The following is a 222,639-nucleotide window of genomic DNA, read 5'->3' as shown; positions in this document are numbered from 1 at the left end:
CGGACGGAGCCGCAGCGCTCGACGGCCTGCAGGGCGGGGTGGCCGTCCGGATACGGCACCGGCAGGCCGCCACGGCCCATGGCCGGGCAGGGCCCCGGGGTGCCGGCCGGCGTGGCGGTGGCTCTGACCAGCCGGATCGGGGGCTCGGGGGCCGGGCGCGGCTCGGGGAGCAGGTCGATCAGGGCGTGGTCGGCGAAGCCCGCGAGGGCGAAGTCCATGTAGAGGGAGGCCGCTTCCATGGGGTCCTCGCACTCGGCGACGGCCCGGCCGGCCCGGTGCAGCTGGCTGGCGCGGAAGCGCAGCCGGGCGCTGTCCTGCTCGGTGAGCCGGGCGGCGGTGACGTCCAGGAACAGCCAGGCGACCCCCAGCGGCACCGGCTCCTCGGCGAGCGGCGACGCCAGCCGCAGGAAGCCGCTGCGCCAGCAGCGGCGCTCGGGCGGGGCGCCGCCCTGGTCGCGCAGGGTCACCCACAGGTCGGTGGGGGCGGGCGGGGCGCCTGCCGCGAGGACGTGCTGGAGGGCGCCTTCGACCTCCTCCACCCCCTGGTCCAGCAGCTCGCCGAGCGGCCGGCCGAGGAGCGCGGTGCGGCCCGTGCGCAGGGCGCGCGCGGCGTGGGCGTTGGCGAGGGCCGGGCGCAGGTCGGCGTCGACGAGCACGACGCCCCAGGACGCGTCCCCGAAGAGGGCCTCGCTGAGCGCGATGGAGCGCTCCAGGTCGATCTGCGTGTGCACCTCGCTGAACGCGCAGTAGACCCCGGCGGGCCGGTCGCCCGCGCCGGGCAGGGCCGACAGCTGGGTGCGCACCAGCACCCGCCCGCCGTCCTTGGTGAGCAGCGCGAACTCGTGCACGTGGCGGCCGGGCGCCGCCATGGCCTCATCCAGCCGGGCCGCGACCTCCGCGGCGTCGGCGGGCCGCACCGCCCAGCCGGCCAGCCCCTGCCGCCCGACGGCCTCGGCCGCCGTCCAGCCCAGTATCCGTTCGGCCTCGCGGTTCCAGTGGGTGACCGTGCCCTCGGCGTCGAAGGCGCACAGCGCGGCGTCCATGCCGTCGAGGAGCGCCGCGAGGAGGCCGGAGTCGTCGCTCTCGGCGGCTTCCACCGAACCGGGCGCGGCGGCCGGGCGGGCCGGGCCCGAGGTGTGTGGTGCGGTCACGAGGTACCCCCAGCTGGACGCGTCTGCATGTCCTGCACGACGGGTCATTCAACTCGACCGTGATGGGCACCACACCGTCTTCGGGGAAATCGTTGCCCACCGGAAATTCGGTTGTCGCTCATCCGCACGCTTCCTAGGGTGGTGCGCACACGAGAAGGGAGGTGGTTCGGGACATGATTTCATTCCGGACGCGTGAGGTGACTGCGGGCTAGCGCCCGTCGTCGCGCCAAGCGCAACGCCGGGGCCTCCCAGCTGCAGCTGAGGGGATCCGCCGGCCAATCCCAAGCAGTCACCCGATCCGTGGGCCGCCGAGTCGTCCGCTCGGCACCGCCGCGCCGCAGGGCGCGGCGGTAGCCGGCCCACGGATCGTCTGTTTCATTGCCTTACGGGGCGAGTCACCGCCTTACGGGGCGAGCCGCTCCACTCGCCATCCCGCCTCGCCCTCCCGTACGTACCGCAGCCGGTCGTGCAGCCGGTTCTCGCGTCCCTGCCAGAACTCCACGCTCTCCGCGGTCACGCGGTATCCGCCCCAGCCCGTCGGCACGGGCACCGGCTCCCCTTCGGGATAGCGGGCGAGCAGCCGCTCGTACGCGGCATCGATCTCCTCCCGGGACGCCACGACCGCCGACTGCTCGCTCGCCCAAGCGCCCAGCTGCGAGCCGCGCGGCCGCGAGTGGAAGTAGACGGCCGTCTCCGAGGGGTCCACGCGCTCGGCCCGGCCGGCGACGATGACCTGACGGCCGATCGGGTGCCAGGGGAAGAGCAGCGAGACGTACGGGTTGCCCGCCAGGTCCGCGGCCTTGCGCGAGCCGTAGTTGGTGTAGAAGACGAAGCCCCGCTGGTCGTAGCCCTTGAGCAGCACGGTCCGCGAGCCGGGCCGGCCCCCGGCACCGACCGTGGAGACCACCATGGCGTTGGGCTCCCGCAGCCCCGCCGCGAACACCTGCGCGAACCAGATCGCGAACTGCTCGTACGGATCGGGGGCGAGGTCCGATTCCAGGAGGCCCTCGGAGCGGTACTGCTCACGCATGGCGGCGGCGTCCAGCGCACCGCCGTGGAATTCGGGAGCGGGGAACTCGTCGGCGTGGGTCACGCGGCCCATCCTGTCAGCAAAGGCTCGCGAAAGGCCCGGAGGCAGCAGATGAGCCTGCCCTCAACAAGCCCTCCGTAACCCTCCCGTGGGCAAAACCCCCACTGTGCCGGACATCACCTTTCGCCGCATGTGGCGAACCCCCCAAAATCGCAGGGCGGGAAGCTGTGGTACCCGCACATCACCGGCTATCGTTTCCGGCCGGAATCCGGAAACGAGCCCGCCCGTCAGGGGTCCGGGCGCGCAGCCGGGTGAAGACCCCCGCCGCACGGGGCATGACCCGGTTGACCGGTGAGGGACCACGAGTCGCCACCGAGCAGCCGCGCCCGACCGGGCCCGGCGCCCCAGCTGTCGCACACATCATGAGGAGCCGCCTGATGTCCGACTTCGTACCCGGACTCGAAGGAGTCGTCGCGTTCGAGACGGAGATCGCCGAACCCGACAAGGAAGGCGGCTCCCTGCGCTACCGAGGCGTCGACATCGAGGACCTGGTCGGCCAGGTGTCCTTCGGCAACGTCTGGGGCCTGCTGGTCGACGGCTCGTTCAACCCCGGCCTGCCGCCCGCCGAGCCGTTCCCGATCCCCGTCCACTCGGGGGACATCCGCGTGGACGTCCAGTCCGCGCTCGCGATGCTCGCCCCCGTCTGGGGCCTGAAGCCCCTCCTCGACATCGACGAGGCCACGGCCCGCGACAACCTGGCCCGCGCCGCCGTCATGGCCCTGTCCTACGTCGCCCAGTCGGCGCGCGGCCAGGGCCTGCCGATGGTCCCGCAGCGCGAGATCGACAAGGCGGAGACCGTGGTCGAGCGCTTTATGAAGCGCTGGCGCGGCGAGCCCGACCCCAAGCACGTCAAGGCCGTCGACGCCTACTGGACGTCCGCCGCCGAGCACGGCATGAACGCCTCCACCTTCACGGCCCGCGTCATCGCCTCGACGGGCGCCGACGTGGCCGCGGCGCTCTCGGGCGCGGTCGGCGCCATGTCCGGCCCGCTGCACGGCGGCGCGCCCTCCCGCGTCCTCGGCATGATCGAGGAGATCGAGCGCACGGGCGACGCCACGGCCTACGTCAAGCAGGCCCTGGACCGCGGCGAGCGCCTCATGGGCTTCGGCCACCGCGTCTACCGCGCGGAGGACCCGCGCGCCCGCGTCCTGCGCCGCACGGCCCGCGAGCTGGCCGCGCCGCGCTACGAGGTCGCCGAGGCCCTGGAGAAGGCGGCCCTGGAGGAGCTCCACAACCGCCGTCCCGACCGGGTCCTCGCCACGAACGTCGAGTTCTGGGCGGCCATCGTCCTGGACTTCGCGGAGGTCCCGGCGCACATGTTCACGTCGATGTTCACCTGCGCCCGCACGGCGGGCTGGAGCGCGCACATCCTGGAGCAGAAGCGCACCGGCCGCCTGGTCCGCCCCTCCGCCCGCTACGTCGGCCCGGGCCCGCGCGACCCGCGCGAGGTCGACGGCTTCGCGGACATCACGGGCACGGCGACGGTGGCGGGCTGACACCGCCCCCCCCTGAAGGCGGTTGCGCGGACTCCACCGGTCGGCGCAACCGCACCCCCGGTGCTGGTGACCTCACAGCAGGTCGTTGAGGACGCCCGTCCAGTGCCGGACCACGCGGTCGCGTCTGGCGCTGTCGTCGGTGAGCAGGGTCGCAAGGCCCAAGCCCCGGCACATGTCGAGGAAGCCCTGGACCGTTTCGCGCACGCCCGCGTGGCGTTCGTCCGCGCCCAGGAGCTCCAGTGCCATCCGGTGCACCTCCCGGCCGACCCGCGCCTCCAGTTCGGTGACCCGGGTGCGCAGTGCGTCGTCGTGGGCGGCGGCGACCCACAGTTGCAGGGCGGCGCGGAACAGCGGGCCCGTGCAGAGGTCCACGAGCTGGGCGACCGCCAGGTACGTACGGGCCGGGCCGGTGATCAGCTGCACCTGGGGCAGCAGGCCGCGCACGGCGGCCGACCGCTGTTCGGCCACGTACTCCACCGCGGCCGTGAACAGGTCCTCCCGGGTGCGGAAGTGGTGCTGGGCGGCCCCCCGCGAGACGCCCGCGCGCTCGGCGACGACGGAGACGGTCGAGCCGGCCCAGCCGTGCTCGGCGAGGCAGGCGATGGCCGCTTCGAGGAGCCGCCGGCGCGTGGCGCGGCTGCGATCCTGTTTGGGGAGGCTCAGCGCGTCCATTCCGGCTCCCTGCGCTCGAGGAAGGCGGTCATGCCCTCGCGGGCCTCGGCGGAGCCGAAGAGCCGGGCGGACAGCTCGGTCAGCCGGCCCGTATCGCGGTCGAAGGCCCGCCGTACGTCCGCCGTGACCAGGGCCTTGGACTCGGCGAGGCCCTGGGGCGAGCCGCGCCGCAGCCCGTCCAGGACCGGTTCGAGATCCTGCTCCCCCGCGGTGACCAGCCCGATCCGTACGGCCTCCGCCGCCCCGAACCGCTCGCCGGTCAGGTAGTAGCGAGCCGCCGCGCGCGCGTCGAGGCGCGGCAGCAGCGGCAGGGATATGACGGCGGGGGCGAGCCCCAGCCGGGCCTCGGTGAAGGCGAAGGAGGACGCCTCTCCCGCCACGGAGATGTCACAGGACCCCAGCAACCCCAGCCCGCCGGCGCGCACGTGGCCGTTCACCCGGGCCACCACCGGCTTGGGCAGCTCAACCACCGCGCGCATCAGCCGTACGAGGGCCTGCGGCCCGTCCGTGCCCGTCTCTCTCAGATCGGCGCCCGAACAGAAGGTGTTGCCGGCATGGGCCAGCAGGACGGCACGCGTACCGGCATCCTCTCCGGCCTCTGCCAGACCCTCCAGCAGCTCGGCGACCAGCCGGGAGGACAGGGCGTTGCGGTTGTGCGGGGAGTCCAGGGTCAGCGTGGTGATGCCTTGCTCCGCAGAGCGGTGGACCAGTTTCACGTATGCCGCCTTTCTCAGTACGACTTGGGCAGGCCCAGCGTGTGGTGCGACACGTAGTTGAGGATCATCTCCCGGCTGACCGGGGCGATCCGCGCCACCCTCGACGCCGTGAGCAGCTGGGCGAGCCCGTACTCGGAGGCGAGGCCGTTTCCGCCGAGGGTGTGCACGGCCTGGTCGACGGCGCGGACGGCGGCTTCGGCGGCGGCGTACTTGGCCATGTTGGCCGCCTCTCCGGCGCCCATGTCATCACCCGCATCGTAGAGATGGGCCGCCTTGAGCATCATCAGCCGGGCGAGCTCGATCTCGATGTGCGACTGGGTCAGGGGGTGTGCAACGGCCTGGTGCGCGCCGATGGGCTCGCGCCAGACCGTCCGCGTACGGGCGTAGTCGACGGCCCGGCCCAGGGCGTAGCGGCCCATGCCGATGGCGAAGGCGGCGGTCATGATGCGCTCGGGGTTGAGGCCGGCGAAGAGCTGGAGCAGACCGGCGTCCTCGTCACCGACCAGGGCATCAGAGGGCAGCCGCACACTGTCGAGAGTGAGCTCGAACTGCTTCTCGGGAGAGGCGAGTTCCATGGGAATCGGGCTCCTCCGGAACCCGGGGGCGTCCCTGTCCACGATGAACAGGCACGGCTTGAGCTTCCCCGTCCGCTCGTCCTCCGTACGGCCCACGATCAGCGTAGCCTCAGCAACGTCCACGCCGGAGATAAAGACCTTCCGACCACTGAGAACCCACCCGTCGCCCTCCCGCCGCGCAGTCGTCGTGATGCGGTGGGAGTTCGATCCGGCCTCGGGCTCGGTGATGCCGAACGCCATCTTCGTCGTCCCGGCGGCGATCCCGGGCAGCCAGCGCCGCTTCTGCTCCTCCGTGCCGAAGCGGGCGATCACCGTGCCGCAGATGGCGGGCGAGACGACCATGAGCAGCAGGGGACAGCCCGCGGCGCCGAGCTCTTCCAGGACGATGGCGAGCTCGACCATGCCGCGGCCGCCGCCCCCGTACTCCTCCGGGAGGTTGACGCCCAGGTAGCCGAGCTTGCCGGCTTCCTCCCACAGCTCGTCGGTGTGCTTGCCGTCGCGGACCGCCGCGGTGACGTACTCACGCCCGTAGCGGCTGCCGAGTGCGGTGACGGCGGCCCGCAGGTCCTGGTGTTCCCGGGCCTCTAAGAAACTCATGACGAAGGCTCCTCGGTGACGACGGCGAGCAGGGCTCCGACCTCGACCTGGCGGCCGGGGGCGGCGTGCAGGGCGGTGAGCGTGCCGGCGGACGGAGCGACGATGCGGTGCTCCATCTTCATGGCCTCCAGCCAGAGCAGGGGCTGGCCCGCCTCGACCAGGCACCCCGCGGCGACCCCGTCCGCGATTCGGACCACCGTGCCCGGCATGGGCGCCAGGAGGGAACCGGGTGCCGCGGGCAGGGCGCCGGGATCGGGGAAGCGGGGCAGGAGGGTGAACGCATGGGCGCCCAGCGGCGAGTCGACGTGGACGCGGTCGCCGTAGACGGCCACGTCGTAGGCCGTGCGAAGGCCGTTGGCCTCCAAGACGACGTGGTCACAGTCCGCCTCAACCAGCCGAATGCCGGTGGTGTCCTCGACCTCCAGGCCGCGCCGGGTCAGGCGGTAGCGCACGGTGTGCTCCGTACCGTCCGGCTCCGAGCGGTAGCGCTTCTCCTGCGGCCGGGAGGGAAGGTTGCGCCAGCCGCCGAAGCGGGAGCGGCCTTGTGCGTCGGCTACGGCCGCGGCCAAGGCGGCGATTGCGGCGCCCTCGCCGCGGGGTGCGGTCAGCTCGGCCAAGTGCCGTTCGTAGAAAGCGGTGTCCATACGGCCCGCGAGGAATTCCTGATGTCGGAGCGACCGTACGAGGAGATCCCGGTTGGTGACCGGCCCGTGGATGCGGGCGCGCTCCAGCGCGTGCGCCAAGAGGCGGATGGCCTCCGGCCGGGTGGGAGCCCAGGCGATCACCTTCGCCAGGAGCGGGTCGTAGTACGGGGTGACCGTGTCCCCTGCAGCGACGCCCGCGTCGACGCGGAGGCATCCCGCGCCTCCGGCGCGGTTTTCCGCCCACCCGCCCACCCGTTGAGGCAAGAGGCGTTGATCGAGAGGTGAGGCGGCCGCTGATGGAGTGGCGGCTGGTGAGGCGGCCGCTGATGGAGTGGGGGCTGATGAGGCGACCGCCGGTGGAGTAGCCGCTGGTGAGGTGGCCGCTGGTGAGGTGGCCGCTGGTGAAGTGGCCGCTGGTGAAGTGGCCGCTGGTGAAGTACTGCGGGAGGGGGCGGGGGCGCAGGGGTGGGGGTCCGGGGCGCTGACGTGTATTTGCGGGCCCGGTGCGGCAGGGGGCTCCGAGGCGTCGCCGGGCACGGGCCCGTAAATATACGGCCCCGGACCCCCACCCCGGAGCCCCCGCCACCGGACCCCGGACGCACCCGCCCCCACCGACAGCTCCCGAACCACCCCCACCTGCGGCCGCCACCCCGCCCCCGGATCCTCCGCGTACAGCCGCGCCTCCACCGCATGCCCGGACGGCGGCCCCGACGGCCCGGCGCCCAGCGCCGCCCCCTCCGCCACCCGGATCTGCAGCGCCACCAGATCCAGCCCGTACACCGCCTCCGTCACCGGATGCTCCACCTGCAGACGCGTGTTCATCTCCAGGAAGAACGCCTGCCCGTCCTTCACCAGGAACTCCACCGTCCCCGCACCCACGTACCCGATGGCCCGCGCCGCAGCCTCCGCGGCCTCGCCGAGCACTGCCCGTAGCTCTTCCGGGAGCCCCGGCGCCGGGGCCTCTTCGATCACCTTCTGGTGCCGCCGCTGCAGCGAGCAGTCGCGCGTCCCCAGTACCCACACGCCCCCGTGCACGTCGGCCAGGACCTGCACCTCCACGTGCCGACCGCCCTCCACGTACGGCTCGACGAAGACCTCGTCGTCGCCGAAGGCGGCCATGGCCTCCGCCCGCGCGGAAGCGAGCTCGGACTCCAGCAGGGCGGGATCCCGCACAACACGCATCCCCCGCCCGCCCCCACCGGCCGCAGCCTTGACGATCACCGGCGACCCCCCGGCCACCACCGGCCCCCCGGCGGACGCCGTCAGCACCGGCACCCCCGCCTCCGCCATGATCCGCTTGGCCCGCGTCTTGGACGCCATCGCCTCGATCACCCCGGGCGGCGGCCCGACCCACACCAGCCCCGCCCGCTCCACGCCCCGCGCGAACGCCGCGTTCTCGGAGAGGAACCCGTACCCCGGATGCACGGCATCCGCCCCCGCGACAAGCGCAGCCTGCACGACCGCATCCCCCCGCAGATACGTATCCGCGGCAGCAACCCCGGGCAGCCGCACCCCCGCATCGGCCTCCCGCACGTGCAACGCACCGGCGTCAGCGTCCGCATACACGGCGACGGTACGAATGCCCAGTTCCCGGCACGTACGGAACACCCGGCACGCGATCTCGCCCCGGTTGGCGACCAGCAGCGAATCAACCACCAGATCCTCACCCCCCACATCCGACTCGCACCCGACTCGCACCCGACTCACACCCGACTCACATCCGACTCACATCCGGAAGACGCCGAACCCGCCCCGCACGCCCTCGACCGGTGCCGAGTGGATCGCGGACAGGCACATCCCCAGTACGGTCCGCGTGTCGCGCGGGTCGATGACGCCGTCGTCGTAGAGCCGCCCGGAGAGGAAGACCGGGAGGGACTCCGACTCGATCTGCTGCTCGACCATGGCGCGCAGCGCGGCGTCGGCTTCCTCGTCGTACGCCAGGCCCTTGGCCTCCGCCGACGTGCGGGCGACGATCGAGAGGACGCCCGCGAGCTGTTGCGGCCCCATGACGGCGGCCTTGGCGCTGGGCCACGCGAACAGGAACCGGGGATCGAAGGCGCGCCCGCACATGCCGTAGTGCCCGGCCCCGTACGAAGCTCCCAGCAGCACCGACAGATGAGGCACGCGCGAGTTGGCCACCGCATTGATCATCATCGCGCCGTGCTTGATGATGCCGCCCTGCTCGTAGGCCTGCCCGACCATGTACCCGGTCGTGTTGTGCAGAAAGACGAGCGGCACATCGCGCTGATTGGCCAGCTGAATGAACTGCGCGGCCTTCTGCGACTCCTCGCTGAAGAGGACCCCCTGCGCGTTGGCAACGATCCCCACGGGATACCCGTGCAGCCGGGCCCACCCGGTGACGAGACTCCTCCCGTACCGCTCCTTGAACTCGTCGAAGTCGGACCCGTCCACGACGCGCGCGACGACCTCACGGGGATCGAACGGAACCTTGAGGTCTCCGGGCACGATGCCGAGAAGCTCGCCCTCGTCGTACAGAGGTGACGCGCCAGGCCCCGGATCGGGTTGGGCCTTGCGCCAGTTCAGCCGGGCGACCACGCGCCGGGCCGAACGCAACGCATCGAGTTCGTCGACGGCGAAGTAGTCCGCAAGGCCGGACACGCGCGCGTGCATCTCCGCACCGCCCAGCGACTCGTCGTCGCTCTCCTCCCCCGTGGCCATCTTCACCAGCGGCGGCCCGCCGAGAAAGACCTTCGACCGCCCCTCAACCATGATCACGTGATCGGACATGCCGGGGACGTACGCGCCTCCGGCCGTCGAATTGCCGAACACCACCGCCACCGTGGGAATCCCGGCAGCGGACAGCCGCGTCAGATCGCGGAACAGCCCACCCCCCGGGATGAAGATCTCCTTCTGGCTCGGCAGGTCGGCCCCGCCGGACTCGACCAGCGATACGACCGGCAGCCGGTTGGCGAACGCGATCTCGTTCGCCCGCAAGGCCTTCTTCAGGGTCCAGGGGTTGCTGGCCCCGCCCCGCACGGTCGGGTCGTTGGCGGTGACGACGCACTCGACGCCCTCGATCACCCCGATCCCGGTGACGAGCGAGGCGCCGACCGTGTAATCGCTCCCCCACCCCGCCAGGGGCGACAGCTCCAGGAAGGGCGTGTCCGGGTCGATCAGCAGTTCGACCCGCTCGCGGGCGAGGAGCTTGCCCCGCGCCCGGTGCCGGGCGACGTACTTCTCCCCGCCCCCGGCGAGCGCCCGCGCGTGCTCCGCCGCGACCGCGTCGAGCCGCTCCAGCATGGCCGCCCGGTGCGCGGCGTACTCCTCGCCCGACACGTCGAGCCCGGAGACGAGCACCGTCACAGCAACACCTCCGGTATGTCCATGTGCCGGGAGCGCAACCACTCCCCCAAGGCCTTGGCCTGCGGGTCGAAGCGGGCCTGGGAGGCGACGCCGGCGCCGAGCAGCCCGCCGACGGTGAAGTTGAGGGCGCGCAGGCCCGGGTAGACGTGGCGGGTGACGGGGAGCCGGGCGGTCTCCGGCAGGAGCCTGCGGAACCGCGCTCCGGTGAGCTCGTGGGCCAGCCAGCGCCACGCCGCGTCCGTGCGCACCCACACGCCCACGTTGGCCGAGCCGCCCTTGTCGCCGCTGCGCGCTCCGGCGACGAGCCCGAGCGGTGCGCGCCGGACGGGCCCGGGCGGCAGCGGTTCGGGGAGTACGGGGGGCTCGGGCGGGGGCTCCCCCTCCGCGGCCGCGGGTACCGCGGGCACCCGCAGCCGCGTCCCGTCCGGCAGCACCGCCGTGTGCCGGACGGCGTACGCGTCCACCGAGGCGGCCTCGAACACGCCGTAGGGGGATCCCCGGCCCGGCGGCGCGGTGACGTGGAAGCCGGGGCAGCTGGCCAGGGCCAGCTCGACGGCCGCGCCGCTGACGGCGCGGCCGACCGCCTCGGGGTCGGGGTCGCGCACGACGAGCCGCAGCAGAGCGCTCGCCTCCTCCTGCACCTCCGCGTCGGCGTGGTCCGTGCGCGCGAGGGTCCACCGGACCTCGGCGGGCGGGCGCTTGCCCAGCGCGTCCTCCATCTGCGCCCGTACGAGGGCGGCCTTGGCCTCCACGTCGAGGCCGGTCAGCACGAACACGACCTCGTTGCGCCACCCGCCCACGCGCGTGAGGCCCACCTTGAGCGTGGCCGGCGGGGCCTCGCCCCGCACGCCGCTGATCCGTACGCGGTCCGGGCCGTCCTGCGCCAGCCGGACGGTGTCCAGCCGGGCGGTCACGTCGGGGCCCAGGTAGCGCGGGCCGCCCGTCTCGTACAGGAGCTGGGCCGTGACCGTGCCCACGGTGACGGCGCCGCCCGTGCCGGGGTGCTTGGTGATGACGGCCGAGCCGTCGGCGTGGATCTCGGCGAGCGGGAAGCCGGGGCGGCGGACGTCGTGCTCGGTGAAGAAGGAGTAGTTGCCGCCCGTGGCCTGCGTGCCGCACTCCAGGACGTGCCCGGCGACGACCGCGCCGGCCAGCCGGTCCAGGTCGTCGGCGAGCCAGCCGAAGTGGGCGGCGGCGGGGCCGGTGACGAGGGCGGCGTCGGTGACGCGGCCGGTGACGACGATGTCCGCGCCCGCCCGCAGGCAGGCGGCGATGCCCGCGCCGCCGAGGTAGGCGTTGGCCGTGAGGACGTCCGGGCCCCACTCCCGCTCCTGCAGCAGGTCGTCGCCCTCGACGTGGGCGACGCGGACGTCGGCGCCGACGCGGCGGGCGAGGGCGCGGATCTCGCGGGCGAGGCCGCCGGGGTTGAGCCCGCCCGCATTGGCGACGATCTTCACGCCGCGGTCGGCGGCGAGGCCGAGGCTCTCTTCGAGCTGGCGCAGGAAGGTCCCGGCGTAGCCGCGGGCGGGGTCCTTGAGGCGGTCGCGGCCGAGGATGAGCATGGTCAGCTCGGCCAGGTAGTCGCCGGTGAGGACGTCGAGGGGGCCGCCGGTCAGCATCTCGCGGAGGGCGCCGAAGCGGTCGCCATAGAAACCGGAGGCGTTGCCGATCCTCAGCGGACGTAAGGGTTCGGGGTCTGTCACTGTGTGCCGCTCCCTCGGGAGTTCGTCAGGACGGGGAGAGCGTGACAGCGCCCGGGAAAACAATCAAGCATGCTTGCCTTTATTTTTCGGTCAGTTGTACGGGTGAGGGATGGCCGAGGGCCTCGGCGAGCACCTCGGCCAGGTGCCGGGCCCGCCCGGCCCCGTCACGGCCGCCCGCGAGCTGGGCGATCTGCGTACGGCAGGAGAACCCGTCGGCCAGGACTTCCACCGCCGCCTCCGCACCACGTCCGGCGGCGGCCTGCCGCAGGGCGGGCAGCAACTGCTCCTCCGCGCACGCCACGGACACCTCGTAATGGCCCGCTTCGAACCCGAAGTTCCCGGCCAGGCCGCAGCATCCGCCGCTGAGCGCACCCACGAGGCCGGCGCGCTCGCGCAGGCGGCGCTCGGCGGCGTCGCCGAGGACCGCATGCTGGTGGCAGTGGGTCTGACCGGCCACGGGGCGGTCCAGGCGGGGCGGCTGCCAGTGCGGGGCGAGCTCTTCGAGGGTCTGGGCGAACGTCCGGATGCGGGCGGCGAGTCGGTGCGCGCGGGGGTCGCCGGGAAGCAGCTCGGGGAGATCCGTACGGAGCGAGGCGGCGCAGCTGGGCTCCAGCACGGTGACGGGAAGACCGGCGGCCAGCGCCGGGGCCATGAGATCGAGGGTGCGGCGCATCTCCTTGCGGGCGCGGTCGAGTTGGCCGGTGGAGACCCAGGTGAGGCCGCAGCAGGGCGCCTTCGGCGGGACGGCGATACGGAGGCCGGCGCTCTCCAGTACGGTCACGGCGGCGCGGCCGACCTCCGGGGAGAGGAAGTTGGTGAAGGTGTCGGGCCAGAGCACGAGGTCCGCGCCTGCGGCGCGGATTCTTTCCCGGCCCCGCCACCACCGCGCGAACGTCTCCTCCGCCAGTTGCGGAAGGTCCCGTTCCAGGGCGAGCCCCCCGAGCCGTTTCGCCGCCGCAGCCACCGGCCCGGTACCGGCCAGCCGGTTGACCGGCCCGGCCGCCCGGAGCTTCGCCGCCCCCCGGAGCCACACCGGCAGCCATCCCATCGCGTAGTGCGCGGCGGGCCGCACCCGGCCCGCGTAGTGGTGGTGGAGGAACTCCGCCTTGTACGTGGCCATGTCGACGCCCACCGGGCAGTCGCTGCGGCATCCCTTGCACGCCAGGCACAGGTCGAGCGCCTCGCGGACCTCCTCCGAGCGCCACCCGTCCGTGACGACCTCGCCCGCCAGCATCTCGTGCAGCAGGCGGGCCCGGCCCCGCGTGGAGTGCTGTTCCTCGCCCGTCACCCGGTAGGAGGGGCACATCACGCCCGCCCCGCCCGGAACGACCTCCGTCTCGCGGCACTTGGCGACGCCGACGCACCTGCGCACGGCCCCCGCGAAGTCCCCGCCGCCCTCGCCGTCCCCGGGGTAGGCGAAGACGACCGGCACCCGCCTGCTCGGGAGCACATCGAAGCGGAGGTTCTCGTCCAGCTTGCGCGGGCGGGCGAGGATGCCCGGGTTGAGGCCGCCGTCCGGGTCCCAGACGTCCTTGAAGCGTTCGAAAAGGCGAACGACCTCGGGTCCGTACATCTTCGGCAGGAGTTCCGCCCGCGCCTGCCCGTCGCCGTGCTCGCCGGACAGCGATCCGCCGTGTGCGACGACCAGTTCGGCGGCGTCGCCGGAAAAGTCGCGAAAGCGCCGCACGCCGTCCGGGCGGGTCAGGCCGAAGTCGATGCGCACGTGGATGCAGCCGTCGCCGAAGTGGCCGTAGGGCGCGCCGTGCAGCCCGTAGCGGCGCAGGAGGGCGCGGAAGTCGCGCAGGTAGGCGCCGAGCCGGGCGGGCGGGACCGCGCAGTCCTCCCAGCCGGGCCACGCCTCGGTGCCGTCGGGCAGGCGGGTGGCGGTGCCTGCGGCGTCGTCGCGGATGCGCCACAGGGCGCGCTGCCCGGCCGCGTCCGCGACGACCGTGCAGCCGGTGGCGGCCGGGGCCGCCACCCGGGCGATCTCCTCGGCCCGCGCCCGGGCCTCGGCGGCCGTGCCGCCGCCGGTCTCGACGAAGAGCCATGCCGCGCCCCGGGGCAGACCGGCCGCCGCGGCGGGGCCGACCAGGTCGGCGGCCATGCCCTCGACCGTCAGCGGGCGGTGCGGCAGCAGCAGCGGGGCGGCGTCGGCGGCGGCGCTCTCGTCGGCGTACCCCAGCACCGCCAGTACGCGCGCCCGCGGCGCCTCGACCAGCCGTACGGTGGCCTCCGTCAGCACCCCGAGCGTGCCCTCGCTGCCGGTGAAGGCGCGGGCCACGTCGGCGCGCCGTTCCGGAAGCAGGGCGTCCAGCGCGTATCCGGAGATGCGCCGCGGGAGGTCGGGGAACCCGGTGCGCAGCAGCGCCAGTTCACCCTCGGCCAGGCCGCGCAGGCCCGCGGCGAGCCGAGGCGGCAGGCCGTCGTACCCGCGGGAGAGCCGCGCCCGCTCGCCCCCGTACGTCAGCACGTCCAGCTCGTGGACGTTGTCGGCGGTCGTCCCCCAGGCCACGGAGTGCGCGCCGCACGCGTTGTTGCCGATCATGCCGCCGAGCGTGCACCGGCCGTGCGTGGACGGGTCGGGGCCGAACGTCAGCCCGTACGCGCCTGCCGCGGCCCGGAGCGCGTCGAGGACGACGCCCGGCTGGACGACGGCCGTACGGGCCTCCGGGTCGATCGCCGTGATCGCGTTCATGTGGCGGGTGAAGTCCAGCACCACGCCCGTGCCCGTCGCCTGCCCGGCGATCGAGGTGCCCCCGCCTCGGGCGACGACCGGCACGCCGTGCTCGCGGCAGACGGCGAGGGCGGCCGCGACGTCGGCGGCGTCGCGCGGGGCCACGACGCCGAGGGGCACGCGGCGGTAGTTCGAGGCGTCCATGGTCATCAGGGCGCGGGCGGCGGCGCCGAAGCGGACCTCGCCCCGCACACCCTTGCGAAGGACAGCCTTCAGCTCTTCGTTCGGCCCTTCGTGGTCAGCATCACTTTCCACAAGATCAGCCATACCCCCCATAGTGCCCCGGAGCCCCCGGTTCCACCGTCTCACCGAACGGACGTTTTACTGATCGGGATCACCGCACGCACTAGGCTGCCTGCGTGGCTGATATCCAGATTCCCGCTGACATCAAGCCCGCCGACGGTCGCTTCGGCGCGGGCCCGTCCAAGGTGCGTACGGAAGCGCTCGCCGCGCTGGCTGCCACCGGAACCTCTCTGCTCGGCACGTCCCACCGCCAGGCCCCGGTCAAGGGCCTGGTCGGTGAGGTGCGCAACGGCGTGCACGAGCTCTTCTCCCTGCCCGATGGCTACGAGGTGATCCTCGGCAACGGCGGCTCCACCGCCTTCTGGGACGTCGCGACGCACGGCCTCATCGAGACCAGGTCGCAGCACCTCACCTTCGGCGAGTTCTCCTCCAAGTTCGCCAAGGCCGCCAAGCTCGCGCCGTGGCTGGAGGAGCCGACCGTCATCTCCTCCGAACCCGGCACGCACCCGGAGCCGAAGGCGGAGGCGGGCGTCGACGCCTACGCCTTCACCCACAACGAGACCTCGACCGGCGTCGCCGCGCCCCTCAAGCGCGTCGAGGGCGCCGACGAGGGCGCGCTCGTCCTGGTGGACGCCACATCCGGCGCGGGCGGCCTGCCCGTCGACATCGCCGAGACCGACGTCTACTACTTCGCCCCGCAGAAGTCCTTCGCCTCCGACGGCGGCCTGTGGCTCGCCGTCTTCTCGCCCGCGGCCCTGGAGCGGGCGGCGCGCGTGCACGCCTCCGGGCGGCACATCCCCGAGTTCTTCTCCCTGCCGACCGCGATCGACAACTCCCTGAAGAACCAGACGTACAACACCCCCGCCCTCTCCACCCTCTTCCTGCTCGACCAGCAGCTGAAGTGGATCAACGGTCAGGGCGGCCTGGACTGGGCGGTGCGCCGCACCGCGACCTCGGCCCGCACGCTGTACGGCTGGGCCGAGGCCTCCGAGCACGCGACGCCGTTCGTGACCGACCCGGCCAAGCGCTCGGCCGTCATCGGCACGATCGACTTCTCCGAGGACGTGGACGCGGCGGCCGTCGCCAAGGTCCTGCGCGCCAACGGCATCGTGGACACCGAGCCGTACCGCAAGCTGGGCCGCAACCAGCTGCGCGTCGCGATGTTCCCGGCGATCGACCCGGCGGACGTGGCGGCCCTGACGGCCTGCATCGACTACGTGATCGAGCAGCTGTAACGGACTGCCCCCGCCCGTTCAAGATGCGGGGTGCGGGGTGCGGGGTGCGGGGTCAGCTGTGCCGCAGCTGGCCCCAGGTCTCGGGCCCGACGACGCCGGTCGGGTCCAGACCGCGCTTCTCCTGGAAGCGCTTGGCGGCGTATTCCGTCTCGGCTCCGAAGACGCCCTCGGTCTCACCGGATTCCGAGTCCTCGAACCGCGGGCCGAATCCCCAGAAGCCGAGCAGGCACTGGGCTTCCCTGACGGTGTCGCCCTCGGCACCGAGCCGGACGGTCGGCGGCGTGGTCCGGACGTCGTATTGGCACTGCACGCCCTCGAGATCGGCCGCCGCGGCGGATCCGGTCGTGAGGGCTGTGGCGCCGGCGAACAGCGCGGCGGCGAGCGTCAAAACCGCGGCGTTACGGCGACGTGATGATCGTAAACGGGATTCCATGGTCCACCTCGTGTGATCTCCTGGGGCCTCGCCGGTCGGCGATGGGTCTGGACATTAGAGATCAACACAGCGTGGCAACAAGCAATTTATTCAGCTCATTCAGCGGGGCAGCGGGACAGCGGGACAGCGGGACAGCGAAAGCCCACCGACGCTACCGACGGGACCGCCGGAACAGCCTGCGCACTCCGACGACCGACACGGCCGCCACGACGAGGGTTCCGGCCCCTATGGCCAGGGTGCGGTTGCTGCTGCCGCCATCGCCGTCACCGGAGTCGCGGGAGGCGCCGGCGGCGCCCTTGCCGTCGTCACCGTCCCGCGGCTTCGGCGCGACCGTGTCCGGCAGCAGGTCGCCCTCCAGCGCAACGGGCTGGACGGAACTGCGCTTGCCCTCCGTGCCGTACATCAGGGTCCGGCCGTCGGCGGTGAAGGTGACCGACTCCCCCTGGCGCTGCAGCGGAACGCTCGGGCGGCCGATCTCCTCGGGGCGGCCGTCGCGCCAGCGGTACTCGATCGCGTCGAAGTAGCCGCGGACGACGAGCCGGGTGCCGTCCGGGGAGAAGGCGCCGTCCGTGGCCCATGTGCCGATGTCCGCGGTCCGCCGGAAGACGTTGACGCCGGACGCGGACAGCTTCTCCGGAGCCGCGTACAGCGCGCCCTTGCCCGAGCGCTTCTTGCTGACGACGTACACGCGCCCGGTCTTCGGGTGCACCATCAGCGACTCGGCGTCGCGCGGGCCGTCCTCGTAGCGGACGGTGTAGCGGGTGGGGGTGACGGTGGTGTCCTTGAGGGTCTTCGGCTCGGCGAAGCGGTAGATCCACACTTCCTTCCAGCGCCCGCCGAAGTTGTCCCCGATGTCCCCCACGTAGAGCGAGCCGTCCGGGCCGAGGGAGATGGCCTCGACGTCGCGCGGCGTGATCCCGGCGAGGGTGACGGTCGCGACCGTACGGCCGGTGCGGCTGTCCACGGCGTAGATGTACGGGCCGTCGTCGCTGTCGTTGTGCGTCCAGTACACGCCGGGGTGGGTGCGGCTGGCGGCCAGCCCGCTGGACTCCTTGATCCGCGGGTCCTCGATGGTGAAGGCGGTGGCGCCGGCGGCAGCGGCCTGCTGCGCGGCTTCGTCGCCGTCGGCCAGGGCCGGGCCGGCGGGCAGCACGGCGAGCGCGGCGGCGGCGAGGGCGGCGAGGATCGGGCGTGGACGCATGGCTCCAAGCCTGCCATCCGGCCGCGCGCCGCGGGGTGGGGCGCGGCCGGGGCGGGCCCGGCGGGCGCGGTACCGAGCGGCCCCGCCACGGCGCCGGTGCGACCGGCGCGCGCCCCCGCCCGCCGCGCGCCACCCGCCCGGAACGCGACACCCCCGCTTTCCCGCGCGCCTCTCTGATCTGCACCCCGTCCCGGACACCTCTGCAAATACGGTGAATATTCGCCAGCCCCGCGGCCGAAAAGCGCCAACCCATAGGAACTCATTGGCGAATTACCGCACTGCAGTACGCCGAGTCTCCCGTTAGGTTTCCGTTCGAACGGCAATCAGTTCCAGGGAGGGAAGTCAATGAAGCGCATCAAGCGCCGTCTGGCCTACGCCGCCGTGGGTTCGATCATGGCGGCCGGCACCAGCCTGGTGGGGGCCTCGGCCGCTTCGGCAGCACCGGCGCCGCACGTCTCGTCCTGCGACAACTACAGGAACAACGGGACCGTGTGGACGGCCAACTGCCGCGTCGACTACGGCCAGTCCCAGTCGTGGACCCGCTGTTCCGACGGCACCTACCTGTACGGCTCCTGGGTGGGCAAGGGCTACTGGATCTTCAGAGGCGACTGCTCCGGCCACGGCCGGGTCGTGAGCTACGGCCACACGGACCGCTGACCCGGCGCGAGCCGGTGACGTGACACCCTGACGGCTTCCGCCCCGCCGGCATTCGACGGGGCGGATTCCGGCTCCCCCGCCCGCCGGCCCCGCACCGCTGCTTTGTTTTATGCAAAAATAATTCACTTTGATTTGCGGGAGAAAAGGCCTTGCCCGGACGGCGCGGCGACCGGCGGTCCGGCCCACGCACCCCTCTCGTGCCCCACCCGCCCCACGATCCGCGATGATGTACCCATGCGGATCATGTTCGTCGGCGACTCGATGACCATCGGTAGCGCCGGTGACCACACATGGCGCTACCGCATGTGGCAGCACCTCAACGCGACCCACGGCGGCCCGTACAAGATCGTCGGCCCGCGCCGCGAGCTGTACGACCCGGCCGCCGACGCGCCCGTCTCCCACGCCTACGGCGCACCCGGCTTCCCCGAGCGCGCCCGCGCGCACCTCGCCGGCTGGGGCGAGGGCTGGCTGCACATGGCCCCGCTCATCGGCGACGCCGTACGGACCGGCCGCGCCGACACCCTCCTCGTCTCGCTCGGCCTCATCGACCTGGGGTTCTACACCGACGCCGGGCAGACGGCCGAGAACGTGCACCGCTTCGTCACCGAGGCGCGCGCGGCCAACCCGCGGATCCGGGCGGTGCTGCTGCCTGTCATCCGCAACGTCCGCGCCCTGGCCGACCCGGCGTTCGCCGACGAGTGCGAGCGCTTCAACGACCTCCTCGGCAAGGCCGTCGCCGAACTCGGCACGCCCGGCTCGCCGCTGCTCCTCGCCTCCCGCCCGGAGGGCTGGGACATCGACCGCGACACCTACGACGGCACGCACCCCAACGCGGCCGGCGAACACCTGCTGGCCGCCGCCTTCGCCGACGCGATGCACCAGGCGTGGGGCGTGGGCGCGCCGTACCACCCGGCGCACGACTGACGCCCACGCACGACTGAGACACCCACGCTGCCGGACGGGACACGCCGTCCGACGCCCGCCCTCTTGATTGGAGTGCACTCCAGGGCGTTGGCTGGTCCGCTATGGAGTACACGCAGCTCGGACGCACGGGACTCAAGGTCAGCCGGCTCGTCCTCGGGACGATGAACTTCGGCCCCCAGACGGACGAGGCCGACAGCCACGCCATCATGGACGCCGCGCTCGACGCGGGCATCAACTTCTTCGACACCGCCAACGTCTACGGCTGGGGCGACGACAAGGGCCGCACCGAGGAGATCATCGGCACCTGGTTCGCCAAGGGCGGCGGCCGCCGCGAGAAGGTCGTCATCGGCACCAAGGTGTTCGGCAACATGGGCGCGGACGGCGCCGACTGGCCGAACCACGACCGCCTGTCCGCCGTCAACATCCGCCGTGCCGTCGAGGGCAGCCTCCGCAGGCTGCAGACGGACCACATCGACCTCTACCAGTTCCACCACGTCGACCGGGCCACGCCGTGGGAGGAGATCTGGCAGGCGGTCGACGTCCTCGTCCAGCAGGGCAAGATCGTCTACGCGGGCTCCTCCAACCACGCGGGCTGGCACATCGCCCAGGCCAACGAGACCGCACGGCGCCGCGGCTCGCTCGGGCTGGTCAGCGAGCAGTGCCTGTACAACCTCGCCGAGCGGCGCGCCGAGATGGAGGTCGTCCCGGCCGCGCAGGCGTACGGGCTCGGGGTGATCCCCTGGTCGCCGCTGCACGGCGGGCTGCTCGGCGGCGTCATCCGCAAGGAGCGGGAGGGCGGCAGTGCCCGCGCCGCGTCCGGCCGCTCCGCCGACGCGCTCGCCAGCACCAAGGTCCGCGAGCAGGTGCAGGCCTACGAGAACCTGCTCGACAAGCACGGTTTGGCACCCGGCGAAGTGGCCCTCGCCTGGCTGCTCACCCGCCCGGGCGTGACCGGCCCGATCGTCGGCCCGCGCACGGCCGACCAGCTCGCGTCCGCCCTGCGCGCGGCCGAGCTGGAGCTGTCCGGCGAGCTGCTCGCCCAGCTGGACGAGATCTTCCCGGGCCCGGGCCCGTCGCCGGAGGCGTTCGCCTGGTAGGCCCGTGAGGAAGTGGACGTGGACGTGGACTCGTGGGGCCGGGCGCGCAAGGTCGTGGCGTCCGCTCCCCCGCTGAAGGCCCCGGCCGGAAGCCCCCCGCGCCCGGCCTACGGCGTCACTTCACCGCCGCCACCACGGCGACGACGACGAGCATCGCGGCGAGCGCGGCGGTCATGATGCGGTTTCTGGTCTTCGGGTCCACGCATCGAGCGTAACGGGCGGCGGGTGGTGGCCCGGCCGTCGGGCCCCGCCCGCATGCTGCTACCCGCCCAGCTCCCAGGCGGCCACCGTCTCGTAACGGGGACGCTCCCCGGGAGCGCCGCCGGCCGGAAGCCGGCTCCGCATGAGCTCCAGGCGCGCCACGGTCCACGGCGTGCCGCTGAAGCCGGCGAGGCTCTCGGCGTACGGCCGGAGGTTCACCGGGCCCGCGGCGCGGGCGAGGGTGAGGTGGGGGCGGAAGTCGTGCGTGGTGTCGACGGCGACGCCCGCCCGGCGCGCCCCGGCCGCGGCCGAGCGCGCCAGGTCGCGCAGGATCGTCCGCTCGCCGTCCGCGCCGACCCACAGCACCCGGTCCCCGAACCGCCCGCCGCCGGCGAAGCGCAGTTCGTGCGGCGGGTGGCGGTGGGCGGCGCGCCCCAGCCGCTCGGTGAGCTCCGGCAGCAGCTCCGGGTCGACCTCGCCGAGGAAGGCGAGCGTGAAGTGCCAGCCGGACGGCTCGGTCCAGCGCAGCCGCTCCGCACCGGGCAGCCCGCGCAGGGACGCGGTGGCGTCCGTCAGCTCGACGACGGCCGCCTCGGGCGGCAGGACAGCGGCGAAGAGTCGCATGGAACCAGTCTCCCCTTTGGGCAGGGGTTTACGGATCCGGCGCCGGAGGGTTCGGAAAGGGACGGGCCGCGCCGGTCGCCGACTACGCCGCCGTCGCCAGCCCCTCCGCCGGTGCCGGCTCGCGCGGGACGAAGGCCACGTGCGGATGGCCGCGCCGTAGGTCGATCTTCAGGCGCAGGCCGCCGACCCGGGCCAGGGCCAGGCCCACCCCGGTCGCCGCGAGCGTGGCGACCGCGCCGCCGGCGAGGAAGCCGACGCGGGCCCCGTAGGCGTCGGTCACCCAGCCGACCAGCGGGGCGCCGAGGGGCGTGCCGCCCATGAACACCATCATGAACAGGCTCATGACACGCCCGCGCATCGCGGGATCCGTGGCCAGCTGCACGCTGGAGTTGGCGGTCACGTTGATCGTGAGGCCGAACATCCCGATCGGCACGAGGAGCGCCGCGAAGACCCAGAACGAGGGCGCGAGCGCTGCCGTGATCTCCAGCAGGCCGAAGAGCAGGGCGGCGCCGACGAGGAGCCGCAGCCGCGAGCTGCCCCGGCGCGCGGCGAGCAGGGCGCCCACCAGGGAGCCGCCCGCCATCAGGGTGTTGAGCAGGCCGTAGGTGCCGGCGCCGCCGTGGAAGACGTCGTTGACGAAGGCCGTGAGCCAGATCGGGAAGTTGAAGCCGAAGGTGCCGATGAAACCGACGAGGACGATCGGCCAGACGAGGTCCGGCCGCCCGGCCACGTAGCGCAGGCCCTCCCTGAGCTGGCCCTTGCCGCGCGGCGCGCGGTCGACCTTGTGGAGCTCGGAGGTGCGCATCAGCAGCAGTCCGGCGACGGGCGCGACGAAGGACAGGCCGTTGAGGAGGAACGCCCAGCCGCTGCCCACGGCGGTGATCAGCACACCGGCGACGGCGGGGCCGACCAGGCGCGCGGACTGGAAGTTGGCGGAGTTGAGGCTGACGGCGTTGCGCAGGTCGGCGGGGCCGACCATCTCCACGACGAAGGCCTGGCGGGCGGGGTTGTCGACCACGGTGACGAGGCCGAGCGCGAACGCGGTCAGGTATACGTGCCAGACCTGCACATGTCCGGAGAGGGTGAGGACGGCGAGCGCGAGCCCGGTGACGCCCATGGCCGCCTGGGTGGCGACGAGCAGCCTGCGCTTGGGGTAGCGGTCGGCGATGACACCGCCGTAGAGCCCGAGGAACAGCATGGGCAGGAACTGCAGCGCCGTGGTGATGCCGACGGCGGCGGACGAGCCGGTGAGGCTGAGGACCAGCCAGTCCTGGGCGATGCGCTGCATCCAGGTGCCGGTGTTGGAGACGACCTGGCCGGTGGCGAAGAGGCGGTAGTTGCGGATTCTGAGTGAACTGAAGGTGCCGCCCTTGGGCCCGGGGCTCGTCGTCCGGCCGGGTTCGTTCAGGGCGGCGCTGCGTATGGCGTCGTCGTGGCTGTTCGGTGCGGGTGCGGAGTCTGCTCCGTGTCCCGTACTCAAAGTGGGTTCGCCTCCTCCTTGCGCGTCTTACAGGTGCGCGAGTTTCTCGAGGACGGGTGCCGCGGCGCGCAGCGTCGCCCACTCGTCCTCGTCGAGCCGCCCCACGAGCTCGGTGAGCCAGACGTTCCGCTTGCGGCGGCTCTCTTCGAGCATGGCCTCGGCCCGCTCGGTCTGGGTGACCACCTTCTGGCGGCGGTCCTCGGGGTGCGGCTCCAGCCGGACCAGGCCCTTGGCTTCGAGCAGGGCGACGATGCGGGTCATCGACGGGGGCTGCACGTGCTCCTTGCGGGCGAGCTCGCCCGGTGTGGCGCTGCCACAGCCGGCGAGGGTGCCCAGCACCGACATCTCCGTGGGGCTGAGCGATTCGTCGACCCGCTGGTGCTTGAGCCGACGCGACAGGCGCATGACACCGGAGCGCAGGGAGTTCACTGCTGCGGTATCGACATGGGGGTCCCGGTCCGACATGTTCTTTAGCTTAACTCATTACCCGGGCTAAATAAAGCGGGTTCACCAGGGCGCCCGGCGGCACCGCCCGCGAGCACCGGAAGCACGGCGGGGAAGCGTGGGCGCCCCCTTGCCCCCTTGCGTGCGCCGGGACGAAACGTATGATCACCGGACTATCACGGCGAATCATCGGGGGAACGCCATGAGTGCACGTACGAGCATGAGCGCAGGCGCAGGCACAGGCACACGCACAGCTACAGGCAGGAACACGACCGCAGACCCGGGCGCGGTTGCGCCGCCGGCCACCTTCGCCGACTGGGTGCAGCACTTCGCCGACGAAGCCGAACGGCGGCGGCGGACCGGCGACCCGGACTGGACGCAGGACGTCCGCCTGCCCCGCGCCGTCCGCAGCAGCCTCCAGCGCTTCCAGGTCGGCGAGAGCGGCGACGGCGCGAACCTGATCGGCAAGGCGGACCGGGCGGGCGACCCCGATTACGCCGCCGCCGTCCGCCTCTTCGTCGCCGAGGAGCAGAACCACGCGCGCCTGCTCGCCCGGCTGCTCGCCGCCGACGGCGCGCCGCTCCTCGACGGCCACTGGAGCGACGCGATCTTCATCCGGGTCCGGCGGCTGTTCGGGCTGCGCCTGGAACTGATGGTCCTCACGATCGCCGAACTCGTCGCCGTCCCCTACTACCGGGCCGTCCGCGACGGCGTCGGGCAGGCGCTGCCGTCCGAGGTCGCGGCCCGCATCCTGGCCGACGAACAGCGCCACATCCCCTTCCACTGCCTGCGTCTGCGCCGGTCGGTGGGCGCCCTGCCCCGGCCGCTGCGCCGCCCCGCGATGGCCGGCTGGCGGGCGCTGCTCTGCGCCGCCGCCGTCTTCGTCGCCGTGGACCACGGGGCGGCGCTGCGCCGGCTCGGGGTGCGGCGGGGGCGGTTCGTCGCCCAGGTGACGGGGCTGGCGGGCGCGGTCGTGGCGGACGTCCTCGGCACGGGCCCCAGCCGTACGGGCGGGGGCCGCCCGTCCCTGCCCGTCATGTCCGGCCGCTGACAAAAGTCATGGTCAGCCGTGGATCAACGGCACTGCCGGAGGCACCGGGCCGACCGCGAAGGTAGGCGTACGCCCGGAAGCCGCACGGCTTACGGGGCACACACCGCAGACCCGGGGGGCCTCCGATCATGAGCAACACGTCCGTCAGTGCACCGTCGACGCCGTCCACGCCCGCCGCGCCGTCCACGCCCGCCCTACCGCGGGGGCGGGCGCTCTGGGAGAGCTTCGCGCCGCTGGTGGTGGACGCCGTCCTGCCGATGGCCGCGTACTACGCGCTCAGCAAGGGGTTCGGCCTGGGCACGGTCGCGGCCCTGGGCTGGAGCAGCGCGCTGCCCGCCGCGCGCACGGTCTGGGGCCTGGTGAAGGACCGCCGGCTCAACGGGCTCGCCGCGCTCATCCTCGCCGTCAACATCGTGGGGCTGCTGCTCAGCACGGTCAGCGGGGACGCCCGGCTGATGCTGGCCAAGGACAGCGCCGTGAGCAGCGTCGTCGGCCTCGTCGTGCTGATCTCCGCGTTCGGGTCGCGGCCGCTGATGACCACCGGACTCAAGCCGTGGGTGGTCAAGGGCGACCCGGTGCGGCTGGCCGCCTGGGACCGGCTGTCGGCCCGCGACGCGCGGTTCCGGCGCACCGAGCGGACGTTCTCCCTCGTGTGGGGGACGGCGCTGCTGGCCGAGTGCGTCGCCAGGGTCGTGGGCGCGTACACCCTGCCGGTCGACACGATGGTGTGGCTGGGGAACGTGATCCTGGGCGTCGCGGTCGTCGCCGCGATGCTGGTCGGCGGCGGGCTGGCCGCCGACCCGATGGAGAAGATGGTCGACGCGGAGGTCGGGGAGGGCACGGAGGGCGCGAGCAGTGTCGGCACGGCCGCCCCCACCGCCTACGCTGGAAGTGCGGCCCAGTGAACGAACACCCGGGAGGCCGTCATGACCAGGAAAGTCGCCGACTGCCGCCGGCCGCCCAGTGAGACGGACTGCTCGCTGACCATCACCGGCGAGGAGGACGAGGTCGTCCGCACCGCCGACGAGCACTCCGTCTCCGTACACAAGCAGCCGGACAGCCCGGCACTGCGCGAGCAGATCCGCGAAATGCTGGAGGACGAGCAGGCCAGCGCCTGAGGAGACGCTTAGACGCTTGGACGCTTCCCCCCGCACTCGTCGTGGCTCAGTGGCTCACGCGGGGAAGCGCCGGTCCACCCAGCGCCACGCCAGCTCCAGCGCCCCGGCGGCCGTCACCGCGATGGCGACGGCGGCCCAGGGCATGGTGGTGCCCACGAGCTTCAGCGCGAAGAAGTCCTGCAGCCAGGGCGTGACGAGCACGACGAGGAAGCCCGTGCCCATGGCCAGGACGAGGCCGATCCGCCACCACGTGTACGGGCGCGCGATGATCGCGAGCACCCACAGGGAGATCAGGAAGAGCGTCAGCGTCGCCGCGCTGGTCTCCGCGTCCAGGGCGCCCGTGCCCGCGTAGTGGTGCCGCGCCAGCAGGTACGCGGCGAAGGTCGCGGCCGCCGCGATGATCCCGGCCGGGATGGCGTACCGCATCACCCGGCGCACGAAGTGCGGTTTCGCACGCTCCTTGTTCGGCGCGAGGGCCAGGAAGAAGGCGGGCACGCCGATGGTGAGCGTGGAGAGCAGCGTCAGGTGGCGCGGCAGGAACGGATACGGCACCTGCCAGCAGACCACGAGGATCGCCAGCAGCACCGAGTAGACGGTCTTCGTCAGGAACAGCGTCGCCACGCGCGTGATGTTGCCGATGACGCGGCGTCCCTCCGCCACCACCGACGGCAGCGTGGCGAAGCTGTTGTTCAGCAGCACGATCTGGGCGACGGCCCGCGTCGCCTCGGAGCCCGAGCCCATCGCGACGCCGATGTCCGCGTCCTTCAGCGCGAGGACGTCGTTGACACCGTCGCCCGTCATCGCGACGGTGTGCCCCCGGGCCTGCAGCGCGCCGACCATGTCCCGCTTCTGCTGCGGGGTGACCCGCCCGAAGACCGCGCTCTCGTCCAGGGCTGCGCCCATCTCCTCCGGGCCGGCGGGCAGCCGCCGCGCGTCGACCGGGCCCTTGGTGCCGGTCAGGCCCAGCTTGGCGGCCACGGCGCCGACGGAGACCGCGTTGTCGCCCGAGATGACCTTGGCGGAGACGTTCTGCTCGGCGAAGTAGCGCAGCGTGTCGCCCGCGTCCGGGCGCAGCCGCTGCTCCAGGACGACCAGCCCCGTGGGCCGGACGCCGTCGGTGACGCGCGGATCGTCCAACTCGCGCGCGGCGCGGGCCAGCAGCAGCACCCGCAGCCCCCGGGCGTTGAGCTCCTCGACCTGGGCGAGCGCCGGGGCCTCCGGGGCCAGCAGCACGTCGGGCGCGCCGAGCAGCCACGTACCGCTCTCGCCGTCGGGGGTGCTCAGCGCGGCGCCGCTGTACTTCCGGGCGGAGGAGAAGGGCAGCGACTCGGTGCAGCGCCAGCGCACCGGCGCCGGATAGGCGTCGATGATCGCCTGGAGGCTGGCGTTGGGGCGGGGGTCGGCCTCGCCGAGGGCGCCGAGCACCTGGCGCACGTAGGCCTCGTCCGCCGCTTTCGCCGCGCCGCTCGCATCCCAGCCCGCCGCGCCGCCCGCCTCCCTGCCGACTTCGCCGTCCAGCAGGCGCAGCTCGCTGACGTCCATGCCGCCTTCGGTGAGCGTGCCCGTCTTGTCGAGGCAGACGACGTCGACGCGGGCCAGTCCCTCGATCGCGGGCAACTCCTGCACCAGGCACTGCTTGCGCCCCAGCCGGATCACACCGATCGCGAAGGCCACGGAGGTGAGCAGCACCAGCCCCTCGGGAACCATGGGCACGATCCCCGCGACCATCCGCCGGACCGCTTCCCTCCAGTCGTTGTCCTGGATGATCCACTGGCTGATGATCAGGCCGACCGCCGTCGGGGCCATCATCCACGTCACGTACTTGAGGATCCGGCTGATGCCGGTGCGCAGCTCGGAGTGGACGAGCGTGAAGCGGGACGCCTCCTCGGCGAGCTGGGCCGCGTACGCCTCGCGCCCGACCTTGGTGGCGGTGAAGGCGCCGCCGCCCGCCACGACGAAGGACCCGGACATGACGGGGTCCCCGGTCCGTTTCAGCACCGGGTCGGCCTCACCGGTCAGCAGCGACTCGTCGATCTCCAGCCCGTCCGCCTCCAGGACCCGGCCGTCCACGACGCACTTGTCGCCCGGCCCGAGCTCGATCACGTCGTCGAGGACGATCTCGCCGGTCGGGATCGCACAGGGTGCGCCGTCGCGGCGCACGGTCGGCTTCGCCTCGCCGATGACGGCGAGCGAGTCGAGGGTCTTCTTGGCCCGCAGCTCCTGGATGATGCCGATCGCGGTGTTGGCGACGATCACGAAGCCGAAGAGGCCGTCCTGGATCGGGCCCACAACCAGGATGATCAGGAAGAGGACGCCGATGATGGCGTTGAACCGGGTGAAGACGTTGGCCCGGACGATCTCGGTGGTGGAGCGCGAGGAGCGGACGGGTACGTCGTTGACCTCGCCCCGGGCCACCCGCTCGGCGACCTCGGGCGCACTCAGGCCCGGGTGCGGCGCCGGCAGGTGTTCCTCGGTCGCGGTCTGCGCCGGATCGCTCATGAATCCGACGGTACGGGGGCGCTGGGCGCTGTGCCTTTCGAACGGCGGGATGGCGTACGACTCGACGGATCGCAACCGCGGAGACCGGCCACGGCGGCGGAGACCGGCAGACCGGCAGAGCGGCAGAGCGGCAGAGCGGCAGAGCGGCAGAGCGAGCCTCGTCGGACGGGCTCCGGGCCTAGCGGGCCGTGCTTCCCGCCGCTTCGCGGCGATCGGCGTCGCGACGGATCGCCGCGTCGCGCTTACGGACGTACCAGATGCCGATCAGGCCGAGCCCGCCGCCGGCCAGGCACGTCCACACCCACCACAGGTGCCCGTGGTCCCGGAACCAGCCGTAGAAGGGGATCTGGACAAGGAAGAGAACGAACCAGATGACGGTGCCGCCGGTGATGGTGGCGACGACGTTGCCCTCCAGGGGCTCCGGCGCTTCGTGCCTCGGTGTCCACTTCGTCATGGGCGCAAGCGTAGTCCGTGGGCGTGCGCCCCGCGCGAACCCTTGGCACATAAGGGTCTACGCGCGGAGATAGCAATCGCGAGCTTGTTTATTCATACTGAATCGAACGGAAAATGACTGGCCGGTTTCGTTTGATCATACAGTTCATGATCCATTCGCGTGTCCCCCCGCCGCCTACGTCCCCCCTGTAGGCCCATCCGACTGAGGTCCCGTATGCCCACCTCGGCCACTTCCCCGGTCGACGCCCAGCAGCCGCCCACGCCGCCGTCCCAGCCCAAGGGCGCCCTCGACCGGTACTTCCGGATCAGCGAGCGCGGCTCCTCCGTCTCCCGGGAGATCCGCGGCGGCCTGGCCACCTTCTTTGCGATGGCCTACATCGTCGTCCTGAACCCGATCATCCTCGGGGCCGGTCAGGACAAGTTCGGTCACCAGCTGGACAATGCCCAGCTGGTCACGGCCACCGCCCTGATGGCCGGGCTCAGCACCGTCCTCATGGGCGTCATCGGCAACGTGCCGATCGCCTGCGCCGCCGGCCTCGGCATCAACGCCGTCGTCTCGCTCCAGCTCGCACCCAAGATGAGCTGGCCGGACGCGATGGGCATGGTCGTCCTGGCGGGCCTGGTGCTGATGGTGCTCGTCGCCTCCGGCCTGCGGCAGCGCGTCATGGACGCCATCCCGGGCGGGCTGCGGCGCGCCATCGCGATCGGCATCGGCCTGTTCATCTCGCTGATCGGCCTGGTCGACTCCGGCTTCGTCACCCGCAACCCGGACGCCGCCCACACCACCGTGCCGCTGGGCCTCGGCCAGGGCGGCCAGCTGCAGGGCTGGCCCGTGCTCGTCTTCGTCGCCGGCCTCGCCCTGACGTTCATCCTCGTCGTACGGAAGACGCGCGGCGCGATCCTCATCGGCATCGTCGTGATGACGTTCGTCGCCATCCTGATCAACTCGCTCGCCAAGATCCCCGGCAACAGCTGGGGCCTGTCCGTCCCCCAGGTGCCGGACAAGATCGTGGGCGCCCCCGACTTCGGCCTCATCGGTGACATCAGCCTCTTCGGCGGCTTCCAGGAGGTCGGGCTGCTGACCGGCTGCCTGTTCGTCTTCACCGTGCTGCTCTCGGGCTTCTTCGACGCGATGGGCACGATCATCGGTGTCGGCGAGGAGGCCGGGCTCACCGACGAGAACGGCCAGCTGCCCAACATGGGCAAGATCCTGATGGTCGACGGCATCGCCGTCGCCGGCGGCGGCCTGGGCTCGGCCTCGGCCAACACCTGCTTCGTGGAGTCCACGGCGGGCGTCGGCGAAGGCGCCCGCACGGGCCTCGCCAACCTGATGACCGGCGGTCTCTTCCTCCTCACCCTGGTCTTCACCCCGCTCGCCACGGTCGTCCCCTCGCAGGCCGCCACGCCCGCTCTGCTCGTCGTCGGCTTCCTGATCATGGCGGCCAACGTCAAGGAGATCGACTGGAGCGACTTCACCATCGCGGTGCCGGCGTTCCTGACGATCATCGCGATGCCGTTCACGTACTCGATCACCAACGGCATCGGGATCGGCGTACTCGCCTTCATCCTGCTGCGGATAGCCGACCGGCGGGGCCGCGAGATCCCGTGGCTGCTCAACGTGGTCGGGCTCTGCTTCCTCGTGTACTTCTTCCTCGACCCGATCGAGCAGATGCTGGGCGTGAAGTGATGCCGGGCGTGAAGTAACGACGCCGCGGCCTCACACCCTCGCCTCGCCTTGCCCCCCGGTGACCACGGCCACCGGGGGCTTTGCGTTCCCGGCCGCCTCGGCTTTCTCGGCCTCCTCGGCCTCCTCGACCTTCTCGACCTTCTCGACCTTCTGGGCCTTCTGGGCCTTCTGAACATGTGGTCCAGCGGCCACTGCCTACCTGTACATCAGCCGCCGCAGCACCGCCTCCACCGGCCCTCGCCGTCCCCGCCGCTCCAGCGCGTACGCCCCGGCCACCGTCACCAGCCACACTCCCACCGCGAACAGGGCCATCGTGGCGCTGGTCAAGCGGGCGCCTATGCCCAGACCCCAGGCCGCGAGCAGCGGGGCGAAGAGCAGCGAGTGGGCGAGATAGCTGGACAGTGACCGTTTGCCTACGGCGGATATGGCCGTAACAGCCACTGCGGCCTTGGCTTTCCCTCGCACCGCCCGCCCGCTCCACCAGTGCACGAACAACGCCACCACTGCGACATAGCCGAGCCCGGCCCCGTACCCGGTGACCTCCCGAAGCACCGTCAGCGCCCCCGACTCGCTCTGCGCGTCGTCCGGCACATCGAGCACCCCGACGTGGGCGAGGGCCGCCGGCAGCGCGCCGAGCCAGCCGACCGCTATGCCGAGGACCACCGTGCGGCGCAGCAGCGGCAGGTGGCGGCCCGGCTCCTCCAGGATGCGGCGGCGCGCGGCCCAGAAGCCGAGCAGGAAGATGACGTAACCTCCGCCGATCAAGGAGAAGGGAGCAGCGGTGAAGGTGACGAAGAGGCCGGTCGCCAGCCGGGTCCCGGCTGCCGCGAACCAACTCTCCTCGCCCGCCCCGTAGGCCGCGGCCCCCGGTTCCGCACCCGCGTCCCCCAACGACCCCAGCTCCCCCTGGAGTAGCGCCGATATGACCGGCTGAGCGGACACGATCACCAGTTGCGCAGTGGCGATCGCGATCCACCACTTCAGGGCGCGCTCGCTCCGCCGGAGGAAGAGCGGGGCGAGGGCAAGGCTCAACAGCCCGTAGTAGCCGACGATGTCGCCCGCCATGAGCAGGGTGGAGTGGGCGAGCCCGATGACTATCAGGAGCAGGCTGCGCCTGCGCAGGATCCTGACCGCGTCGCGTTCGCCGGCGGTGGTGGTGGCGGCAGCAGCGGCGGTCAGGCGCAGGAAGAGCTGCATCATGCCGTAGCCGAAGAGGAAGGCGAAGAGCGGATAGACCCGCAGGTCGAGCGCCGTGATCATCGCGAACTGGACCGCGTGGTCCAGCCACCCCCCGGTCACGGGCTGCCATCCCGAGGGCCCGTACGCGGACTTCCACAGGTGGAACGCGGTGTTCGACAGCGCGATGAACAGCAGCATGATCCCGCGCGCAAGATCGGGCGCGAGGGCCCGCTCAGCGGACCGCACGCCGTCACGGCGCCGGGCTGGGACCGGGGTGCTGCCGGCCCCGTCCGTGGTGTCGACCGTCATGCTTCGACGCTAGGGAAACAGCAGGTAGCGAGGCATCCGCCTTTGGTCTAGGGGCACATCACCTTCGTCTAGGGGCCAAGTCACCTTCGTCTAGGAGCACACCATCTTCCGGCTGAGGACCCACCACCTTCCGTCAGGGAGCAGCGGCTGGGCTGGTGGTTAGCGGCCGGTGGCGGGCGGCGGGTAGGCGGGTGATGGGTAGGCGGGTGGCGGGTAGGCGGGTGGCGGGTGCGGTACAGGCCGGCCATGGGCGCCTGCTGGGTTCCGTCCGGTGGCCGACTGTCCCTGGGTGGGGGGTTGGGGTCAGGGCAGGCTGGCAGCGGGGGAGGGGTGGGGGGCGGGGGTTTGGTGGTTTGGCTGTGCGGCCGGTGGGCGGTTGGCCGCCGTACTCGCGCCGTCACGGATGCGGGCGCGTGAGGAGACCTTGCGCATAGGCCTTGGCTGAGGGGGAGCTGGCAGCTGCCGCGATGTGGTTCCTCCCGTCGTGGGCGCTTCGCTCAGCGCGCCACCATCGTGGCCGAGCGGGCGGCTGTCCCATGGGTGGGGTTTCTGTGACCCGGGCACCCTGGTGAGGCCGCCGAGACACCCGGCCACCACGCTCAGACCACTTATCCGCCGCCCTACGGCACAGGCCGGGAGCTTGCGAGGCCGAGGGACCCTCCTGGGCCTGCTGAGGTAGCTAGCCGCCGACCCTGGCCACTTATCCGCTGCGCTACGGGCTCGGGCGGCGGGCTTGCGCGGCAAGGGGCCCTGCTGGGCTGCTGAGGCGGCAAGCCGCCACCCTCAGCCGCCTATCCGGCGCCGCTACGGACCAGGAGCAGGGACTCGCGAGGCGAGAGAGCCCTGCTGGTGCAGTTGAGGCACTCAGCCGCCGTCTCGGACCACTTATCCGCCACCCCACGACCCGGCCCCGGTTGATTTCCGGGCCCCGAGGCGCCACCCCCACCAACCCGCAGCCGGACGCCCAACCACCACGTACGCGCGCTGAGCGAAGCGCCCCCACCGGCCCCAGCCACATCGCGGCAGCAGCCAGCTCCCCCTCAGCCACAGACGGACAGACCGGTCTCCTCACGCGCCCGCATCCGTGACGGCAGGAGTACGGCGGCCCACCACCCACCGGCCGCACAGCCAACCAACCGAACCCGAGCCCCCCACCCCTCCCCCCGCTGCCAGCCTGCCCTGACCCCACCCCCCACCCAGGGACAGTCGGCCACCGGACGGAACCCAGCAGGCGCCCGTGGCCGGCCTGTACCGCGTGCCACCTCAAGCCCTTGCCCGCCCCCTACCCCTCCCCCCGCTGCCACCCTGCTCTGACCCGCACCCCACCCACGGAACTCAACCCCAACCAGCGGGCCACCCCGACGAGCGCACCCTTCCCCGCCGGGTGACCAGGGACACCCGCTGAGCAGCCACACGGTCCGCGGCAAGCCCGGCACGACGGGGCGAAGCGGTCGCCTCCGGAAGGCCCGGCGGCCTCAGCGCCGCGTACTCACTGAAGCGAACGGTCCCGCAGTCACGGCAGCACGCCTGACCCCGGGTCCGGGCCGCCCAACCCCCACGGTGCGTACACCTTCCCCGCACACTCACGCACCCCCCATATGCACGATCCGCCAATGACGACGCTGGAGCACCAACGCATCCCCCGTCGTGAGCGGGTCATCCCCGGCGGCGGCTTCCCTGTAAGCGGCGGCCAGTTGCGCACACTCCACACACTCGTACATCGGCCGCGACCCGGCCGGCCACAACCCAGCAGCCTCCCGGTCCTCCCGCGTCGCAAGCCGCAACGCGGCAAACGGCGCCTCCCACTCGAGCCCGCCGCCGGGACGGCGCAGCGTCACACGGCTTCCCGCGCCACCGACCACCTGCGCGACCCGCCCCTCCCACGTGTCCACCACAAACGCACCGATCCTGTACGTCATCACTACGCACCTCCCGAGTCGGGGCAGTATCGCTATTCGCGAATAGCAGCAAGGTTTTGGGCGGCGGCAATCCCCGTCAAGTCGCATACGGTGGGGGGAAGTAAGGGCGGAAGGGTCGACACGCGGAGGACATCGTGGGCCACAGGGAGGCAGGAGCAGCAGACCGTCGCTCACTGCATGAGCGGATCGCCGCGGACCTGCGCGACGAGATCATGAGCGGCGACCTGGCCCCTGGCGACAACCTGCCGAGCACCACACAGCTCAAGGCGAGGTTCGACTCCTCCAGCGCCACAGTGCAGAAGGCGCTGCAGCTGCTCAAGGAAGAGCGCTTGGTCATCGGGCGGCCGGGCACTGCCGTCACCGTGCGCCCGCGCCGACAGCGGACCATGCACCCCGCCGCCTACATGGCACCGGCAGCCACCGGCGCTCCGTATCGCTGGCTCACGGAGGCGTCGAAGCACGGCGGGCAGGCGAGCACCAAGTTGCTGGAGGTCGCAGAGACCGTTCCCCCGACGGACGTCGCCGCCGCCCTGAACCTCGCCGAAGGGGCCGCAGCGCTGCTCCGCCGCCAGCTCCTGCTGATCAACGACGAGCCGGTCGAACTGGTGAAGTGTTACTACCCCTTGGCCATCGCCCGCGGCACGGCTCTCATGGAACGCCGCAGGATCAAGGGTGGCACGCCGACACTTCTGGCCGGGCTGGGATTCCCACCGCGCCTCAGCGTGGACAAGGTTGCGGCCCGCGTCCCCACCCAAGAGGAGTACAGCGCCCTGCAACTACCGAGCAGCCTGCCCGTTCTTCGGACCTTCCGAGTTCTGCGCACCGACAACGAGCAGCCGATCGAGGTCGCAGTCATGGCCAAAGCCGGGCATCTGTACGAGCTGCAGTACGAGTTCACCGCCGAATAGCCGCCGAATAGTGGGACAAAGGATGCGCATGCAGAGTGACGCCCGCTGGGTGAGCAGTTCTCTGCCCTATCTTCGGGCCAGGCCCGACGGCAGTGCCGACGCCTGGAGTGCGGAAACCGCCACGCAAGGGCGTCGTGGGCGGCAGAAGATCGTCCACGCCGGTGAAGTGCCCGCCCCGGACGCCGTCGCCGGGCTGCTCGGCGTCCGGCCCGGTGAGGTCGTCGTCGTGCGGCGGCGGCTGATGGTGCTGGACGACCGGCCCAGCGAGCTCACCGACACCTACTACCCCGTCCGTATCGCCCGCGGCACCCCGCTCGCCGGGACCGCGAAGATTCGCGGCGGGGCCGTCACCTTGCTGGCGCGGCTCGGGTACGTGGGAGCGACCGTCCGCGAGGACGTCGTCGCGCGGATGCCCACCGACAGCGAACGGCAGGCGCTCGACACCGCCCCCGGCGAACCCGTCATCCAGCTCACCCGGCTCACCCTCGACGGCGCCGGGCAGCCCATCCAGGCGGATCAGATGATCATGCCTGCCCACCGTCAGCGACTCCGCTACGAGATCACCCTGTCGTAAGGGTCTCAAAGGTCTCAAAGGTCTCAAGGGTCTCAAGGGTCTTCGGTTTGCCGTTCGAGCGGGCTGGAAGCCCGATACCGTACCGGCCAGGGACCGTTGCACCGGCACCGGCGGGAGGGGAACCGCTCCATGGCCATCCAGGGCGCAGACCAGAAGAACGGGCCCTTACCGGGCGTCTACCGCATCGACCCCGAGGCGTCGAGGATCCGGTTCCGGATGCGGGCGCTCTTCGGGCTGTTCCCCATCAAGGGGACCCTCTCCGTCGCGCACGGCCGCATCGCCGTCGAGGAGCCCGAATCCGCCTCCACCGTCGAGGCCGTGATCCCCGTCGACAGCTTCTCCAGCGGGCACGCCCAGCGCGACCGGCACGTCCGCTCAGCCGATTATCTCGACTCGGCGCTCCATCCCGAGATCCGTTTCCACGGTGGCGACGTGCGCCGCCGCGCGGACGGAGAGGTGACGGTGCACGGCGAGTTGACGGTGCGCGGTGTCGCCCGGCCGTTGGTGCTGACTCTGGATCAGGTCGTCGCGGACGGATCGCGCTTGACCTTGCAGGCCACGGCCGTCGTCGACCGCTACGCCTTCGGCGTCACCCACGCCAAAGGGATGACGGGCCGTCGGCTGCGGATCGCTCTCGACGTGGTGGCCGTGCGCTGACACCCCCGCGCGCCCACGCCGATGCCGTGCGCTCCCGCCGCCCCCTTCCGTTCCCCCTGTCGTCTTCCCGGAGAACCGGTACCTTCGGGGGAAAAGCGGCTGGTGGTCTTGGGCGGCCTTAGGGGATTCGGTGGGGATCGAGAGCGATCAGCTTGTGTACGACTATCTGAGCCGGGTCGGCGACATCGCCCAGCGGCGGGCGGAACTCACCTCCGCCGACCGGATGCGCCTGGTCTCCCGGCTGCGGACGGAGATCGAGCGCCGCAGGGCCACCGAGGGCGCCGACACGCCCTCCGCCGTGCAGCGCATCCTCACCGGCCTCGGCAGCCCGGACGAGGCGGTCGCCGACGCCGGAGCGGCCGGCTCCGGCACGGGCTCGGGATCGGGATGGGGATCGGGATCGGGATCGGGCGCAGGCACTGGATCGGGCACGCGATCGGGCATGGGCTCGGGCTCGGGCTCGCGCGGAGGCTCCGGCTCCGGCTCCAAGGGACGTAGCGACCGCAGCAGCAAGGTCCCCGCTCCCCGCCGCGAAGGCGAGCCCGCCCGCGCGGCCGTCCCCGCCGGGCCGCCCCCGTACGCCGCGCCGGAGCACCCCGCGGCCCCGGTGGGCGCCGACGCCGATGAGATGCCGGACTGGTGGCGCACCGACGCCTCCCCGTACGCGGGCGCGGAGGGCGCCCACGGCGCGGCGCGCGGCACGGTCCACGGGTTCACCGGCGGCATCGAGATCCCCGACATACTGAAGCCACCCCCGCTCCCCGGCGACCGGGAGCCCTCGGACGGCGCTCCCGGGCCGGGCGGCCGGCAGGGCGAGCACGGCACGGAAGGCTCGGAAGGCGTGGACGAGTACGCGGAGGAGGACGGCGCACAGCGCGCGACCCTGTTCCGGCGCGCCGACGGCGCCCCCGTCCCCCCGCTGCTCCTGCTCGTCGCCCTGATCCTGCTCGTGGGCGCCGTGCTCGGCAACTGGATCGTCCTGGCGGTCGGCTGGGGCCTCGCATATCTGACCCGCAAGCTCTCGCACAGCGAATCCAAGTGGGCGGTGATGGGCGTGCCCGGGCTGGTCGTGGCCGCCGGGATCGTCTGGCTGTGGGGGCGTACGGAGGGCCGCTGGGGCGCCCCGGTGCCGGAGGGGGGCCTGGGCGCGGCGATGTCGGACACCTGGCCGTGGGTGCTGCGGGCCGCGGCCGTCGGCTCCGCGATGTTCGTGGTGTGGCGTTCGCGACGGCCGGGCTGATTCGGCCGCAGGCGGTCCCCAGTGCGGATCGCAGCAACCTCCACACCACGTCAGTCCGCCAGGTGCGCTCGTAGTTCGTCCAGGATCCGGTGCGCCGCCGTGTAGCCGATGCCCTGGATCCACAGCCGGTCGTCGACCTTGAACGTCCGGCCCTCCCGTACGGCCTTCATGCCCTTCCACAGCGCGCTGCCGGTCGTCCGCGGCACCCGGGCGCGGTCCGGGTCCCCGTAGACGGAGGTGAAGAGGGCGTCCGCGTCGGCCTGGTCGATCTGTTCCGGGCCGACGTCGTACGAGAAGCCGTCCTTGGCCCGGTCCACGACGCCGGGCCGGTCCACCCCCGCGTCCTGCAGCACGGTGCCGATGAAGTTTCTCCGGCCGTAGATCCGGATGGCGGCGCCCTCCACGAACCGTACGACGTTCACCTTCAGCGCCGCGGCCCGCTCCGTGCCGCCGAGCGCCTCGGTGACCTCGCGGGCGTGGGCCTCGTACGCGGCGACGGCCTTCCGGGCCTCGGCCGTCTTGCCGAGCGCCTCCGCGTGGGTGCGGAAGTTGTCCTTCCAGGGGTAGCCCGTCGCAGCCGTCATCACCGTGGGGGCGATCTTCGACAGCTCGTCGTAGCGCTGTGCGTCGCGGTCCTTGTTGGTGAGGATGAGGTCCGGCTTCAGGGCGGCGACGGCCTCCAGGTCCGGGGCGCCGATCCTGCCGACGTCCTCGGTGCCGCGGACGCTCTCCGCCGGCAGGTGCTCGGGGAAGCCGGAGGCGGTGTCGGCGCGGGTGGCGCCGACCGGCCGTATGCCGAGCGTGACGGCGGAGTCGAGTTCGGCGGTGTCCAGGACGACCACGCGCTGCGGGTGCTTCTTGACCTTCACCTCGCCCATGGCCGTGCGCACCAGGTGCGTGCCGCCGCCCGGCCCGTCCCCGGAGCCGGAGGTGCAGGCGGACAGGGAGGATCCGAGCGCGGCGGCCGCCAGGAAGGCGGCCGCCGGCAGGAGGGGCCGCCGGCGGTGGAGTCGGGGACGGCGTCGGGGGGTTCGGTTCATGTCCCGGCCTTTCGTGGGGAGGAGCCCCCCGCGAGAAAGGCGGGGAGCTCAGACGGCCGTGCTGCTGCCGGCCTGTGCACCGGCCGCCGGCACGGCCTCCCACGGCCGTCCCGGCACCACCAGAGGACTGCCCGTCACGGGGTCCGGAACCACCACCGACTCCAGTCCGAAGACCTCCCGCACCAGATCCGCCGTGACGATCTCCGCCGGGCGGCCCTGTGCGACGATCCGGCCCGCCTTCATCGCCACCAGGTGGTCGGCGTAGCGCGCCGCCTGGTTGAGGTCGTGCAGCACGGCGACGACCGTGCGGCCGCGCTCGCGGTTCAGGCGCCGTACGAGGTCGAGGACCTCGACCTGGTGGGCGATGTCGAGGTACGTCGTCGGCTCGTCCAGGAGCAGCAGGTCGGTTTCCTGGGCGAGCGCCATCGCGATCCACACGCGCTGCCGCTGGCCGCCCGAGAGCTCGTCCACGGCCCGCTCGGCGAGGCCGGCCGTGTCCGTACGGGTCATGGCGTCCGCGACGGCCCGCTCGTCCGCCTCCGACCACTGCTGCCACCAGCGCTGGTGCGGCTGGCGGCCGCGGGCGACGAGGTCCGCGACGGTGATGGCCTCGGGTGCGACGGGCGTCTGCGGCAGCAGGCCGAGCGACTTGGCGATCGTCCGGGTGGGTATCCGGGCGAGCTCCTCGCCGTCGAGCAGCACGGTGCCGCGGACGGGCTTCAGCAGCCGGCCGAGCGCGCGCAGGAGTGTGGACTTCCCGCACGCGTTGGGGCCGATGACGATGGTGACCTCGCCGTCGGGGACGGCCAGGTCGAGGCCGTCGACGACGGTGCGGTCCTCGTAGGCGAGGGTCAGGTCGCGGGCGGCGAGGCGGCTGCCCGCCGGACCTCCCGCCGGGCTGCCCGCCGGGCTCTCGGCCAAGCCGTCCGCCGGGCCGTCCATCGCGTCGTCCGCCAAGCCGTTCACCAGGCCGCCCATCCCGTCCTCCGCCGGGCTGTCCGGCACGCTCTTCGTCACGCTGTTCCTCCGGTGCGGCGGGTGCTGTGGCCCTTGACGATGAGCCAGATCAGGTACGGGGCGCCGACGGCGGCGGTCAGCACGCCCACGGGCAGTTGCGTCGGCTCCAGGAGCTTGCGGCCCAGCAGGTCCGCGACGACCACGATGACCGCGCCCGTCAGCGCCGAGGAGAGCAGCGGGATCTGCGCGGTGCGCGTCATGCGGCGGGCCAGCTGCGGGGCGAGCAGCGCCACGAAGTCGACGGGCCCGGCCGCGCCCGTGGCGATCGATGCGAGGACGACGCCGAGAAGGGCGAGCCCGCAGCGCACCCGGTCCAGCCGTACGCCCAGCGCGGTCGCGGTGTCGTCGTCCATGGAGACGGTGCGCTGCGCCCGGGCGGCCCAGCACACGAAGGGCGCGAGCACGAGCAGCGCGAGGGCCAGGGGCGCGGCCTCGTCCCAGCCGGGGCCGTTGAGCGAGCCCGTCATCCACACCTGCGCCCGCTGGGCGACGAGGTAGTCGCCCTTGGTCATGAACAGGTGGGTGACGGAGCGCAGGGCGACGGCGAAGCCGATGCCGATGAGGACGAAGCGGGTGGCGTGCAGGCCGCCGCGCCACGCGAAGGCGTAGACGAGGACGGCGGCGAGGAGGCCGCCGGCGACGGACACGTAGGGCAGGGCGGCGTACGAGGTGACGCCGAACGTCATGGCGCCGACGGTCAGGGCGCTCGCGCCCTGGGTGACGCCGATGATGTCGGGGCTGGCGAGCGGGTTACGGGCGACGGTCTGGATGAGCGCGCCGGAGACACCGAAGGCGAGGCCCACCAGGACGCCCACGGTCATCCGCGGCAGCCGCAGCGTGCCGACGACGACCTCCTCGCGCGAGGGTTCGCCGAGGAGGACCTTCAGGACCTCGCCGGGTGCCGCGAACGACTTGCCGATGCACAGGTACGCCAGGCACGCGGCGGCCAGCAGGACGGTCAGCCCGGCCGCGACGGCGGTGGCCCGCCGGTGGACGAGGAAGGAGCCGCGCCCGGCCCGGACCAGGGCGTAGCCGGCCGGGCGTGCGCCGCGGCCGTGGACGGTGGTGCTCATGCGGCGGCCACCCGCTTCCGGCGGACGAGGGCGATGAGGAAGGGGACGCCGATCAGGGCCGTCATGACGCCTGCCGGGACTTCGCCCGGCGGGAAGAACACGCGGCCGGCGGTGTCGGCGGACAGCAGGACGGCCGGGCCGAGGAGGGCGGACAGGGGCAGCAGCCAGCGGTGGTCGCCGCCGACGAGCGCGCGGGCGATGTGCGGCACGGCGAGGCCGACGAAGGCGATGGGCCCGGCGGCGGCCACGCCGGCGCCGGTCAGGACGGTGGCGCCCAGCCCGCCGGTGATCCGGACGGCCGCCACGTTCTGCCCGAGGCCCTTCGCGACGTCCTCGCCGAGGGCCAGCGCGTCCAGACCGCGGGCCACCGACAGCACCAGGACCGCCCCGGCCAGCAGGAACGGCCAGATCCGGCCCGCCAGCTCCGCGTCGCTCGCGGAGAGCGAGCCGACCTGCCAGAAGCGGAACTTGTCCAGGACGGAGGCCTGGGTGGTGAGCACGGCCGTGATCACGGAGACGAGCAGGGCGTTGATCGCGGCGCCGGCCAGGGCGAGCTTGACCGGCGAGGCGCCGCCGCGCCCGCGCGAGGCGATGGCGTAGACGGCGACGGAGGCGATGCCCGCGCCCGCGAACGCCCACCACACGTAGCCCGTGAGGCTCTCCACCCCGGCGAGCATGATCGCCAGGACGACGCCTACGGCCGCGCCGTGGCTGATGCCGAGGACGCCGGGGTCGGCGATGGGGTTGCGGGTGATGCCCTGCAGGGCCGTGCCGGCGAGGGCCAGGGCGGCGCCGACCATCAGGCCGACGAGGGTCCGCGGCAGCCGCATCTCGCGGACGACGACGGCGTCCCTGCCGTCGCCGCCGTGCAGCAGGGCGTCGAGGACGCGGTCCGGGGCGACCGGGCGGGCGCCCACCGCGAGGCTGAGGAGCACCGCGACCAGCAGAACGGCGGCCGCGGCCACCGTCCAGCCGACGCGGCGCCGGACCAGGGAGGATCCGGGACTGCTGATCGGGACGGCGGCTGACATCGCTTCCACGGTGGTTCGGGCGGCCGGACGGCCGGAATGACGCGGTTAGGGCAGGCTAAGTGTACGTAGGGGGCCGGGCGGGAAGGCCGCGGGCGGCCCGGGGGCCGGGAGGCGCCCCCTGCGCAGAGGCGCCCCCTGCACAATGGGCGCATGAGCCCCGCCCTCCGCACGCCCCGCTTCACGGTCGGCTTCGATCTGGACCTCACCCTGGTCGACTCCCGCCCGGGCATCCGGGCCGCGTACGCCTCGCTGGTCGCCGCCACCGGTACGGCCATCGACATCGACCTCGTCGTCAGCCGGATCGGGCCGCCGCTGGAGCAGGAGCTGGCCCACTGGTTCCCCGAGGAGCGCGTCGCCGAGGCCGCCGCCCTCTACGTGGCCGCGTACCCGGAGCACGGCATCACGCCCTCGCCCGCTCTGCCGGGTGCCCGCGAGGCCGTGGCCGCGGTGCGCGAGCAGGGCGGCCGGGCCGTCGTCGTCACCGCCAAGAACGCCCGCAACGCCCGTCTCCACCTCGACCACCTGGGCATCGAGCCGGACGTACTCGTCGGCTCGCTGTGGGCGGAGGCCAAGGCGGGGGCGCTGCGCGAGCACGGCGCGGACGTCTACGTCGGCGACCACGTCGGGGACGTCCGCGGCGCGCGGGCGGCCGGTGCGCTGTCGGTGGCCGTGACGACCGGGCCCTGCGGGGCGCAGGAGCTGCGGGCGGCCGGCGCGGACGTCGTCCTGCCCGGGCTCGCGGACTTCCCCGGGTGGCTGCGCGGCTACCTGGCCGCGGCCGGGCCCGCGGCGGAGGAGGCCCGCGCCTGACGCCGCTGCTCGGCGATCGACCGCAGCACCCCGGCGCCCGCGATGAGGAATCCCACCCCCATCAGCATGCAGACGAAGTACGCTGCGGGAGGCAGCGGGGCGGCGCCCAGGAACAGCGGGGCGACCGTCGCCAGGGTGGCCACCGCGCCGACGAGGAAGACGATGGCGCCGATGCGTACCAGCAGATCCCCGGCCCGGGGCGTTTCGCTACTCACCCGACCAGGGTAGATGCCTGGGCGTGGGGTGGGGCCGGGGACATCTTGTCACCGGGCCCGGGACCATTAGCCTTGGGGGTAGCGGGTCTTGCGACCCGCTGTAGTGCTATCAAGAGCTGTTTTTCCGCCGATTGCCGTCGATGGCCGATGGTTTCCGGCGGTCTCCCCTTCAATTCCCCATTTCCGACGAGATACGAGGACGAGGACAGACGTGCCTACCGGCAAGGTCAAGTGGTTCAACAGCGAGAAGGGCTTCGGCTTTCTCTCCCGCGACGACGGCGGAGACGTCTTCGTGCACTCCTCGGTGCTCCCGGACGGGGTCGATTCCCTCAAGCCCGGACAGCGGGTGGAATTCGGTGTCGTGGCCGGCCAGCGGGGCGACCAGGCGCTGTCGGTGACGCTGCTCGATCCCACGCCCTCGGTCGCGGCCGCCCAGCGCCGCAAGCCCGACGAGCTGGCGTCGATCGTCCAGGACCTCACCACCCTCCTGGAGAACGTCACCCAGCAGCTCGAGCGCGGCCGTTACCCCGACAAGGTCCACGGCGCCAAGATCGCCGGCATGCTGCGCGCGGTCGCCGACCAGCTCGACGTCTGACGGCTGGAAGCAGCCTGACGAAGACGCGCTCAGACGAAAGCGAGCGCGTCCGGGCCGAGGGGCGGTACGAGCCCCTCGGCCGCGGCCCGGGTGAGCAGCCCGCGGACCGCCGCATAGCCCTTCTCCCCGAGCCCGGCCGTGAATTCGTTGACGTAGAGCCCGATGTGCTGCTCGGCGACCTTGGGGTCCATCTCCTGCGCGTGCTCCAGCACGTACGGCCGCGAGGCCTCCGGATCGTCCCACGCCATGCGCACGGACGTCCGTGCCGCTTCCGCCAGCTCGCGCAGCCGCTCCGCGCCCAGCGAGCGCTTGGCGATGATCGCCCCCAGCGGGATGGGCAGGCCCGTGGTGTTCTCCCAGTGCTCGCCCATGTCGGCCAGGCAGTGCAGGCCGTAGTTCCCGTACGTGAACCGCGCCTCGTGGATGACCAGGCCCGCGTCCACCTTGCCGTCCCGGACGGCCGGCATGATCTCGTGGAACGGCAGGACGACGACCTCGCCGACCCCGCCCGGCACCTCCGCGGCGGCCCACAGCCGGAAGAGCAGGTACGCCGTCGAGCGCTCGCTCGGCACTGCCACCGTCCGCCCCGCCAGGGACGCGGGGCTGCCCGCCTCCCGCGTGAGCACGAGCGGCCCGCAGCCGCGGCCCAGGGCGCCGCCCGCCGGCAGCAGCGCGTACTCGTCCAGCACCCACGGCAGGACCGCGTAGGAGACCTTCAGGATGTCGAACTCGCCGCGCTCGGCCATCCCGTTGGTGATGTCGATGTCGGCGAACGTGACGTCCAGGGCGGGGGCACCGGGGACCCGGCCGTGCGCCCAGGCGTCGAAGACGAACGTGTCGTTCGGGCAGGGCGAATAGGCGATCTTCAGGGGCTCGCTCATGAGGTGCTCCACGTCTCGGAGGTGCTCCGGGTCTCGGAGGTGCTCCACGTCTCGGGGGGAGCCGCCCGCAGCGCTTCGCGCAGGGCGGCGGAGGTACCGGAGAGGGCCTCCAGGGCGTCGCCGATGCGCCACGCGGCGCGGTCGCGCGGACCGACGGGGTTGGAGACGGCCCGGATCTCCAGGGCGGGCACGCCGTGCACGGCCGCCGCCTCGGCCACGCCGAAGCCCTCCATGGCCTCGGCGAGCGCGGCGGGCCGCGCGGCCACCAGGGCCGCTGCCCGCTCGGCGGTGCCGGTCACCGTCGAGACCGTCAGCACGTCGCCGCGCTGGGCCCCGGCCGCCTCGGCCACGGCGCGCACCAGCGCCGCGGGCGGACGGTGCTCCACCGTGCCGAAGCCGAGGTCCGTCACGGGGACGAAGCCCGCGGGCGTCTGGGCGCCCAGGTCCGCCGCCACGATCGCGTCGGAGACGACGACGGACCCTACGGCCGCGCTGTGCCCGGGGGTCGTGAAGCCGCCGCCGATGCCCGCGGAGACCACCAGGCCGTAGGGGCTGCCCGAGAGCGCCGCGGCCGTGAGGGCCGTGGCCGCTCCGGCCGCCGCGGCGGCCGGGCCCACGCCGGCGGCCAGCGCGTCGATCACGAGCGGCTCCGGGGCCGGGGCGGGCCGGCGCAGCACGAAGCCCGGCACGGCGAACTCGACCGGCTCGCTCGTGCCTGCTTGACCGGCCGCCGAGGCGCCGCGCACGATCGCGTCGCGCTCGGCGTCCACGGCGGTGACGACGAGGACGCGCATCAGCGGGGGCTCCGATTCGTCAGGGACCGCCGATCCGTCAGGGACGGCCGATCCGTCAGGGACCGCCGGTCCGTCAGCCCTTGTCCAGCTCGAGCTTGACGTTCCACACGCCGTCCTTGGTGATGACCGACAGCACCACGGACTTCTCCAGGCGCTGCGCCATCCGGTTGACGAAGAGCTGCTCGCCGTCGAGGGAGGTGTAGGTCTGCTTCAGCTGGTTGGTCTGCTGCTGCCCGTTGCCCACCACGATCCAGCCCTGTTCGGCCATGTCGGGCTCGACGCCCACGCGGACCTTGTCGCCCGGCTGGACCTTGACGGACTTGATGGACTTGTCGGCCATGCACTTGTCGAGGGCGCCGCGGTCGAGCTCCTTGCCCTCCTCGAAGCAGGCGGCCTCGGTCGTCACGGTGGTCGAGCCGACGGTCACCGTCGCCAGCGGCGTCGGCTTTTCGCAGGCGGAAAGGGCGACGAGCCCGAAGGCCACGGCGCCGACAGCGGCAGCGGCGCGGCGGCGCTTGCCCCGGAAAATCGCAGCGGTCATGCGGGCAGGCTATCGGGCCGCCCAGGTCAGGCCACGCGGGGGTGCGGTGAGCCACGCCGTGCCGCGGCCAGCAGACCCCGTACGGCTGTCGCGACGCCCAGCGCGAGGACCCCGGCGGCGACCGCCATGCCCAGGGTGCCGTTCAGCGGCAGCACGATGCCGACGGCCCCGCCGGCGACCCAGCACATCTGCAGCAGCGTCTCGGAACGGGCGAACGCCGAGGTGCGCACCTCCTCCGGCACGTCGCGCTGGATGAGGGAGTCCAGCGACTGCTTGCCCAGCGCCTGGGAGATGCCGGCGACGGCCGCCACGATCACCACGAAGAAGGCCCCGAAGAGCACGGCCGCGGCGACGGTCGTGCCCAGCGACACCGTCAGCACCAGCGCGATCGTCTTCTCCGGGCCGCGCGAGCGCAGCAGCGCCCCTATGGCCGTGCCCAGGGCGTTGCCGGCGCCTGCGGCGACGGCGACGACGCCGAGCGAGAAGGCCGGGCTCAGGTCGCCGAGGGGGTGGACGCGCAGCAGGAAGGCGAGGAAGAAGGTGAGGAAGCCCGAGAGCATGCGCATGGCGCTGTTGGCCTGCAGGGCGTGCAGGACGGAGCTGCCGACGGTGCGGAGGCCGGGCGGCTTGGGGGGCCTGCTCCTCCTGTTGCCGTTCCTGTTGTTCCTGTTGTTTCTATTGTTTCTATTGTTGTCGTTCCTGTTATTCCTGCTGTTCCTGCCGATCCATCCCTTCCTGTCGCTTTTGCTGCTCTTCGCCATGCGCATCCGCCGGGGCCGGTGCGGGAGGTGCTCCCCGGAGACCAGCCGGGCCCGCGCCTCACCCTTCGCCGAGTCGACCTTGTGCGGGAGCGAGAAGGACAGCACCGTGCCGAGGATGAACACGACGAAGGCCCCGTAGAGCGGATATTCCGGCCCCAGCCGGTGCAGCCCCGCGCCCAGCGGGGCCGCCACTCCCGTGGCCAGCAGCCCGCCGAGGGTCACCCGGGAATTGGCCTTCACCAGCGAGATCCGTGGTGGCAGCAGCCTCGGCACGACCGCCGAGCGCACCACCCCGTACGCCTTCGACGCCACCAGGACGCCGAGCGCCGCCGGATACAGCTCCAGGCCCCCGCTCGCCACCGCCCCCGACATCGTCAGGGCGAGCAGCGCCCGCGTCAGCATCGCGCCCGCCATGGCGGCCCGGCGGCCGTGCGGGAGCCGGTCGAGCAGCGGCCCGATCACCGGGGCCAGGAGGGTGAACGGCGCCATCGTGATCGCCAGGTAGAGGGCCACCCGGCCGCGCGCCTGGTCCGTGGGGACCGAGAAGAACACCGTGGACGCCAGTGCGACGGTGATCAGCATGTCGCCCGCGGAATTCACCGCGTGCAGCTCGATCAGCTTGCCCAGACCCGACTCGCCCGCGCCGTGCGCGTGTGTCGCTCTGCGCACGCCCCGCGCGGCAGCCGTGAACGGGGCGCGCAGCACGCGGCCGGCGCCCCGGGCCGTGCGGCGCAGCGGACCGCCCTCGACCGACCGGATGGCTCCCACCACGCCATACTGCCCCAACTCGCACCGGGCAGGGCACTTTCGCCGCCGCCGCGGGCTGCACGGAGCCGGGCGCGCCCCCCTCACGGTCGGGCGGGCGCGAGGCTCGCCGCGGCCCGGCTATCCCCGGTGGCTCCGAGCGGGGTAGCGTGCGTAGCGCGCCACCGGCGGTCGTTCTTGGCCGCGCTCCGAGTCTCGATCCCGCAGAATGGGAGTGACTAGGTGTGCCCGAGGCCGTTCGGGCGCGGACGTCGACGCGGTCCTGAGGTCCGCTCCGTCCGCCGACCCGGCCGATCGGCTGGCGCACTCGTGAGACGGCGTGGAAGAGAGAATCGATTCTTGTGAGTGCTGCGATGCGAAGCCGTACCCCGGACCGCCTGTGCGCCGAGGCGGTCGACCTGGCCCGTGCTGCGGCCGAGGAGGCCGCGCTGCCCGGCACGGTCGGCGAGCATGTCCAGACCGTCGCCGACGGGGACCGCGTCGTCACCCACTCCTTCCTCTGCCTGGACCCGGCCTACCGCGGCTGGCGCTGGGCCGTCACCGTCGCCCGCGCCTCCCGCGCCAAGAACGTCACCCTCGACGAGACGGTCCTGCTGCCCGGGCCCGACGCCCTCCTCGCCCCCGAGTGGGTCCCCTGGAGCGAGCGCCTGCGCCCCGGCGACATGGGCCCGGGTGACCTCCTCCCCACCGACGCCGAGGACCTGCGGCTCGCGCCCGGCTGGAGCGGCGAGGAAGTCCCGCCGCCGAATTCCGCCGTCTCCGAGGAGATGGACCGCCTCGCCGAGGCCGAGGACGCCGACGTCGTCCCCGGCTCCCCCGCCGCCCAGTCGGCCGTCCCGGCGCGGGGCACGATCGCGGCCGTCGCCGAGGAGCTCGGGATGCGGCGCGCCCGCGTCCTGTCCCGCTACGGGCTGCACACCGCCGCCGACCGCTGGGACGAGACCCACGGCGCGAAGACCCCGATGGCTCAGGCCGCCCCGGCGTCGTGCGTCAGCTGCGGCTTCCTCGTGCCGATCGGAGGCTCCCTCGGACAGGCGTTCGGCGTCTGTGCCAACGAGTTCAGCCCGGCGGACGGGCACCTCGTGTCCCTGTCGTACGGCTGCGGCGGGCACTCCGAGGCCGCGGTCATGCCGAAGCCGCCGCGGCCGGCGCCGCCGGTGATCGACGAGACGCTCGTCGACCCCCTGCCGCTGCGGCCGGAGCCGGCCGCCGAGGACGACGAGGAGCTCGGTCACTCGTAGGGCACCCGGGTTCGCGCCCGGGGGGCGCTCGTCCTCACTCGCCGGACGGGCTGGTTTTCGCCCGGGCCTGCCTCGAACGGCACTCACCGTCACCGGGGACAGGCCGGAGCCTCCCGGCCCGGCCCAGCCGCATTCCAGCCCGTCCGGCGATCGAGGACGAGCGCCCCCCGGGCGCGATACGGCCCCGCCCTCGCAGAGGGCGCCGCCGGTCCGTAACCCCCGCGCGGTACGTTCTGCCGTAGGAACACCCACCGGCGGCAGGAGACGACACGTGAGCGGCACGGCAATGGTGCGAGGCGCAGCCGAAGGCGCGGATCCGTTCGGAACCGCCCGCCTGCGGCGCGGCGTGCTGGACGCCTGGGCGGCGTCGCCGGCCCGCTTCCGGGAGGACGCCAACGCCGAGGAGGACCTCGCCCTCGGCGGCTACCGCGACCGCCTCGTCGTCGAGCTCGCCCAGAACGCCGCCGACGCCGCGGCCCGCGCGGGCGTCCCCGGCCGCCTGCGGCTGACCCTGCACGCGGCCGCCGGCAATCGCCCGGCCGTGCTGGCCGCGGCGAACACCGGGGCGCCCCTGGACGCCGCGGGCGTCGAGTCCCTGGCCACCCTCCGGGCGTCCGCCAAGCGCGACGAGGAGAAGGGCGCCGCCGCCCCGGGCGGCCACGGCAGCGTCGGCCGGTTCGGCGTCGGCTTCTCCGCGGTGCTGGCCGTCAGTGACGAGCCGGCCGTGGTCGGCCGCTCCGGCGGTGTCCGCTGGTCGCTCGCGGAGGCGAGGGCGCTGGCGGCGCGCGAGGCCGTCCAGGCCCCCGCCCTGGAGGAGGAGATCCGCCGCCGCGAGGGCCACGTGCCGCTGCTGAGGCTCCCGCTGCCCGCCGAGGGCACCGCCCCGGCCGGTTACGACACGGTGGTCGTGCTGCCCCTGCGCGACGGCGCCGCCGAGGACCTGACCTCCCGTCTGCTGGCCGGTGTCGACGACGCGCTGCTGCTGACGCTGCCCGGCCTGTCCGAGGTCGTCGTCGAGACGGACGGGGCCGTACGGACCCTGACGCGCCGCCAGGAGGGCCCGTACGTCCTCGTGGAGGACTCCGCGCGCGGCACCACGGCCCGGTGGCGGGTCGAGCGGGCGGCCGGGGCCCTGGACGCCGCGCTGCTCGCCGACCGGCCCGTGGAGGAGCGCCTGCGCCCTCACTGGTCGGTCATGTGGGCCGTGCCGGTGGGCGAGGACGGCGCCCCCGTACGCCCCGGCACCGCGCCCGTCGTGCACGCGCCGACGCCGACGGACGAGCCGCTGGGCGTCCCGGCGCTGCTCGTCGCCACGTTCCCGCTGGAGCCCACGCGCCGCCACGCCGCGCCCGGCGCCCTGACGGACTTCCTCACCGAGCGCGCGGCCGAGGCGTACGCGCAGCTGCTGCGCGACTGGCACCCGGTCGGCCCGGGGACGCTCGACCTCGTGCCCTCCCCGCTGGCGCAGGGCGCGCTGGACGCGGAGCTGCGCCGGCGGATCCTGGACCGGCTGCCGGGCGTCGCGTTCCTGCCGAGCGCGTCCGGGGTCCCCGCCCAGGAGCCGGCCGCGCCGCGGGGCGGCGGCGTGGAGGGGATCCCGTGGACCGAGGGCCCGGACGCGGCCCGGCACACGCCGGAGCCGGCCGCCGCCCCGGCCGCCCCGCCGGCCGCCGACACGTGGGACGACCCGTTCGCGCGGAGCGGGCCCGGCGGCCCCGGTGGCGAGCCGTACGCGCTGCGGCCCGTCGACGCCGAGGTCGTCGAGGGCGCGGGCGCCGAGACCGTCGCCGTCCTCGGCGAGCTCTTCCCGAGCCTGCTGCCCGCCGGCCTGGAGCGCCGCCCCGAGCTGCGCTCCCTCGGCGTCGCGCGCGCCCCGCTCGGCGAGGTCGTCGACCGGCTCGCCGGCGTCGAGCGCGCCCCGTCCTGGTGGCAGCGGCTCTACGACAGCCTCGCCGGCATCGACCCGGACCGGCTCACCGGCCTGCCCGTGCCGCTCGCGGACGGCCGTACGGCCATCGGCCCGCGGCAGGTGCTGCTCCCGCCGCCGGACGGCACGGACTCGGAGCGGCTCTCCCGCCTGGGGCTGAAGGTCGCCCACCCCGACGCCGCGCACCCGCTCCTGGAGAAGCTCGGCGCCACCCCGTCCTCGCCGCGGGCCGTCCTGACCACCCCGCAGGTGCGGGCCGCGGTGGCCGCCTCCCTCGACGCCGACGAGGTGTGGGACGAGGACGCGCTCGACGCGGACGCCCTCGCCGAGCTCGTCCTCGGCCTCGTGCGCGACGCCGACCTCGCGCCCGGAGACGAGCCCTGGCTCGGCGCCCTCGCCCTGCCCGACGAGGACGGCGAACTCGCCCCCGCGGGCGAACTCGTCCTGCCCGGAAGCGCGTTCGAACGCGTGATCCGGCCGGGTGAGCTCGCCGCGTGCGACGCCGCCCTCGCCGAGCGGTGGGGCGAGCAGCCGCTCACCGCCGTCGGCGTCATGGCCGGCTTCGCGCTCGTACGCGCCACGGACGTCGTCCTCGACCCCGACGAACTCGAACCGCGCGACGGCGACTTCGCCGAACCGGACGATGCCGGGCTGCTCGACGCCGTCGACGTCTGGTGCGAGGACGTCCTCGACCGGCTGCCCGACACGCCCGTGCCGCCCGTCGCCACGGAGATCGTGGCCGTCCGCGACCTCGACCTCGTCGACGACGACGCCTGGCCCGAAGCCCTGGCCCTCCTCGCCGAGCCGCCGCTGCGCGACGCCCTCACCACGCCCGTGCGCATCCTGCTGCCCGACGGAACGACGGAGTCCGTCCGCCCGTACACCGCCTGGTGGCTGCGCGGCCACCCCGTCCTGGACGGCCGCCGCCCCGCCGGACTGCGCGTCGCGGGCGGCGACCCGCTCCTGCGCGGCCTGTACGAGGCGGCGGACGCGGCCGGCCTCGCCGACGAGCAGGTGCTGCGCGCCCTGGGCGTCCGCACCTCCGCCGCCGCCCTCCTGGACGAACCCGGCGGCGCGGCGGAACTCCTCTCCCGCCTGGCCGACCCGGCCCTCCCCGTAACCGCGCCCCAGCTCCACGCCCTGTACGGCCTCCTCGCCCGCCTCGACCCGGCCCAGGTCACCCTGCCGGACGAACTGCGGGCCGTGATCGACGGCGAGGTGCAGGTGGTGGACGCGGCGGACGCGCTGGTGGCCGACGCCCCGGACCTCCTCCCGCTCGCGACGGGCCACGCCCTGCTGCCCGTCGCGCCGACCCGCTCGGCGGACCTGGCCGACCTGCTCCAGGTACGCCGCCTGAGCGACACCCTGGGCACGGCCGCCCCGGCAGGCGAGGGCGAACTCCGCGAGGTCCCGGAAGGCGTACGCATCCTGCTGCCCGGCGCCCCGTCCTCGTACGTGGAACACGAGGAACTCCTCGTGGACGGCGTAGAACTGGACTGGCGCCTCACCCCGGACGGCGTCCTGCACGCCTCCACCCTGGAAGGCGTCGCCGCGGGTCTGGCCTGGGCGGCCGGCGCATGGTCCCGCCGCTTCGAAGCGGCGGCCCTCCTGGAGGACCCGGACCGCACGGGGGAACTGGCACGGGCGCGCTGGTTCGACTAGCGGCGAAGGGGTGGCCCCGGCGAGGCCGGGGCCACCCTCAGCCCACCTCACTCACGGATGCACCTGCTCGATAAGCCGGATATTGCACCGGGCGTCCCCCTTGCCGTTCTTCGGCAGAACCCAGAAGGACCCGTCGCCGTCCTGGCCCACGACGAGCGACGCGCCCTTGAAGGAAGCGGGCTTGTACTTCTTTGCCTCCTTCCGCAACTCCACAAGCGCCTGCTCCCGGGTCCGGTTCCCACTCAGCGACCGGAGAAGAACGGTCCGCTCATGAGGCGGCGCCATACCTTCACCCGCGACCGTCTCCACAGCGATGACCAGCCATTTGGACATGCATCATCCTCCTCGTGAATGCCCAACGGCCCCGGCCCGTCCGGTAGTTCCCGTCGCCGCCTCACAGATGCAGTCCGGCAGACGCTTGAACAGGGCCGGCCCGCCGGTGTGGGGAACGGCCACCACCCGGACACCGCCGCCGTCCGGCGCCGGATGCGGCCCCGGCCGGAGAGCCTGCACGACGGACCGCCACGCCCGGCACAGGCGGACCGGTAACCGCTTCACCGCCCACCGTCCCGCTGCAGACGCCGCTGCTGGTGCATGAGGTCCCCCGCAGCCTTGCCCAGGCTACGGGCGAAGGTGATCGCGGACGCATACCCGTTGCCGGGCCCGGCCCCGCACCGGTAAAGGGCTTCCTGCACCGCGGCGAACGCGGACCGCCGGACCGGACACTCCACAGGGCGGCGGCCCGCAGCCGCCTCCACGGCCGGGACGGTCTCCCGGATGTAGCCGAGGAGCCGCTCGGTGACCTCACTCAACCGAGGCGGGGCGGGCAACCACGTCTCCATTGCGGTGGCCTCACGGAGGGCCTGACCGATCGAGACGGGGGACCGCTCCGAGGGGGTGAGACCGATCGCCCCACCGGTGCGGGCGGTACGGGGAAATGGAGGCATGGCAGGCTCCTTCAGGAGGTGTGACTGGCGCCACATCTCCACACTGGACCGGTTAACCGGTCCAGTCAAGCGACCGTCAACTTACGGTTCCCATCCCGTAGTTCTCGACCCGCTCCCACAAGTCGGACGGTGTCACCCCCACCTCGCACACCAGAGGAACACCATCGGCATCACGAGCAATGTGCAGGTCGACAGCCACTGCCAGAGGTAGCTGCCGATCGAGCACCTCGGCCTCCTCGGCACTCGCCAGCCTGACCGTGGTGACGTCCGTACCCTGCACAGGCGAGCGTCCGGTCTGGCGAGCCACATAGTGCGTGGTTCCCTCCGCGATAGGTTGCGCCTGGGACAACTTCGGGCACTGGATGGCCACTTCCGCCGGGAACCATGCGCTCACGAGCGACAGCGGTGCTCCGTCGGCGAGCAGTACCAGCCGGTCTCGATGTAGTGCCGTTTCTCCGGGTTTAAGAGCGAGGACCTCAGCGACGCGAGCGGGCGGAATCGCCTGTGCAGGCCGGCCCAACCGGCGGAAGGGACGGCCACTCGCCGCCCGTGTGGCGCCACTCCTCCGCCCGCCTGCAGGCCGGGCCAGCGGTGTATCAGTGACTCGAAAGCCCAAGCCCTGGTGTGCGACGATCACCCCATCAGCGCGCAGAACATCGAACGCCTTGTTCACCGTCGCGCGGGACACACTCCACTGCTCGCAGAGGTCACGGCCGGACGGCAGAAGGTCGCCCGGCGCGAACTCACCCTCGGTGATGCGGCGTCGCAGGGAATCGGCGATCTGTTCGTACTTCAGCATCGGCATGGCTGGAGGCTCCCGCTTCGCTGGACAGGTTGACCGGTCACGGTAGAGCATCCCCGTCATGACGAGCCCCCAAGTTGACACGGAGATCATCGACTTCTACACCGACACCTTCGACGAGGCCGAGCGACTGACCGCGACCGCGGACGGCATGCTGGAGATGGCCCGCACGCAAGAGCTGCTGCGGCGCCACCTCCCTCCCGCTCCGGCGGCGATCCTCGACGTGGGTGGTGGGCCGGGCGCCCACGCGCGCTGGCTCACCGCGGACGGCTACCGGGTCCACCTCGTGGACCCCGTAGCCAGGCACGTGACGCAGGCCGCCGGGACCGGATGCACTGCCGAGCTGGGCGACGCGCGCCACCTCAGCGCCGACGACGGGGCGTACGACGTCACGCTCCTCCTCGGCCCGCTCTACCACCTGCTCGACCGCGCCGACCGCGACCAGGCGCTGGCCGAGGCACGGCGGGTCACCGCACCCGGTGGGCTGATCGTGGCGGCGGCGATCAACCGTTACGCGTCCCTCTTCGAACACACCGCCACCACGTGGCTGGACCGCGAGAGCGTTCGGGAGGCCGTGACCGACATCCTCGCCACAGGTGTGCACGAGCCGGGCCGGAAGGGGTTCACGGCGGCCTATTTCCACACCGGACCGGAACTGGCCGAGGAGATGCGCGCCGCCGGACTCCGCGACATCCGTGTCTACGCGATCGAAGGCCCCACGTGGTCACTGCTCAAGGCCACCGAGCAGCACACCGGGAAGCCGATCCCCCTGGACTCCCCCCTCTTCCGCGCAGCCCTCGCCGCCGCCCGCGCCGCGGAGCCGTACCCGGATCTACTCGCTGCCAGTTCACACCTGCTGGCCATTGGCCGGGCTTGAAGGGTGAAGCCGTGTGACGCACCGCGGCAGCTGCCGACCTGGACCTCGTTCCTCCACGAGGTCCGGTCCGGCCTGCTGTGAGGTGCCTGCCGTCGTGGGCGCTCCGTTCAGCGAACCGCCATCGTGGCCATGCGTCCGGCTCTCCCAGTCAATACGGTCACGAAATCAACCGAGGCGACGCCCCGCACCGGCAGAAAAACGACCCGTCGTCCCCGTTCCGGGCCGGGGAACGGCGGGGTCCGGCTCTGCGCAGCTTGGCAATCCCCCTGAAGGATGGCCCAGTGGTCCAGTTCTTCCCGGAGGTGCAGGGTGGCGAAGGTACCGATGTTTGAGGAATTGCCGGCCTCGGCCGAGCACTCGGCCGTGCATCTGAAGATGCACGGGGACCCTGACCGATCCGGTGGGTAACGACGTCGAGTTCCAGCAGTGGCTGAGGTGTGTCGGAGCGGCGTCAGCAGAATGTACGGCGGGAGGTGCCGGGGGCGCAGGGGTGGGGGTTCGGGGCGCTGACGTGTATTTGTGGGCCCGATCGCCGGGCGCCCTCGACGGTTACGGCAACGGGCCCGTAAATATACGGCCCCGGACCCCCACCCCGGAGCCCCCGGCACCGGCACCCCCACGACTCCGCCCGCCCGGATGCCGGGGATATGATCCCTCGTCAGCCGAACGCGGGGAGAGCGGTGTCCGAGTCCTTTGCGCCCCCGCCGCCGGGACACTTGCACCCACCGGTGTGGTCCCCGCTGGACGACTACCTCTGGCACACGTGCGACATCCTCGCCGACCTCGTCGAAGGCCGGATGGACCGGCGCCCGCTGATCGCGACCACCGCAAGGGTGGCGCACGGCGATCGCGTCCTGGCCGTGGGGCCGGGGCAGCGGGTGACATGGCGGGCGCTGGGCGACGGCAGTTACGTGCACGAGGGCGGCTTCGCGTTCGGCAGGCCCGGGTTCGTGCTGGCCAGCGTGGCGGCCACCGCCGTCACCAACTCCGTCCGCCGCAGCCGGGCGGCACGCGATGCCCAGCCCCGGTGGGTGGTGGACGGCCCGGGAGAGGTCACCGTCTCCGTGCGGGGGATGCACTTCGCACACCCGACGAGCGGGCTCGGCCTCTACTGGCACGAAACGAACGGGTGGCACGCGATCGATCTCGTCGCGCCCGATGTCTTTCACGCGAGTTTCGTTTCCGACCGCGGGGAATACGTCACCACGCGCGTCCACTCGCCATGGGCCTCGCTCATGTTCGTCCTGGCCGCGCGCGCCTCGTTCCCCGCGCACCCCCGGCTGCTCGGCGGCGGCTGGCTCCCGCCGGACTTCGAGGAGCGGTGCGCCCGCCTGGGCCGCCCCTGTCGCCCCGCCGCCCGGCTCGTCCTCGAAAGCGGCGGCGCGTAGCCCTGCGCCACCCCGGCGACCACCGCGGCCACCCCGGCACAACCACCCCGGCCACCCCGGCGCAATCACCCGGCGACCACCCTGGCGGCCGTCCCACCACCCGGTACCGTAAACAGAATGACCACACGGCGGGAGACAGGCAGTAGCGGCGGCGCCGCGCGCGGCGGGCCGCGGACGCTGGCCGAGGAGTTGCGGGCGCGGCCCGACGGGGCGCTCGCCGCCCTGCTGCGCGCACGCCCCGACCTGCTGAACCCCGTGCCCGGCGACCTCACCCAGCTGGCGACCCGCGCCGGCACCCGCGCCTCCGCCGTACGCGCCCTGGAGCGCCTGGACCGCTTCGCCCTGCAGGCGGCCGAGGCCCTCGCCGTCGCCCCCGACCCGTGCCCGTACGGCACCCTCTCGGCCCTGATGACCGGGGACGCCCCGGGCGACCCGCGCATCGCCGAAGCCCTGCCCCGCGCCCTGGCCACCCTGCGTGAGCAGGCCCTGGTCTGGGGAGGCGAGGACCGGCTGCGCCTGGTCCGCACCGTCCGCGAGCTGCTGGCGCCGAGCCCGGCGCACCCCTCCCCCACCGGCCTCGGCCCGACCGTGGCGGAGGCCACGGCGGGCATGTCGCCGGGCAGGCTGCAGCAGATCATCGCGGCGGCGGGGCTGCCGGGCACGCACGACCCGGTGTCGGCGGTCGCCTCGCTGACCGCCCTGTTCGAGGACCGCACCCGAATGGCGGAGCTGCTGGCGGGGGCGCCCGCAGAGGCCACCACGGTCCTGGGCAGGCTGCTGTGGGGCCCGCCCTACGGCACGGTCACCGCCGATCCCGCCCCGCACCTGCGCTGGCTGCTCGACCGCGGCCTGCTGCTGCCCGCCTCGCCCGGGAACGTGGTCCTGCCCCGCGAGGCGGCCCTGCACTTGCGCGGCGGCCGCGCGCACCGTACGCCCGAGCCGGTGGCGCCGGAGCTGGCGCCCGCCGCCCCGCACTCCACCCGCACGGTGGACGCGACGGCCGCCGGCCAGGCGTTCACGGCCCTGGGGGCGGTGGAGGACCTGCTCTCGGCCTGGGAGTCCGACGGCCCGCTCGTGCTGCGTGCGGGCGGCCTGAGCGTGCGCGATCTGAAGCGCGCCGCGGCGGTCCTCGACACCACCGAGGAGGCGGCGGCCTTCTGGATCGAGCTGGCGTACGCGGCGGGGCTGCTCGCCTCCGACGGCGAGGTCGACGAGCGCTACGCCCCCACGCCCGCCTTCGACGACTGGCTGCACCTGCCGGCCGAGCAGCGCTGGGCCCGCCTGGCCACGGCCTGGCTCGCGGCCACCCGCACCCCGGGCCTGGTGGGTAGCCGGGACGCCAAGGGCCGTCCGCTCAACGTCCTCGGGGCGGAGCTGGACCGCTCGCCCGCTCCCGAGGTCCGCCACCGCGCCCTCGCCCTCCTGGCCACGCTCCCGCCCGGCGCCTCGGTCACCGCGGACACGCTCCTGGACCGCATGCACTGGGAGCGCCCGCCGCGGACGCCCGCCGAGCCCGGCACGGAGGACCTGCGCACGCGCCTGGCCCGCTGGGCGCTGGCCGAGGCCGAGCTGCTCGGCGTCACCAACCGCGGCGCCCTGTCGGCTCCCGGCCGCGCCCTGCTCGGGCCGGAGGGCGAAGCGGGCACAAAGCCCCTGAGCGACGCCGAGCAGGGCGCCTGCGCCGTACGGGCGGCCGCCCTGCTGGCCCCGCTGCTGCCGGAGCCGCTCGACCACATCCTGCTCCAGGCGGACCTGACGGCCGTCGCCCCGGGCCCCCTGAAGCGGCCGCTCGCCCAGGTGCTCGGGGTCCTCGCGGACGTCGAGTCCAAGGGCGGCGCCACGGTCTACCGCTTCACGCCCGCGTCCGTGCGCCGGGCGCTGGACGCCGGGCAGACCGCGGCCGACCTGAAGGCGTTCCTCACGGAGCACTCCCGTACGCCCGTGCCCCAGCCGCTGGCTTACCTGATCGACGACGTGGCCCGCCGCCACGGCCGGCTGCGCGTCGGCGCCGCCTCCTCCTACCTGCGCTGCGACGACGAGGCGATGCTGGCCGAGATCCTCGCCGACCGCCGCTCCGCGCCGCTGCGGCTGCGCCGCCTCGCCCCCACCGTGCTCGCGGCGCAGGCCGCGCCGGACGCCCTCCTCGAGGGCCTGCGCGCCATGGGGTACGCCCCGGCCGCCGAGTCGGCCGAGGGCGACGTCGTCGTCACCCGGGCCGACGCCCACCGCACCCCGCCGCGCACCGCCCCGGCCCCCGTCCCGGAGGGCCCGCCGGTGCCCGACGAGACGCTGCTGGGCGCCGCGGTGCGGGCGATCCGCGCGGGGGACCTGGCCTCCACGGCCGAGCGCAAGCCGGTCGCGGCCCCCGCCCCGGCCGGCGGCGGCCTGCCCCGCACCACCTCCGCGGACACCCTCGCCACGATGCAGGCCGCGGTGCTCACGGGCGCCGCGGTGTGGATCGGCTACGTGAACGCGGAGGGCGCGGCGAGCCAGCGCGTCATCGCCCCGGTACGCGTCGAGGGCGGCTTCGTGACCGGCTACGACCACACGGCGGACGAGGTCCGCACGTACCCGCTGCACCGGATCACGGGCGTGGCGGAACTGGCGGACGAGCCGGCCTGAGGCCCGGGCACGCCGGTGCTCCCTGTGCGGCGGGTCGGCGGCTCAGACGCCGGCGATGCGGATGAGGTCGGCCATGGTGAAGTCGCCGCCCTTCCCGAGGGTGGGCTTCCAGCCCGTGGGCGCCGCGTTGAGGTACGAGTTCGGGTCCCCCTTGAGGAGCCCGTAGAGGACCTCACCGACGATGACGCTGCCGACGGGGCCGAGGGTGACACCCTGAGTCGCCAACCGGCCCTCCTTGAGCACGTAGTACCAGAGGGGCGCTTCCGTGACGTCTGTGCCCCAGACGTCTTCAAGCCCGAGTTCCTTGTTGGTGTAAGGGTCCTTCCCCTCCTGGGCGTACTTCTGGAAGACCTGCCTGGCCACCGTCTGCCCCGACGGCAGGCCGAACGCCCTGGCGCGCAGGAGATTGCGCACGGCGATGGAGCGCAGAGGCGCGTACTTGCCCGTCCAGTCCTTGGCGGACACGGGCAGATCCTCGGTCTGGTCGGAATCCTCGATCCACTCCAGCGGGGTGTCGATGGGGCCCGGCATGGTGAGGAAGGTGTGAACGACCTTGGCGTCGAACTGCTTCGCGAATTGCGTGTTGCTCGTTTTCGAGCCGCCCAGGTCGAAGAAGTACGACCAGTCGATGGCCTCCTCCGGGCGCAGCTTTGAGAACGGCCTGCGGAAGTGCAGCAGATGACCGCTCTTCTTGTCATTGAGTCCGTACGTCTCCACGACGAGGGAGTGCAGCCGGTACGAGGCGGCCGTGAACTCGATGGGAAGGAGAAGCGGTTCACCCTTCTCCGGCTTGAAGAACTGTGGTCCCGTGCCCGTCACGACGGCGTCGTAGACCGACTTCTTCACGATCTTCGGCATCCAGTCGTGCAGCACAAGCCACTGGTAGTGCCATAGGACCTGCTGCCGTACCGTCGCGAAGAGCTTGGCGTCCTCGATCGTGCCCGCCAGCATGTCCACCACGGCGTTGTGGAATTTCATGAACGCCAGGTGCAGCTGGACGGTGATGATGGTGTTGTCGTCGCGCGGGTCGGCGATGACGGGAACGCCCTGGGGGTTGCGGGGGACGTCGTAGCTGCGGTCGGGGTCGATCCAGAACTTGGCGGCCTCTTCGTTGTCGTAGTACTCGAAGGACTGCGTCTGGGGTCCGAGCCCGTAGACGTTGCTGAGGTCGATGCGCGCGCTGCGGTAGTTCGTGGTCTTCGCGGGGTCGTTGCCGGGGTCGAACGTGGCGTCGGCCTGGAACGTGATGTTGTGGTCGAGGAACTGGCCGAAGTAGGTGTAGCCCGCCGGGATGGTCTTGCTCAGGGCGCCGGCAGGGACCTCGGTACCGGGGCTCGTGCAAGCCATGGCCTTGGCAGGCGGGTTGATGTCCATCGGCCCGCAGGGACAGGCCAGCTTCTTGAGATGCGCCTCGTCCGCCGCGAACGCGTCGCCGGTGAAGATCCGCTGGTACGCGCTCGTGTCCGTGACGGGCTCCTGGTCCTTCGCCCCGGACCCGCCCCCGAGCCCCAGCGGGCATCCGCCCGTCACCGCCGACATGCCGTGGCTGACGTACGTCGTGCTCACGTCCGGACCGTCGACCGGCGGCGTACCGGCCAGCGATTCCCGCAGCCGCCTGCCCGCCTCCTCGCGTAACTCCCGCGTGTCCTTGACCTTCTGCTTCGCCTCGGCTTTCGCCATGGGCCACCCCTCACTGTGATTGCGCTCAACTACCCGAAATCTGTGCGGCCCTGACGATTACCAGCCCCGTCCGGCCACCGTCCACCCCGCCCATTCCCTTTCCGCCACACGGCTTTACGGAGAATGGTTGGCCGGAAATTCCCGCTGGACGCCGGGGGCTGAGTCCGTACGCTGTCGATCGCGTACGCCGACACCGTGTCGACAACCGGGAAGGGTGACCATGAACGACGGCTCGGAATTACTGAAGCGCCTTGACCAGCAGCTTCAGGTGGCGCAGGAGGACCGGAACCTCGACTGGATCAAGGAATCCCTGCAGACCGCCATCGAAGTCGAGCTCTCCACCATTCCTCCATATCTGTGCGGGCTGTGGTCGGTGAAGGACGACAAGTCCCCGGTGGCGCAGCTGATCCTCGGCATCGTCAATGAAGAAATGCTGCACGCCGGCCTGTGCTGCAACATGCTCACCGCGATCGGTGGCACTCCGAAAATCAGGATGCCCGCCTATCCGGCACACCTGCCCGGCCATCTCGGCGGTTCCCTGGAGGTCTACCTCGGCGGGCTGACCCCCGATTACGTGCAGAACGTCTTCATGGCCATCGAGCGCCCGGAATCGCCCGCGGAGCGCTTCGAGGGCGCGGTCACCATCGGCGGCTTCTACAGCACGCTCCTCGCCGCCTTCCGGCGGGTCCGGCCCCCGATCACCGGTGATCACCAGCTCACCGCCGAGCACATCGGCCTCACGTACACGATCAGCGAGCCCCGCGACATCGAGCGGGCGATCAGGGACATCAAGGAGCAGGGCGAAGGCACCGGGCAATCACCGGACGCCGTACACACCCACCACGAGCTCGGTCACTACTACCGCTTCGGCGAGATCCACCACGGCAAGAAGCTCATCCGGACGTGGGACGGGGACTGGGGCTACGAGGGGGGTCCCGTGCCGTTCCCCGACGCCTCTCCCATGGCCAGGGTCCCGATGGACGGCTGGGCCAAGGCCACCGACCCGGCGAAGGCCCTCCTCGCCACGTTCAACCAGACGTACACCGACATGCTCAAGCTCCTGGAGCAGGCCTGGGGCACCGGCGACCAGCACAAGCTCGGCGACGCCGTCGGAAAGATGTTCGCGCTGAAAGACCCCGCCGTGCAGCTCATGCAGCTCCCCCTCCCCGCCCCGGCCACCGGAAACTACGGCCCCGACTTCCGCTACCTGGGCTGATCACACCGCACAGCCGCGCCGCTTCACCCCCGACCCGGTAAACTTAGGAGTTTCGCGCGGCGGGCTCAGTCGCGGCGGGCCCAGTTGTGGAGGTACGTACGAGTGACCTGCTTGATCGTCCAGAGCGACAAGACGCTGCTCCTGGAGGTGGACCACGAGCAGGCCGACGCCTGCCGTCGCGCCATCGCCCCCTTCGCCGAGCTGGAGCGCGCCCCGGAGCACATCCACACCTACCGGGTCACCCCGCTGGGCCTGTGGAACGCCCGGGCGGCCGGGCATGACGCCGAGCAGGTCGTCGACGCCCTCGTCACGTACTCGCGCTACCCCGTCCCGCACTCCCTCCTCGTCGACATCGCGGAGACGATGGACCGCTACGGGCGGCTGCGGCTGGTCAAGCACCCCACGCACGGGCTGGTCCTGGAGTCCACGGACCGCCCCGTCCTGGAGGAGATCCTCCGCTCGAAGAAGATCCAGCCGCTCGTCGGCGCCCGGATCGACCCGGACACGGTCGCCGTGCACCCCTCCGAGCGCGGGCAGATCAAGCAGACGCTGCTGAAGCTGGGCTGGCCGGCGGAGGACCTGGCCGGGTACGTGGACGGCGAGGCGCACGCGATCGAGCTGGCGGAGGACGGCTGGGCGCTGCGGCCGTACCAGCAGCAGGCCGTCGAGGGGTTCTGGCACGGCGGTTCGGGCGTGGTCGTGCTGCCCTGCGGCGCGGGCAAGACGCTCGTGGGCGCCGGCGCCATGGCCAAGGCCAAGGCGACCACGCTGATCCTGGTCACGAACACGGTCTCCGCGCGGCAGTGGAAGCACGAGCTGGTGAAGCGCACGTCGCTGACCGAGGACGAGATCGGCGAGTACAGCGGTACGAAGAAGGAGATCCGGCCGGTCACCATCGCCACGTACCAGGTCCTCACGACGAAGCGGAAGGGCATCTACCCGCACCTGGAGCTGTTCGACTCCCGGGACTGGGGCCTGGTCGTCTACGACGAGGTGCACCTGCTGCCGGCGCCGGTCTTCAAGTTCACGGCCGACCTGCAGGCGCGGCGGCGGCTCGGCCTGACGGCGACGCTCGTGCGCGAGGACGGGCGCGAGTCCGACGTCTTCTCCCTCATCGGCCCGAAGCGCTTCGACGCGCCGTGGAAGGAGATCGAGGCGCAGGGCTACATCGCGCCGGCCGACTGCGTGGAGGTCCGCGTCAACCTCACGGACTCCGAGCGGCTCGCCTACGCGACGGCCGAGACGGAGGAGAAGTACCGCTACTGCGCGACGACCGCCACGAAGCGGCGCGTCACGGAGGCGCTGGTGGCCCGGCACAAGGGCGAGCAGACCCTGGTCATCGGGCAGTACATCGACCAGCTCGACGAGCTCGGCGAGCACCTCGACGCGCCCGTGATCAAGGGCGAGACCAGCAATGCCCAGCGCGAGAAGCTCTTCGACGCCTTCCGGCAGGGCGAGCTCTCGGTGCTCGTGGTCTCGAAGGTCGCGAACTTCTCCATCGACCTTCCCGAGGCGACGGTCGCCATCCAGGTGTCGGGCACGTTCGGCTCCCGGCAGGAGGAGGCCCAGCGCCTCGGCCGGGTGCTGCGCCCGAAGGCGGACGGTCACGAGGCGCGCTTCTACTCGGTGGTCGCCCGCGACACCGTCGACCAGGACTTCGCGGCGCACCGGCAGCGGTTCCTGGCCGAGCAGGGGTACGCGTACCGCATCGTGGACGCGGACTCGCTTCTGGCGGGCGACGAGGCGTAAGCGGTGTAAGAGGCGTAAGAGCCGCAACGGTGCGACGAGGCGCAGGCCGTGCGCCGGGGCTCACGGGTCCGCTCCCCGGCGGCCCCGTGCGCTCAGTACGCTGGCGGGGAATCGCGTCAGGGCAAGGAGAGAGCGACATGCCTCACCAGGACATCTACGAGGTGCTGTACACCGAGCCGGCCGCTCGGGACCGCGACCGGCTGGACCCTGAGCGCAGGGCGTCGTTCGAGAAGGCCGTCGCGATCCTGGCGCGCGATCCGTACACCGAGCTCTCGCGGCCCGTCGGGCCCGGCGAGCAGGACCGGGAGATCCGGCTGACGTCGCAGATCGTGGCGGAGTACATGGTGTCGCGGGGGCGGCTGCTGCTCGTGGTACTTCGGATCTTCGATGATGCGGACATCCTCCTCACGGAGGACTGAGAGCCAAGGGCGAAAGCCCGGGTCAGGCCCTGCGGTCGTCGGCGTACTGGCCCAGGACGACGACGCTGACGGCTGCGCCGGCGAAGGCCTTGATCGCGCGGAGGGCGTGGGCGAGGGGGGATTCACCGGTTGCGGAGTCCGGGTTCACAGTTGCTGTGTTCATGTCTCCATGATGGTTTCCCGCCGCGCCCCGGACATCGGCCTGCCGGTGTAAAAGCGCAGGCCCGCGCGTACGACTCGAGGATCATGGCGTCCCCTACGGGAGGTGGAGGCCGCCCCTGACGCCCCCCAGGGGGCGCGGGAAAATCGCTCGCGCGCCCCCTGGCCGCTGACTACAATCTCCCCTTCCCGCCCGCCTCCTGCAGCGTCCGCCGCACGGAGCGCGGCCGCCGGCCGGACGGAAACCGGCGGCTTCCGATCGTTTCGTTCCGCCGTACGTACGTCTGGAGGCTCTGCCGTGCCCGCGCCGCAAGTGACCACCCACGCGAACGACCCCCTGGAGCGGGAGCGCACCCACCTCTCCTCCTCCCGCGCCGCCCTGCGCGCGATGCGCGCCGACGTCGAGGCCCTCGACATCAAGGACGTCACCGCGAACTGGGTCAACGCCGCCGTCCTGGAGCGGCAGATCGAGGAGCGCATCACGGCGCTGGCCGACCTCGCGCACACCCCGCTGTTCTTCGGGCGCCTGGACTACACGCACGCGCCGGGCGCGGATCAGGCCGAAGGGGCCGGGGGCGAGCGTTTTTACATCGGCCGCCGCCACGTGCACGACGCCGACGGCGACCCCATGGTGATCGACTGGCGTGCGCCCGTCTCGCAGCCGTTCTACCGGGCGTCCAAGAAGGAGCCGATGGACGTGCGGATGCGCCGCCGCTTCGGCTACACGGGCGGCGAACTCACCGCGTACGAGGACGAGGACCTCACCGACGCGTCCGGCGCGGACCAGGCCAGCAAGCTGCTGCAGACGGAGATCGAGCGGCCGCGCGTGGGTCCCATGCGGGACATCGTGGCCACGATCCAGCCGGAGCAGGACGAGATCGTCCGCGCGGGGATCGGCGGCACGGTGTGCGTCCAGGGGGCGCCCGGCACCGGGAAGACGGCGGTCGGCCTGCACCGTGTGGCCTATCTGCTCTACGCGCACCGCGAGCGCCTCGCCCGCACGGGCACGCTGGTCATCGGCCCGAACCGGTCGTTCCTGCACTACATCGAGCAAGTTCTGCCCGCACTCGGTGAGTTGAACGTGGCGCAGGCGACGGTCGACGACCTCGTCGCGCACGTGGAGGTGCGCGGCACGGACCGCGCGGAGGCCGCCCGTATCAAGGGCGACGCCCGCATGGCGGAGGTGCTGCGGCGCGCGGTGCGCTCCGGGGTGGCGATGCCGCAGGAGTCCGTGGTCGTCGTGCGCGGCTCGCGGCGGTGGCGGGTTCCCGCGTACGAGATCGAGGAGATCGTCCGCGAGCTGCTGGACCGTGACATCCGCTACGGCGCCGCCCGCGAGGCCCTGCCGCAGCGGATCGCGCACGCCGTGCTCGTACGCATGGAGCAGGCGGGCGAGGCGCCGGACGACCGGGTGCAGGACGCGGTCGCGCGCAACGCCGCCGTGAAGGCGGCCGTCAAGGCGGTCTGGCCCGCGGTCGATCCGGTGAAGCTGGTGCTGCGGCTGCTGTCCGACCCGGAGTTCCTGGCGGAGCACGCGGACGGGGTGCTCTCGGCGGAGGAGCAGGCGGAGATCCTGTGGGCGAAGCCGGCGCGCGGCGTGAAGTCGGCGAAGTGGTCGGCGGCGGACGCGGTGCTGATCGACGAGGCGGCGGACCTGGTGGCGCGGACGCCGTCGCTGGGCCACGTGGTCCTGGACGAGGCCCAGGACCTCTCCCCCATGCAGTACCGCGCGGTGGGCCGGCGCTGCACGACCGGTTCCGCGACGATCCTCGGCGACCTCGCACAGGGCACGACGCCGTGGGCGACGGCCAGTTGGGAGGAGGCGCTCACGCACCTGGGCAAGCCGGAGTCCGCCGTGGAGGAGCTCACGCAGGGCTTCCGCGTGCCGCGCGAGGTGATCGCCTACGCGTCGCGGCTGCTGCCCGCCATCGCCCCCGGCCTGGCCGAGGCCACGTCCGTCCGTGAGGCGGCGGGCGACTTCGCGGTGCGCGCGGTGCCCGCCGGGGAGCTGGACGCGGCGGTCGTGACCGCCTGCCGGGAGTCGCTGGAGCGGGAGGGGTCGATCGGCCTGATCGCGGCGGACGCGCGGATCGACGCGCTGGGCGCGCTGCTGGTGGAGGCGGGCCTGCCGTACCTGGCCCCGGGCGAGGAGACGACGGAGGAGGCCCGCCTGACGCTGGTGCCGGCCTCGCTGGCGAAGGGCCTGGAGTACGACTACGTGGTCCTGGACGAACCGGCCGCGGTCGTCGCCGGCGAGCCGGACGAGCGGACGGGGCTGCGGCGGCTGTACGTGGCGCTGACGCGAGCGGTCTCGGGGCTGACGGTGCTTCACGCGGAGCCGCTGCCCGAGCAGTTGAGGTAACCGGAGGCCTTACGAGGCCTCCCCCTCCAACCCCCTGAGCAGGGCGTCCAGCAGCCCGGGGAACCGCTTGTCGAGGTCACTCCGCCGCAGCTGTACGAACCGGTGGCGGCCGGAGACGCGCGTCGAGGTCACCCCCGCCTCGCGCAGGACCTTCATGTGGTGCGACACCGTGGACTTGTGCAGGTGGTCGAGGCCGAGGCCGCTCAGTTCGCAGTCGAACTCCCGGCCCTTCAAGTACACCGACAGGAGCTGCAGGCGCACGGGGTCGCCGAGCGCGTGCAGCACCTTCACCAGCCGGATGTCCTCGGTCGCGGGCTGCGGCAGCCACTCGTCCGGCATGTGCTCTTCCCTCCTCACCCCCGGCAACTGAACTGTTTGACAATTATCCACCCATCCCCAATTGTTTGACGAGCATCCAACGATGCCGTCTCGAAGGGGGATCCTGTGCGTCTGCGACTACTTCTGCTCGCCCTCGGCACCTTTGCCGTGGGCACCGACACCATGGTCATGGCCGGCATCCTCGGCCGGGTCGCCGACGACCTCGGCGTATCCGTCCTGGCAGCCGGCCAGGTGGTGACCGTCTTCGCGCTCGCGTACGCGCTGCTCGCCCCGGTCCTCGCCGCCGCGACCGCCCGCTGGCCGCGCCGCCGCCTGCTGCTCACGGCACTCGCCGTGTTCACCGCCGCGAACGCCCTGAGCGCCCTCGCACCCGACTACCCGACGCTCCTCGCGACCCGCGTCCTGGCCGCCGCCGGAGCCGCCCTCTACAGCCCGAACGCCAGCGCGGCCGCCACCACCCTCGTCCCGCCGGAGCGGCGCGGCCGGGCCATCGCGACCGTGCTCGGCGGGATGACCGTGGCCACGGCCCTGGGCGTGCCGCTCGGCACCTACGTGGGCCGGGCGGACTGGCGGCTGACCATGTGGCTCGTCACCGCGCTCGGCGCCGTGGCCCTGCTGGGCCTGGCCGCCTTCCTCCGCGAACTGCCCGTACCCGCCCAGGCGGTGGGCCTGCGGGAGCGGCTCGCCCCGCTGCGCGACGGGCGCGTCCTGGCCGCCGCGGCGACGACCTTCGCCTTCTTCATGGCGTTCCAGTCCGTCTACATCTACCTGGGCACGGCCGTCCACCCGGCGACGGGCGGCGACGCGGACCGGCTCAGCACCATCCTGCTGGCGACGGGCGTCGCCTCGGTCGCGGGCAGCTGGCTCGGCGGACACGTCGTGGACCGCTGGGGCGTCCGCAAGGTCCTGCTGACCGGCAGCGTGATCTCGGCGGTGTTCTTCGCAGCGCTGCCGTGGCTGGGCCGGACGATGACGGGCGCGCTCGTCTACGCGCTGGTGGTGCCGCTCGCCGGCTGGTCGATCTCGGTGGCCCAGCCCCACCGCCTGGCCTCCCTGCGCCCCGCCGACGCACCGCTGCTGCTCTCCCTCAACAGCAGCGCGCTGTACCTGGGCATGGCCGCGGGCGGCGGGACGGGCAGCCTGGCGATGGCACTCCTGGGAGAGCGCTGGTTCCCGCTGGGGGCGTCGGCACTGGCGCTGGTGGCGCTGGCCCTCGCCGCGGCGACGACCAAGAGCACCGCACCGGGACCCCGCCCGGCGGTCCCGGCACGCCCCCGGGCGACGGCGGACCGCTAGCCCCCGCAGGCGCGGTCACCCGGCAAGAGCACCGCGAGGCACCGCCGGACCGCACCGCCGTGACACCTCAGCCGTGACACCTCAGCGCTGCTGCGGACCGGACACATCCCGGAGGCGGCAGACGGCGGGCGGCAGGCCGCAGGAAGCGGCAGCGGCAGCGGCAGCGGCCTCGCGGAGCGCCCCGCCGGGCACGGCGCGGTTCCCCGAAGGCGGCCGCCGCAAGGGGGCGGCGCGCCACGCCGCCGCGAGCCCGGCGGAGGCGCCGCGACCGGGAGCCGCACCTACCGCTACGCGTCCAGCGCGTCCCGCCACGTCCGCACCGCACCGGCGTCCACCGGCCCGCCCCACCCGTCCGGCCGAGCGGCACCACCGATGTGGAAGGCGGAGATCCCGGCCCCGCGCAGCACCGGCAGGTGCTTGAGCTGCAGCCCGCCGCCCACCATGATCCTCGGCTCGTAGCCGGGCTCGTCGGCCCGCCCCGCCTCCGCGACGAGCGTGGCGAGGCCGTCGTCGACACCGGCGGCGGACCCCGCCGTCAGGTACGTGTCCAGGCCGGGCAGGTCGGCGAGCTGCTTGCGCAGGGCGTCGCGGTCCGCCGCCCGGTCGATGGCGCGGTGGAACGTCCAGCGCGCCCGCGGCCCGATCGCGTCGGCGAGCGCGGCGACGGCCGTGAGGTCGGCACGGCCGTCGTCGGTGAGGAAACCGAAGACGAACTCCGAGGCGCCTTCCGCGACCAGCGCGCGGGCCCGGTCGCACAGGGCGTCCAGGGCCGCCGCGTCACCCGCGGAGAAGCCGTCGGCGGCGCGCAGCATGACGCGCACGGGGATGCGGACGGCGTCCCGCACGGCGGTGAAGGTCTCCAGGGGCGGGGTGAGCCCGTCCGCGGCCATGTCGGTGACCAGTTCGAGGCGGTCCGCCCCGCCGTCCTGCGCCGCCACCGCGTCCCGCGGACCGAGCGCGATCACCTCAAGAATTGGTCTAGACATATTGCACAGCCTGCCATACGGGGACCCCGGGCCAAAAGCGGTGCCCCACAATTGGCCCATGGCAGCCACGACCGAGCACCCGTCCGGCCCCGCCCTGCGCATCCGCTGGCAGGAGACCGTCGACCGCGCACGCGGCGGCGCGACCTCCCCGGACCCCGGCCCGTACGCGGACGACCTGCTGCGCCGCTGGTCGGAGCCGCAGCGCCGCTACCACACCGTCGATCACCTGGTGGCGGTCCTGGACCGGGTCGAGGAGCTGGCCGCGCACGCCGACGACGCGGACGCCGTCCGCCTCGCCGCCTGGTTCCACGACGCGGTCTACCGCCCCGACCGCTCCGAGAACGAGGAGCGCAGCGCTCACCTGGCCGAGCGCGCCCTGCCCGAGCTGGGCATCGGCGCCGCCCGTACGGCCGAGGTCGCCCGGCTCGTGCGGCTGACCGTCGGCCACGCCCCGGCGGCCGGCGACCGGGACGGCGAAGTGCTCTCCGACGCCGACCTGGCCGTGCTCGCGGGCTCCCCGCAGGAGTACGCGGCCTACGCCGCCGCCGTCCGCGAGGAGTACGGCTTCGTGCCGGACGCGGCCTTCCGCGAGGGGCGCTCGGCCGTGCTGCGGCAGCTCCTGGACCTGCCGCGGCTCTTCCGCACGCCGCTGGGCTACGACCGCTGGGAGGCGGTCGCGCGCCACAACCTCACCACCGAACTGGGCCTGCTGGCCGGCTGACCGCGCCGAAGAGAGCCGAAGAGAGCCGAAGAGAAGAGCAGCACCTACGGCGCAGTACCTACGGCCGTTCGTGCTTGGGCCGCCGCAACCCCGCGCCCACCAGCAGCCGCACCAGCTCCTTGCTGCTCGCCTCCACTGCGCCCAGCCGCACGGCGTCCCCGTAGGACGTCGACGGCACGTCGTAGTGGTCGCGGTCGAACGCGCGGGCGGGAGCGCCGAGCCGCGCGGCGAAGGCGTGCAGCTCGTCGTACGACACATCGCTGATCAGGTGCGACCACATGCGGCCGTGCCCGGGCCAGACGGGCGGGTCGATGTAGAGCGTCATCGGCGGCGCCTCACCGCAGGGCGTCGGCGAGCGAGCCGACGGGTGCGACCAGGACCGTCTGCTTGGTGCAGGCCCAGTGCGGGTCGGGCCCCAGCTCCGGCTCGACCTCCAGGGCGTGCAGGTCACCGGTCCGGGTGCAGACCGGGCACAGCGGCCAGCGGCCGTACCGCTCCAGCAGGGCGTCCTGGACGTCCTGGGCTATCAGCCCGACCACGAACCCGGCACCCTCCGGCCACTGCTCGACCCACCACCGCCGCTGCGCCACCGCGTCCTCGACGAGCGAGACGACGTCGGCCTCCGCCACATCACCCGCGACCAGGTCGGCGAGGATCAGGGCACGCGCCGTGTGCAGCGTTTGTTCGAGCTCCATACGGTCCATTGTCCCGGACAGGGGCGGTTGACGGCTCACCACCCTGAAAATACCTTTCAAAAGGTGAGCAGCAAATTGAAAGAAACTACCGGCGGCGCCCGTGCGGTCCCCGCGCCGGCCGACGCCCCCGCCGCGCCGCCCGCCCGCGGCGCCCCCGTCCGCGGCGCGCCCGCCCCCGGCGCGCTCGCCGCCAAGGTCCGTACGCTCGCCCCCTCCATGACCCGCTCGATGCAGCGCGTCGCCGAGACCGTGGCGAGCGACCCCGCGGGCTCCGCCGCCCTCACCGTCACCGCCCTCGCGGAGCGCACCGGCACGAGCGAGGCCACCGTCGTGCGCACCGCCCGCATCCTCGGCTATCCGGGCTACCGAGACCTGCGGCTCGCCCTCGCCGCGCTCGCCGCCGAGCAGGCGGCCGGCCGCGCCCCGGCCGTCACCGCCGACATCGCGGTCGACGACCCGCTGCCCGCCGTCGTCGCCAAGCTCGCCCAGGAGGAGGCGCAGTGCCTTGCGGACACCGCCGCCACCCTCGACACCGCGCAGCTGGAGGCCGCGGTGGCGGCGCTCGCCGGCGCCCGGCGCATCGACGTCTACGGCATCGGCGCCTCCCACCTCGTCGGCCAGGACCTCGTCCAGAAACTGCTCCGCATCGGCCTGATCGCCCACGCCCCCACCGACCCGCACCTGGCCGTCACCAACGCCGTCCAGCTGCGCGCGGGCGACGTCGCCGTCGCCATCACCCACTCCGGCCGCACCACCGACGTCATCGAACCGCTGCGGGTCGCCTTCGAGCACGGCGCGACGACGCTCGCGATCACCGGCCGCCCGGAGGGCGAGATCGCCCAGTACGCCGACCACGTGCTCACCACCTCCTCCGCCCGGGAGAGCGAGCTGCGGCCCGCGGCCATGTCGAGCCGCACCAGTCAGCTCCTCGTGGTGGACTGCCTGTTCATCGGCGTCGCCCAGCGGACGTACGAGTCCGCGGCGCCGGCCCTGTCCGCCTCGTACGAAGCGCTCGCCCACCGCCACGCCCCGCGCTCCCCGCGCTGACCGAAGCCGGCCCACCCGGCACGCATGGAAAGAGCCGTCCGCCCATGGCCTCTTCTGCTTCGTCATCCGCATCGACCGCTGCCGCAGCCGCTTCCCCCGTGCCGTCCGACGCACCGGTTCCGCCTGGCACGCCGGCCTCTCCGGGCACTCCCGCGCCGCCCGGCGCATCGCCCGCCCAGACAGGCCCGTCCGAGCCGTCCGACTCACCCGCACTGTCCGTCTCACCCGTGCCGCCCGGCATGCCCGCCTCGCCGGACAGTCCCGCGCCGCCCGGCTCACCCGCCTTGCCGTGCACCCCCGCGCCGCCCCGCACATCGCCCGCGCGGACAAACCCGTCCACACCGTCCGGCCCGCCCACGGCATCCGGCGCCCCCGCCCCGCCGGACGCTTCCGCATCGCCTCCCCCCTCCGCATCGCCTCCGCCGTCCGGCCCGCCGGGTGCGTCCATGCCTGCCGGTGCCTCGCCGGTTCCGTCCTCGCAAGCGCGCAGCGCGCTCCGCAGCGAGCTCGCCGCCCTCACCACCGAGGCCTTCCGACCCGACCTCGCGGAGATCGACCGGCTGCCCACCCTCGACATCGCCAGGATCATGAACGGCGAGGACGCCGGCGTCCCCGCCGCCGTCGCCGCCCGGCTGCCCGAGATCGCCGCGGCCATCGACGCCACCGCCGCCCGGATGGCCCGCGGCGGCCGGCTCGTCTACGCGGGCGCGGGCACCGCCGGCCGCCTCGGTGTGCTCGACGCCAGTGAGTGCCCGCCGACCTTCAATACCAGCCCCTCGCAGGTCATGGGCGTGATCGCGGGCGGCGCGGCGGCGCTCGTCACCGCCGTCGAAGGTGCCGAGGACAGCCGGGAGCTGGCCGCGGGCGACCTGGCCGCCCTCGGTGTCGGCCCGGCCGACACCGTCGTCGGCATCTCCGCCTCCGGCCGCACCCCCTACGCGGTCGGGGCCGTCGAACACGCCCGCGCCGCCGGGGCGCTGACCATCGGCGTGTCCTGCAACGCCGGTTCACCCCTCGGCCGGGCCGCCGACCACGCCATCGAGGTCGTCGTCGGCCCCGAGCTGCTCACCGGCTCGACGCGGCTGAAGGCCGGCACCGCCCAGAAGCTCGTCCTCAACATGCTCTCGACGATCACCATGATCCGGCTCGGCAAGACGTACGGGAACCTGATGGTCGACGTGCGGGCCACCAACGACAAGCTGCGCGCCCGCTCCCGGCAGATCGTCGCCCTGGCCACGGGCGCCTCCGAGCAGGAGATAGAGGCCGCGCTGACGGAGACCGGCGGCGAGGTGAAGCACGCCATCCTCGTCGTCCTGGGCGGCGTCGACGGGCGCACGGCCGCGCGCCTTCTGGACGAGTCGGGCGGTCACCTGCGCACGGCCCTCCAAACGGCACATGGGTAGCCGCACCATGGCACCGGACCCTCCGGACGCGCCGGACGACGGCCCGAGAGGGGAGCGCGGCCGCGGCGCCGGCGCGGCCGCGCTCCTGCCCCTCCTCGGCGGCGCCGGCAACCTCACGTCCGTCACGAACTGCATGACACGGCTGCGGGTGACCGTCCGGGACCCGTCGGCCGTCCGGCGCGACGAACTACGGGCCCTTCCGGGGGTACTGGGCATCGTCGAGGACGGCACGGCCCTGCAGATCGTGCTCGGCCCGGGCGCGGTGGCCAAGGTCGCGCCGGAGCTCGCGCGGCATGTGGAGGCGGCCACCGCGGCAGCCGCCACCGGGGAGGCTGTCACCGCTGAGGCGGTCACCGGGGAGGCTGTCACCGCTGAGGCGCTGGCCGAGCGCGGCGCGGCTCTCCGGGCCGAGCGCAAGGCCCGCAACGCCACCCCGGCCAAGGAGTTCCTGCGCCGGATCGCCCAGATCTTCATCCCCCTGATCCCCGCCCTGATCGGCTGCGGCATCGTCGCGGGCCTGGCCGGACTGCTCGCCAACCTCCGCTGGCTGCCCGCACTGGCCCCCGCGCTGACCGCGTGTGCGTCGGGCTTCATGTCCCTGATCGCGGTCTTCGTCGGCTACAACACGGCCAAGGAGTTCGGCGGCACCCCCGTCCTGGGCGGGGCCGTCGCGGCGATCATCGTGTTCCCCGGCGTGGACCGGGTGAGCGCGTTCGGCGAGAAGCTCGTGCCCGGCCAGGGCGGGGTACTCGGTGCGCTGGCCGCGGCCCTGCTCGCCGCGCACGTCGAGCGGTGGTGCCGGCGCCGCGTCCCCGAGGCCCTGGACGTGCTGGTCACCCCGACGGTGACGGTCCTGGTCACGGGCCTGGTCACGCTGTACGGGCTGATGTACGCGGCGGGCGAGGTCGCCACGGCCACCGGACGCTTCGCCGACTGGCTGCTCGCGAACGGCGGAGCCGCGGCCGGCTGCGTCCTGGGCGGGCTGTTCCTGCCCCTGGTGATGCTGGGCCTGCACCAGGCCCTCATCCCCATCCACACGACCCTGATCCAGCAGCAGGGCTCCACGGTGCTGCTGCCGATCCTCGCGATGGCGGGCGCCGGGCAGGTGGGCGCGGCCCTCGCCCTCTACGTCCGCCTCTCGCACAACACCTCGGTACGCCGGACGATCCGGTCCGCGATGCCGGCCGGCCTCCTGGGCATCGGCGAGCCCCTGATCTACGGCGTCTCCCTGCCGCTGGGCCGCCCGTTCGTCACCGCCTGCATCGGCGGCGCGTTCGGAGGAGCGTTCGTGGGACTGCTCGGGCAGCTGGGCGACACGGTCGGCTCGACGGCCATCGGCCCGTCGGGCTGGGCCCTGTTCCCGCTGCTGCAGGGCGGCCACGGCCCGGGCCGGGCGGTTGCGGTCTACGGGGCGGGCCTGCTGGTGGGCTACGCGGCGGGATTCGCAGCGACGTACGCGTTCGGCCTGAGCCGCCGCTCGCTGCGGGAGCTGAACGCGGAACGAGCCGCGGAACACGCCGCAGAAAAAGCCGCGGAGAACAACGGCCCGAGGGCGGCACCCCCCGCGTAGGGGAGTACCGCCCTCGGGCGCGTACAGCGTCAGGACAGGTGATCCGTCAGGATCAGAAGTCCATGTCACCGCCCGGCATGCCGCCCGGAGCGGCCGCGGCGGCCTTCTCCGGCTTGTCGGCGATGACGGCCTCGGTGGTGAGGAAGAGCGCAGCGATGGACGCGGCGTTCTGCAGGGCGGAGCGGGTGACCTTGGCCGGGTCGATGATGCCCTCGGCGACCAGGTCGACGTACTCGCCCGTGGCGGCGTTGAGGCCGTGGCCCGGGGTCAGGTTGCGCACCTTCTCCACGACGACGCCGCCCTCGAGACCGGCGTTGACCGCGATCTGCTTGAGCGGGGCCTCCAGGGCCAGCTTGACGGCGGCGGCACCGGTGGCCTCGTCGCCCTCGAGCTCCAGCTTCTCGAACACCTGGGAGGCCTGCAGCAGGGCCACGCCACCACCGGCGACGATGCCCTCCTCGACGGCCGCCTTCGCGTTGCGAACGGCGTCCTCGATGCGGTGCTTGCGCTCCTTGAGCTCGACCTCGGTCGCGGCACCGGCCTTGATGACGGCCACGCCGCCGGCCAGCTTCGCGAGGCGCTCCTGGAGCTTCTCGCGGTCGTAGTCCGAGTCGCTGTTCTCGATCTCGGCGCGGATCTGGTTGACGCGGCCCTGGACCTGGTCGCTGTCACCGGCACCGTCGACGATGGTCGTCTCGTCCTTGGTGATGACGACCTTGCGGGCGCGGCCGAGCAGGTCGAGACCGGCGTTCTCCAGCTTGAGGCCGACCTCCTCGGAGATGACGGTGCCACCGGTGAGGATGGCGATGTCACCGAGCATGGCCTTGCGGCGGTCGCCGAAGCCCGGGGCCTTGACGGCGACGGACTTGAAGGTGCCGCGGATCTTGTTCACGACGAGCGTGGACAGGGCCTCGCCCTCGACGTCCTCGGCGATGATCAGCAGCGGCTTGCCGGACTGCATGACCTTCTCCAGGAGCGGCAGCAGGTCCTTGACCGAGCCGATCTTGGAGTTGACGATCAGGATGTACGGGTCGTCGAGGGACGCCTCCATACGCTCCATGTCGGTGGCGAAGTACGCCGAGATGTAGCCCTTGTCGAAGCGCATACCCTCGGTGAGCTCCAGCTCCAGACCGAAGGTCTGGGACTCCTCGACGGTGATGACGCCTTCCTTGCCGACCTTGTCCATGGCCTCGGCGATGAGCTCGCCGATCTGGGTGTCGGCGGCGGAGATGGAGGCGGTGGAGGCGATCTGCTCCTTGGTCTCCACGTCCTTGGCCTGCTCGAGCAGGGCACCGGAGACGGCCTCGACGGCCTTCTCGATACCGCGCTTCAGCGCCATCGGGTTGGCACCCGCGGCGACGTTGCGCAGGCCCTCGCGGACCAGGGCCTGGGCGAGGACGGTCGCGGTCGTCGTGCCGTCACCGGCGACGTCGTCCGTCTTCTTCGCGACCTCCTTGACCAGCTCGGCGCCGATCTTCTCGTACGGGTCCTCGAGCTCGATCTCCTTGGCGATGGAGACACCATCGTTGGTGATCGTGGGGGCGCCCCACTTCTTCTCGAGGACGACGTTGCGGCCCTTGGGGCCGAGGGTGACCTTGACGGCGTCGGCGAGCTGGTTCATCCCGCGCTCGAGACCGCGCCGTGCCTCCTCGTCGAACGCGATGATCTTGGCCATGTGAAGTGGTCCTCCCAGGACGGGGTGGAGACTGCTCCGGACCGCACTGGCGCCCGCGACGGACGGCCTGCGTACCCTGCGGTTCCTTGCCCCGCCTGGCCCACGGACCTCACCGACGGTCCAAATCTGTCACTCTCACTCGGAGAGTGCTAAGCCCAATGATTAGCACTCGACCAGGGAGAGTGCAAGCGCCTTCGGGGGACGGTCACGCGCACGGGGCGCGGGAGCAGGGGCCCCAGGCAGCCGTACCCACCCCACGCGCCCCGCACACGCGCGAGGGGCCCGCACCCCGTGAGGTGCGAGCCCCTCTGCAAACCGAGCGAGCCGGTGGTCGATGCGCCGCGATCAGACCTGCTGCAGCTTCACCATGTCCGCCTGCGGCCCCTTCTGGCCCTGCGAGATCTCGAACTCGACCCGCTGACCCTCCTCGAGGGTGCGGTAGCCGTCCATCTGAATCGCGCTGTAGTGGACGAATACATCCGCACCACCGTCGACCGCGATGAAGCCGTAGCCCTTCTCCGCGTTGAACCACTTGACGGTGCCCTGAGCCATGCCTAACTCCCCTATTACTGGCCCTTGCGCAGGACCGCACTTCGCGGACCCGGGTCAGACCTCACCCCCTGGCAGCCCAGTGGGTGTGCGCCGGAACGCGTCGACCGCGGCTGAATGTATCTGCACGGATGCCGTCTGCAACAGGTCACTCGGACGAGAATTCCGGGCATGGCCGATCGAGAAAATCGGCTGAACTCCGGGTATTTCAGGGCAAGTCGGGCCGGGTATAACGCAACCAACCCGGCATTTCGTGCACACACTTCGCGCACAACTTGACGGGTTCTCATATGCGTTCGGCACTGACGCCGGGCGGGGATCGCCTCAACTGTATCGCGCTCAACAGGCGGAATCGCCCCGTCCGCTTTACGGACGAGGCGATTCCGGGGACGTCGTGCGGCAATAACGGAGGAACCCTGCGAAACCTCAGCCGCCCGCGACGGCCGGGATGACGGAGACGGCGGAGCCGTCGGGGGTGGGCGTCTGCAGCCCCTGCTCGAAGCGGACGTCGTCGTCGTTGACGTAGACGTTCACGAACCGGCGCAGCTTGCCGGCGTCGTCGAGCACACGGGCGGCGATACCGGTGTGGCCGGCCTCAAGGGACTGAATGACCTCGGCGAGGGTCGCACCCTCGGCGGTGACTTCGGCCTTCCCGCCGGTGTAGGTGCGCAGGATGGTGGGGATACGAACGGTGACGCTCATGGGGTACTCACCTTCGGTAAAACGAGTTGTGGGCAGCTGTCCCGCAGGGCTGGGGGCACCCCCGGACGGAGTTTGGGGGAGGGTGGGCACAACGGCCCGCAGACGTCAGCGGACGGACAGCCCCGCGGCGCGGAAAGCCTCCAGTGACGGCCGGATCGTCGCCGTAGGCCCGGCGGCGACGGCATCGAGCGTCTTCAGCCCGTCCCCGGTGTTCAGCACGACCGTGGTGAGCGAGGGATCGAGCAGGCCGCTCTCGATGAGCTTCTTCGTGACCCCCACGGCCACCCCGCCCGCCGTCTCCGCAAAGATCCCCTCCGTCCGGGCGAGCAGCCGGATCGCGTCGACGATCTGCTCGTCGGTGACGTCCTCGACCGCCCCGCCCGTCCGCCGCGCGATGTCCAGCACGTACGGCCCGTCGGCCGGGTTGCCGATGGCGAGGGACTTCGCGATCGTGTCCGGCTTCACCGGCCGCACCACGTCGTGCCCGTCCTTGAAGGCGCGTGCGACCGGCGAGCAGCCCTCCGCCTGCGCTCCGAAGATCTTGTACGGGCGGTCCTCGACCAGGCCCAGCGCGATGAGCTCCTTGAGCCCCTTGTCGATCTTCGTGAGCTGTGAGCCCGAGGCGATCGGCACGACGATCTGGTCCGGCAGCCGCCAGCCCAGCTGCTCGCAGATCTCGTAGGCGAGCGTCTTCGACCCTTCACCGTAGTACGGGCGGAGGTTGACGTTGACGAAGCCCCAGCCCTCCCCCAGCGGGTCGCCGATCAGTTCGCTGCAGAAGCGGTTGACGTCGTCGTACGTGCCCTCGATGCCGACGAGGTCGCCGCCGTACACCGCGGCCATGACGACCTTCCCGGCCTCCAGGTCGTGCGGGATGAAGACGCAGGACTTGAACCCGGCCCGGGCGGCCGCGGCCCCGACCGCACCCGCCAGGTTCCCGGTCGAGGAGCACGACAGTGTCGTGAAGCCGAAGGCGCGGGCGGCCTCGACCGCGATCGCGACGACCCGGTCCTTGAAGGAGTGTGTCGGGTTGCCGGAGTCGTCCTTGACGTACAGACCGCCGGTCACGCCCAGCTCGCGGGCGAGGTTGCCGGCCTCGACGAGCTTGGTGAGGCCGGGGTTGAGGCTGGGCTTGCCCGCGACGTCGGCGGGGACGGGCAGCAGGGGGGCGTAGCGCCAGATGTTCGCGGGGCCGGCCTCGATGCGCTTGCGCAGGGCCTCAGGGTCGCCGGCGGGCAGTTCGTAGGCGACTTCGAGGGGGCCGAAGCACAGGGCGCAGGCGAAGATGGGACCGAGGTCGAAGCGCTCTCCGCACTCGCGGCAGGAGAGTGCCACGGCGGGTCCGAGGTCCACAGAAGTGGTAGAGGGTTCAACAGACTGCACAGCCATGGAGGCGAGGCCCTTTCTCCTCATCTTCCTCGCGGCGTACGTCGCCACGAGACGGAATTGGCACCTTCCCCGCCGGGAGCCTCGCGTCGGATGACCGAGACCGGCTGGAGGGTTGCCGGGGCTTCAACGGGCCGTGTCCCTCTGCCCCTCGTGATGAGCGGTATGGCACTGGGCGGGGCCCAGGCGTTTGTGCACGCGGCGACCCCCGACATAGGACGGCGGTCCGCGTTGTTCAAGACTGTAACGGAAGGGACGGCCCGTTGAGAGGGGCGTCCGCACCGCGAGATGCGTCACAGAACGCGTCGCAGAACGTCCGTGAGACAGGGAGTCGTACACGTGCTGGAAGAGGTGGAGCGCTGGCTGGCCGAGCGGTCCTGGTCCGCTGCTGATCGTCCGCTCGACGTGCTTCTGGCCGCCAAACGGGACTCCGGCACCACGGTGAGCGTGGTCCTGCCGGCGCTGAACGAGGAGCCGACGGTCGGCGCCATCGTGGCGACGATCCGCCACGAGCTGATGTCGGACGCGGTGCCGCTGGTGGACGAGCTGGTGGTGGTCGACTCGGGCTCCACCGACCGCACGGCCGAGGTCGCAGCAGAGGCCGGGGCGCGCGTGGTGCACCGGGACGAGCTGCTGCCGGGCCTGCCCGCGCTGCCGGGCAAGGGCGAGGTGCTGTGGCGCTCCCTGCTGGCGACGACCGGCGACATCGTCTGCTTCGTGGACGCCGACCTGCGCGAGTTCTCGGCGGACTTCGTGTCGGGGATCGTGGGCCCGCTGCTGACCGACCCGGGCGTGCACTTCGTCAAGGCGATGTACGACCGCCCGCTGGGCGAGGCGGTCGGCCAGGGCGGCCGGGTGACCGAGCTCGTGGCCCGTCCCCTGCTGAATCTGCACTGGCCGCAGCTGGCCGGTTTCGTGCAGCCGCTCGGCGGCGAGTACGCGGCCCGCCGGTCGCTCCTGGAGCGGCTGCCGTTCCCCGTCGGCTACGGCGTGGAGCTGGGCCTTCTGGTGGACGCGCTGCACACGGTCGGCCTGGGGGCGCTGGCCCAGGTGGACGTGGGCGTGCGCAAGCACCGCCACCAGGACGGGCGGGCGCTGGGCCGGATGGCCGCCGCCATCTACCGCACCGCGCAGCTCCGGCTGGCCCGGGGGCACCTGGTGCGACCTGCGCTGACACAGTTCGAACGAACCCCGGAGGGCTTCGTTCCGCGGACGTACGCGGTGGACACGGAGGAGCGGCCGCCGATGGCCGGAATACCCGAGTACGCGCAGCGGCACGCCGCGTAAGCGTACGTTTGAGCGGTTCTTCCCGCGGCAAGGCTGGCCACATGGTCGCTGAGCACGTGCACCCCGCATCGATCGCCGCCGCACCGATCGTCGTCGCCTCCAACCGCGGCCCGGTCTCGTACCGGCGCCGCGAGGACGGCACCCTCGTGGCCGGGCGCGGCGGCGGCGGGCTGGTCTCCGGGCTCAGCTCGATACAGCGCGACGACGAGGGAGACGCCGAGGGCGGGGCCGCGGTGTGGGTGTGCGCGGCCCTGGCCGAGGGCGACCGCGAGGCGGCCCGCGCCGCCGGCCGAAGACTCTCCACGGACGACACCGGCGGGCACCACGTGCGGATGCTCGACATCCCGCCGGACACCTTCGCCGCCGCGTACAACGGCATCGCCAACTCGGTGCTGTGGTTCGTGCACCACATGCTCTACCAGACGCCCCTGGAGCCCTCCTTCGACCGGGAGTTCCGGGCGCAGTGGGCGGCCTACGAGGAGTACAACGCGGCGTTCGCGGAGGCCGTCGCCGAGGAGGCCGCGCAGGGCGCCGCGGTGCTCGTCCAGGACTACCACCTGGCGCTCGTGCCGGGCCTGCTCCGGGCGCGCCGCCCCGACCTGCGCATCGGCCACTTCTCGCACACCCCCTGGGCCCCGCCGGACTACTTCCGGATGCTGCCGGACGACGTGGCCGGGCAGCTGCTGCGCGGTGTGCTCGGCGGCGACCGGGCCGGCTTCCTGACCCTGCGCTGGGCCGAGGCGTTCGCCGCGTGCTGCGCGGACGCGCTGGGCGCGGAGGTCGTGCGGGACGGCGAGGGGCGCGCCGCCGAGGTGCGCTTCGAGGGGCGGACGACGCGGCTGGGCGTGCACGGCCTCGGCGCCGACGGGGACTTCCTGCGCGAGCGGGCGCACCGGGCGGACGTCGAGGAGCGCATGGCGGCGCTGAGGTCGCAGATCGGCCCGGGCCGCAGGGCGATCGTGCGCGTGGACCGCACGGAGCTGTCCAAGAACATCGTGCGCGGGCTGTACGCGTACCGGCTGCTGCTGGAGGAGCACCCGCAGTGGCGCGGCAAGGTCGTGCACGTCGCCTTCGCCTACCCCTCCCGCCAGGACCTCGCCGTCTACCGCGACTACACCGCCGAGGTGGAGCGGGTCGCCCGCGGGATCAACGCCGAGTTCGGCACGGAGGGCTGGGAGCCGGTCGCCCTGCACGTCAAGGACGACTTCGCGCGCTCGCTGGCCGCGTACCGGCTGGCGGACGTGGCCCTGGTCAATCCCATCCGGGACGGGATGAACCTCGTCGCCAAGGAGGTGCCGGTGGTCTCCGACCACGGCTGCGCGCTGGTGCTCTCGCGCGAGGCGGGGGCGGCGGCCGAGCTGGGCGACGAGGCGATCACCGTCAACCCGTACGACGTGGAGGCCACGGCCCGCGCGCTGCACCTGGCCCTGCTGATGGACCCCGGGGAGCGGGCGGAGCGCACCAAGCGGCTGGCCGCGGCGGCGACGGCGCTGCCGCCGGCCCGGTGGTTCACGGACCAGCTGCGGGCGCTGCGGGCGCTGTGAGCGGGTGAGCGGTGAGCCGGTGAGCGGCTGAGGGCGCCGCGGGTCGCCGGCCCGGGCCGTGACGCGCCGGAGTGCGAGCCGCACACCTCCGGGCCCCGTCTGGGCGGCCGGCGCTTCGGCGGCCCGGGCTGCCCGGATCCGGGCCGGGGTAGCCATGGCGCATGTCAAATGTCCCACGTTGGGCCGTACTTGCCACGGCGTGCGCCGCCGCCCTGACCGCGGTCGCCGGCTGCTCCTCGGACTCCTCCAAGAACGACGACGGCAAGCGGGCCGAGAGCGCGAAGGGTAGCTCCGCAGCGCCGTCCGGCTCATCGGCCGACCCGTCGGCCAACTCGTCGTCCGACCCCTCGGCCAACTCATCGGCCAACCCGTCCTCCTCCGCGGCCTCCGGCGATGCGCCCTCGGGCTCGCCGCGCACCGGTTCGCCGCCCACAGGCTCGGCGAGCGCAGGCTCGGCACCGGCCCGTTCGGCGCCGGCCGGTTCCCCGCCCCCGCCCAGCGGCTCCATACCGGTCGGCCCCGGGCCGCAGCCGTCCTACGCCGTCCAGCAGCAGCCCGCCGCCGGCAGCTGCCACTACCGCTTCACCCCGGCCAAGGAGCCGCTCCCCGACCCCGCGTGCACCCCCGGCGCGACCAACCCGAAGGTCACCCGGGCCACGCTCAAGACGACGATCTGCCGCAGCGGCTACACCGCCGGCATCCGGCCGCCCGCGAGCGTCACCAGCCGCCAGAAGACCGCCAACGCCGCCGCGTACGGCTACAAGGGCTCGCTGCGCGACGCCGAGTACGACCACCTGATCGGCCTGCAGCTCGGGGGCGACCCCAACGACCCGCGCAACCTGTGGGTGGAGCCGCCCTCCCCCGGACGCAAGGAGGGCAAGGGTGCCGGCGACCCCAAGGACGTGGTGGAGAGCCGGCTCAAGGACGCCGTCTGCTCGGGCAAGGCCGACCTGGTCAAGGTGCAGCAGGCCGTCGCACGCGACTGGACGACGGCGCTCGACGTCCTCGGCGTCCCGGGCAAGCCCGCCAAGCCCGCCAAGCCCGCCAAGGGCGCGACGACGAGCGCCCCGGACGGCGGCGGCTGAACGGCCCGGTCAGCCGGGGGCGATGCCCGGGCCCGCGCCCGGGCCGGGGCCGGGGCCGGGGCCGGGGCCGAGGCGGTCGGCGAGGGCCGTGAGCAGCTCCACGACCCCGCCCGGGCCGTCGACGACCAGATCGGCCCGGTCCGCGAGCTCGGCGACCTCGGAGCTTCCGCTGCACACCAGCAGGCCCGGGAGGCCCTCGGAGCGCAGCTTCTCCACGGCCGCGAAGGCGGCCAGGTCGCCGAGGTCGTCACCGGCGTAGAGGACACAGCCCGCGCCGCTCTCGCGCACGTACGAGGCGAGGGCGGCGCCCTTGTCGACGCCCGGCGGCCGCAGTTCCAGGACGAGCCTGCCGGGCTCGACGATCAGCCCGTGCCGCTCGGCCAGGGCGGACAGGGGCGCGCGCAGGGCGTCGAAGGCGTCTTGCGGGTGGGCGGTGCGCCGGGTGTGGACGGCGAGGGCCCGGCCCTTGTCCTCGATCCAGGTGCCCCGGCCGAAGCCCGAGCCCGCCACGATCCCCGGCAGCTCCGCCCGGGCGGCCGCGACGCCGGGAGGCGGCGCGTCGGCGGTCACGGCACCGGTCGCCGCGTCCCAGCGCTCGGCGCCGTAGTGCCCGAGGACCACGAGGCGCTCCAGGCCGGCGGCCCCGGCGAAGCCGCCGTAGCGCACCGCGACCTCGGCCGGGCGGCCGGTGATCACGGCGACCGAGCCGAGCCGGGGAGCGAGCCGAGCCAGCGCGGGCACGGCGCCCGGGTGCGCCCGAGCCTGCTCGGGGTCGGGGACGATCTCGGCGAGCGTCCCGTCGAAGTCGAGCGCGACGACCGCGCGTTGCGGACCGGCCAGGAGGGCGGCGAGGCCGTCGCAGCCGGCGGGGGTGACGGGGACGGGGAGGGAGGGGCTGCCCATGGGGCCGACCCTACTGGCTGGGCACCGCTGTTTACCGGCGTTCGCTGTCTGCCGGCGTTCGCGGCTTACCGGCGTTCGCGGCGGGCGTCCCGGATGCGCCGCAGCCGATTGACGGTGACCGGGTCGTGGGCGAGGGCCCGCGGGTCGTCCAGGAGAGCGTTGAGCAGCTGGTAGTAGCGGGTCGGGGTCATCCCGAGCCGCTCCCGCACGGCGCGCTCCTTGGCGCCGGGCCCGGAGAAGGCCCGGCGTTCCAGGGAGAGCACGGCGAGGTCGAGCTCGGAGAGCTCGCCGGGCTGTTCTTCGCTCACGCCGCCCAGCCTACTTACCGTTGCCGGCCAGCTCCGTGGCGTCGGCCTCGCGCTGGATCTCGCCGAGGACGCTCGCGGGGTCGCCGCCCTTGACGACCACCGAGCCGATCTTCTCCTTGAGGGCCTTGCTGACCTTCGCCCAGGAGGTCTTGTCGACGGGGTAGAACTCGGCGTTCTCCAGCTGGGCCAGGAAGGGCTTCAGCTTCGCCTTCGCGCTGTCGGCGGCCATCTTCTCGGAGGCGCTGGTGGTCACCGGCAGCAGGTCGTACTGGTTGGTGAAGCCGAGGACGTTCTTGGTGCTGTAGACGAAGTCGAGGAAGTGGCCGACCTCCTCGCGGTTGCCGCCCGCCTTGAACGCCATGATCCAGTCGGCGACGCCCATGGTGGCCTTGGCCTTGCCGGACTTGCCCGGCAGCGGCGCCGTCCCGTACTTGATGCCCTTGGCCTCGGCCTGCTTCATCAGCGTGGGGTGGCCGTTGAGCATGCCGACCTCGCCGCGGCAGAAGGCGTCGAAGACGTTCTGGCGGTTGGTGCGGGAGGGGTCGAGGGAGCCGGTGAGGCCCTTGCCGACGAGCTCGTCGCGCAGCCAGTTGAACGTCGCGACGTTCTCGTCGGAGGCGATGGTGTACGTGCCGTTGTGGTCGGTGTAGCCGCTGCCGCCGCTGAGCATCCACATCATGGTCTCGGCGGGCGCCTCCTCGGGGCCGAGCGGCAGACCGTAGGGGACCTTGACCCCCGCGCCCTGGAGCTTCTTGGCCGCGGCCTGAAGCTCGTCCCAGCTCTCGGGGGCCTTGGCTATGCCGGCCTTGGCGAAGAGGGTCTTGTTGTAGAAGAGCAGCCGGGTGCTGGAGACGAACGGCAGGCCGTACTGCACGCGGGCCACCTCGCCCGCGCGGGCGATCGGGGCGATGATGTCGGCCTGGGTGGGGATGGTCAGCAGCTGGTCGGCACTGTAGAGCTTGCCGGTGGCGGCGAAGTCGGCGTACGCACCGATCTGCGCGACGTCCGGGGCCTTGCCGGCCGCGACCATCTCGGCGACCTTCTTGTCGACCTCGGTCCAGCTCAGGACCGAGACGTCGACCTTGACGCCCTTGTTCTCGGCCTCGAAGGCGCGGGCGAGGGCGTCCCAGTACTTCTGGGAGCTGTTCGCCTCGCTGTCGCCGTAGTCGGCCGCGACGACGCGCAGCGTCTTGCTGCCGGAGCCGCTGTCGCTCCCGCACGCCGTCAGCGCGGGCGCCAACGCCGCCGTGGCGGCACCTGCCGCCGTCAGACCCAAGAACCGCCGCCGCTGCACTACTGCTTCCCACCTTCGTGGTTTGTGATCGTCCGCTGAAGAACGTGAGGACCATGAGGACCGTAAGAACCGTGAGTCTCCCCCGCGGGCCACCATACGGTCCAGCCGACTCCGGTTTCGCTTCGGTATCGCCCTTCCCGTGCGGGGCGGGGGCTGCTATGCACGGAGATCACCGGTGGAAGGAGAAGAAAGCCCATGCCCGAGCCCTCTCTCACCTCTGCGGAGATCACGACTCAGCCCGCCTGCTGGCGGCGCGCGGCCGAGGCTGCGGCCGAGGCCTCGGCGAGCGCGACGGGCCTTCCACGCCCCGGGGAGCGGGTGGCCGTGACCGGCTGCGGCACCTCGTGGTTCATGGCCCAGGCGTACGCGGCGCTGCGGGAGGCGTCGGGGCAGGGGGAGACGGACGCCTTCCCGGCGTCGGAGTTCCCGGTGATGCGTACGTACGACCGGCTCGTGGTGATCACGCGGTCGGGGACGACGACGGAGGTGCTCGACCTGATCGAGGAGGTGCGCGAGCGCCGGGAGGTCTTCGCGCTGACCGCCGACCCGGCGTCGCCGGTGGTGCGCGCGGCCGATGAGACGGCGGTGCTGGACTGGGCGGACGAGAAGTCGGTGGTCCAGACCCGGTTCGCGACGACGGCGCTGGCGTACCTGCGGGCGGGCCTGGAGGCGAGCGGCGCGCTGCCGGCCGGGGTGAAGGGGATGGCGGAGGCGGCGGCGGACGCGGAGACGGCGCTGAAGGACCCGTTGCCTTCCGAGGTACTGGGCGCCGGTCAGTGGACGTTCCTGGGCGCAGGCTGGGCGTACGGCCTCGCGCAGGAGGCGGCCCTGAAGATGCGGGAGGCGGCGGGCGCCTGGACGGAGGCGTACCCGGCGATGGAGTACCGGCACGGCCCGATATCGATCACGTCCCCCGGCCGCGTGGCCTGGCTCCTGGGCACCGCCCCGGCGGGCCTGGAGACGGACATCTCCCGCACGGGCGGCACGCTCGTGGCGGACGGCGCGCGGCTGGACCCGCTGGCGGACCTGATCCGCGCCCAGCGCCTGGCGGTGGCGACGGCGGAGTCCCGCGGCCTGAACCCGGACACACCGAGGGGCCTGACGAGAAGCGTGATCTTGAACGCCTGACCGGCCGAACGAACGGTACCGGCCCGAGGCGGCTCGGCACCGCGGGCTACGGCGGGGGGGCGATCGCCGCCGTATCCGGCGGGCTCACGGGCGCGAGCGCCCGGGCAACTCACTGCCGCCGCGACGGCGCGCAACCACCACCAAGCCTTCCGGCGGTGCCGAGCCGGCCCGCGGCGCGCACGGCGCCGCCGAACGCCGCGGCACCGCGATCAAGGCCGCCCTGATCGGCCCGGACCACGAACTGCTGCACGAGGCCCGCCGCCCGACCGGCCGCGACCGGGGCCCGGACACCGTCATAACCGGCATCCTGGACTTCGCCGCCGAGCTCGCGGCCACCGGCGAGGCCGCCTTCGGCGAGCCCGCGGCCGCAGCGGGCATCGCCATGCCCCGCGGCGCACGGCGCCGCCGAGCGCCGCGGCGGACTCACAGAGGCCCGGCGCGTGCGTCATCGTGTTTCGCCTCGTGGGTGGGTGGGCGGGCACGGACCCCCGCCGGAGGCGGGGAAACACCCACCCACGGGCGAGTGGACTAGACCTTTCGTACGCGGACACGCGACACTGTCCCCGTGAGACACGTCATCGCGCTCGACGTAGGCGGCACCGCCATCAAGGCCGCCCTGATCGGCCCGGACCACGAACTGCTGCACGAGGCCCGCCGCCCGACCGGCCGCGACCGGGGCCCGGACACCGTCATAACCGGCATCCTGGACTTCGCCGCCGAGCTCGCGGCCACCGGCGAGGCCGCCTTCGGCGAGCCCGCGGCCGCAGCGGGCATCGCCGTGCCCGGCATCGTGGACGCCGCCACCGGCACCGCCGTCTACGCCGCCAACCTCGGCTGGCGCGACGTCCCCCTGCGCGATCTGCTGAGCCGCCGCCTGGGAGGCACCCCCGTGGCCCTCGGCCACGACGTCCGTACCGGCGGCCTCGCCGAGGGCCGCATCGGCGCGGGCGAGGGCACGGACCGCTTCCTGTTCGTCGCCCTCGGCACCGGCATCGCCGGCGCCATCGGCGTCGAGGGCCGCATCGAGGCCGGCGCCCACGGCGGCGCGGGCGAGATCGGCCACGTCCGCGTACGCCCCGGCCCGGCCGGCCTGCCGTGCGGTTGCGGCGGCCGCGGCTGCCTGGAGACCGTCGCATCGGCCGCCGCGGTCAGCCGCGCCTGGGCGGAGGCGAGCGGCGACCCGGACGCCGACGCCGCGGACTGCGCCCGCGCCGTCGACGCCGGCGACCCGCGCGCCCGCGCCGTCTGGCAGGAGGCCGTCGACGCCCTCGCCGACGGCCTCGTCGTCGCCCACACCCTGCTGGACCCGCGCACGCTGATCGTCGGCGGCGGCCTCGCCGAGGCCGGCGAGACCCTCTTCGCCCCGCTGCGCGCGGCGATCACCGAGCGCATCACGTTCCAGCAGCTCCCCCGCATCGTCCCGGCGGCCCTCGGGGACGCCGCCGGCTGCCTGGGCGCGGGCCTGCTCGCCTGGGACCTGCTCACCACCCACCTCACGGAGGTTTCCGCCTGATGGTCGAACGAACGGTTCTCGCCGGCGCCCGCGTGGTGCTGCCGACCGGCGTGGTCGAGGACGGGCGGGTGACGGTCGAGGGCCGGCGGATCGCCGCGAACGAGAGCGGCGAGCACGCCACACTCGACCTCCCGGGCCACTGGATCGTCCCCGGCTTCGTGGACATGCACGTCCACGGTGGCGGCGGCGCGTCCTTCTCGGCGGGCGACCCCGAGGAGGCCCTGACCGCGATCCGTACGCACCGCGCCCACGGCACCACGACCATGGTCGCCTCCACCGTCACCGGCGACCTGGACGACCTCGCCCGGCAGGCGGCCGTCCTCTCCGAGCTGACCGAGCAGGGCGACCTGGCGGGCATCCACTTCGAGGGCCCGTTCATCTCCCCGCACCGCTGCGGCGCCCACCAGCCGGAGCTGCTGCGCGACCCGCAGCCGGCGGACGTCCGCAAGCTGGTCGACGCGGCGCGCGGCACGGCCCGCATGATGACGCTGGCCCCGGAGCTGGCGGGCGGCCTCGACTCGGTCCGGCTGCTCGCCGACCACGGCGTCATCGCCGCCGTCGGCCACACGGACTCGTCCTACGAGGCGACCCTGGACGCCATCGAGGCCGGCGCGACCGTCGCCACCCACCTCTTCAACGCCATGCCGTCCCTCCTGCACCGCGCCCCCGGCCCGATCGCGGCCCTCCTGGAGGACGAGCGCGTCACCGTCGAGCTGATCAACGACGGCACGCACCTGCACCCCGCCGTCCTGGAGCTGGCGTTCGCCCGCGCCGGCGCGCACCGGGTCGCGTTCATCACCGACGCGATGGGCGCGGCCGGCATGAGCGACGGCATGTACCCGCTCGGCCCGATGAGCGTGGAGGTCAAGGACGGCGTGGCCCGGATCGCCGACGGCCCCACGGCCGGTTCGATCGCGGGCTCGACGCTGACGCTGGACACGGCGTTCAAGCGCGCAGTGACGATCGACAAGCTGACGGCGGGCCAGGCGGTACAGGCCCTGTCGGCGAACCCGGCACGCCTGCTGGGCGTGGCCGACCGGGTCGGCTCCCTGGAGCCCGGCAAGGACGCGGATCTGGTCGTTTTCGACGCCTCGTACGACCTGGTGGGCGTCATGCGCAAGGGCGAATGGGTGGTCAGGCCCTAAGTGCACTGATTTCTCCCGCCCTTGACGCACGGTCGCACTCCGGCCGGAACAGCGGCGGCAGTCCCGAGGTCTGGGCCTGCCGCCGCTGTTTTGGCATGATCGCTCGCGGTCGGCGCTCGCAGTCGACGGTCACGGCAGGGCGGTCACGGCAGGCGGTCACAGCAGGCGGTCACAGCAGGGCGGCCACGGCAGGGCGGCCACGGCACGGCTCAACGGTCCGGTTCATTGGTCAAGGGAGGGAGACGCCGGTGATCCTCACGGTCACGCTCAACGCAGCACTCGATCTGACCTATCGCGTTCCGCGGCTGCAGCCGCACGCGTCGCACCACGTCACGGCCGCCGCCGAACGGGCCGGCGGCAAGGGCGTCAACGTGGCCCGGGTCCTCGCCGCCCTCGGCCACACCACGGTGGTCACGGGCTTCGCGGGCGGCACGACGGGCGAGACCCTGCGCCGCCACCTCGCCGAGGACGCCCCCGGCGGCGGGGCGGAGCTCGTCGACTCCCTCGTCCCCATCCTCGGCACCACGCGCCGTACGGTCGCCGTCGTGGACGCCTCCACCGGCGACACCACCCAGCTCAACGAGACCGGCCCGGACGTCACCGCCGAGGAGTGGGCGGCGTTCACGGACACCTACGCGCGCCTGCTGCGCGAGGCCCGCGCCGTCGCCCTGTGCGGAAGCCTGCCGCCCGGCGTGCCGGTCGGGGCGTACGCCCACCTCATCCGGCAGGCGCGCGCCGCCCGCGTCCCCGTCCTGCTGGACACCAGCGGCGAACCGCTGCGCCGCGGCATCGCCGCCCGCCCCGACCTGGTCACCCCCAACACGGCCGAACTCGCGGCCCTCACCGGCTCCACGGAGCCCTTCCGCGCGGCCCTGGACGCCCGCCGCCGCGGCGCCCACGCCATCGCCGCGACGCTCGGCCCGGAGGGCGTGCTCGCCGTGACCCCCGACGGCCGCTGGCACGCGGCCCCGCCCCACCGCCTCGCCGGCAACCCGACCGGCGCCGGCGACTCCGCCGCGGCCGGCCTCCTGTCGGCCCTCGTCGAAGGCCTCCCCTGGCCCGACCGCCTGACCCGGGCCGTGGCCCTGGCCGCGGCCACCGTAAAGGCCCCCACGGCAGGCGAATTCGACCGCGCGACGTACGAGGACGTGCTGCCGCACGTGAAGGTCACGGCGGCCTGAACCCGCCCCCGAGGGGGCGCCCCGACGGAAGGACCACCGGCCATGCCACTCGTCCACACCAGGGAACTCATCACCGCAGGCCGCGCCCTGTGCGCTTTCAACGTCATCACGGTCGAACACGCGGAAGCCGTCGCGGCGGGCGCCGAAGCCGCGAACCGCCCCGCCGTCCTGCAGATCTCGGAAAACGCCGTCAAATTCCACGGGGGACGGCTGGGCCCCATCGCCGCCGCGACGGCGGCGGTGGCGACCGCCTCATCGGCGCACCTCTCCCTCCACCTGGACCACGTGGAGAACGAGGCGCTCCTCCGCCAGGCACACACCCACGGCTTCACCTCGGTGATGTTCGACGCCTCGAAACTCCCTTACGGAGACAACGTCAAAGCCACGGCGGAGGCGGCCCGTTGGGGCCACGAACGCGACATCTGGGTGGAGGCGGAACTGGGCCGCGTAGGCGGAAAGGCGGGCGACGCCCACACCCCGGGCGTACGCACGGACCCGGCGGAAGCGGCGGCCTACGTGGCGGATACAGGCGTCGACGCCCTGGCCGTGGCGGTGGGCAGCACCCACGCGATGACGGAACGCACGGCGACGTTGGACCACGCCCTGATCGCGGCCCTACGGGACGCCGTCCCCGTCCCCCTGGTCCTCCACGGCTCGTCAGGCGTCCCGGACACGGAACTCCGCAGGGCGGTAGCCGCCGGAATGACGAAAATCAACGTGGGCACGGCCCTGAACAAGGCCTTCACAGGCGCGATCCGCGCCTTCCTGGAGGCCCACCCGTCCACGACGGACCCGCGCAGGTACTTGACCCCTGCGCGGCTCGCGATGACGGAGACGGTGAACAGATTCCTCCGCGCGGCCGACCTCTGACCGGCCCCAACTCCTGCCCCTGATTGCACACTCCCTCGCCCGGCCAGGCGTACCAACAAACCGGAATACCTAATTCCCTTTGTCCCCGTCCAGCCATCTATATATGATCTTCACATTGCACATAAACCCTATTCTCCACATAGGGTATTTTCCCTTAGGAAGGCAAACCGAATGAAGGTCAGCTCTAAGCTTTCCCTCGCAGCGGCCTCCGCTGCCGCCATCATCCTCATGACGCCGGGCGTGAGCTTTGCCGACGACATGGGCATCTGGAACAGCGGCAGCGGCAAGTGCTTGGAGATTGACGGTTCCAGCCGGAGCAACGGCGCCCGAGCCCAGCAGTGGTCCTGCAACGGGCAGGCAGGATCCTTCTGGCGCCTCGAATCAGCCGGCAACGGGCTCTACGAAATCGTGAACGAGAACAGCGGGAAATGCCTGGAGGTGGCCGATTCCAGCCGGTTCAACGGTGCCGCCGTCCAGCAGTGGACCTGCGTCGGCAATGACACACAGAAGTGGCAGATCGTGCAGGCCGGAGACCGGAGTGGAAACGTGTTCGTCAATTACAACTCCGGCAAGGTCCTCGAAGTCGAGGATTCAGGCTCCTGGAATGGCGCACGGATTCAGCAGTGGGAGCACTACCCCAGCGTGTCCGGCCAGGTGTGGAACTTCGGACGAAACCCCGGCGCCTGACCCTACGCCTTCAGTTCTCGGCGCTGTCGCTCCGCGCTGACGGCCGTTCAAGGCCGGCTGCGCTAGATTCCTTGCCAGCCCGGCAAGCTGACGACACCCCGGGGCCCTGCCTGGTGTGTTGGCGGTTCACTGCCGCCAACACACCAGCCCCCTTACTGCGGCCTGACCGACAATTGATCGAGGGAGACCTCGCACTTGTTCCCCGACTCACAGGAGAGCTTGATCTTGTTCTTGCCCTTCTTCAGGTCTATGAGGGACCACGTGCTCTTCCAGCCGTAGCCCTTCTTCCAGTCCTCCTCCGACGTGCCGCCGAAGTTGTCCATGCGGATCGACCGGCCAGGCGCGTCATTGGCCGCGACGGTGAGGTTGCCGTCCCTGCCGGGCACGCCGTACGTGACGTCCAGACGGTACTGGCCGGCGGACTTGACCTCGACCTCCCACTCCACGCCGGCGCCCGGTGAGTTCAGGTTCGTGATGTACAGGCCGCCGTCGGACTTGGCGTTGGGGATGTCCTTCGACGTCGTCGCTCCGTTGAGCAACCGCAGGCTCGCCGCGTCCCGCTTCTGCAGGCCGGCCGCCGAAGGGTTCTTCGGCTCGTTCTTCTTGTCAGGGTCTTTGGCCTTGGGCTCGGACGACGGCTTCTCGTCGCCCCCTGAGGCCGCCTGAGTGCTCGTGTCGTCGCTCGTGCCGCTGTTGTTCAGCATCGCCACCGCGATGCCGCCCGCCACCACCGCGACGACGGCTATCGCCGCCACCAGCAGACCGGTCCGCTTCGGGCGGGAGCCGCCGCCGTGGCCGCCGTGACCACCGTGGGACGCCGGCTGGCGCGGGACGCCGCCCGGCAGCGTCTCCGGCGCCGCATAGTGCGGCGCCGGCTGCTGAGCGTGCGGCGGCTGCGGCTGGCGCGGGCCGTACTGGCGTGAGCCGACCGTCCGTACCTGGTTGTACGAAGTGCGGGGGACGCCCGGCTGCGGCGCGGCCGGGGCGTTGTCGTGAGGCCCCTCGCCGCCCTCCGAGCGGTACAGGTGCGCGAACGGGTCGTCGCTCTCCGGCGTACCCGTGCCGTTATTACCGGCCGTCATCCCCTGTCACTCCCAACCTGTGGGCCCATCGCCCACTGGCCAAATCTTTGCGTTCGATTTCACGGTAGGCGGCGGTGCCGCGTTGGCGCAGCCTACCGCGACGCGGCGACACCTCGCGGTGCGTGGCCTCAGCCCGCCCGCCGACCTGCCTTGGCGCGTGACCGTTTTTCGACGTACATGCGCTGGTCGGCGGAGTGGAGCACCTCGTCGGCGGACATGCCGCAGCCTGCCCAGCCGATGCCGAAACTCGCGCCTACCCGGACCGCCCGGCCGTCAACCCTTATCGGCGGGACGATGGCGCTGCGCAGCCGTACGGCGAGATCCTCCGCGTCGGCCTGGGCGAGGCCGTCCGCGAGGACGACGAATTCGTCGCCGCCGAGGCGGGCGACCGTGTCGCCTTCGCGGACGCCGTTGCTGAGCCGGCGGGCGACCTCTATGAGGACGGCGTCGCCCGTGTGGTGCCCGAAGCGGTCGTTGATCGCCTTGAAGCCGTCGAGGTCGCAGAAGAGGACCGCCAGGCCCTTGGTCCCGTCGTCCTCCCCGCCCTCGGGCGGGGCTATGGCGTGAACATGCCCGGGGTAGGCGCCGTCGTGCTCGCCGCAGCCGATCTCGTCGGGGGCGTAGTCCGGCCCGCAGTCCGGCGCGTGCTCGGGGCCGAGCTCGGAGCCGAAGCCGTGCGCGTACGGCCCGGCCTGCCCGGACCCGTACACGCCGCCCCTGGCCATGCCTGTCATCCCGGCGGCGCCCACGCCCGCACCCGCGGCCGCGGCCGCCGCCGCCCCGTCCACGCCCTCCACCTCGGCGAAGCCGTCGAGACAGCCGTAGGGCGCGGCCACGGCGGCCGCGTGGGGCTCGCTGCCGGGCGCGCGGTTGCACAGCCGGCTGCTGAGCCGGGCGCGCAGCTCGGCGCTGTTGGGCAGGCCGGTCAGCGAGTCGTGGCTGGCGCGGTGGGCGAGCTGCAGCTCGTGCCGCTTGCGCTCCTCGATGTCCTCGACATGGGTCAGCAGGAAGCGCGGCCCGTCGGCGGCATCGGCCACGACGGAGTTGCGCAGCGAGACCCACACGTAAGTGCCGTCGCGGCGGGCGAGCCGCAGCTCGGCGCGGCCGCCCTCGGCGGAGGTGCGCAGGAGCGTGCCGATGTCCTCGGGGTGGACGAGGTCGGAGAACGAATAGCGGCGCATCTGGGACGCGGAGCGGCCGAGGAGGCGGCACAGGGCGTCGTTGGTGCGGTGCAGGCGGCCGTGCTGGTCGCCGCCCATCTCGGCGATGGCCATGCCGCTGGGCGCGTACTCGAAGGCCTGGCGGAAGCTTTCCTCACTGGCGCGCAGGGCCTGCTGCTCCCGCTCCAGGCGAACGAGGGCGCGCTGCATGTTGGCCCGCAGGCGGGCGTTGCTGATGGCGATGGCGGCCTGGAAGGCGTACATCTGCAGCGCCTCGCGACCCCAGGCGCCGGGCCGGCGGCCGTTGCGCGGCTTGTCCACGGAGATCACGCCGAGGAGCTCGCCGCCCGCGGTGCCCGCGGTGTACATGGGGGCGAAGAGGCGGTCCATGGGGTGCCACTCGTCCGGGAAGCGGGGCGCCGGGCCCGCGGTGTGCCACTGGGGCACGTCGTCGTTGTCGAGGACCCAGCCCTCGGTGTACGGGATGAAGCGCAGCGAGCCCCACTGGTCGGCCATGGCCAGCCGCCGCTCCCAGGAGACGCGCGAGCCGACCCGCCCGGCCAGCAGCGCTTCGGCGCCGGCGCTGCCGGCGACGGCGGCGACGACGAGGTCACCGTCGGGCCGGACGAGATTGACGGCGGAGAGCTCGTACCCGAGCCCGGTGACGATGCCGTCCGCGACGGTCTGCAAGGTGTCCGCGAGACTTCGCGCCGTGTTCAGGTCGGCCACCACCTGATGCAGCCCTCGCAAGGTGGCCAGGCGGACATACGGCTCCGACTCGGTCTCCATCTTCGCTCTCCCCCGAGACCTCGACAGCAACTCCAGGCTTCTTGTCGTCCGTTTACCACGGCCACTGAATCACAGCGAGCTGACCACTCGGTACACAGGGTCAACAATTACAGCCCTCTGTGACTCATGTCACAATGCGTGATGAGGTCCCGCTACTGGCGGGGTTAGAAGCTCTTATGCTTCGTGAACGCAAATCCGGAACGGTGTGAACACTCATCCGGACGCCTTCCCGAACCGATGCGGACAACTTTCGGAACCGTTCAGGCACCCTTCCGACCTAGGACCCGCCTGGTCCTGCAGCCCGATGCGAGGGCGCTACGGGCGGGCTAGCGTGCACAGCGTGTTGCAGACGACCCCGCCCTACGAGACCGCCATAGCCCATTCTGAAGGGGTGAGCGCCGATGAGTTCCGTGCCGCCCTCGCCCGCCTCGCCGCCGGCGTGGTGCTGGTGACCGCGCACGACCCGGAGCACGGTCCACGCGGCGAGGACGTCGGAATGACGGCGACCGCTTTCCTGTCCGTCTCGCTCGAGCCGCCCCTCGTCATGGTGAGCGTTCGCAACGATTCCCGTATGGACGACCTCCTGGAGCGGCAGCCGCTGTGGGCGGTGTCCGTCCTCTCCGAGAGCCAGCGGCACATCGCCGGACGCTTCGCGATGAAGGGACGGATCAGCGACCGGCTGCTCTTCGAGGACATCCCCTACGCGTCCGGGACGGCGACCGGCGCGCCGCTCGTACGGGGCGCGCTGTCGACGCTGGAGTGCCGGACGGAGCAGCGGGTGACGGCCGGGGACCACACGCTGGTGATCGGCAGGGTGCTCACGGCGACGGCGCCGACGATGGAGAGCGGGCCGCTCATGTACTTCAAGGGGAAGTACCGGCAGCTGGGGTGAGGCGGGCGACCCTGTGCCCAGGCGGCCCTAGGTCCAGTCCTTGCCGGTGCGCCCGCGCTTGGTCTCGGCGCGCTGCTTCTTCTGCCGCAGCCGCCGCTCATTGATGCCGCGCGGGATCTTCGTGGCGCGCCGCGGCCGGGGCGGCGGGGCGCTCGCCTCGGCGAGCAGGGAGGCGAGCCGGACAGCGGCGGTCTCGCGGTTGCGCCACTGCGAGCGGTGCTCCGAGGCGCGCACGACCACGACGCCGCCGACGAGCCGGCCGGCGAGCTTGGCCAGCGCGCGTTCCTTCCAGACCTCGGGCAGCGCTTCCGTGCGGGCGAGGTCGAACCGCAGCTCGACCTGGCTGTCGCTGGTGTTGACGTGCTGGCCGCCGGGGCCGGAGGAACGGGAGAAACGCCACTGAAGCTCGGCCTCCGGCAGGGAGACCGAGCCGCGGATGACGTAGGGGCCGGACATGCCCCCATGATCCCGCGTGGCAGAGGTGGGCGTCACCTCGTTTTGCGCCGCCCTCGACACGCGCGGACATCAGGGATTGGCAAAGAAAGTAAAAGCGGGTGGAACCCTGGGGTCCCCCGAGGACGTTAACAAGGGTGACGGTGACCCGCGGGCCGCGGTGCGCTGCAGAACCGACGCAGACTTGACCAGAAAGGGACAATTCCCATGGCTGTAAGCCTGTCCAAGGGCGGCAACGTCTCCCTCACCAAGGAGGCCCCGGGCCTGACGGCCGTCACGGTCGGCCTCGGCTGGGACGTCCGCACCACCACCGGCACGGACTTCGACCTCGACGCGAGCGCGATCGCCGTGAACCCCACGGGCAAGGTCTACTCCGACGCCCACTTCGTCTTCTTCAACAACAAGTCCACGCCGGACCAGTCGATCGTCCACACCGGTGACAACGTCACGGGCGCCGGCGAGGGCGACGACGAGCAGATCAACGTCAACCTGGCCGCCCTCCCGGCCGACGTCGACAAGATCGTCTTCCCGGTCTCCATCTACGACGCGGTGGCCCGCAGCCAGAACTTCGGCCAGGTCCGCAACGCCTACATCCGCATCGTCAACCAGGCCGGCGGCACCGAGCTTGCCCGCTACGACCTGAGCGAGGACGCCGCCACCGAGACCGCCATGGTCTTCGGCGAGCTCTACCGCAACGGCTCGGAGTGGAAGTTCCGCGCGGTCGGCCAGGGCTACGCCTCGGGCCTGCAGGGCATCGCGCAGGACTTCGGCGTCAACGTCTGAGTTTCGCCGTCGCGGCGAGGGGCCACCCCGTGGTACGGGGTGGCCCCGGCCGCCCGGGCCGACCGGCTTGCGGGCGGCGTGGCCGGTGTAGCCGGTGTGGCCGACTCAGCCGAAGCGCCCGGTCCCGGCCAGTTTCCAGTCCCGGTTGCAGTCGGGGCCGCACCGCCATGACAGGGGCGGGTTGGCGGTCACGTTACGGTTGCCGTCGAGCAACCAGGTACCGACCTCGCCGGTGGTGGTGTTGTGCCACAGGAGGTCCGTCTTACCGTCACTGTTGAAATCCCCAGTGCCGGAAAGCTTCCAATCCCGATTGCAGTCAGGGCCGCACCGCCACGACAGGGGCGGGTTGGCGATCACGTTACGGTTGCCGTCGAGCAACCAGGTACCGACCTCGCCGGTGGTGGTGTTGTGCCACAGCAGATCGGTCTTACCGTCACTGTTGAAATCCCCGGTACCGGCCAGTTTCCAGTCCCGGTTGCAGTCGGGGCCGCACCGCCACGACAGGGGCGGGTTGGCGGTCACATTGCGGTTGCCGTCGAGCAACCAGGTCCCCACCTCGCCAGTGGTGGTGTTGTGCCACAGGAGGTCCGTCTTACCGTCACTGTTGAAATCCCCAGTGCCGGAAAGCTTCCAATCCCGATTGCACTCGGGGCCGCACCGCCACGACAAGGGCGGGTTGGCGATCACGTTACGGTTGCCGTCGAGCAACCAGGTCCCCACCTCGCCAGTGGTGGTGTTGTGCCACAGCAGGTCCGTCTTACCGTCACTGTTGAAATCCCCAGTGCCGGAAAGCTTCCAATCCCGATTGCACTCGGGGCCGCACCGCCACGACAAGGGCGGATTCCCGATCACATTGCGGTTGCTGTCGAGCAACCAGGTCCCCACCTCACCGGTGGTCGTGTTGTGCCACAACACATCGGTGGTGTTCCCGACCGCGCCGGCAGGCGTGCTCGTAGTGACGACGGTGAGGGCCAGCGCGGACAGCCCCGCCGCCGCCAGAGCGCCGAGTCTTCGAAACAGTCCCGTTTCCATGAACGAAGCCATGAACGAACCTCCTCGATGAAGAAGCACCGGATCCACACCGGGCGCGGGAGGCGCACCGGCCGCAGTACCTGCCTGAGGATGGCGCGGACCGGGTCGGGTGGCTAGTGCCGTAACAAGGCGAACACTCCGGGGACCGGCGCCCACCGGCCGATTCCCGTCAGCGGAGGTACGGCGGCTGCGGCGTGAGTGGGGGCTGGGGTCAGAACAGGCTGGCAGCAGGGGGAGGGGTGGGGGGCGGGGGTTTGGTGGTTTGGCTGTGCGGCCGGTGGGCGGTTGGCCGCCGTACTCGCGCCGTCACGGATGCGGCTGCGTGAGGAGACCGGTCCGTCCGTCTCTGGCTGAGGGGGAGCTGGCTGCTGCCGCGATGTGGTGCAGCCCGTCGTGGGCGCTTCGCTCAGCGCGCCACCGTCGTGGCCGGGCGGGCGGCTGTCCCCTGAGTGGGGGTACTTGTGAAAGGAGCCGCCTGCCGTGACAGCTGAGGCACTCAGCCACCACCCCGGGCCACTTATCCGCCGTTTCGTTCCGGCGGGGGGTGGCGTCTATCGCAGACTAGGCCGGCTCATGACCTGAGCTGCTGCACCTGAGGGTCGTAGCAGACAAGGCCCATCGACGAGGCGACTTGCGCCACGTAAGCCGATGCCTCATCGGCCATGCTGTAGCGCATCGGGAAGTAGATCAGCGGACCCTCGGCCTCACCGATCAGCGGCCCGGTGGACCACGGAGAGACATCGTCCTCGTCCTCTGCGAGGTCAGGCCACCGCTCCAGAAGCACGGCCACGTACTCGGCTATGCGATCGGTCGGGGGATGCTTCACACCGGTGTGCATGTAGCGGTTGCACAGGTCGTGGAACATCTCCCCAGCCGCGGTGTCATCTGCGGGACGACGCCCCTCCCAGACAGCAAGGTCGTAGCTCATGCCTGCGAGGCTGCCGCACGCCACTGACACTCATAGGGGGCAGCGCTCACAAACCGTGAGCAGTGTGGACACCAACGGCGTCTTATCCGCCGTGGCAGCGGACCAGTGAACGCTCCTGAGACGGCAGGTCCCTGCCGGGACTACTGAGGCGTTCGGCTGCCAACCCAGGCCACTTACCCGCCGAGCTACGGCCCCGGGCCGAGGCGGGTGAGGCAACTGGGCTCTGGTGGGCTGCTGAGGCGCGCGGGCGCCATCCCGGGCCACTTATCCGCCCGCTGCTACCGGCCAGGCCGGTTGATTTCTGTCCACAAACGGCCGCCACCCCCACTAATCTGCAGCCGGACGAGCAACCACCACGTACGCGAGCTGAGCGAAGCGCCCCCACCGGGCCCAGACACATCGCGGCAGCTGCCAGCTCCCCCTCAGCCACGGACGGAGGGACCGGTCTCCTTACGCGCGTGCATCCATGACGGCGCGAGTACGGCGGCCAACCGCCCACCGGCCGCACAGCTCGCCCACCGAACCCCCGCCCCCCACCCCTCCCCCCGCTGCCAGCCTGTTCTGACCCGCGCCTACGCTGCCGGAGTGGAAGCAATCCTGGTCAGCGCATGCCTGCGCGGGGTGCCGTGCCGTTTTGACGGGCGCCACAAGGCGTCGCCGGAGGTGGAGGAGGCCCTGGCCGACCGCCGAGTGGTCTCCTTCTGCCCTGAGGTCGCGGGCGGGCTCGCGACCCCGCGGCCGCCCGCGGAACTCGTGGGCGGCGACGGGCACGACGTCCTCGACGGGGCGGCGCGGGTCGTCGAGGACACCGGGCGTGACGTGACCGCGGAGTTCGTGGACGGAGCACGGCGCGCACTCGCGGCCGCCCAGCACGCGGGCTGCACGGAGGCCCTGCTGATGCCGCGCAGCCCGTCATGCGGGCGGGGGGCGGTGTACGACGGCTCTTTCACCGGGGCTTTGGTGCCGGGCGACGGCGTCACAGCCGCGTTGTTCGAGCGGAACGGGATCCGGGTACGGCCCGCGCCCGGGACTACGCCTTCAGGCGGTTGATGAATGCGCTCCAGGCGGCGGCCTCGAAGGCGACCACCGGACCGTTGGGAGTTTTGGAGTCCCGGACCGGGACTATGCCGGGGGTGTCGTCGGAGACTTCGAGGCAGCTGCCTCCGCCGGTACCGTCCCCCCCATTGCTGTAGCTGCTCTTTCGCCAGACTGCCCGTCCGAGGTCGTGGTTACTGCGCATCTGCAAGTTCCTCCATCACGGATTCGATCAGAGAGAGGGACGCTTCCGGCGACAGTGCAGCAGCCCTGACTTGATCGTAGAGGAGCTCGCACCGGGCCACTGCGGCCGGATCGTCCAGCAAGCAGCCATTCGTGGGACCTTCGTTGTACGCCACCGGCGGCGCGTCTTCGAAGGTCATGAGGGTAAGCATTGAGCTCAGAGCCGAGGCACCCGCGGCGTATGGCAGCACTTGCACGATGGCCCGCCTTCGTCGCGCGAGTGCGGCCGCGTGGCCGAGCTGTTCGTGCATCACCGCGGCGCCACCGATCATTCGACGGATGACACTCTCGTCCAGGACCACCCACAGCAAGGGGCTTGTCGGGTGTTCGACGATGCGCTGTCGGCTCATCCGGGCAGCGACCCAGGATTCGATCTTCTCTTCCGGCACGAGAGGGAAGCTGCCCAGGAATACCGCACGGGCGTAAGCCGCTGTCTGCATCAGCCCGGGAACGAACATCGCTTCGTAGTGCAAGATGCTGGTCGCCAGCCCCTCCAGGTAGGCGGCCTCCGCAAAGAAGTTGGCATATGGCGAACTACTGATCAGCTCCTCGCACATGCGCCGGAAGAGCCCATCCGTCCCCAGCTCCGCATCAATCCGCGCCGCAATGTCCGGCTGCGGCTTGCGGATTCCCGTCTCGAACTGGCCGATGTACGCGCCCGAGCAGAACACCCGCCTGCCCAGCTCCTGCTGCGTCATTCCGGCCGCCTCGCGCCGCCGCTTCAGCTCGGTCCCGAAGAAGCCCCAACCGAACTTCGACTGCCCGCCGTACCGCGCCGCACCCTCACCCCTGGCCACAGGTTAACTCCCTTGTCCTACCTATGCGTTGTAGGGCGTCACCCCCTTCTGAGCCTAGCCCCGCCGCGCGACGCTGAGCACACCCTCAGTAAGAGGCGACACGAGAGGCACCCGCAGTGACGGAAATGAACACGGCCGCGCCCCGCGAAACGACGGACCTGACGGGCGCGTGCGATCACTGTGCGCGGCTCAACCAGGAGCGGCACCAAGCCGAGCTCCGAGGCGACCGTTCCGCCGCCGTGGACGCGCTCGTCCTTCTGCGGCGACACTGGCGGGCCGCGCACCGGACGGGCGGCTGACAGGGGCCTCAACCTGGGTAGAACCAAGGGGAAGCGGCCCGCCATACCACACAGCCGACCGGTTGCGCACGCTCCGTAACCAGGGACTGAGCAGCGGAGTTGGGGTTCACCGGGGCGGGTACGTAGTTACCCAAGGAGGGGCACCCGTGGAGACAGGACACACGCACCATGGACGACGGCGACTCACTCGAACGCATTCTCGCCGCAGTGATCGGCGACCGGGACCGCGAGCCCGAGCTGTGCCCGGAGTGCGGGCGGCCGCTGCGGGTGATCGTCGTGGCGGAGAACCCCGGGGACGCCACGTCGCCGGCGATCGTGCGAGGGGTCTGCCCCGCGTGCCCCAAGGGGCTGGGCGCCGCGGCCCCCTGAAGCACCTGGCGCTGGCCTGCCCCAACTGCCAGAACATGATGCAGCAGATGGGCAACGGCGTGTACAAGTGCTGGAGCTGCGGGTACACGAGCACCGGTTGAGTCCGGACCGGCTCCGCCGGGCGGCGCGCGGCCCCTCCACCCGGTCCGGCGGACCGCGGACCCGTGCGCCGTCCGGTGGCCCCTGCGCGCCGCCCGGCGCGGGGCGCGGCGAGGATGCGGGCCGGGTGAATTGCGGAGATGCTGGTTGCGTCAGCGTTCCGTGAGGAGGACGGCCATGTCCATGCTCGACAAGCTCAAGGGTCTGCTCAAGGGCCACGAGGACACCGCTCGGCAGGGTGTCGAGAAGGCGGGCGACGCGTTCGACGCCAAGACCCAGAACAAGTACCAGAGCCAGGTCGACACCGCCCAGCAGAAGCTCAACGAGCAGCTGGGGACACAGGAGCGGCGGCCCGGTGACGAGCGGCGACCTGGGGACGAGCGCCCGCCGGCCCCGTAATCCGGATCACTGATCCGGTCACCACAGCCGGTCGACGTCGCCCGGGTAGAGCCCGATGCGGCTCCTCTCGAAGGCGGCCGCATCACGCTGCGCCCGTGCCGTGAAGAACGCGGCCATGGTGACCTTGTCGAAGCCCGGCTGATCGCTGGGGAACGGGTCCTGCGGCGTGCCGCCGATCAGGACGGTGCCGGGCAGGGCGGTCCAGCCGGCGCTCTCGTAGAAGCCCTGCAGGGGGCTGTCGCACGTGAACAGTCCCACGTCCACGGCGCCGCCGTCGGCGATCAGCTCGCGGGCGGCGGCCACCAGCCGCCGCCCGTATCGCTTGCCGCGGTGTGCCGCGTCCGTGACGACCGCGCTCAGGCCCGAGGCCCGGTAGCTCCGGCCCTCGTGGATGATCTCCTTGGACAGGATGTCCAGCGCGGCGCGTACGCCACCGTCCGGGGCGAGGAGCAGTACGGCCACGGGGCGCAGGGCCGGGTCGTGGGGGCCGCCGCCGGGCCAGGCCTGTTCCTGCAGCGCCTCGATCTGCGTACGCAGCTCCGGCGGGAGCTCCGGCTCCGCCATCGTGACGATCCGCAGGTGTCCCATGGATCCGATCCGGTCCATGCGTCCTACGTGTCCCACGCGCCCCTCCCCCATTCGGCCCCACCCCTCGTGAGCCGAGGTTTCGCAGGCTAGCCCAGCGCCGCCGCGCCCGCGTTCGCGAACTTCTCGTCGAGGTCGCCGCTCGGCGCGCCCGCGACGCCGATGCCGGCGACCGGCGCGCCCTTGACCTGGACCGGCGTGCCGCCCGGCAGGAACAGGGTGCCGGGGATGTCCTTGAGGTTCGGGGCGCTCTGGAGGCGCTTGACGAGCTCCGAGGTGGGGGCGTTCCAGGAGACGGCCGTGAAGCCCTTCCGTACGGCCGACTCGTAGGACTGCGGGCCCGCGCCGTCGCCGCGCAGCGTCACCAGCGTGTTGCCGTTGCGGTCGACGACCGCGACGGACACCTTCTGGCCCTCCTTCTTCGCGGCGGCCAGCGCGGCCTGGGCGGCGCGCGTGGCGGCGTCCACCGACAGGTGCGACGACTCGGTCACGCCGTTGCCGGCCACGGACACCGGAGCCCGGCGCTCCGCCGCGGGCGAGGCCGTCGCCGTGACCGCTCCGAACGTACCGGCCGCGACGACGGCGGCCCCGGCCGCACCCACGAGCACACGGCTCCGGACGGAGAGCTTCCCGAGCGCGTACTTCGCAGACTTCGCGGGCTTCGCAGACTTCGCAGAGTTCATTTTCGGCTCCTCAACAGGCCAGTGGTTTGCCCGTGGCCTCCTTGGTTTCCTTGCGCTCTCCATCCTTCGGGCCGTCCGCGCCGCGGACATCGGCGTCCCGGCTGCCCGCCGGGTCAACCGATCGGCTGATGCGGCGGCCCTCCGCACCGGTTAGGAACAGGGAGTGACCTTTACTGACGATGACGAACCCGGCGCCCGCCGCCTCGCCCTCGTCATGCACGCCGCCTTCTTCCTGCTCCTCTCCGCCTCCTTCGCCCGCTTCCTGATCCGGCACCCCGGCGAGCCCCGCACGCCGTGGATCGTCGCCCTCAGCGTGCTGCTCGCCCTGCTCTACGTGCTGCCCTACGCCCTGCCGCGCGCCCTGAGCCCGGTCCTCGCGACCCGTCCGCCGCGGCAGCTCCTCTGGCTGGCCGCCGTCGTCGCGACGTGGGTCGTGCTCGTCGTCCTCGCGCCGAGCTTCGCGTGGTGTTCCGTCCCCCTGCTCTATACGGGCCTGCGCACGCTCCCCACGCGCGCCGCCCTCCTCCTGGTCACCTTCCTCACCGGCCTGGTCGTCGTGGCACAGCTCCGGCTCTCCCACGGCTTCGACCCCACCCTCGTGCTCGCCCCGCCCGCCGTGGCCGCCGTCGCCACGGCGGTCTTCGTCCACACGCAGCGGCAGACGGACCGGCAGCGCGCCCTGATCGAGGACCTGGTCCGTACGCGCCGCGAACTGGCGGCCACCGAGCGGCGCGAGGGCGCCCTCGCCGAGCGGCAGCGGCTGTCGATGGAGATCCACGACACCCTGGCCCAGGGCCTGTCCAGTCAGCGGATGCTGCTGCAGGCCGCGGACCGCACCTGGGAGTCGGACCCGCAGGCGGCGCGCCGGCACGTACGGACCGCCGCGGACGTCGCGGCCCGCGGCCTGGCCGAAACCCGGCGGTTCGTCGACGACCTGGCGCCGCCGCAGTTCGACGGCGGGGCGCGGCTGGAGGACGCGCTGCGGGCGCTGGCGGCCTCCGGAACGGCGGAGGGGACCGGGGCCCCGGTGCTCTTCCACGTCGACGGCGTGCCGGTTCCGCTGCCGGACGGCGTGCGGGCCGCGCTGCTCCGCATCGCCCAGGGCGCCCTGGCGAACGTGCGCGAGCACGCCGGTGCCGCCACGGCCGCGCTCACCCTGAGCTACCTGGGCGACCAGGTCGTCCTCGACGTCGCGGACGACGGCCGGGGGTTCGCGCCGGGTGCGCCGCCCGGGCCGGCCGGCGGGCGCGGCCACGGGCTGCCCGCGATGCGGGCCCGGGTGCGGCAGCTCGGCGGCTCCCTGACCATCGAGTCGGCGCCCGGCGAGGGCACCGTCGTCTCCGCCTGCATCCCCCTGGAGCCTCAGTGACCGACCCCGGCCCCGTCGACCCCGACCCCCGCGACCCCGGCCGGCCCGGCCGGCCCATCCGCATCCTGCTCTGCGACGACCACGCCGTCGTACGGGCCGGGCTGCTCGCCCTGCTCTCCAGCGCGCCCGGCATCGAGGTCGTCGGCGAGGCGGGCGGCGGTGAGGAGGCGGTCGTGCTGGCCGCCCGGCTGCGGCCCGACGTCGTCCTGATGGACCTTCAGCTGGGGCCCGGCATGGACGGGATCGAGGCCACGCGGCGCATCGTGGCCGACGCCGCTGCCGGTGCCGGTGCGGGGGGCGGCTCCGGTTCCGGTTCCGGCGGCGGTTCCGGCAGCGATTCCGGTTCCGGTTCCGGCGGCGGCCCGTACGTCCTCGTCCTCACCACTTATGACACGGACGCCGACATCACCCGGGCCATCGACGCCGGAGCGACGGGGTACCTGCTGAAGGCCGAGCGTCCGGAGGAGCTGTTCTCGGCCATCAGGGCGGCCGCCGAAGGCCGTACGGCGCTGTCGCCGCCCGTCGCGGGCCGCGTCATGGCGCGGATGCGCGGCTCGGTGCGGCCGGCGCTCACCGACCGCGAGCGGGACATCCTGGGGCAGCTCGCCCGCGGGCTGGGCAACCGGGAGATCGCACGCGCCCTGTTCATCAGCGAGGCGACCGTGAAGACTCATCTGGGGCGGATCTACGACAAGTTGGGTGTGGACACCCGGTCCGGCGCCGTCGCCGTGGCGAAAGAACAGCGTCTTTTGCCGTGACTTCACACCGCCTTGATGCCGGCGGCCCTAGCCTGACCGCGCCGGCCTCGTAGCGGAAGCGGTACCACCGCCTCAGCCCCGGCGGATTGCATGCAATCTCATCCGATCGCATGCAATCACTGTCCTCGCACTGAGATGCGACCGGTTTCAAGTCCGGACCAGCCCTGCGCAGTTCACCGCATAGCGGAACAGAACAACCGCCTTTCGGAGAACGACAGATCAAATCCTTGTTGCGCCCCTGTCAATGTCGCTCAGAGGATGGCACTCTCTCCTCAATCCACTCATGCACCACTCCTGCACCACCGGGCAGCCGTAATCCGTGCTGCCTGAACCCCCCTCAAAGGGACGTGACTTCACGGCCCGCACATAGGAGACAGAGTTGAGAAGCGTCACCTCCACCTCCCGCAAGAACACCCTGCGCGCCGCCGCGCTCGTCGCCTCCGCCGCCATGGTCGTCGTGGCCGTGCAGACCGGCTCCGCGAGCGCCACCGCCGACAAGGCGAGCGAGGCTTCGCCCCTCGCCGTGTCCGCAGGGCAGCGGGTCGCCGCGATCAAGGACGCACAGTCCGCGGCCCCCTCCACCGCCGCGAAGATCGGCCTCGGCGGCAAGGAGAAGCTCGTCGTCCGTGACGTGATCAAGGACGCGAACGGCACGGTCCACACCCGCTACGAGCGCACCTTCGACGGTCTGCCGGTGCTCGGCGGCGACCTCGTCGTGCACGAGGCGAAGAGCGGCTCGCGCAGCGTCGACAAGGCGACCGACGCCGAGATATCCGTGCCCAGCACCACCCCCGCCCAGGCCCCGGCCGCCGCGAAGAAGAGCGCCCTCAGCGCCGCCGCGGAGGAGAAGACCGACAAGGCCGGTGCCGAGCGGGCGCCGCGCAAGGTCGTCTGGGCGGCCTCCGGCAAGCCCGTCCTGGCCTACGAGACCGTGGTCACCGGCGTCCAGAAGGACGGCACGCCCAGCAAGCTGCACGTGATCACCGACGCCAACACCGGCAAGAAGCTCTTCCAGCGCGAGGCCATCGAGACCGGCTCGGGCACCAGCACCTACAGCGGCACCGTCCCGCTGACCACCACCAAGGGCGGCTCGGGCTACCAGCTGGTCGACGGCGAGCGCGGCGGCCACAAGACCTACAACCTGGCCCAGGGCACCGACGGCACCGGCGACCTGTTCACCAACTCCACCGACAGCTGGGGCGCCGGGGACCAGAAGGCGGCCGTCGACGCGCACTACGGCGCGGCCGTGACCTGGGACTTCTACAAGAACGTGCTCGGCCGCAGCGGCATCAAGAACGACGGCGTCGCCGCCTACTCGCGCGTCCACTACGGCGACAACTACGTCAACGCCTTCTGGGACGACGACTGCTTCTGCATGACCTACGGCGACGGTGAGGGCAACAAGAACCCGCTGACCTCGCTCGACGTGGCCGCGCACGAGATGAGCCACGGCGTCACCTCCGCCACGGCCGGCCTGGTCTACAGCGGCGAGTCCGGCGGCCTCAACGAGGCCACCTCGGACATCTTCGGCACCGCCGCCGAGTTCTACGCCAACAACGCCACCGACAAGGGCGACTACCTCATCGGCGAGGCCATCAACATCCGTGGCGACGGCTCCCCGCTGCGCTACATGGACAAGCCCAGCAAAGACGGCGCGTCCAAGGACTACTGGTCCTCCTCGCTCGGCCGCCTGGACGTCCACTACTCCTCGGGCCCGGCCAACCACTTCTTCTACCTGCTGTCCGAGGGCAGCGGCTCGAAGACGATCAACGGCGTGACGTACAACAGCCCGACCTACAACAACTCCAAGGTTGCGGGCATCGGCCGGGACAAGGCCACCAAGATCTGGTACAAGGCCCTGACCACGTACTTCACCTCGACCACCAACTACAAGGCGGCCCGCACCGGCACCCTGAAGGCCACCGCGGACCTCTACGGCTCCTCCAGCGCGGAGTACAAGGCGGTCGCCGCCGCCTGGACCGCGATCAACGTGAAGTAACGTGAAGTAACGTGAAGTAAGGCCCCGAGCCCGGGTGCCCCGCCGCCGACGCGGGGCACCCGGGCTCGCCGCGTCCCCTCGCACGCGTTTACGCATCCGCCCCGCGGCCGTGACACCATCGAAGCGTGATCGACCTCGGCTACTCGCTCTCGCGCCGCTTCCCCGACCCTCCGCAGACGGACTACCGCACGGCAGACGTGCGCGCCCTCCGGCACGACCTGTTCTGCGGGGACGTCTACATCGCGGACGTGAAGAAGGACCGCGAGCTGTCCACAGCCTGGGGATGGGTGCCGGTGCTCGACTTCGCGTGGGCGCTGTGCGACATCATGGAGCAGATCGACCGCGACCCGCGGGGCAGGCGCTCGGCGACCACCCAGTTCGCCGAGCTGGACTTCACCGAATCCACCGACTGCATGCTCTTCGAGCGGCGCTTCGGCTGGGTCGAGGTCTCCGCCGACTGGATGCCGGCCGACGAGCCCCCGCTCACCTTCGACCACCGCGCCCTGCGCCGCGAGGCCCGCGACTTCCTGCACGACCTGATCGCGGACCTGTGCGACATGCACGAGGGCCTCGCCGACAACCCGGCGATCTGGGACCTGCAGAGCCGCTTCCCGCGCGTGTAGCCGGCCGGCCACGGCTTCATCCCTCCGCAGCCTCCACCCGTACGCCCATCCGGGCCGCGAAAGCCGGAGCAAGATCCAGGAGTTGGGACGGGCTGATCACCGCTCCCGACAGGTGCTCGATACCGCGGGCGATGTCGATCTCCGCCGCCGCCCGCAGATCCACGTCCGCCATCCGGGCCCCTGAGAAGTCGGCACGGCGCAGCGCACAGCCGTGGAAGGCGACGCGCCCCAGCCGGGCCCCGCCGAAGTCGACCTCGGAGAGGACGACGCCTTCGAAGGTGACGTCCTTCAGCTCCGCCCCGCGCAGATTCAGATAGTCGATCTTTCCGCCGCGGACGACGACCCGCTCCAGCGCCGCGCCGTGCAGCTGGGCCCCGCCGAGCCGGGCGTCCCGGATCTCCACGTCCCGCAGGCCCGCCTTCGACAGGTTGGTGCCCACGCCGCGGATCCCGTCCAGCACGCAGTCCGTAAAGCGCGCGGCGACCAGCTCCGTCTCGTCCAGCACGCAGGCGTACAGGCCGCAGTCCAGGAAGCGGGCGCCTATCCCCGACTGCCCCGCGAAGTCGGCATCCGTGAACGCGAGGCCGTCGTAATCCCCTTCGGGCTCCAGCTCCGCGCCGTCGTACGGCCGCAGCTCGGGCAGCCGCACCTCCGGGACCCTTACCGCGGGGCGCTTCGCAGCGGTCCGCTTCCTGCCGTGCTTCGTCATGCCGACCACCGTGACACACGCCACTGACAACGCCCCCGACGGCGCCCGCACCCAGCCTTGACCTCAACCATGCCTGAGGTTGAAAACTCACCTACGAGCGCACCGAGGACCCCGTCCCGGGCCCGTAGGGGACGACTCGTGCCGTAGGGACGAGGGGTGGCGGGGCGGCGGAGGCCGGGGGGACGGCCCCGTCCCGACAGGCGCCCGTCACCCGGCAGGCCTACGCTGGATGGCGGATTCTGCGCGCCACACGCACTACGCGCGCACTACGCGCGCACTACGTGCACCCCGCGCGCAGCACGCGCACCGCGCACGCCACGGCCGCGAGAGCAGGTCCCATGAGTTCCACGAATGAGGGCCCCATACCCCCCGGAACCCCCGCCACCGCCACCTCCGCATCCACCTCCGCATCCGGATCCGCACCCGACCCCCGCCGCTGGTGGGGCCTGGTCGTCATCGCCGTCGCGCAGCTGATGGTCGTCCTCGACGCCACCATCGTGAACATCGCCCTGCCGTCCGCACAGCGCGACCTCCACATGTCGGACGGCAACCGGCAATGGGTGATCACCGCCTACACCCTGGCCTTCGGCGGACTCCTCCTGCTCGGCGGCCGCGTCGCCGACCTCGTCGGCCGCAAGCTGACCTTCATGACCGGCCTCGTCGGCTTCGCCGCAGCGTCCGCCCTCGGCGGCGCCGCCCACACCTCCGGCCTGCTGTTCGTCGCCCGCGCCCTCCAGGGCGCCTTCGGCGCGCTCCTGGCCCCCTCCGCGCTCTCCCTGCTCACCACCACCTTCACCGACGGCAAGGAACGCGCGAAGGCCTTCGGTGTCTACGGCGCCATCGCCGGCGGCGGCGCCGCGATCGGCCTCATCGCCGGCGGCCTGCTGACCGAATACCTCGACTGGCGCTGGTGCCTCTACGTGAACGTGCCCATCGCCCTGATCGCCCTGCTCGGCGCCCTGGCCTTCCTCCACGACGACCGGCGCCGCCGCGGGGAGCGCCCCCGCCTGGACATCCCCGGGGTCGTCCTGGGCTGCGGCGGCCTCGTCGCCGTCGTCTACGGCTGCAGCGAGGCCCAGCCGCGCGGCTGGAACGACCCGCTCGTCCTCGGGCTGCTGTGCGGCGGCGCGGCGCTCCTGGGCGCCTTCACGTGGTGGCAGGGCCGCACCCGGCACCCGCTGCTCCCCCTGCACGTCGTCCGCGACCGCAACCGCGCCGGGGCCTTCCTGGTGATGGGCCTGGCCGTCATCGCCATGTTCGGCATGTTCCTGTTCATGACCTACTACCTGCAGGTCGTCCTCGGCTACTCCCCCGTGCGGACCGGCTCGGCCTTCCTCCCGCTGACCGCGGCCATCATCCTCGGCTCCACCCAGATCTCCGCCCGCCTCATGACCCACGTGCCCCCGCGCACCCTGATGGTGCCCGGCACGCTCCTCGCCGCCGGCGGGCTGTTCCTGCTGACCTTCCTGCCCGTCGAGCCCGCGTACGTCAGCCACGTCCTGCCCGCCGAGCTCCTCGTCGGCCTCGGCATGGGCCTGGTCTTCATGCCCGTCATGGCCACGGCCACCGCCGGAGTCGCCGCGCACGACGCCGGCGTCACCTCCGCCACGGTCAACACCGCTCAGCAGGTGGGCGGCTCCATCGGCACCGCCCTCCTCAACACCATCGCCACGTCCGCCGGCACCGGCTACATCACCACGCACCTGAAGACGGCAGCCGCCGGCGGAGTCCTCACCCCCGCCGTCCGGGCCGGCGTCGTGAAGACCGGAATCGTCCACGGCTTCCAGGTCGCCATCGCCTGGGGCTCGGGCATCATGCTCCTCGCCGGCGTCACCGGCTGGTTCCTGGTCACCGCCCGGGCCCCCAAACATGCGAGCCCTCTGGGCGGCATCGAAGCGACCGCCGTCACCGCCGGTGCCGCCCCCGCCGAAACCCGGGCGGCCGCCGAAGCCGAGGAACGGCACCACATGCGCCCACCCGAACCCGGAGAGGACCCCTGGTAAGCCGCGGTGTACGCAAGGGCCTTTTCAGGCCACCACGCGCATCCCGTGCGACGTATTGTTCAGCCGCCGGCCGCCCGAGTCCGTGCACACCACAATGTCCTCGATGCGCACCCCGAAACGGCCCGGAAGATAAATCCCCGGCTCGACCGAGAAACACATCCCCGGCACCAGCGGCAGGTGTTCGCCCTCCACCAGGTACGGCGGCTCGTGCGTCGTCACCCCGATCCCGTGGCCCGTACGGTGAATGAAGTATTCCCCGTAGCCCGCGCCACGGATGACCTGCCGCGCCACCCGGTCGATCTCCTGGCACGCCACACCGGGGCGCACCGCCTCGAACGCCGCCTGCTGCGCCTCGCGCACCACGTCGTGCACCTTGCGCTCCTCGGCCGTGGGCTCGCCCACGTGCACCGTGCGCGTGGTGTCCGAGCCGTAACCGTCCTTCAGGCCACCGAAGTCCATGACGACCATGTCGCCGTCCTCGATGACCCGGTCGCCCGCGTCGTGGTGCGGATTCGCACCGTTGGGACCCGAGCCGACAATCGTGAAATCCACCTGGCTGTGGCCGTGTTCGCGCAGCAGCCGCGCCAGGTCCGCCGCCACCTCGCACTCACGCCGCCCCGCGAACCGCAGCCCCACGACCTGCTCGTACGCCGCGTCCGCCGCCGCGCCCGCAGCCGCCAGCCGCTCCACCTCGTAGGCGTCCTTCACCGCCCGCAGCATCGGCATGACCTCGGTGAACGCCCCGTACGACACGCCCGGGCAGACGCGTTGGAGCGCCAGGACGTGCAGGGCCCACGCGTTGTCCGAGACGCCGTAGCGGCCCTTGGGGTCGAGCAGCGGGGCCAGCGCCGCGTACGGATCCTGGCCGTCGCTCCAGCCGGTGACGGACAAGGACGGGGCGGCCGGGGCCCGTTCGGCGTCCGGGCGCTCCAGGGCCGGCACCAGCAGCCGCGGCCGGGTGCCCGGCGCGATCAGCAGCGCGGTCAACCGCTCGGTCACAGGCGGGTGGTAGCCCGTCAGCCAGTCCAAGTCCGGGCCCGGTGTGACGATCAGACCGGCCAGACCGGAGTCTGCGGCCGCCACGGCGGCACGCTCCAGGCGGGCGGCGTAGGCGGGCCCGCCCTTCGGTCCGCCGGGCGGGGTGGGGGCGGAGGCGGCAGCATCGCTCATGGGGGCAGAGTAATCCGGACGAAGGCGGTCGGCGATGTGATTCTCTACCTCACGGGTGATGCCCCCTCATCCGGCCGGATGAGGGATACCCCGACCCAGGGCCGATTTCTCCCCGATTCCATTGTGGGGAAATTCAGGGATGTCTAGCGTGTTCATGCCTGTAGTTCACACCTGCAGCCTCCTGCTGCAGTTCATGCTCGCCTAGCTAGGAGCACCATGTTCCGACGAGTCGGGCGGTTCGCCGTCCACCGACCTTGGCTCACCATCGCCGGCTGGATCATCGCCGCAGTGGCCCTCAGCCTGCTGGCCCCCGGGCTGAAGTCCACGACCGATGAAACGGAATTCCTTCCTTCACATTATGAATCCGTACAGGCGGGCAAGCTCCAGGAAAAGGCCTTCCCCAAAACCGAACAGCCCTCCGCCATCGTCGTCTTCCAGCGCTCCGACGGCGGGAAGCTCACCGCCGCCGACCGCGCCGACGTCGCCAAGGTGACCGGCGGGCTGCACGACAAGCACCGCAAGGGCATCGCCCGCGTCGAGACCAGCCCCCAGGCCGTCTCCCCCAACGGTGAGATCGCCCTGGCCAACGTCATCGCCACCAACAAGAACGCGCAGGACCAGACCACCCTGCCCAACGCCGTCAAGGACCTCCGTCAGGACGCCAAGGGCCTGCTGGACGGCACCCACTTGAAGGCCGGCTTCACCGGCCAGGCGGCCACCAACCTGGACGCCCAGGAGTCCTCCGGCGACACCGACTCGATGATCATGTCGGCCACGCTCCTCCTGATCATCATCCTGCTGCTGGTCATCTTCCGCAGCCCGCTGATAGCGCTGATGCCCGTCCTCATCATCGCCCTCGTCTTCGCCGTCGCCCTCGGCCTCATCGGCACCGCCGCCGAACTCGGCGGGCTCAAGGCGGACACCTCCATCTCCGCCATACTCATCGTCGTCCTCTTCGGCGTCGGCACCGACTACATCCTCTTCCTCCTCTTCCGCTACCGCGAAGAGCTGCGCGACGGACGGCAGCCCAAGGAGGCCCTCACCAACGCCGTCGCCCGCGTCGGCGAAACCATCGCCTCCGCCGCAGGCGCCGTCATCGTCGCCTTCCTCGCCCTCCTCCTGTCCACCATGGGCATGATGCGGGCGATGGGCCCCTCGCTCGCCATCGCCGTCGGCGTGACCCTCGTCGCCGCGCTCACCCTCGTGCCGGCCGTCTTCTCCCTCCTCGGCACCAAGGCCTTCTGGCCCTCCAAGGCCTGGAAGAAGCGCTCCCGCAGCCGCCTCTCCGACGGCCTCGGCGCGCTCGTCGCCCGCCGCCCCGCCGCCATCGCCGTGCTCTCCGCCGCGGTCCTGGCCGTCCTCGCCGTCGGCGCCGTCAGCTTCAAGGCCGAATTCGACACCGACAGCCAGCTGCCGCAGAAGCTCGAATCCGTCCAGGCGATGAAGGACCTGCAGCGCGGCTTCTCCGCCGGGCAGTCCGACCCCGCCATGGTCTACGTCGAGTCCCGCAGCGGCACCCTCGACAAGGGCGCCCTCGGCACGTACAAGAAGGAGCTCGCCGGCGTCGACGGCGTCGGCGCGGTCTCCGACCCCGTCGTCAACCCCGACGGCACCGTCGCCCAGTACAGCGTCGTCCTCAAGTACCGCCCCACCGAGGACAAGGCCATCGACCTCGCCGACGGCGCCCTGCGCGACACCGCCCACAAGGCCGCGCCCGACGGCAGCAAGGCCTACGTCGGCGGCACCTCCGCCGTCCTCGCCGACGTGGAGAAGGCCGTCAGCCACGACTACAAGCTCGTCTTCCCCATCGCCGGACTCGCGATCATGATCATCCTGGGCCTGCTGCTCCGCAGCATCGTCGCCCCGATCTACCTGATGATCTCCGTCGCCCTGGGCTTCGGCGCCACGCTCGGCTCCACGGTCTGGCTCTTCCAGGACCTCCAGCACAAGAACGGCCTGCTGTTCATGCTGCCGGTCATCGTCTACCTCTTCGTCGTCGCCATCGGCACCGACTACAACATCCTCATGGTCGCCCGGCTGCGCGAGGAGGTACGGCGCGGCGTCCCCGCCCGCGAGGCGATCCACACCGCCGTCGCCCGCTCGGCACCCACCATCGCCTCCGCCGCGATCATCCTCGCCGGCACCTTCGGCGTCCTCCTGCTGGCCGACAACTCCATGCTCCAGCAGATGGGCTTCGCGGTCGCCTTCGGCATCCTGCTCACGGCCTTCGTGATGGCCATGCTCCTCGTCCCGACCGTCACGTCCCTCCTGGGCCACAAGGCCTGGTGGCCCGGCCACCAGGACGCCCCCCGCCCGGATCCCCTGGCCGAGGCCGGCCCGGACGCGGGGGTGGGCCGCCACCGCGGCGCGGGCGAGGAGGTACGGAGCTGAGGCGCCCGGCCCGCACACGCCCCTGACAGCACGAAACCGCAGGTCCCGGAGGGGACCTGCGGTTTTCGTTGCCGAGCCGACTGTCGGGTTCGAACCGACGACCTTCGCTTTACAAGAGCGGTGCTCTACCAGCTGAGCTAAGTCGGCCTGTGCGTTGCAGTCTAACCAAACTCCACCCGTGCCCAGGCCACGAATTCTCACAGCCGTCGGCTGCTGACAACCGACCGCCTCCCGGGTACCGTCACCTGCAACCCGGTCCAAATGGACTGGACCACTCCCTCTACTCGGATCGTCCGGCACGTTCCTGCCGGTGAAGGGACTGCATCACCATGGCCACGGTCACGTACGACAAGGCGACCCGGATCTACCCGGGGGCCGACAAGCCCGCCGTCGATCAGCTCGACATCTCCATCGAGGACGGTGAGTTCCTCGTCCTGGTCGGCCCGTCCGGGTGCGGGAAGTCGACCTCGCTGCGGATGCTCGCGGGGCTCGAGGACGTCAACGGAGGGGCGATCCGGATCGGTGACCGTGACGTCACCCATCTGCCGCCGAAGGACCGGGACATCGCCATGGTGTTCCAGAACTACGCGCTCTACCCCCACATGACCGTCGCCGACAACATGGGCTTCGCGCTGAAGATCGCGGGCGTGCCCAAGTCGGAGATCCGCCAGAAGGTGGAGGACGCGGCGAGGATCCTGGACCTCACCGAGTACCTGGGGCGCAAGCCCAAGGCGCTCTCCGGCGGTCAGCGGCAGCGCGTGGCGATGGGGCGGGCGATCGTGCGCGAGCCCCAGGTGTTCCTCATGGACGAGCCGCTGTCGAACCTGGACGCGAAGCTGCGCGTGCAGACGCGTACGCAGATCGCCGGGCTGCAGCGCCGCCTCGGCATCACCACGGTCTACGTCACCCACGACCAGGTCGAGGCCATGACCATGGGCGACCGCGTCGCGGTGCTCAAGGACGGCCTGCTGCAGCAGATCGACTCGCCGCGGAACATGTACGACCGGCCGGCCAACCTGTTCGTCGCGGGCTTCATCGGCTCGCCGGCGATGAACCTGGTCGAGGTGCCGGTCACCGACGGCGGCGTGAAGTTCGGCAACAGCGTCGTCCCGGTCTCGCGCGAGGCCCTCGCGGGCACCGGTGAGGGTGACCGGACCGTCACCGTGGGTGTCCGTCCGGAACACTTCGACGTGGTCGAACAGAACGGCGAGACGGCGAAGTCGCTCGGCAAGGAGTCGAAGGACGCCCCGGCCGGCCTGGCGGTCACCGTCAACGTGGTGGAGGAGCTCGGCGCCGACGGATACGTGTACGGCACGGCCGAGGTCGGCGGCCAGCAGAAGGACCTCGTCGTGCGCGTCAACGGCCGCCGCGTGCCCGAGAAGGGTTCGATCCTGCACGTCGTCCCGCGCCCGGGTGAGCTGCACGTCTTCTCGACCTCCTCGGGCGAGCGGCTGAGCGACTGAGCCACTCAGCCACCGATCACGCAGCGCGGCCGCGGTCCGCGCCGCACGAACCCCGCCCCCGCGCCGTACGAACGGCCCGGGGGCGGGTGTTTTTCGCCCCGAAGTCACATGAGTTGCCGTTTTCCCTGCCAGATCGCTCTTTTCGAGCGCCGTGCGTCAACCCGGCGACCATCCGCACCACCTGACGTATCCCTCGACCGGGTGACTAGATGTCGCGGCACCATTACCCCTCGCTACCATCTGCGGCATGAACCAGGCCGCCCGCCACATCGGCAGAACCCTTGCCTTCGTACTCCCCGTCGTTCTCGTCCTCTCGGGGACGCTCGCGGTGACCCGTGTCCCGTGGGCCGCGCCTGCCGATTCGCAGGTGCTCACCGCGTCCTCCGACAACGCCTCCACCCAAGCCCGGATCCGCGCCCCGCACGAGGTGCTGCACGACAAGCTCCTGACCGAGTTGCAGGAGAAGAACCCGGGGGTCGCCCTCAGCCACCTCCAGGAGGCCGTCAACGGCCGCCCCTCGCTCGCCCGGCACTGCGTCGAGATCGCGCGGAGCCTCGGGCGCGCGGCGGTCGCGAAGTACGGCCCCCGGCAGGCTCAGCGCTTCGCCCGCCCGGTCTGCGACACGTCGTACGCCTCCGGCGTCCAGAGCCGCTGACCGCCGCAAGGGGGCACGGCGCCGCCACCGCCGGTCCGTCCGCGGACGGCACCGCATATCGTGCGGTGCATGACCGGCACGAACGCGTATCCGTACCCCACCCAAGCCGTGATCCTGGCCGGCGGCCAGGGGTCGCGGCTGCGCCCGTACACCGACGACCGACCCAAGCCGATGGTCGAGATTCCCGGCACCGGGACCCCGATCATCGGCCATCAACTGGCCTGGCTGGCCGCCGAGGGCGTCACCGACGCCGTGGTCTCGTGCGGCCATCTGGCGGAGGTCCTGCAGGAGTGGCTCGTGTCGGCCGACCTGCCGCTGCGGGTGACGACCGTCGTCGAGAAGGAGCCGCTCGGCCGGGGCGGCGGCCTGAAGTTCGCGGCGGCCTCCCTGCCGCACCCCGACCGGCCCTGGTACGCCACCAACGGCGACATCTGGACCCGCTTCTCGCTGCGCGAGATGGCCGCCTTCCACCACGAGCGTGACGCGGCGGCCACCCTGGCCCTGGCCCGGCCCCGGATCCCCTGGGGGGCCGTCGAGACCGACGAGTTCGGGCACGTGCTGGACTTCATCGAGTCCCCGCCCTCCCCGTACCTGATCAACGCGGGCGTCTACGTCTTCTCCGCCGCCTTTACGGAACTGCTGCCGGAGCACGGCGACCACGAGCGCACCACGTTCCCCCGCCTCGCGCGCGAGCGGCGGCTCGCGGGCTACCCGCTGCCGCACGGCGCGTACTGGCGGGCCATCGACACGGCCAAGGACCTGACGGAGGCCGCGAGGGAGCTCGCACGGGGCGGCGCGTAGCGCGCCTGCCCGGCCGGGCAAGCGGCGGCCTCCGCACCCTTCCGGGTGCGGAGGCCGTTTAACTGCGGAGGCCGTTGACGGAGCGCTCAGCCGAGGAGGCCGCCGAGCGCTCCTCCCGTGCGGGTGCCGCCCGTCGAACCGCCGGAGGAGCTGCCTCCGGTGCTGTTCGTGGTGCTGCTCGTGCCGCTGGAGGCCGAGGAGCCGCCGGAGGGGCTGCGGGGCGCCGCGGGCGCGGCCGGCTGCCGCGGGGTCTGCGGGGCCGGGCGGACGCCCTGGCTGGCGCCGGGGTGTCCGGTGCCACCCGCTGCCGCACCCGTGGGGGTGCGGGCGGCGCCGGGCGCGGCCGGGGCCGTGGCGGAGGGGGTCGCCGCGTGGGTGCCGGGGGCGGTGGGCTTGGGGGTGCCGACGGCGGAGGGGCTCCGGGGACCGCGGGGGGTGGAGGTGCCGGGGGTCTGGGGGTACGGCGAGCCGGGGAGGTTGTTGACGGGCGGGTCGCTGGGGCCGGGGACCCTGACGGTCTGGGAGGAGCGGACAGCGCCACCGAGGGTGGAGCCGACCAGCAGGGTGAGGCCGATGAGGACGGTGGCCATGATCGTGCCGCGGCGCAGGACGCGCTGCCGCAGCTCCCACAGCTCGGCGCGGGGGCCGAGGCGGCGCCAGGCCTCGCCCGCGAGGCGCCCGTCGACGGAGTAGAAGGGCGCCCCGGCGATCACGAGGGGGCTCCAGGCGGCGAGGTAGATGATGTCGGGCGCGTCGTAGACGGGGGCGCTGCGCCAGCTGACGGTGACGAGGAGGACGGCGGACAGCAGGACGCCGACGCCGGCGGCGAGGCGCTGCCAGAGACCGAAGATGGTGAGGACACCGACGACGACCTGGAGGAAGGCGACGGTGAGGCCGGCGCCGACGGGGTGGGCGAGGGCGAGGTTGCGCAGGGGCTCGGCGGCGGCCCAGGGGTGCAGGGCGGTGAGCCAGGCGACCATGGAGCCGCGCTTGCCGCCGTCGAAGTAGACGGGGTCGCAGAGCTTGCCCATGCCGGCGTAGATGGAGATGAAGCCGAGGAAGATCCGCAGGGGCAGCAGGACGACGCCGAGGTTCATCCGGCGGCCCGGATAGTAGGCGTGCCGGACGGAGTCGCTTTGGCGCTTGGCGGCGCCGCTCTCGTCCTCGTCGTCGTAGTCGTCGGCGTCGGGGCCGTCGAACTGCGGGTAGCGGTACTGATCTTCGTCGTAGGCGCTGTCCGTGGGGCGGACGCCGTGCAGGAGCTGGGTCCCGGGCGCGGCGGGGCCGGCGGCGTCGACGAGCTCGCCGGGGCCGGTGCGCTCGGAGTGGCTGCGGGGGCCCACGACGGAGGGGTGCCGGTCGTCGACACGGATGCGGGGCAGCACCTGGGTGGAGCCCGCGTCGGTGACGGCGGAGTCCCGTACGGCCTGGAGCAGTTCGGTGGGCGCCGCGTCGCCGGGGGCGGCCCGCCCGCTCCACACCACGGGAGCGCGCCGTTTGGGCGCGCTCTTGACGGTGGGCAGCTGCGCCGTGTCGGCGATGCCTGCGAACTGGCGGGCGACGCGCGGGGGCCGGGCGAGCTGCACGCGGAAACTCACGTGGTTGACGGCGATCTGCGCCGGGTCGGACGGAACCTTCACCGTACTCAGCGCGGGCTGGTCGTCGTACCCGGAAGAGCTTCCCCCCGTGGGTGTGCGGGGTGTTCTGGTGTCCACACTCATCTAACCGAGTGACTTCTGATTAGGACACTGCCTTGACCGAGTCGAACTGTCCGGGTCGCGTCAACGGAGCCCGTCAATCCTGCCTTTAAGCGCAGGACGGGCCGGTGAACCGGCCCGTCCTGCGCTTAAAGGGAGTTTTTTCAGGCTCGGCGCCGCGCCGCCTCGTAGAGGACGACGCCCGCGGCGACGCCGGCGTTGAGCGACTCGGCGCCGCCCGGCATCGGGATGCGCACGCGGAAGTCGCAGGTCTCGCCGACGAGGCGGGACAGGCCCTTGCCCTCGCTGCCGACGACGATGACGACCGGGCCTTCGAGGGCTTCGAGCTCGTGCAGCTCGACGTCGCCGTCGGCGGCGAGGCCGACGACCATCAGACCTTCCTTCTGGTACGACTCCAGCATCCGCGTCATGTTGGTGGCGCGGGCGACGGGCGTACGGGCGGCGGTGCCGGCGGAGGTCTTCCAGGCGCTGGCGGTCATGCCGGCCGCGCGGCGCTCGGGGACGACCACGCCGTGGCCGCCGAAGGCGGAGACGGAGCGGACGACGGCGCCGAGGTTGCGCGGGTCGGTGATGCCGTCGAGGGCGACGATCAGCGGGTCCTCGCCGTCGTCGAAGGCGGCGGCCGTCAGGTCCTCGGGGTGGGCGTAGTCGTACGGCGGCACCGCCAGGACGAGGCCCTGGTGGTTGAGGCCGTTGGTCATCCGGTCGAGCTCCGGACGGGGGGCCTCCATGAGGTTGAGGCCCTTGTCGTTGGCGAGCTGGAGGGCCTCGCGGACGCGCTCGTCGTTGTCCAGGTACTGCTGGACGTAGAGCGTCTTGGCGGGCACGCCCTCGCGCAGCGCCTCGACGACGGAGTTACGGCCGACGACGAGCTCGTTGGGGCCCTTGGGGCCGCCGCGGCGCGGTGCGGGCCGGCGGGACGCGGCCTGCTTGGACTTGGCGTTGGCGATGCGGTTCTTGACATGCCCCTTACGGGCGGAGGCGGGCGGGGTCGGGCCCTTGCCCTCCAGTCCCCGGCGCCGCTGGCCGCCGCTGCCGACCGTAGCGCCCTTCTTGTTGGACGTGCGGCGGTTCCTGCGCTGGCTGTTGCCGGCCATGGGGTCACCTGACTTCTTCTTCTCTGCCGCCCTCCCGCTCGGCCCTGGCGGGCCGCTCGGGCTTCGGACGGCTGCGCCGGACGGGGTCCGGCGGTTGCCTACTACGTACGTACGAAAAGTGTCCCTCAGGACAGCGACCAGCGCGGTCCGGACGGGGTGTCCTCGATGGCGAGGCCCGCATGCTGGAGCTGGTCGCGGATGGCATCGGCGGCGGCCCAGTCCTTGCGGGCGCGGGCGGCCTGGCGCTGGTCGAGGACGAGGCGGACGAGGGAGTCGACGACGCCGTGCAGGTCGTCGCCGCGGCCGGCGGAGGCGCCGGCCCACTGCTCGTCCAGCGGGTCGAGGCCGAGGACGCCGAGCATGGCGCGGACCTCGGCCAGGCGGGCGACGGCGGATTCCTTGTCGTCGGCGGTCAGGGCGGAGTTTCCCTGGCGGACGGTGGTGTGCACGATCGCGAGGGCCTGCGGGACGCCCAGGTCGTCGTCCATGGCCTCGGCGAAGGCGGGCGGGACCTCGGCGGCGGGCTCGACGGTCTTGCCGGCCATCTCGCAGACGCGCTGCATGAAGCCCTCGATCCGCGCGAACGCGGCCTCGGCCTCGCGCAGGGCCTCCTCGCTGTACTCGATCATCGAGCGGTAGTGCGGGGTGCCGAGGTAGTAGCGCAGGACGATGGGGCGCCAGTGCTTGACCATCTCGGCGACGAGGACGGAGTTGCCGAGGGACTTCGACATCTTCTCGCCGCTCATGGTGACCCAGGCGTTGTGCACCCAGTACGAGGCGAAGGCGTCGCCGAAGGCCTTGGCCTGGGCGATCTCGTTCTCGTGGTGGGGGAAGATCAGGTCGAGGCCGCCGCCGTGGATGTCGAAGGCCTCGCCGAGGTACTTGTGGGCCATGGCCGAGCACTCCAGGTGCCAGCCGGGGCGGCCGCGGCCCCAGGGGGTCTCCCAGGAGGGCTCGCCGGGCTTGGCGGCCTTCCACATGGCGAAGTCGCGGGGGTCGCGCTTGCCGGTCTCGCCCTCGCCGGAGGGCTGGAGGAGATTGTCCAGCTCCTGGTTGGAGAGCTCGAGGTAGCCGGGGAAGGAGCGGACGTCGAAGTAGACGTTGCCCTCGGCCTCGTAGGCGTGGCCGCGCTCGATGAGGCCGCGCATCATCTCGACCATCTCGGTGACGTGGCCGGTGGCGCGGGGCTCGACGGTCGGCGGCAGGCAGCCGAGGGCGTCGTAGGCGCTGTTGAAGGCGCGCTCGTTCTCGTAGCCGATGGACCACCAGGGGCGGCCCTGGTCCGCCGCCTTTATGATGATCTTGTCGTCGATGTCCGTGACGTTGCGGACGAAGGTCACGTCGTAGCCGCGGTGGGCGAACCAACGACGCATGATGTCGAAGTTCAGGCCCGACCGGATGTGGCCGATGTGCGGAGCGGCCTGCACGGTCGCGCCACACAGGTAGATCGAGACGCAGCCCGGAGTGAGCGGGGAGAAGTCACGGATCTGCCGGGCGCTGGTGTCGTACAGGCGAATGGTCACGCAACCAGAGTAGTGGGCGTTCGGCAGTGCCCCCGGCAATCGGCCCCGTGAACTGGCGGATCGAAGGGTTCCATGGCGGTACGGCACGGATTATCCGTTATGAAGTTAATGCCGAAAAACTACCGATTTGCGTGATAGCTTCCCCGGCACTGCCTCACCTTCCTCACCTGGAGGGGCGTTGCACCCCACTCTGCCGGTACAGCAGGAGCACGCGGAGCCCCCCGAGACCCCCGGAAGCCCGGACGGCAGCGACGGGCGCGCCCGGCTGGCCGCGCTGGACGGGCTGCGGCTGCTCGCGGCGCTGATGGTGGTGGCGTACCACTACGTGGCGTTCGGCAGCGGCGCCTGGGGCGGCCCGCCCGCGGCGGTCTTCCCCACCGCCCACCTGCCGGCGTCCTACGGCTGGCTGGGCGTGCAGCTGTTCTTCCTGATCAGCGGCTTCGTGATCTGCATGAGCTGCTGGGGCAGGGGCGTCGGCCGGTTCGCCGCCTCGCGCGTCACCCGGCTCTTCCCCGCGTACTGGTTCTCGGTACTCGCCGTCGCACTCGTCGTCCGTTTGTGGCCGGCGATGGACGAAACCCCCCGCGCGCGGGACATCGCCGTCAACCTGACCATGCTCCACTCCCCCCTCGGGGTGGATCCCGTCGACGGCGTGTACTGGACGCTGTGGGTCGAGATGCGCTTCTACCTGCTCTTCGCGCTGGTCGTCGCCGGGAAGGGGCTGACGTACGCGCGGGCGGTGGGCTTCTGCGTGGTGTGGGGCTTCGCGGCGGCCGTCGCGGCGGCGGTGGACGAGCCCGTGCTCGACCAGGTGCTGATGCCGGAGGACTGCTGGTACTTCATCGCGGGCATCGCCTTCTACCTCATGCACCGCTACCGCCCCAACCTCGTGCTGTGGCTGATCGTCGCCGCGTGCTTCCTCGTCGCCCAGCACCACCTGGTGGCGGCCCAGGCGCGGGCCGAGGGCTATATGGGCCACCGCGTGCCCCCCTGGCCGACGGCGGCGCTGCTCGCGCTGTTCTTCCTCGCCGTGGGGGCGGTCGCGCTCGGCCGGACGCGCCGCCTCGGCCACCCCTGGCTGACCGCCGCCGGGGCGCTGACCTATCCCCTCTACCTGATCCACGAGCGCGTGGGCTGGCTGGTCATCCGGCGGACGGCCGGTGACGTGCCCCCGGCCGTCCTGCTGACCGCGCTGGTGGCGGGCATGCTGCTGACTGCGTGGCTGGTGCACCGCCTGGTGGAGCGGCCGCTGGCGGGCGCGCTGAGGCGCGGGCTGCGGCGGGCGGCGGCGGAGATCCGGGCCGGATAGCGGGCCGGGAGCGGGCCCACCACAAGATCGTCACAAGATCACCCCGGGGCCGTTCCAAGACAGGGGTTGGAATTACGTCAGAGACAGGAGATAACTGTCACGGCGGGCCGGGGGGTCCTTGTGTCAGCATGCGCGCGGACGGCCCTCGTAGGATGAGCCGACCTGAGCCGATGGAGAGGACGACATGCGTTTCGCCAGACGAGGTGACCTCGATGGCGGCCTGGCAGCCGGACAGCGGACCGCCGCTCCCAGGCTCTACGTCCTGGACGCGCTGCGGCTGCTCGCGGCCCTCATGGTCGTCTTCTTCCACTACGTGGCGCTGCGCGGCGGCTGGGGCGAGGACCCCGAGAACATCTTCCCCAACCTGTGGAAGTTCGCCCAGTACGGCTGGACCGGCGTCGAGATCTTCTTCCTCATCAGCGGCTTCGTGATCTGCATGAGCACGTGGGGCCGCTCCCTGGGCGACTTCGTGGTCTCCCGGGTGTCACGGGTCTACCCCGCCTACTGGGTCGGGATCTTCCTGACGGCGGCCGTCATCTCGCTGTGGCCGCAGGTGCGGCAGATCAACGGCGGCTTCAACAGCGTCCTCACGAACCTGACCATGCTCCAGACGGGCTTCGGAGTCTGGGACGTCGACGGCGTCTACTGGACGCTCTTCATCGAGCTGAAGTTCTACGTACTCTTCGCGATCGTGGTGGCCACGGGCGTGACGTACCGCAAGTGCGTGCTCTTCTGCGCCCTGTGGACGGTCGTCGCGATGGCCTCGGTCCAGGCGGACGTCAAGCTCCTCGACCAGTGGGCGATGCCGCTCTACCAGCCGTACTTCGTCGCGGGCATCGCCTTCTACCTCATGTACCGCTACCGCCCCACCGCGCTGCTCTGGGGCATCGTCGCCCTGTCGCTGCTCCTCGCCGAGCACCAGATCGCGCGGCGCGTCGCGGACAACACCACGCACAACATCCCCGCCTGGCCCGCCCGGGTGATCATCCTCGTCGCGTTCGTGCTGATGGCACTGATCGCGTGCGGCGCGTTCAACCGGATCCAGTGGCGCTGGCTGTCGACGGCGGGCGCCCTCACCTACCCGCTGTACCTGCTCCACCAGTACATCGGCATGACGCTGATCTACGCCCTGCGCGACCGCGTCCCCCGACACCTGCTGGTCATCGGCCTGGTCCTGGTGATGCTCGGCGCGGCGTGGCTGATGCACCGGTTCGTGGAGAAGCCGCTGGGCACCTGGCTGCGCAAGGTGATGCGCTCCAGCATGGAGGAGGTGCGGCAGCACTCGCCCCGCCCGAAGGGGGCGGTGCACGCCGCCAAGGGTGCCGGTGCGCCCGCCAAGGCGGCCGTGCCGTCGGCCGTCCCCGAGCAGCACGCCGGGCGCGAGGAGGTCCGCGAGGGCGCGGGCTCGGGGGCGCAGCGGCTGCGGGCATACGAGACGGGTCCGTACGAGCAGACGGCGGCCGACCGCGTGGGCGCGGGCCGGCCGGACGGGGTCTGACGCAGGCGGGTCCCGTCGTCCCGGGCGGGCCGCCCGGGGCGCTGGGCCACTGCCGCCCGGGCGCTGGGCCACTACGGGCGCGTTTCCGGCTTGTCCCGGCTTGTACGCGCCCGTTTCCCGCGCGTGCGGCATACGGTGAGCGCGACCGCGCACGCGCACGCCCCCCAGGGAAGGAACACGCCGTGGCCGCCATGCTCTCCGACGACCTGAAGAAGCTCCTCGACGACTCCCCCGTCTTCGCGACGGTCGCGACGATCCAGCCCGACGGCAGCCCTCAGGTCACGGTCACGTGGCTCACGCACGACGGCGACGACCTGCTGATCTCCACGACCGTCGGGCGGCGCAAGGAGAAGAACCTGCGCCGCGACCCGCGCATCACGGTGATGATCAACCCGCCGAACGCGCCGTACACCTACGCCGAGGTCCGCGGCACGGCCAGCCTCACCACCGAGGGCGGCCAGGATCTGATCAACGAGCTCTCGCGGAAGTACACCGGCAAGGACTACGCGGACTTCAATCCGGCGGCGAAGGACGACGCGGAGAGGGTCGTCGTACGGGTCACGCCGCGGAAGGTCGTGGGGTCGATCTGACCCCCACGGCACGGTCCGCCCGGGCTCAGTACGCGTCGGCGCGGACCACCAGGGCCGTCGCCACCGCCGTGAGCCCCTCCCCGCGGCCCGGGAAGCCCAGGCCGTCCGTCGTGGCGCCGGAGACCGTCACCGGCGCGCCGACGGCCTCCGAGAGGACCTTCTGGGCCTCTTCGCGGCGCTTGCCGATCCGGGGGCGGACGCCGACGACCTGGACGGCGACGTTGCCGATGAGGAAGCCGGCCTCGCGGACGATGCGGGCGGCCTCGGTCAGCAGCGTGACCCCGGAGGCGCCGGCCCACTCGGGGCGGCCGGTGCCGAAGTGCGCGCCGAGGTCGCCGAGGCCGGCGGCGGAGAAGAGGGCGTTGCAGGCGGCGTGGGCGACGACGTCGGCGTCGGAGTGGCCTGCGAGGCCCGTCTCACCGGGCCACAGGAGGCCGCCGCACCACAGCTCGCGGCCCTCCTCGAAGGCGTGGGTGTCGGTGCCGATGCCCACCTGGGGCAGGGCGGGGATCCGGTCAGAAGCCATCGTTTGCCCTCCTGCGGGCGAGTACGGCCTCGGCGAGGACGAGGTCCAGCGGCCGGGTCACCTTGAAGGCCTCCTCGTGGCCCGGGACGAGGACGACGGGGGCGCCGAGGCGCTCGACCATGCCGGCGTCGTCCGTGGCTCCCTCGCCCTTCAGGGCGGCGAACTTCTCGTGCGCCGCGTCCAGTGTGCGCCGGTCGAAGCCCTGGGGGGTCTGCACGGCGCGCAGCAGCGCCCGCTCGGGCGTGCCGGTGACGAGCTCGGGCTCGCCCTCGGCGGCGCCGGTGCGCGGCTCGACCTGCTTGACGGTGTCGGCGACCGGCAGGGCCGGGACGACGGCGGGGGCGCCCTCGCGCACGGCGGTGATCACGGCGTCGACCGTGTCGACGGGCACCAGGGGGCGCGCGGCGTCGTGCACGAGGACGGTGGTGACGTCGGCCGGGAGGGCCGCGAGACCGAGGCGCACGGACTCCTGGCGGGTCTGACCGCCGGGGACGACGAGGACCTCGGCGCGGTCGTGGCCGGTGAGCGGGTGGTCGTCGAGGAGGGCGCGGACTTCGGCGGCGCCGTCCGGCGGGGCGACCACGACGACGAGGGAGACGGCGCGGGAGGCGGCCATCGCCCGGACGGCGTGGACGAGCATCGGTGTGCCGCCCAGGGCGCGCAGTGCCTTGGGGGCGCCCGGGCCGAGCCGGACCCCCCGGCCGGCCGCGGGGATCACCGCGGCGGTGCGCGCAGGAGTGACGGCAGGGGCTCGATCAGACATTGCGTTCACGTTCAGGTTTGCTTCCTCGGCCGGATTGGGTATGGCCTGGGGGTACCCCCTGCTCGGAGAGCGGGGGGAGTGCCGGGCAAGCCCCGACCAGCCCCTTCCGTGACAGCTGGTCGGGCCGGCTGCCCGGGCCCGGCACACCGAGTCGTGTACGGCGCGTGCGCCGGTGTCCCCCGGTCACCGGAGTCACCGGAACGAGAGATGCCGCAGCGCCCGGCGGATGACTTGCGTCACCGCGCGGGCACCGCGGCACTTCTTTACGTCCGGCACCTGTGGTGTGTCCGGTATTCGCGTCAGGACGCGAGGACCTCGTCGAGCAGGGCCTCGGCCTTGTCCTCGTTGGTGTTCTCGGCGAGGGCGAGCTCGCTCACCAGGATCTGCCGCGCCTTGGCCAGCATGCGCTTCTCACCGGCGGACAGGCCGCGCTCGCGCTCGCGGCGCCACAGGTCGCGCACGACCTCGGCGACCTTGATCACGTCACCGGACGCGAGCTTCTCGAGATTTGCCTTGTAGCGACGGGACCAGTTCGTCGGCTCTTCCGCATAGGGTGCGCGGAGCACCTCGAAGACCCGGTCCAGCCCATCCTGGCCGACCACATCGCGCACACCGACGAACTCCGCATTGTCCGCCGGCACCCGAACCGTCAGGTCACCTTGGGCGACCTTCAGCACCAAGTAGGTCTTGTCCACGCCTTTGATCTGGCGAGTTTCGATGGCCTCGATCAGCGCGGCCCCGTGATGGGGATAGACCACGGTGTCGCCAACCTTGAACGTCATGTGACAGGTACCCCTTCCGTGGCTATCCAGTCTAACACGGGAACTCCCCGTTCTGAATGGCGTTTTCGCAGGTCAGGGCATATCTCAGGGCTTGACAACAGCAACCGCGTCGTGCTGCGGGAGGGTTCCGGAAGCGGGTATTCGCAGGTGGGAGCGGTTCTCCGGGCAAGGCGAAACGGGCACGTTACACGCGTGGAGAGGCACTCGCGAGCGGTCGAACGTCCCGTTTTGCCGGGGTCCGCTCGGCTGACTTCCGCTACTCCGTTCGGGGCGGGGCCGGCCTTCACCGACCGGAATCGGGAATTGATCACCGCGAACTTGATCAATTCAGGAACGCGTTCCGCACGCCCGCGCATTCCGCACCGATAATCCACACCGGCGCCCGCCGGACATCCGCACGGCCACCCTGCGGCGATATTCGGCCGTGGGCCGGACAGGGACGAAGTCGACCATGGGGGCGGGTCGGGTGCGGGGCCGTCCGAGGGGGTCGGTAACCTAAGCGCGCTGACACACCCCTTACCTCGTCCAAGGAGATGCCGCCGCCGTGAGCAGCAGCCTTCGACGCGGCGCTCTCGCCGCTACCGCCCTCGTGCTCTCGATCGCCTCGCTCTCCGCCTGCGCGGCGGGCAACAGCGCGCAGACGCTCGAGGTGAAGCCGGACAACGCCGCCACCTCGGTCGGTGACATCAAGCTGCAGAACCTGAACGTGATCACGCAGCCCGACCTGAACGCCAAGGGCCCCGCCGTGATCACCGGCCAGGTCTTCAACAACGGCCGCAAGGACCAGACCCTCCGCGCGATCACCCTGACCGGCAAGAACGGCGCCAAGGTCAAGCTCAGCCCGGCCAAGGGCTCCGGCGACGTCGTCGTGCCGGCCGGCGGCTCGGTGCTCCTGGGCGGCAAGGGCAACGCCTCGGCCGTCCTGCCGGAGGGCCGCGAGGCCCTGAAGGACGGCGAGCAGCAGAAGCTGGCGTTCGACTTCAGCGAGACGGGCGAGGTGCGCATCGGCGCCTTCGTCGTCCCGGCGACGAGCTACTTCAAGGACTGGGGCCCCTCCGAGGCCGCGCCGACCCCGGCCACGACCCCGCTCGCGAAGCCGGGCGGCGCCAAGGCGAGCGGCGAGCCCGCCACGGGCGCCGCCGAGGGCGCCGCCACCGCCCCCTCGGGTGCGGCCTCCGGTGCCGCCGCGGGCAAGCCGAGCGGCAAGCCGAGCCCGGGCACGGGCGAGGCCTCCCAGGGCACCCAGCAGCGCGCCGGCCACTGAGTCGCCGGCCGCGACGCGGACACGACGAGGGCCCGGAAGCGTTGCGCTTCCGGGCCCTTCGCTCGTACGGGTGAGAGCCGGTACGGCACCGCCGGGTCGCACGATCGTGGTTGCCGGCCGCAGCGGCGGAAGAAAACGGCCTGCCGTGGCGGCGCGAGCGCCAGGTAGGGCCTACGGCTCGAACTTGTAGCCCAGGCCCCGCACCGTCACCAGGTACCGCGGCGCGCCCGGGTCGGGTTCGATCTTGGCGCGGAGGCGCTTGACGTGGACGTCGAGGGTCTTGGTGTCGCCGACGTAGTCCGCGCCCCAGACCCGGTCGATCAGCTGCATGCGGGTGAGCACGCGGCCCGCGTTGCGCAGCAGCATCTCCAGGAGGTCGAACTCCTTCAGCGGCAGGTCGACCTTGGCGCCGGAGACCGTGACGACGTGCCGGTCGACGTCCATGCGGACCGGGCCGGCCTCCAGGGCGGCCGGCGCCACCTCCTCCGGCTCGCCGCGGCGGCGCAGCACCGCTCTGATGCGGGCCACGAGCTCGCGGGAGGAGAAGGGCTTGGTGACGTAGTCGTCGGCTCCTATTTCCAGGCCGACGACCTTGTCGATCTCGCTGTCCTTGGCGGTCACCATGATGACCGGCACGTTGGAGCGGCCGCGCAGCTGGCGGCAGACCTCGGTGCCGGGCAGGCCGGGCAGCATCAGGTCGAGCAGGACGAGGTCGGCGCCGTTGCGCTCGAATTCGTCCAGCCCGTCGGGCCCGGTGGCCGCGACCGCGACCTCGAACCCCTCCTTGCGCAGCATGTAGGACAACGCGTCGCTGAAGGACTCCTCGTCCTCTACGACGAGCACTCGAGTCACGGGGTGACCTCCGGTCGGGTCTCAGAGCCAATCACGAGCACTCGGGTCACGGAAGGACCTCCGGGGCGGGAAGGTGTTCGACAACGGGATGGTGGGGGTTGCGGTCGCGGTCACGGACCGCGCCCGCCTCGGGAAGTCGCAGGGTGAACGTGGAGCCCTGGCCCTCGGCGCTCCAGACCGTGACCTCCCCGCCGTGCGAGGCGGCCACGTGTTTGACGATGGCGAGGCCGAGGCCGGTCCCGCCGGTGGCGCGCGAGCGCGCCGGGTCCACACGGTAGAAGCGTTCGAAGATCCGCTCGCGGTCCTTCTCGGAGATGCCGATGCCCTGGTCGGTGACGGCGATCTCGATCAAGTCGCCGCCGGGCGCCGTGATGTGCCGGGCGGCGATGCCGACGCGGGTGCGGGCGGGGCTGTAGTTGACGGCGTTCTCGACGAGGTTGCCGAGGGCGGCGGCGAGCTGGCCGCGGTTGCCCCAGACGTGCAGGTCGGCGGTGCCTCCGGAGGCCATGGTGATCTGTTTGGCGCCCGCCTGGTGGCGGCAGCGGTCGATGGCCTCGGCGACGAGCTCGTCGACGCGCACGGGCTCGGAGTCCTCCAGCGGGTCGTCGTTCTGCACCCGGGAGAGGTCGATGAGCTCCTGGACGAGATTGGTGAGGCGGGTGGCCTCGATCTGCATGCGGCCGGCGAAGCGGTTGACGGCCTCGGGGTCCTCCGCGGCGTCCATGACGGCCTCGGAGAGCAGGGACAGGGCGCCGACCGGCGTCTTGAGCTCGTGGCTGACGTTGGCGACGAAGTCGCGGCGGACGGCCTCGATGCGGCGGGCCTCGGTGAGGTCCTCCACGAGCAGCAGGACCAGCCGGGAGCCGAGCGGGGCGACGCGCGCGGAGACCGCGAGGGCTTCGCCGCGGCCGGTGCCGCGCCGCGGAAGGTCGAGCTCGACCTGGCGTATCTCGCCGTCGCGGCGGGTGTCGCGGGCCATCTGCAGCATGGGCTCGACGGACAGCTTCCCGCCGCGCACGAGCCCGAGGGCGTAGGCGGCGGAGCTGGCCTTGACCACGGCGTCGGCCTCGTCCAGGACGACGGCCGAGGAGCGCAGGACCGAGAGCACGGTGTCGACGCCGGGTGGGAGCACGGCGTCGGTGTGCAGGGAGCTGCGGGTGGGGCGCGCCTGGTCGCGCTCGCTCCAGCGGAACGCGAGCATGGCGATCACGCCGGTGCACAGTCCGGCGAGTGCTGCCGCTGCGGCGAGGGCCGCGTCCACGTTCATGAGTCCAGGTTATGCGGCTGCCGCGGCCCATCCACAGCCAAACGGGTGCCGCCTCGAACACACGTTGCCGAGAGTTCACCTCGGCGTCGGCACCGGTTCACTCCAGGGCGCCGCAGCCGTCGCGTTCCGGCCGGAACGTGGGAGCGTGGGCAGGCCATACGGCCCCGGCCCACCGTTTCACTCGGCAGAGAGAAGGTCAGGCAATGCGGGACGCGTACCACGAGGAGCTGGATTCGATCGGCGAGGGCCTGGTGGAGATGGCCCGGCTCGTCGGGTCCGCGATCGGGCGCGCCACCACGGCGATCCTCGACGCGGACCTCAAGCTCGCAGAGTCCGTGATCGCGGCGGACGCCAAGGTGGACGACCTCCAGCGGGACCTGGAGGAACGGGCCGTCGCCCTGCTCGCGCGCCAGCAGCCGGTCGCCACCGATCTGCGGATCGTGGTCACCTCGCTGCGCATGAGCGCCGACCTGGAGCGCTCCGGCGACCTCGCGCAGCACGTCGCCAAGCTGGCGCGGCTGCGCTTCCCGGATACGGCGGTGCCGCGCGACCTGCACGCCACGATCCTGGAGATGGGGCAGCTGGCGCAGCGGCTGATGGCCAAGGCCGGCGAGGTGATCATCACCAAGGACGTCGACCTGGCGCTCCAGCTGGAGCAGGACGACGACGCGATGGACCTGCTGCACCGGGCGCTCTTCCAGCACCTGATGGACGACCGCTGGAAGCACGGCATCGAGACGGCCGTCGACGTGACGCTGCTGGGCCGCTACTACGAGCGGTTCGCGGACCACGCGGTCTCGGTCGCGAAGCGGGTGGTGTACCTGGTCACGGGCGAGCACGCGGACGAGCTGACGCAGTCCGAGGGCCGGGCGGGCGGGGACGGGAAGGCCTGAGCCGGGGCCCGGGAGACGGGTCGGGGAACGCGGGGCGAGGGCGCGTACAAGAGGGCGTGCGGCATGCTCCGTATGCTCCTACGCGCCCTCGATGCGCCCGTACATACGTACGTGAAGGGCATTGACGGGCGCATCGGGCGGTTCTTGACTGGGGAGGCAACCACCCTTCGAGGAGGTACCCGCATATGACCCAGACCCCTCCCGCACGCACCCAGGCAGGCTGCACGTGCGGCCCCGGCTGCTCCTGCGGATGCCAGAGCGGCGGATCGTGCCAGTGCGGCGGCGGCTGCAGTTAGCCCCGCACCACGCATGTCACTCACGGGACGGACCCCCGGCCGGTGCTCCGGCCGGGGGTCCTCTCGCTGCTCGGCTCACTCTTCTTCGTAGTCGGCGTCGGTCTCGTCCGCGTCGTCGCCGCCGGGGCCGGCGGGCGTGGGGGTCACCGGTGCGGCCGGGGTGGCCGGTGCCGCCGGGCTCGGCTGCTGAGCCGGATCCTGCGGCTGCTGCGGCTGCTGGGGCTGCGGCTGGGGCTGCGGTTTCTGCGGCGGCCGCTTCGCCGGTGCCGCGCCGGTCAGATACGAGGTGACGACGATGTTGGCGCTGTAGAGGTGCTTCTTGCGGTCGTACTGGCCACCACAGGTGATCAGGCGGAGTTCGGCGCGGTCGGTGTCGAGCGGCCCGTAGACCTTGTCGGCGTCGAAGGGCTCGTTGGGGACGACCGCGATGTCCTCGACGGTGAACTCGGCGACGACGCCGTCCGTACGGGTGACGTGGATCTTCGCGCCGCGTTTGAGGACGCTGAGGCCGGCGAAGACGGCCGGGGCCTTCTCGGTGTCGACGTGACCGACGATGACGGAGGGGCCGAGGCTGCCCGGCGTGGGGCCGTCCTTGTACCAGGAGACGGCGTTGGCCCGCTCGTACGGGGGCAGTTCGACGCCGCCCAGCTTGTCGAGGCCGTGGCTCTCGACGGGGGCCTTGAGCCCCAGGATCCTGACCTCCAGGGTCTGGGGGCCCGCCCCCGGCAACGGTTCGTGTGCCGGGGGCAGACCGTGCGCGCGGGGGTGGCTCTTGGCGGCGACGCCGCCGCGACCCGATGCCCGGGTGGTTTCCGGCTCTTCTTCGGCGGCACCGCCGCCACCGGCCAGGCACAGGGCGAGCAGCAGGGCTGCCCAGGCCACCCTCGTCAGCAGGCGGTTGCGTTTCCGGCCACCTGCGCGCGCTTCTGACATGACGCCCGTTCGCTCCCCGTCACTGCTTGACGGCGCCGGCGGCGCGGCGGCGGTACCAGATCATGCCGCCGATGAGACCGGCGGTCGCGGTACCGGCCAGGATGAGGACCGGGGCGTCGGCACCCGTCGTCTCCGCGGAGGAAGCGAGCGCCGTGGCGCCGCCACCCGCGTGCGAGGAGTGGTGCGGACGGCCGTGGTCGTCGTGGCGACCGTGGTCGCCGCGGCCGTGGTCGTCGTGACGCCCGTGGTCACCGCGGCCGTGGTCGTCATGGCGGCCGTGGTCGTCGTGACGGCCGTCGTGGTCGTGACGCCCGTGGTCGTCGTGGCGACCGTCGTGGTCGTGACGGCCGTCGTGGTCGTGACGCCCGTGGTCGTCGTGGCGACCATCGTGGTCGTGACGGCCGTCATGGTCGTGACGCCCGTGGTCGTCGTGACGCCCGTCGTGGTCGTGACGGCCATCGTGGTCGTGGCGACCGTCGTGGTCGTGACGCCCGTCGTGGTCGCCCCAGCCGTCGTGGTCGTGACGGCCGTCATGGTCGTGGCGACCGTGGTCGTCGTGGCGACCGTGACCGTGGTCGTCGTCGCAGTCCTCGTGGTTGTCGTGACGGCCGTGGCCGGGACCGTCCGTGTTGGGGACGGCCTCGCCGATGGTCGGGGCGATGCTGCCCCCGAAGGCGTAGGCGGGGGCGACGGGTGCCGCGACGACGGCGACGACGGTGGCTGCACCGCATATGGCGGAGCGGATTGAATGCATGGTGTTACCTCCTTGCTTTCGAGGCTCACCTGAAGACCCATGGGCCGCATCCGCACCGTGGCCGACTTGCTCCATTCGGTGACCACATGACCCGTTCGCCACAACAAGAAGCCCCCCACCAGCGCTTTCGCGCCGGCAGGGGGCCTGCAGCCGTGCTGCTCGCTGCTGCCTACTTCTTCTTGCCCTGGTTCTTCACGGCCTCGATGGCGGCCTTGGCGGCCTCCGGGTCGAGGTAGGTGCCACCGGGGGTGACCGGGCGGAAGTCGGCGTCGAGCTCGTAGGCGAGCGGGATGCCGGTCGGGATGTTCAGGCCCGCGATGTCCGCGTCGGAGACGCCGTCGAGGTGCTTGACCAGCGCGCGGAGAGAGTTGCCGTGCGCGGCGACCAGGACCGTACGGCCGGCCAGCAGGTCCGGGACGATGCCGTCGTACCAGTACGGCAGCATGCGGACGACGACGTCCTTGAGGCACTCGGTGCGCGGGCGCAGCTCCGGCGGGATGGAGGCGTAGCGCGGGTCCTCGCTCTGGGAGAACTCGGAGCCGTCCTCGAGGGCGGGCGGCGGGGTGTCGTAGGAGCGGCGCCAGAGCATGAACTGCTCCTCGCCGAACTCGGCCAGGGTCTGGGCCTTGTCCTTGCCCTGGAGGGCGCCGTAGTGGCGCTCGTTCAGCCGCCAGGAGCGGTGAACCGGAATCCAGTGGCGGTCGGCGGACTCCAGTGCGAGCTGCGCGGTGCGGATGGCGCGCTTCTGCAGGGAGGTGTGGACCACATCGGGGAGCAGACCGGCGTCCTTGAGCAGCTCGCCGCCCCGGACCGCCTCCTTCTCGCCCTTCTCGTTCAGGTTGACGTCCACCCAGCCGGTGAACAGGTTCTTCGCATTCCACTCGCTCTCGCCGTGGCGGAGGAGGATCAGCTTGTACGGTGCGTCGGCCATGCCCATGAGCGTAATCGACGGCGCGGGCCCGCCCGTGCGCGCTGCCCGGGAGGGCGTCGATTGACGGCGGGCGGCAATCCGATGGTTTGCGGGCCGCCACTGTGTGTAAGTTGCGCCTACTGAGTTCGGCACTTACACATCGGGGGGATCCGGAATGTCCGTCGCGAGCGTCAGACGAGCCGCGAAGGAGAGTGTCTCGGGCCTGCCCCGGGCGTTCTGGTGGCTGTGGGCCTCCACTCTCGTCAACCGCCTGGGGGCCTTCGTCTCCATCTTCCTGGCCATGTTCCTCACGGCCGACCAGGGGCACTCGGCCTCGTTCGCGGGGCTCGTCGGCGCGCTGCTCGGCCTGGGCAGCGTCGTCTCGTCGATCGGCGCCGGGGTGATGACCGACCGGCTGGGGCGCAGGCCCACGCTGCTGATCGCACAGACGTCGACCGCGGTGTCCGTGGCCGTGCTGGGCTTTATGACCGACCCCGTGGCGATCTCGGTCGTCGCGTTCGTGGTCGGCATGGCGAGCAACGCCTCGCGGCCGGCGGTGCAGGCGATGATGGCGGACATCGTGGCGCCCGAGGACCGGGTGCGGGCCTTCGCCCTGAACTACTGGGCGATCAACCTGGGCTTCGCGATCTCGTCCGTGGCGGCGGGCTTCGTCGCCGAGTACAGCTATCTGATCGGCTTCCTGGGCGAAGCGGTCATGACGCTGGCCTGCGCGATCCTGATCTTCGTGAAGCTGCCCGAGTCGCGGCCGGAGACGGATGCGGCCGCGGCCGAGGGCGGCGAGGCGACGGTCGGCATGGGCACCGTGCTGCGCGACGGGCGCTTCATGGCCGTGGTCGGCCTGTCCTTCCTCCTCGCCGTGGTGTTCCTGCAGTCGCAGGTCGCCCTGCCGGTGGCGATGGCGGACGGCGGGTTCTCCACCAAGGACTACGGCGTGGCCATCGCCGTCAACGGCGTCCTGATCGTCGCCGTGCAGATCCCCGTCACCCGCTTCCTCGAGCACCGGGACCCGCGGCTGCTGCTGGTCCTCGCGGCCCTCCTCGGCGGCTACGGCTTCGGGCTCACCGCCTTCGCCGGCTCGCTCGCGGTCTACATGCTGACCGTGTGCGTGTGGACGCTGGCGGAGATCATCAACTCGCCCATCCAGATGGGCCTGGTCACCCGGCTCTCCCCCACGCACGGCCGCGGCCGCTACCAGGGCATGTACACGCTGTCGTGGGCGGCGGCGTCACTGGTCGCGCCCGTGGCGGGCGGTACGGTCATCGACCGGTTCGGCGCGGACGTGCTGTGGGCGGGCTGCGCAGTGGTGGGCACGGTGACGGCCGTCGGCTACTGGCTGCTGATGCGGCGGGTTCCGGCGGCGGGTCCCGCGACGGAGGCGGCTGCGGCATCGGCTCCGGAGGAGCCGGAGGGCGCACGGCCTTCGGCCGCGGACCGGGCGGGGGCGCCGGCGTAGGCCGCCGCAGGGCCCCGGTGCGGTCCGGCACCGCCGGACTGCGCCGTTGTGGTGGCCCACCGCTGCGGCGGGAGAAACGTCCGGGGCCCGGGCGAGGCCGGTGCCGGCCCACCGGCCCACCGGCCCACCGGCCCACCGGCCCACCGGCCCACCGGCCCACCGGCCCACCGGAACGAGCATCCCGCGACGGCGCGGCATCACGGCAGCGAGGCTCCTGCGGCACGCGCCGCCGCGTGGCGGGCCGCGCGCGCCCTCACGATCCGGCGGATCCGCCGCCGCCTTCGCCCCCGCCCTCACCGTCGGGCTGATCCCCCGTCAGCCGGGCGAACGCCTCCAGGTTCCGCGTGGACTCCCCGCGCGAGGTGCGCCACGCGTACTCCTTGCGGATGGCGCTCGCGAAGCCCATCTCCAGCAGGGTGTTGAAGCTGCCGTCGGCGTTCTCCAGGACCGTGCCGAGGAGCCGGTCGACCTCGTCCGGGGTCACGGCGGCCAGCGGCAGCCGGCCGACGAGGTAGACGTCGCCCAGCCGGTCCAGGGCGTAACCCAGTCCGTACAGCCGGGTGTTGCGCTCCAGCAGCCAGCGGTGCACCGCCTCGTGGTTCTCGTCCGGCCGGCGCACGACGAAGGCGTTGACGGACAGCGAGTGCTTGCCGACGACCAGGGACACGGTCGTGGACAGCTTGCGGGTGCCCGGCAGCTTCACCACGTAGGTGCCGTCGGCCGGAGTCTCCCACTCGAGCCCGGCCTCACTGAACGTCTGTTCGAGAACGGTTTTCGCGTCAGCCATGCGACGAGCGTAGGCGACGCCGCCGCTCGGTGATCGCTTCGGTGTACACCTCGGCCGTGGCGGCCGCGGCCGTGCCCCAGCCGAAGTGGCGCGCGTGGCGGGCCGCCGCGGCGCCCATCCGGTCCGCGAGGGAGGGGTCGTCGGCGAAGCGGGCCAGCGCGGCGGCGTAGTCGGCCGGGTCGTGCCCGTCGACGAGGAAGCCGCTCTCGCCGTCCCGCACGGCCACCGGCAGGCCGCCGACGGCCGCCGCGACCACGGGCGTGGCACAGGCCTGGGCCTCGGCGGCGACCAGGCCGAAGGACTCGCTGTACGACGGCATGACCAGCACGGACGCGGCCCGGTACCAGTCGGCTAGCTGTTCCTGGCCGACCGGCGGGCGGAAGCGGACGACGTCGGCGATACCGAGCCGCGCGGCGAGCTTCTGCAGCCCCTCGGGCTTGGCCAGGCCGCTGCCGCTGGGGCCGCCGACGACCGGCACCACGATGCGCGTGCGCAGCTCGGGCCGCTCGTCGAGGAGCACCGCGACCGCGCGCAGCAGGATGTCGGGGGCCTTGAGCGGCTGGATGCGGCCCGCGAAGAGGGGGACGAGGGCGTCGGCGGGCAGGCCGAGCCGCTCCCGGGCGGCGGCGCGGGAGTCGCCGGGGGTGAAGCGGTCGAGGTTGACGCCGGGGTGGACGACGGCGACCTTGCCGGGGTCGGCGTCGTAGTGGTGGACGAGCTCGCGGGCCTCGCCGTCGGTGTTGGCGATCAGGCGGTCGGCGGCGCGCACGATCTGGGTCTCGCCGATGACGCGCGTCTCCGGCTCGGGGGTGTCGCCGGCGGCGAGCGCCGCGTTCTTGACCTTGGCCATGGTGTGCATGGCGTGGACGAGAGGGACGCCCCAGCGCTCGGCGGCGAGCCAGCCGACGTGGCCGGAGAGCCAGTAGTGGGAGTGGACCAGGTCGTAGTGACCGGGCCGGTGGCCGGCCCAGGCCTGCATCACGCCGTGCGTGAAGGCGCACAGCTGCGCGGGCAGCTCCTCCTTGGCCAGGCCCTCGTACGGGCCCGCGTCGATATGGCGCACCAGCACGCCGGGGGCCAGCTCGACGGCGGGCGGCAGGGCGCCGGTGGTGGCGCGGGTGAAGATCTCGACCTCGATGTTGATCGCGGCGAGCCGCTTGGCCAGCTCCACGATGTAGACGTTCATGCCGCCCGCGTCGCCGGTCCCGGGCTGGTGGAGCGGCGAGGTGTGAACGCTGAGCATCGCGATGCGGCGGGGCTTGCGGGGGGCGCCGAGGCGCCGGAGGGGGGTGCCCGCGAGGGTGCCGAGCGCGCGGCCGCGGCGGGCGCCGAGCCTGGATGCGTACTGGCTCACCGTGCGTGTCCTCCGTCAGCGTGAGGTGGTTGGGGGGCGTGCGTGGGGGCGTGCGTCACCTTGTCAACGGTGCAACGTCACGGGTACGGAGCCGCATTTCCGCTTTGCCAAAGAGTGACCCAGCCCTCTTCCCGTCCTTCCCCCGCGCGGCACGGACCGCTCTGAGCAGCGCTTACGCTCGAAGGCATGGCCGCTCGCACCCCTCCTCCGCCCAGCCGTCCCGTCGGTGCGGTGACCCGGGGTACGACCAACCCGAACCGGCTGCGCCGCATGGACCGCTGGATCGCCGACGCCCACGGGCCCGCGCTGCGCCGCAGCGCCGACCCCGTCGCCGTCGACCTCGGCTACGGCGCCGCCCCGTGGACCGCGGTGGAGCTGCTCGCGCGGCTGCGCACGGTGCGGGCGGACGCCGAGGTCGTGGGGGTCGAGATCGAGCCCGCGCGCGTCGCCGGGGCCCGGCCGTACGCGCGCGACGGGCTGTCCTTCCGGCACGGCGGCTTCGAGGTGCCGCTGGACGGCGGCCGGCGGCCGGCGCTCATCCGCGCCGCGAACGTGCTGCGCCAGTACGACGAGGGCGAGGTCGCCGCGGCCTGGGCCCGGCTGTGTGCGCGGCTCGCGCCGGACGGGCTGCTCGTGGAAGGCACGTGCGATGAGATCGGGCGGCGGCACGTCTGGGTGGCGCTCGGCCCGGAGGGGCCCCGCACGGTCACCTTCGCCACCCGCCTCGGCTCCCTGGTCACCCCCTCCGACCTGGCCGAACGCCTGCCCAAGGCGCTCATCCACCGCAATGTGCCGGGCGAGCCGGTGCACGCGTTCCTGCGCGACTTCGACCGGGCCTGGGCCGCGGCGGCGCCGTACGCGTCGCTCAGCGCGCGCCAGCGGTGGATCCGTACGGTCACCTCGCTGCGGGCGGACTGGCCCGTGACGGACGGCCCGCGCAGGTGGCGCCAGGGCGAGGTCACCCTGCGGTGGGAGGCCCTGGCTCCGGCGGGCTGATCACCGCCAGCAGCGCGTCCACCAGTTCCCTGTCCCTGTCCTCCGTCAGGCGTTCCCTCGCCTCCCGCGGCGGCAGCCACAGCAGCCGGTCGACTTCGCTGTTCGGCACGAAGGTGCCCCCCGTGGCGCGTGCCGCCCAGTAGCGGACCTCCTTCGGGCGGCCTGCGACGACGTACCGAGCGGTGGGCAGCACCCCGCCCGGCTCGCACTCCATGCCCGTCTCCTCGCGGACCTCGCGCACCGCGCCCCCCAGGGCGTCCTCGCCCCGCTTGAGCTTGCCCTTCGGATGGGACCAATCGTTATATTTCGGACGGTGGACCAGGGCGATCTCCAGGGCCCCGTCCCGCCCCCGCCGCCACAGCACGCAGCCCGCCGCGTACAGCGGCGCCTCCGCCGTCACGGCGTCCCCGCCCGCAGCCAGATCCGGCCGAACGCGAACCGCGCCGCCTCGACCTCGTGGCGCTGGTCGGCGTGGAGGACGCCGAGGGCGTACGCGGTGGCCGGGGCGATGCGGGGGGTGCGGGCGGCCGCGGCGGCGTCCGCGGCGGCCTCCGCGGCGTCGCGGTGGCGGTCGAGGGCCTGGCCGGCGCCGAGGAGGCGTACGGACAGGGACGGCTCGACCTCGGTCTGCTCGTGTTCGTCGAGCACCTCCTGCGCGTACCGCCGCAGCCGTACGAGCCGCCGCACCTGGTGCCAGGGCGCGTCCTGGCGTCCCTCGGCGGGCGGGCCGTCGGGGGCCGGGGCGGCGGCGAGGCCGTGGGCGAGGGCCTCGGCGTTGTACGGGTTCCCGGCGAGGGCCAGGGGCAGCGCCTCCGCCGCCTCGGCCAGCCGCCGCTGCGCCTGTTCGGCGAGGTGGGGCAGGACCTCACGGGCGGGGAGGCCGCGCGCGCCGGGGTCCAGGGGCACCTCGGAGGCGAGCAGGGCGGCGGCGTCGGCGACGGCGTGGAAGCGGGAGGTGCCGAGCGCCTGGAGCGCCGCGGAGTGGGCGCGCGTGCGCGCGAGCGTCAGCCGGCGCTCCAGCAGGGCCCCGGCCCGGGCCGCCCCGACGGTCAGGCCGCCGCCGGCCCCGCCGTCCTCCGCGCCGGAGAGCCGGTGCAGCGCCCCCCGCAGCCGGGCGAGCCGCGCCGCGTAGGCGTGCTCGCGCCCCAGCACGTCCGTCAGCCATACGAGCTCCGTACGGAGCTGGTCGGTCCAGTCGGTGTCCGTCAGCGGGCGGTAGACGTACAGGACCCCGGCGATGCGCCGGGCGGACCGGCGCAGCAGGCGCGCCGCCTCCCCCGCCTCGTCGGCGTCGGCGCCACTCTCGCCGTGCAGCCGCAGGCTGCGCAGGAACTCGACGGCCTGGGCCTGCAGATAGCCGGCCAGGACGTCGCCGGCGGTGGCCGCCCCGGCGGGGCCGGTGGCGGTGCGCACGGCCGGGTATCTCGTCGTCATCGTGTCCTGCCCCCCGGCGGTGTCCATGAGCACGTCCGCAAGCGCGTCCGTGAGCGGGTTCTCAGGCGCGCCCGTAAGCGCAGCGGTGTCCGTAGCGGTGTCCGTACCTGCCGGGTCATGGGGTCGCTGAGCCACGCCGGCGCCTCCGGGCGTCAATGAGCATCTCCTGGACGTTCCGCAGCGGCTGCCCGTCGGCGTCGGTCGCCTGCCGGGTCCAGCCGCCGTCCGGGCCGAGGTGCCAGGAGGCGGTGGAGTCGGACATGCCGGCTTCGAGCAGCCTGCTGAGGGAGGCCCGGTGCGCGGGGTCGGTGACGCGCACGAGGGCCTCGATGCGCCGGTCGAGGTTGCGGTGCATCATGTCGGCGCTGCCGAGCCACACCTCGGGCTCGCCGCCGTTGCCGAAGGCGAACACCCGCGAGTGCTCCAGGAAGCGGCCGAGGACGCTGCGGACGCGGATGTTCTCGGAGAGCCCGGGGACGCCGGGGCGCAGCGCGCAGATGCCGCGCACCCACACGTCGACCGGGACGCCGGCGCGGGCGGCGTGGTAGAGGGCGTCGATGACCGTCTCGTCGACCATCGAGTTGACCTTGATGCGGATGGAGGCGGGCCGCCCGGAGCGGTGGTGCGCGACCTCCTTGGCGATCCGGGCGACGAGCCCGTCCCGCAGGGATCTGGGGGCGACGAGCAGGCGCCGGTAGGTCTCGCGGCGCGAGTAGCCGGAGAGCCGGTTGAAGAGGTCGGAGAGGTCCGCGCCGACCTGCGGGTCGGCGGTGAGCAGCCCCAGGTCCTCGTAGAGCCGGGCGGTCTTGGGGTGGTAGTTGCCGGTGCCGACGTGCGAGTAGCGGCGCAGGGTGTCGCCCTCCTGCCGGACCACCAGGGAGAGCTTGCAGTGCGTCTTGAGGCCCACCAGCCCGTAGACGACGTGGCAGCCCGCCTCCTCCAGCTTGCGCGCCCACTTGATGTTGGCCTGCTCGTCGAAGCGCGCCTTGATCTCGACGAGGACGAGCACCTGCTTGCCCGACTCGGCCGCGTCTATCAGGGCGTCGACGATGGGCGAGTCGCCGGAGGTCCGGTAGAGGGTCTGCTTGATGGCCAGGACGTCGGGGTCGGTCGCCGCCTGCTCCAGGAACGCCTGCACGGAGGTGGAGAACGAGTCGTACGGGTGGTGCAGCAGGACGTCGCGCTCGCGCAGGGCGGCGAAGATGTCGGGCGCGGAGGCCGACTCGACCTCGGCGAGGTCACGGTGCGTGCCGGCCACGAACTTGGGGTACTTGAGCTCGGGCCGGTCGAGGGTGGCGATGCGGAAGAGCGCGGTGAGGTCGAGCGGGCCGGGCAGCGGGTAGACCTCGGCGTCGGAGATCTTCAGCTCGCGGACCAGCAGGTCGAGGACGTACGGGTCGATGGTCTCCTCGACCTCCAGCCGCACGGGCGGGCCGAAGCGGCGGCGCATGAGCTCCTTCTCCAGCGCCTGCAGCAGGTTCTCCGCGTCGTCCTCCTCGACCTCCAGGTCCTCGTTGCGCGTCACGCGGAACATGTGGTGCGCGAGGACCTCCATGCCGGGGAAGAGCTCTTCGAGGTGCGCGGCGATGACGTCCTCCAGGGGGACGTAGCGCTGCGGGGAGGCCTCCAGGAAGCGGGAGAGGATCGGCGGGACCTTGACCCGGGCGAAGTGGTCGTGCCCGCTGACGGGGTTGCGGACGACGACGGCGAGGTTGAGGGAGAGCCCCGAGATGTACGGGAACGGGTGCGCGGGGTCGACGGCCAGCGGGGTCAGCACGGGGAAGATCTGCTGCCGGAAGAGGGTGAACAGCCGGCCCTGCTCCTTGTCGGTCAGCTCGTTCCAGCGGATGAGGTGGATGCCCTCCTCGGCCAGCTCGGGGGCGACGTCCTGCTGGTAGCAGGCGGCGTGCCGGGCCATGAGCTCGCGGGAGCGGGTCCAGATCAGCTCCAGCACCTCGCGGGGCTGCAGGCCGGAGGCGGAGCGGGTGGCGACGCCGGTGGCGATGCGGCGCTTGAGGCCGGCCACGCGGACCATGAAGAACTCGTCCAGGTTGCTCGCGAAGATCGCGAGGAAGTTGGCCCGCTCCAGCAGGGGCGTCGCCGGGTCCTCGGCCAGTTCCAGGACGCGTTCGTTGAAGGCCAGCCAGCTGCGCTCGCGGTCCAGGAAGCGGCCCTGCGGCAGCGGCCCGTCGCCGTAGGGGTCGTCGTCTTCGCCGGCGCGCCCGGGTGCGTAGGCCGGGCCGTGGCCGTACGCGTCGTGGCCGTACGCGTCGTGGCCGTAGCCGCCGTGCCCGTAGGGGCCGAGGTCGGCGTCCAGGTCGGGCTCCAGGCCGGGCGAGGCGGCCGGGCCGGCCACCGCGAAGGGCCGGTGCGCGGCGATGGACCCGACCGAGGGCTGCGGGTTGCCGAACCCCTCGCCGTAACGGTCGCTGCGGTCGCTGCGGTCGCCGTGCGGCTGGTCGTGGGCCTGTGCGCGGGACGACTGGGTCATGTTCCCATGGTGCCGCGCCGGCGGCGGGCCGGGCGCGTCGAAGGAGGTCACGGCGGGGGCGGCGCGGAGCCTTCGAGCGGGTACGGGGGGCACAGCAGGCTGCATTCCGCAAGACTCGCAACCGCTGTTGAATCACGGGTAACGCCCACATGGCGCGTGGGTGCCTTCCGGCGGACCTGCGCTACGGGCTGCGGTCATGCGGAGACGCGGCGCATCCGTCCCGGCGCGATCCGTCCCGGCGCGACCCGTCCCGGCGCGACCCGGGCGAGGACGGCCGCAGCGGCCGGGGCGACGCGGGTGACGGCCGCGGGGCTCAGGCGGCCGCCCCCGGCCGGCGCGACGGGCCCTGCACGCACGCCTGGTGGGGCGTGCGCGGCTCCGCGCTGGGGGTGAGGAGCGCCGGGGCTCCGGGAGCCCGCAGGTGGGCGAGGAGGAGCTCCTCCAAGGAGGGTTCGGTGGCCCGCCACCGCTCGGGAACGGGGCCGTCGGGCCGGACGAGGGCGGTCAGCTGCCGTCCCGTGGCGCGCGCCTCCACGACGGTGTGGGTGGCGAACTCCCGCGGCAGGTCCGGGCCTTCATGCCGGCCTACGAGGACGGCGTGCGCAGCGAGCAGGTCCTCGACCTCGCCCGCGAGCCGGACGCGGCCACCGGCGATCAGCAGCAGGTAGTCGCAGATCCCCTCGAGCTCGGCGAGGACGTGGGAGGCGATCACGACGGTGGTGGCGTGCTCGGCGGCCTGGCCCATGAGGGCGGCCGTCATCTCGTGCCGCGCGAGCGGGTCGAGGTCGGCCATCGGCTCGTCGAGCAGCAGGAGTTCGGGCCGCTTGCCGAAGGCGAGGGCGAGGGCGACGCGGGTGCGCTGGCCGCCGGAGAGGTCGCCGACGCGGGCCGTGGACGACAGTCCGCCGTCGGCGACCGTACGCTCGGCCGCGGCCTGGTCCCAGCGGCCGGGGTTGAGCTCGCGCCCCATGCGGAAGGTGTCGGCGATCGTGAACTGCGGGTAGAGCGGCTTGTCCTGGGAGAGGTAGGCGATGCGGGGGCGGACGTCCGCGGCGCCGGGCAGGCCGCCGAAGACGGTGAGGGATCCCGCGGTGGGGCGGCGCAGCCCGGCGGCGAGCGACAGCAGCGTGGACTTGCCCGCGCCGTTGGGCCCCACGAGCGCGCAGACGCGGCCCGCGGGGAGGCGGAAGGAGCAGTCGTCGAGCGCCCGGCGGCGCCGGTAATTCATCCCGAGGCCCACCGCCTCCACGGCGGTCCGCTCGGGCTGAAACGTCATCCCCGTCATCCCCGTTGTCCCGGTCATCCCGGTCATCCACTCCCCTTGTTCGTCTCGTACGGGCCGCCGCGCCCCGTGCTCCCCCCGGGCCCGTCGAACCCCTCCTCCAGGACGGAGGCGAGCAGCGCGGCCACGTCCTCCCGGTCCAGGCCGGCCTCGCGGGCGCGGTGCATCCAGCCGGTCAGTTCGGCGCGCAGGGGCGAGTCGGCGGCGGCCTGCGGGCGGGCCAGCGAGCGCCGTACGAACGTCCCGAGCCCGGGGCGCGCCTCGACCAGGCCCGCGCGATCCAGCTCGCGGTAGGCCTTGAGGACGGTGTTGGGGTTGATGGCCGTGGCCGCGACGACCTCCTTGGCCGTGGGCAGCTTGTCGCCGGGCGCGAGCAGGCCCAGGCGGAGGGCCTGTTCGACCTGCTGGACGATCTGCAGGTACGTGGCGACCCCGCTGCGCCGGTCGATGCGGAACTCGACCACGCGCCCCCCTTTCACTACTTGACTAGTGAAAGCGTGTGGGATGGGGCTGCGGCCTGTCAAACGGGGGCCGCGGGCGCCATCAGCCATCGGTCAGCGGCCTGTCAGCGAGCCGCGCCACAGTGGCCTTGACGTGCGCTCAGTGCGCTCAGTGCGAGCAGGACGACCAGGACGAGCAGGACGAGCAGGACGAGCGAAATCCAGAGGGAGAGACGTGATACCCAACCAGTGGTACGCGATCCTGCGGTCGCAGGACGTGAGGACCGACCGGCCGACCGGTGCCCGCCGCTTAGGGAAGGAGCTGGTCGCCTGGCGAAACCGTGCCGGCCGCGTGGTGCTGCAGGACGCGCGCTGCCCCCACAAGGGCGCCAGCCTCGCCCGCGGGCGGCTGTACGGCGACTCCATAGGCTGCCCGTACCACGACTTCCGCTTCGGCGCCGACGGCGCGTGCAAGCTCGCGCCGTGCCTGGGGCCCGGTGCCCGCATCCCCGCGTCGATGCGCATCGACACCCACCCCGTGCGCGAGCAGAACGGGCTGGTGTGGATGTGGTGGGGGCAGGACCTGGACGTCCTGCCGGAGGTGCAGGTGCCGCCGGAAGTGGCCGACAAGCCCGCGCTGTACGCGACCTCCACCTGGAGCCAGCCCGTCCACTACACCCGCTACATCGAGAGCCTCCTCGACTTCTACCACGTACCGGTCGTGCACCGGGACCACTGGTTCAACTACGCGGACTACATGGGCTGGGGCGGGACGCTGAAGAAGCTCGGCCTCGACGGCCGCAGGCGCTACATCGCCATGACGAAGGTCGAGAAGAGCCGCCTGGAGGTCGACGGGACGACCCTGCGGCACTACTTCGAGCTGTGCCAGCACGACGATCCCACCAACCGCAACTTCCTCCGGGTGACGTTCACCTTCCCCGGCATGGTCCACATCCACGCGCTGCCCTTCGACGTGACGATCTGGATGACGCCGATCGACGACAACAACACCCAGGTGCTGTTCCGCTGGTACGAGGACGAGCGGATGAAGAACGTCCTGCGCTTCCCGGCGGCGCGGCGGATCGTGCCGAGGCTGGCCCTCTTCGCGCAGAAGCGCGTACAGGAGGTCCAGGACATGAACGTCGTCAAGAGCATCGAGCCGCGCGCCACCGGCCGCGGCGTGAACAGGTTCGTGGCGGCCGACGAGCTGAACGCCAAGTACGTGGTGATGCGGGACCAGCTGAAGAAGGAGGCCGCCGCGGCGATGGCCGGGGAGCGGCCGCCCGCCGCACTCGTCGCGGACGGGGCCGCGGCCGCGCCCGCCGAGTGAACCCCGCTCGTGCGGCGCGGGGGCAAGGCCACGCGCCTAGGGGCGCTCCTTCGCGCCGGGATGCGCGGCAGAAACTTCCGGCACGGCGGTGACGCACGAGGTGTCACTCGTCTTACCGTGGGTACGCATAGGGCGAACGCCCAAGGCGAACGCCCAAGTTGACCGACGGACGACGTACGGCGGACGGCAGACGGAGAGACGGAGAGACGGCACAGTGACACCCACCTCGGCGGAACGCGGCCAGGAGACCCGGGCACGGCTGCTCGGCGCCGCAGCGCGGCTGGTCGTGGAGGAGGGGTGGGGAGCGGTGACCACACGGAAGGTGGCCGCAGCGGCGGGGCTGCGCCCCGGGCTCGTGCACTACCACTTCGACACGGTCACCGACCTGCTGGTCGAAGCGTCCCTGGAAGCCTCCCGGCGGGAGATCGACAAGGTGATCGCCCTGCTGGAGCAGGCCGCGGAGGGCCCCGCGGGGACGCCGGAGGCCCTGGCCGCCCTCGCCCGGTACCCCAGCGACGCGTCCACGGCCGTCCTCGCCGGGGAAATGGTCCTGGCGGCCACCCGCAACAAGAAGATGCGCGACGGCCTGGCGGAGCTCACCAGCCGCTGGCGCACCGCCGTCGCCGCCTGGCTGCGGGCCCACGGCAACACGGCCGACCCCGAGGGCACCGCCCTGGTGCTCGGTGCGGCCGTCGACGGTCTGCTGCTCCAGCGCCTGATCGAGCCCGCCCTCGCCGCGGTGCCGCTGGACGGCCCGCTGGCGCGGCTCACCGGTATCACCTGCACCACCACCGCCGCCGACGCACCCGGGCGTGCCGACGGCTCGGACACCACCTGAGTCTCCGTGTGCGCCGTGGCCTCCCCCGCCCGCGGCGCACACGGTCCCTCCCCGTCGCCCTCCGGCCGTCGCACCGTCCCGAAGCCGCCCCGAAGCAGTCCCGAAGCGACCAGGAAGAGGCACCAGGACCATGCCAGGAGACGCCCTCCACCCGTCCGGGGAACGTACCGGCCCCGCCTCCGGCCCCAACGGCCGCCGCAACGACCGTAGCGGCCGTAACGGGTTCCGAAGGTTCCGGAAGGGCTTACCGATCGGCCTGATCACCGGCCGCCGGTCCAAGTACGGGGTGATCGTCGCCTGGCTGATCGTGCTCGTCGTCGCGGCGGGGTTCGCGGGCAAGCTCTCGAGCGTGGAGAAGAACGACGTCAAGTCGTCCCTGCCGAACAGCGCCGAGTCCACGCGCGTCTTCGACACCCAGGCGAAGTTCGGCTCTCCGTACACCGTTCCGGCCGTGGTGGTCTACGAACGGCCCTCGGGCCTGACCGAGGCGGACAAGCGGAAGACGGCGGCCGACGCGAAGGTGTTCGGCGAGCGCAAGGACCTGGAGGGCCCGGTCACCGGGCCCGCGATCTCCGAGGACGGCACGGCGGCGCAGACGACCGTGCCGCTGAACCTGGGGCCCGACTACTTCAGCAAGGTCGGCGACCGCGTCAAGGAGATGCGCAAGACCGCCCGGGACGGCGCCCAGGGCATGACGGTCCACATCGCGGGCCCCGCGGGCAACACCGGTGACCTCAACAAGGCCGTGAGCGGCATCGACACCACCCTCCTGGCCGCCACGCTGCTCGTGGTGATCGTGATCCTGCTGTTCACCTACCGCAGTCCCGTGCTGTGGCTGATGCCCATCATCTGTGCCGGGGTGTCGCTCCAGATCGCCGAAGCGGTCATCTACTTCCTCGCCAAACACGGAGGGCTGACGGTCAGTGCCGACGGCGCGGGCATCCTGACCATCCTCGTCTTCGGCGCGACCACCGACTATTCGCTGCTGCTCATCGCCCGCTACCGCGAGGAGCTGCGCCGCCACGAGGACCGGCACGCGGCCATGGAGGAGGCCCTGCGCCGCTCGGGCCCGGCCATCATCGCCAGCGCCGCGACCGTGGCGGTCGGCATGATCTGCCTGATGCTGGCCGACATGAACTCCACGCGGGGGCTCGGCCCGGTCTTCGCGGTCGGCATCGTCGTCGGCGCCGCGGTGATGCTCACGCTCTTCCCCGCGCTGATGGTCACGGTGGGACGGTGGATCTTCTGGCCGGCCAAGCCGGAGTACGGCTCCGGGAACACCATCGACACCAGCCGCTGGGTCGCCGTCGGCAACCGCATCGCCCGCAGGCCCCGGACGACCTGGGTCGTGACCGCCCTGATCCTGGCCGCGGCCGCCGCCGGCATGGTGCAGCTGAACTCCCACGGCCTGACCGACCAGCAGGCCTTCACCACGCACCAGGACTCGGTCGCCGGAGAGAAGATCATCGACCGGCACTTCGACGCGGGCCTGGGCAGCCCCGTCTTCGTCACCGCCAAGGCCGACCGGGCCGAGGCCGTGCGCACCGCCCTGATGTCCGTACCCGGCATCGACCGCGGCTCGGTGAGCCCGCCCATGACCAAGGGCGGCGACGCCCTGCTCTACGCCACCCTCACCGACGCGCCCGACAGCAAGGCCGCGTTCCGCACGGTCGAACGCGCCCGCACGGAACTCCACGCCGTCCCCGGGGCACAAGCCCGGGTCGGCGGGAACACCGCGCTGAACCTCGACGTCAAACAGGCCACCAAGGACGACCGCGCCCTGATCGCCCCCATCGTGCTCCTGGTCGTCCTGGTGATCCTGGTGCTGCTGCTGCGCGCCGTCGTGGCATCGCTGCTGCTCATCGCCACGGTCGTGCTCTCCTGCGCCACCACGATCGGCGTCAGCGCCCTGGTCTTCCGCCACATCTTCGGCTTCGGGGCGGAGGACAACTCCTTCCCGCTGTACGTGTTCGTCTTCCTGATCGCGCTCGGCATCGACTACAACATCTTCCTCATGACCCGCATCCGGGAAGAGGCCCTCAAACACGGCACCCGCCCGGCCACCCTCACCGGCCTCGCCGCAACCGGCGGCGTCATCACCTCCGCAGGCGTCGTCCTGGCCGGCACCTTCGCCGTCCTGGGCACGCTCCCCTTGACCCAATTCGCCGAACTGGGCTTCGCGGTGGCCTTCGGCATCCTCCTGGACACGTTCATCGTCCGCTCGGTCATGGTCACGGCCCTCAACCTGGACGTGGGCCGCCACATCTGGTGGCCCAGCGCCCTGGCCAAGAAGGAGGACTCCCCGGCGGCCCCATAGGACGGGCGTCCCCGCCCCCGGGCAGGCCGGGCCACACCCTCACCCCGCCCCTCCCCGCAGCGCCGCCCGGACCGCGACCGCTCCCCGCAATGCCGCCGACACCGGGCCGGGGACGGTCGCAGGGTCGCGGGCGCCGTCCGCGGCGCGGCGGCATTCCCGGCACAGCACTTCGTCCGCGACCGGCCGGAACAGCCGTGGCTGGACGTGATCCCCCCGGCATTCCCTCATACCGGCCACCCGGGACGGCGCCGCACTGCCGGACACGCCTTGGGGCGCCGATGCACCCTGCTCGGCAAAGGGAGGAACGAGCGGCATCTTACGAAGCAACCGGTCCCGGACCAGGCCCGCCGGATGGTGGATAACTCCCGGGAGATGGGCGGTCAGCGCCTCGCGGAAGTCCGCCATCGGCGCGCCCCGCAGGAACCACTCCCCCGCCAGCGGCGCCAGCCTGGCGACGTCCGGCGCCGACAACTTCAGCCGCCGCTCACTACGGGAGACCGCCGCCAACGCCTGCGCCCCGCGCTCGACGAGGTTCACGGGCGGAGCGGGTCGCTCGGGCGCCTCCTCGGCCGCCGGGGAGGGAGGGTGGAGGTTGTTCACACCGTTGTTGTCTTCGGGGGAACGGCCGACGGACCGGCCCGTCGGCTCACCGGCGGCCGGAATCCCGCCCGTCGGCCGCCCGTCCGGCAGGTGGCCGTCCCGCGCGGCGAGCGCCTCCGCCGCGGACAGCGGCACGCTCGACACCAGCTGAGTGGTCGCCCACCGCCCGGCCTCGCCCTGGCGCCGCCACTCGTGCAGGTAACCCTCGGCCAGGAGTTGGCGCTTCGCCCGAATGAACGCAACTTTCCTGATCCCTGCCCGCTCCGCCGTCTTCGACAGCGGTTCGTCGGCACTGTCCGGCAGCGATAACTGCCAGGTCAGCAGACGCACGGCGTCGGATGACAGACGCGGATGGCGGAGGATTTCGTTGGAGACCTGCGTGAAGAAGGACGCAGGAGGGATAGCATGCCTGAGCATCTTCGAGGAGCCCTTTCGCTTGAGCTCTCCTTGCGGGTGCAGACCCCCGGATTGGTGTTGCTAGCACCGCCGGGGGTCGCCTCGTTTCGGCACGAAGCGACCCGATGAACCCACGCTAGCCCGATCGCGCACAGACACACGCCACTCGGACCAAGTCCCCACCCCCACCGGGTGAATAGCGCAATTGAACGGCTTCCCACTTGCTCCTGTGCCCTACGCTGCCACCTGCCTGTCCCGGGTGCAGGTTAGGCGGGCGTGACGCCTTCGGGACGGCAAACAACCGGCCTGGTCCGTATCGGCGGCGGAGAAGTGTCCCGGGACGGCGGCTGAGTACCTCAGCAGGCGAGCTGTGTCGGGCGAGGAGTTCCGACTCCGAACGGCCGGCTGCGGCCACGGCGAACGCGGCGGCGGCTCGCCCTTGCCCAGGGTGGGTCATCGCAGCGAGTTTCTCGCTCCCTTCGTGCTAGCTCTCCGTGCGGTACATCAGGTCCGTTTCGTGGATCTGGAAGCCGAGGCGCTCGTAGACCGCTACCGCCGCCGCGTTGTCGGCGTCCACGTAGAGCATGGCCGTGGGGAGGCCCTGGGTCGCCAGGTGGCGGAGGCCGATGGTGGTGAGGGACTTGCCGAGGCCGCCGCCCTGGGCGCCCGGGGCCACGCCGAGGACGTAGACCTCGCCGAGGCCCTCCTCGGCGTGGACCTTGGTCCAGTGGAAGGCGATGATCCGGCCGTCCTTCTCGGCGAGGAAGAAGCCCTTGGGGTCGAACCAGTCCGCGGCCTTGCGGTCGTCGAGGTCGCGCTGGACGAGTGAGCCCTGCTCGGGGTGGTGGGCGAAGGCCGCCGCGTTCACCGCGAGCCACTCCTCGTCGTCCTCGCCCGGGCGGAAGGTCCGCACGGTCACCCCGGGGGGCAGCACCGGCTCGGCCAGGTCGAGGTCGTGCAGGGGGCGCCGCATCTGGCGGAGCTCGCGGAAGAGGCTCAGGCCGAGCACCTGGGCCAGGTGCCGCGCCGCCGGGTGGCCGCCGTGCGCCCAGATCCGCAGCCGCTTACCGGACTCGTGCAGCAGCGCCGAGCCCAGCGCCCGCCCGTGCCCGCGCCCCCGGCAGGAGGGGTGGACCACGAGCTCGCCCGCGGGCGCCTCGACGGGGTCGCTGTCCTCCAGCTGCCCGTAGCCCACGAGCTCCCCGTCGTCCGTGCGGAGCAGCACGTGCCGCACGCCCGGCCGCCGGCCCTTCAGCTGCAGCCGTCCCTGCTCGGAGACGGCCGGCTGGCCGTCGACCGCCGCGGCCTCCGTCACCAGCCGCAGCACGTCCTGCGCCACCTCGGGCGGCAGTTCCTCCAGCACCTCGACCGATCGCTGCCCGTTCGCGTTGTTCGTGACGTCGCTCATGGTGCGAGCCTACGACGCGGGTGACGCCGAATCGTCACAGCCAACCCTGCTGACGTTCTACGCGGGTTGATCTAGGCTGCCGCAGACCATTCCACCCGCTTCTCACCCGCTTCTCACCCGCAAACATGCATAAAGGGGAACACATGCACGCGACGCCGCCACGCAAGCGCCTGGCGAGACGGCTGACCGCGACCGCGGCCGCGCTCGCCGCCACCGCCGGTGTCCTGGCCACGGCCGCCCCGGCCGACGCCCTCTCCTACGGCCGTACGGGCCGCACCGTCGACGTACAGCTGCTCTCCTTCAACGACCTTCACGGCAACCTGGAGCCGCCGCAGGGCTCCTCGGGCACCGTGACGGAGGCCCAGCCGGACGGCACGACGAAGGCCGTACCCGCCGGCGGCATCGAGTACCTCGCCAACTCGCTGCGCTCCGCCCGCAAGGGCCACGAGTACTCGATCACCGCGGCGGCCGGCGACATGGTCGGCGCGAGCCCGCTGATGACCGGCCTCTTCCACGACGAGCCGACCATCGAGGCGCTCAACAAGATCAAGCTGGACGCCACCTCCGTCGGCAACCACGAGTTCGACGAGGGCCGTGCCGAGCTGCTGCGCATGCAGAAGGGCGGCTGCCACCCCAAGGAGGGCTGCTTCGAGAAGGGCAGGACCTTCAAGGGCGCCGACTTCCCCTACCTCGCGGCCAACGTCACCGACGAGAAGTCCGGCAAGCAGATCCTCAAGCCCTACACGGTGTGGAAGCACAAGGGCGTGAAGATCGGCATCATCGGCCTCACTCTGGAGGGCACCCCGGACGTCGTCACGGCCGAGGGCGTCAAGGGCCTGAAGTTCGCCGACGAGGTCGAGACGATCAACAAGTACGCCAAGGAGCTCGACCGCCAGGGCGTGAAGTCGATCGTCACCCTCATCCACGAGGGCGGCATGCCGGCCTCCGGCGCGTACAACTACGACTGCGACACGCCGGGCGCGGGCGCGGGCATCTCCGGCGCGATCGTGGACATCGCGAAGAAGGTCACGCCGAAGGTGGACGCCCTGGTCACGGGCCACACCCACCAGGCCTACGCCTGCACGATCCCCGACCCGTCGGGCGCCCCGCGCACGGTGACCTCGGCCGCCTCCTTCGGCCGCGTGTTCACCGACACGACGCTGACGTACGACCGCCGCACGAAGGACATCGTCCGTACGACGGTCAAGAGCCCGAGCGCGAAGAACCACGTCGTGAACCGTGAGCAGCCCAAGGCCGCGGACATGACCAAGCTGATCGACCGCTGGAAGGCCCTGGCGGCGCCGGTGGCCAACAAGCCCATCGGCTACATCACCGCCGACATCAACGGGCGCGGCTCCGAGGCCTACGAGAAGCCCCTCGGCGACGTCATCGCCGACGCCCAGCTGGAGGCCCTGGCCCCGGCCGACAAGGGCGGCGCCCAGATCGCCTTCATGAACCCCGGCGGCATCCGCTCCGACCTCGCCTTCAAGGCGTCGGGCGGCGAGGGCGACGGCGTCGTGACGTACGGCGAGGCGTTCACCGTCCAGCCGTTCACGAACATGATGCAGACGAAGACCCTCACCGGCGCGCAGGTCATCGCGGCGCTCCAGCAGCAGGTCAGCGGCCCGAACGAGGCTCAGCCGAAGATCCTGCAGATCAGCAAGGGCCTGACCTACACCCTGGACCTGACGAAGAAGGGCGCCGAGCGCGTCCCGGCCGCGTCGGTCAAGCTGAACGGCACGGCCGTCGACCCGGCGAAGACCTACCGCGTCGCGGGCAACGAGTTCCTGATGGGCGGCGGCGACGGCTTCCCCGCTTTCAAGGAGGGCACCGACAAGCGCGTCGGCGCGTCCGACCTGGACGTCTTCAACGCCTACCTGACGGCCCACTCGTCGAAGGGCGCCCCGCTGGCCCCGCCGGCGGCGGACCGCATCACGGTCGTCAAGTAACACCGAGGAAGGACGGCCCCGGAGTGCGCCGGGGCCGTCCGCTCTTTTATGACCGCTATGACTGCTACGGCTGCTACGACTGCTGCCGGATCAGGTCCTCCAGCGATCCCTCCGGCACCTCGCCGGCCGGGGTCAGCTTGTCGACCGCCTGCGGCAGGGTGCGGGCGAGCTCGTCGGCCGCCTCCTCCGGGGTGACGCCCGCCTGCTGCGCCACGTGGTCGAGCGCCTGGTACGGCAGGGCCTGGGCCACCTCGGGGCCGCTGACCTCCTGGTTCGCCCCCTTGCCGACCCACGAGTCGGTCTTCTCCCCCAGGCCGCCCTCCTTGAGCGTGTCCAGCAGGGCGCCGAGGGGGTTGCTGCCCGCGCCGTGCGTGCCGGCGCCGCCGAGCGAGGTGAGCAGCGCGCCCAGCAGATGGCCGCCCTTGCCGCCCGCCCCGCCGCCGCCGAGCAGCCCGCCCAGCAGGTTCCCCAGGTCGTTGCTCATCGCTGCCGCCTCCTCGATCGCCTCGGTACGAGACCCTTACCCCCGGATCTCCGCACCAGGGGCCGGGGTCTGCAGATTCACCCGTTCACCTGCCCTCCAGAGCGCGGACGATGTCCAGGATCAGGTCCCGGGACCTGCGCTCGCCCAGGGCGACGGACTCCATGCGGTCCAGCACCATCCGGTAGCGGTCCAATTGCGCCGCCGCGTCCACCAGTTCCGAGCCGTGCTCGCGGTCGACGTGCACGGTGTCCAGCTGGGGCACCGGGCCGACCGCGAACAGCGTGGACTGCCCCGAGCCGGGGAACGCCCCGGCGTCGAAGGGGATCACCAGCACCCTGACGTGCTCGCGCTCGCTCATGGCGAGGATGTGCCGCAGCTGCGGCCCCGCGACGGGCGGGCCGCCGAAGCGCATGCGCAGGGCGGCCTCGTGGACGATCGCCGTGTACGGGGTGGGGCGGTGCCGGTAGAGGACGGCCTGCCGCTTGATGCGGTGCGAGACCCGGTGCTCCACCTCGGGCGGGGACAGCGGCGGCACCACCTGGCGGAAGACCTCGCGGCAGTGCTCGGCCGTCTGCAGCAGCCCCGGCAGGTGGGCGACGTACGAGGCGCGCAGGGCCACCGCGTGGTGTTCGAGCTCGGCGAGGTCCAGCAGCCCGGCCGGGAGGATCTCGCGGTACTCCTCCCACCAGCCGCGCTTGCGCTCGCCGGCCATCTCGATCAGGGCCGCGACCAGCGCTTCGTCGGAGCACGAGTAGTTGCGTGCCAGGGCGCGCAGGCGCTCGGCGCTCACTCCGTAGCGGCTGGCCTCGATGTTGCTGATCTGCGCCTGGTTGGTGCCCAGGAGGCGCCCGGCCTCGGTGGACGTCAGCCCTGCGCGCTCGCGCAGCTTGCGCAGCTCGGCCCCGAGGCGGAGTTGACGCGCCGTCGGGCTGTTCCTCACCGGCATCTCTCGCCTCTCCCGCACGTCACCCACATGGGTGCTTACCGAAGTAGTTCTGCCGACGCCGCTAAATACCTTTGGCCGGGCGGCGTACGGTGGTGAGCAGCGCCACTCACCTGCTCGCCTCGTCAGAGGAGCCAGCATGGCCACGGTATCGCCGCAGACCCCCTGGTCGTACGCCCTCGACCTGCCCCACGACCCGCGGTCCGCCCGCGCAGCGCACGCCGTAGCGCATTCCACCGCCCGCACCGTCCTGGAGGCGTACGGACTGGAGGAACTCGTAGACGAGGCCGCGAGGTTGGTGGACGATCTGCTCACCTCAGGCTACCGGGGCCCGGATCCGGGCCCCGCCACGTCGCCCGCCACCTCACTCCGGCTCACCCACCTGCCGCCACTGGGGGTCGGGATCACCGTGTCGTACGGCCGGGGGCGGGAGGTCGCGGCGGTCGCGTGGTCGTCCCGGTTGCGCGGATCGCATGACATGCCGGTCACGCTAGACGGCACGGTCGGTCCGGCAGGTGCGGAGCGTCCGGGATCCGCCGGAAATGATGGTGACCGCACCGGTATTGACGGGCAGGGCCACGCAATCACGCGTTCATCTGCGCTTCACGCAACTTGCCCCCAAAAGTGAAGGTTGGAAAAACCATCTGCCTTGCAAACAGCTGACAGAGTGGCAGATCACAGCCTGATCCATTGAACAGACCGCCCGGTATGTGTTTGTGTGTGCAACGGCTGCCGTGCCGGGGAGGGGAGCACGGCGGCCTGCCGCCGACCCGAGGAACCCGTACGGTCATGCACTCCGCCGTGACTTCGCCCATGAACGCCGCGCTGGCGTCCCGCGCGCTCGGCAGCGCCGCCTACTACGTCATCTCGCCGTTCCTGGCCATCTGGCTGCACAGCACGCTCGGCGTGCCCGTCCCGCTCGCGGCGACGGCCGTCGGCGTGCACCTGCTGAGCATGCGGGCCGGCGCGGTCTACATGCAGTTCGTCGTCGTGCGCTTCCGCCTGCGGGCCGTCCTGGTGGGCGGCTATCTGGTGGCGGGCGCGGTGATGCTCGTGCCCGTCGTGCTCCGGCTCGACGACGCCGCGTCCTGGCTCGCCGTGCTGGCCGTGAACGGCACGGCCGTCTCGTGCGCCAACGTCGGCACCAAGGCGCTCATCGCCAACGGCTGCGACGAGGCGACCCGGCTGGCGGCCTTCGGCCGGCTCAACGCGGCGATCAACGGCGGGGCGGCCCTCGGGCCCGTGGCCGGCGGCTGGCTGATGTCGGCCACCGGCCGCGCGTTCCCGCTGATCCCCGCCGCCGTGTTCGCCCTGGCGGCACTGCTGGCCGCCCGTGCGCCCGGCGACGTGACGGCCGCCCCGCCCGCGAAGGGCGCGGCACGCTTCGGGCTGCCCAGCCGCCAGGTGCTGCTGTGGTCCTGTGTGACGGCCACGCTGTGGCTCGCGTACGCGCAGTTCGCCAACGTGCTGCCGGTGTACATGGGCACGGCCGTCTCCACGCGCGTCATCAGCATGCTGTTCCTGGTCAACGCCATCTTGATCGTGCTGTTCCAGGGCGTCGTGGCACGGCGCATGGAGAGCCTCGCCCGCCGGCGCGGCGACCGCGCCGTCATCGCCCTCGGCATGGTGCTGCTGGCGGCCGGTCTCGTGCTCTTCGTGCCCGGGCGCGGCCCGGCCTGGCCCGTGATCTTCCTGGGTGCGGCCGTGTTCACCTTCTCCGAGCTCGTCTGGTCGCCCGCGGCCGACAGCATCATGGCCCGCAAGGCCGAGGGGAACAGCTTCGCCGCCTTCGGGTTCGCGGGGCTGGTGTGGGGGATCGCGGAGTCGGCGGGCGGCGCCCTGGGCACCGCCGTGGCGGGCGGCTCGACCGGCGACTCGTGGACCGGCTGGTCGCCGTTCCTCGTCGCCGCCGCGCTCAGCCTGCTCACCGCCCTGGCCGTCGTCCTCGTCCCGCGGCGGCGCGCCGCCCCCGCCCCTGCTCCTTCCCCGTCCCCCGCCAGCCCGTCCCTAGTGAAGAAATGAGACCGGCATCATGGCCGATCACATCGTCATCGTCGAAGCACTCACCAGCGGCACCGGCCTGCGCCTCGTCGAGGCCGCCGTCCGCAAGGCCGGCCGCGTCACGTTCGTCACGCGCGACAGGGGCCGCTACACCCACGACCCGCTCCGCCACCTGCTGGAGTCCGGTCCGGTCGAGGTCCACGTCCGCGAGACCCGGTCCGTGGAGGAGCTGACCGAGCTCTTCCAGGAGCTCGGCGACGGCGGCGAGTTCACCCTGATCGCCCCCAACGAGCAGTACCTGCTGCCCGCCGCCACCGCCGCCGAGAAGCTGGGCATCCCCTTCCTTCCCACGGCGTCCGTGCAGCTCACCCAGGACAAGCACGCCTTCCGGCAGGCCTGCGCCGTCGAATCCGTCCCGGCGCCGCGCAGCACCGCCGCCCCGGACCTCGCGAGCGCGCTGGCCGCCGCGGAGGCCACCGGCTACCCGGTCGTCCTCAAGCCGTCCATCGGGACGGGCAGTTACGGCGTCGTCTCCGCGGCCGACGCCGACGAGCTGCGCTGGCACTTCGCCGAGGTGCTGGAGGAGTCCGACGGGATGGGCGGCGTGCCGCTCGTCGAGGAGTTCCTCATCGGCCCCGTCGTCAGCGCCGAGGTGCTCTACTCCGGCGGCACCCCGCACGTCCTCGGCATCAGCGACCGCATCATGAGCGAACTCCCGTACTTCATGGAGCTCGCGATCCGCTTCCCCGTCGACCTCTCCCCCGAGGTCCACCGGCAGATCGAGCGGATCTGCACCGACCTGGCCCGCCTGATGGCCTACGAGAACGGGCCCGCGCACATCGAGTTCGCGCTCACCGCCGACGGGCCGAAGGTCGTGGAGTTCAACCCGCGCTTCGCCGGCCGCAACGTCTCCACCATGGTCTCCGCCGCCCTGGACTGGAACGTCTTCGACGGCGTCATCGCCTCCTACCTCGGCGAGCCCGTACACGCCCCGGCACCGGTCGGCGCGGCCGCCGAACAGGCCCTCTACGCCAAGCGCGGCGGCCGGTTCGAGGACGTCGCCGGGCGGGAGCTCGCCGACCGGGTGCCCGGGCTGCGCGACATCCGCATCACCGCACGGGCGGGTGACGTCCTGCCGGACGCGAAGGACCAGCGGAGCGAGTACGGCACGCTCTGGTGCACCGGGGCGACGGCGGACGAGGCGGGCATTCGCGCGGCCTCGGCCGCGGGGTACCTCCGGCCGGTCTTCGGCGACGACGCGTAACGCCTGACCGGCGGGGCCCGGGTTCCCGGCTCGGGGTAGCCCAGGATTCCGCCGGACCCTCGCCGTCGTGGCGAATCGCCACGGCGGCGGGAGGAGGTTGCGGCCTCCGTAGCGGCCTGACGGGCAGAGCCCGGAGGGGTCGGCCTGCGGCAGCCCGAATTCCGCCGGACCCCGCCATCGTGGCGAATCGCCACGGCGGCGGGAGGAGGTTGCGGCCTCCGACCGCGGGGTCCCGCGACGGAATAAGGCCGCTGTCTCCGCAGCAGGACGTTCATCGCGCCCCCAGCGGGAACCCCCGCGACGGGCCGGCATTGCCACCTCCCCAGCGGGAATCCCCGCGACGGGAGGAAGTTGTAGCGCGCACCACGCACCATCACTCACTGTCACCAACGTCCCACCCGACGAAATGAGTATGCACGTGAGCACCTCTCAGCGCCCCCTGGTCGATCTCTACAGCGACACCATCACGCTGCCCACCGCCGCCATGCGCACGTTCATGGCCGAGGCTCCGGTCGGCGACGAGCAGAAGGGGGAGGACCCCAGCGTCAACGAGCTCACCGCCATGGCCGCCGAGCTGCTCGGCAAGGAGGCCGCCGTCTTCCTGCCGTCCGGCACCATGTGCAACGAGATCGCGCTGGCCGTCCACTCGCGGCCCGGCGACGAGGTCCTCGCCGACACGACCGCGCACATCATCAACTACGAGGTCGGCGGGCCGGCCGCCCTCAGCGGCATCAACGTCCGGGCGCTGGAGGGCGAGCGCGGCCTGTTCACCGCCGAGCAGTTCCGGGCCGCGATCCGCACCCCGAGCCGGTACGCGCCCGCGACCACCGGCGTCGTCATCGAGCAGACGTCCAACGCCGGCGGCGGCACGGTCTGGCCGCTGGAGCGCATCGAGGAGATCACCGCCATCGCCCGCGAGCGCGGGCTGTGGGCGCACATGGACGGGGCGCGGCTGCTCAACGCCTGCGTGGCGAGCGGCGTCGACGCCCGCACCTACGCCTCCCACTTCGACTCGGTCTTCATCGACCTCAGCAAGGGCCTCGGCGCGCCCGTCGGCGGGCTCCTCGCCGGCACGCAGGAGTTCATCGACAGCGCCTGGCGGCTCAAGCAGCGCTGGGGCGGCGCCATGCGCCAGGCCGGCGTCATCGCCTCGGCGGGCGTCTACGCGCTCCGCCACCACGTGGACCGGCTCGCCGAGGACCACGCCAACGCCCGGCTGCTCGCGACGGAGCTCGCGAAGATCGACAACCTGGTCATCCACCCCGAGCACGTGGAGACGAACATCGTCCTGTTCGACGTGGCCGCCACCGGGCTGACCGCCGCCGAGTTCGGGGCGCGGACGATCGCCGAGCACGGCGTACGGGTGAGCGTCTTCGGACCCACGACCGTCCGGGTCGTCACCCACCTCGACGTGACCGCCGAGCAGATCCCGGTTGCCGTGGAGGCGATAGCGAAGACGGCGGCGGGCGCGGCCTGACCCTCTGCAGACGGCGGAAGGGGCCGGGGTGGGGCCGGCCCTGGGAGGGGCGTAAAGCGTGATTTGCGGCGACGTTCGGAGCACCCTCGACGCAGGGCTCCGGCCGTAAATCATGCAGCCCCGGAAGGGCCGGCCCCACCCCGGCCCCGACCCACCGACCGGCCGACAGCGCACGGCGCCTACAGCGCCGGCGGCGCCCCCGGCGCCCCCGGCAGCCGCACCGAAGCGACCGTCCCGCCCCCCTCCGCCGGCCGCAGCGCCACCTGACCCCCCGCCTGCTGCACCGTGCGGGCGACGATGGACAGGCCCAGGCCGCTGCCCGGCATGCTGCGGGCGGACGGCGATCGCCAGAAGCGGTCGAAGACGTGCGGGAGTTCATCAGCGGCGATACCCGGACCGTGGTCGCGCACGGTGAGCTCGCCGGTGGCCGACAGGGCGACCTCCACCACACCCCCCGGCGGGCTGAACTTCACGGCGTTGTCGAGCAGGTTGACCAGGGCCCGTTCCAGGGCGGCCGGTTCGGCGCGCACGTACCAGCTCTCCAGGTGCACGCGGAAGGTCAGTCCGGAGCCGCGCAGCCGGGCCCGTTCCACCGCCCGGCCGGCCGCCTCGTGCAGGGCGATCACCTGGACGGGGCCGCTGCCGGGGTCCGCGTCGGGCCGGGAGAGCTCCTGCAGGTCGCCGATGAGCGCGGCGAGTTCGGTCATCTGCGCGCGGACGCTGGCGAGCAGCTCCTTGCGGTCCTCGGGCGGGATCTCGCGGCCGGTCTCCTCGCTGCGCACCAGCAGGTCGATGTTGGTGCGCAGCGAGGTGAGGGGGGTGCGCAGCTCGTGCCCGGCGTCGGCGATGAGCTGCTGCTGCCGGTCGCGGGAGGAGGCGAGGGCGGCGGTCATGGCGTTGAAGGAGCGCGAGAGGCGGGCGATCTCGTCCTCGCCCTCGACGGGGATCCGGACGGCCAGGTCCTCGGTGCGGGCGATGTGCTCGACGGCGCCGGTGAGCCGGTCGACGGGCCGCAGCCCGGCCCGGGCGATCCACGCGCCGGCGGTGGCCGCGAGGAGGACGCCCACGCCCGCGGTGACGGCGAGGACGGCGGCGAGCGCGTTCAGGGGCCGGTCGATCTCGCTGAGGGGCTGGGCGATGGAGACGGCGGTGCCGGGCACGGGCCCGGGCGAGGTCGCCACCCGCATCTCCGTGCCGTCCTGGGCCTGCGCGTCGTGCAGGGCCTGGCCCTGCCGCCGCTGGGCGACGAGCAGGTCCTGCTCCGCCACCTCGATCGGCGACTTGCCGACCGTGCTGCAGACGAAGCCCTCGCCGGTGATGATCTGCACGGTGTAGGGCCGGAAGAGGGTGGACGGCCCGGTGGGCACGGACCCGCAGTTGCGCAGCAGCCCCTTGACGGTGGCGTCGTCCGCGCGGACGCTCGTCAGCGTCGTGTCCCGCTGGTGCTCCAGCTCCTGCCGGGTGACCAGCCAGCACGCGATCGCCGCGGCGGCCACGGCCACGGCGACGGCGGCCGCGGTCAGCAGCGCCAGCCGGGAGCGGAGCGGCAGCCGCTGGAATCTCGCGATCATTCGGCGCCGTCCGCCCTGAGGACGTAGCCCACTCCGCGGACGGTGTGCACGAGGCGCGCCTCGCCCCCGGCCTCGGTCTTGCGGCGCAGGTACATCACGTACACGTCCAGGGAGTTGGACGACGGCTCGAACTCGAAGCCCCAGACGGCCTTGAGGATCTGCTCGCGGGTGAGGACCTGCCGGGGGTGGGCGAGGAAGAGCTCCAGCAGCGTGAACTCCGTACGGGTCAGCTCCACGGGCCGGTCGCCGCGGGTGACCTCCCGGGTGTCGAGGTTCATCCGCAGGTCGGCGAAGGCGAGCGTGGCGGAGGCGGCGGGGGCGGCCGTCGCGTAGGCGCTGCGGCGCAGCAGGGCGCGGATGCGGGCCAGCAGCTCGTCCAGCTCGAAGGGTTTGACGAGGTAGTCGTCGGCGCCGGCGTCGAGGCCGGTGACGCGGTCGCCCACGGTGTCGCGGGCGGTCAGCATGAGGATGGGCACGGTGACGCCGGAGGCGCGCAGGCGGCGGGCGGCGGTGAGGCCGTCCATGCGCGGCATGAGGACGTCCAGCACGATCAGCTCCGGGTCGAAGGCGGCGACCTTGGCGACCGCGTCGAGCCCGTCGACGGCCTGCTCGGTGGCGTACCCCTCGAAGGCGAGGCTGCGGCGCAGGGCCTCGCGGACGGCGGGCTCGTCGTCCACGATCAGGATGCGGGCGGGCTGGTCGCCGTGGTCGGCGGGGCTCATCGGCTTTACCTCACGGGTGCGGGGGTGATGGGTCGGGGCGCTTCTCAGCCTCGCACGGCCGTGCGCTCAGCTGTCGCCGCCACCCGCCCGGAGCTTGGCGAGGTCCGCCTTGACGGTGTCGACGGGGATGGCGAAGCCGAGGCCGACGCTGCCCGCGGAGTCGCCGGATCCGGTGGCGGAACTCGGGGCGTACATGGCCGAGTTGATGCCGATGATCTCGCCGTTCATGTTGATGAGGGCGCCGCCGGAGTTGCCGGGGTTGAGGGAGGCGTCGGTCTGGAGGGCCTTGTAGGTGGTCTTGGAGGAGCCGGTGTCGCCGTTGTACTGGTTGCCGCCGAACTCGAAGGGCCACTGCGGGACGCCGCGGCGCTGCCGCCCCTGCCCCTGGCCCTGGCCCTGCTCCTTGGAGACGGTCACGTCGCGGTCGAGGGCGGAGACTATGCCGCTGGTGACGGTGCCGGTGAGGCCTTCGGGGGAGCCGATGGCGACGACCTCGTCGCCGACCCTGACCTTGCCGGAGTCCCCGAGCTTGGCCGCCTTCAGCCCGCTCGCCCCCTGCACCTTGATCAGGGCGAGGTCCTTGCCGGGGTCGGTGCCGACGACCTTGGCGGTCTTGGTGCCGCCGTCGCTGAAGACGACCTGCACGGTGTCGGCGCCCGCGACGACGTGGTTGTTGGTGACGATCTCGCCGTCGCCCGTGATGATCACGCCCGAGCCGGTGGACTGACCGCTGGTGGTCGAGGCCTTGATCTCGACGATGCTCGGGCTCACGGCCTTGGCGACGGCGGCCACTCCGCCGCTGCTCCTGGAGGAGGCGTTCTGGACGGGCGTGGACTGGCTGACGTGGTCGGCGCGGCTGGTGAGCTCGCCGACGAGGGCGGCGGACCCGCCGCCGACGACCGCGGCGACGATCGCCACGGCGGCGAGCAGCGCCACGGGCTTACGGGCGCGGTGGCCGCCGCGCGGGGCCGGGGACTGCGGGGCGGGCTCGGCGAACCCGGCGTACGGAGGCCGGCCGCCGTCGCCGCCGTCGCCCGCGCTGTCACCGGGCCAGACGGTCACCCCGCCGGCGGTGGTGACCGGCTGCTGCGGCGGGTACGCGGGGGGCTCCGGGTACGAGGAGTGCTGCGGGTCCTGGGCGCCGTAGGGGCGAGTGCTGTCCGTCATGGGCACGACTCTGCTGCCCGCACATGAGAACTGTCTGAGGGAGCACTGAAAACGGGCCGAGAAGTCCGTTCGTTCCGTATAAGGCTCCCGGATAAGGCTCCCGGCTACGGCCACGGCCACGGCTAAGGCTCCCGGCACGGCCACGGCCCCCGGCGCAGCCTGCTAGACGGTGCCGGGCAGGGGGCACCGCATCACCGTGCGCGCCTGCTCGACCAGCTCCTCGGGGGTGATCGTCTCCAGCGTGCGGCGGCAGTGGGCCAGGAGGGCTCCGGCGGCACCGGCCAGGGCCGCGTCGCCGAGGGGACGGTCCCCGAGGTCGGGCCCGTCGTGGAGGAGCGCCTGGAGGAGGGCGTAGAGGTGGGCCGTGCCCGCTTCGCGGACGGTCAGGGACAGGTGCGCGGACGGGCTGTCGCCGACGGCGCTCGCGCGGTGGGCGAAGCCCCGGGGCACGTAGAGCACCTCGCCGGGGCGCAGCACGGTGTCCAGCAGCAGCTCGCCGGGGTCGCCGTCCTCGCGGGCGGGCTCCCAGTTCCCGTCGGCGGGGCCGCCGTGCACCCGCCAGCGCTTCGCGCCGCTGATCTGGATCGCCAGGACGTCGGCGTCGTCGCGGTGCACGGGGCGGCCCTGGGTGCCACCGGGGGTGAGGAAGAAGAACGCCTCCACCTGGCGGCCGAGCTCCTTCCCGACGCCCTGGGCCAGGGTGCGCACGCCGCGGTGCCACTGGTCGACGTACCGCAGGAGGAGGGTGGCCCGTTCGTCGCGGATCAGCGCGCGCACCGCGGCGGCGTCGGCGTAGTCCTCGACCACCTCGCCCAGGACGACCCGCGGGACGCAGAAGCGGTGGGCGGGGAGCTGGCCGTGCTCGTGGACGAGGTTGACGTAGGGCGCCTTGAGCAGCCCGTGGTCGAGGAGGCCGTCCAGCTCGGCGGTGGTGAGCACGTCGACGGGCGGATCGTGCGGGCGCAGGACCGCGGGTGCGGTGCGCCAGTGGGTGGCGAGGAACTGCCGGCTGTCCGCCACGCAGCGTTCGAGCCAGTTCACGGTCACGTCGGGTCGCTCTCCGTCGGGTCGGGGGTGGTTCAGGCCGTGGGCCGGCTGCTGTGGGCGCTTCGGCGTGCGGCGTCCACGAGGGATTCCGGCGTGGTGCCGGCCAGCTGCGCCCGGAAGTGGCCGAGGAGCTCGGCCGCGGTCCTGGTGAGCTGTTCGTCGTCGAGCGGGCGGGCGGGCAGGGCGAGCCCTTCGGCGAGCCGGGAGCCGAGTTCGGCGCGCAGGTGGCCGGTGCGGGCTTCGCGGAGGACGACGGTGAGGTGGACGGAGGGCGCGGAGCCGGTGGCCTCGGCGGTGTGGGCGAAGCCGTTCGGCACGTAGAGGACCTGCCCGGGCTCGACGACGGCGTCGAGCAGCACCGGGCCGGGGTCGGCTTCGGGCACCGGCTGCCAGTGGGCGTCGGCGGGGCCGCCGTGCACCTGCCAGCGCTTGGTGCCGCTCAGCTGGATCACGAGGACGTCCCCGTCGTCCCGGTGGACCGCGCTGTGGTGCCCGGGGTGCGAGCGGAAGACGAACGCCTCGGCCAGCCGGCCGAGCGTGGCGCCGATCCCGGCGGTGAGGGCGCGCACCGGGGCGTGCCACTGGTGGACGTAGCGCAGTTGGAGAGTGGCGTGCGCGTCGTCGAGGAGCGAGCGGACCAGCGCGGGGTCGAGGCAGCCGTCGAGGCGGCGGCCCGCGACGAGCCGGGGCGGGCAGTACTGCTCCTCGGGGACCGGGCCCACGGCGGTGTAGAGCGCGGCGTACGGGACGCGCAGCAGCCCTCCGCCGATGAGGCCGTCGAGGTCGGCGGTGGTCAGGACCTCCGTCGGCGGGGCGGACGGGCGCATCAGTGCGGGCCCCTGCCGCCAGTGGGTGTGCAGAAAAGCCGGCACGTCCTCGACGCAGCGTTCCAGCCAGTCCATGGCTCGGGCTCTCTCCTTCTTTGTGCTGTGCGTACGGTCTTGTGCGGTGTGCCGGGGCCCTCCGGTGTGCCTGGCCGACCGGAGGGCCCCGTACGGCGTTCCTCGTCCGTCAGGTTCAGATGACGTCGAGCGGGCAGCCGCCGCAGGAGGCCTCGACCTGGGTGCCGGAGGCGGGGGCGGAGGAGGAGGCGATGGCGTTGGGGGCGAAGATCGCGCCGCCGACGACGGCCGCGACGGCGACGGAGAGTGCCGCCTTGCGGGTCAGCGTGGTGCGCTTCGGCTGCGCGTCGGCCGGGGCTGCGGTGTTCCGGTCCATGGGAATGCTCCTTCTGCTGCTGTTGCCGGGTGGGATGAAGTCCGCGGGCGGCTCCGGGGGGGGTGCCGCCTCGCTGTGCTCAATCCTGGGGCGGGCCGGTGTGCCGCGACAGTCACGTGTTCACGGTTCCGGACCGGCGGTACCGGGCCTCAGGGACCGGGTCTCAGGGACCGGTACGCCGGGACGCCGGGGTCACATTGACGGCGTGTCAGGGCCGGGTGGGCAGGCCCAGGGCGAGCCGGATGTCCCGGGATTCCCGGGCGGGACGGCAGCGCATCGCGTACCCCCCGGGCACGTAGAGCACCTCCCCGGCGCGCAGCCGCAGCTCCGGCCCGGCGCCGCGCGCGGCCGTGCCCGCGGCGGGCCGGGCCGGGGGCAGGAGCTGCCATCCACTGCTCCCGCCTTGCTGAAGGACCAGCAGGTCGTAGGGCGCGGCAGCCGGTTCCGCGGCCGGGCGCGCGGGGGCGGGGAGCGCGGGGGCGGGGAGCGCCGTCACGGGGCGGCCGAGCCGCAGGGCGAGTGCGTCGGCCAGGTCGCCGGGCGGGCGGTCCCAGCCGTCCGGCCCGGCGTGCTCCGGCCACAGCAGCCCGGGCCGTCCGGCCTGGTGAATCCGGACGAAGAGCACCAGCTCGGACAGCAGGCGGGCGTCCGCCTCCGATCGCCGTGGGCAGCGCGCGGCGCGTGGGTCACCCGAGGTGAGCAGGCCCGTCATGGTGTTCCTCCCTCTGCCGCGGACGCGGGTGCCGCGGCGGCGCCGAGAACACTGCCGAGGCGTCAGAGGAGCGGGATAGTCACGGCTTTGCGCCACAGGAGCAGGCCAACGGCGCGGCCGGGTCCTCCAGCAGGCCCTGCCGGGCGGCGGCGGCACCGGCCTGGAAGCGGCTCTCGGCGGACAGCTGGTCCATGATGTCGGCGATGTGGCGGCGCGTGGTGCGCAGCGCCATGCCCAGCCGGCGGGCGACCGCCTCGTCCTTCAGCCCCGCGGCCAGCAGCTGCAGGATGGTGCGGTCGAGTTCGCCGGAGACCTTGGCGAGCCCGTCGTCGGCGGCGTTGGAGAACGGGGTGGCGGCCTCCCACGTCTGGTCGAACAGCCGGCACAGATAGGCGACGGTGTGGGGCTCGCGGACGACGACCGCGCCCCAGGAGCCGTCGGCGGTCGGCAGGAACGCGGTCTCCCGGTCGAAGACGATGATGCGGCCGAAGAGTTCGTGGCTGGTGCGGTACTGGCCGCCCAGGGCGGAGGCTGCCGCCACGTAGGCCTGGCTGGGGCCGTGGAACCGCGCCGTGTGGTGGTACAACGTGCGCAGCCGCACGCCGCGTTCGAGCAGCGCCCGGTCCCGCAGCAGGGCCTCCTCCATCGCCTCCGGCACCCGGGAGCCGCCGCCGGGCTGGCTGGCCAGCACCTCTTCGCGGCAGTGGCCGGACATCCGGGTGAGGAGCGTGCGGACCTCCGGCAGGGTCGGGATCACCTCCAGGCCGCCGGTGCTCCCCGCGCCGCTCCGGTACGCGGACGCGAAGCGCTCCGCATCCGCCCGGATCCTGGCGACCTGGAGCTGCTGCTCGCGGATGCGGGCCTCCAGCGCGGCGATCCGGGGCCCCGCGGCCGCCTCCGGTGCCACGGCGCGCTCCCACGCCGGGTCGCAGGCGGCGCGCTGTATCAGCCCGGCCGCCCGCAGCCGGGCCAGTGCCGCCTCGGTCCGCTCCGGGCTCAGGCCCAGGCCGGCGGCGGCCGCCGGGACGTCGACGCGCTGGTGCTCCAGCACCCAGGCGTACAGTGCCAGGTCCGCCTCGTCGGCGTCCGGTTCTGCACGACAGGCTTCATCCTGTCGGATTTCTCCCATTACGCCCCCCTGCTTCATGCTGCCATGCAACTTGGTGAGGTAGGTGATCCGTTGCCGTCAGGATACGGACCGGAGAGTCTCTTTCCTGTCACCGAATCCGCACTGACCTGCAAGGGTCAACCGCCCGTGCACACCTGGGAGATCGCCGTGAAGCGCACCTTACTGACCGCCGCCGCCACCTCGCTGCTCGCCTTCGCGGCCCTCGCGCCCGACGCGGGCCCCTCCCCCGCCCCGGCGGAGGAGCGGGCGGCGGTGTCCGCGGAGCAGGGCGAGCACCCCCCGGTCCTCAAGCTGCCGGCGACCCCGAGCTGCCGCAACTGCGGCGGCCCGACCGACACGTCCTGGGGCGGCACGACGGGCCGGCAGCTCTGACCCCCGCCGCGCCCTTTCCCCCCGTACACGCCCGTCACCCCGCTGGGAGAGCCGCATGAACGCCGAAGCACCCGCCCTCACCGGCCGCGAGCAGCAGGTGCTCCACCTGCTCAGCAGCGGCGACACCATCTCCTCCATCGCCCGCCAGCTGCGCCTGAGCCCGCACACGGTCGACACGTACCTGCGCCGCCTGCGCACCAAGACGGGCGCCGCGAACCGCACCCAGCTCGCGGTCTACGCGGTCCGGCACGGGCTCGCCGGTCACCTGGCGCAGTCCTGAGCGCGACGCTCCGAGCGCGGGGGCTTGACCACGACGCCCCGAGCGCCGGCGGCGCGCCGTCAGTCGCCGCAGCCGCAGGAGCGCCGGATCACCAGCGCCGACGGGAACTGCTTCAGCCGCTCGCGGCGCGTGCCCACCACCCGCAGCGAGTCGTCCAGGACGAGGTCCACCGCGGCGCGCGCCATGGCCTGGCGGTCGGAGGCGACCGTGGTCAGCGGCGGGTCGGTCAGGGCGGCTTCCTTGACGTCGTCGAAACCGGCCACGGCGAGCTCGCCGGGCACGTCGATGCGCAGCTCCCGCGCCGCCCGCAGGACGCCGATCGCCTGGTCGTCCGTGGCGCAGAGCAGCGCCGGCGGGCGGTCGGGCCCGGACAGCAGCTCCAGGGCGACCTTGTAGGCGTCGTAGCGGTTGTACGGGGCCGGGAAGAGCCGGCCCTCCAGGGACTTCCCGGCCTCCCGCATGGCGCGGCGCCATCCCTCGACGTGGTCGGTGACGGGGTCGCCGATGGTGGGGGTGCGCTCCGTGCCGCCGAGGCAGGCCACGTAGGGGTGGCCGTGCTCCAGCAGGTGGCGGGTGGCCAGCTGGGCGCCGCCGACGTCGTCCGTGACGACGGCCACGTCGTCGATGGCATCGGGGCGGCGGTGCATCAGGACCACCCGGGCGTCCCAGGCGTCGATCTCCGCGGCCGCGTGCTCGCTCGGGCCCTGGCTGATGAGGATCAGGCCGGAGACCCGCATGCCCAGGAAGGCGCGCAGGTAGTGCACCTCGCGCTCGTCGAGGTAGTCGGAGTTGCCGACGAGCACCATCTTGCCGCGCTCGGCCGCGGCCTGTTCGACCGCGTGCGCCATCTCGGCGAAGAAGGGCTGGCGGGCGTCCGGGATGATCAGGCCTATGAGGTCCGTACGGCGGGACGCCATCGCCTGGGCGACCCGGTCCGGCCGGTACCCCAGCTCCTTGATCGCGGCCAGCACGCGCTCGCGCGTGGCCGGTGCCACCGGCCTCGGTCCGTTGTTGATGACATAGCTGACCACCGCGGTCGACGTCCCCGCCAGTCTCGCCACATCGTCCCGCGTCACCTTGGCCACGCGCGGAAGTCTACGCGGGTCCACTCACCGCTCGGCCGGGCGAGCGGCCCCGCTCTTCGCGGCCTCCGGCTCCTCCGTCCGCTGCGCCTTGGCGGAGTCCTTCGGCTTGCCCTCGCCGGGGTTGTCGATCTTCTCGGGCACAACGAACCGATAACCGACATTCCGCACGGTGCCGATCAGCGACTCGTGCTCGGGCCCGAGCTTCGCCCGCAGCCGCCGCACGTGCACGTCGACCGTGCGGGTGCCGCCGAAGTAGTCGTAGCCCCAGACCTCCTGCAGCAGCTGGGCGCGCGTGAAGACCCGGCCCGGATGCTGGGCGAGGTACTTCAGCAGCTCGAACTCCTTGAAGGTGAGGTCCAGCACCCGCCCCTTGAGCTTGGCGCTGTACGTGGCCTCGTCGACGGAGAGGTCGCCGGTGCGGATCTCCATGGGGCTGTCGTCCGTAGAGATCTGCTGGCGGCCCATCGCCAGCCGCAGCCGCGCCTCGACCTCGGCCGGGCCCGCGGTGTCGAGCAGGACGTCGTCCACGCCCCAGTCTGCGGTGACGGCCGCGAGGCCGCCCTCGGTGACGACGAGGATCAGCGGGCAGCCCGGGCCGGTGGAGCGCAGGAGCTGGCACAGGCTGCGCACGTGCGGAAGGTCACGCCGGCCGTCGATCAGTATGACGTCGGCACCGGGGGTGTCCACGAGGGCGGGGCCCTCGGCGGGGGCCACCCGCACGCTGTGCAGGAGCAGGCCGAGCGCCGGGAGCACCTCCGTGGAGGGCTGGAGGGCATTGGTCAGGAGCAGCAGGGAACTCATCGGCTGCCACCCGCCTCACTGGTCGTACGGTCCTTGCGGACCCGCGCGCTTCGCTCGCCCATGACGTCGGTTCCTCCTCGGTCCCTGCGAAGGGGTACCACCCAGGGCCTTGCTCTGGGGGAGAGTGCGGCACTGCTTCGTACGGTTGCGTGCGTCCCAGCACTTGTCTCAGCACATGAATGCACAAAAGGACCCGGGGGCTACTCTGCCCGGATCCTCTCTGCCCAGCAGAATAGCCCACATGACTTTCCGAGGTCCGGACGATTTTGCACGACCTTGTGTTTCGTCGATCACTTCGAGTGGTCATCGGATCGCGCTCTTGACAGCCGACGGGGTCCGCGTGGAGGCGGCGTACGAGCCCTGCACGGGATCGCGGACGCCTGCGCCGGACACCCCCGCGGTGGTGCTCGCGCACGGCTTCACCGGCGCCCTCGACCGGCCCGGGCTGCGCCGGGCCGCGCGGGTGTTCGCCCAGCGTGCGGCCGTGATCACGTTCTCCTTCCGGGGGCACGGCGGCTCGGGCGGCCACTCCTCGGTCGGCGACCGCGAGGTGCTCGACCTGGCCGCGGCGGTGCGCTGGGCGCGCTCGCTCGGGCACGAGCGGGTGGCCACGGTGGGCTTCTCGATGGGCGGCTCGGTGGTGCTGCGGCACGCCGCGCTCTACGGCCCGGAACGGCGCGTGGAGTACGAGGAGCACGCGGGGCGCACGGACGCACACGCCGACACGGTCGTGGCGGTAAGTGCGCCGTCGCGTTGGTATTACCGCGGTACCGCACCCATGCGGCGGCTGCATTGGGCGATCTCACGGCCGGCGGGGCGGCTGATCGCGCGCTACGGGCTGGGGACGCGGGTCCAGGCGGAGGACTGGGACCCGGTCCCGCTCTCCCCGGTGGAGGCGGTCCCGATGATCGCGCCCCGGCCGCTGCTGATCGTCCACGGCGACCGCGACGCGTACTTCCCGCTCGACCACCCGTACGCCCTCGCGGGCGCGGGCGATCCGCAGTCCACCGAACTGTGGATCGAACGGGGCTTCGGCCACGCGGAGAGCGCTGCGCGCGCCGAGCTCCTGGAACGCATCGCCCACTGGGCGTGCACCCGCACCTGAGCACCGGCCCGGCACCGCCGGTCAGCCGTGTTCACGGTTGCGCGCCGTCGCGGCGGAAAGATCCTGAGAGGCCGGGCCTCTCAAGAGATCCGAGGGGCGCAGCCCCTCGAAACCGCCGCCGCGGCGCGCAACCAGCGTGGTGGGGGTCCGGCGGAATCGGCAGCCACCGGCACCGCCGGACAGCCGCATCGTGGTTGAGCGCCGCCGCGGCGGCAAAGACCCGAGAGGCCGGGCCTCTCACTGCCGCCGCCGCGGCGGGCGACCACCGCGGCGGCGTCCGGCGGTGCCGGAACGCGCTCAGGCCCGCCCGGCGGATGCCGGCAACCGCCGACCGCACGGCTTCCGGCATCCGGCATCCGCGGACAGGCGCTACGCCTGCTCCGCGACCGGCTCCGCGAACTGCGCCTCGTACAACCGCGCGTACGCGCCCCCCGCCGCCAGCAGCCCGTCGTGCGTGCCCTGTTCCACGATGCGGCCGGACTCCATCACGAGGATGACGTCCGCGTCGCGGATCGTGGACAGGCGGTGGGCGATCACGAAGCTCGTACGGCCCGTGCGCAGCCGGCCCATGGCCTGCTGGATGAGCACCTCCGTGCGGGTGTCGACGGAACTCGTCGCCTCGTCCAGGACGAGGATCTCCGGCTCGGCCAGGAACGCCCGGGCGATGGTGATGAGCTGCTTCTCGCCGACGCTGACGCCGGTGCCCTCGTCGTCGATGACCGTGTCGTAGCCGTCCGGCAAGGTGCGCACGAAGCGGTCGACGTGCGTGGCCCGCGCCGCCTCGACGATCTTGTCCATGGAGGTGCCCGCGGGCGCCCCGTAGGCGATGTTCTCCGCGATCGTGCCGCCGAAGAGCCAGGTGTCCTGCAGGACCATGCCGATGTGGGAGCGCAGCTCCTCGCGCGACATGGCGGCGATGTCGGTGCCGTCGAGGGTGATGCGGCCGCCGCCCACCTCGTAGAACCGCATCAGCAGGTTGACCAGCGTGGTCTTGCCGGCGCCGGTGGGGCCGACGATGGCGACGGTCTGGCCCGGCCGGACGGTCAGCGACAGGCCGTCGATGAGCGGCTTGTCGGCCTCGTAGCGGAAGGAGACCTCTTCGAAGGCCACCTCGCCGCGCACACGGCCCGGCACGGGTGCGTCCGCCGCGTCCGCGGACTGCTCCTCGGCGTCGAGCAGCTCGAAGACGCGCTCGGCGGAGGCTACGCCGGACTGCACGAGGCTGGCCATGGAGGCCACCTGGGTGAGGGGCTGGCTGAACTGGCGCGAGTACTGGACGAAGGCCTGCACGTCACCGATGGACAGCGCGCCGGAGGCGACCCGCAGCCCGCCGACCACGGCGACCAGCACGTAGTTCAGGTTGCCGATGAACATCATCGCGGGCTGGATGACGCCCGAGATGAACTGGGCCTTGAACCCGGCCTGGAAGAGGTCCTCGTTCTCCTTGCGGAAGATCTCCGCGGACTCCCGCTCGCGGCCGAAGACCTTCACCAGCGCGTGCCCGGTGTACATCTCCTCGATGTGGGCGTTGAGCTTGCCGGTGGTCTTCCACTGGGCGACGAACTGCGGCTGCGCCCGCTTGCCGATCTTCGTGGCGACGACGACGGACACCGGGACGGTGATCAGCGCCACCAGGGCGAGCAGCCAGGAGATCCAGAACATCACGGCCAGCACGCCGGTGATCGTCAGCAGCGAGGTGACGATCTGGCTCATGGTCTGCTGGAGGGTCTGCGCGACGTTGTCGATGTCGTTGGTGGCGCGGGAGAGCACCTCGCCGCGCGGCTGCTTGTCGAAGTAGCTCAGCGGCAGCCGGCCGAGCTTCTCCTCGACCTGCCGGCGCAGCCGGAAGACGGCGCGCTGGACGACGGTGGTGGCGATCCGCGCCTGGACGAGGCCGAACAGGGACGCGCCGACGTAGATCAGCAGGACCCAGAAGAGCACGTTGCCCACGGCGTCGAAGTCGATGCCGCGGCCGGGGGTGAAGTCGACCGAGCCCAGCAGGTCGGCGACGGTGCCGTCGCCCTGCTGACGCGTCCGCTCGACGGCCTCGGCCTTGCTGATGCCGTCGGGGAACTTGCTCCCGACGACGCCCGCGAAGATCAGGTCGGTGGCCCGGCCGAGGATCTTCGGGCCGATGACGGACAGGGCGACGCTCGCCACGCACAGGGCGAGCGCGACGGATATCAGGGCCCGCTCGGGTCTGAGGGTGCCCAGCAGCCGCTTGGCCGAGCCGGCGAAGTCCATGGACCGCTCGGTGGGCTGGCCGCCCATGAAACGGGCTATGCCGGTGGCGGGGGCGGGCCCGCGCCGGGCGGGGGCGGCCGCGCCCTCTGCGGCCTTGCCCTCTGTAGCCGTGCCCGCTGCGGTCTCGGCCCCGCCCGGGGAAGCCGGTTTCTCCGGGGTCGTCACGCCGCCTCCTCCTCGGTGAGCTGGGAGAGCACGATCTCCCGGTAGGTCTCGTTGCCGGCCATCAGCTCGGTGTGCGTGCCGGTGCCGACGACGCGGCCCTCGTCCAGGACGACGATGCGGTCGGCGTCGCGGATCGTGGACACGCGCTGGGCGACGATGACGACGGTCGCGTCCCCGGTCTCTCGGGCCAGCGCGGCCCGCAGCCGGGCGTCGGTGGCGTAGTCGAGGGCGGAGAAGGAGTCGTCGAAGAGATAGATGTCCGGCTTGCGGACCAGGGCACGCGCGATGGCCAGGCGCTGGCGCTGCCCGCCGGAGACGTTCGTGCCGCCCTGGGCGATCGGCGCCTCCAGGCCGGCCTCCATGCTCTCGACGAAGCCGCGGGCCTGCGCCGTCTCCAGCGCCGCCCACAGCTCCTCGTCGGTCGCGTCGGGACGCCCGTAGCGCAGGTTGGAGGCGACGGTGCCGGTGAAGAGGTACGGCTTCTGCGGGACGAGGCCGATGGCCTCGGAGGAGCGGGCGGGGTCGAGCTCGCGGACGTCCACGCCGCCCACCCGCACCGTGCCGGCGGTCGCGTCGAACAGCCGCGGGACCAGGCCGAGCAGCGTGGACTTGCCGCTGCCCGTGGAGCCGATGACGGCCGTGACCTCGCCGGGCCGGGCGACGAGTGAGACGTCCCGCAGGACGGGCTCCTCCGCGCCGGGGTAGCGGAACTCCACGCCGTCGAGCTCCAGGTGGCCGCCGCTGCGCAGCTCGGTGACCGGGCGCGCCGGGGGCACCACGCTGGAGTCGGTGGCCAGGACCTCCTGGACGCGCTCGGCGCAGACCTCCGCGCGCGGCACCATCATGAACATGAAGGTGGCCATCATGACGGCCATCAGGATCTGCATGAGATAGCTGAGGAACGCCGTCAGCGCGCCGATCTCCATGTCGCCGCTCTCGATGCGGTGGCCGCCGAACCACAGGACGGCGATGGAGGAGAGGTTCACGACCAGCATCACGGACGGGAACATCAGCGACATCAGCCGGCCGGCCTTGAGGGAGACGTCCATCAGATCGGCGTTCGCGCCGTCGAAACGTTCCCGCTCGTGCGCGTCCCGCACGAAGGCGCGGATGACGCGGATGCCGGTGATCTGCTCGCGCAGCACCCGGTTGACGGTGTCGATCTTGTCCTGCACCCCGCGGAAAATGGGGCGCATCCGCCAGATGATCAGCGAGACGATCACGCCGAGGACGGGGACGATGACGAGCAGCAGGGCGGACAGCGGCACGTCCTGCTCGAGCGCCATCAGGATGCCGCCCACGCACATGATGGGCGCGGAGACCATCAGCGTGAACGCCATGAGCACCAGCAGCTGAATCTGCTGGACGTCGTTGGTGGTACGGGTGATCAGGGAGGGTGCGCCGAAGTGCCCCATCTCCCGTGCGGAGAAGGACTGCACCCGGTCGAAGACGGCGGCGCGCAGATCGCGGCCGACCGCCATGGCGGTACGGGCCCCGTAGTAGACCGCGCCGATCGCGCAGACGATCTGGACGAGGGTGACCGCGAGCATCCCGCCGCCGAGGGTGAGGATGTAGCCGGTGTCACCCTTGACGACACCGTTGTCGACGATGTCGGCGTTGAGCGAGGGTAGGTAGAGCGTGGCAAGCGTCTGGACGAGCTGCAGGAGCACGATCAGCGCAATCGATGTGGAGTAGGGCCTCAGATACGCCCGTGATAGTCGGACCAGCACACTGGGCAGCGTATGCGAGCGCCTCGCCGTGCAGCCTCCGTATTTACGGCGGCGGGCGGCCCGTCGCCCGGCAGCCGTCATCATGGGAGGCGGCAGAAGAAGGAAAGGGGTCGCCGTGGCGACGACAGAACCGGCACAACCGGTGAAACCGGCCCTGCCGGGGCAGCCGGGACCGGTGGGCACCATGCGGTACTGGGCCGCGGCGAAGGCCGCCACCGGTACGGCCGAGGAGCCGTACGCGGCGCGGACGCTCGCGGAGGCGCTGGACGCGGCCCGCCGGCGGCACGCGGGATCCCCCGAGTTCGCCCGGGTGCTGGCGCGCTGTTCGTTCCTGGTGGACGGCGCCCCGGTCGGCACCCGCGACCACGCATCGGTCCAACTGGCCGAGGGCGGCACCGTCGAGGTGCTCCCGCCCTTCGCAGGAGGGTGACCCCGGCAGCATGAGCAATCAGCCGCACCATACGTACGATCCGCAGGACCCGTACGACCCGTACGACGCCCGCACCCGGCGCTACGACGCGCAGTCCTACGACCAGGGCGGCGCCTACGGTTCGTACGACCAGCAGCAGCCGCAGCAGGCGCAGCACCACCAGCACCACCAGCACCAGCAGGGGCACGGAGCGTACGGCGAGACGTACAACTCCTACGACGCGTACGCGCAGCAGCCCCAGCAACAGCAGCAACAACAACAACCGCAGCAGTACCAGTGGCCGACCAACGGCGGCCAGGGCTACCCCGCGCAGCAGGAGGAGCCGGTCACCCAGACCTGGCAGACGCCCACGTGGGACACGGGCACGTGGCAGCAGCCGCCCGTCCCCGCCGAGGACCACGGCTACGACGCGTCCTGGCCCGGCGGCCCGCTCCCCCAGCAGCCCGCCGAGCCGTACGCCGGCGGCCGCCAGGCGCTCCCCGAGGAGCGCCCCGCGGGTGTCGTCTCCGGCCCGGCCGGGGCCGTTCCCGTTCCGCACGAGCCGGGCGGGGTGCCGGAGCCGGTGCGCGAGCCCGTGCCGGGCGAGGTCGAGGGCCGGCCGATGACGGCCGCGGAGAAGGCGAAGGCCGAGGGCCGCCCGCAGATTCTCTCGCCGGGCCTCAAGCCCGCCCTGATCACGACGGCGCTCGCCGCGCTGCTGGCGCTCACCGCGCCGCTCGGCCAGTTCGCGCTGGCGGTGCCGCTGGTGCTGCTGCAGGCCGTGACGGCCGCGGGCTGGTTCCGCCTGAACGGCATGTGGCCCGCCCGGCAGGGCATCGCGCTGGCCTTCCTGGGCGGCGTGGCCGCCGACATCGGGATGCTGGCCACGGACTCCGTGCAGGCACCGACCGTCGTCATCGGCACGCTCGGCGTGTGGATGCTGCTGGTCCTCGTCCTGCAGCTGCGCAGCCACGCCACGCCGGACGAGCGGCTGTACGGGCTGACGGCGGCCGCCGCCGCGTCGGCCGTCACCGTCATCGCGGCCGGTCACCTGGCGGCCTCCTCGGACGCCGTCGTGGTCGGCGCCACGGCCGTGGCCGCCGCCGCCCTGGCCCGGGCGCTGCCGCTGCCGTCCCTCGCCGCGCCCGTCGTGGCGCTGCTCGCGGCCGCGGGCTCGGGCGTCGCCACCGGCGGCCTGACGGACCTGGGCACGTCCGGCGCCCTGCTGGGCCTCGCCGCGGGCGCCTGCGCCCTGGTCGGCCTGCGCGTGGCGAGCTACGACTACCCGTCGCGGTTCGTGCACATGACGGCGGGCGTGGCCCTGCCGCTGGCGGCCGCGGCCCCGGCGGTCTACGTGCTCGGCCGCGTCCTGGGCTGATCGCCCGTCCCTCCCGCCGCAGCGGTCCGGTTAGGCTCCATCGCATTGCAAGGGCAGTGCAGGAGCCTGACCGAGACCGGGGGAGCTGGAGAGACCGAATGCGCGCGATACGCATAACCCTGATCATCGCGGTGATATTGGGGGCCCTTTTCGTGGGCGCCGACCGCATCGCCGTCTACTTCGCCGAGGACCAGGCGGCGGAGAAGATCCGCAGCAGCCAGGGGCTGACCGGCACCCCCGAGGTCTCCATCAAGGGCTTCCCCTTCCTCACGCAGATCGCCGACTCCACCCTGGAGGAGGTCGAGGTCAAGCTCGACGGCGCGACCGCGAGCTCGGGCGGGCAGTCGATCCGGGTGTCGGGCTTCGACGCCAAGCTGCAGGACGTCAAGATCGACAGCAGCTTCTCCTCCGCCGTCGCGAGCCGGGCGACGGGCACGGCGCACCTGTCGTACGAGGATCTCAGCAAGGCCACCAACGACCCCACGGTGAAGGTCGGCTTCGGCGGCCGGGACGCCGCCGGCAAGAGCCAGGTCAAGGTCACCGGCAAGGTGCAGCTCGCGGGGCTGCCCATCGAGCGCAGCGTCATCTCCACGGTCACGATCGTGGGCGGCGACACCATCCGGGTGCGGGCGGACCAGATCCCCGACGAGGCCAAGGCCTTCCCCGGCCTGGAGCGCGCGATCCGCCAGAAGACGGACTTCGACCGGCGCATCAGCGGCCTGCCGAAGGGCATCAAGCTGGACAAGGTCGTGGCGACGCAGGACGGTGTGGACATCACGCTGACCGGATCGAACGTCAACCTGGCCGGCTGACCGGCCCGCTCCCCGTCCGGCCCCTCCGGCCCCGTCCCGCTCCGTCCACGCTGCGAGACGCAGCCGTCCGGAAGGCAGACTTCCTGACGGCGCGGGCACGCGGGGGCGGGCAGCGGCGCCCTTCCGGCGCCCTCCAGACTTCCGGAGTCCCACCATCCGGAAGATCCCGTCTCACTATCCAACACACCGGTGACACGTCCGCCCGCCGTCCCTACGATCTGTGCCATGAAGCGACAGGCGGACCTCACGAAGCGGCGGGCAGTCGACCTGTGCCGCGTCGCCGCCATGCTCTGTCGTCATGTCTGACGGGAAACGTTCCCCCCTTTCCGGGAAGTCTTCCCCCGTCTCGTCTCCCATCCCACCCGCTGCGCAGCGCCCGCGATCCCTCGCCGCGCGCCGGCACGAGCGTTTGCGCACATCCGCAACTGCCCCGGAGGAGAACAGCATGAGCCGCAGTGACGTCCTGGTGGACGCCGACTGGGTACAGGCCCGCATCGACGCAGGCGACCCGAAGACCGTCATCGTGGAGGTCGACGAGGACACGTCCGCGTACGACAAGAACCACATCAAGACCGCCGTCCGGATCGACTGGAAGAGCGATCTGCAGGACCCCGTCCGCCGCGACTTCGTGGACCAGGCCGGCTTCGAGGAGCTGCTCTCCTCGAAGGGCATCGCCAACGACGACACCGTCGTCCTCTACGGCGGTAACAACAACTGGTTCGCCGCGTACGCCTACTGGTACTTCAAGCTCTACGGCCACCAGGACGTGAAGCTCCTCGACGGCGGCCGCAAGAAGTGGGAGCTGGACTCCCGCGACCTGGTCGCCGAGGTCCCGCAGCGCCCCCGCACCGCCTACGAGGCGAAGCCCCAGGACGCCTCCATCCGTGCCTTCCGCGACGACGTCGTGGCGGCCATCGGCTCGCTCAACCTGGTCGACGTCCGCTCCCCCGACGAGTTCAGCGGCAAGCTGCTCGCCCCGGCGCACCTCCCGCAGGAGCAGTCGCAGCGCCCCGGCCACGTGCCGACCGCGCGCAACATCCCGTGGTCGAAGTCGGCCAACGACGACGGCACCTTCAAGTCCGACGAGGAGCTGACGGCGCTCTACGAGGGCGAGGGCGTGGACCTGTCGAAGGACACCATCGCCTACTGCCGGATCGGTGAGCGCTCCGCGCACACGTGGTTCGTGCTGCACGAGCTGCTGGGCCAGGAGAACGTCAGGAACTACGACGGCTCCTGGACCGAGTACGGCTCCCTCGTCGGCGTGCCGATCGAGCTCGGCGCCAACTGACACGTCACCCGTCTCCCCCTGCAACAGGCAACAGAAGGAACGCTTATGTGTGGAGCAAAGGCCGGCGGTCCCGACGCCTCGACCGCCAAGCCCGGTGAGACCACGATCCAGGGCTCGGTGACCCGTGACGGCCAGCCCGTCACCGGCTACGTGCGCCTGCTGGACGCGACCGGCGAGTTCACCGCCGAGGTGCCCACGTCCGCGACCGGGCAGTTCCGCTTCTACGCGGCGGAGGGCACGTGGACGGTGCGCGCACTGGTGCCCGGCGCGACGGGCGAGCGCAAGGTCGTGGCGCAGCAGGGCGGCCTGACCGACGTCGCCATCGCCGTCTGACGACGGGCGTCACAGAACGCCACCGACGGCCGGAGGGCCGCACCCCGGGTTGGACGCCTGAGGGGGTGCGGCCCTCTGCGCCATAGCGGTCGGGGGCACGCCGGCCCTCCCTATCCTGGCCGTATGACGGAGACGCACACCTATGACGTAGCGATCGAGTGGACCGGCAACCTCGGCTCAGGTACCGATGGTTATCGTTCCTTCAGCCGTGCCCATGAAGTCTTGGCCACAGGGAAGGCGCCCATCGCCGCCTCCTCCGACCCGGCCTTCCGCGGCGACCCGGCCCGCTGGAACCCCGAGGAACTGCTTGTAGCCTCGGTCGCTCAGTGCCACATGCTCTGGTACCTCCACCTTTGCGCTGTCGGCGGGGTGACCGTCGTCGACTACGAAGACCGGGCTCACGGGGTCATGACCTTGGACGCGAGCGGCGGGGGAGGGCGGATAACCGAGGTCACCCTCCGTCCCGAGGTAACCGTTGCCGATGCGTCGATGGTGGACAAGGCTCGCGCACTGCACGGCGAAGTGCATGCGGTGTGCTTCATCGCCCGCTCGGTGAACTTTCCCATCCGGCATGAGCCGCTCACCCGCGTCCAGTAAGCCGGTAAGCCAGTAAGGACGATCAAGTGGCCCAAGGGCTGAACCCGCCACCCGGCGGCCACGCCGGGCCTGTGTTCGGACCGCCCGCCGCCGTACCGTGGACGTATGTACGCGCGGCGGCGCCATCTGTACTTCGCCATGATGGGCACCTGCATCGGACTGTTCGTCCTGGCGTGGTCCGTGGTGCGCCTGTGGTCGGTGACGGCCGCCGTCGTCATGTGCCTGTTGGCCATGGTCATCCCGCCCGTCGCCGCGATCGTCGCCAACCGCCGCGGGCCCGACGACCGCTGGTGGGACGACCCCTCCGGCGATCCGAAGTCGGACGAGTGGTGGGACGAGCTCGACGGCAAGAAGCGGTACTAGCCGGGCTGACCCGACCAGCCCGACCGGCCCGACCAGCCCGCAGGTCCTAGTACACGAGCGCCTGCACGCCGTCCGCCATCGCCTCCTGGACGAACACCTGCGCACCGGCGATGCGCGCGCCCTCGATCAGGTCCTTCTCCTCGATGTCACGGCGCGCCGCGCACTGCGTGCACACCGTGATCATGCCGCCGCCGACCCGGATGCCCTCGATGAGGTCCGGCAGCGGCGCCGCGTGCGGCAGCTCGAACTCCTCCGCGCGCCCCGGGAGGGCGAACCACGACGACTCTCCGGTCAGCCACAGCGACACCTCGATGCCGCTCGCGACGGCGACGGCCGCCACCGTGAACGCCTGGGAGCACCGCTCGGGCGCGTCCGCGCCCGCCGTCACCTTGATCACCAGCTTCTTGGCCATGCCAGGCACTCTAGCCCTGCGGCCGCAAGGCCGGGCGGGCACGATCCACCTCACAGCGCCGCCGGAACCGGGGCCGACTAGACTCGTGACCGGTCCGTACACCCGTGACCGGTCCGTACACCCTCACTCCCGACGAGGAGCGCGCTCGTGCTTGAGGCAGTCTTCACCACCCTGCTCGTCCTGGTCGCCGTCGGCGTTCTCGCGTTCGCCGGCCTGACCTGGAAGAAGCTGTACCAGGGCCAGCGCTGACCCGCCCCGTTGTCCGCTCTCGCACAGATCGTCTGAGCCCATGATCGAGATTCCGTCCGACCTCCACCCGGACCTCGTCCCCCTCGCCTTCCTCCTCGGTAAGTGGGAGGGTGCGGGCGTCGCCGACTTCCCGGGTGCCGAGAAGTGCAACTTCGGGCAGGAGGTCGTCTTCAGCCACGACGGCCGTGACTTCCTGGAGTACACGTCGCACAGCTGGGTGCTCGACGCCGAGGGCAAGATGGTGCGCCCGCTGGAGAGCGAGACGGGCTTCTGGCGGATCGACAAGGACCGCAAGGTCGAGATCGTCATGGTCCGCGACCAGGGCGTCGCCGAGGTCTGGTACGGCGAGCTGGCCGACCAGAAGCCGCAGATCGACCTGGCCACGGACGCGGTCGCGCGGACCGAGGCGTCCGGCCCGTACAGCGGCGGCAAGCGCCTGTACGGCTACGTCAAGGGCGACCTGATGTGGGTCGGCGAGAAGGCCACCCCCGAGGTGCCGCTGCGCCCCTACATGTCGGCGCACCTGAAGAAGATCGCCGACCAGAAGAGCCTCCAGGAGTGGGCCGCGAGCCTGCCCGAGGACGCCCCCGACGGCGTCGCCTTCTACAACCCGGACGGCACGCCCTACACCGGCTGAGCCGCAGGACCGGCTGAGCCGCACGATCTCCATAACTTCACAGCCCATAACTTCACAGCGCCCCGTGGGGGAAGTCCGGTCGAATTCCGGCGCTGACCCGCAACGGTGGACGGAAGGCCCTTCGGGGCCTTTTCCGTAAGCCCGATCACCCACGGCGGCGCACGCTCCCCGCACAACTCGCCGTGGACTGCGAGGGGACCACCCGGGCACACGACCGCCTTCGCCTCGGGCCGCTCCTCCGTACGTACGGACGCGGCCCGAGGCGAAGGCGTACACCCCGTGTCAACAGATCTCCCGGCCGTCTGCCCGAAGGGCTCCAAAGAGCCCGCGCCCGGGCCCGCACCCGGCGCACCGCCGGGCCCCGCCGCCTCGCCCCGGCGGCTGCCGCTGCCCCCGCTGCTGGCCGGTCTGGCCGCGGCCGTGCTGCTCTCGGTGCTCTGCGGCACCGGCCTCGGCGCCGCGGGCGTCACCTGGGGCGAGACGCTGCGCTTCCTGCGGGCGGGGCTCACCGGCGGGAGCATCTCCCCCGGCGAGGTCTCGGCTTACACCATCGTGTGGGAGCTGCGCTTCCCGCGCGCCCTGCTGGCCGCTGTCGTCGGCGCGGGCCTGTCCGCCGTCGGTGTGGCCGTGCAGGCCATGGTCCGCAACGCCCTGGCCGACCCCTTCGTGCTGGGCATCTCCTCGGGCGCCGCGATCGGCGCCAACGCCGTGCTGCTCTTCGGCGCGCTGGGCGCGCTGGGGGTGTGGGCGCTGTCCGGGGCGGCTTTCGTCTCGGCGCTCGCCGCGATGGTGCTGGTCTATCTGGCGGCCCGCACGCCGCAGGGCCTCACACCGCTGCGGCTGGTCCTGACCGGTTCGGCGATGTACTACGGGTTCTCCGCCGTCACCACCCTGATGATCTTCAGCGCGGACCGCGGCGAGGCCTCCCGCTCGGCCATGATGTGGCTGCTCGGCAGCCTGGGCGGCGCCACCTGGTCGTCCGTGCCGATCGCCGCGGCGGTCGTGCTGGCGGGGATCGGCGCCCTGCTGTGGACGGCGCGCAGCCTCAACGCCCTGGCCATGGGTGACGAGACGGCGGCCGCGCTGGGCGTGGACCCCGAGCGGCTGCGGCGCGGGCTGTTCGTCCTGGCGGCGGCCGTCACCGGCGCCGTGGTGGCCGTCAGCGGCGCGATCGGCTTCGTCGGCCTGATGGTCCCGCACGTGACCCGCATGCTCGTGGGCGCCGACCACCGCCGCGTCCTCGCCGTCGCCCCGCTGCTGGGCGCCGTGCTGCTGGTGTGGGTAGACATCGCCTCCCGGCTGCTGCTCGCGCCCGTGGAGCTGCCCGTCGGCGTCCTCACCGCCCTCATCGGCGTGCCCTGCTTCGTCCTGCTGATGCGGCGCCGCCGCTACACCTTCGGGGGTGCCTGATGCAGGTCGACATCGAAGACCTGTCGGTCGAGATCGCGGGCGCCCGGCTGGTGTCGGACGTCGCGCTGCACGCCGGGAGCGGGCGGTTCGTGGGGCTCGTGGGCCCCAACGGCAGCGGCAAGTCGACCCTGCTGCGCTGCGCCTACCGGGCGCTGCGGCCCGCCACGGGCACCGTCCGCCTCGACGGCGACGACTTCCACGCCCTCGGCGCCCGCGAGGGGGCGCGCAGGCTGGCGGCGCTGCCGCAGGAGTCGGCGAGCGAGTTCGACTTCACCGTGGCCGAGGTCGTCGCGATGGGCCGCCTGCCGCACCAGAGCTCCGCAGGCCGGGTCACGGCACGCGACACCGAGGTGTGCGCGGCGGCGCTGGAGCGCGTGGGCGCGGGCCACCTGGCCGGCCGGAGCTTCCCGACGCTGTCCGGCGGCGAGAAACAGCGCGTCCTGATCGCCCGCGCCCTGGCCCAGGAGCCGAAGGTGCTGGTCCTGGACGAGCCCACCAACCACCTGGACATCGCCCAGCAGCTGGAGGTGCTGGCGCTCGTGCGCGACGCGGGCCCGACCGTCCTGGCCGCCCTGCACGACCTCGACCTCGCCGCCGCGCACTGCGACGTGCTCTACGTCATCCGGGGCGGCCGCATCGTCGCCTCCGGGCCGCCGGACGAGGTACTGACCGCCGGGCTGCTCGCCGACGTCTTCGGCGTCCGGGCGCACCGCGTGCCGCACCCCGAGACCGGCGCGACGCGCCTGCTCTTCGACCGCCTCCCCGCTTCGTAACCCCGTAAGGACACCCTCCATGGCCGCCGCCCGTACCGCCCGCAGCGCCCGCACCGCGCTCGCCCTCCTGTCCGCCCTCGCCCTGGCCACCGGCTGCGGGGCGAAGGTCACCGACGGCGGCGACGCGCCGAAGAACGCCGGGGCCGCGGGCGCCTCCGGCCGCTACCCCGTGACCGTCGAGAACTGCGGGGTGAGGACGACGTACGACAAGGCGCCGCAGCGCGTGGTCACCAACGACGTCGGCATCGCCGAGATCATGTTCGCGCTCGGCCTGGAGGACCGCATGGCCGGCTACGTGGCGCCGGACTACCGCGCCGACCGCGAGTCGGTGCCGTGGAAGGACGGCTACGAGAAGGTGAAGTGGCTGTCCAAGAAGGAGATCACCAAGGAGCTCGTCCTGGACGCGAAGGCCGACATGGTCTTCGCCGGCTGGAACTACGGCTTCAACGAGGGCAACGGCTTCACCCCCGACGCCCTGAAGAAGCTCGGCGTCGGCTCATACGTCCTCACCGAGTCCTGCCGCAACGGCGGCGCGGGCAAGGCGCGCGGCGTGATGCCGCCCCTGGAGGCCCTCTACACCGACCTCACCACGCTCGGGAAGATCTTCGGGGTGGAGGACCGGGCGGCGAAGCTCGTCACGGACTTCAAGAAGCAGGTCGCCGACGCCCGGGCGACCGTGCCGGCGGACGGCAAGCGGCCCACCGTCTTCCTCTACGACGACGGCCGCGACAAGGCCACGACCTCCGGTTCCTTCGCCGGCCCGCACGACATCATCACCAAGGCCGGCGGCGACCACGTGATGAAGGACCTCAAGGACACCTGGCCCACCGTCGGCTGGGAGACCGTCGTCGAGCGCAATCCCGACGTCATCGTCATCAACAACTACGGCGACGTGACCGCGGAGCAGAAGAAGGCGTTCCTCAAGTCCTACCCGCCGCTCGCGGACGTCTCCGCCGTCAAGAACGACCGCATTTTCGTCCTCGACTACGTCGACCTCGTCGAGAGCCCCCGCAACCCGGCGGCCATCGCCGCCCTCGCCCGCTACCTGAAGGAGGTCCGGGAGGCGGCGTGACGAAGGGCCGGGAGGAACGACGGAGGGGGGCCGGGAGGCGTGACGGAGGGGAGCCGGAAGGGGTGACGCTGCCTAGACTGGGAGGGTGGTGGACACCGACTGGCAGAGCAACCTCCGTAGGCGCGGGTACCGGCTGACGCCGCAGCGCCAGCTCGTCCTGGAGGCGGTCGACCGGCTGGAGCACGCGACACCGGACGACATCCTCACCGAGGTCCGGCGCACCGCGGGCGGCGTCAACATCTCCACCGTCTACCGGACCCTGGAGCTGCTGGAGGAGCTGGGCCTGGTCAGCCACGCCCACCTCGGGCACGGCGCCCCCACCTACCACCTGGCCGACCGGCACCACCACATACACCTGGTCTGCCGGGACTGCACGGAGGTCATCGAGGCCGACCTCTCGGTGGCCGCCGCCTTCACGGAGAAGCTGCGCGAGGACTTCGGCTTCGAGACGGACATGAAGCACTTCGCGATCTTCGGCCGGTGCGCGGACTGCTCCGCCGGGCGTGCCTCGAAGGAGCCGCCGCCCGCGCCGTAGGCTTGGCCGCATGCCGTGTGAATCGAAAGCCAGCCCGCTGCTGTCGCTGCCCGGCGCCGTCGCCGCCGAGGCCCCGGACGAGGGAGTCGCCGCGCACTACGGCGACCTCTTCCGCGAACAGCGCGCGCTCGCCGGCGGGACCGGTTTCGTCGACCTCTCGCACCGCGGGGTCATCACCGTCACCGGACCCGACCGGCTGAGCTGGCTGCACCTCCTGCTCACCCAGCACGTCAGCGCGCTCCCGCCCGGCGAGGCCACCGAGGCGCTCGTGCTCTCCGCCAACGGGCACATCGAGCACGCCCTGTCCCTCGTGGACGACGGCGAGACCACCTGGGCCCACATCGAGCCCGGCACCCAGGATGCGCTCCTCGCGTACCTGGAGAGCATGAAGTTCTTCTACCAGGTCGAGGTCGCCGACCGTACGGACGACTTCGCCGTGGTGCACCTGCCCGCGGGTTCGATCGCGGAAGCACCCGAGGGAGTGCAGGCGCGCGAGACGGCGCACGGCCGGGAGCTCTTCCTGCCGCGCGCGACGCTGGAGACCTTCGCGGCGGCGCACGGCCCCGCCGCGGGCGTCCTCGCCTACGAGGCGCTCCGCGTGGAGGCGCACCGCCCGCGGCTCGGTCTGGAGACCGACCACCGCACGATCCCGCACGAGCTCGGTCTGATCGGCGTCGCCGTCCACCTGCAGAAGGGCTGCTACCGCGGCCAGGAGACGGTGGCGCGCGTCCACAACCTGGGGAAGCCCCCACGCCGCCTGGTCTTCCTGCACCTCGACGGCAGCGAGGTCTCCCTGCCCCCGCACGGGGCCCCCGTACGGCTCGCCTCGGACGGCCCCGAGGGCCGCCAGCTGGGCTTCGTGACGACGTCGGCACGCCACCACGAGCTGGGCCCGATCGCCCTGGCCCTGGTCAAGCGGAACGTCGCGGTGGACGCCCCGCTGCTGGTGGGCGAGAAGACGGCGGCGGCGCAGGAGGTCGTGGTCGAACCGTAGAGCCCGTGGGGGCCGGGGCCGGGGCCGGCCCCGGTTCCGGGAAGGGGCGGGTCAGACCTCGATCAGGACCGTGAACGGGCCGTTGTTCGTCAGCGACACCTTCATGTCCGCGCCGAAGCGGCCCGTCTCCACCTGCGCCCCCAGCGCCCGCAGCCGTGCGACGACCTCGTCCACCAAGGGCTCCGCAACCCCGCCGGGGGCGGCCGCGTTCCACGTGGGCCGCCGCCCCTTCCGGGCGTCACCGTAGAGAGTGAACTGGGAGATCACGAGCAGCGGCGCCCCCACGTCCGAACACGACTTCTCGTCCTCGAGAACCCGTACGGACCACAGCTTGCGGGCGAGCTGCTCCGCCTTCTGCGGGGTGTCGTCGTGCGTCACCCCGACAAGGACGCACAGCCCCTGTCCGATGATCTCCCCGACGGTCTCGCCGTCCACGACGACCCGCGCTCCGTCCACCCTCTGCACCACTGCACGCATACGGACCATGATGCCCTGCGTCCATCCAGGTCCGTTCGGGTGCGGAGACCCTGCGCCCGGACCTCACACAGTGGCACGATGCGTGCAGGCGGTGCCTTGTGCGGGCAAACGTGATGCGGTCGCACACCGCCCGAGGGGAACGGAAGACGCGCATGACCACACCCATTGAGGACGGCCCCATGCTCAAGGCAGCCGACAGCCTGCAGCCCCGGCCGCCGAGCCAGCGCTCCGGCCGGCAGGCGGACGCCCCCGGCCGCGGCCTCGGTGAGCTGAGCCTGGTGGAGCTGCGCGCCCTGCGCGGGGACGCCCGGCGGGACGAGGCGGACCTCAGCTACGTGCGGCGGCTGCTCCAGGGCCGCGTCGACATCCTCCGGGCCGAGCTGGCCCGCCGCTCCTCGCCGGGCTCCCCGGTCATGGCCCGCCTGGTCGTGGACCGGCTGTCGGAGATCCTCGCGGACGGCCCCTCGGACCACCGCTCGTCCGCCCGCCACGTGACGGTGGGCACGCCGCGCAGCGAGGAGTACCGGCGCCTGGCCGAGGACATGCTGTCGGAGGTCGAGCTGTCGGACCTGGGCGCCCGTACGGACGCCGAGCTGCACGAGGCGATGGGCCGCCTGGCGTCCTACGAGCGGCAGGTGTCCGTGCGGCGCCAGCAGCTGCAGCGCAGGGCGGACGATTGCAGTGCCGAGATCGCCCGCAGGTACCGGGAAGGGGAAGCACAAGTGGACGACCTCCTCGCCTGACGCCCTGCCCGCGGCGGCGCACGGGCGCGCTGACGGGCGCGCTGACGTCCTGCCCGGACCTGGGAAAAATCCACGTGCGACCGCTGCGGGCGGGCCCCTAGCGTCGCGGCCATGAGCCTCGACATCCGTACGATCACCGACGCCGACCTTCCGAACTGGCTCCGGGCCCGCCGCACCGGCTACCTCCTCCCGCCCTCCGTGAGCAAGAGCGAGCTCGTCTTCCGCCGCGAGCTCATGGACCTCGAACGCGCCCAGGGCGCGTTCGACGACGGCCGCTGCGTGGCCACCTACCGCAGCTTCACGCAGCGACTCAGCGTCCCCGGCGGCGCCTCGGTGACCACGAACGCCGTCAGCAACGTGAGCGTCTCGGCCACGCACCGCCGCCGCGGGCTGCTCAGCCGTATGACGGACCGCGACCTGCGGGAGGCCAAGGAGCGCGGCGACGCCGCGGCCACGCTGATCGCCGCCGAGTACCCGATCTACGGCCGCTTCGGCTTCGGCCCCGCCGCCCGGGTCACGGAGTGGGAGGTGGACGTGGCCCGCGCCGGCCTGGACCCGCGCCACGCGGGCCCCGGGGACGGCGGGCGGGTCGACTACGTGGACGCCGCCGAGGTCCGGGAGCACGGGCCCGCGCTGTACGAGCGGGTACGGGCCGTACGGCACGGCCTCGTCGACCGTGCGGACGTGTGGTGGCGGCGGAACACCGGCGCGCTCCCGGTGGACGACGGCCCGTGGACCGAGCCCTTCTTCCTGCTCCACCGGTCCGCGGAGGGCGGCGTCGACGGGCTCCTCGCCTTCACGTCCGACGACCGGTGGGAGGCCAAGCTGCCGCACCAGACGGCGACCGTCCTGGACCTCGTCGCGGTCACCCCCGCCGCCGAGCGCGCCCTGTGGCTGTTCCTGCTGTCGGCGGACTGGGTCACCCGCGTCCGTACCGGCCACCGCGCGCCGGACGACATCCTGCCGCTGCTGCTGCCGGACCCGCGGGCCGCGCGCGTGGTCACGCACGCCGACTTCCTGTGGGTGCGGCCGCTGGACGTACCGGAGTTGCTGCGGGCGCGCACGTACCCCGTCGCCGGATCGCTCGTCCTCGACGTCACCGACCGCTCCGGGCTGGCCGGCGGGCGCTTCCTGCTGGAGGCCGGCCCCGACGGCGCCTCCTGCGCGCCCACGAACCGTCCGGCTGATCTCGCCCTGTCCGTCGCGGAGTTGGGGTGCATGCTGCTCGGCGACGAGTCCGCCGCGCGGCTCGTGGCGCTGGGCCGCGTGGACGAGGAGACCCCCGGAGCGGCGGGCCGCGCGGACGCCCTGCTGCGCACCGGGCGGCGTCCGTGGTGCGCCGACGTGTTCTGATCCGGAAAAAGTGACATTCAAATTCGCCACTTTCCCCGGCAAACCGCCCAGGCCGGTCAACGACCCTTGACCTCAACCGGACTTGAGATTCCAGACTTCTGGTCAACGGCTCACGGGCCGCCACCCACCCGCCCCGTCTCCCAGAAGGGCCCATCGTGTCCGAGAGCAGCTACCGACTCGCCGTCATCGTCGGTTCCACCCGCGACGGGCGCTTCGGCCCCACCGTCGCCAAGTGGTTCACCGAGCAGGTCGCCCGGCACGGTGACATCGAGGTCGACCTGGTCGACCTCGCCCACCACCCCCTGCCGATGCGCCTCAGCGCCGAGCCCACCGCCGAGGACGTCGCCGCGCTCGCCGAGGTGACGCCGCGCCTGGAGCAGGCCGACGCGTTCGTCGTCCTGACGCCCGAGTACAACCACAGCTACCCGGCGTCCCTGAAGAACCTCATCGACTGGCACTACACCCAGTGGCAGGCCAAGCCGGTCGGCTTCGTCTCGTACGGCGGCCTCTCCGGCGGTCTGCGCGCGGTCGAGCACCTGCGCCCGGTCTTCACCGAGCTGCACGCGGTCCCCATCCGCGAGCAGGTCAGCTTCCACAACCCCTGGGGCAAGCTCGACGACGACGGCCGCCACCTGGACGCGGAGGCCGGCGAGCAGGCCTCCGGCGCGGCCAAGGTCCTGATCGACCAGCTGACCTGGTGGGCCCTGTCGCTGCGAGAGGCGCGCGCCGCCCGCCCGTACGGCGCCTGACCGGACCCCCGGTCCGCCGGCTCTCCCCCGGCCGGACCCGTCCACGCGGCGCACACGAACTCCTGCCCCCGGCCCTACCCCCGTTGGGGCCGGTGGCAGGCACATCGTGCCGAGCGGGCAACGCCTCATCACCCTCCTCCGGCGAAGCACCCGTCAGATACCCCCGGATGGGGTTGATTTGACGACCGCCCCCGGCCCTCCCACCGCTTCGGCCAGACCGGGCGGCTCCTGCCGGACATCAGCTCGGAGAGGGGCTTCACGCGTCCGCACCCTTCTCGTCACTGGCGCTGTCGTCCAGGGCTGGACGAAGCCTGCTGCGCGATCGCGTGATCACGCTCCAGCCAGGACTCGAAACCCACATGCCGCAGCATCGTGGCCGCCCAGTACAAGCCCGGAAAATGCCTCTGCCCCGGTATGACGGAAACTCCCGCAGCCAGGCCCCGTCGAAACCGGCCGCCCTGTCCCTGCCGCTCAGCGGCTTCAGATGGTTCAGGTAGACCGAGACCCGGTCACCTTCACTATCGTGCTTCGGCTCCCACCCCGCCTACGCGGCGATGCTGGAGGCCGGCCGCGCCCAGCAGACCATCTTGGGGGCCCGTTACCTGCGGCTGCGCGATCTTCCGCGGGAGATCGAGGAGGACCTGAACGTGAGGGGGCCCTCCAACGGCGCAGGCTCCGTAATCGCCTGCGGCAAGGGCGGGGAGATCGCCTCCGACCGGCGCGACGAGCAGGAGATGTTCGTCCTGTGCCTGCAGGTCATCGAGTCGACGGCGGGCGGAGGGCGCGGGCCAGGCGGTCGAGGGCGGCGCTGTTCACGGGGGCCGTGCCCGTGAGTGTGCCGGTCAGGGCGTCGGCGAGGATCGTCGCGGTGTCGATCCTGGTGTCCTCCCGCTCGTCGCCGGTGACCTTGTCGATCACCGCGTCACGTACGGAGTGGGAGATGTCCGCACCTCCGAACAGTTCGGGGAAGGACAGTGTCATCACGCACACGCCGACGTTCGCGGCCAGGATCGAATCGGCTGCCCGCTCGGGCGTCATGCGCAGGCGTCCCACGTCGCGGCAGCGTTGCAGGGCCGTCAGGAGCAGGGCCCGCACTTCCCTGATCGACCGCGGCCTCGTGTCACCGGTCGGCGTGAACATCAGCCGGTACAGGTGTGGGTTGCCCAGTGCGAAGGCGACGTGGCTGTCCCAGGCCGTGCGCAGGTCCGCCACCGGGTCGTCGGTGAGCGGGTTGCGCCGCTTGTTGGCCAGGAAGTGTTCGAAGCCGACCTCGGCCACCGCGGTGAGCAGCCCCTGTTTGTCGCCGAACTGGCGGTAGATCTCGGGCATGCCGACCTTGGCCCGCTCGCAGATGGCCCGGGTGGAGATCGCCAGCGCGTCCCTGGTGGTGAGCAGCTCCGCGGTGGCCTCCAGGATGCGCTCTCGTGCAGCTGTCATAGCCGCATGCTAACAGCTCAAGAAAGCGTTGCTTACGCGTCTGACCTGGGGATTTACGGACACCCAGGAAAGGGCTCGCGGATACCGCGTTATCATCGATTACGTCATCAGTTAGCGCTGCATACACCTGGAGATGGTTACTTCCCATGGCTACGACGACCCTGCGCGCACTCAACGGCTTCGACGAGACGCCCGCCGCCCTCGCCGATGCGACCCTCGTGATGATCGATTACCAGAACACCTACACGGCCGGTGTGATGGAGCTCGACGGCTGGAAGCCGGCGCTGGAATCCGCCGCCGCTCTGCTGGCAGCCGCTCGCCGAGCGGGCGCGACGGTCATCCACGTCCAGGAGGCGGGCTACGACATCGACTCCGAGGCCGGTCGGATCCACCCGAGCGTCAGCCCGGTCGAGGGCGAGGCCGTGGTCGTCAAGACCGCCCCTGACGCCTTCCATAAGACCGACCTGGGCGAGCTCGTCGACGCCGCCGGCAACGCGGCCATCGTCATCGCCGGATTCATGACGCACATGTGCGTCATGTTCACCGCGCAGGGCGCCTTCCTGCGCGGCAGCAAGCCCACCATCGTCGCGGACGCCTGCGCGACGCGCCCCCTTCAGACGATGCACCAGGCGGGCCGGACCTTGACCGCCCAGCAGATCCACGACAGCGCCCTCGCGACCGTCTCCGACCTGTACGGCGTCGTCGTCCCCTCCCACACCGACCTCCGGTAGACCGGAGGACCGGTTCGTCGCCGCGCACACCCAGCGGGAGGGCACGGCGACCCACCCCCGTATCCGTTTCTGCCACGCGGTCGCGGCGACCCCTCCCCGCTCACATACGAGCGGGACAAGGCGCAGCAATACCTGGGACAACCTCGCCCGCCCCGGCCGCATGCCCCACTACACAGCACTACGCGTCCTCCTGCTCCAGCACGCCGAACACCTCATCCGAGAAATCGAACCGGGCGCCGCAGTCCCGCGAGTCCAACATGCATGGCCAGGTTCCCAATAGCGTGGCCAGGGTGGTCCTGCCTCATCGCTTCTACACAAGGGCGCCGCTACCGAACCAGCCGCGGCGAACGCGAAAAAAGCTAAGAATCCTGCAACTCGAATGCGACAGGACACCGGGTCACACGGCCGATGTGCCTGGACACGTTAGTTGGAACCTGTGAGGGTCGGTGAGCTGCGGTTTCTGGTCCGTGGGACACGCTTGTTGGCACCAAGTGGTCACGCTTCTTGCAACCAACCGTGAGTTGTCAGTCTTCTTGGCACCAGTCACCGCGCGCACAGACGGTCCAGGGACGCGCGGCTCTCCTCGTCCGCAGCGCGGTAGACCAGCAGGCGCAGTTCCGGGTCCTGGAGCGGCAGCAGGACTTCGAAGTCGACGGTGATCGCACCGGCGACCGGATGCCGCAGCAACTTCCGGCCGCGTCCGTTGACGCCGACCTCCCGCTCTGACCACAAGCGGGCGAAGTCCTCGTCCTGCGTGGCGAACTCGGCGATGAGGCCGGACAGTTCCCGGTCCTCCGGGTGCGCGGCCCATGCCGCGCGCAGGTGGGCGATCCCGTCCCGCAGCACCTGCTCCCGGTCAGCGTAGAAGCCGCGCATCGGCGGGTGCAGCAGGCAGAGCCACATGGCATTGCGCCGCTCCGGCGGCACGGCGTCGAAGTCCGGTAGAAGCCGGGCCATTTCGGGGTTCCATGCCAGCAGGTCGTAGCGGTGGTCCATCAGTACGGCGGGCAGCGGCGAGAGGTCACCGACCAGGCGGGCCAGCGACGGCGCCGCCCCGGCGGACGGCCCACCGGTGGTGCCGGGGCGGCGGTGTCCGGCCAGGTCGAACAGGTAGTCACGTTCGCCCGGTTCCAGGCACAGGGCCCGGGCCAGCGCCGCCAGCACCTCCGCCGAGGGCCGCAGTCCACGGCCCTGCTCCAGCCGGACCACGTAGTCGGTGCTGACTCCGGCCAGTTCGGCGACCTCCTCTCGGCGCAGTCCGGGCGTCCGCCGGGCCCGCCGGTGCGCGGGCAGGCCCAGCCGCTCCGGGTCCAGCCGTTCGCGCCTGCTGCGCAGGAAGGCGGCCAGTTCCTCGGTGGTGTCCACGGTTCGTGTCGTCATGACCGGTCCAACCGCCAGGGTGGGACCGGCCTTCCCAGGAAGTTCCCTCCCTTATCCGGGGACGGCCGCCGCCGCAGACTCGGTCCCGGCAACGGAACGCGAGCACACGCGAGCACAGGAGGACCTGATGGCACTGGCATTGGACGACTACCGGCTGCTGGGCCGCTCGGGACTGCGGGTTTCACCGCTGGCCCTGGGCACCGCGACCTTCGGCACCGAATGGGGGTGGGGCGCCGAACGGGCCGAGGCCCGCAAGCTGTTCGACCGCTACGTCGGGCTCGGCGGCAACCTCCTCGACACCGCCGACACCTACACCGAGGGCAGCTCCGAGCGCCTGCTCGGCGAGTTCGCCCACGAGGAGCGCGAACGCCTGGTGCTGGCCACCAAGTACTCGACCCTGCGCCGCCCCGGCGACCCGAACTCCGGGGGCGGGCACCGCAAGGCGCTGTTCGGCTCGGTGGAGGGCAGCCTGCGGCGGTTGGGCACCGACTACCTCGACCTGCTGTACCTGCACGTCTGGGACTTCCGGACGCCGGTGGAGGAGGTGCTACGCGGCCTGGACGACCTGGTCCGGCAGGGCAAGGTGCTGTACGTGGCGATCTCCAACACCCCGGCCTGGCAGGTGTCCCGGATGCAGGCGATCGCCGACCTGCGTGGCTGGTCTCCGCTGGTCGCGCTGCAGGTCGAGTACAGCCTGATCGAACGCACCGCGGAGCGCGATCTGATCCCGATGGCCCTGGAGCTGGGCCTGGGCGTGGTCCCGTACTCGCCGCTCGGCGGCGGGGTGCTCAGCGGCAAGTACGACCGGGAGGACGTGGGCGCGACGGGCGCCGGCCCCGACGGGAGCACCCGTCGGAGCCACAACCTCGCCCTGGGCACCCTCACCGAACGAAGCCTCGGCGTGGCCGGAGTGGTCCGGGAGTTGGCCGGGGAGCTGGGGCACACCCCGGCCCAGGTGGCGCTGGCCTGGACGCTGCGGAAGCCGGGCGTGACGAGCACGCTGCTCGGCGCCCGCACCCCCGCCCAGTTGGAGGACAACCTGGGCGCCCTGGCGGTCGAGCTGACGGACGCCCAACTGGCCCGGCTCGACGCGGCGGGCGCGATCGACCTCGGCCAGCCGCACGAGCTGCTGGCGAGCGAGCCCATCCGCCGGGTGACCACCGGCGACCTGCGGATCGAGACCCGCCGCTGACGGCCGGCCGTCAGCGGCGGGAGCCGCGGTCTGGAACCGCGGTCGGTTCATCGTCCGGGCGAGCCACGTCCGGATCGCTACCGCCGTCGGACTCCGTCGAACATGTCCATCGGCCCCTCCGGCCCTCGCGTACCTGCTGCAAACGACCGTGACAGGAACGATGAGAACGCAGCCTACGGCGTGAGACCGCGTGAGAATCCGCCATCTGCCGTGCGACAGGACATCACGGCTCAACAGGCCGCTGTCACTCTGTCGCACCAGGTGACAGACAGCTCGGCTAGGTGACAACTATCTCGACCAATCACACCAGCCCGCTCAACTTTTGCAAGCAGTTGCTTGCAAAAGTTAGCAGCGTGGGGCAGCCTGGACACATGGCATCACTCAACGTCGGCAATCTCGGCGAGTATCTGCGCGAGCAGCGGCGCAATGCGCAGCTCACCTTGCGGCAGCTCGCCGATGCCGCCGGGGTGTCCAACCCGTATCTCAGCCAGATCGAGCGCGGCCTGCGCAAGCCGAGCGCCGAGATCCTGCAGCAGCTCGCCAAGGCGCTGCGGATCTCCGCCGAGACCTTGTACGTGCAGGCCGGGATCCTCGACGAGCGGGACCGGGACGAGGCGGAGGTCCGCAGTGTGATCCTCGCCGACCCCTCGATCAACGAGCAGCAGAAGCAGGTGCTGCTCCAGATCTACGAGTCCTTCCGCAAGGAGAACGGGCTCGCGACGGACGACGCCAGCAAACCTTCCAGCTGATCCGGGAGACCATCGCCATGGCCATCACCACGCAGGACATCCGCAACGCGGCGACCGACACGGCCTACGCCGCCGCGGGTGCCGCGGACCTCACCGCCGAGAAGCTCGGGCAGCTGCTTACCGAGGCGCCCGAGCGCTTCGAGCAGCTGAAGAAGACCGACCCGAAGGTGGTGCAGGAGCGGGTCGCGCGGCAGGCCAAGGAGGCCCAGGCCACGCTGACCGCGAAGTTCACCGAGATCGTCGGCTCGCTCGACAGCGACGTGAAGAACCTGGGGCAGACCGCGCAGGACCTGGCGCTCAAGGGCGTCGGGCAGGCCGTCGGGTACGCGGCGGCGGCCGGCGAGCAGTTCGAGAAGCTGGCCGAGCGCGGCCGCACGGCCGTGAAGCAGTGGCGCGGCGACGTCGCCGACGAGTTCCAGGACATCGCCGTGGCCATCGAGCCGGAGGCGGAGACGGCCGGTCCGGAGGCCGGGAAGCCTTCCGGCGACCAGGCCGCCGCCGAGGACAAGGCGGCCGGTGACAAGCCCGCCGGTGCCTCCGGCGACGCCGCCGCGGACGACGCCGGGGACAAGCCCGCCGCCGCCCGCAAGGCCCCGGCCAAGAAGACGGCCGCCGCGAAGAAGACCGACGCCAAGACCGGCGAGTAACCGGCTCACGGCAGCGGGCCGCGTACGGGCCGCGTACGGTCCGGGCACATTTCGCGTGCCCGGACCGTTCTCCGGGTACGGTGGCGGTCAGGACGGACCGAACGAGACGGGCAAGGTGAGCGACGTGCTTCTGCAAGCCTTCGGCGAAGTCATGTACTGGGTGTCGATCGGCCTGCTCGTGTTCAGCCTGTTCGCGTTCGTCAACGCCGCAGTGCACCGCGAGGACGCCTACCGCGCCGCGGACAAGCAGTCCAAGGCGTTCTGGCTGATCATCCTCGGCGTCGCCGTCGCCGTGAACCTGTTCATGGGGATCATGAGCTTCCTGCCGGTCCTCGGCCTGATCGCCACGATCGTCTACATCGTGGACGTCCGGCCGGCGCTCAAGCAGGCCTCGGGCGGCCGCGGCCCGCGCCGTCGCGGCGGCGGCTCCAGCTCGGACGGCCCCTACGGGCCGTACAACGGCCGCCGCTGACGCCACCCGCGCCCCGCGGCGCTCACGTCCGCAGCGGCGGTACGGCCGCCCGCCCCGCCGGCCAGTGGGGCCGGTCGCCCTCCGCAGGAGCCCGGCTACCCCGGTCGAGCAGCAGCACCGCGAGGTCGTCGGTCAGCTCCCCGCCGTTGAGGTCCTGCACCTCGGCGACCGCCGCGTCCAGGAGCTCCTCGCCGCGCAGCCCCTCCGCGAGCCGGCGGCCGATCAGCTCGACCATGCCCTCCTGGCCCAGGCGCCGCGTCCCGGCCCCGACCCTGCCCTCGATCAGGCCGTCGGTGTACATCAGCAGGCTCCACAGGCCGCCGAGTTCGACCTGGCGGCGCGGCCAGCGTGCGCGCCGGAGCAGGCCGAGCGCCGGGCCGCCGTCGTCCTGCGGCAGCAGGTGCGGGGCCGCGCCGGGGCGTACGAGCAGCGGGGCGGGGTGGCCGGCGAGGCTGAGGCCCGCCCGGCGCCCGTCGGCCGATATGTCGACGGCGCACAGCGTCGCGAAGGTCTCGTCGTCCGCGCGCTCGTGCTCCAGGACCTGCTGGAGGGTGGCGAGGAGTTCGTCGCCGCAGAGCCCGGCGAAGGTCAGCGCCCGCCAGGCGATGCGCAGTTCGACGCCGAGGGCGGCTTCGTCGGGGCCGTGGCCGCTGACGTCGCCGATCATCGCGTGGACGGTGCCGTCGGGCGTGCGGACCATGTCGTAGAAGTCGCCGCCGAGCAGGGCGCGGCTGCGGCCGGGCCGGTAGCGGGCGGCGAAGCGCAGGCCGGAGCCGGCGAGCAGCGGGGTGGGCAGCAGGCCGCGCTCGAGGCGGGCGTTCTCCTGGGCGCGCAGACGGGACTCGGTGAGCTGCCGCTGGGCGAGGTCGGCGCGCTTGCGCTCGACGGCGTAGCGGATGGCCCGGCTGAGGACGCGCCCGTCGAGCTCGTCACGGGAGAGGTAGTCCTGGGCGCCGACGCGTACGGCCTCGGCGGCCCGGTCGGTGTCGGCCTCGGCGGTCAGGGCGAGCACGGCGTGGTGCGGGGCGAGCTGCAGCACCCGGCGCAGGGTGTCCAGCTCGTCGGGGCGGCCGGGGCCGCCGGCGGTGCCCGCGGCCGCGCCGGCGTCCGCGAGGTCGAGGAGGATGCAGTTGACGTCGTCGGTGAGGAGCCGCTCGGCCTCGGTGAGGTTGCGGGCGGTGCGGATACGGACCGGCTTGCCCTCGGCCCCCGACATCTCGGTGATGTCCGGCATCGACAGCGGCCCGGCGGGGTCGCCTTCGATCACCAGGAGGGTCAGCCCGGCGTCGGGCGCCGGTGCGGCAGCCTGCTCCGGGGCCCTCGGCGCGGGTACGGACATGGTCACGGGTTTCCTTCCTCCTCCGGCGACCGCCGGAGGTGCCTCCGCCCCCTGAAGGCATGGCGCCCCGCCGCCCGGCGGGTGCCGAACGCGACCATAGCGGCAGGGCACTGCCCAACGGAATGGAGCGGAGCCACTCGCCGCTGTCATATGCCCCAGCCAGGGCGGCTTCCGGTGCGTGCGGGGGAGGAACCCGCGATGACATACATCACCCCGGCGGGGGCACTCCGCGCGACGCGCGTCACACGCGGGCGGGCGCTATCCCGGCCGTACGACCCCCAGCACCGGCATCGACCCCGCCCCCGCGACCGTCACCTGCCGGCCGGGCCGCGGCGCGTGCACGATCGCGCCGTCGCCCACGTACACCCCCACGTGACTCGCGTCGGCGAAGTAGATGATCAGGTCGCCCGGCCGCATGTCCTTGAGGCCGACCTTCGGCAGCTGCCGCCACTGGTCCTGCGAGGTGCGCGGGATCGCGCGGCCGGCGGCCGCCCACGCCTTGAGCGTCAGCCCGGAGCAGTCGTACGTGTCGGGGCCCTCGGCGCCCCACACGTAGTTCTTGCCGATCTGGGCCGAGGCGAACTCGACCGCACGCTTGCCCTCGCCCGTCGCCGCGCCCGAGCCCTTGAGGGCGACGCCCTTGACCGCGTCCGAGGCGAGCCACTTCTGCTGGGCCTGGCGCGCCCGCTCCTCCTCCAGCTGCCGCAGCCGTTCCTTCTCCTTCTCCTCCAGCTTCGACTCCAGCTCCTTGGCGGCCGCGAGCTTCGCCTCGATCTGCTTCTTCGCGCCCTCCTTCTTGCGGCGCTCGCCGTCGAGGGTCTTCCAGCGCTCGCCGGCGGCCTTGGCGTAGCCGTCGAGGGTCTTCTGGACCACGGCGACCTGGGTGATCAGCCCGCGCGTGGCGGCCTGCCCCTTGTGCGTGAGGGCCACGCCGTCGAAGAAGCTCTCGGGTGAGCCGGAGAGGAGGAGGCGGGCCTGGGGCGGCAGGGTGCCGTCGCGGTACTGGGCGCGGGCCAGGGAGCCGGCCTGGTTCTTGAGGCGGTTCATCCGCTCCTGGGCCTCGGCCGCGGACTTCGCGATCTCGGTGATCGACTTCTCCTGGCGGCGCTGGGCCTCGTCGGCCGCGTTGTAGGCGTCCGTGGCGGCCTCCGCCTGGCGGTAGAGGCCCTCGACTTCCTTGTGGACGTCCTCCAGGGTGCGCGGCGGCTTTGGCTGCGCATGGGCCGTGCCGGGCATGGTGACCACCACCCCGGCCACGGCCAGTACACATATCAATGCGGTCACCGAGATCACGCGCTTGCCTCCGCAGCCCTCGCCTCTGCCGCCCGCCATGCTCCCAGTGTTCGCCGTGCCCGCACTCCAGCCGTTCCGCCCCACAGGCCACCTCCGCGGCTACCGCCCCCACGTCTGACATACCGTCACGCGAGGAAGGGATGCTGCCATGACCTCCCGCAAACCGACAGAGATCTGCATCACACTCGCGAAGATCGGCGGAATGGGCCCGCGTCAAGATCCCACCGAGGGCCACCACCCTGACGGGTGAGGTTCACTCTCCGTTCACTCTGCTCCATCGACCGCTTCACCTGATCTGCCTAATTTCGCCGATAGAGGGTGCGGGCAGGACCGTCCGCACCGGTCACCTCTCGCACGCCGCCCCAGCGGCGGCTCCCGGAAGGAACACCCGAAAGTGAAGCTTCAGCGCAAGAACCGGCTCCGCGCCGTCGCTCTCGGCGCCATCGCCGTCTCCGGTGCCCTGGTCCTCACGGCGTGCGGCTCCGACGACAACAGCGGTGGTGGTTCCACCGGCGGCGGCTCCACCAAGGCCGCGGGCAACATCAAGTGCGAGGGCAAGGGCCAGCTCCTGGCCTCGGGCTCGTCCGCGCAGAAGAACGCCATGGACCTGTGGGTGAAGAACTTCACGGCGGCCTGCAAGGACATCCAGATCAACTACAAGCCCACCGGCTCGGGCGCGGGAATCCAGGAGTTCCTGCAGGGCAAGACCGCCTTCGCGGGCTCCGACTCGGCGCTCAAGCCGGAGGAGGTCACCAAGTCCAAGGAGGTCGTCAAGGGCGGCCAGGGCATCAACCTGCCCCTGCTCGGCGGCCCGATCGCGATCGGCTACAAGGTCCCCGGCGTGGACAACCTGGTCCTGGACGCCGACACCCTCGCCAAGATCTTCGACTCGAAGATCGAGAAGTGGAACGACGAGGCGATCAAGAAGCTCAACCCGGACGCCAAGCTCCCGGACCTCAAGATCCAGGCGTTCCACCGCTCCGACGAGTCGGGCACCACGGACAACTTCACCAAGTACCTCAAGGCCGCCGCCGACAAGTCGTGGCCGTACGAGGCCGGCAAGGCCTGGAAGGCCAAGGGCGGCCAGGCGGCCGACGGCTCCGCCGGCGTCTCCTCGCAGGTCAAGCAGACCGACGGGGCGATCTCCTACTTCGAGCTGTCCTACGCCACGGCCAACTCGATCAAGACGGTGAAGCTCAACACCGGCGCCTCCGCCCCCGTCGAGGCCACCTCCGACAACGCCTCCAAGGCCATCGCCGAGGCGAAGATCGCCGGCTCCGGCAAGGACCTCGCCCTCAAGCTCAACTACACCACCAAGGCCGAGGGCGCCTACCCGATCACCCTGGTCACCTACGAGATCGTCGGCGACAAGGGCAACAAGGCGGAGACCCTCCCCGCGGTCAAGTCCTTCCTGACCTACATCGCGAGCGCGGACGGCCAGTCGGTCCTGAAGGACATGGGCTACGCCCCGCTGCCCGCCGAGATCGCCACGAAGGTCCGCGAGACGGTCGCGAGCCTCTCCTGACCCGCGTGTGACCGGGTTCCGCCGCCGGAGCCCGGTCACACCATCCGGTGCACCGCCGCACCAGGGCCGCGTCCCCCCGCCGGGAGGCGGCCCGCAGACCGGAGAACCTCATGGACGACATAACCCCAGCCACCACAGCCGGCCCGCCACCGCCACCCGGCGAGCAGCGGCCGTCGGCCGCCACCCGCCCGGGCGACCGGATCTTCCTCGCCCTCTCCCGCGGCTCCGGCCTCCTGCTTCTGGTGATCATGGCCGCCATCGCGGTCTTCCTCACCGTCCGGGCCACCAACGCCCTCTCCCACAACGAAGGCAGCTTCTTCACCACCTTCGAGTGGAACGCCAACGCCACACCGCCGGTCTTCGGCATCGCGGTCCTGGCCTTCGGCACCATCGTCAGCTCGCTGATCGCGATGGTCATCGCGGTACCCGTCGCCATCGGCGTCGCGCTCTTCATCTCGCACTACGCCCCGCGCCGGCTCGCCGCCCCGCTCGCGTACGTGATCGACCTGCTCGCCGCCGTGCCGTCCATCGTCTACGGCCTGTGGGGCGCCCTCTTCCTGGTGCCGCACCTGGGCGGCCTCTACAGCTGGATGGACGACTACCTCGGCTGGACCGGCATCTTCGCCTACCACGACGGCGCCGCCCGCTCCCTGTTCACCATCGGCATCCTGCTGGCGATCATGATCCTGCCGATCGTCACCAGCGTCAGCCGCGAGGTCTTCCTGCAGGCCCCGAAGATGCACGAGGAGGCCGCGCTCGCGCTCGGCGCCACCCGCTGGGAAGTCATCCGGATGGCCGTCCTCCCCTTCGGCCGCTCCGGAGTCATCAGCGCCTCGATGCTGGGCCTCGGCCGCGCCCTCGGCGAGACGATGGCCGTCGCGACCGTCCTCTCCCCCAGCTTCATCATCGGCACGAGCCTGCTGGACCCGGGCGGCGGCACGTTCGCGCAGAACATCGCGAGCAGCTTCAAGGAGTCCGGTGAGATCGGCAAGGACGCCCTGATCGCCTCCGGCCTCGTCCTCTTCGTCCTGACCCTGCTGGTCAACGGCGCGGCCCGGATGATCATCGCGCGTCGCAAGGAGTACTCGGAATGAGCGACGTGACCATCGACCAGCCGCTGGTCGCCGAGGGCGCCCCGCAGCCGCGCCCCGTCTCCCTGCACCAGCCGCGCCTGCCGCGCTGGACCCCGGCCGCCGTCGCCGCCGGCGCGATCGCCGCGGGCTGCGGCATCGGCCTGGGCGCCGCGCTGAGCAGCCGGATCCAGTGGGGCCTGATAGCCGGCGGCCTCTTCGTCATCGTGATGTACGCGCTCGCGACCCGCGTCGAGGGCCGCCGGCAGGCCAAGGACCGCCTCGCCACCAGCCTCATCTGGGTCTGCTTCCTGCTGGCCGTCGTACCGCTGGTCTCGCTGGTCCGGGAGACCGTCGCCCGCGGCGCGAAGGTCCTCGACGGGAACTTCCTCACCCACTCCATGGGCGGGGTGCTGACCATCCAGCCCGGCGGCGGCGTCTACCACGCGATCATCGGCACCCTGGAGCAGGTCGGCATCGCCACGGCCGTCGCGGCCCCCGTCGGCCTGCTGACGGCGATCTACCTGGTCGAGTACGGCCGGGGCCGGCTGGCCAAGGCGGTGACGTTCTTCGTGGACGTCATGACGGGCATCCCGTCGATCGTCGCGGGCCTGTTCATCCTGAGCTTCTGGATCCTCATGCTCGACTTCGGCTACTCCGGCTTCGCCGGGGCCATGGCCCTGGCGATCCTGATGATGCCGGTCGTGGTCCGCTCGACCGAGGAGATGCTCAAGCTCGTCCCCAACGAGCTGCGCGAGGCCTCGCTGGCCCTGGGCGTGCCCAAGTGGCGCACGATCCTCAAGGTCGTGCTGCCCACGGCGATCGGCGGCATCGCCACCGGCGTCACGCTGGCCATCGCCCGCATCGCCGGTGAATCCGCCCCGATCGTCCTCCTGGTCTTCGGCTCCCAGGTGATCAACAACAACCCCTTCGAAGGCGCCCAGTCCTCCCTGCCGTACTACATCTACGAGCAGTGGGCGGCCGGCAACGACGCCAGCTACGACCGCGCCTGGGCGGCGGCGCTCGTCCTCATCGCCTTCGTCATGATCCTCAACCTGGTGGCCCGCGGCATCGCCCGCTGGAAGGCACCCAAGACCGGCCGCTGACGCGGTTTCCCCGAAAGAAGTAGTGATCCCCATGGCCAAGCGAATCGACGTCAGCGGCCTCTCCGCGTACTACGGCGCCCACAAGGCCATCGACGACATCTCGATGACCGTCGAGCCCCGTTCCGTGACCGCCTTCATCGGCCCGTCCGGCTGCGGCAAGTCCACCTTCCTGCGCACCCTGAACCGCATGCACGAGGTCACCCCCGGCGGCCGCGTCGAGGGCAAGGTGATGCTGGACGACGAGAACCTCTACGGCGCCGGCGTCGACCCGGTCTCCGTGCGCCGCACGGTCGGCATGGTCTTCCAGCGGCCGAACCCCTTCCCGACCATGTCGATCTACGAGAACGTGGCCGCGGGCATCCGGCTCAACGGCGGGCGCATCCGCAAGTCCGAGCTGGACGGCGTGGTCGAGAAGTCCCTCCGGGGTGCGAACCTCTGGAAGGAGGTCAAGGACCGGCTGAACAAGCCGGGAGCGGGCCTCTCCGGCGGTCAGCAGCAGCGGCTGTGCATAGCCCGGGCGATAGCGGTCGAACCGCAGGTCCTGCTGATGGACGAGCCCTGCTCGGCGCTCGACCCGATCTCGACGCTCGCGATCGAGGATCTGATCGGGGAGCTGAAGGAGCGCTTCACGATCGTGATCGTCACCCACAACATGCAGCAGGCCGCGCGCGTCTCGGACCGCACCGCGTTCTTCAACCTGGCGGGCGTCGGCCAGCCGGGCAAGCTGGTCGAGATCGACGAGACGGCGAGGATCTTCTCGAACCCGTCGGTCCAGGCGACGGAGGACTACATCTCGGGCCGGTTCGGCTAGGCCGCCGCCCCCCTGAGCCGCCTTACGGCGCTGCATGGCGGTGCCGCCGCAAGGCGAAGGGCCCGCCCCCTGTTCGTACCAGGGGGCGGGCCCGTCCGTGTTCGTACGCCCGGCGGCTAGCCGAAGGCCAGGTTGACCACCCAGTAGCTGAGCGCAGCGACGGCGGCCGCGGCCGGCATCGTGATGAACCAGCCCAGGATGATGTTCTTGGCGACGCCCCAGCGGACCGCGTTCACCCGCTTGGTCGCACCGACGCCCATGATCGCCGAGGTGATCACATGCGTGGTGGAGATCGGCGCGTGGAACATGAAGGCGGTCGTGAACATGACCGACGCACCGGTGGTCTCGGCCGCGAAGCCCTGCGGCGGGTCCAGCTCGATGATCTTGCGGCCGAGCGTCCGCATGATCCGCCAGCCGCCCGCGTAGGTGCCGAGCGAGAGCATGATCGCGCAGGAGAGCTTGACCCAGACCGGGATGGCGTCGCCCTTGGCCTGCACATCGCCGATGACCAGGGCCATCATCACGATACCCATGGTCTTCTGGGCGTCCTGCAGACCGTGGCCGAGCGCCATGCCGGCGGCCGAGACCGTCTGGGCGATCCGGAAGCCGCGCTTGGCCTTGTGCGGATTGGCCCGGCGGAACATCCACATGATCGCGACCATCACCAGATAGCCGAGGATCAGGCCGACGAAGGGCGAGATGAACATCGGGATGACGATCTTCTCGACGACGCCCGACCAGATGACGCCGGTGCCGCCCGCGAGCGCCGCGCCCACCATGCCGCCGAAGAGGGCGTGCGAGGAGGACGAGGGCAGGCCGAAGTACCAGGTGATCAGGTTCCAGGCGATCGCGCCGATCAGGGCCGCGAAGAGGATGCCCATCCCCTTGTCACCGACCGGCGACTCGATCAGGCCCTCGCTGACCGTCTTGGCCACCCCGCTGCCCAGGAAGGCACCGGCGAGGTTCATCACGGCCGCCATCGCAAGGGCCGCGCGCGGGGTCAGCGCCCGCGTGGAGACCGAGGTCGCGATGGCGTTCGCGGAGTCGTGAAAGCCGTTGGTATAGGTGAAGCCGAGCGCGACCCCGATGGTCACGACGAGAGCGAAGGTGTCCACCGGGGGTCAGGACTCCTTGACCGCGATGGTCTCGACCGTGTTGGCGACGTGCTCGAACGCGTCCGCCGCCTCTTCCAGCACATCCACGATCTGCTTGAGCTTCAGCACCTCTATGGCGTCGTACTTGCCGTTGAAGAGCTGGGCCAGGAGCTTGCGGTGGATCTGGTCCGCCTGGTTCTCCAGACGGTTCACCTCGATCCAGTACTCCGTGAGATTGGTCATGGTGCGCAGGTTCGGCATGGCCTCGGCGGTCAGCTCCGCGGCCCGCGCGAGGACCTCGATCTGCTGTTCGACGCCCTTGGGGAGCTCCTCGATCTGGTACAGGACGACCAGGTCGACGGCCTCCTCCATGAAGTCCATGATGTCGTCGAGCGAGCCGGCGAGGGTGTAGATGTCCTCGCGGTCGAACGGCGTGATGAACGAAGAGTTCAGCTGGTGGAAGATCGCGTGCGTCGCATCGTCACCCGCGTGCTCCGCTGCGCGCATCCGCTCGGCGATCTCGACCCGGGCGGACGTATCCGCTCCGAGCAGTTCCATCAGGAGCTTGGAGCCCGTGACGATGTTGTCCGCGGAGGCGGCGAACATGTCGTAGAAGCTCGTCTCCCTGGGGGTCAGACGAAAGCGCACGTGGGATCCTCGGGGTGCAACGGATTCGGTCTCGTTGATGCTAGGCGCATCATCCGGCCACAGCTAACTGGCATTCCCTCAGTGTCGCCCATCGGGCAGAGTGCTCATGAAGCCAGGTACCACCGCGGCGGGCAAAATTCTGTACCATATACCCGCTGGGGGTATACGAGGGGTATACGCAGCAGCACGGGCGAATCCCCGGGCCGCAGGCCCGCCGGACGGCAGGAGGACGGACGCCATGACGACCACGGAAGCCCCCCCGGCCGGCGGCGACGACGCACCGGCGACGGGCACGGCCGGCGCCTGCCACGCCGAGGCCCCGGCAGGCGCCGGAGAGCACTCCGGCCCGCACGGCTACAGCCACCAGAAGGACCAGCACCTCAAGCGCCTGCGCCGGATCGAGGGCCAGATCCGCGGCCTCCAGCGCATGGTCGAGGAAGACGTCTACTGCATCGACATACTCACCCAGGTGTCGGCCGGCACGAAGGCGCTGCAGTCCTTCGCCCTGCAGCTCCTGCAGGAGCACCTGCGGCACTGCGTCGCCCAGGCCGCGGTCAAGGGCGGGGACGAGATCGACGCCAAGGTCGCGGAGGCCGGCGCGGCGATCGCGCGCCTGCTGCGGACCTGAGCGGCTGCGGGACCTGAGCGGCTGCGGTGCCCCGCCGGAGCCCGGCGGGGCACCGCAGGACTGCGCCGCGGTAAACGGACGCTCCGGGACGGTCAGTCCTCGCGCTCGGCCCCTGCGGGAACGACCCGCAAAACCTCGTCGATACGATCGGCGCTCAGCCGATCCTCATCCGCACTGGACGCGGCGATCATCAAATCACCGTAGAGATCGATCTCGATGAGGGCCACGGGATCCGGCCCACCCGACGAACCGCGTCGCGAAACCACGTGATTCACCTCCTCGGGTCTTTCGCTCGGGTCTGGGTCTGGGTCTTTCGGGCTTTCCTCGGCTTACCAGCGTAGTGATCGGTACACATGGCGCGCATGGCACAGAAGGACCATTTCCATGGCCAACTACGCCCTGCCGCGTCAATTCCGCGGCGATCCGACCTTCCCCGCATAGATATCGGCGGCCTCGGGTAGGTCAATGGGCACTTCGGCGCCGAAGTCGTACAGCTCGACCGTCGAGACCACCGTCATAGGGGCCTGCGGCGCCGACGGACCCGTGCCCTCCACGCTGAAGCGGTGACGCAGCCGGCGCGGCCTGCCCTGCTCGTCCAGATAGGCGTCGAAGGCCACCGTGCCGCTGGAGAAACCTTTGGCCGCCGTGGCGAGCGGCCCCCGGTCGCGCGCCGGAGCGGAGCGCACCGCCTGACTCAGGTCGATGGTGCCCCAGTAGTGCCTCACCCGCACCCCGCCGACCCGCTCGTCCCGCATGTACGTCACCTCGCGGGCGCCGCCGAGCAGTTCGGCCGCGGCGAGCGGGTCGGTGGCGCCGCTGGTCAGGAGGTTGCCGTCGGCGAGCGAGGCCGTGGCGAGCCGCACCCATTTGTCGGCCGGGACCCCCGCACCGCGGTTCTTCATGAAGAGCTCGCCCGGGGAGAAGACCTCCGTGATCGGGCGGTGCTCGGCCGCGCCGGCCGCGTCCTCGGGCACCAGCACCGTCAGCCGCCCGGCGGGCCGCGCGAAGTCGTACCCGCCCGAGCCGTGGATGGTCAGCCGGGTGCCGCCGCTGACCGTCTCCATGGAGGTGCGCACCAGCGCCCGGCCCGCCCGGGCCAGCGTCCGCGCGGCGCCGCGCACCGCGGCGCGCGCCTGCCCGGGATCGGCGCCGTCGCCCGCCTGCCGGGCCTGGCCGCTCAGGCTCTTCAGGCTGTCGTGCAGCTCGGGAGCCTCGCGGGCGGCCGGGCCGTGGAGCGTGCAGCCGGACATCAGGAGGCCGAGGGCGAGGCCGGCCGCCACCGCGCGGCCGACGGCCGCGCCCCTGCTGCGTCCCTGTCTCCCGCGTCCCTCTTCGCCGCTTCTCTCTCTCCGCGCCACCATGCCTTGCCAGCCCCCTGCCACCGACCCGCTGTGGAACCCGTTACTGCCAACGACGGCGTGGGCGCCGCCGTCACGGCCCGGTAGCGTGGTCACGTGTCCGACCGCGCATCCGTGGAGCCGTCCACGGCCCACCTCACGAGCACCAGCGAGCAGGGATCCTTCTGCGCCGCCCGCTGTACGTGCGGCTGGCGCGGCCCCGCCCGCCGCGCCCGCTCCCTGGCCCGCGACGATGCCACGGGCCACGAGGCCGCCGCCGGCGCGGCCTGAGCAGTCGGCCTCCGCCACGTCTGATCCCGCCCCGCCCGGGTAGGCGGAACCACCGCCACCCCCGTGCCATCTGTCCGGACGACGGGGGAAACCGGCAGCACATCGGGTGACGGGGGCGGACATGACCGTTGACGAAAACGGGACGAGTGCGGGCGCACACGGCATAGGCACGAGCGCGGGCACGGGCACGGGCGCGCGGGCGGGCGGTGCACGCGGGCTCCCGGGCAGGCGGCAGCTGCTCGCCGCCGGCGCCGGGCTGGCCGCGGCCGGCACCTGGGCGGCCTCCTGCACCGACAGCAGCGGCCAGGAGCGCCCCGGTCGCATGGTCACCTCGGGCCGGGCCGTCCCCGCGGCGCCCCGCCCCGCCCCGGCCGCGGCCGACTGGTCCGCCCTCGGCAAGGGCCTCTCCGGCGGCCTCGTCCGCCCCGGCGACGCCGACTACGCCGCGGCCCGGCAGCTCTACAACACCCGCTTCGACAGCCTGCGCCCGGCCGGCATCGCCTACGTGGCCAGCGTCCAGGACGTCCGCGAGTGCCTCGCCTTCGCCCGCCGCTACAGCACCCTCATATCCATACGCAACGGCGGCCACAGCTACGCCGGCTGGTCCAGCGGCACCGACCGGCTCGTCGTCGACGTCTCCCGGCTGAAGTCCGTCCGCACCCCGGACTCCCGGTCCGCCGTGATCGGCGCGGGCGCCAAGCTCATCGACGTCCAGACCGGGCTGGCCGGGCACGGCGTCACCCTCCCCTCCGGCTCGTGCCCGACGGTCGGCATCTCCGGCCTCGCCCTCGGCGGCGGACACGGCGTCACCTCCCGCGCCTACGGCCTGACCTGCGACAGCCTCACCGGCGCCACCCTCGTCACCGCCGACGGCAAGGTCCTCGACGTAGGGGCCGAGCGCAACGCCGACCTCTTCTGGGCCCTGCGCGGCGCCGGCAACGGCAACTTCGGCGTGGTCACCGAGCTCCGCTTCCGCACCCGCGCGGCGGCCGACGGCGTCACCGGCTACGTCTCCTGGCCCTGGTCGCGGGCCGCCGACGTGATCCGCGCCTGGCAGGAGTGGGGGCCGAGCCGGCCCGACGAGATCTGGTCCTCGTGCGACCTGTCGGCCGCCGCGGGCGGCACCCCGCGCATCTCCGTCTCCGCATACTCCCTCGGCACCCAGGGCGACCTGGAGAACGCCCTGGACCTGCTGGTGAGCAAGGCCGGCGGCGCGTCCAACGGCGTCCGGCTGCGCCGTCGCGCCCACCTCGACATGGTGCGCGCCTACGCGGGCTGCTCCGACAAGTCCCAGGCGCAGTGCCACCTGCCGGGCCGCACGCCCGGCCGCGAGACGGCCGGCACCCTGCAGCGCGAGACGTACGGCGCGCGCTCCGACTTCTACGACCGCTCGCTGAACGCGGCGGGCATCCGGGCCCTCACCGGCCAGGTGGAACGTTTCGGCCGAGGGGGCGGCAGCGGCGGCGTCTCGGTCCAGCTGACGGCGCTGGGCGGCGCCGTCAACCGTGTCCAGCCCCTGGCCACGGCCTTCGTGCACCGCCGCTCGCGCTTCCTCGCCCAGTACCTGGCCCACTGGGCCGCGGGCGGCTCCGGCAGCACCCAGACCTCATGGCTGGACGGCACCCACGCCGCGATGCGCCGCCACGCCTCGGGGGCCGCGTACCAGAACTACGCGGACGCGGGCCTGAAGGACTGGCGCAAGGCGTACTACGGCGGCGCGGAGGGCCGCTTGACCAAGCTCAAGCGGCAATACGACCCGAACCGGCTGTTCGACTTCCCACAGGCCCTGTGAGGCCACGCCCAGGACGCGGGAACACTCGCGACGCGAGGGCGGGGCGCTACGCGTTACGCCGCCAGGTCGTTGTCCCGGTGCCGCGGTACGCCCCGCTCGGACTCGGTCGCCTCCGCCGCCACAAGGGGCGGCGGGGCGAGCGGCTGTTCCGAGCAGACGAGCCACGCGGCGCGCGTCCGCGCGACCGCGCGCGTGAGCGGGGTCAGCATCATCATCGCCAGCGGCGCCAGGAGCAGCGCGACGGCCGTGCCCAGGGCGAGGCCGCCGATCACGTCCGTCGGGTAGTGCACGCCCATGTAGACGCGGCAGAAGCCCTCGAGGAAGGCCAGGCCGATTCCGATCAGGCCGTACTTGCGGTTGGCGACGAAGAGGGCCACGCCGATCGCCATCGTCAGCGTCGCGTGGTCGCTGACGAAGGAGTAGTCGGTCTTGCCCTTGACCAGCACTTCCAGGCCCGAGTGGTCCAGGAAGGGCCGGGGCCGCTTCACGAAGCCGCGGATCGGGACGTTGACGAGGAGGGCGATGCCCGCGGCGAGCGGCGCCCACAGCAGCGCGGCGACGGCGGCCGGCGCGTCCTGCCGGCGGCGCAGGCTCCACCAGGCGAGGAGCATGAGGACGGCGAGGCCCAGGATGATCCCGTACTCGCCGATGAACTCCATCGTGCGGTCGAGCCAGCCGGGGGCGTCCTTGGCGAGGCCGTTGATGTCGTACAGCGTGCTGGTGTCGGGGTTCGACCCGCCCCTGGCCTCCGTCATGGGGTACCCCATCGCGAGTCCAGCCATGTGCCGTGGCCCCTTATCTGTCGCCTGTCGCTACGTCCAGCTGCCGACCCCCGTGGTCCGTGCGTCGCTGTAGCCCCCGCCCAGTGGCGCTGCTTTCCCACTCCCATGGAACGCCCCACTCCGGCCGGGCGTTCCACTCTTCTCCCAATGATCACCAGGACGTTATGGAAGGGTGACCCATCGTCGCAGTTCGTCCTGGGGCGTTCATGCGGCGTTGGCCGCGGGCAATGCTTTCGCGCCATCCTGGGTGACCCGGGTCGCCCCGATGTAGTCCGGCATGTCGATCTTGTCGAAGCGGATCACGGCCCCCGTGTAAGGGGCGTTGATCATCTGGCCGCCGCCCACGTAGATCCCCACATGGTGGATGGACCGCGGGTCCTTCAGGTCGTTGGCGAAGAACACGAGGTCGCCCGGGAGCAGCTCGCTCCGCTTGGGGTGCGGGCCCGCGTTCCACTGGTCGTTGGCGACGCGGGGCAGGGTGATGCCCACCGATTCGTACGCCGCCTTGGTCAGGCCCGAGCAGTCGAACCGCCCGTTGTCCTCGGTGGTGCCGTCGCCGCCCCACAGATACGGCGTGCCGAGCTTCTCCTGTGCGTAGTAGATCGCCCCGGCGGCCTGCTGCGAGGGGGCGACCCTGCCGACCGGCCGGGCGAAGCTCTTCTCCAGGGTGCGGATGGAACGGACGTACCCCTGCGTCTCGCGGTAGGGCGGGATCCCGCGGTGCCGGATCACCGCGTACGAACCGGCGTTGTACGACGCGAGCATGTTGTCCGCGAGGTCGCCGGGGACGTCCTTGACGTACTTCGAGAGCTCGCAGTCGTAGACGGCCGCCGACGGGATGGCGTCCTGCGGATCCCAGATGTCCTTCCTGCCGTCGCCGTTGGCGTCGATGGCGTGGGCGTCCCAGGTGCCCGGGATGAACTGGGCTATCCCGCGCGCATCCGCCGGGCTCACGGCCTTGGGGTTCCAGCCGCTCTCCGAATAGATCTGCGCCGCCAGGATCGCCGGGTTCAGCGCGGGGCAGAGGTTTCCCCACTTCTGCACGAGGGTCTGGTACTGGTCGGGCACGGCGCCCTTGGCCAGCCCGACGGAGCCGCCTCCGCCGCCGCCTCCGAGCAGATTCGAGGCAGCGGTGTACACGCCGATCACGAGCAGCCCGATGAAACACAGGCACATCGCGATGCCCACACCCATGCCCACCCAGAGCTTCCGCACCCCGCAATCCTCCCCCAACGACCCGATGCGTATCCGCAATTTCTATCGATCCGTCAACGAGCGTGCAGTTCCGGCCCGGTCATGGGGGACGCGCTACCGTGAGGGTGTGACGGGAGTGACGAGGAGGGCCCATGGCGGAGCTCAACTGGATTCCGGTGACCGAGGGCGACGAGACCGAGTACCTGGAGATCGCCTTCGGTGACGACGGCGACGTCCACCTGCGGACGAACACCGAACCCGAGACCGTGGTGACCACCACCGCGGCCAAGTGGGACGCGTTCGTCCTGGGGGTCAGGGCCGGGGAGTTCGACCACTTCGTGGAGGACGTCGCCGGGGAGTGAGACCGGCCGCCGACGGGTGACGCCGGCTGAGAGGGAACCGCGCTCAGTCGTCGTCCTCGTCGGCATCGCGATCGCGGCTGTCGCGGCTGCCGGAACCGCCGGAGTCCTTGGCGTCCTTGCTGTCCGCGGACTTCTTGCGGTCCTTCTTCGGCTTGCGGGAACCGGACGGCGACGGCTGGGCCGACGGCGGGACCGCCTCGGCCGGCACGACCTTCGGCGCTTCGGGATTCCCGCCCGGCGCGCGCTCCGCCGACTCCGACGGCTGCGCCTCGGGCCGCTGCGAGCCCGTCCCGCCACCCGAGCCGCCGAACACGGATGCGCCGATCAAAGCCGCCACCAGGAACGCCACGACACCGGCCACGGCGCTGAGCAGCACCTTGGGGCTGCGTATGCCCTTGGAGGCCCGTATGCCCGTACCCATGCCCGGGCCCGTGCCCTGGGGCCTTCTGCCGCCGCCGGTGCTCCGGCGGTGTCCCGGCGCCGGAGCGGCAGGGGCCGGCACCGGGGCCGGTGCCGGGAAGCCGTGGGCCGGGGCGCCGTGGGGCGGGGCCCCGTGAGGCGAGGGCACGGCCGCGCCACGCCCCACGGCAGGCTGCACCGAGGGCGGGGGCGGCGCACTCACCGCACCGGGCCCGGCCACGGGCACGGGGGCCTGCACCGGGGCCGGCATCGGCGTCCGTACGGGCCGGGGCGGCTCCTCCCACGAGGGTCCGGCGAACCAGTCGGCCACCTCCTGCGCCGACGGCCGGTCCTCCGGCTTCTTGGCGAGCATCCGCAGCAGATACGCCTCGAAGGCGGGCGGCAGGTCCGCCCGGTGCTGGCGGGGCGGCACGGGAGGCGTGTCCACGTGGAGGTAGAGCAGGGCGGTGGGGCTGTCCGCCCAGAAGGGCGGCTGGCCCGCCACCAGCTGGTAGATCACACAGCCCAGGGCGTAGACGTCCGAGGCGGGGCCGGCGACCTTGCCCAGGGCCCGCTCCGGGGCGAGGTAGGTGCTCGTGCCGACGATCTGGCCGACCCGCGTCAACGCGGCGGAGGTCTCGTCCACGAAGCGCGCGATGCCGAAATCGCCGATCTTCAGGGTGTCGTCGGCGTCGAGCATCAGATTGCCGGGCTTGATGTCCCGGTGGACGACGCCCTGGCGGTGCGCCGCAGCCAGGCCCGCCGCGGACTGCGCGGCGATGCGGGCCACACGGCGCGGGGCGAGCGGGCCGCGCGAGGACAGCTCCTGGGCCAGGCTGGGGCCCCTGACCAGCTCCATCACCAGATAGAAGCGCCCGTCCCAGGACCCGAAGTCGTAGACCGCGACCACCTGAGGATGATTCAGGCGCGCGGCGGTCTGCGCCTCCAGCCGGAAGCGGGAGGCGGCGGATTCGTCGCCGTCGTCGCCCAGCAGCAGCTTCACGGCGACCTGACGGCCCAGCACCTCGTCCTGAGCCTGCCAGACTTCGCCCATGCCACCGCGGCCGAGCAGCTCCTCCAGCCGGTAGCGATCGGCAACCAGCACCCGTACCACCCTTGATCTCGATGCCCCCGTAGCGCGCGAGCCGGCCCGACGGCCCCGAGGTGCGATCGGCACCCGGGCGGCGCTCGGGACAGCGTACCGACCGAACACACAGTCGTCCGAACATCCCCACGCCCCCCTGCTCCACCGACGATTGCCCGCCGCCGACACCCGTGATACACAGAGTCACCTTAGGAGTACCCACTGACATCGCCTTGCGCCGCAGGTCAGGGGCCTACGGGGAGCATGCGTACGAGTTCCGCCAAGAAATGCCGCCAAGTCGACATGCTGGGGCGGGATCTTCGGCGAAGATAGGTCCTGACCTTTGCCCAGCGGTGAGGGTGATGACAACAACCCATTAGGGGCGGTGAGTTACACATGTTTTTGGCGGCCGGCAAGGGCGACATCAACACCATTATTGGCGGAATCGCCCCCAACTGGGGGCCGTTCGGTAGCCTGGGCAACGAGGCTCGCGTGATGATCGAGGTCATCATGGCCGTGGCGATCCTGCTGTGCCTCGCCATCGCGATCTGGGGCGCGGCGAAGCAGCGGATCGGCGCGACCGCCCTGCGCGACACCTTCAGCGCCGAGCAGGGCAAGGGTCTGATCGTCGCCGGACTGACCGGCGTCTTCATCATCGGCTCGCTCGGCACCCTCTTCACCATTGTCTACGGCATGGCCGTCTGAGCACGGGGGCGCACGGGCGTCACACGCCCGGCACCCCCGCCCCGGCCGGGGCCCGTCCCCTGCCACCTGCCCCCTCGCGCATCGTCCCCGCGCAGACCCTCTCGTCCCCGATTCCCCCCGCACCCGAGGCTGCCACCTGATGCCCCCTCACACCCCCTCGTCCTCCTCCCCCGGGATCACCCTCCCGCCGCTACCGTCATATGCGGGTGCCATTGCGGCGACGACGTATGAGGGGACGTGCGCGCTATGAGTCTCGGCGAGGACGGTTACGACGACGAGGACCACGGCCTGACCCGCACCCGGCTGCCGGAGGGCGAGGGCGATCCGTACGGCCCCCGCCGGGGCCGCGGCGGGGGCCGTGGCGGCCGCGCGGGTTTCTCCAGCCGGAACATGATCACGGTCGTGGGTGTCGTGGTCCTGCTCATCGCGGCCATCGCCTTCGCCAACAGAGGCGGCGGGTCCGACTCGGACGACGCGGAGAAGAGCGGCGACAAGGCCGCAAGCGCGGAGGCGACGGCTCCGTCGGGGGTCAAGCCGGTGGGGGGCAAAACCGGTGGCATCGCCTCCGGTTTCGCCCGGACCGAGCAGGGGGCGCAGTCGGCGGCGGCGAATTTCGCGGTGGCGCTCGGGGGGGACGGGATGTTCCGGCGGGAGTCCCGCCACGAGATCGTGAGCGCCGTGTACGCCCCGGCTGTGGCCGCGGCCAGGCAGGGTGACCTCGACAAGGTCTACTCCGACGAGGGCTTCCTCAAGAAGATCGGGCTCGACGCCGGCGGCAACGCTCCCAAAGGCATGACGTTCGTGTCCCGCACGAATCCTGTAGGCACCAAGACCGTCAAGTACGAAGGCGATACGGCAAGCGTGGCCGTCTGGTACTCCGCCCTCTTCGGCATCGCCGGCGAGAGCTCGACGAACCCGGTTGCCGAGAGCTGGTACACCAACACCTTCGAACTGAAGTGGACGGACGGCGACTGGAAGGTCACCGACTTCGCTCAGAAGGACGGCCCGGCCCCGGTGGGCCGCGACCAGGCCGCTTCCACGGCCAAGGAGATGTCGGAAGCCGTACAAGGGTTCGGAGGTTTCACTTATGCCAGGTAGCCGCCACCGCGTCCTCTCCCTGACGGCAATGCTGGTCTCCGCCCAAGTAGCGGTGACGGCACTGGCCTCACGGGCCGCCGCAGCCCCCACTCCTCCTCCGTCACCGTCGACCTCACCCGCCCCGTCATCGAGCCCCGGCCAGGGCAGCAACGCCGACTGCGAGCTCATCCGCGGCCCCGCCAGGAGCATCTGCCAGGGCGACAACAAGGCTCCGTCGGCCCCCGACCCCCAAACCGCCCTGGACCCCCTCGCCTCCCTGGCGAAGGGCTGCGCCGACGCCGCCTCCTGGATCATCCGGAAGCTGTCCGGCGCCGTCGAGGCCACCGGGAACGTGGACTTCACCAACGCCACCTTCCTGCGGCAGTACGCCGTGGTCTTCGCCGCCTCCACCGTGCTCACGCTCGTCCTCTGGCTGCTGGCCGTGGCCAAGCGTGCCGTGCGCGGCGTGCCCTTCACCGAGGCGTTCACGGAGGCCGTCGGCTTCCTGTGGCTCACCGTGCTGGCCTCGGCGTTCACCCCGCTCATCCTCTACACGCTCGTGTCCGCCACCGACGGCGTCACGGAGGTCATCGCCACCGGCACGAACGCGAACAACGACGCCTTCTTCGGCACGTTCGCGGACGCCCTGAAGAAGGGCGAGGGCATCGGCGGCGGCCCGATCATGCTGATCGTGGTGTCCTTGGTGTCGGTGCTCGCCGCAGGCGTCCTCTGGCTGGAGCTCGTGATCCGCGCCGCCCTGCTCTACGTGGGCGCGCTGCTGGGCACCGCCGTCTACGCGGGGCTCGTCGACAAGAACATGTGGGGCCACGTCCGCCGCTGGGCGGGCATCATGATCGCGGTGATCCTGGTGAAGCCGATCATCGTGGTCGTGCTGGGCCTCGCCGGTGCCCTGTCCTCCGGCAAGGGGCCGAACTCCTTCTCGGCCGTGGTCTCCGGCCTCGCGATCATCATCCTGGCCATCTTCGCCAGTGCGATGATCTACCGCTTCGTGCCCGGCTTCGGCGACGAGATCGTCAGCACCCGCAGCGCGAGCAAGGACGCGGCGTCCCGGCAGGCCGCCGCCGTGATCTCCTCGCCCGCCGCCCTGGTCAAGCAGGGCATCACGACCCACAGCGCCCGCGGCTCGGGCGGCTCCGGCGGCAACGGCCACCAGCCCCGGCCGGCCGACTCCGTGTCGGGCGGCGTCGCCGCCCACAGCACCCGGCCCCCCGCCCGCACCGGCGACAACAGGGGCAACGGAAGCGGCAATTCCGCCACCCGCGCGCCGCGTGCGCAGAACCGCAGCAATACGCCAGGAGGTGAGCGGAGTTGACGATCCAGGCCCAGTCCCAGCCGGTCGCGGCCCGCCGTACGTATCTGATCGGCCGCGCGCGTCCCAACGCGGTCGTCGGCAAGAACCGGGAGACCGGGGAGATCGCGCTGATCATCGCCGGGGCGTTCCTCGGCATGATGTGCGGCCTGCTGGTGCCCGTCCTGGCGCTGCGGATCGTCACGCTCACCGGGTTCCCGATGCTGGCGCTGGCCGCCGTGTACGTCCCGTACAAGGGCCGCACGTTCTACAAATGGTTTGAGATCAACCGCTCGTTCAAGCGCACCCTGCGCCGCGGCACCACCTACCGGTCCGCCGTCATCGAGGCGGGCACGCGCCTGGACGGCCGTGAGATCGAGGTCGGCCCGCCCCCGGGCATCGGGCGGATCAACTGGCTCGCGGCGCCCTTCGGCCCCGACGAGATCGCGGTGCTGCTGCACGCCGACCGGCGTACGGTCACCGCGGCGATCGAGATCGAGGGCCCCGGCGTGGGCCTGCGCGACTCCGAGGACCAGGAGGCGCTGGTCGACCGGTTCGGCACGCTCCTCAAGCACGTGGCCAACGGCGACGGCTATGTGACGCGCATCCAGATGCTCGCCCGCACGCTCCCCGCCGACCCGGACGCCCACGCCAAGGACGTCGAGCGCCGCGGCGACGTCAACTCCCCGAAGTGGCTCAAGGACTCCTACGACCAGCTGCAGTCGATGGTGTCGACCTCCTCCGAGCAGCACCGCGCCTACCTCGTCGCCTGCATGCACTACACCCGCGAGCTGGCCGCCGAGGCCAACGCCATCGCGCGCGCCTCCCGCCACGACGGCGGCAAGCGGCGCCTGGACCGCGACGGCGGCCTCGCGGTGGTCATGGCGCGCGAGCTGACGGACATCTGCGCCCGGCTCGCCGAGGCCGATATCCGGGTGCGCCAGCCCCTCGGCCAGAGCCGGCTGTCGTCCCTCGTGCACTCCATGTACGACCCGGACCACCCCATCGACCACATCCAGGCCATGACCCAGCGCAACGCCTGGCCCGCCGAGCTGGACGCCATGGAGCCCACCTACCTCCAGGCCAAGACCCGCGAGTCGTCAACGCGCGCACCCTGGTGTCATTCCACCGCTTGGGTGAAGGAGTGGCCCATGACGCCGGTGGGCGTCAACTTCCTCGCTCCCCTTCTCGTCCACACCCCGGACGTGATCCGCACGGTCGCGGTCTGCATGGACCTGGAGCCGACCGACGTCGCCATCGAGCGCATGCTGACGGAGAAGACCAACGACGACGCGGACGCCTCCCGCGCCGCCAAGATGAACCGCGTCGTCGACCCGCGCGACGTCGCCCACCACTCCCGCGTCGACCAGCGCGGCGAGGACCTCGCCAGCGGCGCGGCCGGCGTCAACCTCGTCGGGTACATCACGGTGTCGTCGCGCTCCCCGGAGGCGCTCGCGCGCGACAAGCGGACCATAAGGGCCTCGGCCGGCAAGAGCTACCTGAAGCTGGAGTGGTGCGACCGCGAGCACCACCGGGCCTTCGTCAACACCCTGCCGTTCGCGACCGGCATCCGACGATAGGGGCAGTGCCGTGCTCGACCCGCTCGCCTCCCTGACCGACGCGTTCACCAGCTTCCTCTTCGGGAAGGTGGAGACCACGCGGCTGCCCGTACGGACCTCCACCGGCCAGGCGCAGGCCGTCTACCTGCCGACCGCCGCCCCCGGCCTCGGCGACTCCGGCGTGGTCATCGGGCGCGAGGTCTACTCCGGCAAGGGCTACATCTACGACCCCTTCCAGCTCTACGGCCAGCAGCTGCCCGCGCCGCACTGGCTCGTCCTCGGCGAGTCCGGCAACGGCAAGTCGGCGCTGGAGAAGACCTACGTCCTGCGCCAGCTGCGGTTCCGCGACCGGCAGGTCGTCGTCCTGGACGCCCAGGGCGAGGACGGCGTCGGCGAGTGGAACCTGATCGCCCAGGAGCTGGGGATAACGCCCGTCCGGCTGGACCCGATGGCGGCCCGCGAAGGCGGCATCCGGCTCAACCCGCTCGACCCGTCGATCACCACGACCGGGCAGCTCGCCCTGCTGCGCACGATCATCGAGGTCGCGATGGGCCGCGGGCTCGACGAGCGCTCCGGCTTCGCCCTCAAGGTCGCCCACGCCCACGTGAACGAGACGATCCTCGACCGGCAGCCGGTGCTGACCGACATCGTGGAGCAGCTGCGGCACCCGGAGGCCGAGTCCGCGGAGACGATGAACGTCGACATAGACGACGTCCGCGCCTGGGGCCTGGACGTCGCCCTGGTGCTGGACCGGCTGGTGGACGGTGACCTGCGGGGCATGTTCGACGGGCCGACGACCGCCGGCATCGACCTCGACGCCCCGCTGATCGTCTTCGACCTCTCCCACATCGACCGCAACTCCATCGCCATGCCCATCCTGATGGCGATCGTGGGCGTCTGGCTGGAGCACACCTGGATCAGGCCCGACCGGAAGAAACGGATCTTCCTGGTCGAGGAGGCCTGGCACATCATCAACTCCCCGTTCGTGGCCCAGCTCTTCCAGCGGCTGCTGAAGTTCGGCCGCCGGCTCGGCCTGTCGTTCGTGGCGGTGGTCCACCACTTGTCCGACGTCGTCGACGGCGCGGCCGCCCGCGAGGCGGCGGCGATCCTGAAGATGGCCTCGACGCGCACCATCTACGCCCAGAAGGCCGACGAGGCCCGCGCCACGGGCCGGGTGCTCGGCCTGCCCCGCTGGGCCGTCGAGATCATCCCCACGCTCACCCCGGGCATCGCCGTCTGGGACGTCAACGGCAACGTCCAGGTCGTCAAACACCTCGTCACCGACGTCGAACGCCCGCTCGTCTACACCGACCGGGCCATGACGGAGGACGGCGACTTCGCGCGCGAGCTCGCGGCGGAGGCCGCGGCCGCCGAGCGCGCGGCAGCGGCCCTGGAGGCGGAGTCGGCGGGCGGGCCGTACGGCTCGTCGTCCGAGTCGACGGTGGCCTGAGGCGGGGGCAAGGTCAGGGGCGGGAGCGGGGCGGAAGCGGGAGCAGGGGCGGGGGCAGGATCCATGGGCGAAAGACGACCGGAGCGCGGTATCCCGGACGGGATGCTGATGGCGGCCATCGTGCTGCTGCTGGGCATGACGCTGCTGGTGTGGGCGACGACGGGCCTGGCCGCCCTCTTCGCCCACGGCGCCTGGCCGGAGGCGGTCACCCTCACCCGTACGCCCCTGGCCCTGCGGCACCTGGTGACGCAGCCGCGCGACCTCCCGGCCGCCTGGCCGGACACCCCGGCGGGCAGCCTCTCCGGCTACGGCCTCTTCTGGGGCCTCATGATCGGCGAACTCCTCGTGCTCGTCGTCCTCGGCGTCTTCGTCGTGGGGACGGTGGCACGGTGGAAGGCGGTACGGGCGCGGCGGCGGGCGGATGCCTTGGCCCTGGTGGAGAGGCCTCGTTCGGCTTCCGGTGCGGCACCGGGCTCGGCGGCCGACCAGGCGGCCGGCCAGGCGGCGGCCGGCCCGGCGATTGAGCAGGTAGCCCCCTCTCCCGTTCCCGTCGCCGTGCCCGCCCCACGCTCGCCCCGGCCCGCGGACCCGGTCGGCGCGCCTGCGTCCGGCCCCCTCGCCTCCGGCGCCCTCGCTCCCGGTGTCTTCTACGGCGCCGACCGCGGCGACATCGCCGCACAGGCCGTACTGGAGGCCGCGGGGCCCGTCCTGGTCACCACCAGCGACGCCGGGCTGTGGTCCGGTACGAAGGACGCCCGCGCCAAGCTCGGCCCCGTGCACGTCTTCGACCCGAGCCACCTCCTCGACACCCCGGACCGCCTCCGCTGGTCCCCCGTCGCGGGCTGCACGGCCCGGGAGACCGCCGCCGCCCGCGCGGCCGCCCTGCTCGCGCCCGTACGCCCGCTCAGTGCCCTCGACTCGGCCACCGCGGACACCGCGGAGACGCTGCTGCGCTGCTGGCTGCACGCCGCCGCCGTGGACGGCCGGCCGTTCCGCCAGGTGCTGCGCTGGGCACAGGGCACGGCGGCGCACGAGCCCGTGCGGATCCTGCGGACGCACGTCAAGGCGGCGGGCGGCGCGGCCGGCGAGCTGGAGTCGGCGCTCACCGGGCACCCCCAGCGGCGCGAAGTCGCGCAGGAGCTGACCGCACGTGCGCTCGGCGCGCTGTCGTCCGTCCACGTCCGCGATGCATGCAATCCAAATCGGACCGATTCCCTGACTTGGGAATCATTTGTAGCCGAGGGGGGAACCCTGTACGTGGTGGGTGAGGCGATTGAGGATCCCCGCACCCGCCCGGGTGCGATGCCCCTGCTGACCGCACTCGTCTCAAGCGTGGTCGAGCGCGGCCGGGGCATGGCCGGACGGTCATCTGCCGGTCGGCTCGACCCACCACTGACCCTGGTGCTGGATGACGTGGCCGCCGTCGCGCCCGCGCCCGCCCTCCCGGATCTCGTCGCGGAGGGCACGGCCCAGGGTCTGCCGACGTTCGCGCTCATGCGCTCCGAGGAACAGGCCCGCGCGCGGTGGCCGCACCGCGCCCTCGTCGGCTAGCCAGGAGGCGGACGGATGCCGGAGGAACAGGACGCAGGGTCGTGGATCCCCGGCAGGCGCCGGTTCCTGGGCGGCGTGGCCGCATTCGGCGGTACGGCCGCATTCGGCGGTGCGGCCGCATGCGGCAGCGCGCTCGCCCTCGGCGGCACGGAGCACCGGCAAGCCTGGGCCGAGGAACCGCACGGCGGCCCGGCAAGACCCCTCGCCCTCACCCACGCGACGCTGATCGCGGCTCCCGGTGTCCGGCCGCCCCACCCCGGTATGACGGTCCTCGTCCGCGACGGCCGCATCGCGACGGTCGGCCGGACCGCCGAGGTCCCGGAGCCCCCGGACGCCCGCGTGATGGACCTCCGCGGCAAGTACGTCATCCCTGGCCTGATCGCGGCGCATGTGTCCGGCAGCGGCATCGGAGCGGACAGGCCATCAGGAGAGGCTGCGACTGCGGCACGGCTTTCCGCACGGAAATCCGCACGGAAAGGGGTGACGACCGTCATCGGACCCGGCAGCCCGCCGGTCGACGGCCCGCCCGCCCTGTGGCCGGGGTCCGTCGAAGCGCGCGACGAGGCGGCGGCCCGCCGGGCCGTGCGCAGGGCCGCGGCCGGCGGCGCGGCGTTTGTAGGCGTGCACCCGCGGTTGTCGCGGGCGGCGTATCTCGCCCTGGCCGAGGAGGCCCGCATCCGCCACATCCCGTACGGGGGTCACTGCCCGGACGCGGTGCCCCTCGCGGAGGCGTCCGACGCCGGGCAGCGGATCGTCGAGCACCTCTACGCACTCCTGCTGGCCACCTCCACCCGGGACGAGGAGATCCGGCACGACCTCGCACGCATCGACGGCCACCCCGGCCGGTACCGCGACTGGCTCCGGCGGATCCGGCGCCTGGAGTGGACGGCCGTGCGGTCCTACTACCCCGACCGCGCGGACCGGCTCTTCGACCGCCTGGCCGCGAACGGCACCTGGGTCGCCCCGTCCCTCGCCGCGCACCGGTCCCTGGAGGACCGGGAAACGGACACCCCGTACCTCCGGGGGATCCGCGCCCACCGCCTGCACCTGGTCGCGGAGCTGCACCGCCGCGGGGTCCCGGTCCTCGCCGGCAGTACGCACGCGGACGGCCTCCACGAGGAAATGGAGCAGCTGGCCGGGGCGGGCCTCGGCGCCGCGCAGGCGCTCCGGGCGGCCACGGCAGGGCCCGCGCAGGCACTGGGCCTCGCGGACGAGATCGGCACGGTCGAGCCGGGCCGGGCAGCGGACCTCGTCGTCCTGGACGCGGACCCGCTGCGCGACATCACGGCCGTACGCCGGATCGCCTCGGTGGTCGTACGAGGCAGGCTGATCACCGGACCCTGGGCGTGAGCCAGGCCGTGAGCCAGGCCGTGGGCTAGGCCCTGGGCTCGCCGAGGCCCGCCATGATGATCCGGCCGATGCGCGAGTCCGGAGCCGCCGCGGCGTCCCCCTTCGCATCGGTGGAGTTCACCGAGTAGACGAGCGACCGCGTCCCGTCCTGCGTGGACCCGAAGCCGCTGAGGTACCCGTAACGGCTTCCGGACTTGCCCCAGTAGACCGGGCCGTCCTTGACGAGCTGGATGCGCGTGAGGCCGCTGGAGTACACAGCCGGCCTCGAGCTCCCGTACATGGGCACTTCGGGCACGGTGAACATCAGCTTCAGCTCTTGCTGCGGCACGACGCGCCCGGCGAAGAGGGCGGAGGCGAAGCGCTCCAGGTCGGCCGTCGTCGTGATGAGGTCGCCGGAGGCCCACGTCTCGGACTGGTTCCACTCGGTGGTGTCGACGAGGCGGGTGTCGACGAGCCGGGTGTCTACGAGCCGGGTCCCGCCGCCGGCGTCCTTGATCGCCTCGTAGCCGTGCGTGTGGCGGCCCTTGATACGAGGGTCCGTCCCGGGGCTGTAGGTGTCCTTGAGGCCGACGCGGTCGATCACCCGCTCCCGCAGCTCCTGCTCGTACGTCCGGCCCGTGACCTTCTCGATCAGCAGCCCCAGTACGTTGTAGCCGATGTTGGAGTAGTGCTGCCGGGTGCCGGGGGTGAACTCCATGGGCTTGCCGAAGCCTGCTTGGACGAGCGCGCGGTGGTCCCAGGTGGTGTAGCGGCCCTTGTCCCAGCCGGGGCTCTTCGGCGCTTCGCGGGTGTCCCCGCCCGGCAGGCCGCTCGTGTAGTCGAGCAACTGCCGGACCTTGACGTCCGGGTAGTGGGCGGGCAGCAGGCCGGGCAGGTAGTGCTGCACCATGCCGTCGAGGTCCAGCTTTTTCTCGTGGACGAGCTGGAGGGCGACGGCCGCCGTGAACGTCTTGGTGATACTGCCCGCGCGGAAGCGCTCGTCGCCCTTGACCGGCCTGTGTGTACGCAGATCGGCCCGGCCCGCCGCCCCGCTCCAGTGCAGGTCCTCGCCCTTGTAGCGGACCTGCGCGGCGGTGGCGTCGGCGGCCGGCAGTCCGTCGATCGCCTTCCGGAGCGCAGCGGCCTTGGCGAGCGCGGCAGTGCGGGCGCCTGTGGCACTGGTGCCATGGGCGTCACTGGCGCCAGGGGTGCCACTGGTGACGACTGCCGCGGCGGGCCCCGCCGCGGTCACCCCCAGGGCGACGACGGTCGCGGCAAGGACGGCGATTCGGGTACGGCGCACGGTGGTCTCCCCCTGAGGACTGCTGCATCACTGCAGCTGCATCACTGCAGCTGCATCTCTACGACGGAGTCCATCCTCGTGAGCAGCGCAGGCCGGCGGATCGCCGAAGCGAGGGGTATTCAGTGCTGTCCGCCTCCGTCGCACGAGGGAGGGACGCACACACCTTGCGCGGCGCGGTCAGCCACCGGGAGCGATCAGCCCGCTCTCGTACGCGCAGATCACCGCCTGGATCCGGTCCCGCAGCCCGAGCTTCGACAGCACGTTGCTCACGTGGGTCTTCACCGTGTGCTCGCTGACCACCAGCTCGGCCGCGATCTCCGCGTTCGACAGCCCGCGCCCCAGGAGGACCAGCGTCTCGCGCTCGCGCGCGGTCAGCGCCCCCAGCTCCGGCCCGGTCGAGGCGGCCTGCCCGCGGCTCGTGAAGTCCGCGACCAGGCGGCGGGCCACGGACGGCGCGAGCAAGGAGTCGCCGGCGACCACGACCCGCACCGCGTGCACGAGGTCGTCGCGCCGCACGTCCTTGAGCAGG

General features: G+C 72.3%; 211 protein-coding genes, 1 tRNA gene, 2 pseudogenes and 1 riboswitch (2 of these 215 cut by a window edge). Of the genes and pseudogenes, 108 read left to right on the top strand and 106 right to left on the bottom strand.

The window, feature by feature from the left end; all coding sequences use genetic code 11:
- Both FGW37_RS19515 and pdxH read right to left on the bottom strand, forming a co-directional pair.
- Positions 1 to 1,151, bottom strand: the 5' portion of a protein-coding gene (locus tag FGW37_RS19515; RefSeq protein WP_425506553.1) for a PAS domain-containing protein. The gene continues 226 nt to the left of window position 1, outside the view; 1,151 of the gene's 1,377 nt are visible here — the first part of the coding sequence; its start codon is at positions 1,149 to 1,151; the stop codon falls past the left edge of the window.
- 403 nt (positions 1,152 to 1,554) lie between these two features.
- Positions 1,555 to 2,253, bottom strand: coding sequence for a pyridoxamine 5'-phosphate oxidase (gene pdxH / locus FGW37_RS19510; protein ID WP_425506552.1), 699 nt, complete (start codon positions 2,251 to 2,253; stop codon positions 1,555 to 1,557).
- Positions 2,254 to 2,618: 365 nt separating this feature from the next.
- Between pdxH and FGW37_RS19505 the strand changes: the two genes are divergently transcribed.
- On the top strand, positions 2,619 to 3,737 hold the full coding sequence (locus FGW37_RS19505) for a citrate synthase 2 (RefSeq protein WP_179082221.1): 1,119 nt from the start codon (positions 2,619 to 2,621) through the stop codon (positions 3,735 to 3,737).
- A 72-nt stretch (positions 3,738 to 3,809) separates the two neighbouring features.
- Here the strand turns inward: FGW37_RS19505 and FGW37_RS19500 are convergent, their stop codons facing one another.
- From FGW37_RS19500 to FGW37_RS19465, 7 genes are all read right to left on the bottom strand, one after another.
- Positions 3,810 to 4,409, bottom strand: a complete 600-nt coding sequence (locus tag FGW37_RS19500; RefSeq protein WP_179082220.1) for a TetR/AcrR family transcriptional regulator — start codon at positions 4,407 to 4,409, stop codon at positions 3,810 to 3,812.
- Positions 4,397 to 5,125: an enoyl-CoA hydratase family protein gene (locus tag FGW37_RS19495; protein WP_179082219.1), complete on the bottom strand. Its 729-nt coding sequence runs from the start codon at positions 5,123 to 5,125 to the stop codon at positions 4,397 to 4,399. Before FGW37_RS19495 ends, FGW37_RS19500 begins: the two co-directional genes overlap by 13 nt.
- Before the next feature lie 14 nt (positions 5,126 to 5,139).
- On the bottom strand, positions 5,140 to 6,297 hold the full coding sequence (locus FGW37_RS19490; RefSeq protein WP_179082218.1) for an acyl-CoA dehydrogenase family protein: 1,158 nt from the start codon (positions 6,295 to 6,297) through the stop codon (positions 5,140 to 5,142).
- Positions 6,294 to 8,597, bottom strand: coding sequence for an acetyl/propionyl/methylcrotonyl-CoA carboxylase subunit alpha (locus FGW37_RS33380; RefSeq protein ID WP_246430454.1), 2,304 nt, complete (start codon positions 8,595 to 8,597; stop codon positions 6,294 to 6,296). The genes FGW37_RS19490 and FGW37_RS33380 overlap by 4 nt, the downstream gene beginning before the upstream one ends.
- 69 nt (positions 8,598 to 8,666) lie before the next feature.
- Positions 8,667 to 10,265, bottom strand: coding sequence for an acyl-CoA carboxylase subunit beta (locus FGW37_RS19475; RefSeq protein ID WP_179082217.1), 1,599 nt, complete (start codon positions 10,263 to 10,265; stop codon positions 8,667 to 8,669).
- Positions 10,262 to 11,968 carry an acyclic terpene utilization AtuA family protein gene (locus tag FGW37_RS19470; protein WP_179082216.1) on the bottom strand — a complete coding sequence of 569 codons (1,707 nt, stop codon included), beginning with the start codon at positions 11,966 to 11,968 and terminating at the stop codon, positions 10,262 to 10,264. The genes FGW37_RS19475 and FGW37_RS19470 overlap by 4 nt, the downstream gene beginning before the upstream one ends.
- A gap of 79 nt (positions 11,969 to 12,047) precedes the next feature.
- Positions 12,048 to 14,969 carry an FAD-binding and (Fe-S)-binding domain-containing protein gene (locus FGW37_RS19465; RefSeq protein ID WP_246430453.1) on the bottom strand — a complete coding sequence of 974 codons (2,922 nt, stop codon included), beginning with the start codon at positions 14,967 to 14,969 and terminating at the stop codon, positions 12,048 to 12,050.
- Between the two features lie 92 nt (positions 14,970 to 15,061).
- On the opposite strand from FGW37_RS19465, the gene serC reads away from it, so the two are divergent.
- Positions 15,062 to 16,180 (top strand): phosphoserine transaminase, encoded by a 1,119-nt coding sequence (gene serC, locus FGW37_RS19460; protein ID WP_179082214.1) that lies wholly within the window; start codon positions 15,062 to 15,064, stop codon positions 16,178 to 16,180.
- A 52-nt stretch (positions 16,181 to 16,232) separates the two neighbouring features.
- Here the strand turns inward: serC and FGW37_RS19455 are convergent, their stop codons facing one another.
- Positions 16,233 to 16,568, bottom strand: a complete 336-nt coding sequence (locus FGW37_RS19455; RefSeq protein WP_179082213.1) for a peptidoglycan-binding domain-containing protein — start codon at positions 16,566 to 16,568, stop codon at positions 16,233 to 16,235.
- 196 nt (positions 16,569 to 16,764) lie between these two features.
- Positions 16,765 to 17,814 (bottom strand): SdiA-regulated/phytase-like domain-containing protein, encoded by a 1,050-nt coding sequence (locus FGW37_RS19450; protein ID WP_179082212.1) that lies wholly within the window; start codon positions 17,812 to 17,814, stop codon positions 16,765 to 16,767.
- A 345-nt stretch (positions 17,815 to 18,159) separates the two neighbouring features.
- Here FGW37_RS19450 and FGW37_RS19445 point away from each other — a divergent pair, with 345 nt between their 5' ends.
- From FGW37_RS19445 to FGW37_RS19435, 3 genes are all read left to right on the top strand, one after another.
- The gene (locus FGW37_RS19445; RefSeq protein WP_246430452.1) at positions 18,160 to 18,471 is read left to right on the top strand and encodes a hypothetical protein; all 312 of its coding nucleotides are present in this window, start codon (positions 18,160 to 18,162) and stop codon (positions 18,469 to 18,471) included.
- Positions 18,472 to 18,705: 234 nt separating this feature from the next.
- On the top strand, positions 18,706 to 19,395 hold the full coding sequence (locus FGW37_RS19440) for a GDSL-type esterase/lipase family protein (RefSeq protein WP_179082211.1): 690 nt from the start codon (positions 18,706 to 18,708) through the stop codon (positions 19,393 to 19,395).
- Between the two features lie 101 nt (positions 19,396 to 19,496).
- Complete coding sequence (locus tag FGW37_RS19435; protein ID WP_179082210.1) at positions 19,497 to 20,492, top strand: aldo/keto reductase; 996 nt, start codon at positions 19,497 to 19,499, stop codon at positions 20,490 to 20,492.
- Positions 20,493 to 20,753: 261 nt separating this feature from the next.
- Here the strand turns inward: FGW37_RS19435 and thpR are convergent, their stop codons facing one another.
- From thpR to FGW37_RS19420, 3 genes are all read right to left on the bottom strand, one after another.
- Positions 20,754 to 21,317, bottom strand: coding sequence for an RNA 2',3'-cyclic phosphodiesterase (gene thpR / locus FGW37_RS19430; protein ID WP_179082209.1), 564 nt, complete (start codon positions 21,315 to 21,317; stop codon positions 20,754 to 20,756).
- A gap of 82 nt (positions 21,318 to 21,399) precedes the next feature.
- Entirely contained in the window at positions 21,400 to 22,797 is a 1,398-nt protein-coding gene (locus FGW37_RS19425; protein ID WP_179082208.1) for an MFS transporter, read from the bottom strand.
- A 27-nt stretch (positions 22,798 to 22,824) separates the two neighbouring features.
- Entirely contained in the window at positions 22,825 to 23,262 is a 438-nt protein-coding gene (locus FGW37_RS19420; protein WP_058045817.1) for a MarR family winged helix-turn-helix transcriptional regulator, read from the bottom strand.
- 298 nt (positions 23,263 to 23,560) lie between these two features.
- Here FGW37_RS19420 and FGW37_RS19415 point away from each other — a divergent pair, with 298 nt between their 5' ends.
- The 3 genes from FGW37_RS19415 to FGW37_RS19405 all read left to right on the top strand — a co-directional run bounded on the left by FGW37_RS19415 (position 23,561) and on the right by FGW37_RS19405 (position 25,410).
- Positions 23,561 to 24,292, top strand: coding sequence for a ferritin-like domain-containing protein (locus tag FGW37_RS19415; protein WP_246430451.1), 732 nt, complete (start codon positions 23,561 to 23,563; stop codon positions 24,290 to 24,292).
- 128 nt (positions 24,293 to 24,420) lie between these two features.
- Positions 24,421 to 25,197, top strand: a complete 777-nt coding sequence (locus FGW37_RS19410) for a VC0807 family protein (RefSeq protein WP_179082207.1) — start codon at positions 24,421 to 24,423, stop codon at positions 25,195 to 25,197.
- A 21-nt stretch (positions 25,198 to 25,218) separates the two neighbouring features.
- Positions 25,219 to 25,410 carry a DUF1059 domain-containing protein gene (locus tag FGW37_RS19405; RefSeq protein ID WP_179082206.1) on the top strand — a complete coding sequence of 64 codons (192 nt, stop codon included), beginning with the start codon at positions 25,219 to 25,221 and terminating at the stop codon, positions 25,408 to 25,410.
- Positions 25,411 to 25,464: 54 nt separating this feature from the next.
- On the opposite strand, the gene FGW37_RS19400 is transcribed toward FGW37_RS19405, so the two are convergent.
- Together FGW37_RS19400 and FGW37_RS19395 are read right to left on the bottom strand one after the other, a co-directional pair.
- Positions 25,465 to 27,909, bottom strand: a complete 2,445-nt coding sequence (locus tag FGW37_RS19400) for an HAD-IC family P-type ATPase (protein ID WP_179082205.1) — start codon at positions 27,907 to 27,909, stop codon at positions 25,465 to 25,467.
- A 178-nt stretch (positions 27,910 to 28,087) separates the two neighbouring features.
- Positions 28,088 to 28,363: a DUF2530 domain-containing protein gene (locus FGW37_RS19395; protein ID WP_179082204.1), complete on the bottom strand. Its 276-nt coding sequence runs from the start codon at positions 28,361 to 28,363 to the stop codon at positions 28,088 to 28,090.
- A gap of 213 nt (positions 28,364 to 28,576) precedes the next feature.
- Here FGW37_RS19395 and FGW37_RS19390 point away from each other — a divergent pair, with 213 nt between their 5' ends.
- Positions 28,577 to 30,049, top strand: a complete 1,473-nt coding sequence (locus tag FGW37_RS19390; protein ID WP_179082203.1) for an NCS2 family permease — start codon at positions 28,577 to 28,579, stop codon at positions 30,047 to 30,049.
- 30 nt (positions 30,050 to 30,079) lie between these two features.
- Here FGW37_RS19390 and FGW37_RS19385 read toward each other — a convergent pair whose 3' ends face one another.
- The 4 genes from FGW37_RS19385 to FGW37_RS19375 all read right to left on the bottom strand — a co-directional run bounded on the left by FGW37_RS19385 (position 30,080) and on the right by FGW37_RS19375 (position 33,456).
- Positions 30,080 to 30,241: a hypothetical protein gene (locus FGW37_RS19385; protein WP_179082202.1), complete on the bottom strand. Its 162-nt coding sequence runs from the start codon at positions 30,239 to 30,241 to the stop codon at positions 30,080 to 30,082.
- A gap of 3 nt (positions 30,242 to 30,244) precedes the next feature.
- A complete protein-coding gene (locus FGW37_RS19380; RefSeq protein ID WP_179082201.1) occupies positions 30,245 to 31,537 on the bottom strand; it encodes a DUF418 domain-containing protein in 1,293 nt (430 codons plus the stop codon).
- 1,335 nt (positions 31,538 to 32,872) lie between these two features.
- Complete coding sequence (locus tag FGW37_RS34180) at positions 32,873 to 33,118, bottom strand: DUF6255 family natural product biosynthesis protein (protein WP_425506651.1); 246 nt, start codon at positions 33,116 to 33,118, stop codon at positions 32,873 to 32,875.
- A gap of 2 nt (positions 33,119 to 33,120) precedes the next feature.
- Positions 33,121 to 33,456 (bottom strand): hypothetical protein, encoded by a 336-nt coding sequence (locus FGW37_RS19375; protein ID WP_179082200.1) that lies wholly within the window; start codon positions 33,454 to 33,456, stop codon positions 33,121 to 33,123.
- A gap of 134 nt (positions 33,457 to 33,590) precedes the next feature.
- Between FGW37_RS19375 and FGW37_RS19370 the strand changes: the two genes are divergently transcribed.
- From FGW37_RS19370 to FGW37_RS19355, 4 genes are all read left to right on the top strand, one after another.
- Complete coding sequence (locus FGW37_RS19370; protein WP_246430450.1) at positions 33,591 to 34,364, top strand: GntR family transcriptional regulator; 774 nt, start codon at positions 33,591 to 33,593, stop codon at positions 34,362 to 34,364.
- A 28-nt stretch (positions 34,365 to 34,392) separates the two neighbouring features.
- Positions 34,393 to 34,938 (top strand): UTRA domain-containing protein, encoded by a 546-nt coding sequence (locus FGW37_RS19365; protein ID WP_179082199.1) that lies wholly within the window; start codon positions 34,393 to 34,395, stop codon positions 34,936 to 34,938.
- A gap of 129 nt (positions 34,939 to 35,067) precedes the next feature.
- Positions 35,068 to 35,595 (top strand): YceI family protein, encoded by a 528-nt coding sequence (locus tag FGW37_RS19360; protein ID WP_179082198.1) that lies wholly within the window; start codon positions 35,068 to 35,070, stop codon positions 35,593 to 35,595.
- 130 nt (positions 35,596 to 35,725) lie between these two features.
- Positions 35,726 to 36,835 carry a hypothetical protein gene (locus tag FGW37_RS19355; protein ID WP_179082197.1) on the top strand — a complete coding sequence of 370 codons (1,110 nt, stop codon included), beginning with the start codon at positions 35,726 to 35,728 and terminating at the stop codon, positions 36,833 to 36,835.
- Positions 36,836 to 36,885: 50 nt separating this feature from the next.
- Here FGW37_RS19355 and FGW37_RS19350 read toward each other — a convergent pair whose 3' ends face one another.
- From FGW37_RS19350 to FGW37_RS19335, 4 genes are all read right to left on the bottom strand, one after another.
- Positions 36,886 to 37,875 (bottom strand): ABC transporter substrate-binding protein, encoded by a 990-nt coding sequence (locus tag FGW37_RS19350; protein WP_179082196.1) that lies wholly within the window; start codon positions 37,873 to 37,875, stop codon positions 36,886 to 36,888.
- A 48-nt stretch (positions 37,876 to 37,923) separates the two neighbouring features.
- Complete coding sequence (locus FGW37_RS19345; protein ID WP_179084787.1) at positions 37,924 to 38,817, bottom strand: ABC transporter ATP-binding protein; 894 nt, start codon at positions 38,815 to 38,817, stop codon at positions 37,924 to 37,926.
- 71 nt (positions 38,818 to 38,888) lie between these two features.
- Entirely contained in the window at positions 38,889 to 39,965 is a 1,077-nt protein-coding gene (locus FGW37_RS19340; protein ID WP_179082195.1) for a FecCD family ABC transporter permease, read from the bottom strand.
- Entirely contained in the window at positions 39,962 to 40,996 is a 1,035-nt protein-coding gene (locus tag FGW37_RS19335; protein ID WP_179082194.1) for a FecCD family ABC transporter permease, read from the bottom strand. Before FGW37_RS19335 ends, FGW37_RS19340 begins: the two co-directional genes overlap by 4 nt.
- Before the next feature lie 150 nt (positions 40,997 to 41,146).
- On the opposite strand from FGW37_RS19335, the gene FGW37_RS19330 reads away from it, so the two are divergent.
- Positions 41,147 to 41,806 (top strand): HAD family hydrolase, encoded by a 660-nt coding sequence (locus tag FGW37_RS19330; protein WP_179082193.1) that lies wholly within the window; start codon positions 41,147 to 41,149, stop codon positions 41,804 to 41,806.
- On the opposite strand, the gene FGW37_RS19325 is transcribed toward FGW37_RS19330, so the two are convergent.
- Positions 41,761 to 42,021 carry a hypothetical protein gene (locus tag FGW37_RS19325; RefSeq protein WP_058045798.1) on the bottom strand — a complete coding sequence of 87 codons (261 nt, stop codon included), beginning with the start codon at positions 42,019 to 42,021 and terminating at the stop codon, positions 41,761 to 41,763. The two genes, FGW37_RS19330 and FGW37_RS19325, sit on opposite strands and share 46 nt — an antisense overlap.
- A gap of 211 nt (positions 42,022 to 42,232) precedes the next feature.
- Between FGW37_RS19325 and FGW37_RS33880 the strand changes: the two genes are divergently transcribed.
- A complete protein-coding gene (locus FGW37_RS33880) occupies positions 42,233 to 42,616 on the top strand; it encodes a cold-shock protein (protein WP_179082192.1) in 384 nt (127 codons plus the stop codon).
- A 29-nt stretch (positions 42,617 to 42,645) separates the two neighbouring features.
- Here FGW37_RS33880 and FGW37_RS19315 read toward each other — a convergent pair whose 3' ends face one another.
- From FGW37_RS19315 to FGW37_RS19300, 4 genes are all read right to left on the bottom strand, one after another.
- Complete coding sequence (locus tag FGW37_RS19315) at positions 42,646 to 43,497, bottom strand: 1,4-dihydroxy-6-naphtoate synthase (protein ID WP_179082191.1); 852 nt, start codon at positions 43,495 to 43,497, stop codon at positions 42,646 to 42,648.
- Positions 43,494 to 44,291: a futalosine hydrolase gene (locus tag FGW37_RS19310; RefSeq protein WP_179082190.1), complete on the bottom strand. Its 798-nt coding sequence runs from the start codon at positions 44,289 to 44,291 to the stop codon at positions 43,494 to 43,496. The genes FGW37_RS19315 and FGW37_RS19310 overlap by 4 nt, the downstream gene beginning before the upstream one ends.
- Before the next feature lie 73 nt (positions 44,292 to 44,364).
- A complete protein-coding gene (locus FGW37_RS19305) occupies positions 44,365 to 44,832 on the bottom strand; it encodes a DUF2771 domain-containing protein (RefSeq protein ID WP_179082189.1) in 468 nt (155 codons plus the stop codon).
- A 26-nt stretch (positions 44,833 to 44,858) separates the two neighbouring features.
- Positions 44,859 to 46,361, bottom strand: coding sequence for an MFS transporter (locus FGW37_RS19300; protein ID WP_179082188.1), 1,503 nt, complete (start codon positions 46,359 to 46,361; stop codon positions 44,859 to 44,861).
- Between the two features lie 350 nt (positions 46,362 to 46,711).
- On the opposite strand from FGW37_RS19300, the gene FGW37_RS19295 reads away from it, so the two are divergent.
- Together FGW37_RS19295 and FGW37_RS19290 are read left to right on the top strand one after the other, a co-directional pair.
- Entirely contained in the window at positions 46,712 to 47,599 is an 888-nt protein-coding gene (locus tag FGW37_RS19295; protein WP_179082187.1) for a DUF3027 domain-containing protein, read from the top strand.
- 286 nt (positions 47,600 to 47,885) lie between these two features.
- Complete coding sequence (locus FGW37_RS19290; RefSeq protein ID WP_179084786.1) at positions 47,886 to 51,188, top strand: sacsin N-terminal ATP-binding-like domain-containing protein; 3,303 nt, start codon at positions 47,886 to 47,888, stop codon at positions 51,186 to 51,188.
- A gap of 51 nt (positions 51,189 to 51,239) precedes the next feature.
- Here the strand turns inward: FGW37_RS19290 and FGW37_RS19285 are convergent, their stop codons facing one another.
- From FGW37_RS19285 to FGW37_RS19275, 3 genes are all read right to left on the bottom strand, one after another.
- A complete protein-coding gene (locus tag FGW37_RS19285) occupies positions 51,240 to 51,521 on the bottom strand; it encodes a hypothetical protein (protein ID WP_179082186.1) in 282 nt (93 codons plus the stop codon).
- A gap of 221 nt (positions 51,522 to 51,742) precedes the next feature.
- Positions 51,743 to 52,135, bottom strand: a complete 393-nt coding sequence (locus FGW37_RS19280) for a DUF6415 family natural product biosynthesis protein (RefSeq protein ID WP_179082185.1) — start codon at positions 52,133 to 52,135, stop codon at positions 51,743 to 51,745.
- Between the two features lie 76 nt (positions 52,136 to 52,211).
- Positions 52,212 to 52,940 carry a GntR family transcriptional regulator gene (locus FGW37_RS19275; protein WP_179082184.1) on the bottom strand — a complete coding sequence of 243 codons (729 nt, stop codon included), beginning with the start codon at positions 52,938 to 52,940 and terminating at the stop codon, positions 52,212 to 52,214.
- 58 nt (positions 52,941 to 52,998) lie between these two features.
- Between FGW37_RS19275 and FGW37_RS19270 the strand changes: the two genes are divergently transcribed.
- The 3 genes from FGW37_RS19270 to FGW37_RS19260 all read left to right on the top strand — a co-directional run bounded on the left by FGW37_RS19270 (position 52,999) and on the right by FGW37_RS19260 (position 57,824).
- Entirely contained in the window at positions 52,999 to 53,814 is an 816-nt protein-coding gene (locus tag FGW37_RS19270) for a class I SAM-dependent methyltransferase (protein ID WP_179082183.1), read from the top strand.
- A gap of 680 nt (positions 53,815 to 54,494) precedes the next feature.
- Positions 54,495 to 55,202, top strand: a complete 708-nt coding sequence (locus tag FGW37_RS19265) for a hypothetical protein (RefSeq protein ID WP_179082182.1) — start codon at positions 54,495 to 54,497, stop codon at positions 55,200 to 55,202.
- A gap of 117 nt (positions 55,203 to 55,319) precedes the next feature.
- Positions 55,320 to 57,824, top strand: a complete 2,505-nt coding sequence (locus FGW37_RS19260; RefSeq protein WP_179082181.1) for a helicase-associated domain-containing protein — start codon at positions 55,320 to 55,322, stop codon at positions 57,822 to 57,824.
- Between the two features lie 42 nt (positions 57,825 to 57,866).
- Here FGW37_RS19260 and FGW37_RS19255 read toward each other — a convergent pair whose 3' ends face one another.
- On the bottom strand, positions 57,867 to 59,504 hold the full coding sequence (locus FGW37_RS19255) for a peroxidase family protein (protein WP_179082180.1): 1,638 nt from the start codon (positions 59,502 to 59,504) through the stop codon (positions 57,867 to 57,869).
- Between the two features lie 220 nt (positions 59,505 to 59,724).
- Here FGW37_RS19255 and FGW37_RS19250 point away from each other — a divergent pair, with 220 nt between their 5' ends.
- The 3 genes from FGW37_RS19250 to FGW37_RS19240 all read left to right on the top strand — a co-directional run bounded on the left by FGW37_RS19250 (position 59,725) and on the right by FGW37_RS19240 (position 62,888).
- Positions 59,725 to 60,720: a ferritin-like domain-containing protein gene (locus FGW37_RS19250; protein ID WP_179082179.1), complete on the top strand. Its 996-nt coding sequence runs from the start codon at positions 59,725 to 59,727 to the stop codon at positions 60,718 to 60,720.
- 102 nt (positions 60,721 to 60,822) lie between these two features.
- Positions 60,823 to 62,469 (top strand): DNA repair helicase XPB, encoded by a 1,647-nt coding sequence (locus tag FGW37_RS19245; RefSeq protein ID WP_179082178.1) that lies wholly within the window; start codon positions 60,823 to 60,825, stop codon positions 62,467 to 62,469.
- 137 nt (positions 62,470 to 62,606) lie between these two features.
- Complete coding sequence (locus FGW37_RS19240; RefSeq protein WP_179082177.1) at positions 62,607 to 62,888, top strand: type II toxin-antitoxin system RelE family toxin; 282 nt, start codon at positions 62,607 to 62,609, stop codon at positions 62,886 to 62,888.
- A gap of 22 nt (positions 62,889 to 62,910) precedes the next feature.
- Here FGW37_RS19240 and FGW37_RS19235 read toward each other — a convergent pair whose 3' ends face one another.
- The gene (locus FGW37_RS19235; protein WP_179082176.1) at positions 62,911 to 63,051 is read right to left on the bottom strand and encodes a hypothetical protein; all 141 of its coding nucleotides are present in this window, start codon (positions 63,049 to 63,051) and stop codon (positions 62,911 to 62,913) included.
- A gap of 294 nt (positions 63,052 to 63,345) precedes the next feature.
- Between FGW37_RS19235 and FGW37_RS19230 the strand changes: the two genes are divergently transcribed.
- Positions 63,346 to 65,409, top strand: a complete 2,064-nt coding sequence (locus FGW37_RS19230; RefSeq protein ID WP_246430449.1) for a HelD family protein — start codon at positions 63,346 to 63,348, stop codon at positions 65,407 to 65,409.
- 9 nt (positions 65,410 to 65,418) lie between these two features.
- Here the strand turns inward: FGW37_RS19230 and FGW37_RS19225 are convergent, their stop codons facing one another.
- Positions 65,419 to 65,748: an ArsR/SmtB family transcription factor gene (locus FGW37_RS19225; RefSeq protein WP_179082175.1), complete on the bottom strand. Its 330-nt coding sequence runs from the start codon at positions 65,746 to 65,748 to the stop codon at positions 65,419 to 65,421.
- Positions 65,749 to 65,853: 105 nt separating this feature from the next.
- Here FGW37_RS19225 and FGW37_RS19220 point away from each other — a divergent pair, with 105 nt between their 5' ends.
- Positions 65,854 to 67,044: an MFS transporter gene (locus FGW37_RS19220; protein WP_179082174.1), complete on the top strand. Its 1,191-nt coding sequence runs from the start codon at positions 65,854 to 65,856 to the stop codon at positions 67,042 to 67,044.
- Positions 67,045 to 67,331: 287 nt separating this feature from the next.
- Here FGW37_RS19220 and FGW37_RS19215 read toward each other — a convergent pair whose 3' ends face one another.
- Entirely contained in the window at positions 67,332 to 68,030 is a 699-nt protein-coding gene (locus tag FGW37_RS19215) for a copper homeostasis protein CutC (RefSeq protein ID WP_179082173.1), read from the bottom strand.
- A 58-nt stretch (positions 68,031 to 68,088) separates the two neighbouring features.
- Here FGW37_RS19215 and FGW37_RS19210 point away from each other — a divergent pair, with 58 nt between their 5' ends.
- The gene (locus tag FGW37_RS19210; RefSeq protein ID WP_179082172.1) at positions 68,089 to 68,751 is read left to right on the top strand and encodes an HD domain-containing protein; all 663 of its coding nucleotides are present in this window, start codon (positions 68,089 to 68,091) and stop codon (positions 68,749 to 68,751) included.
- 58 nt (positions 68,752 to 68,809) lie between these two features.
- On the opposite strand, the gene FGW37_RS19205 is transcribed toward FGW37_RS19210, so the two are convergent.
- Both FGW37_RS19205 and FGW37_RS19200 read right to left on the bottom strand, forming a co-directional pair.
- Positions 68,810 to 69,076: a DUF4031 domain-containing protein gene (locus FGW37_RS19205; protein ID WP_168091635.1), complete on the bottom strand. Its 267-nt coding sequence runs from the start codon at positions 69,074 to 69,076 to the stop codon at positions 68,810 to 68,812.
- A 10-nt stretch (positions 69,077 to 69,086) separates the two neighbouring features.
- Complete coding sequence (locus FGW37_RS19200; protein ID WP_179082171.1) at positions 69,087 to 69,455, bottom strand: hypothetical protein; 369 nt, start codon at positions 69,453 to 69,455, stop codon at positions 69,087 to 69,089.
- A gap of 54 nt (positions 69,456 to 69,509) precedes the next feature.
- Here FGW37_RS19200 and FGW37_RS19195 point away from each other — a divergent pair, with 54 nt between their 5' ends.
- The 3 genes from FGW37_RS19195 (at position 69,510) to FGW37_RS19185 (ending at position 73,466) form a co-directional block, all read left to right on the top strand.
- Positions 69,510 to 70,493, top strand: coding sequence for a MurR/RpiR family transcriptional regulator (locus FGW37_RS19195; protein WP_179082170.1), 984 nt, complete (start codon positions 69,510 to 69,512; stop codon positions 70,491 to 70,493).
- Positions 70,494 to 70,939: 446 nt separating this feature from the next.
- Positions 70,940 to 71,896, top strand: coding sequence for an N-acetylmuramic acid 6-phosphate etherase (murQ, locus tag FGW37_RS19190; RefSeq protein WP_179082169.1), 957 nt, complete (start codon positions 70,940 to 70,942; stop codon positions 71,894 to 71,896).
- A 7-nt stretch (positions 71,897 to 71,903) separates the two neighbouring features.
- Positions 71,904 to 73,466: a PTS transporter subunit EIIC gene (locus tag FGW37_RS19185; protein WP_179082168.1), complete on the top strand. Its 1,563-nt coding sequence runs from the start codon at positions 71,904 to 71,906 to the stop codon at positions 73,464 to 73,466.
- Between the two features lie 52 nt (positions 73,467 to 73,518).
- Here the strand turns inward: FGW37_RS19185 and groL are convergent, their stop codons facing one another.
- From groL to thrC, 4 genes are all read right to left on the bottom strand, one after another.
- Complete coding sequence (gene groL / locus FGW37_RS19180; protein WP_058045776.1) at positions 73,519 to 75,141, bottom strand: chaperonin GroEL; 1,623 nt, start codon at positions 75,139 to 75,141, stop codon at positions 73,519 to 73,521.
- A gap of 345 nt (positions 75,142 to 75,486) precedes the next feature.
- Positions 75,487 to 75,693 carry a cold-shock protein gene (locus tag FGW37_RS19175; RefSeq protein WP_030367227.1) on the bottom strand — a complete coding sequence of 69 codons (207 nt, stop codon included), beginning with the start codon at positions 75,691 to 75,693 and terminating at the stop codon, positions 75,487 to 75,489.
- Positions 75,694 to 76,116: 423 nt separating this feature from the next.
- The gene (locus FGW37_RS19170) at positions 76,117 to 76,392 is read right to left on the bottom strand and encodes a MoaD/ThiS family protein (protein ID WP_179082167.1); all 276 of its coding nucleotides are present in this window, start codon (positions 76,390 to 76,392) and stop codon (positions 76,117 to 76,119) included.
- A gap of 105 nt (positions 76,393 to 76,497) precedes the next feature.
- Positions 76,498 to 77,781: a threonine synthase gene (gene thrC, locus FGW37_RS19165; protein ID WP_179082166.1), complete on the bottom strand. Its 1,284-nt coding sequence runs from the start codon at positions 77,779 to 77,781 to the stop codon at positions 76,498 to 76,500.
- Positions 77,782 to 77,798: 17 nt separating this feature from the next.
- Positions 77,799 to 77,941: riboswitch (SAM riboswitch) on the bottom strand.
- 176 nt (positions 77,942 to 78,117) lie between these two features.
- Here thrC and FGW37_RS19160 point away from each other — a divergent pair.
- From FGW37_RS19160 to FGW37_RS19150, 3 genes are all read left to right on the top strand, one after another.
- Positions 78,118 to 79,065 (top strand): glucosyl-3-phosphoglycerate synthase, encoded by a 948-nt coding sequence (locus FGW37_RS19160; RefSeq protein ID WP_179082165.1) that lies wholly within the window; start codon positions 78,118 to 78,120, stop codon positions 79,063 to 79,065.
- Between the two features lie 41 nt (positions 79,066 to 79,106).
- Entirely contained in the window at positions 79,107 to 80,609 is a 1,503-nt protein-coding gene (locus FGW37_RS19155; RefSeq protein ID WP_179082164.1) for an alpha,alpha-trehalose-phosphate synthase (UDP-forming), read from the top strand.
- A 161-nt stretch (positions 80,610 to 80,770) separates the two neighbouring features.
- Complete coding sequence (locus FGW37_RS19150; protein WP_343067132.1) at positions 80,771 to 81,694, top strand: hypothetical protein; 924 nt, start codon at positions 80,771 to 80,773, stop codon at positions 81,692 to 81,694.
- Positions 81,695 to 81,703: 9 nt separating this feature from the next.
- Here the strand turns inward: FGW37_RS19150 and otsB are convergent, their stop codons facing one another.
- From otsB to FGW37_RS19135, 3 genes are all read right to left on the bottom strand, one after another.
- Positions 81,704 to 82,597, bottom strand: coding sequence for a trehalose-phosphatase (gene otsB / locus FGW37_RS19145; protein ID WP_179082163.1), 894 nt, complete (start codon positions 82,595 to 82,597; stop codon positions 81,704 to 81,706).
- Positions 82,598 to 82,662: 65 nt separating this feature from the next.
- The gene (locus FGW37_RS19140; RefSeq protein ID WP_179082162.1) at positions 82,663 to 82,905 is read right to left on the bottom strand and encodes a DUF3263 domain-containing protein; all 243 of its coding nucleotides are present in this window, start codon (positions 82,903 to 82,905) and stop codon (positions 82,663 to 82,665) included.
- A gap of 10 nt (positions 82,906 to 82,915) precedes the next feature.
- Positions 82,916 to 84,199 (bottom strand): extracellular solute-binding protein, encoded by a 1,284-nt coding sequence (locus FGW37_RS19135; protein ID WP_246430448.1) that lies wholly within the window; start codon positions 84,197 to 84,199, stop codon positions 82,916 to 82,918.
- Between the two features lie 195 nt (positions 84,200 to 84,394).
- Here FGW37_RS19135 and FGW37_RS19130 point away from each other — a divergent pair, with 195 nt between their 5' ends.
- The 7 genes and pseudogenes from FGW37_RS19130 to FGW37_RS19100 all read left to right on the top strand — a co-directional run bounded on the left by FGW37_RS19130 (position 84,395) and on the right by FGW37_RS19100 (position 90,723).
- A complete protein-coding gene (locus FGW37_RS19130; RefSeq protein WP_179082160.1) occupies positions 84,395 to 85,327 on the top strand; it encodes an SIS domain-containing protein in 933 nt (310 codons plus the stop codon).
- 208 nt (positions 85,328 to 85,535) lie between these two features.
- Positions 85,536 to 85,715 (top strand): annotated as a pseudogene (locus tag FGW37_RS33370) (ROK family protein); the annotation flags it as partial.
- A 177-nt stretch (positions 85,716 to 85,892) separates the two neighbouring features.
- On the top strand, positions 85,893 to 86,840 hold the full coding sequence (locus tag FGW37_RS19120) for an ROK family protein (RefSeq protein WP_179082158.1): 948 nt from the start codon (positions 85,893 to 85,895) through the stop codon (positions 86,838 to 86,840).
- Positions 86,840 to 87,985 carry an N-acetylglucosamine-6-phosphate deacetylase gene (gene nagA, locus FGW37_RS19115; RefSeq protein WP_179082157.1) on the top strand — a complete coding sequence of 382 codons (1,146 nt, stop codon included), beginning with the start codon at positions 86,840 to 86,842 and terminating at the stop codon, positions 87,983 to 87,985. Before FGW37_RS19120 ends, nagA begins: the two co-directional genes overlap by 1 nt.
- Before the next feature lie 248 nt (positions 87,986 to 88,233).
- A complete protein-coding gene (locus FGW37_RS19110) occupies positions 88,234 to 89,166 on the top strand; it encodes a 1-phosphofructokinase family hexose kinase (RefSeq protein ID WP_179082156.1) in 933 nt (310 codons plus the stop codon).
- A gap of 42 nt (positions 89,167 to 89,208) precedes the next feature.
- A complete protein-coding gene (locus tag FGW37_RS19105; RefSeq protein WP_179082155.1) occupies positions 89,209 to 90,036 on the top strand; it encodes a class II fructose-bisphosphate aldolase in 828 nt (275 codons plus the stop codon).
- A gap of 171 nt (positions 90,037 to 90,207) precedes the next feature.
- Positions 90,208 to 90,723 (top strand): RICIN domain-containing protein, encoded by a 516-nt coding sequence (locus FGW37_RS19100; protein ID WP_179082154.1) that lies wholly within the window; start codon positions 90,208 to 90,210, stop codon positions 90,721 to 90,723.
- A gap of 152 nt (positions 90,724 to 90,875) precedes the next feature.
- Here FGW37_RS19100 and FGW37_RS19095 read toward each other — a convergent pair whose 3' ends face one another.
- Positions 90,876 to 91,805: a carbohydrate-binding protein gene (locus FGW37_RS19095; RefSeq protein ID WP_179082153.1), complete on the bottom strand. Its 930-nt coding sequence runs from the start codon at positions 91,803 to 91,805 to the stop codon at positions 90,876 to 90,878.
- A gap of 128 nt (positions 91,806 to 91,933) precedes the next feature.
- Positions 91,934 to 93,754: a diguanylate cyclase CdgB gene (gene cdgB, locus FGW37_RS19090; RefSeq protein WP_179082152.1), complete on the bottom strand. Its 1,821-nt coding sequence runs from the start codon at positions 93,752 to 93,754 to the stop codon at positions 91,934 to 91,936.
- A 340-nt stretch (positions 93,755 to 94,094) separates the two neighbouring features.
- Here cdgB and FGW37_RS19085 point away from each other — a divergent pair, with 340 nt between their 5' ends.
- The gene (locus FGW37_RS19085) at positions 94,095 to 94,646 is read left to right on the top strand and encodes a flavin reductase family protein (RefSeq protein ID WP_246430447.1); all 552 of its coding nucleotides are present in this window, start codon (positions 94,095 to 94,097) and stop codon (positions 94,644 to 94,646) included.
- 27 nt (positions 94,647 to 94,673) lie between these two features.
- Here the strand turns inward: FGW37_RS19085 and arfB are convergent, their stop codons facing one another.
- Complete coding sequence (arfB, locus tag FGW37_RS19080) at positions 94,674 to 95,102, bottom strand: alternative ribosome rescue aminoacyl-tRNA hydrolase ArfB (protein ID WP_179082150.1); 429 nt, start codon at positions 95,100 to 95,102, stop codon at positions 94,674 to 94,676.
- A gap of 204 nt (positions 95,103 to 95,306) precedes the next feature.
- Between arfB and FGW37_RS19075 the strand changes: the two genes are divergently transcribed.
- A complete protein-coding gene (locus FGW37_RS19075) occupies positions 95,307 to 95,882 on the top strand; it encodes a TerD family protein (RefSeq protein WP_179082149.1) in 576 nt (191 codons plus the stop codon).
- Between the two features lie 105 nt (positions 95,883 to 95,987).
- On the opposite strand, the gene FGW37_RS19070 is transcribed toward FGW37_RS19075, so the two are convergent.
- Together FGW37_RS19070 and FGW37_RS19065 are read right to left on the bottom strand one after the other, a co-directional pair.
- Positions 95,988 to 96,926 (bottom strand): FG-GAP repeat domain-containing protein, encoded by a 939-nt coding sequence (locus FGW37_RS19070; protein WP_218650594.1) that lies wholly within the window; start codon positions 96,924 to 96,926, stop codon positions 95,988 to 95,990.
- Between the two features lie 559 nt (positions 96,927 to 97,485).
- A complete protein-coding gene (locus tag FGW37_RS19065) occupies positions 97,486 to 97,842 on the bottom strand; it encodes a hypothetical protein (protein ID WP_179082148.1) in 357 nt (118 codons plus the stop codon).
- 585 nt (positions 97,843 to 98,427) lie between these two features.
- Here FGW37_RS19065 and FGW37_RS19060 point away from each other — a divergent pair.
- A complete protein-coding gene (locus FGW37_RS19060) occupies positions 98,428 to 98,892 on the top strand; it encodes a 2-thiouracil desulfurase family protein (RefSeq protein ID WP_179082147.1) in 465 nt (154 codons plus the stop codon).
- Here FGW37_RS19060 and FGW37_RS19055 read toward each other — a convergent pair.
- Complete coding sequence (locus tag FGW37_RS19055) at positions 98,873 to 99,082, bottom strand: DUF397 domain-containing protein (protein ID WP_179082146.1); 210 nt, start codon at positions 99,080 to 99,082, stop codon at positions 98,873 to 98,875. The two genes, FGW37_RS19060 and FGW37_RS19055, sit on opposite strands and share 20 nt — an antisense overlap.
- Positions 99,072 to 99,917, bottom strand: a complete 846-nt coding sequence (locus FGW37_RS19050; protein ID WP_179082145.1) for a helix-turn-helix domain-containing protein — start codon at positions 99,915 to 99,917, stop codon at positions 99,072 to 99,074. Before FGW37_RS19050 ends, FGW37_RS19055 begins: the two co-directional genes overlap by 11 nt.
- Before the next feature lie 467 nt (positions 99,918 to 100,384).
- On the opposite strand from FGW37_RS19050, the gene FGW37_RS19045 reads away from it, so the two are divergent.
- On the top strand, positions 100,385 to 100,585 hold the full coding sequence (locus FGW37_RS19045; RefSeq protein WP_168095827.1) for a hypothetical protein: 201 nt from the start codon (positions 100,385 to 100,387) through the stop codon (positions 100,583 to 100,585).
- Positions 100,586 to 100,861: 276 nt separating this feature from the next.
- Positions 100,862 to 101,083: an antitoxin gene (locus FGW37_RS19040; RefSeq protein WP_179082144.1), complete on the top strand. Its 222-nt coding sequence runs from the start codon at positions 100,862 to 100,864 to the stop codon at positions 101,081 to 101,083.
- A gap of 18 nt (positions 101,084 to 101,101) precedes the next feature.
- On the opposite strand, the gene FGW37_RS19035 is transcribed toward FGW37_RS19040, so the two are convergent.
- Both FGW37_RS19035 and FGW37_RS19030 read right to left on the bottom strand, forming a co-directional pair.
- A complete protein-coding gene (locus FGW37_RS19035) occupies positions 101,102 to 101,707 on the bottom strand; it encodes a GNAT family N-acetyltransferase (protein WP_246430446.1) in 606 nt (201 codons plus the stop codon).
- A gap of 50 nt (positions 101,708 to 101,757) precedes the next feature.
- Entirely contained in the window at positions 101,758 to 102,351 is a 594-nt protein-coding gene (locus tag FGW37_RS19030) for a GlcG/HbpS family heme-binding protein (RefSeq protein ID WP_179082143.1), read from the bottom strand.
- Positions 102,352 to 102,565: 214 nt separating this feature from the next.
- Here FGW37_RS19030 and FGW37_RS19025 point away from each other — a divergent pair, with 214 nt between their 5' ends.
- The 4 genes from FGW37_RS19025 to FGW37_RS19010 all read left to right on the top strand — a co-directional run bounded on the left by FGW37_RS19025 (position 102,566) and on the right by FGW37_RS19010 (position 107,100).
- Positions 102,566 to 103,720 (top strand): sensor histidine kinase, encoded by a 1,155-nt coding sequence (locus FGW37_RS19025; protein WP_179084782.1) that lies wholly within the window; start codon positions 102,566 to 102,568, stop codon positions 103,718 to 103,720.
- On the top strand, positions 103,717 to 104,478 hold the full coding sequence (locus tag FGW37_RS19020; RefSeq protein ID WP_179082142.1) for a response regulator: 762 nt from the start codon (positions 103,717 to 103,719) through the stop codon (positions 104,476 to 104,478). The genes FGW37_RS19025 and FGW37_RS19020 overlap by 4 nt, the downstream gene beginning before the upstream one ends.
- A gap of 379 nt (positions 104,479 to 104,857) precedes the next feature.
- The gene (locus FGW37_RS19015; protein WP_246430445.1) at positions 104,858 to 106,477 is read left to right on the top strand and encodes a M4 family metallopeptidase; all 1,620 of its coding nucleotides are present in this window, start codon (positions 104,858 to 104,860) and stop codon (positions 106,475 to 106,477) included.
- A 125-nt stretch (positions 106,478 to 106,602) separates the two neighbouring features.
- Positions 106,603 to 107,100 (top strand): hypothetical protein, encoded by a 498-nt coding sequence (locus tag FGW37_RS19010; RefSeq protein ID WP_179082141.1) that lies wholly within the window; start codon positions 106,603 to 106,605, stop codon positions 107,098 to 107,100.
- Positions 107,101 to 107,116: 16 nt separating this feature from the next.
- On the opposite strand, the gene FGW37_RS19005 is transcribed toward FGW37_RS19010, so the two are convergent.
- A complete protein-coding gene (locus tag FGW37_RS19005) occupies positions 107,117 to 107,809 on the bottom strand; it encodes a pentapeptide repeat-containing protein (RefSeq protein ID WP_179082140.1) in 693 nt (230 codons plus the stop codon).
- A gap of 338 nt (positions 107,810 to 108,147) precedes the next feature.
- On the opposite strand from FGW37_RS19005, the gene FGW37_RS19000 reads away from it, so the two are divergent.
- The gene (locus tag FGW37_RS19000; RefSeq protein ID WP_179082139.1) at positions 108,148 to 109,812 is read left to right on the top strand and encodes an MFS transporter; all 1,665 of its coding nucleotides are present in this window, start codon (positions 108,148 to 108,150) and stop codon (positions 109,810 to 109,812) included.
- A gap of 24 nt (positions 109,813 to 109,836) precedes the next feature.
- Here FGW37_RS19000 and FGW37_RS18995 read toward each other — a convergent pair whose 3' ends face one another.
- Positions 109,837 to 110,982: an aminopeptidase P family protein gene (locus FGW37_RS18995; RefSeq protein ID WP_179082138.1), complete on the bottom strand. Its 1,146-nt coding sequence runs from the start codon at positions 110,980 to 110,982 to the stop codon at positions 109,837 to 109,839.
- 216 nt (positions 110,983 to 111,198) lie between these two features.
- On the opposite strand from FGW37_RS18995, the gene FGW37_RS18990 reads away from it, so the two are divergent.
- Entirely contained in the window at positions 111,199 to 113,373 is a 2,175-nt protein-coding gene (locus FGW37_RS18990) for an MMPL family transporter (RefSeq protein ID WP_179082137.1), read from the top strand.
- Between the two features lie 74 nt (positions 113,374 to 113,447).
- On the opposite strand, the gene FGW37_RS18985 is transcribed toward FGW37_RS18990, so the two are convergent.
- Positions 113,448 to 113,520 (bottom strand) — tRNA-Thr (locus FGW37_RS18985).
- Between the two features lie 182 nt (positions 113,521 to 113,702).
- On the opposite strand from FGW37_RS18985, the gene FGW37_RS18980 reads away from it, so the two are divergent.
- From FGW37_RS18980 to FGW37_RS18970, 3 genes are all read left to right on the top strand, one after another.
- The gene (locus tag FGW37_RS18980; RefSeq protein ID WP_179082136.1) at positions 113,703 to 114,836 is read left to right on the top strand and encodes an ABC transporter ATP-binding protein; all 1,134 of its coding nucleotides are present in this window, start codon (positions 113,703 to 113,705) and stop codon (positions 114,834 to 114,836) included.
- A gap of 247 nt (positions 114,837 to 115,083) precedes the next feature.
- Positions 115,084 to 115,491, top strand: a complete 408-nt coding sequence (locus FGW37_RS18975) for a hypothetical protein (protein ID WP_179082135.1) — start codon at positions 115,084 to 115,086, stop codon at positions 115,489 to 115,491.
- A gap of 69 nt (positions 115,492 to 115,560) precedes the next feature.
- Positions 115,561 to 116,292: a nucleotidyltransferase family protein gene (locus FGW37_RS18970; protein WP_179082134.1), complete on the top strand. Its 732-nt coding sequence runs from the start codon at positions 115,561 to 115,563 to the stop codon at positions 116,290 to 116,292.
- A gap of 86 nt (positions 116,293 to 116,378) precedes the next feature.
- Here the strand turns inward: FGW37_RS18970 and FGW37_RS18965 are convergent, their stop codons facing one another.
- The 3 genes from FGW37_RS18965 to cysS form a co-directional block, all read right to left on the bottom strand.
- A complete protein-coding gene (locus FGW37_RS18965) occupies positions 116,379 to 118,013 on the bottom strand; it encodes a DoxX family protein (protein WP_179082133.1) in 1,635 nt (544 codons plus the stop codon).
- Between the two features lie 140 nt (positions 118,014 to 118,153).
- Positions 118,154 to 119,107, bottom strand: a complete 954-nt coding sequence (gene rlmB, locus FGW37_RS18960; RefSeq protein ID WP_179082132.1) for a 23S rRNA (guanosine(2251)-2'-O)-methyltransferase RlmB — start codon at positions 119,105 to 119,107, stop codon at positions 118,154 to 118,156.
- A 125-nt stretch (positions 119,108 to 119,232) separates the two neighbouring features.
- The gene (cysS, locus tag FGW37_RS18955) at positions 119,233 to 120,630 is read right to left on the bottom strand and encodes a cysteine--tRNA ligase (RefSeq protein ID WP_179082131.1); all 1,398 of its coding nucleotides are present in this window, start codon (positions 120,628 to 120,630) and stop codon (positions 119,233 to 119,235) included.
- A gap of 178 nt (positions 120,631 to 120,808) precedes the next feature.
- On the opposite strand from cysS, the gene FGW37_RS18950 reads away from it, so the two are divergent.
- The 3 genes from FGW37_RS18950 (at position 120,809) to FGW37_RS18940 (ending at position 124,027) form a co-directional block, all read left to right on the top strand.
- On the top strand, positions 120,809 to 121,939 hold the full coding sequence (locus tag FGW37_RS18950) for an acyltransferase family protein (protein ID WP_179082130.1): 1,131 nt from the start codon (positions 120,809 to 120,811) through the stop codon (positions 121,937 to 121,939).
- Between the two features lie 184 nt (positions 121,940 to 122,123).
- Positions 122,124 to 123,437, top strand: coding sequence for an acyltransferase family protein (locus FGW37_RS18945; protein WP_246430444.1), 1,314 nt, complete (start codon positions 122,124 to 122,126; stop codon positions 123,435 to 123,437).
- 182 nt (positions 123,438 to 123,619) lie between these two features.
- On the top strand, positions 123,620 to 124,027 hold the full coding sequence (locus FGW37_RS18940) for a PPOX class F420-dependent oxidoreductase (RefSeq protein ID WP_179082129.1): 408 nt from the start codon (positions 123,620 to 123,622) through the stop codon (positions 124,025 to 124,027).
- Positions 124,028 to 124,052: 25 nt separating this feature from the next.
- Here FGW37_RS18940 and ispF read toward each other — a convergent pair whose 3' ends face one another.
- The 3 genes from ispF to FGW37_RS18925 all read right to left on the bottom strand — a co-directional run bounded on the left by ispF (position 124,053) and on the right by FGW37_RS18925 (position 126,098).
- A complete protein-coding gene (gene ispF / locus FGW37_RS18935) occupies positions 124,053 to 124,553 on the bottom strand; it encodes a 2-C-methyl-D-erythritol 2,4-cyclodiphosphate synthase (RefSeq protein WP_179082128.1) in 501 nt (166 codons plus the stop codon).
- The gene (gene ispD / locus FGW37_RS18930) at positions 124,543 to 125,316 is read right to left on the bottom strand and encodes a 2-C-methyl-D-erythritol 4-phosphate cytidylyltransferase (protein ID WP_179082127.1); all 774 of its coding nucleotides are present in this window, start codon (positions 125,314 to 125,316) and stop codon (positions 124,543 to 124,545) included. The genes ispF and ispD overlap by 11 nt, the downstream gene beginning before the upstream one ends.
- A 299-nt stretch (positions 125,317 to 125,615) precedes the next feature.
- Entirely contained in the window at positions 125,616 to 126,098 is a 483-nt protein-coding gene (locus FGW37_RS18925) for a CarD family transcriptional regulator (protein ID WP_003953493.1), read from the bottom strand.
- A 544-nt stretch (positions 126,099 to 126,642) separates the two neighbouring features.
- On the opposite strand from FGW37_RS18925, the gene FGW37_RS18920 reads away from it, so the two are divergent.
- Positions 126,643 to 127,362 (top strand): copper chaperone PCu(A)C, encoded by a 720-nt coding sequence (locus FGW37_RS18920; RefSeq protein ID WP_179082126.1) that lies wholly within the window; start codon positions 126,643 to 126,645, stop codon positions 127,360 to 127,362.
- A 171-nt stretch (positions 127,363 to 127,533) separates the two neighbouring features.
- Here FGW37_RS18920 and phoP read toward each other — a convergent pair whose 3' ends face one another.
- Positions 127,534 to 128,205 carry a two-component system response regulator PhoP gene (gene phoP / locus FGW37_RS18915; protein ID WP_465269372.1) on the bottom strand — a complete coding sequence of 224 codons (672 nt, stop codon included), beginning with the start codon at positions 128,203 to 128,205 and terminating at the stop codon, positions 127,534 to 127,536.
- Between the two features lie 55 nt (positions 128,206 to 128,260).
- A complete protein-coding gene (gene phoR / locus FGW37_RS18910) occupies positions 128,261 to 129,481 on the bottom strand; it encodes a two-component system sensor histidine kinase PhoR (RefSeq protein WP_179082125.1) in 1,221 nt (406 codons plus the stop codon).
- 203 nt (positions 129,482 to 129,684) lie between these two features.
- Between phoR and phoU the strand changes: the two genes are divergently transcribed.
- Complete coding sequence (phoU, locus tag FGW37_RS18905) at positions 129,685 to 130,374, top strand: phosphate signaling complex protein PhoU (protein WP_179082124.1); 690 nt, start codon at positions 129,685 to 129,687, stop codon at positions 130,372 to 130,374.
- Positions 130,375 to 130,745: 371 nt separating this feature from the next.
- Here the strand turns inward: phoU and FGW37_RS18900 are convergent, their stop codons facing one another.
- Positions 130,746 to 131,603: a class F sortase gene (locus FGW37_RS18900; protein ID WP_218650593.1), complete on the bottom strand. Its 858-nt coding sequence runs from the start codon at positions 131,601 to 131,603 to the stop codon at positions 130,746 to 130,748.
- Between the two features lie 181 nt (positions 131,604 to 131,784).
- Here FGW37_RS18900 and FGW37_RS18895 point away from each other — a divergent pair, with 181 nt between their 5' ends.
- A complete protein-coding gene (locus FGW37_RS18895; RefSeq protein ID WP_179082123.1) occupies positions 131,785 to 132,351 on the top strand; it encodes a hypothetical protein in 567 nt (188 codons plus the stop codon).
- Positions 132,352 to 132,526: 175 nt separating this feature from the next.
- On the opposite strand, the gene FGW37_RS18890 is transcribed toward FGW37_RS18895, so the two are convergent.
- Positions 132,527 to 133,288, bottom strand: coding sequence for a phosphoglyceromutase (locus tag FGW37_RS18890; protein WP_179082122.1), 762 nt, complete (start codon positions 133,286 to 133,288; stop codon positions 132,527 to 132,529).
- Positions 133,289 to 133,442: 154 nt separating this feature from the next.
- Here FGW37_RS18890 and FGW37_RS18885 point away from each other — a divergent pair, with 154 nt between their 5' ends.
- A complete protein-coding gene (locus FGW37_RS18885; protein WP_179082121.1) occupies positions 133,443 to 134,741 on the top strand; it encodes an MDR family MFS transporter in 1,299 nt (432 codons plus the stop codon).
- 253 nt (positions 134,742 to 134,994) lie between these two features.
- Here FGW37_RS18885 and FGW37_RS18880 read toward each other — a convergent pair whose 3' ends face one another.
- Both FGW37_RS18880 and mshA read right to left on the bottom strand, forming a co-directional pair.
- Entirely contained in the window at positions 134,995 to 135,528 is a 534-nt protein-coding gene (locus tag FGW37_RS18880) for a type III secretion system chaperone family protein (RefSeq protein WP_179082120.1), read from the bottom strand.
- On the bottom strand, positions 135,521 to 136,882 hold the full coding sequence (gene mshA, locus FGW37_RS18875; protein ID WP_246430443.1) for a D-inositol-3-phosphate glycosyltransferase: 1,362 nt from the start codon (positions 136,880 to 136,882) through the stop codon (positions 135,521 to 135,523). Before mshA ends, FGW37_RS18880 begins: the two co-directional genes overlap by 8 nt.
- Before the next feature lie 186 nt (positions 136,883 to 137,068).
- Between mshA and FGW37_RS18870 the strand changes: the two genes are divergently transcribed.
- Positions 137,069 to 137,878: a class I SAM-dependent methyltransferase gene (locus FGW37_RS18870; protein ID WP_179082119.1), complete on the top strand. Its 810-nt coding sequence runs from the start codon at positions 137,069 to 137,071 to the stop codon at positions 137,876 to 137,878.
- Here the strand turns inward: FGW37_RS18870 and FGW37_RS18865 are convergent.
- From FGW37_RS18865 to FGW37_RS18845, 5 genes are all read right to left on the bottom strand, one after another.
- Positions 137,841 to 138,278 (bottom strand): NUDIX hydrolase, encoded by a 438-nt coding sequence (locus tag FGW37_RS18865; protein ID WP_343067126.1) that lies wholly within the window; start codon positions 138,276 to 138,278, stop codon positions 137,841 to 137,843. The two genes, FGW37_RS18870 and FGW37_RS18865, sit on opposite strands and share 38 nt — an antisense overlap.
- Positions 138,275 to 139,312 (bottom strand): CHAD domain-containing protein, encoded by a 1,038-nt coding sequence (locus tag FGW37_RS18860; RefSeq protein ID WP_246430809.1) that lies wholly within the window; start codon positions 139,310 to 139,312, stop codon positions 138,275 to 138,277. The genes FGW37_RS18865 and FGW37_RS18860 overlap by 4 nt, the downstream gene beginning before the upstream one ends.
- A 115-nt stretch (positions 139,313 to 139,427) precedes the next feature.
- Complete coding sequence (locus FGW37_RS18855) at positions 139,428 to 141,803, bottom strand: RNA degradosome polyphosphate kinase (protein WP_425506550.1); 2,376 nt, start codon at positions 141,801 to 141,803, stop codon at positions 139,428 to 139,430.
- Positions 141,804 to 142,116: 313 nt separating this feature from the next.
- Complete coding sequence (locus FGW37_RS18850) at positions 142,117 to 143,088, bottom strand: ABC transporter ATP-binding protein (protein WP_179084778.1); 972 nt, start codon at positions 143,086 to 143,088, stop codon at positions 142,117 to 142,119.
- A 23-nt stretch (positions 143,089 to 143,111) separates the two neighbouring features.
- Complete coding sequence (locus FGW37_RS18845; RefSeq protein ID WP_246430442.1) at positions 143,112 to 143,549, bottom strand: GntR family transcriptional regulator; 438 nt, start codon at positions 143,547 to 143,549, stop codon at positions 143,112 to 143,114.
- A 211-nt stretch (positions 143,550 to 143,760) separates the two neighbouring features.
- Here FGW37_RS18845 and FGW37_RS18840 point away from each other — a divergent pair, with 211 nt between their 5' ends.
- The 3 genes from FGW37_RS18840 (at position 143,761) to FGW37_RS18830 (ending at position 148,010) form a co-directional block, all read left to right on the top strand.
- Complete coding sequence (locus tag FGW37_RS18840; protein ID WP_179082115.1) at positions 143,761 to 144,855, top strand: Rieske 2Fe-2S domain-containing protein; 1,095 nt, start codon at positions 143,761 to 143,763, stop codon at positions 144,853 to 144,855.
- Positions 144,856 to 145,069: 214 nt separating this feature from the next.
- Positions 145,070 to 145,693 carry a TetR/AcrR family transcriptional regulator gene (locus tag FGW37_RS18835; protein WP_179082114.1) on the top strand — a complete coding sequence of 208 codons (624 nt, stop codon included), beginning with the start codon at positions 145,070 to 145,072 and terminating at the stop codon, positions 145,691 to 145,693.
- Between the two features lie 130 nt (positions 145,694 to 145,823).
- Entirely contained in the window at positions 145,824 to 148,010 is a 2,187-nt protein-coding gene (locus FGW37_RS18830; protein ID WP_179082113.1) for an MMPL family transporter, read from the top strand.
- 39 nt (positions 148,011 to 148,049) lie between these two features.
- On the opposite strand, the gene FGW37_RS18825 is transcribed toward FGW37_RS18830, so the two are convergent.
- Both FGW37_RS18825 and mshD read right to left on the bottom strand, forming a co-directional pair.
- Complete coding sequence (locus FGW37_RS18825; RefSeq protein WP_179082112.1) at positions 148,050 to 148,940, bottom strand: hypothetical protein; 891 nt, start codon at positions 148,938 to 148,940, stop codon at positions 148,050 to 148,052.
- A gap of 550 nt (positions 148,941 to 149,490) precedes the next feature.
- Positions 149,491 to 150,414, bottom strand: a complete 924-nt coding sequence (gene mshD, locus FGW37_RS18820) for a mycothiol synthase (RefSeq protein ID WP_179082111.1) — start codon at positions 150,412 to 150,414, stop codon at positions 149,491 to 149,493.
- Between the two features lie 143 nt (positions 150,415 to 150,557).
- On the opposite strand from mshD, the gene FGW37_RS18815 reads away from it, so the two are divergent.
- Positions 150,558 to 152,363 carry a bifunctional metallophosphatase/5'-nucleotidase gene (locus tag FGW37_RS18815; protein WP_179082110.1) on the top strand — a complete coding sequence of 602 codons (1,806 nt, stop codon included), beginning with the start codon at positions 150,558 to 150,560 and terminating at the stop codon, positions 152,361 to 152,363.
- Between the two features lie 73 nt (positions 152,364 to 152,436).
- Here the strand turns inward: FGW37_RS18815 and FGW37_RS18810 are convergent, their stop codons facing one another.
- Entirely contained in the window at positions 152,437 to 152,847 is a 411-nt protein-coding gene (locus tag FGW37_RS18810; protein WP_179082109.1) for a YidB family protein, read from the bottom strand.
- 85 nt (positions 152,848 to 152,932) lie between these two features.
- Positions 152,933 to 153,793, bottom strand: coding sequence for a helix-turn-helix domain-containing protein (locus tag FGW37_RS18805; RefSeq protein WP_179082108.1), 861 nt, complete (start codon positions 153,791 to 153,793; stop codon positions 152,933 to 152,935).
- 786 nt (positions 153,794 to 154,579) lie between these two features.
- Here FGW37_RS18805 and FGW37_RS18800 point away from each other — a divergent pair.
- The 3 genes from FGW37_RS18800 (at position 154,580) to FGW37_RS18790 (ending at position 158,532) form a co-directional block, all read left to right on the top strand.
- On the top strand, positions 154,580 to 155,812 hold the full coding sequence (locus FGW37_RS18800; protein ID WP_179082107.1) for an MFS transporter: 1,233 nt from the start codon (positions 154,580 to 154,582) through the stop codon (positions 155,810 to 155,812).
- A 10-nt stretch (positions 155,813 to 155,822) separates the two neighbouring features.
- Positions 155,823 to 157,055, top strand: a complete 1,233-nt coding sequence (locus FGW37_RS18795) for an ATP-grasp domain-containing protein (protein WP_179082106.1) — start codon at positions 155,823 to 155,825, stop codon at positions 157,053 to 157,055.
- Between the two features lie 418 nt (positions 157,056 to 157,473).
- A complete protein-coding gene (locus FGW37_RS18790; protein WP_218650592.1) occupies positions 157,474 to 158,532 on the top strand; it encodes a threonine aldolase family protein in 1,059 nt (352 codons plus the stop codon).
- Positions 158,533 to 158,711: 179 nt separating this feature from the next.
- Here the strand turns inward: FGW37_RS18790 and FGW37_RS18785 are convergent, their stop codons facing one another.
- The 8 genes from FGW37_RS18785 to FGW37_RS18750 all read right to left on the bottom strand — a co-directional run bounded on the left by FGW37_RS18785 (position 158,712) and on the right by FGW37_RS18750 (position 166,098).
- Positions 158,712 to 160,103: a sensor histidine kinase gene (locus FGW37_RS18785; RefSeq protein ID WP_179082104.1), complete on the bottom strand. Its 1,392-nt coding sequence runs from the start codon at positions 160,101 to 160,103 to the stop codon at positions 158,712 to 158,714.
- A complete protein-coding gene (locus tag FGW37_RS18780; RefSeq protein ID WP_179082103.1) occupies positions 160,100 to 160,825 on the bottom strand; it encodes a response regulator transcription factor in 726 nt (241 codons plus the stop codon). Before FGW37_RS18780 ends, FGW37_RS18785 begins: the two co-directional genes overlap by 4 nt.
- 66 nt (positions 160,826 to 160,891) lie before the next feature.
- The gene (locus tag FGW37_RS18775) at positions 160,892 to 161,992 is read right to left on the bottom strand and encodes a S1C family serine protease (protein WP_179082102.1); all 1,101 of its coding nucleotides are present in this window, start codon (positions 161,990 to 161,992) and stop codon (positions 160,892 to 160,894) included.
- Positions 161,993 to 162,154: 162 nt separating this feature from the next.
- Complete coding sequence (locus FGW37_RS18770) at positions 162,155 to 163,039, bottom strand: JmjC domain-containing protein (RefSeq protein WP_179082101.1); 885 nt, start codon at positions 163,037 to 163,039, stop codon at positions 162,155 to 162,157.
- Positions 163,040 to 163,071: 32 nt separating this feature from the next.
- Positions 163,072 to 163,941 (bottom strand): JmjC domain-containing protein, encoded by an 870-nt coding sequence (locus tag FGW37_RS18765; RefSeq protein WP_179082100.1) that lies wholly within the window; start codon positions 163,939 to 163,941, stop codon positions 163,072 to 163,074.
- Between the two features lie 115 nt (positions 163,942 to 164,056).
- Positions 164,057 to 164,257 (bottom strand): hypothetical protein, encoded by a 201-nt coding sequence (locus tag FGW37_RS18760; protein ID WP_179082099.1) that lies wholly within the window; start codon positions 164,255 to 164,257, stop codon positions 164,057 to 164,059.
- 208 nt (positions 164,258 to 164,465) lie between these two features.
- Positions 164,466 to 164,969 (bottom strand): hypothetical protein, encoded by a 504-nt coding sequence (locus tag FGW37_RS18755; protein WP_179082098.1) that lies wholly within the window; start codon positions 164,967 to 164,969, stop codon positions 164,466 to 164,468.
- A gap of 79 nt (positions 164,970 to 165,048) precedes the next feature.
- On the bottom strand, positions 165,049 to 166,098 hold the full coding sequence (locus FGW37_RS18750) for a helix-turn-helix transcriptional regulator (RefSeq protein ID WP_179082097.1): 1,050 nt from the start codon (positions 166,096 to 166,098) through the stop codon (positions 165,049 to 165,051).
- A gap of 147 nt (positions 166,099 to 166,245) precedes the next feature.
- Between FGW37_RS18750 and FGW37_RS18745 the strand changes: the two genes are divergently transcribed.
- Both FGW37_RS18745 and FGW37_RS18740 read left to right on the top strand, forming a co-directional pair.
- On the top strand, positions 166,246 to 166,470 hold the full coding sequence (locus tag FGW37_RS18745; RefSeq protein WP_179082096.1) for a hypothetical protein: 225 nt from the start codon (positions 166,246 to 166,248) through the stop codon (positions 166,468 to 166,470).
- Between the two features lie 55 nt (positions 166,471 to 166,525).
- A complete protein-coding gene (locus FGW37_RS18740) occupies positions 166,526 to 166,750 on the top strand; it encodes a response regulator transcription factor (RefSeq protein ID WP_179082095.1) in 225 nt (74 codons plus the stop codon).
- 59 nt (positions 166,751 to 166,809) lie between these two features.
- Here FGW37_RS18740 and FGW37_RS18735 read toward each other — a convergent pair whose 3' ends face one another.
- Positions 166,810 to 167,835, bottom strand: coding sequence for a LacI family DNA-binding transcriptional regulator (locus FGW37_RS18735; RefSeq protein ID WP_179082094.1), 1,026 nt, complete (start codon positions 167,833 to 167,835; stop codon positions 166,810 to 166,812).
- Between the two features lie 24 nt (positions 167,836 to 167,859).
- Complete coding sequence (locus tag FGW37_RS18730; RefSeq protein ID WP_179082093.1) at positions 167,860 to 168,636, bottom strand: response regulator transcription factor; 777 nt, start codon at positions 168,634 to 168,636, stop codon at positions 167,860 to 167,862.
- A 241-nt stretch (positions 168,637 to 168,877) separates the two neighbouring features.
- Between FGW37_RS18730 and FGW37_RS18725 the strand changes: the two genes are divergently transcribed.
- Positions 168,878 to 169,741 carry an alpha/beta hydrolase family protein gene (locus FGW37_RS18725; RefSeq protein ID WP_179082092.1) on the top strand — a complete coding sequence of 288 codons (864 nt, stop codon included), beginning with the start codon at positions 168,878 to 168,880 and terminating at the stop codon, positions 169,739 to 169,741.
- Positions 169,742 to 170,110: 369 nt separating this feature from the next.
- Here FGW37_RS18725 and FGW37_RS18720 read toward each other — a convergent pair whose 3' ends face one another.
- Positions 170,111 to 172,012, bottom strand: coding sequence for an ABC transporter ATP-binding protein (locus FGW37_RS18720; RefSeq protein ID WP_179084777.1), 1,902 nt, complete (start codon positions 172,010 to 172,012; stop codon positions 170,111 to 170,113).
- Positions 172,013 to 172,146: 134 nt separating this feature from the next.
- Positions 172,147 to 173,880, bottom strand: coding sequence for an ABC transporter ATP-binding protein (locus FGW37_RS18715; RefSeq protein ID WP_179082091.1), 1,734 nt, complete (start codon positions 173,878 to 173,880; stop codon positions 172,147 to 172,149).
- A 184-nt stretch (positions 173,881 to 174,064) separates the two neighbouring features.
- Between FGW37_RS18715 and FGW37_RS18710 the strand changes: the two genes are divergently transcribed.
- The 7 genes from FGW37_RS18710 to FGW37_RS18680 all read left to right on the top strand — a co-directional run bounded on the left by FGW37_RS18710 (position 174,065) and on the right by FGW37_RS18680 (position 179,060).
- A complete protein-coding gene (locus tag FGW37_RS18710; protein ID WP_179084776.1) occupies positions 174,065 to 174,310 on the top strand; it encodes a MoaD/ThiS family protein in 246 nt (81 codons plus the stop codon).
- 10 nt (positions 174,311 to 174,320) lie between these two features.
- On the top strand, positions 174,321 to 175,667 hold the full coding sequence (locus FGW37_RS18705) for a hypothetical protein (RefSeq protein ID WP_179082090.1): 1,347 nt from the start codon (positions 174,321 to 174,323) through the stop codon (positions 175,665 to 175,667).
- 98 nt (positions 175,668 to 175,765) lie between these two features.
- On the top strand, positions 175,766 to 176,479 hold the full coding sequence (locus tag FGW37_RS18700; protein WP_179082089.1) for an LmeA family phospholipid-binding protein: 714 nt from the start codon (positions 175,766 to 175,768) through the stop codon (positions 176,477 to 176,479).
- Between the two features lie 445 nt (positions 176,480 to 176,924).
- Entirely contained in the window at positions 176,925 to 177,767 is an 843-nt protein-coding gene (locus FGW37_RS18695; protein ID WP_179082088.1) for a sulfurtransferase, read from the top strand.
- 45 nt (positions 177,768 to 177,812) lie between these two features.
- Entirely contained in the window at positions 177,813 to 178,100 is a 288-nt protein-coding gene (locus FGW37_RS18690) for a DUF1416 domain-containing protein (protein WP_179082087.1), read from the top strand.
- A gap of 123 nt (positions 178,101 to 178,223) precedes the next feature.
- Positions 178,224 to 178,697 (top strand): OsmC family protein, encoded by a 474-nt coding sequence (locus FGW37_RS18685; protein ID WP_179082086.1) that lies wholly within the window; start codon positions 178,224 to 178,226, stop codon positions 178,695 to 178,697.
- Between the two features lie 105 nt (positions 178,698 to 178,802).
- Complete coding sequence (locus FGW37_RS18680) at positions 178,803 to 179,060, top strand: DUF3099 domain-containing protein (protein WP_179082085.1); 258 nt, start codon at positions 178,803 to 178,805, stop codon at positions 179,058 to 179,060.
- A 46-nt stretch (positions 179,061 to 179,106) separates the two neighbouring features.
- Here FGW37_RS18680 and FGW37_RS18675 read toward each other — a convergent pair whose 3' ends face one another.
- Positions 179,107 to 179,472, bottom strand: coding sequence for a DsrE family protein (locus FGW37_RS18675; RefSeq protein WP_179082084.1), 366 nt, complete (start codon positions 179,470 to 179,472; stop codon positions 179,107 to 179,109).
- Between the two features lie 289 nt (positions 179,473 to 179,761).
- Here FGW37_RS18675 and FGW37_RS18670 point away from each other — a divergent pair, with 289 nt between their 5' ends.
- From FGW37_RS18670 to ygfZ, 6 genes are all read left to right on the top strand, one after another.
- Positions 179,762 to 180,358 (top strand): heme-binding beta-barrel domain-containing protein, encoded by a 597-nt coding sequence (locus FGW37_RS18670; protein ID WP_179082083.1) that lies wholly within the window; start codon positions 179,762 to 179,764, stop codon positions 180,356 to 180,358.
- A gap of 381 nt (positions 180,359 to 180,739) precedes the next feature.
- Positions 180,740 to 181,768, top strand: coding sequence for a FecCD family ABC transporter permease (locus tag FGW37_RS18665; RefSeq protein ID WP_179084775.1), 1,029 nt, complete (start codon positions 180,740 to 180,742; stop codon positions 181,766 to 181,768).
- On the top strand, positions 181,768 to 182,541 hold the full coding sequence (locus tag FGW37_RS18660) for an ABC transporter ATP-binding protein (protein ID WP_179082082.1): 774 nt from the start codon (positions 181,768 to 181,770) through the stop codon (positions 182,539 to 182,541). The genes FGW37_RS18665 and FGW37_RS18660 overlap by 1 nt, the downstream gene beginning before the upstream one ends.
- 19 nt (positions 182,542 to 182,560) lie before the next feature.
- A complete protein-coding gene (locus tag FGW37_RS18655; RefSeq protein WP_179082081.1) occupies positions 182,561 to 183,613 on the top strand; it encodes an ABC transporter substrate-binding protein in 1,053 nt (350 codons plus the stop codon).
- Between the two features lie 85 nt (positions 183,614 to 183,698).
- Positions 183,699 to 184,148 carry a Fur family transcriptional regulator gene (locus tag FGW37_RS18650; RefSeq protein ID WP_179082080.1) on the top strand — a complete coding sequence of 150 codons (450 nt, stop codon included), beginning with the start codon at positions 183,699 to 183,701 and terminating at the stop codon, positions 184,146 to 184,148.
- 10 nt (positions 184,149 to 184,158) lie between these two features.
- Positions 184,159 to 185,142, top strand: a complete 984-nt coding sequence (gene ygfZ, locus FGW37_RS18645; protein WP_179082079.1) for a CAF17-like 4Fe-4S cluster assembly/insertion protein YgfZ — start codon at positions 184,159 to 184,161, stop codon at positions 185,140 to 185,142.
- 51 nt (positions 185,143 to 185,193) lie between these two features.
- Here the strand turns inward: ygfZ and dtd are convergent, their stop codons facing one another.
- Positions 185,194 to 185,619 carry a D-aminoacyl-tRNA deacylase gene (gene dtd, locus FGW37_RS18640; protein ID WP_179082078.1) on the bottom strand — a complete coding sequence of 142 codons (426 nt, stop codon included), beginning with the start codon at positions 185,617 to 185,619 and terminating at the stop codon, positions 185,194 to 185,196.
- Between the two features lie 152 nt (positions 185,620 to 185,771).
- Here dtd and FGW37_RS18635 point away from each other — a divergent pair, with 152 nt between their 5' ends.
- The 3 genes from FGW37_RS18635 to FGW37_RS18625 all read left to right on the top strand — a co-directional run bounded on the left by FGW37_RS18635 (position 185,772) and on the right by FGW37_RS18625 (position 188,464).
- Entirely contained in the window at positions 185,772 to 186,362 is a 591-nt protein-coding gene (locus FGW37_RS18635) for an RsiG family protein (protein WP_246430441.1), read from the top strand.
- Positions 186,363 to 186,473: 111 nt separating this feature from the next.
- Positions 186,474 to 187,715 (top strand): GNAT family N-acetyltransferase, encoded by a 1,242-nt coding sequence (locus FGW37_RS18630; protein ID WP_179082077.1) that lies wholly within the window; start codon positions 186,474 to 186,476, stop codon positions 187,713 to 187,715.
- A 155-nt stretch (positions 187,716 to 187,870) separates the two neighbouring features.
- Positions 187,871 to 188,464 carry an NADPH-dependent FMN reductase gene (locus FGW37_RS18625; RefSeq protein ID WP_179082076.1) on the top strand — a complete coding sequence of 198 codons (594 nt, stop codon included), beginning with the start codon at positions 187,871 to 187,873 and terminating at the stop codon, positions 188,462 to 188,464.
- A gap of 320 nt (positions 188,465 to 188,784) precedes the next feature.
- Here the strand turns inward: FGW37_RS18625 and FGW37_RS33365 are convergent.
- Positions 188,785 to 188,948: pseudogene (locus tag FGW37_RS33365) on the bottom strand (TnsA-like heteromeric transposase endonuclease subunit); the annotation flags it as partial.
- Between the two features lie 70 nt (positions 188,949 to 189,018).
- Between FGW37_RS33365 and FGW37_RS34175 the strand changes: the two are divergent.
- Positions 189,019 to 189,297, top strand: a complete 279-nt coding sequence (locus FGW37_RS34175; RefSeq protein WP_179082075.1) for a Tn3 family transposase — start codon at positions 189,019 to 189,021, stop codon at positions 189,295 to 189,297.
- Here FGW37_RS34175 and FGW37_RS18615 read toward each other — a convergent pair.
- Positions 189,221 to 189,901: a TetR/AcrR family transcriptional regulator gene (locus FGW37_RS18615; RefSeq protein ID WP_179082074.1), complete on the bottom strand. Its 681-nt coding sequence runs from the start codon at positions 189,899 to 189,901 to the stop codon at positions 189,221 to 189,223. The two genes, FGW37_RS34175 and FGW37_RS18615, sit on opposite strands and share 77 nt — an antisense overlap.
- 146 nt (positions 189,902 to 190,047) lie before the next feature.
- Here FGW37_RS18615 and FGW37_RS18610 point away from each other — a divergent pair, with 146 nt between their 5' ends.
- The gene (locus FGW37_RS18610; RefSeq protein WP_179082073.1) at positions 190,048 to 190,632 is read left to right on the top strand and encodes an isochorismatase family protein; all 585 of its coding nucleotides are present in this window, start codon (positions 190,048 to 190,050) and stop codon (positions 190,630 to 190,632) included.
- 543 nt (positions 190,633 to 191,175) lie between these two features.
- Here FGW37_RS18610 and FGW37_RS33875 read toward each other — a convergent pair.
- Positions 191,176 to 192,012 (bottom strand): helix-turn-helix domain-containing protein, encoded by an 837-nt coding sequence (locus FGW37_RS33875; RefSeq protein ID WP_179082072.1) that lies wholly within the window; start codon positions 192,010 to 192,012, stop codon positions 191,176 to 191,178.
- Between the two features lie 127 nt (positions 192,013 to 192,139).
- On the opposite strand from FGW37_RS33875, the gene FGW37_RS18600 reads away from it, so the two are divergent.
- The 4 genes from FGW37_RS18600 to FGW37_RS18585 all read left to right on the top strand — a co-directional run bounded on the left by FGW37_RS18600 (position 192,140) and on the right by FGW37_RS18585 (position 195,072).
- Positions 192,140 to 193,204, top strand: a complete 1,065-nt coding sequence (locus FGW37_RS18600) for an aldo/keto reductase (RefSeq protein WP_179082071.1) — start codon at positions 192,140 to 192,142, stop codon at positions 193,202 to 193,204.
- A gap of 371 nt (positions 193,205 to 193,575) precedes the next feature.
- Complete coding sequence (locus FGW37_RS18595) at positions 193,576 to 193,953, top strand: helix-turn-helix domain-containing protein (protein WP_058045683.1); 378 nt, start codon at positions 193,576 to 193,578, stop codon at positions 193,951 to 193,953.
- Positions 193,954 to 193,970: 17 nt separating this feature from the next.
- Complete coding sequence (locus FGW37_RS18590) at positions 193,971 to 194,600, top strand: hypothetical protein (RefSeq protein WP_179082070.1); 630 nt, start codon at positions 193,971 to 193,973, stop codon at positions 194,598 to 194,600.
- A 124-nt stretch (positions 194,601 to 194,724) separates the two neighbouring features.
- A complete protein-coding gene (locus FGW37_RS18585) occupies positions 194,725 to 195,072 on the top strand; it encodes a DUF2516 family protein (protein WP_179082069.1) in 348 nt (115 codons plus the stop codon).
- 22 nt (positions 195,073 to 195,094) lie between these two features.
- Here the strand turns inward: FGW37_RS18585 and FGW37_RS18580 are convergent, their stop codons facing one another.
- Together FGW37_RS18580 and FGW37_RS18575 are read right to left on the bottom strand one after the other, a co-directional pair.
- A complete protein-coding gene (locus FGW37_RS18580) occupies positions 195,095 to 196,411 on the bottom strand; it encodes a PP2C family protein-serine/threonine phosphatase (protein WP_179082068.1) in 1,317 nt (438 codons plus the stop codon).
- 258 nt (positions 196,412 to 196,669) lie between these two features.
- Positions 196,670 to 197,743: a C40 family peptidase gene (locus FGW37_RS18575; protein ID WP_179082067.1), complete on the bottom strand. Its 1,074-nt coding sequence runs from the start codon at positions 197,741 to 197,743 to the stop codon at positions 196,670 to 196,672.
- Between the two features lie 355 nt (positions 197,744 to 198,098).
- On the opposite strand from FGW37_RS18575, the gene pstS reads away from it, so the two are divergent.
- The 4 genes from pstS to pstB all read left to right on the top strand — a co-directional run bounded on the left by pstS (position 198,099) and on the right by pstB (position 202,216).
- Positions 198,099 to 199,229, top strand: a complete 1,131-nt coding sequence (gene pstS / locus FGW37_RS18570; protein ID WP_179082066.1) for a phosphate ABC transporter substrate-binding protein PstS — start codon at positions 198,099 to 198,101, stop codon at positions 199,227 to 199,229.
- 110 nt (positions 199,230 to 199,339) lie between these two features.
- On the top strand, positions 199,340 to 200,323 hold the full coding sequence (pstC, locus tag FGW37_RS18565; RefSeq protein WP_179082065.1) for a phosphate ABC transporter permease subunit PstC: 984 nt from the start codon (positions 199,340 to 199,342) through the stop codon (positions 200,321 to 200,323).
- Entirely contained in the window at positions 200,320 to 201,405 is a 1,086-nt protein-coding gene (pstA, locus tag FGW37_RS18560) for a phosphate ABC transporter permease PstA (RefSeq protein WP_179082064.1), read from the top strand. The genes pstC and pstA overlap by 4 nt, the downstream gene beginning before the upstream one ends.
- A 31-nt stretch (positions 201,406 to 201,436) precedes the next feature.
- Complete coding sequence (gene pstB, locus FGW37_RS18555) at positions 201,437 to 202,216, top strand: phosphate ABC transporter ATP-binding protein PstB (RefSeq protein ID WP_179082063.1); 780 nt, start codon at positions 201,437 to 201,439, stop codon at positions 202,214 to 202,216.
- 116 nt (positions 202,217 to 202,332) lie between these two features.
- Here the strand turns inward: pstB and FGW37_RS18550 are convergent, their stop codons facing one another.
- Complete coding sequence (locus FGW37_RS18550) at positions 202,333 to 203,331, bottom strand: inorganic phosphate transporter (protein ID WP_179082062.1); 999 nt, start codon at positions 203,329 to 203,331, stop codon at positions 202,333 to 202,335.
- 6 nt (positions 203,332 to 203,337) lie between these two features.
- A complete protein-coding gene (locus tag FGW37_RS18545) occupies positions 203,338 to 203,958 on the bottom strand; it encodes a DUF47 domain-containing protein (protein ID WP_179082061.1) in 621 nt (206 codons plus the stop codon).
- Between the two features lie 238 nt (positions 203,959 to 204,196).
- On the opposite strand from FGW37_RS18545, the gene FGW37_RS18540 reads away from it, so the two are divergent.
- Positions 204,197 to 204,586 (top strand): metal-sensitive transcriptional regulator, encoded by a 390-nt coding sequence (locus FGW37_RS18540; protein WP_179082060.1) that lies wholly within the window; start codon positions 204,197 to 204,199, stop codon positions 204,584 to 204,586.
- A gap of 92 nt (positions 204,587 to 204,678) precedes the next feature.
- On the opposite strand, the gene FGW37_RS33870 is transcribed toward FGW37_RS18540, so the two are convergent.
- Positions 204,679 to 204,813, bottom strand: a complete 135-nt coding sequence (locus tag FGW37_RS33870; protein WP_281394944.1) for a hypothetical protein — start codon at positions 204,811 to 204,813, stop codon at positions 204,679 to 204,681.
- Between the two features lie 180 nt (positions 204,814 to 204,993).
- Entirely contained in the window at positions 204,994 to 205,947 is a 954-nt protein-coding gene (locus FGW37_RS18535) for an SCO4651 family lipoprotein (protein ID WP_179082059.1), read from the bottom strand.
- A gap of 93 nt (positions 205,948 to 206,040) precedes the next feature.
- Between FGW37_RS18535 and FGW37_RS18530 the strand changes: the two genes are divergently transcribed.
- Together FGW37_RS18530 and FGW37_RS18525 are read left to right on the top strand one after the other, a co-directional pair.
- Positions 206,041 to 206,214, top strand: a complete 174-nt coding sequence (locus FGW37_RS18530; protein WP_179082058.1) for a hypothetical protein — start codon at positions 206,041 to 206,043, stop codon at positions 206,212 to 206,214.
- A 121-nt stretch (positions 206,215 to 206,335) separates the two neighbouring features.
- Positions 206,336 to 208,006: an FAD-binding oxidoreductase gene (locus FGW37_RS18525; protein ID WP_179082057.1), complete on the top strand. Its 1,671-nt coding sequence runs from the start codon at positions 206,336 to 206,338 to the stop codon at positions 208,004 to 208,006.
- A gap of 53 nt (positions 208,007 to 208,059) precedes the next feature.
- Here the strand turns inward: FGW37_RS18525 and FGW37_RS18520 are convergent, their stop codons facing one another.
- Both FGW37_RS18520 and FGW37_RS18515 read right to left on the bottom strand, forming a co-directional pair.
- Positions 208,060 to 208,788, bottom strand: coding sequence for a phosphatase PAP2 family protein (locus tag FGW37_RS18520; RefSeq protein WP_179082056.1), 729 nt, complete (start codon positions 208,786 to 208,788; stop codon positions 208,060 to 208,062).
- A 204-nt stretch (positions 208,789 to 208,992) separates the two neighbouring features.
- Entirely contained in the window at positions 208,993 to 210,003 is a 1,011-nt protein-coding gene (locus FGW37_RS18515) for a C40 family peptidase (RefSeq protein WP_281394847.1), read from the bottom strand.
- Positions 210,004 to 210,134: 131 nt separating this feature from the next.
- Between FGW37_RS18515 and FGW37_RS18510 the strand changes: the two genes are divergently transcribed.
- Positions 210,135 to 210,344 (top strand): DUF397 domain-containing protein, encoded by a 210-nt coding sequence (locus FGW37_RS18510; protein WP_058045670.1) that lies wholly within the window; start codon positions 210,135 to 210,137, stop codon positions 210,342 to 210,344.
- Positions 210,345 to 210,387: 43 nt separating this feature from the next.
- On the opposite strand, the gene FGW37_RS18505 is transcribed toward FGW37_RS18510, so the two are convergent.
- Entirely contained in the window at positions 210,388 to 211,848 is a 1,461-nt protein-coding gene (locus tag FGW37_RS18505; RefSeq protein WP_179082054.1) for a serine/threonine-protein kinase, read from the bottom strand.
- Between the two features lie 375 nt (positions 211,849 to 212,223).
- Between FGW37_RS18505 and FGW37_RS18500 the strand changes: the two genes are divergently transcribed.
- The 7 genes from FGW37_RS18500 (at position 212,224) to FGW37_RS18470 (ending at position 220,828) form a co-directional block, all read left to right on the top strand.
- On the top strand, positions 212,224 to 212,532 hold the full coding sequence (locus FGW37_RS18500) for a hypothetical protein (protein WP_030367101.1): 309 nt from the start codon (positions 212,224 to 212,226) through the stop codon (positions 212,530 to 212,532).
- 246 nt (positions 212,533 to 212,778) lie between these two features.
- The gene (locus FGW37_RS18495; RefSeq protein ID WP_179084773.1) at positions 212,779 to 213,630 is read left to right on the top strand and encodes a DUF8175 domain-containg protein; all 852 of its coding nucleotides are present in this window, start codon (positions 212,779 to 212,781) and stop codon (positions 213,628 to 213,630) included.
- Entirely contained in the window at positions 213,620 to 214,942 is a 1,323-nt protein-coding gene (locus tag FGW37_RS18490; RefSeq protein ID WP_179082053.1) for a hypothetical protein, read from the top strand. Before FGW37_RS18495 ends, FGW37_RS18490 begins: the two co-directional genes overlap by 11 nt.
- Before the next feature lie 2 nt (positions 214,943 to 214,944).
- On the top strand, positions 214,945 to 216,498 hold the full coding sequence (locus FGW37_RS18485; RefSeq protein ID WP_179084772.1) for an SCO6880 family protein: 1,554 nt from the start codon (positions 214,945 to 214,947) through the stop codon (positions 216,496 to 216,498).
- Between the two features lie 10 nt (positions 216,499 to 216,508).
- On the top strand, positions 216,509 to 217,927 hold the full coding sequence (locus FGW37_RS18480; protein WP_179082052.1) for an ATP-binding protein: 1,419 nt from the start codon (positions 216,509 to 216,511) through the stop codon (positions 217,925 to 217,927).
- Positions 217,928 to 217,990: 63 nt separating this feature from the next.
- Positions 217,991 to 219,478 carry a type VI secretion protein gene (locus FGW37_RS18475; RefSeq protein ID WP_179082051.1) on the top strand — a complete coding sequence of 496 codons (1,488 nt, stop codon included), beginning with the start codon at positions 217,991 to 217,993 and terminating at the stop codon, positions 219,476 to 219,478.
- A 15-nt stretch (positions 219,479 to 219,493) separates the two neighbouring features.
- The gene (locus tag FGW37_RS18470) at positions 219,494 to 220,828 is read left to right on the top strand and encodes an amidohydrolase family protein (protein WP_179082050.1); all 1,335 of its coding nucleotides are present in this window, start codon (positions 219,494 to 219,496) and stop codon (positions 220,826 to 220,828) included.
- Between the two features lie 25 nt (positions 220,829 to 220,853).
- Here the strand turns inward: FGW37_RS18470 and FGW37_RS18465 are convergent, their stop codons facing one another.
- Positions 220,854 to 222,110, bottom strand: a complete 1,257-nt coding sequence (locus tag FGW37_RS18465; RefSeq protein ID WP_179082049.1) for a serine hydrolase domain-containing protein — start codon at positions 222,108 to 222,110, stop codon at positions 220,854 to 220,856.
- 177 nt (positions 222,111 to 222,287) lie between these two features.
- On the bottom strand, positions 222,288 to 222,639 hold the 3' portion of the coding sequence (locus FGW37_RS18460) for a response regulator (RefSeq protein WP_179082048.1). The gene runs 302 nt beyond the window's last position; only the last 352 of its 654 coding nucleotides appear in the window; its start codon lies off the right edge, out of view; its stop codon occupies positions 222,288 to 222,290.

Source organism: Streptomyces rectiverticillatus (genome assembly GCF_013394065.1).
Lineage (GTDB): Bacteria > Actinomycetota > Actinomycetes > Streptomycetales > Streptomycetaceae > Streptomyces > Streptomyces rectiverticillatus.
This window is presented reverse-complemented; position numbering and strand designations above follow the sequence as displayed.

Excerpts from the sequence above, each read along its gene's own strand:
- pdxH (WP_425506552.1), bottom strand. The coding sequence starts at position 2,253 with ATGGGCCGCGTGACCCACGCCGACGAGTTCCCCGCTCCCGAATTCCAC.
- FGW37_RS19505 (WP_179082221.1), top strand. The coding sequence starts at position 2,619 with ATGTCCGACTTCGTACCCGGACTCGAAGGAGTCGTCGCGTTCGAGACG.
- FGW37_RS19500 (WP_179082220.1), bottom strand. The coding sequence starts at position 4,409 with ATGGACGCGCTGAGCCTCCCCAAACAGGATCGCAGCCGCGCCACGCGC.
- FGW37_RS19490 (WP_179082218.1), bottom strand. The coding sequence starts at position 6,297 with ATGAGTTTCTTAGAGGCCCGGGAACACCAGGACCTGCGGGCCGCCGTC.
- FGW37_RS19465 (WP_246430453.1), bottom strand. The coding sequence starts at position 14,969 with ATGGCTGATCTTGTGGAAAGTGATGCTGACCACGAAGGGCCGAACGAA.
- FGW37_RS19450 (WP_179082212.1), bottom strand. The coding sequence starts at position 17,814 with ATGCGTCCACGCCCGATCCTCGCCGCCCTCGCCGCCGCCGCGCTCGCC.
- FGW37_RS19445 (WP_246430452.1), top strand. The coding sequence starts at position 18,160 with ATGAAGCGCATCAAGCGCCGTCTGGCCTACGCCGCCGTGGGTTCGATC.
- FGW37_RS19440 (WP_179082211.1), top strand. The coding sequence starts at position 18,706 with ATGCGGATCATGTTCGTCGGCGACTCGATGACCATCGGTAGCGCCGGT.
- FGW37_RS19435 (WP_179082210.1), top strand. The coding sequence starts at position 19,497 with ATGGAGTACACGCAGCTCGGACGCACGGGACTCAAGGTCAGCCGGCTC.
- thpR (WP_179082209.1), bottom strand. The coding sequence starts at position 21,317 with ATGCGACTCTTCGCCGCTGTCCTGCCGCCCGAGGCGGCCGTCGTCGAG.
- FGW37_RS19420 (WP_058045817.1), bottom strand. The coding sequence starts at position 23,262 with ATGTCGGACCGGGACCCCCATGTCGATACCGCAGCAGTGAACTCCCTG.
- FGW37_RS19410 (WP_179082207.1), top strand. The coding sequence starts at position 24,421 with ATGAGCAACACGTCCGTCAGTGCACCGTCGACGCCGTCCACGCCCGCC.
- FGW37_RS19405 (WP_179082206.1), top strand. The coding sequence starts at position 25,219 with ATGACCAGGAAAGTCGCCGACTGCCGCCGGCCGCCCAGTGAGACGGAC.
- FGW37_RS19400 (WP_179082205.1), bottom strand. The coding sequence starts at position 27,909 with ATGAGCGATCCGGCGCAGACCGCGACCGAGGAACACCTGCCGGCGCCG.
- FGW37_RS19395 (WP_179082204.1), bottom strand. The coding sequence starts at position 28,363 with ATGACGAAGTGGACACCGAGGCACGAAGCGCCGGAGCCCCTGGAGGGC.
- FGW37_RS19390 (WP_179082203.1), top strand. The coding sequence starts at position 28,577 with ATGCCCACCTCGGCCACTTCCCCGGTCGACGCCCAGCAGCCGCCCACG.
- FGW37_RS19380 (WP_179082201.1), bottom strand. The coding sequence starts at position 31,537 with ATGACGGTCGACACCACGGACGGGGCCGGCAGCACCCCGGTCCCAGCC.
- FGW37_RS19375 (WP_179082200.1), bottom strand. The coding sequence starts at position 33,456 with ATGACGTACAGGATCGGTGCGTTTGTGGTGGACACGTGGGAGGGGCGG.
- FGW37_RS19365 (WP_179082199.1), top strand. The coding sequence starts at position 34,393 with ATGCAGAGTGACGCCCGCTGGGTGAGCAGTTCTCTGCCCTATCTTCGG.
- FGW37_RS19360 (WP_179082198.1), top strand. The coding sequence starts at position 35,068 with ATGGCCATCCAGGGCGCAGACCAGAAGAACGGGCCCTTACCGGGCGTC.
- FGW37_RS19350 (WP_179082196.1), bottom strand. The coding sequence starts at position 37,875 with ATGAACCGAACCCCCCGACGCCGTCCCCGACTCCACCGCCGGCGGCCC.
- FGW37_RS19345 (WP_179084787.1), bottom strand. The coding sequence starts at position 38,817 with ATGGACGGCCCGGCGGACGGCTTGGCCGAGAGCCCGGCGGGCAGCCCG.
- FGW37_RS19340 (WP_179082195.1), bottom strand. The coding sequence starts at position 39,965 with ATGAGCACCACCGTCCACGGCCGCGGCGCACGCCCGGCCGGCTACGCC.
- FGW37_RS19335 (WP_179082194.1), bottom strand. The coding sequence starts at position 40,996 with ATGTCAGCCGCCGTCCCGATCAGCAGTCCCGGATCCTCCCTGGTCCGG.
- FGW37_RS19330 (WP_179082193.1), top strand. The coding sequence starts at position 41,147 with ATGAGCCCCGCCCTCCGCACGCCCCGCTTCACGGTCGGCTTCGATCTG.
- FGW37_RS19315 (WP_179082191.1), bottom strand. The coding sequence starts at position 43,497 with ATGAGCGAGCCCCTGAAGATCGCCTATTCGCCCTGCCCGAACGACACG.
- FGW37_RS19310 (WP_179082190.1), bottom strand. The coding sequence starts at position 44,291 with ATGCGCGTCCTCGTCGTCACCGCCGTGGACGCCGAGCGCGACGCGATC.
- FGW37_RS19305 (WP_179082189.1), bottom strand. The coding sequence starts at position 44,832 with ATGACCGCTGCGATTTTCCGGGGCAAGCGCCGCCGCGCCGCTGCCGCT.
- FGW37_RS19295 (WP_179082187.1), top strand. The coding sequence starts at position 46,712 with ATGCGAAGCCGTACCCCGGACCGCCTGTGCGCCGAGGCGGTCGACCTG.
- FGW37_RS19290 (WP_179084786.1), top strand. The coding sequence starts at position 47,886 with ATGGTGCGAGGCGCAGCCGAAGGCGCGGATCCGTTCGGAACCGCCCGC.
- FGW37_RS19285 (WP_179082186.1), bottom strand. The coding sequence starts at position 51,521 with ATGTCCAAATGGCTGGTCATCGCTGTGGAGACGGTCGCGGGTGAAGGT.
- FGW37_RS19280 (WP_179082185.1), bottom strand. The coding sequence starts at position 52,135 with ATGCCTCCATTTCCCCGTACCGCCCGCACCGGTGGGGCGATCGGTCTC.
- FGW37_RS19275 (WP_179082184.1), bottom strand. The coding sequence starts at position 52,940 with ATGCCGATGCTGAAGTACGAACAGATCGCCGATTCCCTGCGACGCCGC.
- FGW37_RS19270 (WP_179082183.1), top strand. The coding sequence starts at position 52,999 with ATGACGAGCCCCCAAGTTGACACGGAGATCATCGACTTCTACACCGAC.
- FGW37_RS19260 (WP_179082181.1), top strand. The coding sequence starts at position 55,320 with ATGACCACACGGCGGGAGACAGGCAGTAGCGGCGGCGCCGCGCGCGGC.
- FGW37_RS19255 (WP_179082180.1), bottom strand. The coding sequence starts at position 59,504 with ATGGCGAAAGCCGAGGCGAAGCAGAAGGTCAAGGACACGCGGGAGTTA.
- FGW37_RS19250 (WP_179082179.1), top strand. The coding sequence starts at position 59,725 with ATGAACGACGGCTCGGAATTACTGAAGCGCCTTGACCAGCAGCTTCAG.
- FGW37_RS19240 (WP_179082177.1), top strand. The coding sequence starts at position 62,607 with ATGCCTCACCAGGACATCTACGAGGTGCTGTACACCGAGCCGGCCGCT.
- FGW37_RS19235 (WP_179082176.1), bottom strand. The coding sequence starts at position 63,051 with ATGAACACAGCAACTGTGAACCCGGACTCCGCAACCGGTGAATCCCCC.
- FGW37_RS19225 (WP_179082175.1), bottom strand. The coding sequence starts at position 65,748 with ATGCCGGACGAGTGGCTGCCGCAGCCCGCGACCGAGGACATCCGGCTG.
- FGW37_RS19215 (WP_179082173.1), bottom strand. The coding sequence starts at position 68,030 with ATGTCTAGACCAATTCTTGAGGTGATCGCGCTCGGTCCGCGGGACGCG.
- FGW37_RS19210 (WP_179082172.1), top strand. The coding sequence starts at position 68,089 with ATGGCAGCCACGACCGAGCACCCGTCCGGCCCCGCCCTGCGCATCCGC.
- FGW37_RS19205 (WP_168091635.1), bottom strand. The coding sequence starts at position 69,076 with ATGACGCTCTACATCGACCCGCCCGTCTGGCCCGGGCACGGCCGCATG.
- FGW37_RS19200 (WP_179082171.1), bottom strand. The coding sequence starts at position 69,455 with ATGGACCGTATGGAGCTCGAACAAACGCTGCACACGGCGCGTGCCCTG.
- murQ (WP_179082169.1), top strand. The coding sequence starts at position 70,940 with ATGCCTGCCGGTGCCTCGCCGGTTCCGTCCTCGCAAGCGCGCAGCGCG.
- FGW37_RS19185 (WP_179082168.1), top strand. The coding sequence starts at position 71,904 with ATGGCACCGGACCCTCCGGACGCGCCGGACGACGGCCCGAGAGGGGAG.
- groL (WP_058045776.1), bottom strand. The coding sequence starts at position 75,141 with ATGGCCAAGATCATCGCGTTCGACGAGGAGGCACGGCGCGGTCTCGAG.
- FGW37_RS19175 (WP_030367227.1), bottom strand. The coding sequence starts at position 75,693 with ATGGCTCAGGGCACCGTCAAGTGGTTCAACGCGGAGAAGGGCTACGGC.
- FGW37_RS19170 (WP_179082167.1), bottom strand. The coding sequence starts at position 76,392 with ATGAGCGTCACCGTTCGTATCCCCACCATCCTGCGCACCTACACCGGC.
- thrC (WP_179082166.1), bottom strand. The coding sequence starts at position 77,781 with ATGGCTGTGCAGTCTGTTGAACCCTCTACCACTTCTGTGGACCTCGGA.
- FGW37_RS19155 (WP_179082164.1), top strand. The coding sequence starts at position 79,107 with ATGGTCGCTGAGCACGTGCACCCCGCATCGATCGCCGCCGCACCGATC.
- FGW37_RS19150 (WP_343067132.1), top strand. The coding sequence starts at position 80,771 with ATGTCAAATGTCCCACGTTGGGCCGTACTTGCCACGGCGTGCGCCGCC.
- otsB (WP_179082163.1), bottom strand. The coding sequence starts at position 82,597 with ATGGGCAGCCCCTCCCTCCCCGTCCCCGTCACCCCCGCCGGCTGCGAC.
- FGW37_RS19130 (WP_179082160.1), top strand. The coding sequence starts at position 84,395 with ATGCCCGAGCCCTCTCTCACCTCTGCGGAGATCACGACTCAGCCCGCC.
- nagA (WP_179082157.1), top strand. The coding sequence starts at position 86,840 with ATGGTCGAACGAACGGTTCTCGCCGGCGCCCGCGTGGTGCTGCCGACC.
- FGW37_RS19105 (WP_179082155.1), top strand. The coding sequence starts at position 89,209 with ATGCCACTCGTCCACACCAGGGAACTCATCACCGCAGGCCGCGCCCTG.
- FGW37_RS19100 (WP_179082154.1), top strand. The coding sequence starts at position 90,208 with ATGAAGGTCAGCTCTAAGCTTTCCCTCGCAGCGGCCTCCGCTGCCGCC.
- FGW37_RS19095 (WP_179082153.1), bottom strand. The coding sequence starts at position 91,805 with ATGACGGCCGGTAATAACGGCACGGGTACGCCGGAGAGCGACGACCCG.
- cdgB (WP_179082152.1), bottom strand. The coding sequence starts at position 93,754 with ATGGAGACCGAGTCGGAGCCGTATGTCCGCCTGGCCACCTTGCGAGGG.
- arfB (WP_179082150.1), bottom strand. The coding sequence starts at position 95,102 with ATGTCCGGCCCCTACGTCATCCGCGGCTCGGTCTCCCTGCCGGAGGCC.
- FGW37_RS19075 (WP_179082149.1), top strand. The coding sequence starts at position 95,307 with ATGGCTGTAAGCCTGTCCAAGGGCGGCAACGTCTCCCTCACCAAGGAG.
- FGW37_RS19070 (WP_218650594.1), bottom strand. The coding sequence starts at position 96,926 with ATGGCTTCGTTCATGGAAACGGGACTGTTTCGAAGACTCGGCGCTCTG.
- FGW37_RS19065 (WP_179082148.1), bottom strand. The coding sequence starts at position 97,842 with ATGAGCTACGACCTTGCTGTCTGGGAGGGGCGTCGTCCCGCAGATGAC.
- FGW37_RS19055 (WP_179082146.1), bottom strand. The coding sequence starts at position 99,082 with ATGCGCAGTAACCACGACCTCGGACGGGCAGTCTGGCGAAAGAGCAGC.
- FGW37_RS19045 (WP_168095827.1), top strand. The coding sequence starts at position 100,385 with ATGGACGACGGCGACTCACTCGAACGCATTCTCGCCGCAGTGATCGGC.
- FGW37_RS19040 (WP_179082144.1), top strand. The coding sequence starts at position 100,862 with ATGTCCATGCTCGACAAGCTCAAGGGTCTGCTCAAGGGCCACGAGGAC.
- FGW37_RS19030 (WP_179082143.1), bottom strand. The coding sequence starts at position 102,351 with ATGAACTCTGCGAAGTCTGCGAAGCCCGCGAAGTCTGCGAAGTACGCG.
- FGW37_RS19025 (WP_179084782.1), top strand. The coding sequence starts at position 102,566 with ATGCACGCCGCCTTCTTCCTGCTCCTCTCCGCCTCCTTCGCCCGCTTC.
- FGW37_RS19005 (WP_179082140.1), bottom strand. The coding sequence starts at position 107,809 with ATGACGAAGCACGGCAGGAAGCGGACCGCTGCGAAGCGCCCCGCGGTA.
- FGW37_RS19000 (WP_179082139.1), top strand. The coding sequence starts at position 108,148 with ATGAGTTCCACGAATGAGGGCCCCATACCCCCCGGAACCCCCGCCACC.
- FGW37_RS18995 (WP_179082138.1), bottom strand. The coding sequence starts at position 110,982 with ATGAGCGATGCTGCCGCCTCCGCCCCCACCCCGCCCGGCGGACCGAAG.
- FGW37_RS18990 (WP_179082137.1), top strand. The coding sequence starts at position 111,199 with ATGTTCCGACGAGTCGGGCGGTTCGCCGTCCACCGACCTTGGCTCACC.
- FGW37_RS18980 (WP_179082136.1), top strand. The coding sequence starts at position 113,703 with ATGGCCACGGTCACGTACGACAAGGCGACCCGGATCTACCCGGGGGCC.
- FGW37_RS18975 (WP_179082135.1), top strand. The coding sequence starts at position 115,084 with ATGAACCAGGCCGCCCGCCACATCGGCAGAACCCTTGCCTTCGTACTC.
- FGW37_RS18970 (WP_179082134.1), top strand. The coding sequence starts at position 115,561 with ATGACCGGCACGAACGCGTATCCGTACCCCACCCAAGCCGTGATCCTG.
- FGW37_RS18965 (WP_179082133.1), bottom strand. The coding sequence starts at position 118,013 with ATGAGTGTGGACACCAGAACACCCCGCACACCCACGGGGGGAAGCTCT.
- rlmB (WP_179082132.1), bottom strand. The coding sequence starts at position 119,107 with ATGGCCGGCAACAGCCAGCGCAGGAACCGCCGCACGTCCAACAAGAAG.
- FGW37_RS18945 (WP_246430444.1), top strand. The coding sequence starts at position 122,124 with ATGCGTTTCGCCAGACGAGGTGACCTCGATGGCGGCCTGGCAGCCGGA.
- ispF (WP_179082128.1), bottom strand. The coding sequence starts at position 124,553 with ATGGCTTCTGACCGGATCCCCGCCCTGCCCCAGGTGGGCATCGGCACC.
- ispD (WP_179082127.1), bottom strand. The coding sequence starts at position 125,316 with ATGTCTGATCGAGCCCCTGCCGTCACTCCTGCGCGCACCGCCGCGGTG.
- FGW37_RS18925 (WP_003953493.1), bottom strand. The coding sequence starts at position 126,098 with ATGACGTTCAAGGTTGGCGACACCGTGGTCTATCCCCATCACGGGGCC.
- phoR (WP_179082125.1), bottom strand. The coding sequence starts at position 129,481 with ATGAACGTGGACGCGGCCCTCGCCGCAGCGGCAGCACTCGCCGGACTG.
- phoU (WP_179082124.1), top strand. The coding sequence starts at position 129,685 with ATGCGGGACGCGTACCACGAGGAGCTGGATTCGATCGGCGAGGGCCTG.
- FGW37_RS18900 (WP_218650593.1), bottom strand. The coding sequence starts at position 131,603 with ATGTCAGAAGCGCGCGCAGGTGGCCGGAAACGCAACCGCCTGCTGACG.
- FGW37_RS18890 (WP_179082122.1), bottom strand. The coding sequence starts at position 133,288 with ATGGCCGACGCACCGTACAAGCTGATCCTCCTCCGCCACGGCGAGAGC.
- FGW37_RS18885 (WP_179082121.1), top strand. The coding sequence starts at position 133,443 with ATGTCCGTCGCGAGCGTCAGACGAGCCGCGAAGGAGAGTGTCTCGGGC.
- FGW37_RS18880 (WP_179082120.1), bottom strand. The coding sequence starts at position 135,528 with ATGGCTGACGCGAAAACCGTTCTCGAACAGACGTTCAGTGAGGCCGGG.
- FGW37_RS18870 (WP_179082119.1), top strand. The coding sequence starts at position 137,069 with ATGGCCGCTCGCACCCCTCCTCCGCCCAGCCGTCCCGTCGGTGCGGTG.
- FGW37_RS18860 (WP_246430809.1), bottom strand. The coding sequence starts at position 139,312 with ATGACGACGAGATACCCGGCCGTGCGCACCGCCACCGGCCCCGCCGGG.
- FGW37_RS18855 (WP_425506550.1), bottom strand. The coding sequence starts at position 141,803 with ATGACCCAGTCGTCCCGCGCACAGGCCCACGACCAGCCGCACGGCGAC.
- FGW37_RS18850 (WP_179084778.1), bottom strand. The coding sequence starts at position 143,088 with ATGACGGGGATGACGTTTCAGCCCGAGCGGACCGCCGTGGAGGCGGTG.
- FGW37_RS18830 (WP_179082113.1), top strand. The coding sequence starts at position 145,824 with ATGCCAGGAGACGCCCTCCACCCGTCCGGGGAACGTACCGGCCCCGCC.
- mshD (WP_179082111.1), bottom strand. The coding sequence starts at position 150,414 with ATGAGCGACGTCACGAACAACGCGAACGGGCAGCGATCGGTCGAGGTG.
- FGW37_RS18815 (WP_179082110.1), top strand. The coding sequence starts at position 150,558 with ATGCACGCGACGCCGCCACGCAAGCGCCTGGCGAGACGGCTGACCGCG.
- FGW37_RS18810 (WP_179082109.1), bottom strand. The coding sequence starts at position 152,847 with ATGAGCAACGACCTGGGGAACCTGCTGGGCGGGCTGCTCGGCGGCGGC.
- FGW37_RS18805 (WP_179082108.1), bottom strand. The coding sequence starts at position 153,793 with ATGCCGGTGAGGAACAGCCCGACGGCGCGTCAACTCCGCCTCGGGGCC.
- FGW37_RS18800 (WP_179082107.1), top strand. The coding sequence starts at position 154,580 with ATGCACTCCGCCGTGACTTCGCCCATGAACGCCGCGCTGGCGTCCCGC.
- FGW37_RS18795 (WP_179082106.1), top strand. The coding sequence starts at position 155,823 with ATGGCCGATCACATCGTCATCGTCGAAGCACTCACCAGCGGCACCGGC.
- FGW37_RS18785 (WP_179082104.1), bottom strand. The coding sequence starts at position 160,103 with ATGATCGCGAGATTCCAGCGGCTGCCGCTCCGCTCCCGGCTGGCGCTG.
- FGW37_RS18780 (WP_179082103.1), bottom strand. The coding sequence starts at position 160,825 with ATGAGCCCCGCCGACCACGGCGACCAGCCCGCCCGCATCCTGATCGTG.
- FGW37_RS18775 (WP_179082102.1), bottom strand. The coding sequence starts at position 161,992 with ATGACGGACAGCACTCGCCCCTACGGCGCCCAGGACCCGCAGCACTCC.
- FGW37_RS18765 (WP_179082100.1), bottom strand. The coding sequence starts at position 163,941 with ATGGACTGGCTGGAACGCTGCGTCGAGGACGTGCCGGCTTTTCTGCAC.
- FGW37_RS18760 (WP_179082099.1), bottom strand. The coding sequence starts at position 164,257 with ATGGACCGGAACACCGCAGCCCCGGCCGACGCGCAGCCGAAGCGCACC.
- FGW37_RS18755 (WP_179082098.1), bottom strand. The coding sequence starts at position 164,969 with ATGACGGGCCTGCTCACCTCGGGTGACCCACGCGCCGCGCGCTGCCCA.
- FGW37_RS18750 (WP_179082097.1), bottom strand. The coding sequence starts at position 166,098 with ATGGGAGAAATCCGACAGGATGAAGCCTGTCGTGCAGAACCGGACGCC.
- FGW37_RS18740 (WP_179082095.1), top strand. The coding sequence starts at position 166,526 with ATGAACGCCGAAGCACCCGCCCTCACCGGCCGCGAGCAGCAGGTGCTC.
- FGW37_RS18730 (WP_179082093.1), bottom strand. The coding sequence starts at position 168,636 with ATGAGTTCCCTGCTGCTCCTGACCAATGCCCTCCAGCCCTCCACGGAG.
- FGW37_RS18725 (WP_179082092.1), top strand. The coding sequence starts at position 168,878 with ATGACTTTCCGAGGTCCGGACGATTTTGCACGACCTTGTGTTTCGTCG.
- FGW37_RS18720 (WP_179084777.1), bottom strand. The coding sequence starts at position 172,012 with ATGGGCGGCCAGCCCACCGAGCGGTCCATGGACTTCGCCGGCTCGGCC.
- FGW37_RS18710 (WP_179084776.1), top strand. The coding sequence starts at position 174,065 with ATGCGGTACTGGGCCGCGGCGAAGGCCGCCACCGGTACGGCCGAGGAG.
- FGW37_RS18705 (WP_179082090.1), top strand. The coding sequence starts at position 174,321 with ATGAGCAATCAGCCGCACCATACGTACGATCCGCAGGACCCGTACGAC.
- FGW37_RS18700 (WP_179082089.1), top strand. The coding sequence starts at position 175,766 with ATGCGCGCGATACGCATAACCCTGATCATCGCGGTGATATTGGGGGCC.
- FGW37_RS18695 (WP_179082088.1), top strand. The coding sequence starts at position 176,925 with ATGAGCCGCAGTGACGTCCTGGTGGACGCCGACTGGGTACAGGCCCGC.
- FGW37_RS18690 (WP_179082087.1), top strand. The coding sequence starts at position 177,813 with ATGTGTGGAGCAAAGGCCGGCGGTCCCGACGCCTCGACCGCCAAGCCC.
- FGW37_RS18685 (WP_179082086.1), top strand. The coding sequence starts at position 178,224 with ATGACGGAGACGCACACCTATGACGTAGCGATCGAGTGGACCGGCAAC.
- FGW37_RS18680 (WP_179082085.1), top strand. The coding sequence starts at position 178,803 with ATGTACGCGCGGCGGCGCCATCTGTACTTCGCCATGATGGGCACCTGC.
- FGW37_RS18675 (WP_179082084.1), bottom strand. The coding sequence starts at position 179,472 with ATGGCCAAGAAGCTGGTGATCAAGGTGACGGCGGGCGCGGACGCGCCC.
- FGW37_RS18670 (WP_179082083.1), top strand. The coding sequence starts at position 179,762 with ATGATCGAGATTCCGTCCGACCTCCACCCGGACCTCGTCCCCCTCGCC.
- FGW37_RS18660 (WP_179082082.1), top strand. The coding sequence starts at position 181,768 with ATGCAGGTCGACATCGAAGACCTGTCGGTCGAGATCGCGGGCGCCCGG.
- FGW37_RS18655 (WP_179082081.1), top strand. The coding sequence starts at position 182,561 with ATGGCCGCCGCCCGTACCGCCCGCAGCGCCCGCACCGCGCTCGCCCTC.
- ygfZ (WP_179082079.1), top strand. The coding sequence starts at position 184,159 with ATGCCGTGTGAATCGAAAGCCAGCCCGCTGCTGTCGCTGCCCGGCGCC.
- dtd (WP_179082078.1), bottom strand. The coding sequence starts at position 185,619 with ATGCGTGCAGTGGTGCAGAGGGTGGACGGAGCGCGGGTCGTCGTGGAC.
- FGW37_RS18635 (WP_246430441.1), top strand. The coding sequence starts at position 185,772 with ATGACCACACCCATTGAGGACGGCCCCATGCTCAAGGCAGCCGACAGC.
- FGW37_RS18630 (WP_179082077.1), top strand. The coding sequence starts at position 186,474 with ATGAGCCTCGACATCCGTACGATCACCGACGCCGACCTTCCGAACTGG.
- FGW37_RS34175 (WP_179082075.1), top strand. The coding sequence starts at position 189,019 with ATGCTGGAGGCCGGCCGCGCCCAGCAGACCATCTTGGGGGCCCGTTAC.
- FGW37_RS18615 (WP_179082074.1), bottom strand. The coding sequence starts at position 189,901 with ATGACAGCTGCACGAGAGCGCATCCTGGAGGCCACCGCGGAGCTGCTC.
- FGW37_RS18610 (WP_179082073.1), top strand. The coding sequence starts at position 190,048 with ATGGCTACGACGACCCTGCGCGCACTCAACGGCTTCGACGAGACGCCC.
- FGW37_RS33875 (WP_179082072.1), bottom strand. The coding sequence starts at position 192,012 with ATGACGACACGAACCGTGGACACCACCGAGGAACTGGCCGCCTTCCTG.
- FGW37_RS18600 (WP_179082071.1), top strand. The coding sequence starts at position 192,140 with ATGGCACTGGCATTGGACGACTACCGGCTGCTGGGCCGCTCGGGACTG.
- FGW37_RS18595 (WP_058045683.1), top strand. The coding sequence starts at position 193,576 with ATGGCATCACTCAACGTCGGCAATCTCGGCGAGTATCTGCGCGAGCAG.
- FGW37_RS18590 (WP_179082070.1), top strand. The coding sequence starts at position 193,971 with ATGGCCATCACCACGCAGGACATCCGCAACGCGGCGACCGACACGGCC.
- FGW37_RS18580 (WP_179082068.1), bottom strand. The coding sequence starts at position 196,411 with ATGTCCGTACCCGCGCCGAGGGCCCCGGAGCAGGCTGCCGCACCGGCG.
- FGW37_RS18575 (WP_179082067.1), bottom strand. The coding sequence starts at position 197,743 with ATGGCGGGCGGCAGAGGCGAGGGCTGCGGAGGCAAGCGCGTGATCTCG.
- pstC (WP_179082065.1), top strand. The coding sequence starts at position 199,340 with ATGGACGACATAACCCCAGCCACCACAGCCGGCCCGCCACCGCCACCC.
- pstA (WP_179082064.1), top strand. The coding sequence starts at position 200,320 with ATGAGCGACGTGACCATCGACCAGCCGCTGGTCGCCGAGGGCGCCCCG.
- pstB (WP_179082063.1), top strand. The coding sequence starts at position 201,437 with ATGGCCAAGCGAATCGACGTCAGCGGCCTCTCCGCGTACTACGGCGCC.
- FGW37_RS18540 (WP_179082060.1), top strand. The coding sequence starts at position 204,197 with ATGACGACCACGGAAGCCCCCCCGGCCGGCGGCGACGACGCACCGGCG.
- FGW37_RS18535 (WP_179082059.1), bottom strand. The coding sequence starts at position 205,947 with ATGGTGGCGCGGAGAGAGAGAAGCGGCGAAGAGGGACGCGGGAGACAG.
- FGW37_RS18525 (WP_179082057.1), top strand. The coding sequence starts at position 206,336 with ATGACCGTTGACGAAAACGGGACGAGTGCGGGCGCACACGGCATAGGC.
- FGW37_RS18520 (WP_179082056.1), bottom strand. The coding sequence starts at position 208,788 with ATGGCTGGACTCGCGATGGGGTACCCCATGACGGAGGCCAGGGGCGGG.
- FGW37_RS18510 (WP_058045670.1), top strand. The coding sequence starts at position 210,135 with ATGGCGGAGCTCAACTGGATTCCGGTGACCGAGGGCGACGAGACCGAG.
- FGW37_RS18500 (WP_030367101.1), top strand. The coding sequence starts at position 212,224 with ATGTTTTTGGCGGCCGGCAAGGGCGACATCAACACCATTATTGGCGGA.
- FGW37_RS18495 (WP_179084773.1), top strand. The coding sequence starts at position 212,779 with ATGAGTCTCGGCGAGGACGGTTACGACGACGAGGACCACGGCCTGACC.
- FGW37_RS18490 (WP_179082053.1), top strand. The coding sequence starts at position 213,620 with ATGCCAGGTAGCCGCCACCGCGTCCTCTCCCTGACGGCAATGCTGGTC.
- FGW37_RS18475 (WP_179082051.1), top strand. The coding sequence starts at position 217,991 with ATGGGCGAAAGACGACCGGAGCGCGGTATCCCGGACGGGATGCTGATG.
- FGW37_RS18470 (WP_179082050.1), top strand. The coding sequence starts at position 219,494 with ATGCCGGAGGAACAGGACGCAGGGTCGTGGATCCCCGGCAGGCGCCGG.